The following is a 230,686-nucleotide window of genomic DNA, read 5'->3' as shown; positions in this document are numbered from 1 at the left end:
GATGCTGGAGCTCAAGAACACCGTCAACACGATGGTGGACCAGCTGTCGTCGTTCTCCTCCGAGGTGACGCGGGTCGCGCGCGAGGTCGGTGTCGAGGGCGAGCTGGGCGGTCAGGCGCAGGTCCCCGGTGTGGCCGGTGTGTGGAAGGACCTCACCGATTCGGTGAACCTCATGGCCGGCAATCTGACGGCCCAGGTGCGCGGGATCTCCCAGGTGACGACCGCGGTCGCCAGCGGTGACCTGTCGCAGAAGGTGACGGTCTCGGCGCGCGGCGAGGTCGCGCAGCTCGCCGACACGATCAACCAGATGACCGAGACGCTGCGGATCTTCGCGGACGAGGTCACGCGGGTGGCCAACGAGGTCGGTGCCGAGGGGCAGCTCGGCGGGCAGGCGAACGTGCCGGGTGCGGCGGGGACGTGGAAGGACCTCACCGATTCGGTGAACACGGTCTTCCGGAACCTCACCACGCAGGTGCGGGACATCGCCGCCGTGACGACGGCCGTGGCCAACGGTGACCTGTCGCAGAAGGTCACGGTCGACGTGGCCGGCGAGATGCTGGAGCTGAAGAACACCGTCAATGGGATGGTGGACCAGCTGTCCGCGTTCGGCGCCGAGGTCACGCGGGTGGCACGCGAGGTCGGTGTCGAGGGTGAGCTGGGCGGCCAGGCGCAGGTGCCCGGGGCCGCCGGTACGTGGAAGGACCTGACGGACTCCGTCAACACCGCGTTCCGGAATCTCACCGGACAGGTGAGGAACATCGCCCAGGTGACCACGGCCGTGGCCAACGGTGACCTGTCCCAGAAGGTCACCGTGGACGTCTCCGGCGAGATGCTCCAGCTGAAGAACACCGTGAACACGATGGTGGACCAGCTGTCGGCCTTCGCCGACCAGGTGACGCGGATGGCCCGGGACGTGGGCACCGAGGGACGGCTGGGCGGTCAGGCCGTGGTGCCGGGCGTGTCCGGTACGTGGAAGGAGCTCACCGACTCCGTCAACTTCATGGGCGGCAACCTCACCTCGCAGGTGCGGCAGATCGCCCAGGTGACGACGGCGGTGGCCCGGGGTGACCTGTCGCAGAAGATCGACGTGGACGCGCGCGGCGAGATCCTGGAGCTGAAGAACACCATCAACACGATGGTCGACCAGCTCTCCGCCTTCGCCGACCAGGTGACCCGGGTCGCCCGCGAGGTGGGTACGGAGGGCCGCCTCGGCGGGCAGGCGCAGGTGCCCGGCGTCGCCGGTGTGTGGCGTGACCTGACCGACTCCGTGAACGGCATGGCGGGGAACCTCACCGCCCAGGTGCGCAACATCGCGCAGGTCGCGACGGCGGTGGCCCGGGGTGACCTGTCGCAGAAGATCGACGTGGACGCGCGCGGCGAGATCCTGGAGCTGAAGAACACCCTCAACACGATGGTGGACCAGCTGTCGAGCTTCGCCGACCAGGTGACGCGGGTGGCGCGCGAGGTGGGTACGGAGGGCATCCTCGGCGGTCAGGCCGAGGTGCAGGGTGTCTCGGGCACCTGGAAGGACCTCACGCAGTCCGTGAACTTCATGGCGAACAACCTGACCATCCAGGTGCGCAACATCGCCGAGGTCACCACCGCAGTCGCCAAGGGCGACCTGTCGAAGAAGATCACCGTCGATGCGAAGGGCGAGATCCTCGAACTCGTCAGCACCGTCAACACGATGGTCGACCAGCTGTCGTCCTTCGCGGAGCAGGTGACGCGGGTGGCGCGCGAGGTGGGCACGGAGGGCATCCTCGGCGGTCAGGCCCACGCGTCGGGCGTCACGGGCATCTGGAAGGACCTCACCGACAACGTCAACCTGATGGCCAACAACCTGACCATGCAGGTGCGCAACATCTCCCAGGTCGCGTCGGCGGTCGCCAACGGTGACCTGACGCGGACGGTGACGATCGAGGCGCGCGGCGAGGTCGCGCAGCTCGCGGACACCTTCAACACCATGGTGAAGACGCTGAGTTCGTTCGCCGACCAGGTCACCAAGGTGGCCCGCGAGGTGGGCACGGACGGCATCCTGGGCGGGCAGGCGCGGGTGCCGGGAGTGGCCGGTACCTGGAAGGACCTCACCGAGTCGGTGAACCAGATGGCGTCCAACCTGACCGGTCAGGTGCGCAACATCGCCATGGTGACCACGGCCATCGCCAAGGGTGACCTGACCAAGAAGATCGACATTGACGCTCGGGGCGAGATCCTCGAGCTCAAGACGACGATCAACACCATGGTCGACCAGCTGTCGTCGTTCGCCGAGGAGGTCACCCGAGTCGCCCGCGAGGTGGGTACGGAGGGCCAGCTGGGCGGTCAGGCACGCGTGCGTGACGTCGACGGAACCTGGCGCGACCTCACCGAGTCGGTGAACGAGATGGCCGGGAACCTGACCCGGCAGGTGCGTGCCATCGCGCGCGTGGCGACCGCGGTGACCCGTGGCGACCTGAACCTGAAGATCGACGTGGACGCCTCCGGCGAGATCCAGGAACTCCAGGACTACATCAACAAGATGATCGCCAACCTGCGCGACACCACGATCGCCAACAAGGAGCAGGACTGGCTCAAGGGCAACCTCGCCCGCATCTCCGCACTGATGCAGGGCCGCCGTGATCTGGCCGACGTGGCCTCGCTGATCATGAGCGAGCTGACGCCGGTGGTGACCGCGCAGCACGGTGCGTTCTTCGTCGCCATGCCGCTCCTGGACGGCAAGGACCTGAGCGCCGAGGCGGAGGAGCAGTACGAGCTGCGGATGCTGGGGTCGTACGGCTACTCGATGGGCTCCATGCCGACGTCGTTCAGGCCGGGCGAGGCGCTGATCGGGACGGCCGCCGAGGAGAAGCGCACGATCCTCGTGGAGAACGCGCCCAGTGGCTATCTGAAGATCTCCTCCGGTCTCGGGGAGGCGCCGCCCGCGCAGGTGATCGTCCTGCCGGTGCTGTTCGAGGGCAAGGTGCTCGGTGTCATCGAGTTGGCCTCCTTCACTCCCTTTACGCAGATCCAGAAGGACTTCCTCAATCAGATCGCCGAGATGATCGCGACCAGCGTCAACACCATCTCCGTCAACACCAAGACCGAGGTGCTGCTGAAGCAGTCGCAGGAGCTGACCGAGCAACTTCGGGAGCGGTCGGAGGAGTTGGAGAACCGGCAGAAGGCCCTCCAGGCGTCCAACGCCGAACTCGAGGAGAAGGCGGAGCTGCTGGCCCAGCAGAACCGCGACATCGAGGTGAAGAACACCGAGATCGAGGAGGCGCGGCAGGTCCTGGAGGAGCGCGCCGAGCAGCTCGCCGTGTCGATGCGCTACAAGAGCGAGTTCCTCGCCAACATGTCGCACGAACTGCGTACACCGCTCAACTCGCTGCTGATCCTGGCCAAACTGCTCGCCGACAACGCGGAGGGGAACCTCTCGCCGAAGCAGGTCGAGTTCGCCGAGACGATCCACGGGGCCGGTTCCGACCTGCTCCAGCTGATCAACGACATCCTCGACCTGTCGAAGGTCGAGGCGGGCAAGATGGATGTCTCCCCGACGCGCATCGCGCTCGTCCAGCTCGTGGACTACGTGGAGGCCACCTTCCGGCCGCTGACCGCGGAGAAGGGCCTGGACCTGTCCGTACGGGTGTCGCCGGAGCTGCCGGCCACGCTGCACACCGACGAGCAGCGGCTCCTTCAGGTGCTGCGCAACCTGCTGTCCAACGCGGTGAAGTTCACCGACTCCGGGGCTGTCGAGCTGGTCATCCGGCCCGCCGGCCGGGATGTGCCGGTGGCGATCAGGGAGCAGCTCCTGGAGGCGGGTTCGCTGCGTGACGCGGACGCCGACCTGATCGCGTTCTCCGTCACGGACACGGGGATCGGGATCGCGGCCAGCAAGATGCGGGTGATCTTCGAGGCGTTCAAGCAGGCGGACGGTACGACGAGCCGCAAGTACGGCGGTACGGGCCTCGGGCTGTCGATCTCACGGGAGATCGCGCAGCTGCTCGGCGGTGAGATCCACGCGCAGAGCGAGCCCGGGCGCGGATCGACCTTCACGCTGTATTTGCCGCTGCACCCGAGCGAACTGCCGCCGCAGGGCTATCAGCAGCTCGCGCCGCCCGCCCTGGAGGCCGGCGACCTGATGGGGTCCTCCTCCTCGGGGCGGCACGAGCCGACAGAGCTGTCCGACGCGGAGGTCGAGACGCCGGCCGAGGTGAGGTCGTACCGGGAGACGCAGAACGGTGCCGCGGCGCTCTTCAGGCGCCGCAGGCGGCCCATGCCGGAGATCGAGCAGCGTCTCGCGCAGCAGGAGCAGTGGCCCGTGGCGGCGGAGCAGCAGACGACGCCGAAATCGCGTCGCGGCATCCGGTTCGGCGGGGAGAAGGTGCTGATCGTCGACGACGACATCCGCAACGTCTTCGCGCTGACCAGCGTCCTCGAACAGCACGGACTGTCCGTGCTGTACGCCGAGAACGGCCGCGAGGGCATCGAGGTCCTGGAGCAGCACGAAGACGTGGCGGTCGTCCTGATGGACATCATGATGCCCGAGATGGACGGCTATGCGACGACGACGGCGATCCGCAGGATGCCGCAGTTCGCCGGGCTGCCGATCATCGCGCTGACAGCGAAGGCGATGAAGGGCGACCGGGAGAAGGCGATCGAGTCCGGCGCCTCGGACTACGTGACCAAGCCGGTCGACCCCGATCACCTGCTGACGGTGATGGATCAGTGGATGCGTGGCGAGTGAGGGGATCGGTCGGGCAATGCGTGGGCTTCGTGCGGATGTGGCGGGAACCTTCGGCGAGTACCCGGAGTTGCTGACTCTGGGTGGCCGGAGCCGTGTAGAAGTACGGGATTCGGGGAACCTTCTGGTCTCCCGTCGCGTTTCTGCTACGTGCACAGTGACATCGCGGTGACAGGGTGTGGCGACGGGCGGGGTGCGGCTACGATGACCGGCACAAGGACGGGCGGCGCAAGGGAGTCGTCCCCTGGGGCGGCGCCGGTCGGCGTCACCCCAAGTCCTGCGGACAGGGGAGGCCCCACGCCGGGGCGAGGAGGGCGGGCCATGGTGCAGAAGGCCAAGATCCTCCTGGTCGATGACCGGCCGGAGAATCTGCTCGCGCTGGAGGCCATCCTCTCTGCGCTCGATCAGACACTGGTGCGGGCATCGTCCGGGGAGGAAGCGCTCAAAGCACTGCTCACGGACGACTTCGCGGTCATTCTGCTGGACGTCCAGATGCCGGGTATGGACGGCTTCGAAACGGCCGCGCACATCAAGCGGCGAGAACGCACCCGGGACATCCCGATCATCTTCCTCACCGCGATCAACCACGGACCGCACCACACGTTCCGTGGCTACGCGGCAGGCGCGGTCGACTACATCTCCAAGCCGTTCGACCCCTGGGTGCTGCGCGCCAAGGTCTCCGTCTTCGTCGAGCTGTACATGAAGAACTGCCAGCTGAGGGAGCAGGCGGCGCTGCTGCGGCTCCAGTTGGAGGGCGGCGGCGGCAAGGCGTCGGCCGGGGACGCGAAGGAGCCGGCAGGGCTGCTCGCCGAGCTGTCGGCGCGGCTGGCGGCGGTGGAGGAGCAGGCCGAGGCGCTGTCGAAGCAGCTGGACGACGACTCCGCGGACGCGGCGGCGGTCGCCACGGCGGCCCATCTCGAACGCAAACTCACGGGGTTGCGGCGGGCGCTCGACGCGCTGGAGCCCGGAACGGGAACTTCTCCCTCGGTGCCGTCACAGAACTGACGCCTCCCACAGGCGTCGTTGTGCGTGAACACGCGTCAGTTCCGCTCCCTTTCAAGGGCGACACGAACGGGTGAAGCAGTAGGCACACGTGTCCGCTGTCGTCTCCACCGGTAACCTCACACCTATGGCCTCACGTCCCTCCGCAGCCAAGAAGCCCGCCAAGAAGGCGGCCGCTCCGGCGAAGGCTCCGGCGAAGAAGGCCGCTGCGAAGAAGGCGCCCGCCAAAAAGGCGCCCGCCAAGAAGGCCGCGGCGAAGAAAGCCGCGCCGCCGAAGCCGGCGCCCAGCCCTACCGGGGGCATCTACCGGCTCGTGCGCGCGCTGTGGCTCGGCGTCGCGCACGCCGTCGGCGCGGTGTTCCGCGGGATAGGGCAGGGCGCGAAGAACCTCGACCCGGCGCATCGCAAGGACGGCGTCGCGCTGCTGCTGCTCGGCCTTGGACTGATCGTCGCCGCCGGTACCTGGTCCAACCTGCGCGGTCCCGTCGGCGACCTCGTCGAAATGCTGGTGACGGGCGCCTTCGGCCGGCTCGACCTGCTCGTGCCGATACTGCTCGCGGTCATCGCCGTACGGTTCATCCGGCACCCCGAACAGCCCGAGGCCAACGGTCGCATCGTGATCGGTCTGTCCGCACTCGTCATCGGCGTGCTCGGTCAGGTCCACATCGCCTGCGGCTCGCCCGCGCGCGGTGAGGGCATGCAGGCGATACGGGATGCAGGCGGCCTCATCGGCTGGGGGGCGGCGACCCCGCTGACGTACACCATGGGCGAGGTCCTCGCGGTACCGCTGCTCGCGCTGCTGACGATCTTCGGGCTGCTGGTCGTCACGGCCACTCCCGTCAACGCCATCCCGCAGCGGCTGTGGCTGCTCGGGGTGCGGCTCGGCCTCGTGCACGACCCGGCCGAGGACGAGTTCGGGGAGGACGACGAGCGCTACGACGACCAGTGGCGCGACGCCGTGCCTGCGCGTCCCCGTAGACGCGGCCCGGCCCCCGCGGCGTACGACCCCGACGGAGCGGAGCAGGAGGCCCTCTCGCGGCGTCGTGGCCGCCCCCGGCGCTCCGCGGTGCCGCAGCCCGATCTGGACCGTCCCATGGACGCCGTGGACGTCGCCGCGGCCGCCGCCGCCGCGCTCGACGGGGCGGTGCTGCACGGCATGCCGCCCTCGCCGATCGTCGCCGACCTCACCCAGGGCGTCAGCGTGGGGGAGCGCGAGGAGCCGACCCCGACTCCCACGCCGGTCCCGGCCGCGCGCCCCAAGCAGGAGAAGCTCGACGTGGGGGTCGCGGACCTCACCAAGTCCGCGCCCGACGTGCCCCGCGAGCTCCCGGCGCGCGCCGAGCAGTTGCAGCTGTCCGGCGACATCACCTACGCGCTGCCCTCGCTCGACCTCCTCACGCGCGGGGGCCCCGGAAAGTCCCGCAGCGCCGCGAACGACGCGGTCGTCGCCTCGCTCACGACCGTCTTCTCCGAGTTCAAGGTCGACGCCGCCGTCACCGGCTTCACCCGTGGGCCGACGGTCACGCGCTACGAGGTCGAGCTCGGCCCCGCAGTGAAGGTCGAGCGGATCACCGCGCTGACCAAGAACATCGCGTACGCCGTCGCCAGTCCGGACGTACGGATCATCAGCCCGATCCCCGGCAAGTCCGCGGTGGGCATCGAGATCCCGAACACCGACCGGGAGATGGTCAACCTCGGTGACGTGCTGCGCCTCGCCGCGGCCGCCGAGGACGACCACCCGATGCTGGTCGCGCTCGGCAAGGACGTCGAGGGCGGCTATGTGATGGCCAACCTCGCGAAGATGCCGCACGTGCTGGTGGCCGGAGCCACCGGTTCCGGTAAGTCGTCCTGCATCAACTGCCTGATCACGTCGATCATGGTCCGCGCGACTCCCGAGGACGTCCGCATGGTCCTCGTCGACCCCAAGCGCGTCGAGCTGACCGCGTACGAGGGCATCCCGCACCTGATCACGCCGATCATCACCAACCCGAAGCGGGCCGCCGAGGCGCTCCAGTGGGTCGTACGGGAGATGGATCTTCGGTACGACGATCTGGCGGCGTACGGCTACCGGCACATCGACGACTTCAACGAGGCCGTGCGCAGCGGCAAGGTGAAGTCGCCGGAGGGCAGTGAGCGGGAGCTCCAGCCGTACCCGTATCTGCTGGTCATCGTCGACGAGCTCGCCGACCTGATGATGGTCGCCCCGCGGGACGTCGAGGACTCGATCGTGCGCATCACGCAGCTCGCGCGCGCGGCCGGCATCCACCTGGTCCTGGCGACGCAGCGGCCGTCGGTCGATGTCGTCACCGGTCTGATCAAGGCGAACGTGCCCTCGCGGCTCGCCTTCGCCACCTCCTCGCTCGCCGACTCGCGGGTCATCCTCGACCAGCCCGGTGCCGAGAAGCTGATCGGCAAGGGTGACGGGCTGTACCTGCCGATGGGTCAGAACAAGCCCACCCGTATGCAGGGTGCCTTCGTGACCGAGGAGGAGGTCGCGACGGTCGTCCAGCACTGCAAGGACCAGATGGCGCCGGTCTTCCGGGACGACGTCACCGTGGGCACCAAGCAGAAGAAGGAGATCGACGAGGAGATCGGCGACGACCTCGACCTGCTGTGCCAGGCCGCCGAACTGGTCGTCTCCACGCAGTTCGGGTCGACGTCCATGCTGCAGCGGAAGCTGCGGGTCGGGTTCGCCAAGGCGGGTCGGCTCATGGACCTCATGGAGTCCCGGGGGATCGTCGGGCCGAGCGAAGGCTCCAAGGCTCGTGATGTTCTTGTGAAGGCTGACGAACTGGACGGAGTGCTCGCGGTGATCCGCGGGGAGGCTTAAAGGGAGTCTCAAGGCCGCTGTTCAATCGTGACTCACCCGTAAGGGATCATTGAGCAACCGTTTCCCTTCCGCGTACGTCAAGTTGAGGGAAGCGACAAGCTGCTGCCCCACCATCGGCGTGTCCGGCCATACCGATGGCGTACAAAGTGCCACCGCCCGGTTGCCCCACCCTTTCTTACCCCCCATAGACTGAACCTCCAGCACAGGCGGCTAAAACGCTCGAAAGGCGCCCCCGTGTCCCTCGGCAACTCCCCTGAAGACGAGCGTCCGTTCGAAGACGACCGTGAGGAAGCCCGCCCCTCGATCGGTCGTGCCCTCCAGCAGGCGCGTATCGCGGCCGGACTGACCGTCGACGACGTCAGTTCCGCCACCCGGGTCCGCATCGCCATCGTGCACGCCATCGAGGCGGACGACTTCGACCCCTGTGGCGGCGACGTCTACGCCCGCGGTCACATCCGGACCCTGGCCAAGGCCGTCCGTCTCGATCCCGCCCCGCTGCTCGCCCAGTACGACGACGATCACGGCGGGCGTCCGGCGCCGACCCCGGCCGCTCCGCTGTTCGAGGCGGAACGCATCCGTCCGGAGCGGCGCGGGCCCAACTGGACGGCGGCCATGGTCGCCGCGATCGTCGCCGTGGTCGGCTTCGTCGGGTTCACCGCCTTCAGCGGCGGTGACGACGACGGCGGCAAGACGCAGGTCGCCGAGGGCTCCAAGCCCTCGACCAGCAAGAACGCCTCGCCCACGCCGAAGAACGACAAGCCCGAGGACACCGAGCCGGCGCCCTCGGACAGCGCCATCGCCGCCGCGCCCCAGGACAAGGTGACCGTCCAGGTCAGCGCCGCGGACGGAAAGAGCTGGATCTCCGCCAAGGACCACAACGGGCGGAGCCTGTTCGACGGACTGCTCAAGCAGGGCGAGTCCAAGACCTTCCAGGACAGCCAGAAGGTCAACCTCGTCCTCGGCGACGCCGGGGCGATCCAGCTGTATGTGAACGGCAAGAAGATCGACGAGGACTGGCAGCCGGGGGCCGTGGAGCGGCTCACCTATACGAAGGGCGACCCTCAGGTCGGTTAAGGACCAGACGGGTGCAGACGGGTACGGACGGGGTTGGCCAAGATCGGCCAACCCCGTCGACGTGGGGTGTCAGTGGGACGAAGTAGTCTTGAGCCCATGCCTGAACGCCGTACCGTCGCACTCGTCACTCTTGGCTGCGCCCGTAACGAGGTGGACTCGGAGGAGCTGGCAGGCCGCTTGGAGGCGGACGGCTGGCACCTCGTGGAGGACGCCTCGGACGCGGACGTGGCCGTCGTCAACACGTGCGGCTTCGTCGACGCCGCCAAGAAGGACTCCGTCGACGCCCTCCTGGAGGCCAACGACCTCAAGGGGCACGGCAGAACCCAGGCCGTCGTGGCGGTGGGCTGCATGGCCGAGCGGTACGGCAAGGATCTCGCGGAGGCCCTCCCGGAGGCCGACGGCGTGCTCGGCTTCGACGACTACGCCGACATCTCCGACCGGCTGCAGACCATTCTGAACGGCGGAATCCACGCCTCCCACACCCCGCGCGACCGGCGCAAGCTGCTGCCGATCAGCCCCGCCGAGCGCCAGTCGGTCTCCGACGTCGCCCTGCCCGGGCACGGCGCCGCGTCCGACCTGCCGGAGGGGCTCGCTCCGGCCTCCGGCCCCCGGGCGCCCCTGCGCCGCCGTCTGGACGGCGCCCCGGTCGCCTCGGTGAAGCTCGCCTCCGGCTGCGACCGGCGCTGCTCCTTCTGCGCCATCCCGTCCTTCCGCGGCTCCTTCATCTCGCGCCGCCCCAGCGACGTGCTGAACGAGGCGCGGTGGCTGGGCGAGCAGGGCGTCAAGGAGATCATGCTGGTCTCCGAGAACAACACCTCGTACGGCAAGGACCTGGGCGACATCCGCCTGCTCGAGGCCCTGCTGCCCGAGATCGCCGAGGTCGACGGCATCGAGAGGGTGCGGGTGAGCTACCTCCAGCCCGCCGAGATGCGGCCCGGGCTCATCGACGTGCTGACGTCCACGCCCAAGGTCATGCCCTACTTCGACCTGTCCTTCCAGCACTCCGCGCCCGACGTGCTGCGTGCGATGCGCCGCTTCGGCGACACCGACCGCTTCCTGGAGCTGCTCGACACCATCCGGAGCAAGGCACCCCAGGCCGGCGTGCGCTCCAACTTCATCGTGGGCTTCCCCGGGGAGAGCGAGGCCGATCTGGCCGAGCTGGAGCGCTTCCTGAACGGCGCGAGGCTGGACGCCATCGGCGTCTTCGGGTACTCCGACGAGGACGGCACCGAAGCGGCGACGTACGAGAACAAGGTCGACGAGGACGTCGTCGCCGAGCGGCTGGCCCGCGTCTCCCGACTCGCGGAGGAACTCGTCTCGCAGCGGGCCGAGGAGCGTGTCGGCGAGACCGTGCAGGTGCTCGTGGAGTCGGTGGACTCCGTCGAGGGCGTGTACGGCCGTGGGGCGCACCAGGCGCCCGAAACCGACGGCCAGGTGCTGCTCACGAGCGGCGAGGGCCTGAGTGTCGGTCGTATGGTCGAGGCGAAGGTGGTCGGTACGGAAGGTGTCGACCTGGTGGCCGAGCCGCTGCAGGGCTCGCTCGCGTGGAGTGAGGAGGCAGGCAGATGACCGGAGTCCCGGCGTCCGCTGCGGGTGGCTCCTCCGCTGCGAAGGGTGCGGCCGCGGGCACGGCTTCGGGTGCCGCGTCCGCGTCCGGTGCCGTCTCCGGTGCTTCTGGTACGTCTGGTACTTCTGGTGCGCTTAGTGCTTCTGGTCCTTCTGGTGCCGCTGGTGCTGACTCCGGTGCGAAGTCGGCACGTGGTGGGAAGCTGACGGCTGCCGCCGTCAATCAGGCCAGTGTCTGGAACATCGCCAATCTGCTGACCATGCTCCGGCTGCTCCTCGTGCCCGGCTTCGTCGCGCTGATGCTCGCCGACGGCGGCTACGACCCGGCGTGGCGCTCGTTCGCCTGGGCGGCCTTCGCGGTCGCCATGATCACCGACCTGTTCGACGGGCATCTGGCACGCACGTACAACCTCGTCACCGATTTCGGGAAGATCGCCGACCCCATCGCCGACAAGGCGATCATGGGGGCGGCGCTGATCTGTCTGTCCGCGCTCGGTGACCTGCCGTGGTGGGTGACGGGCGTCATCCTCGGCCGGGAACTCGGGATCACGCTGCTGCGTTTCGTGGTCATCCGGTACGGCGTCATTCCCGCCAGCCGCGGCGGCAAGCTGAAGACCCTCACGCAGGGCGTGGCCGTGGGGATGTACGTCCTGGCACTGACGGGATGGCTGGCCACCCTGAGGTTCTGGGTGATGGCGGCCGCGGTCGTGCTGACCGTCGTGACGGGGCTGGACTATGTGAGACAGGCCATTGTGCTGCGCCGGCAGGGAATCGCCGAGCGCAAGGCGGCGTTGGAGGAGACGGAAGCGTGAGTTCCCCGGCCGCGGACGTGGCCGTAGAAGTGGTACGACTACTCACCGTGAAGGGTGAGACGCTCGCCGTTGCCGAGTCGCTCACGGGCGGTTTGGTCGCGGCGGAAATCACAGCGGTCCCCGGGGCCTCCAAGGCCTTCAGGGGTTCGGTGACCGCCTACGCCACCGAGCTGAAGCATGAACTGCTGGGCGTGGACGCCACTCTGCTGGCGGCGCGCGGGGCCGTGGATCCGCAGGTCGCGAGCCAGATGGCGGCCGGGGTGCGCAAGGCGCTCGGCGCCGACTGGGGCATCGCGACCACCGGAGTCGCCGGTCCGGAACCGCAGGACGGCAAGCCCGTCGGGACGGTTTTCGTGGCCGTCGACGGGCCCCTCGCGGAGTCTTCCGGCGTAATCGGTGGCGGGAAAGTGACCGCACTGCGGTTGAACGGCGACCGTGCGGAAATTCGTATGGAGAGTGTACGGAGCGTACTCGCACTGCTCCTGGAGGGGCTTGCGAGCGAACTGACCGGGAATGAGCGGACACAGGATACGGAACGGAACGGGGGGTTTTGATGTTTGCAGCCCTGAGTGAACACGACATCGCTCCCCGCACGGCCGCGGCGCAAGGCGGTACGGTGGGGCGAGAAGGATGCGGCTACGCGGTCCGAGGAGGGAGCCACCGATGATTCTGCTCCGTCGCCTGTTGGGTGACGTGCTGCGTCGGCAGCGCCAACGCCAGGGCCGTACTCTGCGCGAAGTCTCCTCGTCCGCCCGAGTCTCACTCGGCTATCTCTCCGAGGTGGAGCGGGGGCAGAAGGAGGCTTCCTCCGAGCTGCTCTCCGCCATCTGCGACGCGCTGGACGTACGGATGTCCGAGCTCATGCGGGAAGTGAGCGACGAGCTCGCCCTCGCCGAGCTGGCCCAGTCTGCTGCGGCCACCCCCAGCGAGCCTGTACCGACGCCGGTTCGCCCGATGCTGGGTTCCGTCTCGGTGACCGGTGTGCCACCGGAACGGGTGACGATCAAGGCGCCCGCCGAAGCGGTGGACGTGGTGGCCGCGTGACGCTCACGCGGATGTGCTCGCGCCGACGTTGACGTGCGCTGATCGCCTCCGATTGCGCTTGCGCCGAAGAAGTGTGAGGCCCCGGCCGGGGCTTCTCCGGGGAGACCTGGAGGGGAGCGGTCGGGGTTTTTCGCGTTCTGGCGGGCTCGGGGTCGCTCTGGTCCGTTTGCCGGTGGGGTCGGTGGCGGTCATGGTGGAGCTTGGTTGTGCCTGGCCGGGATCGAGTGACGGGCGGTGCTCCCGTGTGCCGCCGGTGCGCCCTCCCCGTGGGTGAGGCGGCGGCCTAGCGTCGGGCTGGTCGGGGCTGGAGGTGACGTCCATGGCGGGGCCGATAGCGCGCTGGGGGGCGGTGCTCGGGCTCGGGGTGCTGTGGTGGTGGGCCGTACTGCGGCTCGCGCTGGCGTCGGACGCGGGGGTGCTGGAGGGAGCGGTCGCGGCCGGCGGGTGGGGGCTGAGTCTGCTGCCGGTGCACTGTGTGCCAAAGGGCCGGGCAGCGGGAGCCGTGGCCTCGGGGCGGTGGACGGCGGCCTGGCGGGCGGCGCGGGTCACCACGGTGTCGCGGGCTACCACGGCATCGCCACACCGCCGTTCGGACGCAGGATCTGGCCCGTCGTGAAGGACGAGGCGTCGGAGGCCAGGTAGAGCACGGCCTGGGCGACGTCCTCCGGTTCGCCCACCCGGCCCAGGGGCGACATCCGGGCCATGAGCGACTCGGTGCGCGCCTGCGCCTCGGTGTCGCTGCGGTCGGTCATGGGGGTGCGGATCCAGCCCGGTGCGACCGCGTTGACCCGGATGCCGTGTCGGCCGACCTCGGTCGCCAGTGTCTTCGTCAGCTGGACGACGGCCGCCTTGGCGGCGCCGTAGCAGAGCAGGCCGGGGCCGCCGGTGTCCACGGCGCCCGAGGCCATCGTGACGATGCTGCCCCTGATGTGCCGGGCGAGCATCAGGCGGGCTGCCTCCTGGCAGGCGTACAGCACTCCCTTGAAGTTGACGTTCAGCACCCGGTCGAGGTCTTCCTCCCGGGTCTCCAGGACCGGGCTGCTGTGCATGATGCCGGCGACCGCTGCCATCACGTCCAGGCGCTCGCAGGAGGCGACGGCCTCGTGGAGCTGCTCGAGGTCGGTTACGTCGAGGGCGTGGGTGTGGGCCGTGCCGCCGGTGTTCTTGATGGCTCTCGCGGTCTCGTCGAGGCCCGGTGCGTCGAGGTCCGCGCAGTGCACGGTGGCGCCGGCCGTGGCGAGCAGCACGGCCGAGGCGCGGCCTATGCCACTGGCGGCGCCGGTGACGAATGCGGTGCGGCCGGTGAGGTCGTACGCCGTGAGGGGCATGAAGGGGACGGTACGAGGGCTTCTGACGGTCCGTCAATTGGTCGTACGGCGCTGGGTTCCGCGGAGCGGGGTGGTGGTTGGGGCGGGGCCTCGCTGGCAGGTCGGGCACCAGTACGTGGGGCGTTCGCGGGATCCGTCGCCCTGGTCGGCCACGCGGACGGGGGTGTGGCAGCGGAGGCAGGGGCGGGGTGCGCGGCCGTACACGAACAGGTCCTGGCCTCGGCGGCCCGTCGTGTTGCGGATCGGGCGGTCGCGGTTGGCTTCCAGGAGTTTCTTGGCGAGCGCGGGCAGGTGAACGGCGCGGTCGGCGGGGAGGACGCCGACGGGCAGCCAGGGGGTGACGCCGAGGAGGAAACAGAGCTCGCTCTTGTAGACATTGCCGATGCCGGCGAGGTTGCGCTGGTCGAGCAGGGCCTCGCCGAGGGGGCGGGTGGGATCGGCGAGGAGGTTGGCCAGGGCCTGGTCCGGGTTCCAGTCCGGGCCCAGGAGATCGGGGCCGAGGTGGCCGACGGCGCGGTGCTCGTCGGTGGTGCGCAGGAGTTCGAGTACGGGGAGGCGGTAGCCGACGGCCGTGCGGTCGGCGGTGCCGAGGATCGCGCGGATCTGGTGGCTCGGGCCGCCGGTCCAGCGCTGGTGGTTGGCGTACACCTTCCAGGAGCCGTCCATGCGCAGGTGCGAGTGGAGGGTGAGACCGCCCTCGATGCGGGCGAGGAGGTGTTTGCCGCGTGGGGTGACGTCCAGGACGGTGCGGCCCGTGAGGTCGGCCGTGGCGTACTTCGGCACCCGGAGGTCGCTGCGGGTCAGCACCTTGCCGGCGAGGGCGCCGTGCAGCCGCCTCGCGGCCTGCCAGACCGTGTCTCCTTCGGGCATGGGTCAAGGGTGGCATGGGGGTGGGGGGCGGGGACGCGTGATGTGGGGTTGGGCTGGGGGCGGGGTGGGTGTTGATGCGGTGCGCGTTGCGGAGTGGAGCGTGGGTGCGGGGTGCGGGGTGCGGGGTGCGGGTTGGGGCTGCGGCTCTGGCGGGTTCATGCGCGTAGTCGCAGGCCGCGTGGGGTGGCGATGAAGCCCGTTCCCTCCAGGAGGGTGCCGATGGGGGACGTGAGGGCAGATGCGCCGTTGACGCGCTCGACGGTGACTGTGCCGAGGGAGCCCGCCTTTGCCGCCGCGGCGAGGGCCTGCGCCGCCGCTTGGAGACGTGGGTCGTCGGTGGCTGTGCCGGACGGGTCGGAGGGCCAGGCCAGCAGGGTCTTGCCGCCTCGCTCCATGTAGAGCGTCAGCTCGCCGTCGACGAGAACCACCAGGGAGCCCGCCTTCCGGCCCGGCTTGTGGCCGGCGTCGGTCGGAGGGTCCGGCCAGGGGAGGGCCGCGCCGTATGCGTTGGCGGGGTCGGCGGCGGCGAGGACGACGGCTCGGGAGTCGGGGGTGGGGCGGGTGCGGTGGGGGGTGGAAGGCGGGCCGAACGGGCCGTACGCGGGGCCGGTCGATGGGGGGAAGTCGCGGGGGGAGGTCCATTCGCTCCGCGAGGTGGGGGCGGGGAAGGGCGGCCAGTCGTCGGTGCGGCCGGGGTCGAAGGCGTGGGCGCTTCGGTCTGTGTGGCCGTCGGCCGGGTTCGGTCCGTCGGTGGTCGGGTGGGGGTCGGGTGATGCGAAGGGGTCGGGTGCGAAGTCGGTGGGGGAGTCGAAGGGGTTCGGTGCGAAGGGGGTGTCGGGGCCGAAGCCGTCCTGAGCGCCGCTGCCTTGGGGCGGGGGTGGCAGGGATTCGCCCCGGTCGCGGGCGTTGGCCACCGCGCGGAGGCGGTCCACCGCGCCGTCCATGGCGAACTGTGCGGCGCCGAGGCCCTCCACCACGTAACCGCGGCGGGCCTGGCCGTTGTCCTCGAAGGCGGACAGGATGCGGTACACCGCCGAGAAGCCGCCCTCGATGCCCTCCGCGGAGACGGCTCCCCGGGTCACCACGCCGTGCCGGTCGAGGAGGACGCGGGCCAGGGCGTGGGCGCGCACGGTGGGGTCGGCATCGCGGTCCGGGAGCACGGACCAGCGGCCGGCGACAGTCGGCGGGCCGGTGCGGGACGCGGGGCGTGCGGCGGCAGTGAGGGAGCCGTAGCGCCCGCGCGGGACGGTGCGCTTGGCGCGGTGGGCCGTGGAGCCGGCGGTGCGGCCCGAGCCCAGGAGGGAGCGCATGGGGGCGAGCGTGTCGTTCGTGAGCCGTCCGGACCAGGCCAGGTCCCATACGGCGTCGGCCAGTTGGGGGTCGGTGGCGTCCGGGTGGGTGGTGGCGCGGACCTGATCGGCGATCTGGCGGAAGAACAGGCCGTAGCCCCCCGAGAGGGCGTCCAGGACGGACTGGTGGAGCGCCGTCAGCTCCAGGGGGTGGGGCGGCGGGAGTAGCAGGGGAGCCGCGTCCGCGATGTACAGGGAGACCCAGCCGTCCTTGCCGGGGAGGGCTCCGGCGCCGGCCCAGACGATCTCGCCGGCCGCGGTGAGCTCGTCCAGCATCGCGGGTGTGTAGTTCGCGACGCGGGAGGGGAGGACGAGCTTCTCCAGGGCGGACGCGGGTACGGACGCGCCCTGCAACTGCTCCACGGCACGCACCAGTCCGTCGATGCCCCGCAGGCCATGGCCCTTGCCGATGTGCTGCCACTGGGGGAGGAACTGGGCGAGCGCGGGCGGCGGCACCGGTTCCAGCTCGTGGCGCAGGGCGGCGAGGGAGCGGCGGCGGAGGCGGCGCAGGACGGTGGCGTCGCACCATTCCTGGCCGATCCCGGCCGGGTGGAACTCGCCCTGTACGACCCTGCTCGTCGCGGCGAGCCGGTGGAGGGCGCCATCGGTGACCGCCACGCCCAGGCCGAAGCGGGCTGCCGCGGTGGCCGATGTGAACGGGCCGTGGGTGCGGGCATAGCGCGCGAGGAGGTCGCCGAGCGGGTCCTTGACGGGCTCCGTGAAGGCTTCCGGGACGCCCACCGGCAGTGCTGTGCCGAGCGCGTCGCGCAGACGGCCCGCGTCCTCGATCGCCGCCCAGTGGTCGGTGCCGGCGACGCGGACGCGGATCGCGCGGCGGGCTGCGGCAAGCTCCTGGGCCCACTGGGGTTCGGCGCCCCGCTCGGCCAGCTCGGCGTCGCTGAGCGGGCCGAGCAGGCGCAGCAGGTCGGCGACACCCTCGGCGTCCTTGACGCGGCGGTCCTCGGTGAGCCACTGGAGTTCCTTCTCCAGCTCGGTCAGTACCTCGGCGTCGAGCAGTTCGCGCAGTTCCGCCTGGCCGAGCAGTTCGGCCAGCAGGCGCGAGTCCAGGGAGAGGGCGGCGGCGCGGCGCTCGGCGAGCGGTGAGTCTCCCTCGTACAGGAACTGGGCGACGTAGCCGAAGAGGAGGGAGCGGGCGAAGGGGGAGGGTTCGGGGGTGGTGACCTCGACGAGGCGCACCTTGCGGGACTCCAGGTCACCCATCAGCTCTACCAGGCCGGGGACGTCGAAGACGTCCTGGAGGCATTCGCGGACGGCTTCCAGGACGATCGGGAACGAGCCGAACTCGCTGGCGACCTGCAGCAGTTGGGAGGCGCGCTGGCGCTGCTGCCACAGGGGGGTGCGCTTGCCGGGATTGCGGCGCGGGAGCAGCAGGGCGCGGGCCGCGCACTCGCGGAAGCGGGACGCGAACAGGGCCGAGCTGCCCACCTGCTCGGTGACGGTCTGTTCCACCTCGCCCTTGTCGAAGACGACGTCCGCCGCGCCGACGGGGGCTTGGTCCGCGTCGTATTCAGTGCCGATCTTCGTCGGTTCCTGGTCGAGCAGGTCCAGGCCCATCAGGTCGGCGTCGGGCAGCCGCAGGACGATGCCGTCGTCGGCGTGCATGACCTGGGCGTCCATGCCGTACCGCTCGGAGAGCTTGGTGCCGAGGGCGAGCGCCCAGGGCGCGTGTACCTGGGCGCCGAAGGGGGAGTGCACGACGACCCGCCAGTCGCCCAGCTCGTCGCGGAAGCGCTCCACGACGATCGTGCGGTCGTCCGGGATGTGGCCGCAGGCCTCGCGCTGCTCGTGCAGGTAGGACAGCACGTTGTCCGCGGCCCAGGCGTCCAGGCCCGCGGCGAGGAGGCGGAGGCGGGCGTCCTCCTCGGTGAGGGACCCGACCTCGCGCAGGAACGCGCCCACCGCGCGGCCCAGTTCCAGCGGGCGGCCCAGCTGGTCGCCCTTCCAGAAGGGGAGCCGGCCCGGGACGCCCGGCGCGGGGGAGACCAGGACGCGGTCCCGGGTGATGTCCTCGATGCGCCAGGAACTGGTGCCCAGTGTGAAGACGTCGCCCACCCGGGACTCGTAGACCATCTCCTCGTCGAGCTCGCCGACCCGGCCGCCGCCCTTCTTGGGATCCGAACCGGCGAGGAAGACCCCGAAGAGACCGCGGTCGGGGATGGTGCCGCCGGAGGTGACGGCGAGGCGCTGGGCGCCGGGGCGGCCGGTGATCGTGCCCGCGACCCGGTCCCAGACCACGCGCGGGCGCAGTTCCGCGAAGGCGTCGGACGGGTAGCGGCCGGCGAGCATGTCGAGGACGGCCGTGAAGGCGGATTCGGGGAGGGAGGCGAAGGGGGCGGCGCGGCGGACCATCGCGAGGAGGTCGTCGAGCTGCCAGGTGTCCATCGCGGTCATCGCGACGAGTTGCTGGGCCAGGACGTCCAGAGGGTTGGCGGGGACCTTGAGGGACTCGATGGAGCCCGTGCGCATGCGTTCGGTGACGACTGCTGCCTGGACCAGGTCGCCGCGGTACTTCGGGAAGACCACACCGGTGGAGACCGCGCCGACCTGGTGGCCCGCGCGGCCGACGCGCTGGAGGCCGGAGGCGACGGAGGGTGGGGATTCGACCTGGATGACGAGGTCGACCGCGCCCATGTCGATGCCGAGTTCGAGGCTGGAGGTGGCCACCACGGCGGGGAGGCGGCCTGCCTTGAGATCCTCTTCGACGAGGGCGCGCTGCTCCTTGGAGACCGAGCCGTGGTGAGCGCGGGCGATGACCGCGGGTGCGCCCTGGGCCGCGCCTGAGCCGCCCATGAGTTCGGCGGGAGCGTGGTGCTCGTCCAGGGGTTCGCCGGTGGCTCGCTCGTAGGCGATCTCGTTGAGTCTGTTGCAGAGGCGTTCCGCGAGGCGGCGGGAGTTGGCGAACACGATCGTCGAGCGGTGGGCCTGGACGAGGTCGGCGATGCGCTCCTCGACGTGCGGCCAGATCGACGGGCGTTCCGCGCCTTCGCTGCCGTCGGCGACCGGGGAGCCGCCCAGTTCGCCCAGGTCCTCGACCGGGACGACGACCGAGAGGTCGAACTCCTTGCCGGACTTCGGCTGGACGATCTCCACCTTGCCGCGGGGGGAGAGGTAGCGGGCGACCTCGTCGACCGGGCGGACCGTGGCCGAGAGGCCGATGCGGCGGGCGGGCTTCGGCAGGAGCTCGTCCAGGCGCTCCAGGGAGAGGGCGAGGTGCGCGCCGCGCTTGGTGCCGGCCACCGCGTGGACCTCGTCCAGGATCACCGTCTCGATGCCGGTCAGTGCGTCGCGGGTGGCCGACGTCAGCATCAGGAACAGGGACTCCGGGGTGGTGATCAGGATGTCCGGGGGGCGGGTGGACAGGGCGCGGCGCTCGGCGGCCGGGGTGTCGCCGGAGCGGATGCCGACCTTGATCTCCGGTTCGGGCAGGCCCAGGCGGACGGACTCCTGGCGGATGCCGGTCAGGGGGCTGCGGAGGTTGCGCTCCACGTCCACGGCGAGGGCCTTGAGCGGGGAGACGTACAGGACGCGGCAGCGCTTCCTGGGGTCGGCGGGTGGGGGTGTGGCGGCGAGCTGGTCCAGGGCGGCGAGGAAGGCGGCCAGGGTCTTGCCGGATCCGGTGGGGGCGACGACCAGCACGTCCGAGCCCGCTGTGATGGCCTGCCACGCGCCTGCCTGGGCGGCGGTGGGCGCGTCGAAGGCGCCCGTGAACCAGCCGCGGGTCGCGGGGGAGAAGGCTTTGAGGGCCTGGTGTGCGGAGCTGACCATGTGTCCATCCTGCACCTCGGGACTGACAATGCGGCTGACCTGCGGTGTTGCTGCGGCGTCGCTGCGCTGGGCTGGGGCGGGGGATGCCTGCGGCGGCCTGTGCGGGTGGGGTGGGGTGCGTGTAGCGCCTTGTGTTGGGTGGTGGGTCGGGGACGTGTCGGGGGGTGTCCGTCCTCGGAACGGCGCGGAATCGGTTCCTTATCGAGGTGCTGGCGTTGACGCGCCAACCGCTGCGGGCGGGCCCCCCGACACGTCCCCTTGCCGCCGTACGCGCCTGCCGCGCCGCCGGGGCGGGGGCCGCCGCGGGTCCGTGTCGGCCGTCGTGTCGGAAAATGGGGGCATGGCAGGTTCGGGTGAGCGGGCGCGGCACTGGCGGTATGCCGGGTTGCCGGGGGTCGATCTGCTGCGGGCTCGGTATGTCCGGAAGACCTTTGTGCGGCATACGCATGAGAACTTCGTCATCGCGGCCATCGCTGACGGGGTCGAGGTCTTTCATCATCGGGGGGCCGATCAGTACGCGGGGGCGGGGGCTCTGGCCCTGGTCAATCCGGATACGGCCCATACGGGGCGGGCCGGCGTTCCTGATGGGTGGCGGTACGGGGCCGTGTATCCGTCGCCGGAGGTGGTGGCGGAGATCGCTGCTGAGACCACGCTGATCCGGGGGACGCCGGGGTTCGTCCGGCCTGTGCTGGACGATGCGTATGCCGTGGAACTGGTGCATCAGGTGCTGCGGGCCGCGGAGGAGGGGAACGCGCTGGCCGCCGACACGTTGTTGCGGGTTGCCGTGACCCGGTTGCTGCGGTTGAACGGCGGGGCGCTGCCGCAGCGCGCGGTGCGGACGGCGGGGGCCCGGGTCGCGGCACGCGCGCGTGCCGTGCTGGAGGAGCGGATGGTCGAGCCGCCGACGCTGGACAGGTTGGCTGGTGACCTGGGGACCGGTCCGTTCGCCTTGTTGCGGGCGTTTCGGGATGCCTACGGGATGCCGCCGCACGCCTGGCTGACCGATGCGCGGGTGCGTCGGGCGCGGCGGCTGATGGATGCCGGTACGACTCCGGCCGAGGCTGCCGTCGCGGTGGGGTTCACGGATCAGCCGCATCTGCATCGGCACTTCACCCGGATCGTGGGCGTGCCTCCGGGCGCGTACCGGCGTGAGCGCAAGAACGTACAAGACGAGCGGGGGCGGCTGCTCCTACCGTCCGACGCGTGGCAGATCAGATAAGTCTCGTGGACGAGCGTGATGGTGGAGAGAAGCCCGACTCCGCCGTCGTGAGGGACGCGCTGGGGGTCGGGGTCGCCGTAGGGCTGTCAGGGTTCGCCTTCGGGGTGACCTCGGCGGGGAGTGGGCTCACGCTGTTGCAGACCTGTGCGCTCAGTCTGCTGGTGTTCACGGGTGCTTCGCAGTTCGCGTTGGTCGGGGCGCTCGCGACGGGCGGGAACCCGCTGACGGCGGCTGCGGGGGCGTTCTTCCTGGGGGTGCGCAACGCCTTCTACGGGTTGCGGCTGTCGCAGTTGCTGGCCCTCCCGCGCGCGGTGCGTCCGTTCGCCGCGCAGTGGGTCATCGACGAGACGACGGTGGTCGCGCTGGCGCAGCCCACGCGGCGTGGGGCGCGGATCGGGTTCGCTGTGACGGGGCTCAGTCTGTACGTGCTGTGGAACCTCACCACGCTGCTCGGCGCGCTGGGGGCCGAGGCCATCGGGGACACCGACGCCTGGGGGCTGGACGCGGCCGGGCCCGCGGTCTTCCTGGCGTTGCTGGCGCCCATGCTGAAGACCACGGTGGCGCGGACGGTCGCCGGTGTCGCGGTCCTTCTGGGGCTCGGTCTGCTGCCTGTGCTGCCCGCCGGTGTGCCTGTTCTGGTGGCGGCGCTCGCGGCGCCGGCCGTGCTGTGGGCGGAGGGCCGTCGCAGGGGCGCCGACCGTGACGACGTACAAGGGGGAGATCGTTGAACACCTGGATCGCGATCGGTGCGACCGCCCTGGGGTGCTACGCCGTCAAGCTCGCCGGACTGCTCGTGCCCGCCGGTGCCCTCGAGCGGCCTCTCGTCAAGCGTCTCGCCGCGCTGTTGCCCGTGGCTCTCCTGGCCGCGCTCACGGCCCAGCAGGCTTTCGCCGACGGGCGGGCACTGGTGCTCGACGCGAGGGCCGCGGGGCTCGCCGCGGCCGCTGTGGCGCTGGTCCTGCGAGCCCCCTTCCTGCTCGTCGTCGCTGCCGCCGTGCTGGTGACCGCGGGAGTGCGGGCGATGGGCGGCGGGTGAGGTGGCGGCGGTGACGTGGCCTGATCTGTCGCCGGCAGCATCGTGGTCTCAGCCCAGGGAATGACCGTAGGCCCGCAAAGTGCGCAGCGCATCGAGCGTCACCAGGGGGCGCGCCTCCACTGCGGGGCCAGGCGCCCATTGACGCCAGCGGATCGGCCAGCCGCCGTCCTCCTGCTGCTCTTCCGCGAGGAAATCCAGGGAACGGGCCATCTCGTCGTCCGTGAACCACCCGCGCGCGAGGGAGGTCGGCGTCTTCGCGTAGTCGTGCGGGAAGTGGTGCTCCCCGGAGGCGTAGCCGGGCGCGACCGGGTACGCGTCGAGGCGGGCGGGATCCAGGGCCGCGAGCCGGTGTTCGCGTACCAGGCGGCCGAGACGATCGGCGACCGCCTCCGCGCGCGGGCGGTCGGGAGCGGAGTCCAGGAAGGCCACGGCGGCCTGGACCTCGTACGGGTGGGACCGCTCCAGGGACTCGACCGCCTGCCAGCAGAAGTCCGTGGCCCGGAACAGCCAGGCGTGCCACACCTCGTTGCGGTGCAGGAGGCCCACCACCGGTCCGGTGGCGAGGAGTTCGCTCGGGGGATCGTCCACGATCGGGACGAAGGGGGCCGCCGGATAGCCGCGCTGACTGGGGTGGATCGCCGGCAGCGCGCCGTCCGGCGTGGTCACGGAGGTCAGATACCGGCACACGCGCTCCACGCGCTGCCCGCCGCAGCGACCGATGGCGTCCAGGACCCGCAGAGCGTGACCGGTGTGCAGCGGCTGGCTGACCGGACCCCGCAGATCGGGTTCCAGCGCGTGGCCGTATCCACCGTCCTCGTTGCGGTAGGCGTCCAGCGCCGTCTCCACCGGGTCGGCGCTTCCTTCCAGGAAGTGATACGCGAAGAGGCGCTGCTCCAGCACGCGTGCGGTGAGCCAGACGAAGTGCTCGGCGTGCGCGAGCGGGGAGTGCGCCGGGGAGGTCGGGGGGAGTGGGGAAGCTCCTGTTTCGGCCATGCGTCAGACCGTAGGGCGGAAAGCGGTCTCGGCGAGCGGTCCCGGCTCAGGCCCACTCTCAGGGGCGGGATACTGGAGTCATGCGGTTGACGGTCTTCTGGGAGCGGATGACGGATCACTTCGGTCCGGGCTACGCCGACACGTTCGCGCGCGACCACGTGATGGCGGAGCTCGGCGGGCGCACGGTGCACGAGGCGCTGGACGCCGGCTGGGACGCCAAGGACGTGTGGCGCGTGGTCTGCACCGTCATGAACGTTCCGTGGGAGAAGCACTGACCGGTCATGAACGTTCGGTGGGAGAAACACCGCTCGGTCATGAACGTGCTGCGAGGGAAGCACTGATCGGTCACGAAGATCGCAGGACGGCGGCCGATTGTCAGCCGCGTGGGCGAGACTTGCCCCGTGGCACCCAATGACGAGACCGACCAGGTCACCCAGCACGCATCCCCGTTCGGCACGACGCCGCCCAACCGGCCCCCGGCCGCCGGCGCCGCCGGGCCGAACGCCCGCATGCCGCGCTGGCTGCCGCGCGCCATGGTGCTCGCGCTCGCCCTCATCGCCGTGTTCCAGCTGGGCAGTTGGGCCTTCCACCAGCTCACCGGCCTGCTGATCAACATCCTCATCGCGTTCTTCCTGGCCCTGGCCATCGAGCCCGCGGTGAGCTGGATGGCCTCGCGCGGCCTGCGCAGAGGCCTGGCCACCGCCGTCGTCTTCCTGGGCGTGATGATCGCGGCGGCGGGCTTCGTCACGCTGCTCGGCTCCATGCTCGCGGGCCAGATCATCAAGATCGTCGAGGACTTCCCGCAGTACCTCGACTCCGTCATCAACTGGATCAACGCCCACTTCAACACGGATCTGAAACGGGTGGACGTCCAGGAGGGCCTGCTCCGCTCCGACTGGCTGCGCAACTACGTGCAGAACAGTGCCACCGGCGTCCTGGACGTGTCCGCCCAGGTCCTCGGCGGACTCTTCCAGCTCCTGACGGTCACGCTGTTCTCGTTCTACTTCGCCGCCGACGGCCCGCGTCTGCGCCGCGCCCTCTGCTCCGTCCTGCCGCCCGCCAGGCAGGCCGAGGTGCTGCGCGCGTGGGAGATCGCCGTGAACAAGACCGGCGGCTACATCTACTCGCGCGGCCTGATGGCCCTCATCTCCGGAGCCGCGCACTACATCCTGCTGCAGACACTGAACGTGCCGTACGCGCCCGTGCTCGCCGTGTGGGTGGGGCTGGTCTCGCAGTTCATCCCCACGATCGGTACGTATCTCGCGGGCGCCCTGCCCATGCTGATCGCCTTCACCGTCGACCCCTGGTACGCGCTGTGGGTGCTGATCTTCGTCGTGGTCTACCAGCAGTTCGAGAACTACGTGCTGCAGCCCAAGCTGACCTCGAAGACCGTCGACATCCACCCGGCGGTCGCGTTCGGCTCCGTCATCGCCGGCACCGCCCTTCTCGGGGCCGTCGGCGCACTGATCGCCATCCCGGCGATCGCCACGCTGCAGGCCTTCCTCGGGGCGTATGTGAAGCGGTACGACGTCACGGACGACCCTCGGGTCCATGGGCACCGGAATCGGGGGGAGGGGCCCCTCGCGCGCATGTGGGCGCTGTGGGTACGGCGGCCGGGGGCCAAGGACCCCGACGACGGCTCCTCGTGACCGCAGGACCAGGGCGGCGTGCAGGCCCGGGGGCCGCCATGCCGATGACCTGGCGGTGGCGCGGGGTGCTCGTTCCGGATCAACGGGCCGTGGGCCGCCGAGACGTAGTCTCGGAGGTGCCGCGTGGTGCGCTTGACACGAAAATCGAACATCCATTCTGATGAGAGCTCCGGCGGGACTCTCGGTGGGCGTTTCGGCATGGTTTTGATGGAGAAGTGCCCGAGTTATCCACAGGCCGGACGGGCGTCGGGGCCCATTGTCAGTGGCAGGCGTTAGCGTCTTTGACGTGAAGCGATCGACTCAAGCAAATCGGGTGGAACCCATGGCAGGAACCGACCGCGAGAAGGCGTTGGACGCCGCGCTCGCACAGATTGAACGGCAGTTCGGCAAGGGCGCGGTCATGCGCCTGGGCGAGCGGCCGAACGAGCCCATCGAGGTCATCCCCACCGGGTCGACCGCGCTCGACGTCGCGCTCGGCGTCGGTGGCCTGCCGCGCGGCCGTGTCGTGGAGGTCTACGGCCCGGAGTCCTCCGGCAAGACGACCCTGACCCTGCACGCCGTGGCCAATGCTCAGAAGGCCGGCGGCCAGGTCGCGTTCGTGGACGCGGAGCACGCCCTCGACCCCGAGTACGCGAAGAAGCTCGGCGTCGACATCGACAACCTGATCCTGTCCCAGCCGGACAACGGCGAGCAGGCCCTGGAGATCGTGGACATGCTGGTCCGCTCCGGTGCTCTCGACCTCATCGTCATCGACTCCGTCGCCGCGCTCGTCCCGCGTGCGGAGATCGAGGGCGAGATGGGTGACAGCCACGTCGGTCTGCAGGCCCGTCTGATGAGCCAGGCCCTGCGGAAGATCACCAGCGCGCTCAACCAGTCCAAGACCACCGCGATCTTCATCAACCAGCTCCGCGAGAAGATCGGCGTGATGTTCGGCTCGCCGGAGACCACGACCGGTGGCCGGGCGCTGAAGTTCTACGCCTCGGTGCGACTCGACATCCGACGTATCGAGACGCTGAAGGACGGCACCGACGCCGTCGGCAACCGCACCCGCGTCAAGGTCGTCAAGAACAAGTGCGCTCCGCCCTTCAAGCAGGCCGAGTTCGACATCCTCTACGGGCAGGGCATCAGCCGCGAGGGCGGCCTGATCGACATGGGCGTGGAGAACGGCTTCGTCCGCAAGGCAGGCGCCTGGTACACGTACGAGGGCGACCAGCTCGGCCAGGGCAAGGAGAACGCCCGCAACTTCCTGAAGGACAACCCCGACCTGGCCAACGAGATCGAGAAGAAGATCAAGGACAAGCTGGGCGTCGGGGTCCGGCCCGAGAAGCCGACCGCCGAGCCGGGCGCGGACGCCGTGGTCCCCGCCGTCACCGACGACGCCGCGAAGACGGTGCCCGCTCCGGCTGCGGCCAAGGCTGCCAAGACCAAGGCCGCGGTGGCCAAGAGCTGATCCAATACCGTGCCTGATTCAAAAGCGTGGCGAACCGACTGGGCCGAGTACGCCGCCCACCCGGACGCTCCGCGTGAGCGGAGCGGGGGAAGTGACGGGGGATTGCCGACATGAGCGGCGGTGACGCGGTCCATGACGGGGACGGGAAGTACGCCCGCACGGCGTCGTACGGCACGAGGGGGTCGTACGACGACGAGCCGGGCGATGGGCAGAGGCCGGAGACCGGGCCGGACGGCGGCCGCTCCTCGGCGTTCGGCGCCGACTTGCCCGCGGGCGAGTCACGTCGGGGCGGTGGAGCACGTGACGGTGGAGCACGGGGCGCGGGTGGCTCACGCGGGCGCCGTCGGCGCGGTCGCGCAGAGTCGTCCGGTGCGGACGGAGGCGCCTTCTCGGCGAGGGCCGAGAAGGCGGAGCCCCCGAAGGACCCGGTCGAGCAGGCACGGGCGATCTGCCTGCGCCTGCTCACCGGAACCCCGCGCACGCGGAAGCAACTCGCGGACGCCCTGCGCAAGCGGGAGATTCCGGATGACGCCGCCGAGGAGGTGCTGTCGAGGTTCGAGGAGGTCGGGCTGATCAACGACAGCGCGTTCGCGGACGCCTGGGTGGAGTCCCGGCACCACGGACGGGGGCTGGCCCGGCGCGCGCTCGTCCAGGAACTGCGGACCAAGGGTGTCGACTCCACGCTGATCGACGCGGCCGTCGGCCAGCTCGACTCCGAGCAGGAGGAGACGACCGCGCGCGAGCTCGTCGCCCGCAAGCTGCGCTCCACCCGCGGCCTCGACCGTGACAAACGACTGCGCCGTCTCGCCGGCATGCTCGCCCGCAAGGGCTACCCCGAGGGCATGGCCCTGCGGGTGGTCCGGCAGGCGCTGGAGGAGGAGGGCGAGGACACGGAGTTCCTCGGGGACGAGGGGTTCTGAGGACGGGGAGCCCGACGGGCGAGGGGTTCTGAGGAACGACTCCCAGGGCAGAGCGGCTCCGGCATGGTGACCGGAGCCGTGTGACTCAGCGGCCCGGACACGGTGGACGCGCGGGGGCGCCCATCGCGTTCGGGAGCGGTGCGGTGTGGTGCTGGAGGCGCCGGTCCCGGAGTTGGTCTCCGCGCGACCGCCCTGTCGCCCGGGAGTCCGGGTCCGTCAGCGGCGCGTCGAGGTGTCGCCGCTCAACGGAAACGGCCCGCGAACTCGTCGATGCCGACCGGCCGTTCAGCCTCGACGCCTGTGACGACCATGCGGCCGGTCACCAGCGTGCCCGCACCGCTCACTGCCAGTCCTCCGGGCGCTCCACCTGCTCCAGGCGCAGGATCGGCCCGCTGCGGCTGTAGCGGCGGATCTGCGGCAGGGGCGGGTAGTAGGCGTGGACGGAGATCGCGTGGTGCTCGGTGGACTCGTTGAGGACCTCGTGGACGTGGTGGCGGCCGAAGGCGCGCCCCTGTCCGGTCGGCAGCCGGCGCTCCCGGTCCACGTCCTCGGTCAGTTCCAGCGTCTTCCAGCCGTCGGTGGGCAGCCGGGCGGCGAGCGAGTTCTCCTTGAGCTCACCGGACGCGGTGAGGAAGGCGCCGACCGATTCGGCGTGGTCGTGCCAGCCGGTGCCGGTGCCGGGCGGCCAGCCGATCAACCAGGCCTCGCTGCCGCCCGGCCCTTCCAGCCGCACCCACGTGCGGCCCTCCGGGTCGAGCGGGAGCGAGTTGATCAGCTCGGAGTCGGCGGCCGTACGCCGCACGAATTCGAGGAGGTCCGCCTGCGTGGGCACGGAAACGGCGGAACCGGAGGAGACAACGGGGGAGGGGGAGGCAGACACGGGCACCGTCCTGAAGAGCGTTCGCGTGAAGCGCGCGTCAACGCAGAAGCGGCGCGCGCCAAGAGTGAGGTGGAATGCGAATTCAGCAGGACGGGCGACACATGCAGCCCGCATAGCGGACCAGGTCCACATGGACCTTCCGCCACAGGTGCACACAGGTGTCGGTCACGATCCGGAGTACACCATGGCGGTGCGGGGCGGTCAACTCACTGTCACTATGTGGACGCTCGGTGACAGTGAGCACAGACAGGTCAACGGGAGCCGGCACCCGCCCCGGCTTCCGCTCCCGCCCGCGCGGGCCCGCCCAGCGCCGCCTCGGCCGCCGCGTACAGGTCGGCCGGCCGGACCCCGGTCAGCGCTGTGACGAGATGACCATCGGGCCGTACGAGAAGGACGGTGTGCGGAGCCGCGCCCGGGTACTCCTCGGCGACCAGCAGCTCGGCTGTGTGCGGCAGTGCGGTCACCGCCGCCGCGAGGCGGGGCATGATCCCGGCGGTCACCCAGTGCTTGCGTTCCCACACGCCGGTGCCCGGCGCGATCAGCAGGACGAGCAGTGCGCCGCGACCGAGGCGGTCCCGCAGTCGTACGAAGGAGCCGTCCTCGGCCGTCACCCGCACATCGGTGACCGGTGCGCCGGGCGCCGTGTCGACGAGGGCCTCTCCTTCGAGGTGCCGGGGTGCGAGCGGCGAGTCGGCGTACGCCCCCGGCGCACCGAGCGGGCCGCGCCCCAAGTGACCGTCCGTGAGCAGTGCGTCGTGGCCGCGAGCCGAGCCGGGGACGTATCCGCGCAGGCCCCCGCCCCCGCGCAGCAGCGGCAGTGCCTGGTCGGCGGCGCGCAGTCGGCCGGCGACGACCGCGCGCCGCTCCGCCTGGTAACTGTCGAGCAGCGCCTCGTGCGGCCCGTGGTGCCAGGCCAACGCCAGCTTCCAGGCGAGGTTGTCGGCGTCCTCGAGCCCCTCGTCGAGGCCCTGGGTGCCGAGCGCGCCCAGCAGGTGCGCCGCGTCCCCGGCGAGGAAGACCCGGCCGGCGCGCCAGCGGCGGGCCAGCCGGTGGTGGACGATGTGGACGCCGGTGTCGAGGAGTTCGTACGGCGGTGTCGAGCCGCCCGTCCAGCCGGCCAGGGTCTCCCGGACGCGGGCCACCAGCAGTTCCGGCGTGACCAGGTCCTTGCCGGGCGGCAGCAGCCAGTCGAGGCGCCAGACCCCGTCCGGCAGGGGGCGGCCGGTGATCTCGCCGGCCGAGGGGCCGGTCGTACGCCAGGGCGGCATCCGGTGGAGCAACGCCTGGTCGGGCCAGGGGAGTTCCGTGCGCAGGGCGGCCACGGCGTGCCGCTCCACCGCCGTACGGCCCGGGAAGCGGATGTCCTGGAGTTTGCGCACCGTCGAGCGCGGGCCGTCGCAGGCCACCAGGTAACTGCCACGCCACCAGGTGCCCTTGGGGCCGCGAGTGTGGGCAGTGACGCCAGATGGTTCCTGCTCGATGCCGTCGAGGCGGCTTTCCACAGCGATCTTGACGAGGCGCTCGCCGGCGAGGGCGGCGCGCAGGGCGCCGGTCAGCACGTGCTGGGCGATGTGCAGGGGAGCGGGACCGGCATCGCCCTCGGCGTCGGAGTCGTCCCCGAACATGACCTCGCGCATCACCTGCTTGCGCCGCATGGACCGCCATCCGGCCCAGTGGACGCCGACGTCCGCGAGGGCGATGCCGGTCAGCCGCTCCATCAGCGCGGCCGTGTCCTCGCGCAACACGACCGTGCGTGCGAGGCGGGGTTCGTCCTTGCCCGGGCCCTCGTCCAGGACCACGGACGGCACCTCCTGGCGGGCCAGAGCCAGGGCGAGCGTCAGCCCGACGGGCCCCGCACCGACGATGATCACCGGGTCCACGGCGCGGCGCCCCCTGCCCGCAGCGGTGTCCCGAGAGACGTAGGTGAACAGGAAGTTGGGGCAGGGTGCACGATCACAGAACGTATGCAACCCATTGCCGAAGCTTGCGTCAAGTGACGGAGGCAGTGGCGATCATGCCGCTGCCTCCGTGTCGTTCATGTCACTTGACTGCTCATCAGATCGATCCGCCGGCACCGGTTCCGTAGGTGCCCCTGATCTCGGCGGCGTTGATCTCCTCCACGTCCTTCCCACCGAGGACCGCCCCCGTGCTCCGCTTGCTGCGCCGCAGCCTCTTCTCGAGCCAGCTCGCGAAGGTGGTGAGGATGAAGTTGAGCACGATGTAGATGACCGCCACCACGACGAAGCTTTGAACGACGTTGGCGTAGTTGGCCGCGAGTGTGCCGCGTGTGTTGAGGAGCTCGGTGAACCCGATCATCACGCCGCCCAGCGCGGTGTCCTTCACGATGACCACGAGCTGGCTGACGATGGCCGGCAGCATCGCCGTGACGGCCTGCGGCAGCAGGACGTTGGTCATCGTCTGCCCCTTGCGCAGCCCGATCGCCATCGCGGCCTCCGACTGGCCCTTGGGCAGGGACAGGATGCCGGCCCGTACGATCTCGGCGAGGACGGACGCGTTGTAGAGCACCAGGCCGGTGACGACCGCGTAGAGGGGCCGCTGTTCGCTGGTGACGTTCGTGTAGCGGTCGTAGAACTCGTTGGCGAACAGCATCAGCAGCAGGACCGGGATCGCCCGGAAGAACTCGACCACCACGGCGGCCGGACCCCGCACCCACCGGTGGTCGGAGAGGCGCGAGATACCGAAGACCGCGCCCAGCGGAAGGGCGATCAGCATGGCCAGTGACGCGGCCTTCAGCGTGTCGGCGAGGCCCGGCAGCAGATACGTCGTCCAGGCCTGCGACTCGGTGAACGGCTTCCACAGGGCCCACTGCAGTTGGCCCTTCTCATCCATGGTCTGCCAGACCCACCACAGGAGCAGGGCGAGCAGGACGAAGAAGACCACCGAGAAGAGCACGTTGCGCCGCTTGGCGCGGGGCCCCGGGGTGTCGTAGAGAACGGAGCTCATCGCTTCACCGCCAGTCGCTTGCTCAGCCAGCCCAGGATGAGGCCGGTCGGGAGGGTCAGTACCACGAACCCGAATGCGAAGACGGCGCCGATGAGCAGCGTCTGGGCCTCGTTCTCGATCATTTCCTTCATCAGGAGGGCGGCCTCGGCCACGCCGATCGCGGCCGCCACGGTCGTGTTCTTGGTCAGGGCGATCAGCACGTTGGCCAGCGGACCGATCACCGAACGGAACGCCTGCGGCAGGATGATCAGCCGCAGCGTCTGCGTGAAGTTCAGCCCGATGGCACGGGCCGCCTCGGCCTGTCCGAGTGGCACCGTGTTGATGCCGGAACGAATCGCCTCGCAGACGAAGGCCGCGGTGTAGGCGGCGAGACCGAGGACCGCCAGGCGGAAGTACCGGACCTCGAAGTCGGACGTCCCCATCGTCACTCGGAAGATGTCGGAGAGGCCCAGTGAGGTGAAGACGATGATGACGGTCAGGGGGATGTTCCGGACGATGTTGACGTAGGCGGTGCCGAACCCCCGCATGAGTGGCACCGGGCTGACCCGCATCGCGGCCAGGAGGGTGCCCCAGACCAGGGAGCCGACGCCGGAGAGGACGGTGAGCTGTACCGTCGTCCAGAAGGCGCCCCAGATGCTCGGGTCGTCATAGTCTGAAAGAAAGTCGAACACGATTTCCCGCGCTTCCGGGTGTGTGGCGTACGTGGACAGCGCGGCGTGCCGCCGCCTTGATCGCAGTCGGCGACGGCACGCCCGTGAACCCTCGTGCTACTTGACGATGTTGCCGATCTTCGGCGCGGGCTCGTTCTTGTAGTTGGCCGGACCGAAGTTCTCCTGGACCGCCTTGTCCCAGGACTTGTCGCTGACCATCTTCTCCAGGGCCGCGTTGATCTTGTTGACGGTCTCGGTGTCTCCCTTCTTCACACCGATGCCGTAGTTCTCGTTGCTCAGCTTGAGTCCGGCGAGCTTGAACTGACCCTTGTACTGCTCCTGCGCGGCGAAGCCGGCCAGGATCGAGTCGTCCGTGGTCAACGCGTCCACGGCGCCGCTCTGCAGGGCTGCGATGCACTCCGAGTAGCCGCCCCTCTCGGTGAGGTTGGCCTTCGGAGCGAAGTCGTTCTTGACGTTCTGCGCCGACGTGGAGCCTGTCACCGAGCACAGGTTCTTGTCATTGAGGTCCGTGGCCTCGGTGATGTCCGAGTCCGACTTGACCAGAAGGTCCTGGTGGGCCAGCAGGTACGGCCCGGCGAAGTCGACCTTCTGTGCGCGCTCGTCGTTGATCGAGTACGTGGCCGCGATGAACTTGACGTCGCCACGGGCGAGCGCGTTCTCGCGGTCGGCGCTCTTGGTCTCGACGAACTCGATCTGGTCGGGCTCGTAGCCGAGCTCCTTGGCCACGTACGTGGCCACGTCGACGTCGAATCCGGAGAAGGAACCGTCGGGCTCCTTCAGGCCGAGACCCGGCTGGTCGTACTTGATGCCGACCTTGATCGTGTCGCCGCCACCGGAACCCGAGCCGGTGTCGCTGCTGTCGTTGTCGTCGCCTCCACATGCGGTCGCGGTCAGAGCGAGGACGAGCGCGGTGGCCGCCGCGGCGGAGGCCTTGCGGAGCTTCATGGTGAACATCCTTTGTGTGGTGAGGAGAATGCCGACGTTGCGGGTGACACCGCACTCAGTGACGCGGGCGTGTCATGGGTGCTGATGCGTCAGTGGTGCAGGATCTTCGACAGGAAGTCCTTGGCGCGGTCGCTGCGCGGGTTGCTGAAGAACTGGTCCGGCACAGCTTCTTCGACGATCCGGCCGTCTGCCATGAACACCACCCGGTTCGCGGCCGAACGGGCGAACCCCATCTCGTGGGTGACGACGATCATGGTCATGCCGTCCCGGGCCAGCTGCTGCATGACCTCCAGAACCTCGTTGATCATCTCCGGGTCGAGCGCCGACGTGGGCTCGTCGAAGAGCATGACCTTGGGGTCCATGGCCAGGGCGCGCGCGATGGCGACACGCTGCTGCTGGCCGCCGGAGAGCTGTGCGGGGTACTTGTCGGCCTGGTTGGCGACGCCGACCCGGTCAAGCAGGCCCCGGGCCTTCTCCTCGGCCTGCTTCTTGTCCATCTTGCGGACCTTGATCTGGCCCAGCATGACGTTCTCGAGCACCGTCTTGTGCGCGAACAGGTTGAAGGACTGGAAGACCATTCCCACGTCGGCACGCAACCGGGCCAGAGCCTTGCCCTCCTGGGGCAGCGGCTTGCCGTCGATGGCGATTGTGCCGGAGTCGATCGTCTCCAGGCGGTTGATGGCGCGGCACAGGGTGGACTTTCCGGACCCGGAGGGTCCGATGACCACGACAACCTCGCCGCGGGCGATCGTCAGATCGATGTCCTGGAGAACGTGCAACGCGCCGAAATGCTTGTTGACGCTCTTCAGGACGACCAGATCTCCGGTCGCGGCCACATCTTCCTTGGCCACCGATACTTCGGTCATCGCTCTAAGGCTCCGTCCTCCTCGGTTTCGGAGGACAGTAGTAACCACTCGCGACCAGCGTCATTACATCTGAGGGGAATCTGAGGATCACGATCCGATAGCAATCGGACACGTGTCGTAGCACTTGCGAGCTGGGCGCGTATCGGCCGGGTAACGGAAGCAGCGCGCAACCGGAACCCTCTTGACGCCGTCCTCTTCCATCAGCGTGACTGCCATGTGTGCACGCGCGCGTGCACACGTCTTTGTACACATCCTGATCGTACGTCGGATGAACCGAAGGGGGCCCGGATGAGACTGCTCCTCGTCGAGGACGACAACCATGTGGCAGCCGCCCTGTCCGCGGTCCTCGCGCGGCACGGTTTCGACGTCACCCACGCCCGCAGCGGCGAGGAGGCCCTGCAGGCACTCGTCCCGGAAGGCGCCGGCTTCGGCGTCGTCCTCCTCGACCTGGGGCTGCCCGACCAGGACGGCTACGAGGTCTGCGGCAAGATCCGCAAGCGCACCAGCATCCCGGTGATCATGGTCACCGCGCGCTCCGACGTCCGCTCCCGCATCCACGGCCTCAACCTCGGCGCCGACGACTACGTGGTGAAGCCGTACGACACCGGAGAGCTGCTCGCCCGCATCCACGCCGTGGCCCGGCGCACCGTCCACGAGGACGCGCCGGGGGCGAGCGAGACCGCGCTGCGTCTTGGCCCGGTGCACATCGAACTGCCCACCCGCCAGGTCAGCGTGGACGGTTCGGTCGTCCAGCTGACCCGCAAGGAGTTCGATCTGCTCGCCCTGCTGGCCCAGCGCCCCGGCGTGGTCTTCCGCCGGGAGCAGATCATCAGCGAGGTGTGGCGGACCAGCTGGGAGGGGACCGGCCGGACCCTGGAGGTGCACGTGGCGTCCCTGCGCGCCAAGCTGCGCATGCCGGCCCTGATCGAAACCGTACGCGGCGTGGGCTACCGGCTCGTCGCCCCGGGCGCGTAGCGGGGCCGGGTGCGCACACGTCTGCTCCCGCTGCTCATCATCCTGATGGCGGCCGTGCTGCTCGCTCTGGGCATCCCGCTCGCCGTCAGCGTGGCCGCGGCCCAGCAGCAGAAGGTGGTCGTCGACCGGATCGACGACACGGCACGTTTCGCGGCCCTCGCCCAGTACGTCACCGACCCGCCCGGCGAGTCGAACGAGCGCAAGGACACGCTCGGCATCGAGCTCACGAGCTACTACGACGTCTACGACATCCGGGCGGGCGTCTTCTACCGCAACGACACGCCCATGGCCAAGGCGCCGTCGACCTTCTTCCTCCCCAAGGAGGGCGAGGTCCGCGAGGCGTTCGACGAGGCGCTGCTCAGCCGGCGCAGCCACGACCCGAAGCAGGTGTGGCCCTGGCAGCGCAACCGCCTGGTCGTCGCCTCGCCGGTGATCCGGGACGGTGACGTCGTCGCGGTCGTCGTCACCGACTCGCCCACCGGGCAGATGCGCTCGCGGATCCTGCACGGCTGGCTGGTCATCGGCACGGGCGAGTTCGCCGCGATGCTGCTGGCGGTGGGCGCCGCGCTACGGCTCACGGGCTGGGTCCTCAGGCCCGTACGCGTCCTCGACGCCACCACGCACGCGATCGCGAGCGGGGCCCTGAAGTCCCGGGTCGCGGCCGCCGGCGGGCCGCCGGAACTCAGACGCCTGGCCCGGTCGTTCAACGAGATGGCGGACAACGTCGAGGACGTGCTGGAGCAGCAGCGCGCCTTCGTCGCGGACGCCTCCCACCAGCTCCGCAACCCCCTCGCGGCGCTGCTGCTGCGCATCGAACTGCTCGCTTTCGAGCTCCCGGAGGGCAACCAGGAGATCGCCTCCGTCCAGGCCGAGGGCAAGCGTCTGGCGCACGTGCTGGACGACCTGCTCGACCTGGCCCTGGCCGAGCACGCCGAGGCGGACCTCAAGGTCACCGACATCGGTGCCCTGACCGCCGAGCGCGTCGCGGCCTGGACACCGACCGCCGAGGCCAAGGGCGTGCGGCTGGCGGGCAGCTGTCCGGCCACCACCGCCTGGGCCGACCCGGTCACCCTCTCCAGCGCCCTGGACGCGGTGATCGACAACGCGGTGAAGTTCACGCCGAAGGACGAGACCGTCGAGGTCACGGTCGCCTCCGACGGCGACACCTCCACCATCGTGGTCACCGACAGCGGCCCCGGCCTGACCGACGAGGAACTCGCCCGCGTCGGCGACCGCTTCTGGCGCAGCGGCCGCCATCAGAACGTCAAGGGCTCCGGCCTCGGCCTGTCCATCTCCCGCGCCCTGCTCGCCGCGGGCGGCGGCTCGATCACGTTCGACCACCACGAGCCGCACGGGCTGACGGTGACGGTACGGGTGCCGCGGTCGGGTCCGCCTGCGTGAGGTTCGGTACGGCGAGGTACCGCAGGTGGCTGGAACTCGCTGCGCCGTGCGGGTACGCGCGCCCGGTTTCGTGGTGATGCTTCCTGCGACGGCTCACGAGACGTCCGTACGGCATCCGTGTGACGTGTCGTACGCCGCGCGCGGGGTGTCGGCTACGGCTTGACCGAGCGGTAGTAGCGCCGGGCCCCGTCGTGCAGGGCCAGCGGGTCCGTGTAGATCGCCGTGCGTACGTCGACCAGCTGGGCGGAGTGGACGTGGGCGCCGATGCCGTCCCGGCTCTTGAGCACCGTCCGCGTCACCCACTCGGTGAGCCTCGGGTCCATGTCCTTGCGTGTCATCAACAGGTTGGACACAGCGATCGTCGCCACTGTGGCGCCGTTCTGGACCACGGGATAGGCCGACTCCGGCATGTTCGTGGCGCGGTAGTAGCGGGACGCGCCGCCCTGGTCGTGCAGCTTGGCGACGATGTCGGTGCCGATCGGCACGAACCGGAAGGCGTAGTCGGCGGACAACCTCTCCAGCCCGGCCGTCGGCAGCCCGCCCGACCAGAAGAACGCGTCGATCTCGCCCCGCTTGAGCCGGTCCGGGCCGGTGTCGATCCCGTCGGCCATCGGCGTGATGTCCTTCTTGGCGTCGATGTCGGCCGCCTTGAGCACCCGGTTGGCGATCAGCCGCACGCCCGAGTGGGGCAGCCCTATGGCCACGCGTTTGCCCTTCAGGTCCGCGACGGACCTGACGTCCGAGTCGCGCGGGACGACGAGCTGTACGTAGTCGTCGTACAGGCGTGCGACCCCACGCAGCCGGTCGGCTCCGGGACCCGTGTACGTCTGCACCGCGTCGGCCGCCGTGATCGTGAAGTCGGCCTTGCCGGTCGCCACGCGCGCGACGTTCTCCTGCGAGCCGTCACTGGTCAGCAGCCGCACGTTCAGGTTTGGCATGTCCTTGTCGAGCTCGGCGCGCAGCAGCCGCCCGTACTCCTGGTAGACGCCGGCCTTCGTCCCCGTGCTGAACGTGATCGTCCCGCTCGGCGGCGCATCGCCCAGGGGCAGCAGCCACCACAACAGCAGCCCGAACGCGACGAACCCGGCGGCCGCGCCCTGCAGGGCCCGGCGCCTGCCGATACGGGGGAACACTCTGGACATGCGGGCGATCCTGCCAGCCGGGGCGCGGTGCTGACCAGGGGCGGCGGTGCCGAAGGGGCGCCCTCGGGTTCAGCGAGGGCGTTGTCCGAGGCGGTCGATAGAGTCGGTGCATGAGTTCCTCGCCCGTCGACCTGGTCCGTGAATTCCATCTCGCCGTCGGGCTCGCCGTCCGCAGTACGCCCGCCGAGGTCTCGCCCGAACTGGCCGCCCACCGCGGTGAACTGCTCGCCGAGGAGGCCACGGAGGTCGCCGAGGTCTCCGTCACCGGCCCGCTCGACCGGCTCGCACACGAACTCGCCGATGTCGTCTACGTCGCGTACGGCACGGCCCTCGTGCACGGCATCGACCTCGACGCGGTGATAGCCGAGATCCACCGCTCCAACATGACCAAGCGCGGCCCCGAGGGCCGCATCGACCGCCGGGCCGACGGCAAGGTCCTCAAGGGCGACCACTACGAGGCACCGGACGTGGCGGGGGTGCTGCGCCGGCAGGGATGGGTTCCGGGCGGGGAGTGACGGTTCAGTGGGCGACCTTTGGACGTCGGCCTCTGTCGCCCGTCAACCCACCGGGGCACCAGCCCGCACGCGGCTGACGGCTCAGTCCCCGCCCACCGAAGCCCCCGCCTCCGCCTCGGCTGCCTCCCGCGACGAGGCCTCCCGGGTCTCCCGGCGGCCTTCGGCCCGGCGGGTCCACCAGGACGCCAGGGGCTCCGTGTAGCGCGCGGTGAGGGGGCCGAGGACGACCAGGATGAGGACGTACGCCGTGGCCAGCGGGCCGAGGGACGGTTCGATGCCGGCGCTCACGGCCAGCCCCGCGATGACGATCGAGAACTCGCCGCGTGCCACCAGCGCGCCGCCGGTGCGCCAGCGGCCCTTGACGGAGATTCCGGCCCGCCGGGCCGCCCAGTACCCGGTGGCGATCTTCGTCGCGGCGGTGAGGAACGCCAGGGCGAGTGCGGGCAGCAGTACGGGCGGGATGCTGGCCGGGTCTGTGTGGAGCCCGAAGAAGACGAAGAAGACGGCGGCGAACAGGTCCCGCAAGGGGCTCAGCAGGGTGTGCGCCCCCTCCGCGACCTCCCCGGACAGCGCGATGCCGACCAGGAACGCGCCCACCGCGGCGGACACCTGGAGTTGCTGGGCGATGCCCGCCACCAGGATCGTCAGGCCCAGCACGACCAGCAGCAGCTTCTCCGGGTCGTCGCTGGAGACGAACCGGGAGATCAGCCGGCCGTAGCGCACCGCCACGAACAGGACGAGCCCCGCCGCGCCCAGCGCGACCGCCAGGGTCACGCTCCCGGCGAGCAGCCCGGCGCCGGCCACCAGCGCGGTGACGATGGGCAGGTACACGGCCATCGCCAGGTCCTCGAGGACGAGGACGCTGAGGATCACCGGCGTCTCCCGGTTGCCCACCCGGCCCAGGTCGCCGAGGACCTTCGCGATCACGCCGGACGACGAGATCCAGGTGACGCCGGCCAGCACCACCGCGGCCACCGGACCCCAGCCCATCAGCAGCGCCGCGGCCGCGCCCGGCAGGGCGTTGAGGGCGCAGTCGACGAGACCGGACGGGTAGTGGGACTTGAGGTTGGTGATCAGATCGCCGGCCGTGTACTCCAGGCCGAGCATCAACAGCAACAGGATGACGCCGATCTCGGCGCCGGTCGCGACGAACTCCTCGCTCGCCCCGAGCGGCAGCAGCCCGCCCTCGCCGAAGGCCAGTCCGGCGAGCAGATACAGCGGAATGGGGGAGAGCCGGAAGCGGGCGGCGAACCGGCCCAGCAGGCCGAGGGCGAGAATGATGGAACCGAACTCGATCAACAGGACCGCGGAGTGCACCGGTTCACTCCCGACCGAGTATCGTCGCGGCGGCGTCGACGCCCTCACGGGTGCCGATCACGATGAGGGTGTCCCCGCCTACGAGCCGGAAGTCCGGCGCCGGCGAGGGAATCGCCTCCGCCCGCCGCAGCACCGCCACGACGGACGCGCCCGTCTCGGTCCGCATCCGGGTCTCGCCCAGCACCCGCCCGTTCCACCGCGAGCCCGCGGCGACCTCGACGCGCTCGGCGACCAGCCCCAGGTCCGAGGTGTAGAGCAGGCTCGCACTGTGGTGGGACGGCTTGAGCGCGTCGATCAGCGCGCCCGCCTCGGAACCGGTCAGGCGCAGTGACTGGGCGCAGGAGTCGGGATCGTCGGCCCGGTACACGCTCACCGTGCGGGCACCGTCGCGGTGCGCCACCACGGACAGATGGCGGTCTTCCCGGGTGACGAGGTCGTACTGGACCCCGATACCCGGCAGCGGCGTCGCCCTCAGGCGTGGAGCAGACACGTTTCTTCCCCTTGCTCGTCGGTGCTTCGTTGATCGCGGTTGCCAACTCCGCATGCTTCCACTGCCCCGTACGGTGACGACATGGGTGTCGTCACGGATATACGAGGACGAAGGCGTGCGGCGAGGCTGGCTGCGACGGTGCGGCGCGCGGGTACCCGCGCGCCGCACGCGAAGACGGGAAGGGGCGAGAACGGGACCGTGTCGTTGTTCTGGCGGATCTTCTCGCTCAACGCTGTCGGCCTGATCGCGGCCGCCGCACTGCTGCTGGGCCCGGTCACCGTGTCCACCCCCGTCCTGCCGGGCGAGGCGCTCGCGGTCGTGGTGGGCCTCGCCGCACTGCTGGCCGCCAACGCGCTGGTGCTGCGCATAGGACTCGCCCCGCTCCAGCGGCTGGGCCGGGCCATGGCGACGGCCGACCTGCTGCGCCCCGGAGCCCGTGCCCCCGTCGCCGGGCCCGCGGAGACGGCCGCGCTCATCACGACGTACAACACGATGCTCGACCGGCTGGAGGCCGAACGCGCCGCCGGCGCCGCCCGCGCGCTCTCCGCCCAGGAACGCGAACGCCACCGCATCGCCCGCGAACTCCACGACGAGGTCGGCCAGACCCTGACCGCGGTCCTCCTCCAGCTCAAGCGCGTCGCCGACCGGGTGCCGGTCGAGTTGCGCGAGGAGGTGGGCCAGGCGCAGGAGGCCACCCGGGCCGGCCTCGACGAGATCCGCCGCATCGCCCGTCGGCTGCGCCCCGGTGTCCTGGAGGAGCTCGGGCTGCCGAGCGCCCTGCGCTCCCTCGCGGCCGAGTTCACCACGCACGGACTGACCGTGCGCCACCACGTCCCCGGCGATCTGCCCCGGCTGACCGAGGAGTCCGAACTCGTGGTCTACCGCATCGCCCAGGAGGGACTCACCAACACCGCACGGCACGCCGCCGCCGACCGTGCGGAGGTGCGGCTGAGCCCGGTCACGGGCGGCGTCGAACTCCTCGTACGCGACGACGGCAAGGGCCTGGGCGGGGCACCGGAGGGCTCCGGCATCAGCGGCATGCGCGAACGGGCCCTCCTCATAGGCGCCGCGTTGTCCCTGGAACCCGCCCCGGGGCGGGGCACGGACATACGGCTGCGGATCCCGGCCGCGACCGCGGAGCCCCGCTGATGGCGCCCCGACCGCCGCTGAAGACCCCGATCCGCGTCCTGCTCGCCGACGACCACACCCTCGTACGGAGAGGTGTGCGTCTCATCCTCGAGAATGAGCCGGACCTCACTGTCGTGGCCGAGGCCGGCGACGGGGCGGAGGCGGTCGAGCTGGCACGCGCGCGTGACGTCGATCTGGCGGTCCTCGATGTCGCGATGCCCCGGATGACCGGCCTCCAGGCGGCCCGCGAACTCTCCCGCCGCCTGCCCGACCTGAGCATCCTCATCCTCACGATGTACGACAACGAGCAGTACTTCTTCGAGGCCCTCAAGGCAGGCGCCGGAGGCTACGTCCTGAAGTCCGTCGCCGACCGCGACCTCGTCGAGGCGTGCCGGGCGGCCGTACGGGACGAGCCGTTCATCTACCCGGGCGCGGAACGGGCCCTCGTCCGCTCCTACCTCGACCGCCTCCACCGGGGCGACGGTCTGCCCGAGCGGGCCATCACCGAACGCGAGGAGGAGATCCTCAAGCTCGTCGCCGAGGGCCACACCTCGAAGGAGATCGGCGAACTCCTCTTCATCAGCGCCAAGACGGTCGAACGCCACCGCGCGAACCTGCTCCAGAAGCTGGGCATGCGCGACCGCCTGGAACTGACCCGGTACGCGATCCGGGCCGGCCTGATCGATCCCTGAGTGCGCGCAGTGCTGCGGGGCGGCAGGTGGCGCTGAAGGTGATCCGCTCCGAATACGCCGGCCTCCCGCACTTTCTGGCCAGATTCCGGCGCGAGGCGACGGCGGCCCGCAAGGTGAGCGGAGCCTTCACGGCGTCCGTCGTGGGCGCCGATCCGGATGGCGACCCGCCCTGGTCGGCCACCCAGTACGTGCGCGGCGAGTTGCTCTCCGCACGCGTGCGCTCCGGCGATCCGTTGCCCGCCGCCGACATCGCCCGACTGGCCGGCCGGCCGGCGGAGGCACTGCGCGACATCCACCGCCAGGGCATCGCGCATCGCGACGTGGCTTCGGCCCGACCTCGCTGGCCGCGACCCCGCGCACCGGCCGGATCGACCTCGTCCACACCGCCCTGACCCACCCCGGAGCCCTCCAGGTCGCTGTGACGGCCGGGCGATCATGATGTACGAGCAAGGCCCTGCCCGGCGCGAGCGGCTGGATCACCATCGGCGGCGACGGCGGCCACCAGGACAAGGCCATCCCCGTCCGGCGCATCGAACCCGACGGCAGGACCACGGCCCTCGCGGTCACGTCGGCCGACGGGCACACCGGTCCCCGGGCCCGGAGCCGGCTGAGGCAGGGCGCACTCCGCGCACCGCCTACCCTTGTCGCATGAGCAGCAGCGACCGGAGCCTGGCAGTGGGCGTGAAGACATACGAGGTGCGCACCTACGGGTGCCAGATGAACGTCCACGATTCCGAGCGATTGTCCGGGCTGCTCGAGGACGCCGGGTACGTGCGCGCGCCCGAGGGCTCGGACGGGGACGCGGATGTCGTCGTCTTCAACACCTGCGCGGTCCGCGAGAACGCGGACAACCGGCTGTACGGCAACCTCGGCCGCCTCGCCCCGAGGAAGGCGAGCCGCCCAGGGATGCAGATCGCGGTCGGCGGATGTCTCGCGCAGAAGGACCGCGACACCATCGTGAAGAAGGCGCCCTGGGTGGATGTCGTCTTCGGTACGCACAACATCGGCAAGCTGCCGGTCCTGCTGGAGCGCGCCCGCGTCCAGGAGGAGGCGCAGGTCGAGATCGCCGAGTCGCTCGAGGCCTTCCCCTCCACCCTGCCGACGCGGCGCGAGAGCGCGTACGCGGCCTGGGTCTCCATCTCCGTCGGCTGCAACAACACCTGCACCTTCTGCATCGTCCCGGCGCTGCGCGGCAAGGAGAAGGACCGCAGGACCGGCGACATCCTGGCCGAGATCGAGGCCCTGGTCGCCGAGGGCGTCTCCGAGATCACGCTGCTCGGCCAGAACGTCAACGCGTACGGCTCCGACATCGGAGACCGCGAGGCCTTCAGCAAGCTGCTGCGGGCCTGCGGCGCCATCGAGGGCCTGGAGCGCGTCCGCTTCACCTCGCCGCACCCGCGCGACTTCACCGACGACGTGATCGCGGCCATGGCGGAGACACCGAACGTGATGCCGCAGCTGCACATGCCCCTGCAGTCCGGCTCGGACACGGTCCTGAAGGCGATGCGCCGCTCCTACCGCCAGGAGCGCTACCTCGGGATCATCGAGAAGGTCCGCGCCGCCATCCCGCACGCGGCGATCACCACCGACATCATCGTGGGCTTCCCCGGCGAGACCGAGGAGGACTTCGAGCAGACCCTTCACGCCGTCCGCGAGGCCCGGTTCGCGCAAGCGTTTACCTTCCAGTACTCCAAGCGCCCCGGCACCCCGGCCGCGACCATGGAGAACCAGATCCCCAAGCAGGTCGTCCAGGCGCGCTACGAGCGTCTTGTCGCCCTCCAGGAGGAGATCTCCTGGGAGGAGAACAAGAAGCAGGTCGGCCGCACGCTCGACCTCATGGTCGCCGAGGGAGAAGGCCGCAAGGACGGCGCCACCCACCGCCTCTCCGGCCGCGCACCCGACAACCGCCTGGTCCACTTCACCAAGCCGGAGCAGGAGGTACGCCCCGGCGACGTGGTGACCGTCGAGATCACGTACGCCGCCCCGCACCACCTCCTCGCCGAGGGCCCCACCCTCGCCGTGCGCCCCACGCGCGCGGGCGACGCCTGGGAGAAGCGCAACGCCGAGAAGGCCGCCAAGCCGGTAGGCGTCATGCTCGGCCTCCCGAAGATCGGCGCCCCCGAGCCGCTCCCGGCCGCGACGGGCAGCGGCTGCGGCTGCGACTGACACCGCGCACGTCGACAGTCGACGAACGAGGGACGTACGGCCGTTCCGCTCCCGTCGGCTGCCGTCCCGCCGCCGCTCGGCGTTACCCTGCCGATCATGCTTGTCGCCGCCGCAGTCTGCCCCTGCCCACCGCTGCTCGTGCCCGAGGTCGCCGCGGGTGCCGCACCCGAACTGAACGCCGCCCGTGCCGCGTGCGCGGACGCGCTGGGTGTGCTCGCCGCCGCCCGGCCCGACCGACTCGTCGTCGTCGGGCCGGCCGAGCAGAGCGGGCGCGGGACGCACCCGGAGGGCACGCGGGGCTCGTTCCAAGGGTTCGGCGTCGACATCGACGTACGCCTGGGCGCCGACCGGGGTACGGCGGCCGGGCGCCTGCTCCCGCCCTCGCTCGCGGTGGCCGCGTGGCTGCTGGAACTGGCCGGTTGGGCGGATGCCCCGATCGAGGGACTCGGCGTGGGGGAACCTCTCGAGGCCGAGCGGTGTATTGAACTCGGAGGGGAGATCGCCGCCGGGGCCGAGCGGGTGGCGCTGCTGGTGATGGGCGACGCCAGCGCGTGCCGCACACTCAAGGCGCCGGGCTATCTCGACGAGCGGGCGGCACCCTTCGACGCGGCGGTCGCGCGTGCGCTGGGTTCGGCGGACGTGGCGGCCCTCAAGGCGCTGGACGCGGGTCTGGCGTACGAGCTGAAGGCATCCGGTCGGGCCCTCTGGCAGGTGCTGGCCGGCGCCGCCTCGGGCACGGACCTTGGCGGCACACTGCTGTACGAGGACGCGCCGTACGGGGTGGGGTACGTGGTCGCGGCCTGGTCATAACGCTTGGTCACAACGACTGGTCATGAGGGTCTGGCAAGCCCGCCCGGGAATATCGGCTCGGTCATGACGGGCTGGTCATGACCGCCGGTCATGACGGCGTAGTCGTACACGGACGCGACGAACACGGCGGACGGCCGGGAGCGTGGTGCTCCGCGGCCGTCCGTCGGTGTGCCGTGCCGTGCCGTTCAGGAAGTCGGCGGGGGGCCGGCCGGTGGCGGGGAGGTCGGCGGTGTGTCGGTACCGCCTCCCGTGCCCGTGCCGTCCTTGTGCGCGAGTCGGTCCATGGCGCCCTTGGCCTTGCCCGTCCCCGACTCGATCTTGTGGCTGTACTTGCCCTTGGTCTTCTCGTCGACGACCTTCGCGGCCTTGTCGATGCCGTGTTGGATCTTGTCCCCGTGCTGCTGCGCGAGGCCGGAGACCTTGTCCTTGGCCGGGTTGAGTTTGGTCTTCAAGTTGTCCAGGAGACCCATGGTCCACCTTCCCTCGCGGGGCAGTTACGTGCGGGCGCCTTCGCCGGCCTCGCTGTCGGCAGCCTCATCGGCGGACTGCTGCTTGGGGATCTCGACGCCCTCGCCGGAGCCGGAGGTGTCCTCGGCGGCCGGTGCCGCCGTCTCCTCCACCGCGTCCTCGGCCTCGGCCTTCGTCTCGGACTTCGTTCCGGCCCCGGCCTCGGTGTCGGCCTCGACCGACCCCTTCGCCTCTGTCGCCTCCTGAGCCGCGGACTCGGCCGTCGCTGCGCCGGCCTGCGCCTCGGCGGTCGACGCCTCCTCCGTGGTCTTCGACCTCCGGAGAAGTCGTGCCAAAACGCCCATATCCACTCCATACGTTACTCGTGCGGGCGAAATCCCGCGTCGTCCGGTGCGTCCGTTTGCGCCGCCCGGGTCGCCGCCTCTGTGTTCGGGCGGCGGAGAACCTCGCAACTGGCAACGACCCCGCGCGCGTGCCGTCACGTAACTCGTTCGAGGCGGCGTCCTGAGGTTTGCGAGACTGGGGCGGTGAGCAGCACACCCCCCGCCCCCCGAGTCATCGCCGTCGTCGGACCGACCGCGGCCGGAAAGTCCGATCTGGGCGTTTTCCTGGCCCAGCGTCTAGGCGGTGAGGTCGTCAACGCAGACTCCATGCAGCTCTACCGAGGGATGGACATCGGCACCGCCAAGCTGACGCCCGAGGAGCGCGCGGGCGTCCCGCACCACCTCCTGGACATCTGGGACGTCACGGTCACCGCCTCCGTCGCCGAGTACCAGAAACTGGCCCGCGCCAGGATCGACGCGCTGCTCGCCGAGGGCCGCTGGCCGATCCTGGTCGGCGGATCGGGCCTCTACGTCCGCGGAGCCGTCGACAACCTGGAGTTCCCCGGCACCGACCCCGAGGTCAGGGCCCGGCTGGAGGAGGAGCTCACTTTGCGCGGCTCGGGAGCGCTGCACGCGCGCCTGGCCGCCGCCGATCCCGAGGCCGGGCAGGCGATCCTGCCCAGCAACGGCCGCCGGATCGTGCGGGCCCTCGAGGTGATCGAGATCACCGGCCGGCCCTTCACCGCCAACCTCCCGGGCCACGACTCCGTCTACGACACCTTCCAGATCGGTGTCGACGTGGCGCGGCCCGAGCTCGACGAGCGCATCGCGCGCCGGGTCGACCGGATGTGGGACGCGGGCCTGGTGGAAGAAGTGCGCGCACTGGAGGCGCAGGGGTTGCGCGAGGGGCGTACGGCCTCGCGCGCGCTCGGCTACCAGCAGGTGCTCGCGGCGCTCGCCGGGGAGTGCACCGACGAAGAGGCGCGGGCCGAGACCGTGCGAGCCACCAAGCGCTTCGCGCGCCGTCAGGATTCGTGGTTCAGGCGCGATCCCCGGGTGCACTGGTTGAGTGGGGCCGCGGCGGATCTCACAGAACTGCCGCAGCTCGCATTGGCGTTGGTCGAACGACCGGTTACAGCCTGATCACGTCATGGCATCGGGACGCTCCGGCCGTCATCGCGGCCTTCGGCGCCGTGCCATCATCGAGCTTCGATCGACCAAGTGGAGTCCGAGTTGGGAGGGCGCGTGGCGATGGAGGCCGGCCCTCGCGACACCGCACAAGGCACCGAGCCCCTCACCGCAGACAGCGGTGAAACGGAGCAGGACGGCGACCGTCTGAGCCCCGACGGGCCCGACGAGACGCAGGACGGTGTGACCGCCGACGGTCCGGAGCCCGAGGAGATGTTCCCGGGCGGCCCGGAGGTCGAGGTCGAGTTGCGCCCGCAGCGCCGGATGCGCATCTGGCAGCTCGCTCCCATCGTGAGCCTGGCCGCGGTCGGCTCGCTGATGTTCGCCTTCCCGCTGGCCTTCGACTTCGGCGACAGCGGGGCCGTGATCGCCATGCTGGGGCTGCTGATCTGCTCCTGCGCGGCCGGCTGGGGCATGATGGCCGCCCGCCGCGTTGGTTACACGTGGCCCGGGCTGCCGCAGCGTGGCTCCGGGCGCCGTCCGGACTGGCGGATCGTGATCGCGTACGTCGTGGTGGTCGCCGCGGTGGTCGTGCTTGCCGTGTGGCGCGTGGCCCGGCTGCGCTGACGCGGCGCTTCGGCGGCCGGCCGCGGTGAGCTTTCCGCGCGCGGGGTTGTCGTACCCACCCCGTACGATCGAGGAATGAGCACGCGGATCGCCTTCCTCAAGGGTCATGGCACCGAGAACGACTTCGTGATCGTCCCGGACCCCGACAACGCCATCGACCTGCCCCCGGCCGCCGTCGCCGCCCTGTGCGACCGCCGGGCCGGCATCGGCGGTGACGGCCTGCTGCACGTGGTGCGGTCCGCGGCGCACCCCGAGGCCAAGGACATGGCGGCCGAGGCGGAGTGGTTCATGGACTACCGCAACGGCGACGGCTCGATCGCGGAGATGTGCGGCAACGGCGTGCGGGTGTTCGCGCGCTACCTCCAGCGCGCCGGGTACGCCGGTGAGGGCGACCTGGCGGTCGCCACCCGCGGCGGCGTGAAGACCGTGCACATCGCCAAGGAGGGCGACATCACGGTCGGTATGGGCAAGGCGCTCCTCCCCGAGGGGGACGTCACGGTCAGCGTCGGGGAGCGCAGCTGGCCCGCGCGCAACGTGAACATGGGCAACCCGCACGCGGTCGCCTTCGTGGACGACCTCGCGCACGCGGGCGACCTGTACTCCCCGCCGCCCTTCAGCCCGGTCACTGCCTACCCGGACGGGGTGAACGTCGAGTTCGTGATCGACCGCGGCCCTGGGCACGTCGCCCTGCGCGTGCACGAGCGCGGCTCCGGCGAGACCCGCTCGTGCGGCACGGGCGCGTGCGCCGTCGCCGTCGCCACCGCCCGCCGGGACGGCGCCGACCCGACCGTCACCGGAATCCCGGCGACGTACACCGTCGACGTGCCCGGCGGCACCCTGGTGATCACCGAGCGGCCCGACGGTGAGATCGAGATGACCGGCCCCGCGGTGATCGTCGCCGAGGGCCGGATCGACGCGGAGTGGCTGGAAAGGTCCGCTAGCTGACACCGCGGCTGATCACGGGACACGAAACCGTAAACCTCCAAACCGTCGCTCGAATGGGTGATCCTTTTCACGCTCGGCGAGAGGCGGTCAGGTGCACGTGATGGGCTCGGTAGCATCAAGCACCGGCCCGGACGGGGGAGCGATGCCATCCCCCGAGCCGTGTCCGCCCTGGGGCACCCCGTCCGCCGGTCCACGCAGCCGGAGGTGCCCATGAGTGCGGAGGCCACGAATCCCGCGAGCCCAGGCCCGGTGACAGCAGGCCCTGTACTGCCGACCGTGCCCCGCAGGAAGGCCCGCTCCCGGCTCGACCTGCGCCGCCTCGGCCGGGCCGCGCTGCTCGGCCCCACCGCCCGCGACCGGCTGCCCGACGCCATCGGCCACGTGGTCGAGGCCCACCGCTCGCACTACCCCGACGCCGACCTCGACGCGCTGCGCCGCGCCTACGTCCTGGCCGAGTCCTCGCACCGCGGTCAGATGCGCAAGAGCGGTGAGCCGTACATCACACACCCGCTCGCCGTGACCTTGATCCTCGCGGAACTGGGCGCCGAGACAACGACTCTGACGGCCTCTCTGCTCCACGACACCGTCGAGGACACGGACGTGACGCTCGATCAGGTCCGGGAGGAATTCGGCGAGGAGGTGCGCTTCCTCGTCGACGGCGTCACGAAACTGGAGAAGGTCGACTACGGCGCCGCCGCCGAGCCCGAGACCTTCCGCAAGATGCTCGTCGCCACCGGCAACGACGTCCGCGTGATGTCGATCAAACTCGCCGACCGGCTGCACAACATGCGCACCCTCGGCGTCATGCGCCCCGAAAAGCAGGCCCGCATCGCCAAGGTCACCCGGGACGTCCTCATCCCGCTCGCCGAACGGCTCGGCGTCCAGGCGCTCAAGACCGAGCTGGAGGACCTGGTCTTCGCGATCCTCCTCCCCGAGGAGTACGAGCACACACGGGAGTTGATCGTCGACAACGCCTCCCGCGCGGACGACCCTCTTGCGGAGATGGCCGACGAGATGCGCACGGTCCTGCGGGACGCCGACATCCCGGCCGAAGTCCTCATCCGGCCCCGGCACTTCGTCTCCGTGCACCGCAGGGCCCGCAAACGTGGCCGGCTGCGCGGCACCGACTTCGGCCGTCTGCTGGTGCTGGTGAACGAGGACGCCGACTGTTACGGCGTACTGGGCGAACTGCACACCTGTATGACGCCCGTCGTCTCGGAGTTCAAGGACTTCATCGCCGTCCCCAAGTTCAACCTGTACCAGTCGCTGCACACCGCGGTGGCCCGCGGGGACGGCCAGGTCGCCGAAGTCCTCATCCGTACCCACCAGATGCACAAGGTCGCCGAGGCCGGCGTCGTGGCGCTCGGCAATCCCTACGCTCCTCCTTCGGAGGAGCAGACCGTTTCGAGCGATGGAGAGCGCGCCGACCCGACCCGGCCCGGCTGGCTCTCCCGCCTCCTCGACTGGCAGGAGGCCGCGCCCGACCCCGACACCTTCTGGTCCACCCTGCGCGAGGACCTCGCCCAGGACCGCGAGATCACCGTCTTCCGTCCCGACGGCGGCACCCTGGGCCTGCCCGAGGGTGCGACCTGCGTGGACGCCGCGTACGCGCAGTACGGCGAGGACGCGCACGCGTGCATCGGCGCCCGCGTCAACGGCCGCCTGGCGACCCTGAGCACGGTCCTGAAGGACGGCGACACCGTCCAGCTCCTCATGGGCCAGGACCCCGCCTCCGAGCCCTCCAGAGAGTGGCTGGACCACGCCCACACGGCCGCCGCCAGGATCGCCATCCAGCGGTGGCTGGCGACGCATCCGGCGTCCGCCGAGGCGCAGGAGGAGGGGCCGGTTCCGACCCTCCAGGCCGGCGAGGCAGCCGCCCGGCCCGCCGCCGGGAACTCCGTGACCGCCTCCGAAGGCGCCACACCCCGCACCGCCGACCGCCCCGCCGCCGCGAACGCCGTCGTCGACCAGCCCGGCGCGAGCGTACGGCTCGCGGGCTGCTGCACACCCGTACCGCCCGACGAGGTGATCGGCTTCTCCGTGCGCGGGGGAGCGGTGACCGTCCACCGGGTGGAGTGCGCGGCCGTGGCGCGCATGAAGAGCGCGGGGCGTGCGGAGGTCGGCGTGCGCTGGGGGGACACCACCGGGTGCCGGGTCACCCTGTTCGCCGAATCGTTCGGCCGCCCGCATCTGCTTGCGGACCTCACGGAAGCGATGGCCTCGGAGGGGGCCGAGATCGTCTCCGCGACCGTGGAGCCCCCGAGCCAGCAACGCGTAAGCCACACCTACACGGTCGAACTCCCCGACGCGGCGCACCTGCCCGCCCTGATGCGGGCGATGCGCAATGTGCCAGGGGTGTACGACGTGAGCCGCGCGCAGACGCCGGGGGCCTGAGACCGCCTGCGGAACACGCACGCGCGCGTGGGGCGCGGTGCACGCTGCCACGCCGTCGTCCCGCTGCGCTACCCGTTCGAGTGGGCCGATCGCGCGCCGCCGCCGTCCCGCACGCGCCCGCTGGTAGCCGTGGTGCATGCCGCTCACCCCCCGCACCGTGGCTCCCCGAGCCCGCATCACGCCCTCCCGGCGCCGGAAGGCCGCCGCGCTCCTCGCCTGCGCCGTCTCCGTCTGCCTCCTCGCCGCGAGTGCCCCGGCCGCCCCGCTGGGTGTCGGCGACCGCCTCTTCCCGTACCTCGGCAACCCGGGATACGACGTGGCGTCGTACGACCTCGCCTTCACTTATCCGGGCACCAACAGCAAGCCCCTCCAGGCGGTCACCACGATCGACGCCTGGACGACGACCTCGCTGGACCACGTGAACCTCGACTTCGCGCACGGCAAGGTCGACTCGGTCGAGGTCGACGGCGAGCCCGCGGCCTTCACGAGCGCCGGCGAGGACCTGGTGGTCACGCCCGAGGGGTCGTTGCCCGAGGGCAGCTGGATGCGGATCACCGTCCGGCACACCAGCGACCCCGTCTCCGCCGCGGACCGGGACGGCGGCTGGATCCGGACCGCGGACGGCCTCGCCATGGCCAACCAGGCCGATGTCGCCCACCTGGTGTTCCCGTGCAACGACCACCCCTCCGACAAGGCGATGTTCACCATCAGGGTCACCGCGCCCAAGGGCTACACGGCCGTCGCCAACGGCCTGCCCACCGGCGTGGACCGGGCGGGCCGGGCGACGACCTGGACGTACCGGACCCAGCACCCCATGGCCACCGAGCTCGCCCAGGTGTCCATCGGCCGCTCCACCGTGCTGCGCCGCAGTGGCCCGCACGGGCTGCCCGTGCGGGACGTCGTGCCCACCAAGGACCGCGCGCTGCTGGAGCCGTGGCTGAAGAAGACCCCCGACCAGATCGTCTGGATGGAGGGCAAGGTCGGGCCGTACCCCTTCGAGACGTACGGCCTGCTCATGGCCGATGCCGACACCGGCTTCGAGCTGGAGACGCAGACCCTCTCTCTCTTCGAGAGAGACCTGTTCACCGAGCCCGGCTTCCCCAAGTGGTACGTCGAGTCGATCATGGTGCACGAGCTGGCCCACCAGTGGTTCGGCAACAGCGTCAGCCCCCGCACCTGGTCCGACCTGTGGCTGAACGAGGGGCACGCCACCTGGTACGAGGCGCTGTACGCGGAGGAGAAGGCGGACCGGCCCGTGGAGGCAAGGATGAAGGCGGCGTACAGCGCCTCCGACCGCTGGCGCGCGGCCGGCGGACCGCCCGCCGCCCCGAAGGCACCCGACCCCGGCCAGAAGATCAGCATCTTCCGGCCGAACGTCTACGACGGCGCCGCCCTGGTCCTGTACGCACTGCGCCAGGAGATCGGCCGCCCGGCCTTCGAACGCCTGGAGCGGGCCTGGGTGAACCGCCACCAGGACGGTGTCGCCAGTACCGCGGACTTCGTCGAGCTCGCCGAGGAGGTCTCCGGACGGGAACTGGGCGGCTTCTTCGAGGGCTGGCTGTACGGCGCGAAGACTCCTCCGATGCCCGGCCACCCGGACTGGAAGTCGGCCGCACCCCGGTCGGCCGCTGTGAAATAACACGGTGACGAGACGTGCCGTGCCGTGCGACCATCTTCAGGTCGGCGCGGCACGGGACACGGGAATCTCCCGGGGCACTCGTGCGTTGTGAGCAGTGACGGAACGCTCAGAAGTTTCCGCTTCGGCTCTGTCGCGCTTTATCGGAATCCTCATCGACGTAAGGACCCAATGACCTCCTCTTCATCTTCTTCCCAGGACACTGAGCGCTTCGCGCATGCCTACCCCGAAAGTCTCCGGGCCGATGCCCTGATGGAAGAGGACGTCGCCTGGAGCCACGAGATCGACGAAGACCGGGACGGCGACCAGTTCGACCGCTCCGAGCGCGCGGCCCTGCGCCGCGTCGCGGGCCTCTCCACCGAGCTCGAGGACGTCACCGAGGTCGAGTACCGCCAGCTCCGCCTGGAGCGGGTCGTGCTCGTCGGCGTCTGGACCACGGGGACCGCGCGGGATGCGGACAACTCCCTCGCGGAGCTCGCCGCTCTCGCGGAGACCGCGGGCGCGCTGGTGCTCGACGGCGTGATCCAGCGCCGCGACAAGCCCGACGCGGCCACCTACATCGGTTCCGGCAAGGCCGAGGAGCTGCGCGACATCGTGCTCGAAACGGGCGCGGACACCGTCATCTGCGACGGTGAACTCAGCCCTGGCCAGCTCATCCACCTCGAAGACGTCGTCAAGGTCAAGGTTATCGACCGTACGGCCCTGATCCTCGACATTTTCGCCCAGCACGCCAAGTCCCGAGAGGGCAAGGCGCAGGTCGCGCTCGCGCAGATGCAGTACATGCTGCCGAGGCTGCGAGGCTGGGGTCAGTCGCTGTCCCGTCAGATGGGCGGCGGCAAGGGCGGCGGCCTCGCCACCCGTGGTCCCGGTGAGACCAAGATCGAGACGGACCGGCGTCGGATCCGCGAGAAGATGGCGAAGATGCGCCGGGAGATCGCGGACATGAAGACCGGCCGCGAGATCAAGCGCCAGGAGCGCAAGCGCCACAAGGTGCCGTCGGTCGCCATCGCCGGCTACACCAACGCAGGCAAGTCCTCGCTGCTGAACCGCCTGACAGGCGCGGGCGTCCTGGTCGAGAACGCCCTGTTCGCGACCCTCGACCCGACCGTGCGCCGGGCGGAGACGCCCAGCGGCCGCCTGTACACGCTGGCGGACACCGTCGGCTTTGTACGGCACCTGCCGCACCACCTGGTCGAGGCGTTCCGCTCCACCATGGAGGAGGTCGGCGAGTCCGACCTGATCCTGCACGTGGTGGACGGCTCGCACCCGGACCCGGAGGAGCAGCTGGCCGCCGTACGCGAGGTGATCAGGGACGTCGGCGCCACCGGCGTACCCGAGATCGTCGTGATCAACAAGGCGGACGCGGCGGACCCGCTGACGCTTCAGCGGCTCATGCGGATCGAGAAGCGTTCCATCGCGGTCTCGGCCCGCACCGGCCGGGGCATCGACGAACTGCTCGCGCTGATCGACAACGAGCTGCCGCGGCCGTCGGTCGAGGTCGAGGTACTCGTGCCGTACACGCACGGCAAGCTGGTCGCCCGCGCTCACGACGAGGGTGAGGTGATCTCCGCGGAGCACACCCCGGAGGGCACCCTGCTCAAGGCGCGGGTGCACGAGGAACTGGCGGCGGATCTCGCGCCGTACGCTCCGGCGCCGCTCGTCTGACCGTCGTAGCACAGCCTGAAGGCCCGCCGTCTGCTCGTTCGCAGTCGGCGGGCCTTCAGCGTGTCGGGCGGCGGGCCTTCAGCGTGCGCGGATCACTGACCGCCGTAGGTCTTGCTCATGGTCTCGTAGAGCGTCTCGGCGTCCTGGCCGAGCTGCGGGCCCGCCAGCCAGGTGTTGTCGGTCGGGCCGATGGAGGTGTTCGAGACCAGCCTGGTCTCGCCGTCCACCACCCGGAACCAGCCGCCGCCGGACGAGCCGCCCGTCATGGTGCAGCCGATGCGGTACATCGTCGGCAGACCCGCGCTGAGCGAGAACCGGCCCGGCCGGTCGAGGCACTTGAACATCTTCAGGCCGTTGTACGGGGGCGCGGCCGGGTAGCCCCAGGCGCCCATCGTGGAGACCTCGCTCGCGGACGGGGCGGAGAAGTCGACGTCCAGCGCGCCGGTGGTCTCCTCCAGGGACTTCGAGCCCGACTCCGGCTTCACATGCAGCACCGCGTAGTCGTACGCGGCACCCGCGCCGCCGGTCTCCGAACCGCCTTCGATCCACCCGTTCGACGTCGAGGCCCAGTCGGCCCACCAGTTGCCGTAGGGCGCGATCTCCGAGGCGGGGGCGTCGGCGAGCTGCGCCTCGGACTTGCCGAGGTCGTTGTACGCCGGGACGAAGACGATGTTGCGGTACCAGCCGCCGCTGCCGCCGGCGTGCACGCAGTGACCGGCCGTCCACACCAGGTTGGACTTGCCCGGGTGGTTCACGTCCGTGACGACCGTGCCGGAGCAGACCATCGGACCCTCGGGAGAGTCGAAGAAGATCTTGCCGACCGGGGCCGCGTTCCGGTGGTACGGCGTCTTCTCGGCCGTGGCCTCGACGGGCACCGGCTCTGGGTCGCTGACGTCCTGGTCGGCGGCGGCGTCCTGCGTCGAGACGGTCTTGTCGGCCTCCTTCGCGGACTGCATCCGCTCCGGCTTCCAGAGGCCCTCGATCACCGGGTTGACGAAGTCCTTGGCCTCACTGAGCCACGTGGCCTTGTCCCAGTCCTTCCAGCCGCCGGCCGTCCAGTCGTCGACATCGATGCCGTGCTCCTTGAGCTTGTCGGCGAGACCGGCGGGGATCTCGACCTTGTCCCTCGCGGCCTGGGACGTGGTGGCCCCGGCTTTGTCGCCGGCGGTGTCCTCGCTCGAGCCGCCGCAGGCGGTCGCGGTCAGCGCGAGGGCCGCGACGAGGCCGGTGGCCGCGAAGGAAGGTGTGGGTGCGCCGCCCGTGGCGTGGAACTGCGGGCGTACGTGTGGAGCGCATGGTGCGATAACCCCCGTGGGAACGTGCGAATGCCGTGTGCTTGGCACCGTGCTTGTCACACGAAGGGCGGATCCCTGTGGATCTCCGGAACTCTGGTTCTCGGAACTCTGGTGCTCCGGATCTCCGGGTCCTTGGGATTCCGGGTCCATGGAATTCCGGGTCTCTGGATCTCCCTTGCGAACGACACACCACTATGCCCGGGGAGTTGAGGGTGAACGGCGGTGAGCCGGTGAAGGTTTCCCCGACCCGCCCCACCGCCGTCCGTGTTCAGCGGGCGGTCACTGGCCCGCGAACTTGTCGCTCACCGAGGCGTACACGCCCTCGGCCACCTCACCCAGCCGCGGACCGGCCAGCCAGCCCGCCGTCACCGGGCCGATCGAGGTGTTGGAGACCAGCGCCGGCTTGCCGTCCGAGCCGGTCGCGACCCAGCCGCCGCCCGACGAACCGCCCGTCATGGTGCAGCCGATGCGGTACATCGTCGGGTCCGGGGCGCTGATCGACAGCCGTCCCGGCTTGTCCTCGCACTGGTACATGGTCTGGCCGTCGAACGGTGCCGCGGCCGGGTAACCGGTCGCCGTGATGCTCGCGACCTTCGCCACGGCCGGCGCCTTGAAGTCCACCGGCAGAGCCGAACCGACCGTCTCCTCCAGCGACTTGCCGCCGCTGCCCTCCTCCGGGGTCACATGGATGACGGCGAAGTCGTACGAGGCACCGTCACCGCCCGTCGCCCCGCCCTGCTCGATCCACTGGTCCGAGGTCTGCGCCCAGTCGCCCCACCACACACCGAGCGGAGCGACCTCCTCCTTGGCGGCGCTCTCCAACTCCTGCGTCGCCATGGCCTTGTTGTTGTACGACGGCACGAACGCGATGTTGCGGTACCAGCCGCCGTCCTTGCCCGCGTGCACACAGTGGCCCGCCGTCCACACCAGGTTGGACTTGCCGGGGTTGGCCGGGTCCTGCACGACGGTCGCCGAGCAGACCATCGTGCCCTCGGGGGAGTCGAAGAACACCTTGCCCGCTTCGGGCGCGTTGGCCTGGTACGTGGGCGCGACGGCCTTCGCCTCCACGGGCTCGGGCTCCGGGTCGGTCACGCCCTGGTCGTCGGAGAGGTCGCTGTCGTCGACGGCCTTCTCCGGGTCCTCGGCGTCCCGCATCCGGTCCGGGTCCCACAAGCCCTCGATGATCGGGTTGATGTACTCGTCGGCCTCGCGGAGCCAGTCCTCCTTGCTCCAGTCCTTCCAGGCGCCGTTCTTCCACTTGTCGAGGTCGATGCCGTGCTCTTTGAGCTTGTCCTTGAGATCGTCCGGGATCGTGATCTTGCCGTCACCCGCGGACGTGGCCGTGGCGGAGGCCTCGCCACCGGCCTCGGCGTCGCCCGAGGCACAGGCGGTGGCGGAGAGCAGGAGCGCCGAGGTGAGGGCAACGGCAGTCAGCGCGGGGGAGGTTCTGCGGCGCGCGTTCCTTCCTCGACGAGCGGTGAAGGACGGCCGTATGGGTCGCATTGTCTGAACTCCCCCTGAGGTGAAATCGGTTGGCTCACGCGCTTGAGTCACGTTGTGTGGGAACGGCATCACACACTATGCGCTCGCTGTGGGGGACTCCCCGCGGAACGGCAACGGTTTCGCTACGAGCTGTCTGAGCTGGACATCATCCAAGGAACCGCGGATCTGAGTGGGACGACGTAAGGCTTCCGTCATCTCCTGCGGGGTTACGGGGCGGCTGCCTCTTCCGTTGAATGGGGCGGAGATCAAATGAACTCCCAAGAGGTGAGGGCGGGATGGGGCGCGTGCGCAAGGTACTGACGGGGCCGTTGGTCGTCGGAGCACTGGTGGTCGCGGTCGCCGCGGCCGGCTTCGGGCTGTACTGGTTCCAGCCGTGGAAGCTGTGGCAGGACGAGACCGTCGAGGAGGCCCTGCCCGGGATCGTGGAGACCTCCGCGCCGCCGACGGTGGCGCCCTCGACAGCTCCCTCCGAGTCGGCTTCCTCGGCGACCGGGCCGCAGGCGCTGGCGAGTGGTGAGCTGATCAGCCACGAGCACGCGACATCGGGCACGGTGAAGCTCGTACGACTGGCCGACGGCTCCCACGTCGTCCGGCTGGAGAACCTCGACACCAGCAACGGGCCGGACCTGCGGGTGTGGCTGACCGACGCACCGGTGAAGGAGGGGAAGGCGGGCTGGCACGTCTTCGACGACGGGGAGTACGTCAGCCTCGGCAAACTCAAGGGCAACAAGGGAAGCCAGAACTACACGCTGCCCGCCGACATCGACCCCGCCCGCTACACCAGCGTCAGTATCTGGTGCGACCGTTTCGACGTCTCCTTCGGCGCCGCCGAACTCGCCGCCGCCTGACGCCGGGGCACCGCTCCCGGCGCGCCGGTCGTGTGCGTGCCCGGGCCTTCGGCTGCCCTGGCCCGGGATCGACGAGGTTCGGACTACCGATACGGCGGTGGCCGGCCGGTGGCCGTACTGCCCGGACGCGCCGCGCCCTAGGCTGGTCGCGACGGCAGGCACCGGTTGCCGGGAAGCAGGGCGCACGGCATGGATGACCAGGAAGAAGAGCTGGCCGCGGAACAGCGCGCGCAGTGGCAGAGCACCTACGCCGCTCATCCCGGAATGTACGGCGAGGAGCCCTCCACCGCCGCCGTCCACGCGGCCGGCCTCTTCCGTACGGCTGGGGCCAGGCAGGTGCTCGAGCTCGGAGCCGGACACGGCCGCGATGCCTTGTACTTCGCCCGCGAGGGCTTCACCGTCCACGCCACCGACTTCAGCCCCACCGGCCTCCGGCAACTGCGGCACGCCGCCCACGAGCAGGACGTCGCCGAACGGATCAGCACCACGGTGCACGACGTGCGCGAACCGCTGCCCATGCCCAACGCCACCGTCGACGCTGTCTTCGCGCACATGCTGCTGTGCATGGCCCTGTCCACCGGGGAGATCCACGCCCTGGCCGACGAGATCCGGCGTGTGCTGAGTCCGGGCGGCACCTTCGTCTACACCGTCCGGCACACCGGCGACGCCCACTACGGCGCCGGCACCGCGCACGGAGACGACATCTACGAGCACGGCGGCTTCGCCGTGCACTTCTTCCCCCGCGCCTTGGTCGACAGTCTCGCCGAGGGCTGGACCCTGGATGAGGTCCACCCGTTCGAGGAGGGCGACCTGCCCCGCCGCCTGTGGCGCGTCACCCAGACCCTGCCCGGGTGAACAGCCAGCAGACGTCCGTCACCGACCGGAGGCTGCGCAGACCGATGTCGGCGCGGCTGTCGGATGCGCCTGCGCCGGTCAGCGGCCGCCGGTGAGCTCGCCGCTGAGCGTCTTGTGGATCCGGGCGCTGGGCTCGTTCAGCCCGATGATCTCGACGGCCTTGCCGCGCTGGGCGTACTTGGTCTCGATGGCGTCCAGGGCGGCGACCGAGGAGGCGTCCCAGATGTGGGCGGCGGACAGGTCGACGACGACCTTGGCGGGGTCGTTCGCGTAGTCGAACCGGCCGACGAGGCCGTTGGAGGAGGCGAAGAACAGCTCGCCCGTGACCCGGTAGACGACGGTGGTGCCGTCGGGGTCGGTGACGGCGGTGACCTCGGCGAGGTGGGCGACGCGCTTGGCGAAGATGACCATCGCGGTGATCGAGCCGACGACCACGCCGATGGCGAGGTTGTGGGTGGCGACGACGCACGCGACGGTGATCACCATGACGCTGATCTCCCCGGCGGGCATCCGCTTGAGCGTCTTCGGCGCGATGGAGTGCCAGTCGAAGGTGGCCACCGACACCATGACCATCACCGCGACCAGCGCGGCCATGGGGATGTCGGAGACGACCGGCCCGAAGACGATGCACAGCACCATCAGGAACGACCCGGCCAGGAACGTCGACAGCCGGGTGCGGGCGCCCGAGACCCGGACGTTGATCATCGTCTGGCCGATCATGGCGCACCCGCCCATGCCGCCGAAGAAGCCGGTGACGATGTTGGCGACGCCCTGCCCGACCGACTCACGGGTCTTGGAGGAGTGGGTGTCGGTGATCTCGTCGACCAGCTTCGCGGTCATCAGCGACTCCATCAGGCCGACCAGGGCCATCGCCAGCGCGTACGGGGCGACGGTGGTGAGCGTGTCCACGGTGAAGGGGACGTCCGGTAGGCCCGGCACCGGCAGCGCGGAGGGCAGGTCGCCCTTGTCTCCCACGGTCGGCACCGCGATGCCGGCCGCGACCGTGAGGACGGTGAGGATGACGATCGACACCAGCGGCGCCGGGATCACCGTGGTGATCTTCGGGAAGAACACCATCAGCGCCAGCCCGGCGACGATGAGCGGATAGACGGGCCAGGGCACATCCGTCATTTCCGGCACCTGTGCCATGAAGATCAGAACAGCGAGGGAGTTGACGAAGCCGACCATCACGCTGCGCGGGACGAACCGCATCAGCTTCGCGACTCCGAGTGCGCCAAGGACGATCTGGAACACCGGCGAGGATGACGGCCGCGACCAGGTAGCCGAAGCCGTGCTCTCGGTTCAGCGGGGCGATGACCAGGGCGACCGCGCCGGTGGCCGCGGAGATCATGGCTGGTCGGCCGCCGACGATCGCGATCGTCACGGCCATGGTGAACGAGGCGAACAGGCCGATGGCCGGCTCGACCCCGGCGATGATCGAGAACGAGATCGCCTCCGGGATCAGCGCCAGCGCGACCACGAGTCCGGCCAGCACCTCGGTGCGCAGCACTTTGGGATCGGAGAGCCAGGACGGACGCCGGGAGCCACGCAGCCACGCGGCCGGGGAGAGTGCGGAGGATGACAAGACGGAGGGAACCTGTCGTGCTCGGGCACCCGGCATCACGGCGGGCGCGCAGGGAGGTGTAGAGGGCCAAGGCGGCGATCCACGGGGTCCACGAGCGGCGGACCGAAGCCGCGGACCGGAGTAGCGGACCGAAGTCGCGGAGCGGAGTCAGTGAGCAGCAGCGAATCGACCCGCGGGTGAATCTTGCGCTGCGAGTGGGCGAAGGGTCACAGCGGGAAGGCGGCGGCGCCGGGCATCACGGACATGCGCACGCTCTCTCCCACGGACACCGATCTTCGCCGGGGGCTTCGTCGGCCCCGACACGGCTCAGTGTGACGGGACGACATCCCGCTCCAGGGAACGGGCACGGCAAGCGGCCGCCCCAACACCCGGGTAACTCTACCCTAACGTTAGAGTAGAGATCGGCGGTGGCCAGTCGTCCGCGGCCGCAGCGGCAGGCGGCAGCTGGCGGCAGATGGCGATTGACGGCGACAGACAGCGACGGACGAGGAAGGCACCCCGCGTGAGCAGCGAGCACATGCAGATCGGCGAGGTCGCCGCACGGACCGAGCTGTCGCTGCGCACCATCCGGCACTACGAGGACACCGGCCTCGTCATTCCCTCCGCCCGCTCCCAGGGCGGCTTCCGCCTCTACACCGAGACCGACGTGGCCCGCCTGATGGTCATTCGCCGTATGAAGCCGCTCGGCTTCACCCTGGATGAGATGCGCGCCCTGCTCGACGCCACGGATCGTCTGGACTCGGGCGAGGAACTGCTGCCCGGGGAGCGCGAGGAACTGCTGAAGCGCATACAGGGCTTCGAGCAGGCCGCACAGCAGCGGGTCGAGAATCTGCGTACCCAGCTGGCCCGTGCCGAGGACTTCGCGGCCACGTTGGCGGCGCGCCTCACCTCGCCCGGCTGCTGACCTGCGACGAACTGCCCTCGGTGAGAGACGAATTGGTTGACGCGTTGACGCGTTGACGTGTTGACGCGTCGGCGCTTGTGGCGTTGGTGGATCGGTGAGTCGGCGCGCGAGAAGGCAGGCGTGAGCGCCTGGTGACTCGGCCCGCCTGATCGGCCGGCTGTTCTGCCGCAACGCTCAACCCGTCGCCGCGGGAGACGACTGGTTCCGCCACGGCAACGATCACGAGGCAACCCGTAACCCGCTGAGCAGTCCGAGGTTGGTAGCGACGGGGCCTTGTCGCCGGTGGTCGCTCCGGTCGGCCTGTCGGCCCGGCCCCTCGTGCCCAATTCCCGTGAGCTTTCGAGAGTCTTCGAGTGAACGCTCGCGGGGTTTCGTATGTCGGGTCGGGCGAGGACGTCAGGAACGGCCTGCCCTTGGACTGCGGGAGAACAGGGAGCCGTGGCTGTGAAGAGGTGTGCGGTTGGGGTGGCGGCGAGGAGTGCGTGTGAAGGGGGTGCCGTTGTGGTCGGACTTGTGGCCAATGCCGTAGGGATCACAGCGTCCGCTGAAGACACCGCCGGGATTGTGCTGGGAGAAGCGGCCGGGGTCGGGACTGGGAGGACGTGGTGACCGGGCTTGGCGAGGCGGATGCGGATGCCGATGCGCTTGAGGGGGCTGCCGAGGCCCAAGCTGCTGAGGAGGCATCCGATGGGGTGCACTTTGCGCAGGAGGGGATTCTGCGGCGACAGTCGCTGCGCGAGTCGGCGGCGCGTACCTACGCTCGCGCCCTGCCGATCGTGCCGGTGCGAGCACGTGGGCTGACCATCGAGGGCGCGGACGGCCGCCGCTACCTGGACTGTCTCTCGGGCGCGGGGACCCTGGTACTCGGCCACAACCACCCCGTCGTCCTGGAAGCGATCCGCAAGGTCCTCGACTCGGGTGCCCCGCTGCACGCCGTCGACCTCGCGACCCCCGTCAAAGACGCCTTCGTCACCGAACTGTTCCGCACGCTGCCGCCCGGGCTCGCCGACCGCGCGCGGGTCAGGTTCTGCGGACCGGCCGGCACGGACGCGGTGCAGGCCGCGTTCCAACTCGTCCGATCGGCGACGGGACGCGACGGCATGCTCGCCTTCACCGGCGCCCACCACGGCACGATCACCGGGGCGCTCGAAGCGCCCGGAGACGCCGTCGGCTCGCGGATCGCCCCCCTGCCCTACCCCCAGGAATACCGCTGTCCCTTCGGCGTCGGGGGCGCGCGCGGCGCCGAACTCGCCGCCCGGTGGGCCGAGTCCGTCCTTGACGCCCCCAAGTCGGGGCTGCCGCTGCCTGCCGGGGTGATCCTCGAACCCGTCCAGATCGAGGGCGGTGTGCTCCCCGCGCCCGATGCGTGGATGCGACGCATGCGCAAGATCACAGCCGCTCGGTCCGTCCCGCTGATCGCCGACGAGATCCGGACGGGTGTCGGGCGCACCGGTGCTTTCTGGGCCGTGGACCACAGCGGCGTCACACCCGACGTGATGATCCTCTCCAACGCCATCGGCGGCAGCCTGCCTCTGGCCGCCCTGGTGTACCGGGACGACCTCGACGCCGGGGAGCCCGGCACCCCCGCGGACGCGTTCCCGGGCAACCAGCTGGCCATGGCCGCGGGCGCGGCGACGCTGTCCTACGTCCGCGAGAACAGCCTCGCGGAGCGGGCCGGGACGCTCGGCTCCCGCATGCTCAATCAACTTCGGGCGCTTGCACGAGAGTTCTCCATCGTCGGAGATGTCCGGGGCCGGGGTCTGATGATCGGGATTGAACTTGTCGAGGCTGAGGGCGATTTCGGCACCGCTCGGGCCGAGGCTGGGACTGGACCGGAGGCGGTGGCTGGGACCTGGGCTGGAGGTGGGGCCTCGCTTGGGGATCAGGTCGGCCTTGGTGGTTCCGATGATTGTGGCGTGAGCACCTTCGCCGGTGCCGGCACCGGTGCGGGGGCCGCAGCGGGTGCGGGGCACGATGGTGGTTGGGTGCCGTCGACCGGCTTGGGGAGTGTCGGAGCCGGTCGCCCTGCTGGAAGCCCGCGTCCTGCCGCCCCTCACCTCGCCGCTGCCGTCCAACGGGAGTGTCTGCGCCGCGGTCTGATCGTCGAACTGGGCGGCCGTCACACGAGCGTCGTACGGCTGCTCCCACCTCTGGCGATCACCGACGAACAAGCGACAGCGGTACTGGACCGACTGGCAGACGCGGTGGAGGCAGTGGCCCGGAACCACGCACGCGGGGAGCAGACGCACCCACAGCGACCACAGCAGCCACGACGCCCACAGCACCCACAGCCCGGCCGACCCGGCGACCGCGCCGAGCGGGCGGGGTAGCCCAGTGGCCGTGTCTCGCGAGTTCTGACGCCCAAACGCCCACACAGGAACCCTCCTCTCACCCATCACCGCCGAGATCCTCCCTGAACATCTCTGACCTCCAGCCCCGTCACACGCCTTCCTGAACACCCCAGCCCGACGCACGCCTTACCGCACCACGGAGCCGATTCACCTCGGCCGCACGAGCCAGAAACACCCCGAGGAGCACTGCCTTGAACACCACCCCCGCACCCGGCTGCCGTGCCCACCCCCACACCGACGGCTCCTCCGGCGGCCAGAACTCCTCGCATCCACAACCGGCGCCGACCACCACACGGACCGCCCGCCAACGGCGGGAGTCCTCGGTGGAGGCGACCGGAGCGACCGAGGTGCAGGCGGAAAAGGTTCCGACACAGGTAGGGCGCAGTCCCGAGACCGCCTGGCTACGCGGCGGTGCCACCGACCTCCTGGAGCATGCCGATCCGCACACGGTGGCTGAGGCCGCGGCCGTGGAAAACCTGTTGCGCTGCTGGGTACGTGAAACCAACCTCCCCGCACCCGACAACGGCACCCTCTGCATCCCCCTTCCCGCCAGCGGCACAGCCCTCCTTGCTCCCGTCCACTACTGGTCTCCGACAGGCTGGCACCGCTTCGGCCTCCCATTCCTTGTCGGCGCCCCCGATGACGCTCCACCGGCCGACGCGATCACGGTCGCCGCCCTGCTCACGCGCGAGACGTCCAGCGGAGGGAACCCCACCGACAGGCCCACTCAGACCGCCATCCAGCAGACGCCGCACACTGTGGACTCGGCAGAGCCCACCGCCGCCCTGACGGCTCAGCCGACCGAGTCGACGCGCCCGGGCCCCACCACGGCCTCGCCAGCACCGGGCCAAGCCACTCCCGGAATCACTGAGGCCGCCTACGAGACCGCAACATCTGCCTCCACCTCAGAGGCGACTACCTCGGAGCCCGACGTTCACGTCCCCGTGACCGGCACAGCCGCCCCCGTCGCAGGTGTTCATGTCCCCGTGACCAGCACAGCCGCCCCCGATGCCGGTGCTCACCTCCCCGTGACCAGCACAGTCACCTCCGATGCCGACGCTGAAGTCCTCCCGACCCACGCTCCTCCCCAGGCACCCCCCGCCCCCGCCCCCGCTCTCGCCCCGGCCGGTGCCGGCGCTGATCTCGTCGCACGCGTGGCCGACTCCGTTCGCCGAACCGCCGCCTTCGTCACCGAGCGACGGAAGTGCCCTGCCGACGACCCCGACCTCTTTCTCGCCGCCGAACAGGCCCTCGTCCTCGGACATCCGCTGCACCCGACCCCGAAGAGCCGCGAGGGTCTCTCCGAAGCCGAAGCACGGCTGTACTCGCCCGAGTTGCGCGGTTCCTTCCCCCTGCACTGGTTGGCTGTAGCTCCCTCCGTACTGGCCACCGACTCGGCCTGGACCGAACGCGGCCGCCCGATTTCCGCGACCCAGCTCACCGCACGGCTCGCAGGAGCCGGGCTCCCGCTGTCCGACGGCCACACCGCCCTGCCTCTGCATCCCTGGCAGCTGCGCGAGATCCTGCACCGCCCCGAGACCACGGCCCTGCTCGACGCGGGACTGCTCCAGGACCTCGGCACGCACGGCTCCCCATGGCACCCCACCTCCTCCGTCCGAACCGTCCACCAGACCGGCGCCCCCGCCATGCTCAAGCTGTCCCTGGGCCTGAGCATCACCAACTCCCGCCGAGAGAACCTCCGCAAGGAACTCCACCGCGGCGTAGAGGTCCACCGGCTGCTCCGCAGCGGCCTGTCCAAGCAATGGCAGGCAGCCCACCCGGGATTCGACATCGTCCGCGATCCCGCCTGGATCGCCGTCGACGGGCCGGACGGAAACGCCGTGCCCGGACTCGACGTGATGATCCGGCACAACCCGTTCAGCCCCGAAGACGACATCTCGTGCATCGCCGGACTCGTCTCGCCCCGACCCCACGTCCCACCAGGCGCCGCCGACGGCCATCGGCACCTCGACCGGCCGGCCTTGCGGTCCCGGCTGGCCGAGGTGGTCACACGCCTCGCCGACCGGACCGGCCGTCCCCGTGGAGCCGTCGCCGCCGAGTGGTTTCTGCGCTACCTCGAACAGGTCGTACGCCCGGTGCTGTGGCTGGACGCGGAAGTGGGAATCGCCCTGGAGGCACACCAGCAGAACACATTGCTCCTGCTGGACGGCGACGGCTGGCCCGCCGGCGGCCGCTACCGCGACAACCAGGGCTACTACTTCCGCGAGTCCCGGCGCGCGGAACTCGATGCCCGGCTGCCCGGCATCGGCGAGCACAGCGACACCTTCGTCTCTGACGAGGTGACCGACGAACGATTCGCGTACTACCTCGCGATCAACAACGTCCTCGGTCTCATCGGAGCGTTCGGCTCTCAGCGCCTCGCCGACGAGCGGCTTTTGCTCGCCGCCTTCCGTGGCTTCCTCACCGACGTTGCCTCGGGGCCCGCCCGACTGCGCACCACACTGCCCACCCGCCTGCTCGACTCACCGGTCCTGCGCTGCAAGGCCAACCTGCTGACCCGCCTCCACGGCCTCGACGAACTCGTCGGCCCGGTGGACACCCAGTCCGTCTACGTGACCATCACGAACCCCCTTCATTGCTGACCGCCGCCTGACCAACGCGGACGACTTTCATTCATGACCGACACGCGTGACCGCCGCCAACCCCTTTCCCGCGAGGAACATGACGCCGTGAGCCCGGACAGCGAGGACACGCTGGAGCTGCGCCTGCCCGACGAACTCATCGCACTCCTTGAGAAGGAGAGCGAGAGGACCGGCGACAACCCGGACCGGGACCACGCCGCGGAGGCGGCACCGCCCGCGGGCGCCCCACCAGCAGGCGACGACCTGATCGACCAGGTTGCGGACTGGGGGCCGACCGCGACCCCTGCGGGCGTGTTCCACCTGGTTCCCGTACGCATCGAGCGGGACCTGTCGCTTGTCAGCCGCTGGATGAACGACCCCGCCGTCGCAGAGTTCTGGGAGCTGGCCGGACCCCAGTCCGTCACGGAGGAGCACCTGCTCGCCCAACTCGCCGGCGACGGACGCAGCGTTCCGTGCCTCGGGGTGCTGGGGGACACTCCGATGAGCTATTGGGAGATCTACCGGGCAGACCTCGATCCGCTGGCACGCCACTATCCCGCTCGACCTCACGACACCGGCATCCACCTTCTTATGGGCGGTGCCGCCGACCGTGCGCGAGGGCTCGGCAGCACGCTCTTGCGAGCCGTCGCCGATCTGGTGCTCGACAAGCGGTTCTCCTGCACCCGCGTGGTCGCGGAGCCCGACCTTCGCAACATCGCCTCCATCGCCGCCTTTCTGAGTGCAGGATTCGGCTTCGTCGCCGAGGTCGACCTGCCCACCAAGCAGGCCGCCCTCATGATCCGAGACCGGCACCTGCGCCATGTGTTGTAACGCCACGTCGCAGCGTCATCACTTTTGGTACACCGCCCGCGCCGATCCGGTTCCCACTCGCGCCACACGGATTTCCAGCCGAGCCGACATCCGCCGTATCCGTGTCCGGCGAGGGCCGTAGCCAAGCCGATTTCCACCAGCGCCGAGCCCAGTCCCTGACGCCACCACGCCACCATCGAACAGAACCGAAGTGATCCAGGCCATCAAACGAGCCACCGCGAACCCGAACGTGCCTGTCCCGGACTCGACCGAAGCGATCCGATCCACGCCTGAGCAGCACCCGGTCTTGATCCCGCCTCTCACCACCGCCTTGATCGCCCATTTGTCAGTGCCGCGCCGTAGGGTGGTCGCGCTATGACGAAGCCCTCACTCCCCGAACTCCTGCATGCTGCCGTCACTGCCGTCGGCGGCACGGAGCGCCCAGGCCAGGTGACTATGGCCGAAGCCGTCGCGGACGCGATCGACGACAGCTCCCATCTCCTGGTGCAGGCCGGCACCGGCACCGGTAAGTCGCTGGGCTACCTCGTGCCCGCGCTCGCGCACGGGGAGCGCGTGGTCGTGGCGACCGCCACTCTCGCCCTGCAGCGTCAGCTCGTGGAGCGAGACCTGCCGCGCACGGTCGATGCACTGCACCCGCTGCTGCGCCGCCGCCCGGAGTTCGCGATGCTCAAGGGCAGATCGAACTACCTGTGTCTGCACCGGCTTCATGAGGGCGTCCCGCAGGACGAGGAAGAGGGCCTCTTCGACCAGTTCGAGGCGGCCGCGCCCACCAGCAAACTGGGCCAGGACCTGCTGCGCATGCGTGACTGGGCGGACGAGACCGAGACCGGCGACCGCGACGACCTCACGCCCGGCGTCTCCGACCGCGCCTGGTCCCAGATCTCGGTTTCCTCACGGGAATGCCTGGGGGCTTCGAAGTGCGCCTACGGTGCCGAGTGCTTCGCCGAGATGGCCCGCGAGCGCGCCAAGCTCTCCGAGGTCGTCGTCACCAACCACGCGCTGCTCGCCATCGACGCCATCGAGGGCGCCCCGGTCCTCCCGCAGCACGAGGTGCTGATCGTCGACGAGGCGCACGAACTGGTCTCCCGGGTCACCGGAGTCGCCACCGGTGAGCTCACCCCGGGCCAGGTCAACCGCGCGGTGCGCCGCGCGGCCAAGCTCGTCAACGAGAAGGCCGCCGATCAGCTCCAGACCGCCGCCGAGGGCTTCGAGCGGCTGATGGAACTCGCCCTCCCCGGCCGCCTGGAGGAGATCCCGGAGGACCTCGGCTACGCGCTCATGGCCCTCCGCGACGCCTGCCGCACTGTGATCTCCGGCATCGGCGCCACCCGCGACAAATCCGTCCAGGACGAGGACGCGGTCCGCAAGCAGGCGCTGGCCTCGGTGGAGAGCGTGCACGACGTGGCGGAGCGCATCACGAACGGCTCCGAGTGGGACGTCGTCTGGTACGAGCGTCACGATCGCTTCGGCGCTTCTCTGCGCGTGGCACCCATGTCGGTCTCGGGCCTGCTGAGGGAGAAGCTCTTCGCCGACCGTTCGGTGGTCCTGACGTCCGCGACCCTGAAGCTGGGGGGTGACTTCAACGGCGTCGGTGCGTCCCTGGGCCTCGCCCCCGAGGGCACGGAGGGCGAGGATGTCCCGCAGTGGAAGGGCATTGATGTCGGCTCGCCCTTCGACTACCCCAAGCAGGGCATCCTGTACGTCGCGAAGCACCTGGCCCGCCCGGCGCGGGACGGCGACCGCACGGACATGCTCGACGAACTCACCGAGTTGATCCAGTCGGCCGGCGGTCGCACTCTGGGGCTGTTCTCCTCGATGAGGGCGGCCCAGCTGGCAGCGGAGGAGCTGCGGTCCCGCATCCCAGAGTTCCCCATCCTCCTCCAGGGCGAGGAGACACTCGGCGAACTGATCAAGAATTTCGCGGCCGATCCCAAGACGTGCCTCTTCGGCACGCTGTCGCTCTGGCAGGGCGTGGACGTCCCGGGCCCCAGCTGTCAGCTGGTCGTCATGGACAAGATCCCGTTCCCGAGGCCGGACGATCCGCTGATGAGCGCCCGCCAGAAGGCGGTGGAGGACGCGGGCGGGAACGGCTTCATGGCGGTCGCCGCCACCCACGCGGCGCTGCTCATGGCCCAGGGCGCCGGTCGCCTCGTACGGGCTTCGGGGGACCGCGGTGTGGTCGCCGTACTGGACCAGCGTCTGGCGACGGCCCGGTACGGGAGCTATCTGAAGGCTTCGTTGCCCGACTTCTGGTACACGACGGACCGAAATCAGGTCCGGAGGTCGCTGGCCGCGATCGATGCGGCGGCGAAGAAGGCGGAAGCGGAAGCGGAAGCCACGGCAGAGTGATCGGGCGTTGGCCTGTCCCCTCGCAGGGACAGGCCAACGCCCGATCAGAGTCCCCGCGTCACCAGGGATCACACAGCGCAGGGCCCCGGAACCGGCGCAGGGGTCCCGGGGCCCGGTCAGGGGTCGGCTCTACGAGCCGGCCGCCGCAGCCGTCACACGCGCCGCAGCACTGCCACCACCTTGCCGAGGATGGTCGCGTCGTCGCCGGGAATCGGCTCGTAGGCGGAGTTGTGCGGGAGGAGCCAGACGTGGCCGTCCTCGCGCTTGAAGCGCTTGACGGTCGCCTCGCCGTCGAGCATCGCGGCGACGATGTCGCCGTTCTCGGCGACCGGCTGACGGCGGACCGTGACCCAGTCTCCGTCGCAGATCGCGGCCTCGATCATCGAGTCGCCGACGACCTTGAGGACGAACAACTCACCGTCGCCGACCAGCTGGCGGGGGAGAGGGAAGACGTCCTCGACCGACTCCTCCGCGAGGATCGGGCCACCTGCGGCGATGCGGCCGACCAGCGGGACGTACGACGCGGCCGGCTTGCCTGCGGTGTCGGTGGGCTGCGCCGATGATGCCTGGTCGGATCCGCGCACTTCGTAGGCGCGCGGGCGGTGCGGGTCGCGGCGCAGGAAGCCCTTGCGCTCCAGGGCCATCAGCTGATGAGCGACCGACGACGTGCTGGACAGGCCGACCGCTTGGCCGATTTCCCGCATCGACGGCGGGTAGCCGCGCCGCTGCACGGAGTCCCGGATGACCTCGATCACCCGCCGCTGCCGGTCGGTGAGCCCCGAGCTGTCCGCCCGGATGCCCGGAGGTCGGCCCGGCAGGGAGCGCTTGTGCCCCTCGGGATTCATGGCTTCGTTCATCGCATGCACCGGCTCGAGTCGGCCCTGGGAGCGGTCCTGGGCAGTGATGGTGGCACTGTCTGCGGTGGTGGTCACGTCGGCCCCTCTCGATGGTCTCCCTGCTGGACAACGGTAGTTGCTTTCGAAAGGTTGCGCCAAACACACGTTCGAGTGAAAAAGTGCGAATAGCCTTACTTGATCTTGTGTCCGGGTGTATGGCTGACGCGGCGCTCAGCAGACATAAGCGCCCATTGTTGTACTCTTCACCGCCGGAGTGGCGACCTCGTGGGTGCCGCCCCAGTCTGCCATCCGCCTTCCCGCCGACCGGGAACGGGCCCCCATCTGCGCGGGAACCCCACGTGCCCTCCCTGTGGCGCCCACGGTATCTCCGCATGTGTCGCAGCGGTACGTCTGTGCGGCCCGTGTACCGGAGCTGCGGTACGGGCGCGTGGCACATGCCAATGCTCGCGCGACACGCGCGTATGGCGTGTATGTATGGGCCAATCCCCACATGTAGTGGTTGGATTGCAGCAGCAGCCCAGAAGTTGTGGTCCCCCGGGTCTTCGAGCCCTCGGCCATCGCCTATGCTTGGGGCTGCTTCAAGGGGCACGAGAGGTCTCTTGAGGCTATTGAGTCTGCTGTGAGGAGGGTTCGGAGTTATGCACTGCCCCTTCTGCAGGCACCCCGACAGCCGCGTCGTCGACAGTCGTACGACCGACGACGGCACGTCGATCCGCAGGCGCCGCCAGTGTCCTGACTGCTCCCGTCGTTTCACGACCGTGGAGACGTGCTCACTCATGGTGGTCAAGCGGTCCGGAGTCACCGAGCCTTTCAGCCGTACCAAGGTCATCAATGGCGTGCGCAAGGCATGCCAGGGGCGGCCTGTCACCGAGGACGCGCTCGCCCAACTCGGCCAACGGGTCGAGGAAGCGGTGCGCGCCACCGGAAGCGCCGAGCTGACCACCCACGACGTGGGGCTGGCCATACTCGGCCCGTTGCAGGAGCTCGATCTCGTCGCCTATCTGCGATTCGCCTCCGTCTACCGGGCGTTCGACTCGCTCGAGGACTTCGAGGCGGCCATCGAGGAACTCAGGGAACAGCCGGGACACCCCGCCGCGGACGACGACGACCGCGAAGGTGCTGTCGCGGGGAGCCAGGAAGACGATCGCGGGTCCGCGGGGACTGCTCAGGTCCCCGAGCCCGCGCACTCCGCCGACTGACCGGCGGGCCGGAACCGGGAGAAGGCCCCGGGGCCGGCCGGGCAGCGGCGGACGAAGACTTGCTGCGGGCGACAAGCGAGTGGTGCCCGCAGCACCAGACACACCACCGTGCCACGGGAACATCGTGGCATTTCAGGGCGTTTTTGCCTGTACAGGGAGGCGGCATGACAGAGACGGCGAGCGGTCCGGCACGGAGTTCCCGCGCCAAGGGCACCAAGGCGACCAAGGGGCTGCGCATCGAGCGCATCCACACCACCCCCGGCGTGCATCCGTACGACGAGGTGTCCTGGGAGCGCCGTGACGTCGTCATGACCAACTGGCGCGACGGCTCGGTCAATTTCGAGCAGCGTGGCGTCGAGTTCCCCGACTTCTGGTCGGTGAACGCGGTCAACATCGTCACCAGCAAGTACTTCCGCGGTGCCGTGGGCACCCCGCAGCGCGAGGTGAGCCTCAAGCAGCTCATCGACCGCATCGTGAAGACGTACCGGAAGGCCGGCGAGGACTACAAGTACTTCTCCTCGCCCGCCGACGCGGAGATCTTCGAGCACGAGCTGGCGTACGCCCTCCTGCACCAGATCTTCAGCTTCAACAGTCCCGTCTGGTTCAACGTCGGTACGCCCCAGCCCCAGCAGGTCTCGGCCTGCTTCATCCTGTCCGTCGACGACTCCATGGAGTCGATCCTCGACTGGTACAAGGAAGAGGGCATGATCTTCAAGGGCGGCTCCGGCGCCGGCCTGAACCTCTCCCGCATCCGCTCCTCCAAGGAGCTGCTCTCCTCCGGCGGCAACGCCTCCGGGCCGGTCTCCTTCATGCGCGGCGCCGACGCCTCGGCAGGAACGATCAAGTCTGGCGGCGCCACCCGTCGCGCCGCCAAGATGGTCATCCTCGACGTCGACCACCCGGACATCGAGGGCTTCATCGAGACCAAGGTGAAGGAAGAGGTGAAGATCCGCGCCCTGCGTGACGCGGGCTTCGACATGGACCTGGGCGGCGACGACATCACGTCCGTCCAGTACCAGAACGCCAACAACTCGGTCCGGGTGAACGACGAGTTCATGAAGGCGGTCGAGGAGGGCGGCAAGTTCGGCCTGCGCGCCCGCATGACCGGCGAGGTCATCGAAGAGGTCGACGCCAAGACCCTCTTCCGCAAGATGGCCGAGGCGGCCTGGGCCTGTGCCGACCCCGGCATCCAGTACGACGACACCATCAACGCCTGGCACACCTGCCCGGAGTCGGGCCGCATCAACGGCTCCAACCCGTGCAGCGAGTACATGCACCTGGACAACACGTCCTGCAACCTCGCCTCGCTGAACCTGATGAAGTTCCTCAAGGACGACGGCAAGGGCACCCAGTCCTTCGAGGTCGAGCGCTTCGCGAAGGTCGTCGAGCTCGTCATCACCGCGATGGACATCTCCATCTGCTTCGCGGACTTCCCGACCCAGAAGATCGGCGAGAACACCCGCGCCTTCCGCCAGCTCGGCATCGGCTACGCCAACCTCGGCGCCCTGCTGATGGCGACCGGCCACGCGTACGACTCCGACGGCGGCCGCGCCCTCGCCGGCTCCATCACCTCCCTGATGACGGGCACGTCGTACAAGCGCTCCGCCGAACTCGCCGCGGTCGTCGGCCCGTACGACGGCTACGCCCGCAACGCCCAGCCGCACCTGCGCGTCATGAAGCAGCACTCCGACGCCAACACCAAGGCCGTCCGCATGGACGACCTGGACTCGCCGATCTGGGCCGCCGCCACGGAGGCCTGGCAGGACGTGCTGCGTCTCGGCGAGAAGAACGGTTTCCGTAACTCCCAGGCGTCCGTCATCGCCCCGACCGGCACCATCGGTCTGGCGATGTCCTGCGACACCACGGGTCTTGAGCCCGACCTCGCCCTGGTCAAGTTCAAGAAGCTGGTCGGCGGCGGCTCGATGCAGATCGTCAACGGCACCGTCCCGCAGGCCCTGCGCCGCCTGGGCTACCAGGAGGAGCAGATCGAGGCGATCGTCGCCCACATCGCCGACCACGGCAATGTGATCGACGCCCCGGGCCTCAAGCACGAGCACTACGAGGTCTTCGACTGCGCGATGGGCGAGCGCTCCATCTCCGCGATGGGCCACGTCCGCATGATGGCCGCGATCCAGCCGTGGATCTCCGGTGCACTCTCCAAGACGGTCAACCTGCCGGAGTCGGCGACCGTCGAGGACGTCGAAGAGGTCTACTTCGAGGCCTGGAAGATGGGCGTCAAGGCGCTCGCCATCTACCGCGACAACTGCAAGGTCGGCCAGCCGCTCTCCGCCAAGACCAAGGAGAAGGAGAAGGTCGAGGTCACGGAGAAGGCAGAGGCGACCATCCGCGAGACGGTCGAGAAGATCGTCGAGTACCGCCCCGTCCGCAAGCGCCTCCCGAAGGGCCGTCCCGGCATCACGACGTCCTTCACGGTCGGCGGCGCCGAGGGCTACATGACGGCCAACTCCTACCCGGACGACGGCCTGGGCGAGGTCTTCCTGAAGATGTCGAAGCAGGGCTCGACCCTCGCCGGCATGATGGACGCCTTCTCGATCGCCGTCTCCGTCGGCCTCCAGTACGGCGTGCCGCTGGAGACGTACGTCTCGAAGTTCACGAACATGCGCTTCGAGCCCGCCGGCATGACGGACGACCCGGACGTGCGGATGGCGCAGTCGATCGTCGACTACATCTTCCGCCGCCTGGCGCTCGACTTCCTGCCCTTCGAGACGCGCTCCGCACTCGGCATCCACTCCGCCGAGGAGCGCCAGCGCCACCTGGAGACGGGTTCGTACGAGCCGTCCGACGACGAGATGGACGTCGAGGGCCTGGCCCAGTCGGCACCGCGCGCCCAGGAGCTGAAGGCCGTTGCCACGCCGAAGGCCGAGGTCGAGGTGGCCAAGCCCACCCCGCAGCAGGCCCACACCAGCGCCGAGCTGGTGGAGATGCAGCTGGGCATCCAGGCCGACGCCCCGCTGTGCTTCTCCTGCGGTACGAAGATGCAGCGAGCCGGGTCCTGCTACATCTGCGAGGGGTGCGGCTCGACCAGCGGTTGCAGCTGACACAGGGCGGAACTGCGTCGAGGGCAACACTCGGCACACGCTCACCTGACAAGTAGTCCCTGATGAGAGGGGCGTCAGCCTCGCGCTGACGCCCCTCCCGCCTTGGTGGAGACACCTTCCTCTGGGGGCTGATGCGAAACGATGTTTACCGAAGAAAGCTTGTGGTGGGGGCGCCGTGATGGCACGCTCGTGGGCGTGATCAAGAGAATTGAGTCCTCCGCTCGCCTGTGAGCGAGACACCCGGGATTGGACTGCCCGGACATCAGACAACGCTGTTCGGCCACGCGCTCCGACTGCATCGGCTGTCGCCGGACAAGCCCCTGCCACGCGAAGGCGAGCCGTATCCCGATGAGGAACGGCGCCGACGTGGGCCTCGCCCGAAAGCGCCGCGCGACCGCAAGCTGGTGGGAGTCGATGTCGCCCGGATCCTCGACGAGCACTTCGCCGATCCGGACGCTGTGCCGAGTGCGCTGAACGACCGCTTCCATGACGTCTACGTACCGATCCACCACATCGAGCACATCGTCACTGCCGCCGACATGGCTGGGGAAGTCCGCGCACGGGAAGCCGGTCGGTGGCTGGTGCGGCACGCGACCGATAGGTCCGCCGTCACGGTCGGGTTGGCCTTGCTCGCTGCCGTGGGCACGGTGGACGACATCCCACTGATCCAGATCATCGGACTGCTTTCCTGCCACTTCGGCCCACTCGCAGCACGGGGCCTTGAGCGCTTGCCCGGCGGTGCGGATGCACTGATGTGGCTGGCGGAGCGGGTGACCGGCTGGGGCAGGGTTTACATCGTGGAGGCTCTGTGCCGGCTCGTGGACGGTGACCCGGTCGTCCGACCCTGGCTGTCGCGGAGAGCGGCCGACGGCGACTTCCTCAACGGCTACTTCGTCGGCCGGGTCGCGCGGGTGGCCGAACTTCACAAGGCCGTCGAGATGTTCGGGGACGACGCCGAGCTGGTTGACCACACGACCCGGCTTCTCCACGCGATGACGTACGGCGAAGGCATGGGCACCTCACTCCGTCGCTACCCGTACGCGGTCCTGGTCCTGGAGGCGCACGTCCGCGCACTCGGGGACCTTGAGCCGACGGTCGAGCGCTACCTCGCCGCGGCGACGATCGCCCAATACCTGACCAATGAGACACCGATCGGCTCCGACGATCCTGGCTCCAGAGCGGGTTGGGAACGAGGCCGAGCTGCGTACCTCGCGCTGCTCGACAAGGAGGACTGGTGTGCCACAGCGCGTGAAGGACTCGCTGCCGAGGACGGCCGGATCACGTGGCTGGCCGACTATGTGGCCCCGGGACTCAAACTGAGGGCCTTTCCAGCCCGACAGGCCGAGAGCTGAGGAATAGCGCACGCCAGGAACAAGTGCTCTGCACCGGATCCTCGGCATCCTCTGGGTGTGAAACCACGGTCAGGGCGGGGGCGCCGATTCCTGGCGCCCCCGCCCTGGACCTCGCTATGCGTGGCGCGCCCGCCCCATCGTTGCCGTGAACGTCGACGGGTCGTCCTCGAAGCCGTGGATGCCGGGATGGAAGTCCCAGGTACCGGATCCTTCGCGCACGAGTTCCGCGACGGTCGCCGCTGTTGCCCCCAGAATGTCGCCGAAGTTGTCCTCGGCAAGGACGGTGTAACCCTCACGGATACGGAGCGCCGGGTTGATCACACTGACGAACGTGCGGTGCTCGGAGCGCTGTTGGATGACGACGCCGACGACCACGCGCGCGTAGCGGGCGTCCAGCCGGTCCAGCTCGACCGTCATGACCTCGTCCCAGCCGAAGCCCTTGCCGTCCTTGCTGTCGCGGTTGAGGTAGATGGTTCCGTCGGGGGAGCGGCTGTCGAAGTGCACTACATACGCGGGATCCCCGTACGGATCGCTCGCCAGGTAGGTGGCGGCGACGACGTCCAGATCGGTGGGCGGCTGTCCCGCCGGACTCGGGTCCCACTTCAGGGCGATCTCGACCTTGCGGATGCCCTTCTTGAGGCCGTTCACCAGACTTCCCCTTCCCCCCAGTGGTGCCGCCCGAACTGCCGGGCAGACAAGGCAGATTGCCCATCCTGCCACGCGCGCCCGTGCACTTGGGGGCGAGCTCTCCGCCCGAGGGTGACCGACGCCACGCTCCGTGGCCTTACGATGGCGCGGTGCTGGTCAAGTGGATTCGCTGCACCGTGGTGGACCGCCGCGGTTTCGAGCGGGGGCAGCGAAAGTGGGCGGGGCTTCTGGGGGAGCCGGGGTTTCGGGGGCAGGGTGGTGGCTGGAGCCGGGGTCGGCAGGGCGTGGCGCACATCTTTGCCTTCTGGGAGAGCCGTGCCTTCTACGACTCCTTCATGGCTCGCTCCCACGACCGCCTGGCGACAGCACAGTCGGGCACCTTCAAGGACAGCCAGGTCAAACTGTTCGACTACCGTTTCGACGTGAAGACCGGCTTCGAACCGCGGTTCTCGGACGCCGACCTGGTACGGGTCGCCCACTGCCGCGTTCACGAGGAGCGAGCCGAGCACTTCACACTGATGCAGGAGAAGGTCTGGAACCCGGCGATGGCCGGTTCCCCCGGCATGATCCGCGGATTGTTCGGAGAGGCGCCGGGAAACGAGTTCCTGGTGCTGTCGATGTGGCTGTCGACCGCCGAACACGGCAAGTACCGCACCGAGCGTGTGGAGCGCCTGGCCCTGCGGGCCCAGATCGAGGCGGACGTAGTCGCCCTCACGGGCGACATTGTGCAGCTCGAGCCAAGCTGGACGGTTTGACGTCCGGACCTGTTACTTGTGCGCCTTACCGTGGCTCTTGGTGCCGGAGGATGTGACCTACGCTGTATGAAGGCCGTACGAGTGCTCGATCGGCCCTCAACCGATCTAGGGTTTTGGCATGGCACGACCACGGCGCATCGTCCTTGTTCGACACGGCGAGTCAACGGGCAATGTTGATGACACCGTGTACGAGCGCGAACCCGACCACTCCCTGGGCCTCACCGGTCAGGGCTGGCAGCAGGCTGAGGAGACGGGCAAGCGGTTGCGCGAGGTGTTCGGCCGAGAGCGCGTCAGCGTGTACGTCTCTCCCTACCGCCGTACGCACGAGACCCTGCGTGCCTTTCATCTGGACCCCGAGCTCATACGCGTGCGCGAGGAGCCCCGGCTGCGTGAGCAGGACTGGGGAAACTGGCAGGACCGTGACGACGTCCGGCTGCAGAAGGCCTACCGGGACGCGTACGGACACTTCTTCTACCGCTTCGCCCAGGGCGAGTCCGGCGCCGACGTGTACGACCGAGTCGGCGGTTTCCTGGAGAGCCTGTACCGCAGCTTCGAGGCGCCCGACCATCCGCCGAACGTGTTGCTGGTCACCCACGGCCTTGCCATGCGGTTGTTCTGCATGCGCTGGTTCCACTGGACGGTCGCTGAGTTCGAGTCGCTGGCGAATCCGGGGAACGCGGAGATGCGGATGCTCGTTCTCGGAGACGACGGCAAGTATGTGCTCGACCGGCCCTTCGAACGCTGGCGGGATCCGGAGCCGTACGGGATCACCGGATAGGGTGGCAGGGCGATGACCGCTGATTCCTCTCCCGACGGGCGCCTGGACCGCGCCCTGGCCAGCCTGCGCGGACTGGCCGTGGGGGACGCGCTGGGCTCACAGTTCTTCGTACCGGTGAACTACCCGCTGCTGAAGCACCGCGAGCTGCCGCCCGGCCCCTGGCAGTGGACGGACGACACGGAGATGACCTGCTCCGTGGTCGCGGTCCTGGCCGCCCACCACCGCATCGACCAGGACGCCCTCGCCCACTCCTTCGCTGACCATCACGACTTCGACCGTGGCTACGGCCCCGCGGTCAACCGCCTGCTGCGACTGGTCCGGGAAGGCGGTGACTGGCGAGAGCTCGCCGCCCAGCTCTTCAACGGCCAGGGGTCCTGGGGCAACGGTGCCGCGATGCGGATCGCGCCCCTGGGAGCCTGGTACGCGGACGATCCGGAGCAGGCGACCCACCAGGCCGAGATCTCCTCGTACCCGACCCACCAGCACCGTGAGGCCGTGGTCGGCGCCATGGCCGTCGCCGCGGCCGCCGCGCTGGCTGCCGCTCCCAGCGGGCCGCCCAGCCCGGAGGCGCTTCTCGACGGAGTCGTCGCGCTCGTTCCGAAAAGCGCTGTCGGCGCGGGCCTGCGGCGTGCCCGGGACATGCTCGACTACGCGGATGCAGGCACCGTCGCGGCCGTGCTCGGCTGTGGCCGGCGTACGACGGCCCACGACACCGTGCCTTTCGCGCTCTGGGCGGCCGCCAGAGGGCTGGGGGACTATGAGCAGGCGTTCTGGACGACGGCGCAGGTCGGCGGTGACGTGGACACGACCTGCGCCATCGTGGGTGGGGTGATCGCCTCCGGCAAGGCGGGGACGCCGCCGGCCGCATGGGTGGAGCAGACGGAGGCTTTGCCCGACTGGGTGCCCACCTCCATTTGACGGGACCTGCCACGCATCTGATGGGACCTGCCGCGGCGGTTCTGCCGCGGTCGTTGTCCGTCGGCGGGGCGCAGTGTGCGGTCCGATCGGAAACTCTCTGTGTGCGTCGGGAACTCTGTGTGACCACTCGGGCGTTCTCGCAGTATCCGCTGTGTGAGGAGTGGGTTCGCACAGGCAGGTGACATACGAGGGCCGCAGGGGGTGGGTCGTGCATTTCGTAGGGGGTTCGCTGACGCTGCATGCCGTGCTGACGCTGCTGGGCGTGCTGGCAGTGCTGGCCCGAGCGCGCGTCGTGCGAATGGCCGGACCGCCCTCGCCGTCCGTCTCCCGGACCGCGGCCGGCCATGCGCAGCGTTGTACGGGGCCTGTCGGCTCAGCCGATGCCCGGACCCGCGGTGCCGGCGAGGGCATCCAGGTCGCTCTTTCGGACTCTAATGACCAACCAGGCGGTTACCAGAGCGAGTACGGCCATGGCCGCGGCCGCGATGAAGCCCGTCGAGATGCCCTGAGCGAGCACCTCGTGCCCCCAAGGAGCGGGCAGCTGATGTGTCTGACCGAACTCGGCCTTCTGCTCCGCCGAACCCTCGGCGAGGAACTTCGGCAGTTGCTTCTCCGCCTCGTCCTTGCTGGCCGAGCCGAACACCGTCGTCAGGATGGACAGGCCGAGCGAACCGCCCACCTGCTGCGTGGCGTTGAGCAGTCCGGATGCCGCGCCCGCCTCGTGCTGGGCGACACCGGAGACCGCGGTGAGTGTGAGCGTCACGAAGTTCAGACCCATGCCGAAGCCGAACACCAGCATCGGCCCGAGCACACCGCCGACGTAAGAGCTGTCGGAGCTGATGAGGGCCTGCCAGCCCAGCCCGATCGTCGCGAGCGCCGAGCCCACGATCATGAACGGCTTGGGCCCGAGCACCGGAAGGAACCGTTGGGACAGGCCGGCCCCCAGTGCGATCACGACCGTCACGGGCAGGAAGGCGAGACCCGCCTGGATCGGGGTGTACCCCAGCACGTTCTGCACGAAGAGCACGATGTAGAAGAACATGCCGAACATCGCCGCGGCGAGGCTCAGCATGATCACGTACGTCCCCGAGCGATTCCGGTCGGCGAACATCCTGAGCGGCGTTATCGGTTCCTTGGCACGGGACTCGATGAACGCGAAGGCCAGCAGCAGGACCACGGCGGCGCCGAAGGATCCGATGGTCAGGCTGTCCCGCCATCCCTCGTCCGCTGCGCGGATGAAGCCGTAGACGAGCAGGGCCATGCCTGCCGTCGAGGTGAGTGCGCCCGCGACGTCGAAGCGCCCGGTGTGCCGTTCGGAATCGCTGATGTACAGCGGTGTGAGTACGGCGATCAGCACGCCGATGGGTACGTTCACGAAGAGCACCCACCGCCAGTCGAGCCACTCCGTGAGCATGCCGCCCGCGAGCAGGCCGATGGCACCGCCGCCCGCGGAGACCGCGGCGAAGACGCCGAAGGCCCGGTTCCGTTCCGGCCCTTCGGGGAACGTCGTGGTGATGAGAGCCAAAGAGGTGGGCGACGCGATCGCGCCTCCCACTCCCTGCAGGACTCGTGCGGCCAGCAACTGCCAGGGCTCCTGCGCAAGGCCGCCGAGCAGCGAGGCGAAGGTGAACAGCAGGATCCCGGCCATGAAGACCCGGCGGCGGCCGAGGATGTCGCCGGCCCGGCCGCCGAGGAGCAGCAGGCCGCCGAAGGTGAGCGTGTAGGAACTGACGACCCAGGTGAGGTCGGTCGTACTGAACTTGAGCGCGTCTTGAATGTGCGGGAGTGCGATATTCACAATCGTCGCGTCGAGTACCACCATGAGTTGGCAGGCCGCGATGACGGTGAGCGCGATGCCGGGATGTCCCTCCCGGCGGGCCGCACCTGGTTTCTGGTCCTGAGTCAACTGAGAGGTTGTCACTATGGGTCCCCCACAAGTGCCCTAGTGAACGATGGCGTTCACTGTTGCGTCAACGGTAGTGAGTCCCAAGTAGTGAACGCAAGCGTTCACTCAGCTTGTTGTCGTGCGGCACGCCCCCCGTTGTTGTCGTGCGGCGTTCCCCCTGCTCCCGGAATTTCCGCTTCCCCTGTCTGTTGGAGACGCTCAGATGGTTACCTCGCGCTGGACGGCCGCCCCCGCTCAGACGGCCTCCCTTCGCCGGCGCGGCGCCGTACTCGAACGCGCGATCCTCGATGCCGCCCTGGATCAGCTCAGTACGGTCGGCTGGAAAGGCCTCACGATGGAAGGCGTCGCTGCCGGCGCCCAGACCGGGAAGGCTGCGGTCTATCGTCGCTGGCCGTCCAAGGAGGACCTCGTCGCGGACGCGCTCCAGGCCGGGCTGCCGCCTTTTGAGGAGGCACCCGATCTGGGCAGCGTGCGCGAGGACCTGCTCACCTTGTGTCGGCGGGCGCGGGATGCGATGTTCTCGCGTCCCGGCTTCGCGCTCAGCGCGGTGATTCACGAATGCGACCCCGCCCAGGCGGCACGCTTCCACAGCGTGATCTTCGGAGGGGTCGTGGAGCCGACCCTCAGGCTGCTACGCGAGATCATCACCCGTGGCATAGAGCGTAAAGAGGTGCGGGATGATGCGGCCAACGGCTACGTATTCGATGTCATCCCGGCGATGCTGATGTACCGATCCAAGATGTGCGCAAGTGAATGGAATGATCGGGATCTCGAAGAGATGATCGACCAGTTGATGCTCCCGCTGTTGCGGCCGACCGGCGGATGACCGGGGTTCGCGGTGCCCGTGAAGCCGTTCGGGGAACCGGGGTGTCGGAGGGTGATCCGGTCGGCGTACGCTAAGGGCGCCATGCCGTACGAACCGCCTACTCACACCGTCGAGCGCTCCCTCCGCGCCACGACCGGAGCGAAGATCATTGCCGGTGTCGACGAGGTGGGGCGCGGCGCGTGGGCCGGTCCCGTCACCGTCTGCGCGGCGATCACCGGACTGCGCCGGCCTCCCGAAGGTCTCACCGACTCCAAGCTGCTCAGCATCAAGCGGCGCACGGAGCTCGCCCACGTGCTGCGGGACTGGGTCACGTCCTACGCCCTGGGACATGCCTCACCGGAGGAGATCGACCAGATGGGCATGACGGCCGCTCTGCGGCTCGCGGCGGTGCGCGCCCTGGATGCACTGCCGATCCGTCCCGACGCGGTGATCCTCGACGGGAAGCACAACTACCTCGGGACGCCCTGGAAGGTCCGTACTGTGATCAAGGGCGACCAGTCGTGCGTCGCCGTGGCAGCGGCCTCCGTGATCGCCAAGGTTCAGCGCGACAAAATGATGGCCGAACTGGGCATCGACCATGCAGACTTCGATTTTGCGGCCAACGCCGGGTATCCGTCGCCCGTGCACAAGGCCGCACTGGAGGAGCGGGGCCCCACCCCGTACCACCGGTTGTCGTGGGCGTATCTTGATGCGCTGCCCCAGTGGCGGCACCTCAAGAAGGTCCGCAGCTGGGCGGATGGAAGCGTTCCGGAGATCGAGGGGCAGCTCGGCTTCGATTTCTGACGGTTCCGCTCGCACTCATGTGCCACCCGCTGGCGCGAGCCGTACCACCGTTTGATAAATATCAGCTCATGCCTCTCATTCCCGAGGAGCCTCAGATTCACGAGAGTGCCCAGGGTCCCCGCGCCACTCCGGCCAGCGGCCGTAACGCGCCGACCCCTCGTCCTGTACCCGGCCCCCGCCCCGCGGCTCACCCGCGACCCGGTCGCCCAGGCCCGCTGAGGCCCGCGCCACCGGTGCAACGTACGCCGCGCGACGTGGCCGTGGCCAAGCCCGGACCGTCGGGCCCCGCCACCCCTGTCGCCGCCGCTCCGGCCGCGGTGACCCCGCAGATCCAGCTGATCCCGGCCTCCGCCGAGGGTGCGCTCGATGCTGCAGAAGAAGCCGTCGACCTGCTGCTGGACTCGGGTCGCGCCCCCGGCGACGTGCTGGTGATCACCACCGGCGAGCAGCACCCGTGGGCCGTCCATGAGCTGTCCTTCGGTGAAGCGTCGTACTGGGCGCAGCACGACGCTGCCGACGACGTCTTCTACACGGAGGTCGCCATGGCTTCCCGCGCCGCTGCCCGTCCTGTGGTTGTGGTCGCCGTCAATGGCGGCCCCGACTCGGCCGCCGCCGAGGTCCTACCGCTCGCTCATGCGCGGGCCGGTGCCCTGCTGATCGTCTGCGGCGACCCGCAGCAGATCAACTCGGTGTTGGGTACTGGCATCTGAGCCCCGTCCGGTACGTTTGGGGCACGCTGGGGTGACGAAGGATGCCGTCCAGGCGGCACCTGCACGGCGGTCGTTTCTGTGTGCCTGCACACGCGCGTGGGGTGGCATCCAGGTGCGGATGCCGCGCCTTGTTCTGGAAGGTTGCGGGCCGGGTCATGCTGTGGCTGTCCGGCGTGCCGGCGGGGTGTTCCCCGTACCGGTGCTCGGAGTTGTCGTACGGACTCGGCGGTGTGCCGTGAATGCCCGCCACGGCCTAGGAGTACGGCATTCAGCGCGCGGCCCGCGGGTACAACGCTCGGGCGGGTCAGCGGGCCGCCGCTCGGCGCAGGACCTCCGATACGGCGCCGCCCGTGCGTGGCGGCGGAGGCGGCGCCTCGGAGGTGGCGAAGGGCTCAGGTGTCGAGTCCACGTTCGGGCGGCGTCCGCCTCGGCCCTCGCCGATGACCTGCCAGCCGTCTCGGGTCAGTGTGATGTACGCCCCGCAACGCAACCCGTGCAGAGTGCAGGCGTCACGCAGTCCCCACATCCACGCGCCGTCCTCTTCCGTCCAACGGGCGTCACCCTCGCGGCAGTAGAGCAGCACGGCGGTGCGCACCGGTGTGCGGCGCCGCAGGTCGTGCGGGATCACCCGGCGAAGCTGGGCCAGCAGCACGTTGCGGGACATCCACCCGTCCGCCGGTGCCGGTCGGCGGGTGAACGAGGCGCTCGCCCGTAGTCGCTCGTCGGGGTCGAGGACCGCCACGATCGCGGTTGCCGGTTTGGGACGGTGGCGCGTGTGCAGCCCGCTGACGACCTCGCGGGGATTGCTCAGCAGAGGGATTCCCGCGGCGGCCCACTCCGCGGGTTCGAGCATGCGGGCCAGAGGATTGGCGGATGCGGCGGACAGGTCGGCAGGCGACGACGTCGACGCCGCGGAGGACGGAGCGAATCCGAAGGTCACGGTCCTCCCTTCGGCTACGCGCCCATACTGCGGGCGGGGTCGGATTCGGGGGAGCGCACACCGCAGCAGAGCCCTACCTGATCACGGACGAGCCGTACGGGGAGCGGACTCCAATTCTTCCTGTCGAACTTGGTTGCGGCAACGAGCAATTGGGCCTACCGAACCTTTTCTGGCGATTGGTGTCTTATATCCCTACCCGGTGTTCTGAGAGACGACGCACGGGACGTTCGAGCACGGCACGTTCGTACGTCGGCGCAGGACTGCGGGCCTCGTCTCGCGCGTGCTCATCCGCGTACCGCCAGGACCAGGGGCAACACCCTCTGGGCGCCGGACCGCAGGAGCAGGCGGGCGGCGACAGCGAGGGTCCAGCCGGTCTCGGTCACGTCGTCCACGAGCAGCACGGGGCCGGGTGCGGCATGGAGGGCCTCCTGCAGGGGCGGGGGGACGACGAGCGCTCCTTCGAGGGCACGCAGGCGTTGGGCGCTGTTGGAGCGGGGAAGGGACAGCTCGGCCGCATGGTCCGTGTAGGCCAGGGAGCCCAGCAAGGGGAGGCGACCGACCGCGGAGATTCGGCTGCCGAGCGACTGGATCAACTGTGGCCTCGTGCGCGAGGGCATGGTGATCACGCCGACGGGACGGGGTGGGGCGTCCGGCCTGCCGGACGCCCAGCCGTCCGGTGCCTTGGCCCAGTCGGCCAGTACGGTCACGACGGCGTTCATCACGTCGTCGGGCGCGGGGGCGTCCGGGGTGTGGGGCGCGAGGAGGGGGCGGAGCCGGTTGCCCCAGCCGATGTCGGAGAGCCGGCCCAGCGCCCGGCCCGGGGTGGCTTGCTCGCCGGGCGGGATACGGCCCTTGAGGTTGACGCCGATGGCCGGGAGTCCGGTCGGCCACATTTTGCGGGGATCCACCACGACACCCGCGCGCGTGAGCGAGCCACCGGCGGTGTCCAGTGCGTCCGGGGAGACCTCGGCTGTGAAACGGGGGCCGGCGCAGTTGTCGCAACGGCCGCAGGGGGCGGCCTCGCCGTCGTCCAGCTGCTGCCTCAGGAACTCCATGCGGCAGTCGCTCGTGGTGGCGTAGTCGCGCATGGCCTGCTGCTCGGTGGCGCGCTGCTTGGCAACCCATGCGTACCGCTCGGTGTCGTACGACCAGGGGGTGCCGGTGGCGACCCAGCCGCCCTTGACGCGATGGACGGCGCCGTCCACGTCGAGGACCTTGAGCATGGTTTCCAGGCGGGTGCGGTTCAGCTCCACGAGGGGTTCGAGCGCGGGCAGCGACAAGGGGCGGTCCGCCTGCGCGAGGATGTCGAGGGTGCGGCGGACGGCCTCCTCGGGCGGGAACGCGACGGAGGCGAAATAGGCCCAGATCGCTTCGTCCTCACGGCCCGGCAGCAGGAGGACTTCGGCGTGTTCGACGCCGCGCCCGGCGCGGCCGACCTGCTGGTAGTACGCGATGGGGGAGGAGGGCGAACCCAGGTGGACGACGAAGCCCAGGTCGGGCTTGTCGAAGCCCATGCCGAGTGCGGACGTGGCCACGAGCGCCTTGACCTTGTTCGCGAGCAGGGCTTCCTCGGCCTGCTGGCGTTCGGCGTTCTCCGTCTTTCCCGTGTAGGAGGCGACGGTGTGACCGCACTGCCGCAGAAAGGCGGTGACCTCCTCGGCCGCGGCGACCGTGAGGGTGTAGATGATTCCGGAACCCGGCAGGTCACCCAGGTGATCGGCGAGCCAGGCAAGCCGGTGGGCCGCGTCGGGCAGCTGGAGCACTCCGAGACTGAGGCTCTCGCGGTCCAGCGGGCCACGCAGCACCAACGCGTCCGTGCCCGTGCCTGTGCCCAGTTGTTCGGCCACGTCGGCAGTGACCCGTGCGTTGGCGGTAGCCGTGGTGGCGAGCACCGGAACGCCGGACGGGAGGTCGGCGAGCATGGTGCGCAGCCGCCGGTAATCGGGGCGGAAGTCGTGCCCCCAGTCGGAGATGCAGTGGGCCTCGTCGACGACGAGGAGTCCGGTGGCAGCGGCCAGTTCGGGCAGGACGTTGTCGCGGAAGTCCGGGTTGTTGAGCCTCTCGGGGCTCACCAGCAGCACGTCGACCGTGCCCGTGGCGACCTCGGCCTGGATGGTTTCCCACTCCTCCGTGTTGGAGGAGTTGATGGTCCGGGCGTGGATACCGGCGCGGGCAGCCGCGTTGACCTGGTTGCGCATGAGCGCGAGCAGGGGCGAGACGATGACGGTGGGCCCCGCTCCGCGCTCGCGCAGCAGGGCGGTCGCCACGAAGTACACCGCGGACTTGCCCCAGCCCGTGCGCTGCACGACGAGGGCCCGGCGCTTGTCCGCCACCAGCGCCTCGATCGCCCGCCACTGGTCCTCGCGCAGTCGGGCCGATCCGGTGCCGTCCCCGACCAGACGGGTGAGGACCGCATCGGCTGCCGCGCGCAATTCCGCGTTGCTCGTGTGCGTCATACGTCCCATACAACAGGACCGCACTGACAGCCGGGGATCCTCACCGGCCGAGGCGGCGGACGCCTCAGCGGGCGCAACCAGGCATGCAGGACCATGATGGCGTGTCCATGATCGGACTTATCCACAGGTTAAAGCGGAACCTGGTGATCCGCGAGATCGTCTGGGCATGACGAATCACAGCGAAACGACTGGATCCTCCGAGAACGGCGACATCGGCGGACGAGACGGATATGAGAGGCATGAAGCCTCTGGCGCGGACGGCGGGCGACCCGGGACCGCGCCCAGCCGGCACGTCGAGTGCGTGACGTACGCCGCCCACGGAGGCGACCATCAAGTCACTCTACGTACGCCGGCCGAACTGGCCGACGCGCTGCCGTACCTGCTCGGGTACCGCCCCGAGGACAGCATCGTCCTGGTCGCCCTGCACGACCGAGGCGGTCGGGGCCGGTTCGGCGGACGGGCCCGGCTCGGCATTCCGACCAGCGGGGACGACTGGGAGTCCGCGGCCCGGCAGCTCGCCCAGGGACTGATCACGGGCAGCGCGCGCAGGGGTGTCAAACCCGAGCAGATGGTGGCGTATCTCTGCCAGGAGCCCGCCAAGGGCGAGACGGGGCAGCAGGTCATGGGGCGGCTGGCCCGGCTCGCCGGGCTGCTGCGCACGGAGTGCGGCCGCCTCGACGTACCCGTCATCGAGGCGCTGTGCATCTCCGACGGCCGCTTCTGGTCGTACTGCTGCCCGAGCGAGGGATGCTGTCCCCCCGAAGGGCTGCCGATGGGGCTGCCCGGCACCTCCGTGCTGGCTGCCGCGGCTACCTATGCCGGGCTCCAAGTGCGAGGCACTCTGCGCGAGTTGCGGGCCAGGCTGCTGCCCTGGGAGACCGCCGCCGCACTGGAGCAGGAGGCCGTCCTGGACGCCACGAGCATGGCGCAGATCCCCAGGATGCTGGATGAAACCGGCCGGGCGGACGTGGCAGAGGAGACCATGTCCCTGGCCGAGCGGGTGATGGCACGGTTCGCCGAGGCGGTGCCCGTCTCCGGGCCCCTCCTGGCGGACCTGCGTGATGACGAACTGCTCGGACACGAGGAAGCGGCCACGCTGATCCTCGGCCTGCAGGACCGCTCGACGCGCGACCGTGCGGCCGAGTGGATGGAGGGCCCCGAGGCCGGCCCGGCGCTGCGTCTCTGGCGAGCCTTGGCCCGCCGTTGCGTCGGGTCGTACGGCGAGCATGCGGCGGCCCCGCTCACCCTCGTCGGCTGGGTCGCCTGGTCGGCCGGGGACGACATCGAGGCCCGAGAAGCCATGGCCATGGCCCTGGGAGCCGATCCCGACTACCTCTTCGCCCGCCTCCTGCACCAGGCGTGCAACGAGGGCCTGGACCCGGAGTCCATCCGCCGCTGTCTGCGCGAGGCGCGCATGGCGCGTGCGGCAGAGGGAGCGGGAGGAGGGACCGGCGAGAGGGGATCTGAGCCCTCGACGCGGCAGGAAATCGTGGCGCCGACGCAGGCGGACGTGACAGATGTTGGTGGAACTCCGTCGCCGCGGGGCGTGACCGGTGTCGGGGACGCCCCCACGTCGCAGGACGTGACCAGTGTCCAGGACACTTCCGCGTTGCAGAACGGGGTGGGTGTCGGTGGAGCGGGCGCGGCGGCTTCCCGTCGCCGTCGCCGGAGCAGGTCCGGCGGCGGCCCGGACGGCCGCCCGCACGTCTCAGGCGCCGAAGAACGGCCGGCGGGGACGGATGAATCCCACGCTCGCCCACGGCCGACGGGTACGCGTCCTGGTGCTGCGGGAACAGCCGGTACGCGCCCACGGCCGTCGGGGAAGGGGAACGCGCGCCCGCACCCCACGGGCCAGGACAGCACACGGCGGCGCGACACCCGACCCGGAGTCGCGCGACCGGGAGGCGATGCGGTCGAGGGGGAGGCATGAGTGACCGCCCGGAAGGTGACGGCGGCCGACTCCGTGGCCTCTCCGGTCGGCTGCGCGGGTGCGGCGCGCGGATGTGGCATGCCCTCCGCCGCGGGACGGCGGGCGAGCCGGACCGAGGCGGGTCCGGGCACGGCGGGACGGGGCGAGGTCGGCCGGGAGACGGAGAGGCAGGGCAGACGCTCGGTCGTCGCGGGGCCCGCTCTCTTCTCGCCCGCCGCCATTCGGTCGGCTTCCAGGGCTGCGGGCGTGACCCCGATGAGGTCCGTCCCGTTCACCTGAGTGGCGGAACGGCCGGACGGGTGCCGCCCACCGCCCTTGTCCCTCAGGAGCCCCGCACCCGGCGCCGTACACGACCCAGGCGCACAGAGCGCAGAGGAAGCCGCCCCTTGCATCAGCCGACTCCGCCCTCCGCCGCCGACGACAACAGCTCTGCTCTCGGCAGTTCCTCTTCGCCCCGGGGCGGAGACGTCGATCTACCGGCCCAGGCCGCGGGCTCGAATGCGGACGAGCCGATTTTCGCGAGCGACACCGAGCGCACCGCAAGGGCGATGAGGTACGACCAGCGCCTGACTCCGGGGCCGGACCCGGACGTGCCCTATCCCTTACGGACCGGGCAGGCGCACGTTCTCACGGGCAAGGACCAAAGGCTGCCCTCATGGGCAGGTCCAGGGCACCTGTCCACGTCCACCGGGCAGGACCAGCAGCCCACCCCAGGAGCGGACCCCGACAGCCGTCCGTCTCCGTCGACGGGGCAGGTCGACCGGTGGCCGGCTCCAGCGGCGGGTCCAGCTCGGCACTCGTCCGCGCCCGCGGACCAGAACCAGCCCCCGCCTATGGCCGGACCACAAAGGCCCGTTCCGTCGACAGCCCAGCACTGGACCCCACCCCCGGCCGTCCCCCGTCCGCAGCGCACAACCTCGCCCCCTCCGCAGAACCACTTGCCGCCGCACCCAAGCCCGCCCCTGCCCGCTCGCCGCCCTGGCGACCTCCCCCCGGCCCACACCGCCCTCATCTGCGTCGCGCTCCCAGGTCTCGCCATCTCCTCGGATCAGGGGCAGTTGACCGGATGCGGGCTGGAAGGCTTCTATCGCGCGGGCCGGCGTGTGCTCTCCCGCTGCCAGGTTCGCGTCGCCGGTCGCGAACCGGTCGCCGTCCAGGCCCGGACGACCGCGGCGGACCACGTGCGCTTCGTGGGGACACTGCGCGTTTCCCCCGGCACCGGTCCTGATCCGGACGTTGTTGTCGAACGCACACGTCACGCGGACGGCACGGAGCGCATCACGCTCCACAGCGCGGCCCCCCGCCCGCTCCGTCTGCCGGTGGAGGTGGCCCTCGGCACGGATCTGGCCGACCTCGGCGCGATCGCATCGGGACGAGCGGGGCCCGAACTGCCCGCCAGCGTCCACGACTCCGGCCTGCGCTGGTCCTGCGCCGACGGGAGCGCATCGGTCACGGCCGATCCGCCACCAGCCGATGCCCTGGCCTCGGCAGGACTGCTGCGCTGGGAGTTCCACCTGCCCCCGGGGGGCACGGCAAGCGTGGAACTGCGGGTACGACCGGACGGCGCTGGACCCGTCAGATCCGTGGGGCGCGCAGCGACCAGCCCACTGGCGTCCGCACGGGCGACAGGCGACCACGCCGGCGTGAAAGCCCTGCTGCACACCGGCGGCGAGGACCTGCAAGCCCTGCTGCTGCGCGATCCGGCGCATCCCACAGACACGTACCTGGCGGCAGGAGCACCCTGGCGCTGCGGGCTGGCGCCGGCCGAGGCGCTCGCCGCGGCCCGGATGACACTGCCCCTCGGCACCAGGCTCGCCGCAGGCACCCTGCGCATCCTCGCGCGCACCCAACTCCCAGGCACGGGGTCACAATCCGGCATGATCCCCGGGCCGAGGCGGGACGCGGGGGCACATCTGCCGCCCGGTTGCACGGGCACGGAGGCCACGCTGCTCTTCCCGGCTCTTCTCGCGGAGGCCAGGAGGTGGGGACTTCCGCACCATGAGACGGAGGAACTGCTGCCGGCGGCCGAACGGTGTCTGGCCTGGCTGCGGACGACCGTGGGCGACGGGGCGTATCTGTGCGATCCGCAGCCCGGCGGGCCCGTCCGCTGTGAGACACAGGCCCATGCCCACCGCGCGGCCCTGCTCGGTGCCGAGCTGCTCGACGCGTGCGGCAGACCGGGTGGCACCGAGCTGCGGCAGTGGGCACGGGAACTGCGGACTGCGTTCCGCGCGGACTTCTGGATCGAGGACCGCGGTGGCGGCCGGCCGGCGACCGCCCGTGCCCCGGACGGGCGCCTCGTTCCGCAGCTCGGTGCGACCGCCGTCCACTTGCTCGACACCGGGCTGCTGGGCGGGGGCGAGCTGGCACCCGGGCTGCTCGACCGAGTACAGACCGAACAGCTCGCCAGACTGTTCGGGAGCCCGGCCCTGGATTCCGGCTGGGGGCTGCGAGGGCTGGGCGCGAAGGAGGCGGGATACAACCCCTTCGGTCATCGCGCCGGTGCCGTCCGGGTCCACGAGACGGCGGTCGCCGTCGCGGGCCTGGCCGCGGCCGGCTACGAGAAGGAGGCCGGTTCGCTGCTGCGGGGCGTACTGGCGGCAGCCGAGACCTTCGGCCACCGGCTCCCCGAGATGTACGCGGGGGAGCAGCGCACCGACGGGAGCGCACCGCTGCCCCATCCGGCGGCCTGCCGCCCCTCGGCGACGGCAGCGGCCGCCGGGGTCCTGCTGCTGACCACCCTCGCGGGGATCCGCCCGGACGCCCCGGCCGGGACGGTCACGCTGCGTTCCATGCGCAGCGCGCCCCTCGGGGAGCTCAGCCTGACCGGCTTGCGGGTCGCGGGTTCCCCCTTCTCCGTGCGGGTCAGCCGACTCGGCCTTGCCATGGTCGAGGAGGCGGCCGACGGACTCCAACTGAGAGCCTGACCTCGTACGACATGGCAGCGGACGACGATCGGGAGCGCACCGCGAATCCCCGGTCGGACCGAAGCCGACCAGCCACCGATGCGGCCGACGAAGGGAGTGTTTATCGTCAGGCAGACGACTATGATCGCCGCATGCCCTACGACCCGTCAGCATTTCCGCCCTTCGCCGTCACCGTGGACCTGGTCGTGCTGACCGTGCGCCGTCATGCCCTGTGCGCGTTGGCGGTGCGCAGGGGTGAGCCGCCGTTCCAGGGGCGCTGGGCGCTTCCCGGCGGCTTCGTACGGGCCGACGAGGATCTGGCTCAGGCCGCGGCGCGCGAGCTGGCCGAGGAGACCGGACTGCGCGCGCACGATCCGGCCGTCCCCGTGCAGGACAACGGGGCACATCTGGAACAGCTCGCGACCTACGGCGACCCCAAACGGGATCCCAGAATGCGTGTCGTCAGCGTCGCCCACCTCGCCCTCGCCCCCGATCTGCCCGCTCCCCGCGCGGGTGGCGACGCCAGCAACGCACGCTGGGCGCCCGTCGAGGAACTGCTGCAACAGAGCGGATACGGCCGGGACGGCGAACCGGTCGCGCCGCTCGCGTTCGACCATGCCCAGATCCTGGCGGACGGCGTGGAACGTGCCCGTTCCAAGATCGAGTACTCGTCGTTGGCCACCGCGTTCTGCCCGCCAGAGTTCACCGTCGGCGAGCTGCGCCGTGTCTACGAGGCGGTGTGGGGTGTCGCGCTCGACCCCCGCAACTTCCACCGCAAGGTGACGGGAACCCCCGGCTTCCTCGTCCCCACCGGGGGGACGACCACCCGTCAGGGCGGCCGTCCCGCGCAGCTCTTTCGGGCAGGCGGCGCCACCCTGCTCAACCCGCCGATGCTGCGCCCCGAGGTGTGACACCGGGGGCGCCGGGCACCGACGGCCGAGCGGCCGTGACCGAACCGCGGACCGGTCTGGGTTCCGAAGGGCGAACAGGGGCCCGATCAGGTTCGTCGGCGGGCCGTCGGAGGATGGCCGGCCGACTGTGGAGCGGGCCTTGTGGTACCCGAAAAACCGGACATAGCGCGCTATCTTGCTACGGGTGATCCAGGCACTCGGACTGACCAGCAACTCCCGCAAGGATCTTCCGCCCGCAGTCGACGACGTCTCCTTCGAGGCGCGCGCAGGCCGTGTCACCGCGCTTCTCGGAGCGGCGGGCGCAGGCAAGACGACGTCGCTCAGGCTGATGCTCGAACTCCAACAGGGCCGTGGCATCACCTATTTCAGAGGCCGCCCCCTGCACCGCATCGCGCACCCCTCGCGCGAAGTCGGCGTGCTTCTGGGTGATGTGCCGGGCCATCCCGCCCGCACCGTGCGCGGTCACCTGCGCATGCTGTGCGCCGCGGCGGGTGTCCCGGTCCGGCGTGCCGACGAAGTCCTCGAGGTGGTCGGCCTCGTCAGCCTGCGGGACGAACGGCTCGGCACCCTCTCGCGCGGCATGGACCGCCGCCTCGGACTGGCCTGCGCCCTGCTGGCAGACCCGCACACCCTCCTGCTCGACGACCCCACCGACGGCCTCTCCGCCCGCGAGAACCAGTGGCTGTACGGCATGCTGCGGGCACACGCCACCCAGGGCGGCACGGTCCTGTTCACCACGGCCGACCCCAAGGAGGCGGCGCGCGCCGCCGACCAGGTGGTCACGCTCGACGCGGGCAGACTCGTCGCCGATCAGGAGGCCGCGGAGTTCGCCCGCACCCGCCTGCGTCCCCGGGTCGCCGTGCGCAGCCCGCACGCCGCCCGCCTCGCGGCCCTGCTCGCCAAGGAGGCCCGCACCGCCCAGCGCTCCGTCGAAGTCGTACGAGAGGGCGGCAATCGTCTGTCCGTGTACGGCAGCACCTGTGCCGGCATCGGCGAGACCGCCTTCCGCCACGGCATCCTCGTCCACCAACTCGCCGACGAGATCGGGGACATGGGCCCGGGTGCGGTGGCGGTCTCCTCGGAAGAGTCACACGCCCCCGGCGGGCCCCACCCGGAGGGTCTGGACCGGGAATCCGGCCCGTCAGAGTTGTCCGGTCCAGCGGGAACGCAGGCCGGTGCGAGCGAGGGTGAAGGGCGCCCTCGGGCGGCCGCTCGCTCCGCCGAAGCCCTCAAGGCCATCGACCACCTGTCCCCGCTTCCACCCCCCATCTCGGTCCGCCCCGCGCCCAGCCCCTTGCGGCCGCTGCGCTACGAGCTGCGTCGCGCCGCCGGGATCGGGACCGGCTTCCTCACCGGCGCCGCCGTCCTTGTCACCTCCGCTCTCACCGCCGTACTCCTGGCACGGATCGGACACACCCCTCAGCCGCGTCTGCTGGCCGCGTGGCCGCGGGAGCTTCCGCTGCCGCCCGCGGCGCTCGGTGCGGGGCTGCTCGGGGCGCTGGCCTTCGGTGATGAGTTCCGCCACCCCGCCCTGGCGGCGGACCGCGGCACGGTGCCCCGCCGACTGGGGCTGCTCGCCGCGAAGCTCGTGGTCGCCGCCGCTACCGCACTGCTGCTGGCCGTCCTCACGGTGGGCTGCGACGCCGAAGTGCTCTACCTCGTCTACGGACGGGAGCTCACGGAAGTTCCGGCCGACTGGTTGTCACTGGGCGCCAGTTGGATCGGGCTCGTGGTCGGCTGTGCGTGGGCCGGTGTGTTGGCCGCGGGAACCTTCCGGTCCACCACGGCCGGACTCGCAGCTGTGGTCGCCGTGCCGGTTCTCGTCGTGCCGCTCGTACACAAGGCCTTGGAGGGGGCGTCCGTGCGGGCGGCGGCCGGACTTCCCGCGCGGCTGCGCGAGGTGTTCCTGCTGCAGTGGCCCTTTGGTGGAGAGCGCTATCTGGCAGCGGTGGCACGGGTGCTCGTCCAACCTGTCGGTGGGGCGCTGACGTTGTCGCTGACCGCTCTGCTCTGCGCATATGTGCTCACGACCCTGCGGAGCAGGGTCCGATGACGACCGTCGGAACCCTTACCGTTCCCGCCATGCGCACAACTCCCCGGGGAACGCCCATTTCTTTCCGATAAGGCGTCAATTGCGACGGGGTGAGCGATCACCCTTTCGTGTGCTTTTCACCAAAGACCTCAAGGGAGTTGGAGACGACGCCGACAAAGGATCCGTGAGTACCCTTGCGCACACCATGATGACCGCCGCCCGCTCCGCAGACTCCGGTCTCGCCGGCCCGGGCGAACTCGACCGCTACCCCTACGCCGAGGCGCCGGCCACCGACCGCGTCGGCGCCCCCTCCTGGGACGGCGCGGACCCGGAGCTGGGCCGTGTGGGCCGACGTACCGCAGGCAACCGCGGGCGCGGGCTGCACGGCCAACTCGTCCAGCAGCTTGGCCAGATGATCGTCTCCGGTGACCTGGGCGCCGACCGTCCGCTGGTGCCCGAGGAGATCGGCCAGCGATTCGAGGTCTCCCGCACCGTAGTCCGCGAGTCGCTCCGCGTCCTGGAGGCCAAGGGTCTGGTCAGCGCCCGCCCGAACGTGGGCACGCGCGTGCGCCCCGTCAGCGACTGGAACCTCCTCGACCCGGACATCATCGAGTGGCGGGCCTTCGGGCCACAGCGCGACGACCAGCGCCGCGAGCTGAGCGAGCTGCGCTGGACCATCGAGCCGCTCGCCGCCCGCCTCGCCGCCGGGCACGGGCGTGAGGACGTCCAGCAGCGACTCGCCGACATGGTCGAGATCATGGGCCATGCCATGGGTCAGGGTGACGCGCTCACCTTCTCCCGTGCCGATGCCGAGTTCCACTCCCTGCTCATCCAGCTCGCGGGCAACCGTATGTTGGAGCACCTCTCGGGGATCGTGTCGGCCGCCCTTCAGGTCTCCGGCAGCCCGGTCACCGGCTGTGACCGACCGACCGAGACCTCGCTGGCGCACCACGGCCGGATCGCCGACGCCCTCGCCACCGGTGACGGTACGGCGGCCGAGGTGGCCATGCGCCAGCTTCTCACCGTTCACCCCGAGGTGGAGCGCGTGGTACCCGCGCCGCGCGAGCACTGACCGCGCACCGACGGCGGCGCGGCCGGCGGTGCCACCCCCCTCCTTTGGCATCGCCCGGCCGGCGAACCGCCTCCCGTCGGACCCCGCAGGATTCTCGAGGAATCCTGCGGGGTCCGACGGTGCGATGTGGCGGCGCGCCCGCCGGAGCGATCAGGTCGAGGCTGCGGCTGACCCCCTCTATCCGGGTCTGATCGGTTTTGATCGCTTACGGGGTGTGACTCGGGCCACGCAGATTGGGCGTAACGCTTGCGGAGACAGCGCGATGACCTAAGAGGTGACAGCCGCGGAGGGAATACGGACGCCGTTCAAGGCGCTGTGCATCTTCCCGGCCCCCGCCCGCACCGTCGGCCCATCCCCAGGCCGGTGGTCGGCTCCTGTCCGCCGTGGACGGGGCCGGAAGCCGTTTTCCAACGTTCCGAGAGGTTGTTCGTGTCGGCCAGCACATCCCGTACGCTCCCGCCGGAGATCGCCGAGTCCGTCTCTGTCATGGCGCTCATTGAGCGGGGAAAGGCTGAGGGGCAGATCGCCGGCGATGACGTGCGTCGGGCCTTCGAAGCTGACCAGATTCCGGCCACTCAGTGGAAGAACGTACTGCGCAGCCTCAACCAGATCCTCGAGGAAGAGGGTGTGACGCTGATGGTCAGTGCCGCGGAGCCCAAGCGCACCCGAAAGAGCGTCGCAGCGAAGAGTCCGGCCAAGCGCACCGCCACCAAGACGGTCGCGGCGAAGACGGTGACCGCCAAGAAGGCCACCGCCACCGCCACGCCGGCGGCACCCGCCGTCGAGCCTGCCGTCGAGGACGAGACGCCCGCGAAGAAGGCCGCCGCCAAGAAGACGACGACCGCCAAGAAGGCGGCCGCGAAGAAGACCGTCGCCACCAAGAAGACGGCGACCAAGAAGACGACCACCGGCAAGGACGACGCCGAGGCCGCCGAGGACGAGGTCCTCGAGGAAGTCAAGCCCGGCGAAGAGGAAGAGGAGGGGGCCGAGAACAAGGGCTTCGTCCTCTCCGACGACGACGAGGACGACGCGCCGGCCCAGCAGGTCGCCGTTGCGGGTGCCACCGCCGACCCCGTCAAGGACTACCTCAAGCAGATTGGTAAGGTCCCGCTGCTCAACGCCGAGCAGGAGGTCGAACTCGCCAAGCGCATCGAGGCCGGTCTGTTCGCCGAGGACAAGCTGGCCAACGCCGACAAGCTCGCTCCGAAGCTCAAGCGCGAGCTGGAGATCATCGCCGAGGACGGTCGCCGCGCCAAGAACCACCTCCTGGAGGCCAACCTCCGTCTGGTGGTCTCCCTGGCCAAGCGCTACACCGGCCGCGGCATGCTGTTCCTGGACCTCATCCAGGAGGGCAACCTCGGTCTCATCCGCGCGGTGGAGAAGTTCGACTACACCAAGGGCTACAAGTTCTCCACGTACGCCACCTGGTGGATTCGTCAGGCGATCACCCGCGCGATGGCCGACCAGGCCCGCACCATCCGTATCCCGGTGCACATGGTCGAGGTCATCAACAAGCTCGCGCGCGTGCAGCGTCAGATGCTCCAGGACCTGGGCCGTGAGCCCACCCCGGAGGAGCTGGCCAAGGAACTCGACATGACCCCCGAGAAGGTCATCGAGGTCCAGAAGTACGGCCGTGAGCCCATCTCGCTGCACACCCCGCTGGGCGAGGACGGTGACAGTGAGTTCGGTGACCTGATCGAGGACTCCGAGGCCGTCGTCCCGGCCGACGCGGTCAGCTTCACGCTCCTGCAGGAGCAGCTGCACTCCGTCCTCGACACCCTGTCCGAGCGCGAGGCGGGCGTCGTCTCCATGCGTTTCGGTCTCACCGACGGTCAGCCGAAGACCCTCGACGAGATCGGCAAGGTGTACGGCGTCACGCGCGAGCGTATCCGTCAGATCGAGTCGAAGACCATGTCCAAGCTGCGCCACCCGTCGCGTTCCCAGGTGCTGCGCGACTACCTCGACTAGGTCGAGGTCGTACGACACGTCGAAGGCCCGGATCACCGAGAGGGATCCGGGCCTTCGTGCTGCGAGCCATGACGCTCTGCATGACTCTGGGTGTCCGATCAACACCCTTGAGTGAGGAGCAGGCATGCGATGTCGCATTGCCCGGGCGCTGGCCCGGCCGCTGGTCCTGGCGGCCGCGGCGGCAGCCATACCACTGATGTCCGCCGCCCCCGCGGCCGCCGACAGCATCGTCGTCGGCGGTTTCCCGGTCGACGTGTCCGAGAGCCCGTGGACGGTGGCGTTGTCCAGCCGTGACCGGTTCGGGGGTACGCGGGCGGGACAGTTCTGCGGCGGTGTGGCGGTCGGCCCGACCACCGTGCTCACGGCGGCCCACTGCCTGGGCGAGGACGTCCTGGGCGCCCCACCGGACCGCATCAGCGACCTCAAGGTGATCGCCGGTCGAACGGCCCTTCTGTCGGACCAGGGCCGAGAGATCCGCGTACGCGACACCTGGGTGAACCCGGACTACGACGGGGCGAGCAACGCGGGGGACTTCGCCGTGCTCAGCCTCACCGAACCGCTGCCACAGGATTCGGTCGTCGGGATGGCGGCTGGTGGTGATCCGGCGTACCGACCGGGGACCAGCGCCTTCGTGTACGGCTGGGGTGACCTCACGGGCGTTGGTGACTACGCGCTCAGCCTGCGGGCGGCACCCGTGCAGGTGCTGTCCGACGCTCTGTGCGAGGAGGCGTACCCGGGCAGTGCCGACGGTACGTACCTCGCCGAGAGCATGCTGTGCGCCGGGGAGGAGGAAGGCGGGCGCGATGCCTGCCAGGGAGACAGCGGTGGGCCGCTGGTCGCCCAGGGGAAGCTGGTCGGGCTCGTGTCCTGGGGGAGCGGCTGCGGTCGTGCGGGCAGTCCTGGTGTCTACACGCGCGTGTCAGACGTCATGCGGACCCTGGGCTGGGGTACGGCCAGAGCACCGCGTACGGGCGTCTGACGGGGGACTGGGGGCCTCATTGGGTACGAGCAAGGGCGGCTACCCCTGGGATCAGGGGCGGCCGCCCTTGGCCGGCCTGTGCCGGTGCTGGCTCGTCGTGGACGCGAGTGTCAGCGCTCTTCTTCGGAGGCGGATGCAGGAGCGGCCGTGAGTCGCTCCGTCTCGTCCTGTATTTCAGCGGCGATCTTCTTGAGTTCCGGCTCGAACTTGCGACCGTGGTGGGCGCAGAAGAGCAGTTCTCCGCCGCTGAGCAGGACGACGCGCACGTACGCCTGGGCTCCGCAGCGGTCGCAGCGGTCAGCGGCCGTCAGCGGGCTCGCGGGGGTCAGAACAGTAGTCACGTCGCCTCTTCTCTAGCTCGACGAGCTGTCGTACCAGGGTCAACATCCAACCAGCCCGAAAACGTTCCCGCTCGGGGCTTTTCCTCGAAAAATCTCTCCGGGGCGGCTGTCTGCTGCCGGTTGGCGGCGAATGTGCCGTATTGCGTGTCTTCAATGCTTACGGGTTCGCGCTGTCGGTCGGTGTCGGTCCTCCCGGCTGGGTTGCCGGTTGTTCATGAGGACGTGCCCGGAGCCTAAATGGTTCATGCCTGGAAGGGAACGTGATATGTACTTCACTCAATCGAGGGATCGAACATGCATGCGACGCTGGACTAGTCTGAGTTTGAGACGAGGGTGGCGTTACATCGGCTCTACCAGGCCTCTGTACCCTCGGAGCGGCAACCGAAGCCGCGCCCTTACCCATGAGGGCCCCACTTGAAATTCAGCGAGGAGCGAACCGCGTGACCGCCGAGACGTCCGTGCCGTCCACAGCTCTGCTGGCAGGAGCAGACCGGGACGGTTCCAACTACACCGCGCGGCACCTGCTCGTCCTCGAGGGGCTCGAGGCAGTGCGCAAGCGCCCAGGAATGTATATCGGCTCGACCGACAGTCGTGGCCTGATGCACTGCCTGTGGGAGATCATCGACAACTCCGTCGACGAGGCTCTCGGAGGCTACTGCGACCACATCGAGGTGATCCTCCACGACGACGGCTCGGTGGAGGTCCGCGACAACGGCCGCGGCATCCCGGTCGACGTCGAGCCCAAGACCGGCCTCTCCGGCGTCGAGGTCGTCATGACCAAGCTGCACGCCGGCGGCAAGTTCGGCGGCGGCTCGTACGCCGCGTCCGGCGGTCTGCACGGCGTCGGCGCCTCCGTGGTGAACGCGCTGTCCGCGCGGCTGGACGTCGAGGTGGACCGCAGCGGCCACACCCACGCCATCAGCTTCCGGCGAGGCGTTCCCGGCGGCTTCGCCGCGATGGGCCCGGACGCCAAGTTCGAGGCGGGGGGTCTGCGCAAGGCCAAGAGGATCCCCAGGACCCGTACCGGCACGAGGGTGCGGTACTGGGCCGACCGCCAGATCTTCCTCAAGGACGCCAAGCTCTCCCTGGAGCACCTGCACCAGCGCGCCCGCCAGACTGCCTTCCTGGTCCCCGGCCTGACCATCGTCGTCCGCGACGAGTACGGCCTGGGCGAGGGCGGCAGCAAGGGTGAGGAGTCCTTCCGCTTCGACGGTGGTATCAGCGAGTTCTGCGAGTACCTGGCCACCGACAAGCCGGTCTGCGACGTCCTCCGCTTGTCCGGCCAGGGCACCTTCAAGGAGACCGTCCCCGTCCTGGACGACCACGGTCAGATGACGCCCACCGAGGTCACCCGTGAGCTCGGCGTGGATGTCGCACTGCGCTGGGGGACCGGCTACGACACGACCCTGAAGTCGTTCGTCAACATCATCGCCACCCCCAAGGGCGGCACCCATGTCGCGGGCTTCGAGCAGGCCGTCGTCAAGACGATGAACGAGGTGCTTCGCACCAAGAAGCTGCTGCGCGTCGCCGAGGACGACATCGTCAAGGACGACGCCCTGGAGGGCCTCACCGCGGTCGTCACCGTCCGTCTCGCGGAGCCCCAGTTCGAGGGGCAGACCAAGGAGGTCCTCGGCACCTCGGCGGCCCGCCGCATCGTGAACACGGTGATCTCCAAGGAGCTCAAGGCGTTCCTCACCTCCACGAAGCGGGACGCGGCGGCCCAGGCCCGCGTCGTCATGGAGAAGGCCGTTGCCGCCGCCCGTACGAGGATCGCCGCACGTCAGCACAAGGACGCGCAGCGCCGGAAGACGGCCTTGGAGTCCTCTTCGCTGCCCGCCAAGCTCGCCGACTGCCGCAGCGACGACGTGGAGCGCAGCGAGCTGTTCATCGTCGAGGGAGACTCCGCGCTCGGTACCGCCAAGCTCGCCCGGAACTCCGAGTTCCAAGCGCTGCTGCCGATCCGCGGCAAGATCCTCAACGTCCAGAAGTCGTCCGTCACGGACATGCTCAAGAACGCCGAGTGCGGCGCGATCATCCAGGTCATAGGAGCGGGTTCGGGTCGCACGTTCGACATCGATGCGGCCCGCTACGGCAAGATCATCATGATGACCGACGCCGATGTGGACGGCTCCCACATCCGGACCCTGCTGCTGACGCTGTTCCACCGCTACATGCGGCCCATGGTCGAGGCGGGCCGGGTGTTCGCGGCGGTTCCACCACTGCACCGCGTCGAGCTGATCCAGCCGAAGAAGGGCCAGGACAAGTACGTCTACACGTACTCGGACCGCGAGCTTCGCGACAAGCTCCTGGAGTTCCAGAGCAAGGGGGTCCGGTACAAGGACTCCATCCAGCGGTACAAGGGTCTCGGCGAGATGGATGCGGACCAGCTGGCCGAGACCACCATGGACCCGCGCCACCGCACTCTGCGCCGGATCAACCTCTCCGATCTGGACTCCGCCGAGCAGGTGTTCGACCTGCTGATGGGTAACGACGTGGCACCGCGCAAGGAGTTCATCTCCAACTCGGCGGCGACGTTGGACCGGTCGCGCATCGACGCGTAGCCGCTGCGCTGGGCTTGGGCCGGTGAGACGGGGGCCGAGCCCAGGCGGGCGGGCAGGCCGTGGTCGGCTGGGCCGGCAGATGTGAGATGCACGGGGCCGGGTGGTCCGGGTGGTCCCGGTGGTGCGCCTCGGGGCGTGCGGCCTGGGCCGCCAGGCTGGAGTGACTGCGGCTCTGGCGCCGGGGCGGCGCGAGGAGTTGGCTTGCCCGGTCGGGGGTGACGTGGGCGGACCAGGTCCGGCTGGAATGGGATGTGTGGTTCCGGTCTGGTCAGGGTGAGATTTTCAGCCACGATCGGGCGGGTGCGGGTGCGGGTGCGGGTGCGGGTGCGTGTCTTGCCGACTGTGTCGTTCGACTGCGGGGGCCATTCAACTGCGGGGGCCGTTCGACTGTGAGGCTCACGGCTTCGCCACCGGTGTATCGACCCTGCCCCGCCAGGCTGGCCCAGACCGGCCGTCGGGGCCGTCGGGGCCGTCGGGGCCGTCGGGGCGGGGCTTGGGTGCCCGACTCGGTTCGCAATCCCGGCGTATGGCACGACGCGCAGTGTGCAGAGGCAGGCGCGGCCGGACGGCGGCCATGGCCGTGCCGATCGCGGCGGCTTGCACGGGCCCGCGAGTCCGGCGGGCGGTCGAGCCCGATGTGTGCGCGAAGCCGCGCGGACTCCGAGGCAGGGAGGGCCACCTGGCGGTGTCTCCACCCGCGGGTGGACGTCAGCGGTCGTCGGGGATCCACCCATGATCCACCCCGGGTCCGATCTGTCGACCTGCGCAAATACGTAGCGTCGAAGGCGTCGGCAGCGCTCGCTGTCGATCTCGCCCTTCCCCGCTACGGAGGCTCCGATGCCCGGGCTCGTCGACGCGTTGATGATCGTGGCCGTGGTCGTCCTGGTGGCCGTCCGGCAGTTCCGCCCTGGACGGATCGACACCCAGCGGCGATGGTGGCTCCTGCCCGCGGTCCTGGCCGTCGTCGCGCTCCGCGAGCCGCACATGGTCGACGCCCACCACCCCGCGGCATCGGTCGCCCTGCTCGTCGCCGAATTGATCACGGGCCTCGGCATCGGAGCCGGCTGGGCCCGGACCACCCGAATATGGGTGGAGCCGAACGGCGCGGTGTGGAGCAAGAGCACCACGGCGAGCGGAGTGGTCTGGGTCGTCGGCATCGGATTGCGGGTCGGCCTCTTCGCGCTCGGTGCGGCGCTCGGCATTCACCAGGACTCCTCCGCCCTGCTGCTCGCCCTGGCGGCCACGCTTCTGGTCCGCTCCGGGATACTCGCCCGGCGGGCCCAGTCCCTCCACCCGGCTGCCGTTCCCGATACGGCGTACGGTGACCGAATGTCCCCGCCCGCGTGGAAGGAACGGGTGTGACGGAGACGGAGAACGTCTGGACACGCTGGCCCTCCCGGGAGGCACTCGGGCGCGGGGCGGCCTCGGGCCCTCGGCGTCTGATCGGGTGGGTGACACGGAGCCTGGTGCTGGGCATGCTCCTGTGGGGCGTCTTCACGAGCAGCCAGGTGCACGGCTGGGGTGCGGTCGGGGCAGCGGCGGCCGTCCTGCTGGCGGCGTTCGTGGCCTGGGCCCTCTACCGCACCACCCTCGCGCACCGGCTCTGGCCCTCCCTGGCTCTCACCACCGTGCTCCTGGGGGTCGCGGTGGTTGCCCAGACCGCCGACTTCAGGGTTCCCGCCCTCGTCCTGTGGTGCGGGTGTGCCGTCACCGCCCTGGAGCGGCTGCCTCTTGTGGCCGCCCTGCCGGTGACCGCGGTCGCCCTCACCTCGTACGCCGCGGTCAATGACGACCCCTGGCTGACCACGGCGGTCACGACAGCGGGGCTCGCCCTCGCCGGATACGTCCTGCGGCTGGACGCCGAGGCCCGTGGCAACGCCCAGCGGCTGCTCGACCAGGAGCGTGCCGCGCGGGCGGCCGAGGCGGAGTCGGCGGCACTCGCGGAGCGGGCGCGTATCGCACGGGAGATTCATGACGCGCTGGCCCACAGCCTCTCGGCGCAACTCGTGCACCTGGAGGCGGCCCGGCTGCTGATCGAGGGAGGGGCTGACCGGGAGCAGATTCTCGAGCGGGTGGTGGCGGCGCGGGGAATGGCCCGCGACGGCCTCGCCGAGACCCGGCAGTCGCTGTCGGCCCTGCGTGGCGAGTTGACCCCGCTGGAGGACTTCCTGTCCCAGCTCGTCGGTACGGCCGACGGCGCCGAGGCCACCATTTCGGGTGAGCGCAGACCTCTGCCGGCCGAGGCGTCGCAGGCCGTGCGGAGGGTCGCTCAGGAGGCCCTGACCAACGTCCGCAAGCATGCGCCGGGGGCGAAGGTGCAGGTGAGGCTGGAGTACGGCGAGCATCAGGTGACGCTGGTCGTGCGGGACTCGGGCGGCTCGCCGGGCGAACTCGGCGGGAGCGGCGCCGGGTACGGTCTGCTGGGCATGCGGGAGCGTGCCGAGCTGCTGGGCGGCTCGCTGGAGGCCGGGCCGGGCGAGGAGGGGTTCGTGGTGATGTTGCAGGTGCCCGTATGACAGCGGGGCCGGGGGAGAAGGCGGCCCGGGTGCTGGTCGTGGACGACCAGACCGTGGTCCGCGAGGGCATTGTGATGCTGCTGGGGCTGCTGCCCGGAATCGAGGTCATCGGAGCCGCGGGGGATGGCGACGAGGCGGTGAAGCTCGTTGCCGAACTCGCCCCGGACGTGGTGCTGATGGATCTGCGCATGCCCCGCTGCGACGGGGTCGAGGCGACCCGTCGTATCCGGGCTGAGCACCCCGGGACGCAGGTCGTGGTGCTGACGACGTACGCGGACGACGAGTCGCTGTTCCCGGCGCTGCGAGCGGGGGCGCGTGGCTATCTGACCAAGGATGCGGGGGGTGAGGAGATCGTGCGGGCCGTGCGGAGTGTGCTGTCCGGGGACGCGGGGCTGGCGCCGAGCATCCAACGGCGGCTGTTGGAGAGGCTGTCGGAGCCCGAGCCGGCATCGGTGGTGCCCGTCGGGGCGTCGGACGGGCTCACTGTCCGGGAGACCGAGGTGGTGGTGCTGATCGCCGAGGGTCTCAACAATCAGGAGATCGCCCGTCGGTTGCACGTCTCCACGGCGACGGTGAAGACCCACATCAACAACCTCTTCGCCAAGACGGGTCTCAAGGACCGTGCGCAGGCGGTGCGTTACGCGTACGGGAAGGGGCTTGTACGGCCACCGAGGGGGTGAGTCACCTGATGGGGTGAAGAGCGCGGGGAAGAAGAGTCGGGGATCTTCCCGTTCTGTCCATCCTTGGGCATGCAGTCAAGCAACGGTCGCTCCCGCGGAGGCGGCGGTGGTGCCGAGAGTTCGGTCGACAACCACGAGAGTCATGTTCCGGTGCCCGCCGGCGGGCCCGGACAGGTGAGGTACGACGACCCCTGGTACGACGCACTGGCCTCCGGCTGGGGCGAGTCGGGTGGTGCCGGCGCGCCCGTGCCCGCGGTTTCGCAGGCGCCGCGCGAGGAGGAGGCCCCAGCTGTCGCGGCGGCCGAGGTGTACCTGGAAGTGCAGCGCAGTGCGGCCTTTCAGGAGGTGCGCAGTCGATACCGGCGATTCGTGGTGCCGGCGGTCGTTGTGTTCTTCCTCTGGTACCTCGCCTATGTCGTGACCGCGACGACGGCACCCGGGCTGATGGCACGTCCCGTGGCGGGTGCTGTGAACGTGGCGATGCTGGCGGGCCTGGGGCAGTTCCTCACGACCTTCCTGTTCACCTGGGCCTATGCGCGGCACGCGCGGCTGCGCCGGGACCGGGCCGCGCTCGAACTGCGGTGGGACACCCAGGAACTGACACGCGGCATCCGGGGCGGTGTGTCGTGACGGGGGACCATCAGACGCTGGCGTTGCTTCTGTTCAGTGTGTTCGTCGCCGTGACGCTGGGGATCACGACATGGGTGAGCCGTCACCGGCACGGCTCGGCGGAGGAGTTCTACGCGGGGGGCCGGCTCTTCTCCCCGATGGAGAATGGTTTTGCCATCGCGGGTGACTACATGTCGGCCGCCTCGTTCCTCGGTATCTCCGGACTGATCGCCCTCTACGGCTACGACGGGCTGCTGTACTCGGTGGGCTTTCTCGTGGCCTGGCTCGTCGTGCTGTTCCTCGTCGCCGAACTGGTGCGCAACTGCGGGCGGTTCACGCTCGCCGACGTGGTCGCGGCGCGGATGAGCGAGCGGCCCGTGCGGATCGCGGCGGGAACCTCCTCGGTCACCGTGTCCGTTCTGTATCTGGTGGCGCAGATGGTGGGAGCGGGCAGTCTGGTCGCGCTGCTGCTCGGAGGCACCAGCGGGGCGGCGCGGACCTGGACGGTCATCGGGGTCGGCGCGCTCATGGTGATCTATGTGTCGTTTGGAGGGATGCGGGCCACCACCTGGATCCAGATCGTGAAGGCGGTCCTGCTGCTGGCCGGCACCGTCACGCTGACCGTGCTCGTCCTGGTGCGGTTCCACGGCGACTTCGACCAACTGCTGCGCACGGCGGCGGAGCGCAGTGGTCACGGTGAGAGCTTCCTGGCACCCGGTCTGAGGTACGGCGGGGACTGGACCGCCCGCTTCGACTTCATCAGCCTGGGACTCGCGCTGGTGCTGGGCACGGCCGGGCTGCCGCACATCCTGTCCCGCTTCTACACCGTGCCCACCGCGCGGGCCGCCCGGCGCTCGGTCGTCTGGTCGATCGGGCTCATCGGCGGTTTCTACCTGATGACGATCGTCCTCGGGTTCGGCGCGGCGGCGATCGTGGGGCCGGAGGCGGTACGGGGATCCAACGCGGCCGGGAACACGGCGGTTCCGCTGCTGGCACTCGACCTGGGCGGCGGCGCGGACTCGACGGGAGGAACGGTTCTCTTCGCGATCGTGGCCGCCGTCGCCTTCGCCACGATCCTCGCTGTGGTCGCCGGGATCACGCTCGCCTCCTCCGCGTCCGTCGCCCACGACCTGTACGCCTCACTGCGGCGTCCCCATGCCAAGCCGCGCAGCGAAGTGGCCGTCGCCCGCGCCGCGGCCGTCGGCATCGGGGTGGTCGCGATCGCCCTCGGTCTGCTGGCACGCGATCTGAACGTGGCGTTCCTCGTGGGACTCGCGTTCGCCGTCGCCGCGTCCGCCAATCTGCCGGTGCTGCTCTACTCGCTGTTCTGGCGCGGCTTCACCACGCGCGGCGCCGTGTGGGCCGTCTACGGCGGGCTGATCCCGGCCGTCGTGCTCGTGGTGCTGTCGCCGGTGGTGTCCGGCAGCCCCGAGTCACTGTTCCCGGGCGTCGACTTCCAGTTCTTCCCGCTGCAGAACCCCGGCCTCGTCTCGATCCCGCTGGGCTTCGTCGCGGGCTGGCTCGGCACGGTCACCTCGGCGGAACTGCCCGACGAGGCCAAACACGCGGAGACCGAGGTGCGATCGCTGACCGGAGCGGGGGCCGTGTAAGGGGCGGCGCTGTCACCGTCGTACGGCAGGGGCTCACCCGGATGCAGCGGTCGCACCCACCGGCCGGCCCTCAGCCGCGGTTGCACCCACCGGCCGGCCCTCAGCCGTGGGTCGCCCACACATAGCGGTGCTCCGGGCGGCCCGCGTCGCCGTACTTGAGGGTGAGTCTGGCCCGCCCCGTGCGCTCCAGGAGCTTCAGATAGCGCTGGGCGGTCTGGCGGCTCACTCCGGTGCGTTCGGCGATCTCCTGGGCCGACAGGGGGCCTTCGGCGTTCATCAGGGAGCGTCGTACGAGTTCCGCGGTGGTGGGGGAGTGGCCCTTGGGGAGGGTGGGCTCCGACGGTGTGGACAGGGCGCCGAAGATGCGGTCGACCTCGGCCTGTTCGGCCTCGCCGCCGCCTTCGAGGGTGCGGCGCAGCTGCGCGTATGCCTCCAGTTTGGCGCGCAGGCCCGCGAAGGCGAACGGCTTGACCAGGTACTGCAGCGCGCCCTGTCGCATCGCGGCCTGTACGGTCGAGACGTCCCGCGCCGCCGTCACCATGATCACATCGGTCTGGTGGCCACGTCGGCGCATTTCCTGGACGACCGTGAGGCCCGTCTCGTCGGGCAGGTAGTGGTCCAGGAGGATCAGGTCCACCTGGGGCAGCGCCTCCAACTGGCTCAGCGCCTCGGCCGCGCTGTGCGCCTCGCCGGCCACATGGAAGCCCGGGACCTTCTCGACGTAGGCGGCGTTGACCCGCGCGACCCGGATGTCGTCGTCCACGACCAGGACCTCGATCATCGCGACTCCTCCTCGGTGGCGGACGGCTGGGCCTGCGGCGCCGTGAGGGCCGGTTCCGGCTCGGCCAGGGCGTCGGGCAGGACGACCGTGAACTCCGCGCCCCCGCCGCCCGCCTCGCCGACCCTGGCGCTGCCACCCTGGCGTTCGGCGAGCCTGCGCACAAGGGAGAGCCCGATGCCGCGGTTCCGGTGGGCCGGCGGCTTCTTCGTGGACCAGCCCTCGGTGAAGACCAGCTCGCGGTGCTCCACCGGGACTCCGGGCCCCGTGTCGCGCACCCTGAGGACGGCGGTACGCCCCTCCGCGCGCAACTCGACCTCCACGCGCGCGTGCGGCGTGCCCGCGACGGCGTCCAGCGCGTTGTCGACCAGGTTGCCGAGGATGGTGACCAGCCCACCCGGGTCGACCAGCCGGTCCGGGAGCCGGGTCCGGTCCGAGACCCACAGGGCGACCCCGCGCTCGGCCGCGACGGTCGCCTTGCCGACCAGCAGAGCGGCGAGCAGGGGGTCCTGGATCTTCTCGGTGACCTGTTCGGCGGTGGCGCGGTGGTCGCCGACGACCTCGCCGACGAAGTCCACGGCGTCGTCGTACATCTCCAGTTCGAGCAGTCCGAGGAGCGTGTGCATGCGGTTGGCGTGCTCGTGGTCCTGGGCGCGCAGCGCGTCGATCAGCCCCTGCGTGGAGTCGAGTTCCCGGCCCAACTGCTCCAGTTCGGTGCGGTCGCGCAGGGTGGCGACGGCGCCGCCGTCGTCGGTGGGCATGCGGTTGGCGACCAGCACCCGCTGGCCACGTACGGTGAGCAGGTCGGTGCCCGTCACCCGGCCGGCGAGCACGTCGGCCGTACGGCCCTCGCCGAGCGCCTCGTCCGGGGAGCGGCCGACGGCCTCGTCGCCGATGCCCAGCAGGCGCTGCGCCTCGTCGTTGAGCAGGCGCACGCGGCCGGTGCGGTCCAGGGCGACGACGCCCTCCCGGATGCCGTGCAGCATGGCCTCGCGCTCCGCGAGCAGGCCCGAGATGTCCGAGAAGGCCAGGTCCCGGGTCTGCCGATGGACCCGGCGGGAGATGAGCCAGGCGGCCAGCGCACCGACGGCCAGGGCGCCGCCGGCGTACGCGAACAGCCCCGGGATCGCGTGGATCAGCCGCGCGCGCACGCTGTCGTACGCGATGCCGACCGAGACGGCGCCGACGATGTCGCCGTCGCTGTCGCGCAGCGGCACCTTGCCGCGGGCGGAGCGGCCCAGGGTGCCACTGTCGATCTCCATGACCTCCTTGCCGGCGAGAGCCTGGCCGGGGTCGGTCGAGACGGTCCTGCCGACCTGGTCGGGGGTGGGGTGCGACCAGCGCACGCCCCGCCAGTCCATCACCACGACGTACTCGGCCCTGGTGGTCTCGCGGATCCGCTCCGCCGCCCTCTGGACGGGCCCGTCGGCTGTCGGAGGCGTGTTCTTGACCTCTTCGGCGATCCGCGGCTCGGCGGCGGTGGTCTGCGCGATCGCGAGCGCACGGCGCATCGCCTGGTCGTCCAGCTGGTCGCTGAGCGGCGCGAGGAAGAGTCCGGTCGCGAGCACCGCGACGCCCGCGGCGATCGCCAGCTGCATCAGCAGCACCTGCGAGAACACGCGCCGCGGCAGGCCGAGGCGCAGGCGGCGGGCGGGGGAAGTGCGGCTCATACCCATGACGGTACGTGGGTGGGTCTTGGCTGCCGCAGGGGGTGTGGCGTGGATTACTTGATCAATATGTGAGACGCCTGGATGACGTATGTGGTGCGACAGGGCTCGGTGAAGTCGGTGCGTGTGCCCTCAGCTCGCGAGCGCCGTCGCCGCCGTCAGCTCGCGCACCGCGACCACGTCCATGCGCGCGGGCGAGCCGAGCACCGACGCTCCGCAGCTCTCCGCGCGGGCCGGCAGGGACGCGCTCTGGGCCACCACGACACGCCAGCGGCGTCCGTCGGCGTGGGCGACGGTCACCTCCCAGCGCGGCGCCGCGCCTTCCGTGCGGACGACGGCGAGGGCGTCCGCCGCGTACTCGCCCGTGGCCGAGCGCACGGCCAGTTCGGCCGCCTGGCCGGGCCGCTCCCAGGCCGAGTTCCCGCGGCACCCCTCCACGACGATCCGCCCCTCCTGGACGCTGTGCAGGATCTCCTTGACGGCATGGGCCTCGGCCCGGCCGTAGGCGTATCCGTACGGCAGGACGAGGAGTGTCGGCGAGAAGCGATGACCACCCAGATGGGTGACTTCCCAGGTGCCCCCGACGCCGGACGCGGCCAGCTCGGCGGCCAGCGGGCGGCCGAGGAGCGCGCAGCAGCGGTCGCGCTTGCCGTTGGTGCATACGAGGGCGAGCGGCTCGCCGGTGTGCGGCCGCCCGTCGAGCGCCGTGTCGAAACTGCTGTGGTCGCCCGTGCCGAGCGCGGCGAAGTCGAGGTCGAGCAGTTCCCGCGGGTCGCGGGTGGTGGCGGAGCGCAGCCACGCGTTGCCGGGCAGGGTGTGCGCGGCGTACACGTGACGCGTGGTCGGCGTGCCGCTGTCGGCGTGCCGCCCGGGGCGGCGGATCAGCGCGACGCGTACGTCCGTGCCCTTCGCGGCCGCTTCCAGGGCACGTCCCAGTGCGGGGTCCAGGTGGCTCGAGGTGAGCGCCTTGGCACCCCAGGGGCCGGGCTGCTCCAGCAGCAGCCAGGTCCTCGCTGTGGCCGCGGTCCCGGAAATGGGCTCGTCGAGCTCCTGGGAGACGGTTGAGCACGTACTCACAGAGGTGAGCCTAACCTGACTTGAGGCAGGGTGACTTCCGGACCCGGGTGTGGCCTACTCCGGGAGGGGTTGCGGCGGCCTGGGACCGACGTAGTGGCCGCTGGGGCGCATCCGCAGGGGGCGCTCCCCGTACTCCTCCAGGGCGTGGGCGATCCAGCCCGCCGTTCGGGCCACCGCGAAGATCGTCTCGGCCGCCGTGGCGGGCATGCCGGAGGAGGCGGTGAGGACGGCGAGGGCCAGGTCGACATTGGCGTGCAGGGGGGCGTGGCGGGCGGTGGTGGCCACGATGTCGTGGGCGGCGGCGAGGGCGGGCTCGGCCCCGGGGATCTGCTCCAGCAGGCCGAACAGGGCACGCGCGCGTGGGTCCTCGCCGGGGTAGAGGCGATGGCCCAGCCCCGGAATACGGCGGCCGGCCCGCAGTTCGTCCGCGATCACGGGGACCGCGCTGCCCTGGTCGAGCACGTCGAGCAGCAGCTTGTGGGCCAGCCCGCCGGCCGCGCCGTGCAGGGGCCCCTCGATCACGCCGAGCCCGGCGGAGACGGCCGCGTAGGGGTGCGCTCGGGCCGACGCGGCGACACGGACGGCGAGGGTCGACGCGGCGAGGTCGTGGTCGGCGAGGAGGGCGAGCGCGGTGTCCAGGGCGCGCAGAGAGGCATCGTCGGCGGGCCGGCCGCTGAGCCGTGTCCACAGCCGGTGGGCGAGGGGGCCGCCGTCGTCCCGGTCGTGCAGGACCGGCGGCAGGGCGGCGACCAGTGTGGGGATGAGCACGCGCGCCGTGCCGAGCACGGCTTCCTCGGAGAGGTCGAAGCGCAGCGGATCCGCGGCCGAGGCGGCGATCGCCGCGACCCGCAACCGGTCGGTGGGAGCGGCGTGCTCGGGCAGCGCGTTCACGGCACGGCGGGCGACGGCGACGGCGGCCTCGGGCGCCGTGAAGGTGGCGCCGGGTCGGGGCCGACCTGTCCACAGCCACTCGGCGACCTCTTCGTAGGAGTGCCGTGCGGCCAGTTCGATGGCGTCGACGCCCCGGAAGTAGTACCGGTCCGCCTCGATCAACGTGATGCGTGTCCGTACGGACAGTTCGCCTCCGGAGCCGGAACTCCCGCCGCCGTCCCGCCTGTTGCGCCGGGCGAGCGCCTCCACCTCCTTGGCGTCGAAGGTGCTGCCCCGGCCGCCGGGCACGCGTCGGCTGGAGAGCTGGCCGCGGCTCACGTAGGCGTACACGGTCTCGGGCTTCACGCCGAGCAGCTCGGCGGCCTCCTTGGTGCTCAGCCGCTGTCCGGCGGGGCCGGGGAGGGGTTCTTGATCGCGCATAGGACGTCACCGTATCCGCAGCTCGGTTCATTGATCGGATATTGATCACTCGTATTGATTCAATCAATATTGACAGGAAATCAGTCAAGCATGGACAGTCAAATCAATTCGAGGGAGGAATCATGTCCGTCAACAGGTCAGCGGCCGCTCTGGTCGACGTACCGCGGGGACTCGCGGGCGTCGTCGTCACCGACACCGAGATCGGTGACGTACGGGGACGCGAGGGCTTTTACCACTACCGCCAGTACTCGGCCGTCGAACTCGCGCAGACCCGCAGCTTCGAGGACGTCTGGCATCTGCTGATCCACGGCGCACTGCCGGACGCGGAACGCGGCGCCGCCTTCGCCGCCGAGACCGCCGCGCTGCGGCGGCTGCCCGACGAGGTGCTGGCCGCGCTGCCCGCCATCGCCGCGGCCGGCGCGGGCTCCGGCCCGCTCGCCGGGATGCGGACCGCGCTGTCGCTGCTCGGCTCGGCGAAGGGCTTCCGCCCGGTGTACGACCTCGCCCCGGACCGACGTCGCCAGGACACCGTCGTCGCGGCGGCGGCCGTACCGACGCTGCTCACCGCGCTGCACAGACTGGGCGCGGGGCTGGAGCCGGTGGAGCCGCGCGAGGACCTGTCGTACGCGGCGAACTACCTCTACATGCTGACGGGTTCGGAGCCGGAGTCGGCGCGGGCCCGGGCGGTGGAGCAGTACTTGATTTCAACCATTGATCACGGCTTCAACGCATCAACCTTCACGGCCCGGGTCATCGCTTCGACCGGTGCCGATGTGGCGGCGTGTCTCGTGGGGGCGGTGGGGGCGTTGTCCGGACCCCTGCACGGGGGTGCGCCCAGTCGTGCGCTGGACACCCTGGACGCGATCGGGACGCCCGACCGCATCGACTCCTGGATTCGCGAGCGGGTCCTGGCCGGTGACCGCATCATGGGCTTCGGTCATGCGATCTACCGCACGGAGGATCCCCGGTCCCGGATGCTCCGCGAGGTCTGCCGGCGGTTCGGCGGTCCGCGCGTCGACTTCGCCGTCGAGGTCGAGCGCCACGTCGAGCGGATCCTCGCCGAACTGAAGCCGGGCCGGGAACTCCACACCAACGTCGAGTTCTACGCGGGCGTGGTCATGGAACTGTGCGGGCTGCCACGCGAGATGTTCACGCCGACGTTCGCGGCGGCGCGCGTGGTGGGCTGGAGCGCCAACATCCTGGAACAGGCGGCGGACTCGAAGATCATCAGGCCGGTGGCGCGGTATGTGGGGCCCAGGGCGCCGGTGGTGGTGCCTTCGGCGCCCTGACATACGTGTGGCCTGGTGCCGTTCTGGCGCCAGGCCTCATCGGTGATGATCGAGCAGGTACGGGGTGACGAACTGCTCGCCGGGTCGATGCCCAGGTCGCTCAGCGGTTATGTGCGGCCGGGGAAGCTTCGCGGGACGCGTGTGGGTGAGAGGGGGCTCGCTCGGCGTCAGACGTCGGGGATGTCCGCCTTGGCGCGAATCAGGGTCTCTCTGCTGATGATGACGATGCGCTCATAGTCGGCGCGGGCTGCATCGGCGGGGAGTTCACGCTCCAGTGCCTCGGTTGCCTCGGTGCCGATGACGGCGAAGTTGCCGTCGCTGAGTTCGAACAGGTCCGGGCAGGTAGCTCCTGAACTACTGCCTCGGGCGCTGGGAGGCACACCGATGCGGCGCACGATCTTCAAAGGTACCGGTCCTTACGAAAAGGTCTGGGCATAGTGGTGGGGAGCAGGTTACTGGTGTTTCTGAGTCCCCTGTGGCCGGACCGCAAGAAAATCACTCGGTCGGCGGATCACCGACGACCCACCACTCGTCCGTGTCGGATTCGTCGAAGTCCCGGACGAGGCCATCGACCATGTGCCCCAACTGCGCTTCCACGGACGACTCGTCCAGGCTGGCGCGCATGTGCCTCGATGCCTCCCAGTACTCACGGAAGACCGGACTCTGGAAGAACTCCCGCAGGCGCGTGTACAGCTCCTCCCGGCCCAGGAGTTCCGCCTGGTAGAGGTGGTAGAGGTAGGCGTACCAGGCGTTGGCGTAGAAGAACTGACGGCGCCGCTCCGCCGGGATGCTCTTGTCGTAGGAGTCGATCACCGCGGCGAGAGAGGGATCGTCGATCGCCCTCGCCAGCAACTCCCAGTGCATGCGCTGCTGATGGGCCAGAGCCTTGCGCCGGATCGCCAACTCCTCGAGTTCCAGCCTCCTATCGTGCCGACGTGCCTTCTCCAACCACCATTGACGCGCTGCCACCGTCATGGTGGCGGTGGCAGCCAGGAGAGTGAGCGCGGCAGGGCCCAGCCTCCCCGCGGTGTGCTTCCGTGTGGCCATGTCAACCCCCGAATCAGGCGGCCGTCCGCCGGTCGTCGGGGTGCGGGTCGACGGAGGGGACCGGCGAGCGGTGGGCAGCGCTTGCCGTCTCCCAGAATGCCGAGCGGCTCTGATCGGCGGGGAGGCGGAGAGGAGGCGCACGGAGGGAAGCGAGGGTCGCACAATCCGGCGCCTTCCCCAACGTCTGCCCCGCAAGGACTGCTAACAATCGTTCACTCAGCGGCGATTCTTGCGGCTCGTATCCTGGGTGGGCATTCAATCCTTGGACGTGCGCAGGGGGTCGGACCGGCGTACGCGGTGGCGTGAGAGAGGTAGCGCGTTGAGTCGGAGCTCGCACCAGATCCCGGTCGTCGTGCTCGCCGGATTCCTCGGTTCCGGCAAGACCACGCTGCTCAACCATCTCCTCCACCGCAGCGGGGGCAGCCGTATCGGTGCCGTCGTCAACGACTTCGGGTCCATCGAGATCGACGCGATGGCCGTCGCGGGCGCCCTAGGCGACTCCACGGTCTCCCTCGGGAACGGGTGTCTGTGCTGTGCCGTGGACGCCAGTGAGCTGGACGAGTACCTGGAGCGGCTGGCCCGGCCGTCCCTCGGCATCGACGTCATCGTGATCGAGGCCAGCGGACTCGCCGAACCCCAGGAACTCGTGCGCATGGTGCTCGCCAGTGAACATCCGGGGATCGTGTACGGCGGGCTGGTCGAGGTCGTCGACGCCGCCGAGTTCGACGCCACCCGCGCACGGCATCCCGAGATCGACCGGCACCTCGGCCTCGCCGACCTCGTCGTCGTCAACAAGCTCGACCGGGCCGCCGACGGCGAGCGGGTCCTCGATCTGGTCCGGTCCCTCGTCGACCGGGCCGCCGTCGTGCCCGCCCGCTACGGCCGCGTCGACCCCGAGTTCCTCTTCGACTGCCGGCCCAGCGAGGAACGTATCGGGCAGCTGTCCTTCGACGACCTGCACGACCACGCGGGCGGGGACGGCCACGACCAGCACCTGCACAGCGGCTACGACAGTGTGGCCTTCGTCTCCGAAGTGCCGCTCGACCCGCGCCGGTTGATGCAGTTCCTCGACAGCAGGCCCGAGGGGCTGTACCGGATCAAGGGCTACGTCGACTTCGGGCCGAACGACTCCGGGAACCGTTATGCAGTGCATGCCGTCGGGCGGTTCCTGCGTTTCTATCCGGAGCCCTGGACACCCGCCGAGGCCCGCCTCACCCAACTGGTGCTCATCGGCTCCGGTATCGACGCGTCCGCCCTCGGCAAAGAGCTTCAGGCGTGCAAGAGCGACGCCCCACACGCCGACGAGCACGGCATGTGGGGCGTTCTGCGCTACGTACAGGAGCCGGAGGAAGAGGCCCCGGAGGAGCCTTAGACCGGTCCGGCCACCACCGACACCGTCTTCGGCAGCGACACACCCGAGCCGTCGCGGCGCGGGTCCATCTCCGGGAGGTCGGCCGGGGTGCCGTTCTTCTGTGCCGCCTTCGCCGGGACGGGGCCCGCCCAGGCCAGGGACAGGCAGTCCTCGCCCTTGAGGAAGCGCTGGCAGCGGACGCCGCCGGTGGCCCGGCCCTTGCGCGGATATTGGTCGAACGGGGTCAGCTTGGCCGTCGTCTGGACGGAGTCGTCCAGGGTGCCGCGCGAGCCCGCGACCGTGAACACCACCGCGTCCGCGGCGGGATCGACGGCCGTGAAGGAGATCACCTTCGCGCCCTCGGTGAGCTTGATGCCTGTCATGCCGCCGGCCGGGCGGCCCTGGGGGCGGACCTGGGAGGCCTGGTAGCGCAGCAGTTGCGCGTCGTCCGTGATGAAGACCAGGTCCTCCTCGCCGGTGCGCAGCTCCACCGCGCCGACGATCCGGTCGCCCTCCTTGAGGGTGATGACCTCCAGCTCGCCCTTGTTGGTCGGATAGTCGGGCACCACGCGCTTGACGATGCCCTGAGCGGTGCCGATCGCCAGACCGGGTGAGGACTCGTCGAGCGTGGTCAGGCAGATCACCGTCTCGTCCCCCTCCAGGGAGACGAACTCCGCCACCGGGGCGCCGCCCGAGAGGTTCGGCGTGGCCGCGGTGTCCGGGAGCTGGGGCAGGTCGACGACGTTCACCCGCAGCAGGCGTCCGGAGGACGTGACCACGCCTACCTCGCCGCGCGCGGTGGCCGGCACCGCCGAGACGATCACGTCGTGCTTGGTGCGCCGGGCCTCGGCGTCCTCCGGGAACGGCTCGCCGTTCGCCGTACGGGCCAGCAGGCCCGTGGAGGACAGGAGCACGCGGCACGGGTCGTCGGCCACCTGGAGGGGCACGGCGGCCGCCGGGGAGCCCGCCGACTCCAGCAGGACCGTACGCCGCTCGGTGCCGAACTTCTTCGCCACCGCGGCGAGTTCGGCGGAGACCAGCTTGCGCAGCTCGGAGTCCGAGTCGAGGATCCGGGTCAGCTCCGCGATCTCCGCGTTCAGCCGCTCCTTCTCCGACTCCAGCTCGATGCGGTCGAACCTGGTGAGGCGGCGCAGCGGCGTGTCCAGGATGTACTGCGTCTGGATCTCGCTCAGCGAGAAGCGTTCGATCAGGCGCTGCTTGGCCTGCGCGGAGTTGTCGCTGGAGCGGATGAGGCGGATGACCTCGTCGATGTCCACCAGCGCGGTGAGCAGGCCCTCGACCAGGTGCAGACGGTCCCGCTTCTTGGTGCGGCGGAACTCGCTGCGGCGGCGCACGACCTCGAAGCGGTGGTCGAGGTAGACCTCCAGGAGCTCCTTGAGGCCGAGCGTGAGGGGCTGGCCGTCCACCAGCGCCACGTTGTTGACGCCGAAGGACTCCTCCATGGGCGTCAGCTTGTAGAGCTGCTCCAGGACGGCCTCCGGCACGAAGCCGTTCTTGATCTCGATGACCAGGCGCAGGCCGTGCGCCCGGTCGGTGAGGTCCTTGACGTCCGCGATGCCCTGCAGTTTCTTCGAGCCGACCAGGTCCTTGATCTTGGCGATGACCTTCTCGGGACCGACCGTGAAGGGCAGCTCGGTGACGATCAGGCCCTTGCGGCGCGCCGTCACGTTGTCAACGGCCACCGTCGCGCGGATCTTGAACGTGCCGCGGCCCGTCTCGTACGCGTCCCGGATGCCGGAGAGGCCGACGATCCGGCCGCCGGTGGGCAGGTCGGGGCCCGGGACGTGCCGCATCAGGGCTTCGAGGTCCGCGTTCGGGTAGCGGATCAGGTGACGGGCGGCCGCGATGACCTCGGCCAGGTTGTGCGGCGGCATGTTCGTGGCCATGCCGACCGCGATGCCCGAGGCCCCGTTGACCAGGAGGTTCGGGAAGGCGGCCGGCAGCGCCACCGGCTCCTGCTCCTGGCCGTCGTAGTTGGGGTTGAAGTCGACCGTGTCCTCGTCGATCGACTCGGTCATCAGGCTCGTCGCCTCGGCCTGGCGGCACTCGGTGTACCGCATGGCGGCCGGCGGGTCGTCATTGCCCAGCGAGCCGAAGTTGCCGTGGCCGTCGACCAGCGGGACGCGCATGGAGAAGGGCTGGGCCATGCGCACCAGGGCGTCGTAGATCGACGCGTCGCCGTGCGGGTGCAGCTTGCCCATGACCTCGCCGACGACCCGGGCGCACTTCACATAGCCGCGATCGGGGCGCAGGCCCATCTCGTTCATCTGGTAGACGATGCGGCGGTGCACCGGCTTGAGGCCGTCGCGGGCGTCCGGCAGGGCGCGGGAGTAGATGACCGAGTACGCGTACTCGAGGAAGGAGCCCTGCATCTCGTCGACGACGTCGATGTCGAGGATCTTCTCCTCGTACGAGTCGTCGGGCGGCGGGGTCTTCGTGCTGCGGCGGGCCATCGCTGCCGGCTCCTCCTGTTTCTGGTAGTTCGCCTACGGGACGCTCAGGTCGGTCTCGGGAACCCGATCGTGCTCAGCCCTTCGGGCCTCAGCGCGCTCGACCTCTCGACACCGCCGCGTCCCTTCGGCTCACTCGTGCTGAAGCGTGAACGGGATCTGACGCGGACCATTGTGGACCGCGGCACTGACAGTGCGGGCCAGGGCCCTCTGTCGGCTGCCCGGCCCGGAATGCGGGCGGGCGCCTGACCGCGGTTGCCCGCAGGCTACGCGATCTCGCTGACGGCGTACGTCGTCCGGGAACTTCGCCGACCGCCCGCACGCTGCATACAGTGGCAGGACCGGCAGGAAAACCGCGGTTTTCAGCGACCGCGACCGCGATCGAAGGGACGTACATGCCCATGGGTCACACGGCCACAGCCCAGGCAGGCTCCGGCGGACTGACAGCGACCGAGCACCGCCTGGCCAATGGCCTGCGCGTGGTGCTCTCCGAGGACCATCTGACCCCCGTCGCGGCGGTGTGCCTCTGGTACGACGTCGGCTCGCGCCACGAAGTCAAGGGGCGTACCGGCCTGGCTCACCTCTTCGAGCACCTTATGTTCCAGGGATCCGGCCAGGTCAAGGGCAACGGCCACTTCGAGCTGGTCCAGGGCGCCGGCGGCTCGCTCAACGGAACCACCAGCTTCGAGCGCACCAACTACTTCGAGACCATGCCCACCCACCAGCTGGAACTCGCCCTCTGGCTGGAGGCCGACCGCATGGGCTCGCTGCTGGCCGCCCTCGACGACGAGTCGATGGAGAACCAGCGGGACGTCGTCAAGAACGAGCGCCGGCAGCGCTACGACAACGTCCCGTACGGCACCGCCTTCGAGAAGCTCACCGCCCTCGCCTACCCGGAGGGCCACCCCTACCACCACACCCCGATCGGCTCGATGGCCGACCTGGACGCGGCCACCCTGGAGGACGCGCGCGCGTTCTTCCGCACGTACTACGCGCCGGGCAACGCCGTCCTGTCGGTCGTCGGCGACATCGACCCGGAGCAGACGCTCGCCTGGATCGAGAAGTACTTCGGATCCATCGCGTCGCACGACGGCAAGCCCGCGCCCCGCGACGGGTCGCTGCCCGAGATCATCGGTGAGCAGCTGCGCGAGATCGTCGAGGAAGAGGTCCCCGCGCGCGCGTTGATGGCCGCCTACCGGCTCCCGGAGGACGGCACGCGCGCGTGCGACGCGGTCGACCTGGCGCTCACCGTCCTCGGCGGCGGCGAGTCGTCCCGGCTCTACAACCGGCTCGTACGGCGTGACCGTACGGCGGTGGCGGCCGGCTTCGGTCTGCTGCGGCTGGCCGGGGCGCCCTCCCTGGGCTGGCTGGACGTGAAGACCTCCGGCGACGTCGAGGTGCCGGTCATCGAGGCCGCCATCGACGAGGAGCTCGCCCGGTTCGCCCAGGAGGGCCCCACGGCCGAGGAGATGGAGCGCGCCCAGGCCCAGTTGGAGCGCGAGTGGCTGGACCGGCTCGGCACGGTCGCGGGCCGAGCCGACGAACTGTGCCGGTACGCCGTCCTGTTCGGCGACCCGCAGCTCGCCCTGACCGCCGTACAGCGCGTCCTCGACGTGACGGCCGAGGAGGTACAGCAGATCGCCAAGGCCCGCCTGCGCCCCGACAACCGCGCGGTGCTCGTCTACGAGCCGATCTCCGGAGAACCTGCCGAGGACGCGGATCCCCCTGAAGACCCCGAGGCCGAGGCCACGGTCGAAGCCGGCGACAAGAACGAGGAGGCGGCCCGGTGACCGAGCTCGCCACGATGGAATTCCACCCCCAGCCCCAGGCCGGCGAGGCCAGGCCCTGGGCCTTCCCGGCGCCCGAGCGCGGCACGCTCGACAACGGCCTGACGGTCCTGCGCTGCCACCGCCCCGGCCAGCAGGTCGTCGCCGTGGAGGTGCTCCTGGACGCGCCCCTGGAGGCCGAACCGGCCGGTCTGGACGGCGTCGCCACGATCATGGCGCGGGCCTTCTCCGAGGGCACCGACAAGCACTCCGCCGAGGAGTTCGCCGCCGAGCTGGAGCGCTGCGGCGCCACCCTCGACTCGCACGCCGACCACCCCGGCGTCCGGCTCTCCCTCGAGGTCCCCGTCTCCCGCCTGGCCAAGGCGCTCGGCCTGCTCGCCGATGCCCTCAGGGCGCCCGCGTTCGCGGACAGCGAGATCGAACGTCTGGTCCGCAACCGCCTGGACGAGATCCCGCACGAGCTGGCCAACCCGTCCCGGCGTGCCGCCAAGGAGCTCTCCAAGGAGCTGTTCCCGGCCACCTCGCGCATGTCGCGCCCGCGCCAGGGCACCGAGGAGACGGTCGAGAAGATCGACTCCGCGGCCGTGCGCGGCTTCTACGAGAAGCACGTCCGCCCCGCCACCGCCACCGCCGTGGTCGTCGGCGACCTCACCGGCATCGACCTCGACGCGCTGCTCGGTGACACGCTCGGCTCCTGGACGGGCTCCTCGGCCGAGCTCCGTCCCGTGCCGCCGGTGACCGCCGACGACACCGGCCGGGTCGTCATCGTGGACCGCCCCGGCGCCGTCCAGACGCAGCTGCTGATCGGCCGTATCGGTCCCGACCGGCACGATCGCGTGTGGCCCGCCCAGGTGCTCGGCACCTACTGCCTGGGCGGCACCCTCACCTCCCGCCTGGACCGCGTCCTGCGCGAGGAGAAGGGCTACACCTACGGTGTGCGGGCGTTCGGTCAGGTCATGCGCTCCGCTCCGGACGGCACGGGTGCCGCGATGCTGGCGATCAGCGGCTCCGTCGACACCCCGAACACCGGCCCCGCCCTGGACGACCTGTGGACGGTGCTGCGCACCCTCGCCTCCGGAGGGCTCACCGACGCCGAGCGTGACGTCGCCGTGCAGAACCTCGTCGGAGTGGCGCCGCTGAAGTACGAGACGGCGGCGGCCGTGGCGAGCACGCTGGCCGACCAGGTCGAGCAGCACCTGCCGGACGACTTCCAGGCGACGCTCTATCAGCAACTCGCGGCGACGGGCACCGTCGAGGCCACCGCGGCGGTCGTGAGCGCCTTCCCGGTCGACCGTCTGGTGACCGTCCTCGTCGGGGACGCGGCGCAGATCAAGGAGCCCGTGGAGGCTCTCGGGATCGGCGAAGTCACCGTCGTTTCGGCGGAGTAGGCGCACGCGCGCGTGGCGAAGCGGGCCAACGCGCGTCCAGGGGCCCTGGTGACCCAAGAGTCACCAGGGCCCCCCTATGTCCGAATTGAGGGAGAGGTTGCCTGTCTGCCCTGTGGCATGCGCTACAAAAGCCGTGATCCGTTTGGGGTTTGAAACTTGGCGCGTTTAGCGTCATGCGGGCTGTCCGTCAGGCACCGCGCCGCATCCGCGGCACCGGGCAGCCATCGCCGAGTCCCCACATGGCGCGAGCCAGGGGAGCCGGGGACCCACACCACAAGTCCCTGGGGTGAATCGGACGCCCGCGCGCATCGCGAGGGGGCCCGTAGGAGACCTTCCTGCTCCGAACCCGTCAGCTAACCCGGTAGGCGAGAAGGAAGGAAAGGATCAGCCACTACATGGCGTTCACCTGCGCCACCGGGAAGCATCGTCGTCCCAGCCGGATGAAGCGCACCACCGCCCGTGCGGCGGGTGTCGCGGCCCTCACCACCACCGGTGTCGTCGGCACCCTGGCCGCCCCGGCGCTTGCCGCCGAATCCGCAGTCGAGCAGACCGGTTTCATCCCCGTCATCTCCACCGGCGACTCGATCGCCGACCAGATAGACGCCCAGGCCGCCGCCCAGAAGCAGGCCGCCGAGGAGGCCGAGGCCCAGCGGAAGGCCGCCGAGGAGGCCGCGCGCAAGAAGGCGGCCGCCCAGGCCAAGGAGGCGCGCGAGATCAAGGAGCGCGCCGCCCGCGAGGCCGAGCGCAAGCTCCTCAACTCCTACGTCGCACCGATCTCCGGCTCGTACGTCTCGACCGGCTACAAGACCGGCGGCGCCGTGTGGTCCTCCGGCAGCCACACCGGCGTCGACTTCCACGCCGCCAGCGGCACCTCCGTCCAGGCGGTCGGCTCCGGCACGGTCGTCGAGGCCGGCTGGGGCGGGTCGTACGGCAACAACATCGTGATCAAGATGAACGACGGCACGTACACCCAGTACGGCCACCTGTCGTCCATCGGTGTCTCCGTCGGCCAGACGGTCACCCCGGGGGAGCAGATAGGCCGCTCCGGCGCCACGGGCAACGTCACCGGGGCGCACCTGCACTTCGAGGCCCGCACGACCGCGGAGTACGGCTCGGACATCAACCCCGTCGCCTACCTCCGCTCGCACGGTGTGAACGTCTGACGCTCGCGCCCGCGAACGTCCCACGCGCGCGTTCCGGCACCGTCTGACGACAGACGGCTCCCGTCCCGAAGCCCCGGCTCCCCGAGCCGGGGCTTTCGGCGTTTCAGACGGCCGTCTGTCCAAAAAATATCCATGGATTCCGGTCCGCCATCGGAAATTCCCGCTGATTGCAATAGAGTCACTGAACACACGTCAATCGTCGACGTTTCACGGGGATTAAAGCGGAGGTCGGTCATGCGTATTCCGGCGCACTCGGTATGCACGGCGATCCGGGACGACATCGTCGCGGGTGTCTACGAGCGCGGCAGCCGGCTCACCGAGGAACTGCTCGCGCGCCGCTACGGCGTCTCGCGCGTCCCCGTCCGCGAGGCCCTGCGCACGCTGGAGGCGGAGGGCTTCGTCGTGACCCGGCGGCACGCCGGTGCGTGCGTCGCGGAACCCACCGAGCAGGAGGGTGCCGACCTGCTGGAGATGCGCATGCTCCTGGAGCCGCTCGGCGCCTCCCGGGCCGCCCAGCGGCGCACCGAGGCCCATCTCAAGGTGCTGCGCGGCCTGGTCCGGCTGGGCCAGGAGCGGGCCAGGCGGGGCAACAGCGAAGACCTGCGCTCCCTGGGGGGCTGGTTCCACGAGACGCTCGCGCAGGCCTCCGGCAGTGCCGCGATGACCTCGATGCTGACCCAGCTGCGCCACAAGATCGCCTGGATGTACACGGTGGAGGCGCCGGCCAACCCGGTGGAGTCGTGGGCGGAGCACGGCGCGATCGTGGACGCGGTGGCGCGCGGCGACAGCGAACGCGCGCGGGCGCTCACGGCGCTGCACACGGAGCGCGCGACGGCGGCGCACCGGCTGCGATTCACCGGCGGCGGGGAGCGGACGGATCGTGTGAGGAACTCGCAACCTCCCGTAAACATGACGGGTCTGCGGCATTAACACAGGCACCGTATACAAAGAGGGGATAATTCGTGGGGGATTATTTCTGCTGCCCGTGAGCGGGAAATACGAAGGGCTCGCCCGATAATTCGGACGAGCCCTTCGCGGCAAACGTGAATTGCGTGCTTACACGGTCTCGGGGAGTTCTTCGAGACCCTCGGAGACCAGCTTCGCCAGACGGTCGAGGGCCACGTCGGCGCCCTCGGCGTCGGAGGCGAGGATGATCTCCTCGCCTCCCTGGGCGCCCAGACCGAGGACGGCCAGCATGGAGGCCGCGTTGACGGGGTTGCCGTCGGCCTTGGAGATCGTCACCGGGATACCTGCGGCCGTGGCGGCCCGGACGAAGATGGAAGCGGGGCGGGCGTGGAGACCCTCGGCCCAGCCGACGTTGACGCGGCGCTCAGCCATGTGATGCTGCCCTTCGGTGTATCAGGTTGTCTAGACCAGTTTCCCATATCGTGAAGCATGCCCGGAGCGGTCCTTCGTCCCGCCCCGCGGCGTCGTCGGACCGCGGCCTCGGTCCGGCTTCTCGTCCTCCACAGACTGCCTCGCGCCGTTGTCGTACGCGAGCCGTACTCTGGGGCCCATGCAGACCTCGTCGGACCGGCACGAGTATCCCGCCCACTGGGAGGCCGACGTGGTGCTGCGCGACGGGGGTACCGCGCGCGTCCGGCCCATCACCGTTGATGACGCCGATCGCCTCGTCAGCTTCTACGAGCAGGTGTCGGACGAGTCGAAGTACTACCGCTTCTTCGCGCCCTACCCTCGTCTGTCCGCCAAGGACGTCCACCGCTTCACGCACCACGACTTTGTGGACCGGGTGGGACTCGCGGCCACCATCGGCGGCGAGTTCATCGCCACCGTACGCTACGACCGCATCGGGTCCGACGGCATGCCCGCCTCCGCCCCGGCCGACGAGGCAGAGGTCGCCTTCCTCGTGCAGGACGCCCACCAGGGACGCGGCGTCGCCTCCGCCCTCCTCGAACACATCGGCGCCGTCGCGCGCGAGCGGGGCATCCGGCGGTTCGCCGCGGAGGTGCTGCCCGCCAACAACAAGATGATCAAGGTCTTCAGGGACGCCGGGTACACCCAGAAGCGCAGCTTCGAGGACGGCGTCGTACGCCTGGAGTTCGACCTGGAGCCGACGGACCGCTCGCTCGCCGTGCAGTACGCGCGCGAACAGCGCGCCGAGGCGCGGTCCGTGCAGCGGCTGCTCATGCCAGGGGCCGTCGCCGTGATCGGGGCCGGGCGGGCGCCCGGCGGTGTGGGCCGCAGCGTGCTCGACAACATCAGGGGCGCCGGATTCACCGGTCGGCTGCACGCCGTGAACAGGGCCCTCCCCGAAGAGCAGAAGGAACTCGGCGGGGTGCCCGCGTACCGGTCGGTGCGGGACATCGACGGGCCCGTCGACCTCGCGGTCGTCGCCGTGCCCGTGGAACACGTCCCTCACGTCGTCGAGGAGTGCGGACTGCACGGCGTGCAGGGGCTGGTGGTGCTCACCGCCGGGTACGCCGAGAGCGGGCCCGAGGGGCGCGAGCGCCAGCGCGAACTCGTCCGGCACGCGCGCGCGTACGGCATGCGGATCATCGGGCCGAACGCGTTCGGGATCATCAACACCTCCCCGCAGGTCCGGCTGAACGCCTCGCTCGCGCCGCAGACCCCCCGGCCCGGCCGGATCGGCCTGTTCGCCCAGTCCGGCGCGATCGGCATCGCCCTGCTCTCCCGGCTGCACCGGCGCGGCGGCGGGGTCACGGGGGTCACCGGTGTGTCGACGTTCGTGTCGTCCGGCAACCGGGCGGACGTGTCCGGCAACGACGTCCTTCAGTACTGGTACGACGATCCCGACACCGACGTCGTCCTCATGTACCTGGAGTCCATCGGCAACCCGCGCAAGTTCACCCGGCTCGCCCGGCGTACGGCGGCCGCGAAGCCGCTGGTCGTGGTGCAGGGGGCGCGGCACGGGGGAGCGGCGCCGCAGGGGCACGCCGTACGGGCGACGCGGTTGCCGCACGCCACGGTGTCCGCGCTGCTGCGGCAGGCCGGGGTGATCCGGGTCGACACGATCACCGAGCTGGTCGACGCGGGGCTGCTGCTCGCGCGCCAGCCGCTGCCGGCCGGGCCCCGGGTGGCGATCCTCGGGAACTCCGAGTCACTGGGACTGCTGACGTACGACGCCTGCCTCGCCGAGGGGCTCAGGCCGCTGCCTCCGCTGGATCTGACGACCGGCGCCTCGCCCGAGGACTTCCACGGGGCGCTGTCCCGGGCGCTCGCGGACGACGCGTGCGACGCGGTGGTCGTCACGGCGATACCCGCGGTGGGGGAGGAGGCGGCCGACGACGCGGACGCGGCACTGGCGGAGGCGCTGCGATCGGCGGCCGAGCGAGTCCCCGGGAAGCCGGTGCTGGTGGTGCACGTGGAACTGGGCGGGCTCGCGGAAGCGCTGTCGGCCGCGGCGAGCACCGCACCCCAGGCGAGTGCACCGGCGCCCGGCACGGTCGGCCGCGACCACCCGTTCCGCGCGCTGGACCGACTGGCCGTCAAGGCGGCGGACGACGCGCCCGCACCCGAGAACTGCTCCCGCCTCATCCCTGCCTACCCCGCCGCCGAGCGAGCCGTCCGCGCCCTCGGTGAAGCCGTGAAGTACGCCCAGTGGCGGCGCGAGGCGGCCGAGCCCGGCAAGGTCCCCGAGTACGAGGACATCGACGAGAAGGGGGCCGCCGAGCTGATCGATGGGCTGCTCGCGCGGGGGCAGGGGCTCACCCTCGGTACCGAGGAGACCTGCGAGCTGCTCGGGAAGTACGGCGTGCACGTCCACCGCGCGCTGCCCGCCCCCGGCCCCGAGGACGCCGTCGCCGCCGCCCGTACCCTCGGCTACCCGGTCGCCCTCAAGGCCACCGCCCCGCACCTGCGCCACCGCGCCGACCTGGGCGGCGTACGCCTGGATCTCGCGGACGAGGAACAACTGCGGCGGGCGTACGCCGAGTTGACCGAGCTCTTCGGGACGCCGGAGGAGCTGCGGCCGGTCGTGCAGGGGATGGCACCCCGCGGGGTCGACACCGTGGTCCGCGCCGTCATCGACCCGGCGGCGGGGGCCGTACTGTCGTTCGGGCTGGCCGGGGCGGCCTCGCAGCTGCTCGGGGACATGGCGCACCGGCTGGTTCCGGTCACCGACCGGGAGGCGACCTCGCTGGTCCGGTCGATCCGGACGGCGCCGCTCCTGTTCGGCTGGCGCGGCTCGACCCCCGTCGACACCCCGGCCCTGGAAGAACTGCTGCTGCGGGTGTCCCGGCTGGTCGACGACCACCCGGAGGTCGTCGCGGTCACCCTGGAGCCGGTCGTCGTCGCCCCACGCGGGCTGAGCGTCCTCGGCGCGTCCGTGCGGCTCGCACCGCCGCCGGCCCGCGACGACCTCGGCCCGCGGACACTGCCCGCGTACTGAGCGAGGTTTCCCCGCGCGGATCCCCCGCACGGAGCGGTGCCTCGCAGTCAGTGGGTCCCCGTAGGATGGACGTCATGGCCAAGACCAGTACGACGACCCAGGGGCTGCGAGCGGCGATCGAGCGCAGCGGTTACTACCCGGCCCTCGTGGCCGAGGCGGTGGAGGCCGCTGTGGGCGGCGACACCATCCAGTCGTACCTGGTCCACCAGGAGACCACGTTCGACCAGAACGAGGTGCGGCGGCATGTGACCGTCCTCGTCCTCACCGGCACCCGCTTCATCGTCAGCCACACCGACGAGCAGGCCGCGGACACCACGTCCCCGACGCCGTACGCCACCACCTCCACCGAGTCCGTGAAGCTCGGCCGGATCTCCTCGGTCGTGATCAGCCGCGTGGTCGCCAACCCTGAGCAGTACGTGCCGGGCACCCCGCCCCGCGAGATCGTGCTGACCATCGGCTGGGGCGCCGTCTCCCGTCTCGACCTGGAGCCCGCCGCCTGCGGCGACCCCAACTGCGAGGCCGACCACGGCTACACCGGCAGCTCGACGGCGGACGACCTGAGCCTCAGGGTGAGCGAGGCCGGGGACGGCCAGGAGACGGTGCGCCAGGCGCTCGCCTTCGCCCAGGCCATCTCCGAGGCGACCGCGGACGTCACCCGCTGATGGCTCAGCCCGCCTCGGCCTGGGACCACCACCCGCAGCCGCTCGCCCCCGCCTCCGCGCCGGCCCCCGAGTACGGCACCGGCTCGCTCGCCGACCTGCTGCCCACGCTGGCCGCGGGCATGGCCGTACCCGGCATGACCGCCGCCATCCAGGAACTCACCGCCGCCGACCGGAACTGCGTGTTCCTGATCGACGGACTCGGCTGGGAACAGCTGAGGGCTCACCCGGACGAGGCGCCCTTCATGACCTCGCTCCTCGCCAGCTCACGCGGCGGCACCGGCCGGCCCCTGACCGCCGCCTTCCCGGCCACCACCGCCACCTCCCTCGCCTCCGTCGGCACCGGCCGCCCGCCCGGCGCCCACGGCCTGCCCGGCTACACCGTGCGCAATCCGGACACCGGCGCGCTGATGAACCAGCTGCGCTGGCAGCCCTGGACCTCGCCGGGGGTCTGGCAGCCGTACCCCACGGTCTTCCAGCTGGCCCACGAGGCGGGGGTGCACGCCGCCCAGGTGTCGTCCCCGACCTTCGAGAACACCCCGCTGACCAAGGTCGCGCTCAGTGGCGGAACGTTCCACGGGCGGCTGTCCGGCGAGGACCGGATGGATCTCGCGGCCGAGCAGCTGGCCGTCGGCGACCGCTCCCTGGTCTACACGTACTACGCCGAGCTCGACGGCGCCGGACACCGCTTCGGCCTGGACTCGGACAACTGGCGCGGCCAGCTCATGTACGTCGACCGGCTGGTCCAGCGGCTCGCCGAGCAGCTGCCGCCGAACACCGCGCTCTACGTCACCGCCGACCACGGCATGATCGACGTCCCCTTCGACGAGCAGCACCGCATCGACTTCGACGAGGACTGGGAGCTGCGCGCCGGGGTCGCCCTGCTGGGCGGCGAGGGCCGCGCCCGCCACGTCTACGCGGTCCCGGGCGCCGAGAACGACGTGCTGACCTGCTGGCGCGAGGTCCTCGGCGAGCAGTTCTGGGTGGCCTCGCGGGACGAGGCGATCGCGGCGGGCTGGTTCGGCCGGCCCGACCAGATCGAGCAGCGGGTGTACGGCCGTCTCGGCGACGTGGTCGCCGCCGCCCGCGACGACGTGCTCATCATCGCCTCCGAGCGGGAGCCCAAGGAGTCGGCGATGGTCGGCAACCACGGTTCGCTGACCCCTGCCGAGCAGCTGGTCCCGCTGCTCGAAGTACGCTCCTGACGCTTCACCCGCCCCTGTGTCCCCTGTGCTGAAAGGTGCTCGACTCGCCATCTCCAGGGCGTGATCTTCACGCGCGACGACCGCGCCGGCGCGGGCAAGCTGTCCTCGCGGCTCGGTCTGGTGACGGAGGCGGTCGAGGCCGGGCCGCACATGGACCTGTTCGGGTACGTCGTGGCCGAGATCGAGCAGGGTTGCAAGGTCGACTACCTGATCGTGGACGAGGCGCAGTTCCTCTCCGCCGAGCAGATCGACCAACTGGCGCGCGTGGTGGACGACCTGGGCCTGGATGTCTACGCCTTCGGCATCACCACCGACTTCCGCACCAGGCTGTTCCCCGGCTCGCAGCGCCTGATCGAGCTGGCGGACCGGATAGAGGCGCTCCAGGTGGAAGCCATGTGCTGGTGCGGGGCGCGCGCCACGCACAACGCCCGCACCCTGGGCGGCGAGATGGTGGTGGAGGGCGAGCAGGTCGTCGTGGGCGATGTGAACCGCCCGGCGGCGGAGGTGGGTTACGAGGTGCTCTGCCGACGCCACCACCGCCGCCGGATGACCAGCTCCTCGGCGGCCCTCGCTCTCTAGCAGGCCGACGAGGGCTTCACTCTCGTCACGGTCGGGTCAGTTCGGAGGGTGCGGGGGCACGAGGAGCGGGCACGTCGCCGCCCGCCCCGTGTCGCCACAGCCGTGCGTACGCCCCGTCGGCCGCCAACAGTTCTTCGTGGGAGCCCTGTTCGACGATCCGGCCGTGGTCGAGGACGACGATGCGGTCGGCTCGGGCCGCCGTGGTCATGCGGTGGGCGACGACGACGGTGGTACGGCGCCGCGCGGCCCGTTCGCCGGCGAGGGCGACGGCCTCCTCGGTGGCCGGGTCGAGGGAGGCGGTGGCCTCGTCCAGCAACAGCAGCGCGGGGTCGACGAGTTCGGCGCGGGCGAGTGCGATGAGCTGACGCTGACCGGCGGACAGGGACCGGCCGCCCTCCCCGACGGGCTGCCGGAAGCCGTGCGGCTGGGTGGTGATCGCGTCGAGGGCGCCGACCGCGCGGGCCGCCGCCTCCACCTCGGCGTCGGTCGCCTCGGGCCTGCCGTAGCGGATGTTGTCGGCGATGTCGCCGCTGAACAGGTGGGCCTCCTGGGGGACATAGCCGATGCGGCGGCGGTACCCGGAGCCCGGCCAGCGGCGCAGGTCGGTGCCGTCGACGAGGACACCGCCCGCACCGGGGTCGTAGAAGCGGGCGAGGAGTTTGACGACGGTGGACTTGCCGGCGCCGGTGGTGCCGACCAGGGCGACGGTCTCGCCGGGGGCGATGCGCAGGTCGATCCCGCTCAGCGAGGGCCGGTCGGCGCCGGGGTACGTGTGTTCGACGCCCCTCAATTCGATCGCGCCGGTGAGTCGGTCGGGCAGCGGGGCCGGGTCGGTGGGGTCGGGCACGGACGGCGTGGCCCGCAGGAGTTCGATGAGCCGGCGCAGACCGACGGAGGCCTGCTGGTAGCTGTCGAAGGTGAGGGACAGCTGCTGGACGGGCGAGAAGAACATGCCCAGGTAGAGCATGAAGGCGACCAGCACACCGGCGGACAGATCACCGGAGGCCACCCGGTGCGCACCCACCAACAGGACCAGGGCGCGGGAGAGTTCGGCGGCGAGGTTGATGCTCGGGAAGTAGACGGACGCGTACCGCTGGGCGCGCAGCCGTGCGGCCTGGTAGGCGTCGGACAGCTTGTCGAAGTCGCGGGCGGCGCCCTGCTCGCGGCCCTGCGCCTGCGAGGTGCGCAGCCCGCTGACGTTCTCCTGGAGCGAGGAGTTGACCTCGCCGATACGTCGGCGGGCCTCGTCGTAGGCGGCCGAGGACAGCCGCCAGAAGACGTAGGTGGCCCCGAGCACCAGCGGCAGCAGGGCGAGCGCGGCCAGGGCGAGCGGCGGGTGGACGGCGATCATCGCGCACACCGCGCCGGTGATGGTGGCGAGCGAGGCGACGGAGGTGAGCAGTCCGTTCTGGAGGAAGGAGGCGAGGGCGTCGATGTCGTTGACGATCCGGGTCATGACCTGCCCGCCCCGCTCGCGCTCGTAGAAGTGGAGTCCGAGGCGCTGCAGTTGGGCGAAGGTGCGCACCCGCAGCCCGTACAGGATCCGCTCGCCGGAGCGGCGGGTGACCCGGAACTGGCTGTTGAGCGCGAGGCAGCTGATCACGACCGAGAGCGCGGCGAGCAGCACGCACACGGTGAGGACGACGCCGTCGCGCTCGGCGACCCCGTCGTCGAGACCGTGCCGTACCAGCATCGGAAGCGCCGTGCCGGCCACCGTGTCCACGGCGAGCAGGGCCAGGCCGAGCAGCAGGGGTGCGCGTACGGGGCGCAGCAGCCGGCGCAGGGTGACGGGCTCGGTGGAGGTACGCAACTCCCGCTCGTCGAACGCGGGTTCCTCGTCGGGCAAGGCACCGGGCGAGGCGTCGGGCAAGGCGTCAGGCAAGGCGTCGTGGGAGGCACCGGACGAGTCGTCCGGCGTCGGGCGGTCGGCCCGGGGCCAGAGTTCGGGGGTCACGCCGTCCTCGGCGGTCTCCGGCGGGGGTGACGTGCGTTCGTCGAGGCTGCCGCTCGGACCGGCGAGAAGCTCGCGGAACAGGGCGCAGCGCTCGGTGAGTTCGGCCTCCGTGCCGACGTCGACCAGACGGCCGCCGTCCAGGACGGCTGTGCGGTCGGCGAGCGCGAGGGTGGAGCGGCGGTGGGCGATCAGCACGGTCGTCCGCCCCGCGGCCGCGCTGCCCAGTGCGTGGTGGATGGCGGCCTCGGTGGCCGGGTCGACCGAGGACGTGGCGTCGTCCAGGACGAGGAGGCGCGGGTCGGTGATCAGCGCCCGGGCGAGCGCGACGCGCTGCCGTTGCCCGCCCGACAGGGACAGGCCCCGCTCGCCGACCTCGGTGTCGTATCCGTCCGGCAGCGCGCTGACGAATCCGTGCGCGTCGGCGGCCCGGGCCGCTGCCTCCACCTCGGCGTCGGTGGCGTCGGGGCGGCCGTGCGCGATGTTGTCGCGGATCGAGCAGGAGAAGAGGAAGGGGTCCTCGAACACGCTGCCGACGGCCGCGCGCAGAGAGGCCAGCCGCAGCCTGCGTACGTCGGTGGCGGCACCCGGCGCGCCGACCCGGACGCTGCCGGACTGGGCGTCGTAGAAGCGGCTGACCAGCAGGGACACGGTGGACTTGCCGGAGCCGGGCGGGCCGACGACGGCGAGGGTCTCGCCGGGGCGCACGGTCAGGGAGAGCCCGGCGAGGACCGGGTCGCTGGGCGCGTAGCCGAAGGTGACCTCGCGCAGTTCGAGCTCGAGTGGGCCGTCGGGCAGGTCCGTGGCGTCGGGGTGGTCGGTGATGTCGGGCTTGGCGTCGATGAGTTCGTGAACGCGTTCGGAGGCTGCCCGGGCCTGCTGGGCGGTGACGGTGAAGTTGGCGAGCAGGCGGGCCGGGCCCGCGAGGAGCGTCAGATACCCGGCGAAGGCGAGGAACGTACCGATGTCGATGCTGCCGCGCAGGGCGAGCCAGCCGCCGAGGGCGAGGACACCGACCTGACCGGCCGCGGGCAGCGCGGACATGACGGCGGTGGCCCCGGCCTGGAGACGGGCGACGACGACCCGCCGGGCGAACAGGGCGCGGGCGGCCTTCGCCATACGGCCGGTCTCGGCGTCCTCCTGGCCGAAGCCCTTGACCACCCGCACGCCGGTGACGGTCTCCTCGACGGGCTCGGCGATCGTGGCCGCCTGGGCCTGCGCGGCCCTGGTCGCGGGCACCAGGCGGACCCGGCTGCGGGCCGCGGTGAAGGCGAGCGCGGGCACCACGGTCAGGGTGACCAGGGTGAGCGGCGGGGAGAGCCACAGCATGGCCACCACGGAGACGGCGAACTGGGCGCTGACCCCGATCGGGATGGGGAGCATGCCGAGCATGATCTGGATCTGCTGCAGGTCACTGTTGGCCCGGGAGGCGACCTGGCCGGTGCGCAACTCGTCCTGCTTCACGCCGTCGTAGCGCTGCACGGACGCGAACACGGCGGTACGCAGCCCGTGTTGGACGGCGAGGGCGAGTTTCCCGGCGAAGAAGCGGCGGGTGAACTCGGCGCCGAACTGGACGACGGCCAAGGCCCCGAGAAGGGCGGCGAGTTCGGCGACCCGGTGGGTGTGGCCGGCCACGGCGTCATTCACCGCGATGCCGGCGAGCAGCGGGCCGAACGCTTCGAGGCCGGTGCCCAGCACCGAGCCGAGGACGAGGGCGGTCAGAAGGCCGGGGTGCTGACGGCAGGCAGCGGCGAGCCGTCGCATTCCACCCGACTGTGGGGGCGTTCCGGTGGACATGCGGTTAGCTCAGGCTACCCTAACCATTAATGTTGACGATTTCGTCCACCAGATCGCGATACAGCCTCAACTCCCCCCACTCCGGTGCCGCTTGCCACCGAAAGCAGTCGCGGCGCAGGAAGAGAGAGGACACCATGCGCGTCCTGTTCGCGGGCCCGCCCTTCTTCGGGCTCCTCTATCCCATGGTTCCGCTCGCGCACGCGCTGCGCGCCGCGGGCCACGATGTCCTGGTCGCCACCTGCGGTGCGGCCGTCGGGCACTCCGAGCGCGCCGGACTCGTCGCCGTCGACTGCGCGCCCGGCATCGACCCCGACGCGCTCTACGCCCGCATGGAGAAGGCCAAGGGCGACCGCAAGCCGCCGGCGCCGGGCGAGCGCGGCGAGGCACCCAAGGGCAAGGGGTTCTCCTTCTTCAGCGACGAGATGGCCGACCGCATGGTCGAACTCGCCGAGGACTGGCGGCCCGACCTGGTCGTGCACACCCCGCTCGGCGTGGCCGGCCAACTCGTCGCCGCCCGCACCAAGGTCCCCTCCGTCCTGCACGCGGTGGGATTCGGCCATACCTCCGCCCATGTCCGGATGATCAACAACACCCTCACGCCCGCCTACGAACGGCACGGCCTCGACGGCCCCGAACCCGTCGCCGCCTGGCTCGACGTCGTCCCGCCCAGCATGAGCACCACCGACGAACCCCGCCGCTGGTTCATGCGGTACGTCCCCTACAACGGCGGCGGCCGACTGCCCGAGTGGCTCACCGCGAACCGCCGAAGCCCCCGGGTCACCGTCACGCTCGGCACGGTACGGCCCGTCGTCGACGGCGTGTCCCCGGTGAAGTGGGTGGTGGACGCCGCGCGGGAGACCGACGCCGAGTTCGTCCTCGCACTGGGCGGGTCGGACCTCTCCGACCTGGGTGAACTCCCGGGCAATGTCAGGCCGGTCGACTGGATCCCGCTGGGCGCGCTGCTCGCCCACAGCGACGCCGTCATCCACCACGGAGGCTCCGGCACGACGCTCACGGCCCTGGACTCCGGGCTGCCCCAGATCGTCCTCGGCGAGGGCGCCGACCGCCCGGCCAACGCGGCCGCCGTCCGCGCCCGCGGCTGCGGCCTCGTTCCCGACGGCACCGGCGACCTCACTCCCGCCCTGGTCCAGCGCCTGCTGACCGACGCCGGCCTGCGTGCCGCCGCCCGCGACGCGGCCCGGGAGATGGCCGCGATGCCGAGTCCCGCGGAGACGGTGCAGCGGCTGGTCGAACTGGCCCGTACCGGTGGGGAGCTGCGATGAGAGCAGACCTCGGGCCCGGCCGGGGAAGCCCCGACCACAGACCGGTCCGGGTCATGGGCCCGCGCGTGGCGCGCCTGGCGGAACGCCTGTCCGCGGTGGGCGACACCACCCGACGTGCCGCGCTGACGGACGCGTTCTGGCGAGAGGTGGAACGCCTGGGCACCCCGCTCGTCGAGGAGCTGCCGGGCGAACCGGCCCACCGCGCGGTCACGTTCCTCTGGCGCGGCGACGGCGGCACCCGCAGAGTGCTGCTGCTGGCCAACCGCCTGATCGACCGCGAGCATCTGACGGACGCCCTGCTGCAGCGGGTCCCCGACACCGACGTCTGGCACCTCGGCCTGAGACTGCGCGCCGACCACCGGGGCTCGTACCGCATCGCCGCCGAGACCGCGACACCGTCGACGGACCCGGCGGATCTCCAGCGGCGCCTGCGTGACCTGTCGGGCCGGGCCACCCGCGACCCGCTCAACCCCCAGTACATGCCGACCCGTTGGGAGTCGTCGGACAGCTCGGTCTACGCGTTGCCGGAGGCGCCGGCATGGCCGTCGAAGGACCGGGACGGCGCCCGCCGGGCCGGGCGGGTGGAACGACACCGCGTCCCCACCAAGGCGCTCGGCGGCGAACGCGACGTATGGATCTACCTGCCGCCCGGCCACGACGACGGCGACCCGGCACCCGCGCCCCTGCCCGTCCTGGTGCTCTGCGACGGCGACATGTGGCTGGCCCGCCTCGACCTCGCCCGCACCCTCGACGCGGTGATCGCCGACGGGTTGCTGCCGCCGCTGGCGGTCCTGTCACCGGACGCCGTGGACCGTCGCACCCGCTGGCTCGAACTGGGCGGACGCGAGGAGTTCGTGACGTTCCTGTCCGACGAACTGCTCCCCTGGGCGACGGCCCGCCGCCCCCTCACCACGGACCCAAGGCGCACGGTCGTCGCAGGCCAGAGCCTCGGCGGAGTGACCGCCCTGCACGCGGCCCACCTGCGCCCCGACCGCTTCGGCAAGGTCCTCGCCCAGTCCTCGTCCCTCTGGTGGCGCCCAGGCCTCCCCCCGGGCGTCCCCAAGGCCGACCCCACGGACCCGCCCTGGCTCCTGACCCGCTACGCGACAGCGCCCCGCAGAACGGTCACCGTCCACCTGGACGTAGGCCTCCACGAGGGCGCCATGGTCGACCACACCCGCGCCCTGTACGACACCCTGCGCAGGACCGGCCACCAGGTCACGTACAACGAGTACAACGGCGGCCACGACTACGCGTGCTGGCACGTGGCGCTGGCCGACGGTCTGGTGCGGCTGCTGGGAGACGGGCTCGGCTGACGCCGGTCGCGGCGTCGGTCCAGCACGCCGGCCGGCCCCGGCCTCAGCGCTCCACGTGGATCAACGAGAACCACGCCCCCTCGGGGTCCGCCACCGTGGCCACCCTCCCGTGCGCGCTGTCATGAGGCGGCTTGAGGACGTGGCCGCCGAGGTCCACGACCAGGGCGACCGCCTCGTCCGTGTCGGCGGCCTCGAAGTACGTCATCCAGTGCGGGCCGCGGTCCCGGGGGAGGGCGTTGCCCACGCCGTGGAGGCCGGCGACGGGGCGGCCGGCGATGTGCAGGGTGACGTAGTCGAAGTCGGCGGACACCACCGGCTCCTCCTCGTAACCGAACACGGTCTCGTAGAACTTGGCGACGCTCGTGGTCTCGAAGGTCAGCAGTTCGTGCCAGGCCGGTGTGCCCGGGACACCGGCGATGGACGTGCCGAGGTGGGCTGCCGCCTGCCAGACGCCGAAGACCGCGCCGGCGGGGTCGGAACCGATCACCAGCCGTCCGGCGTCACCCGCGTCCAGCGGCCCCACCCCGACGGTGCCGCCGCACAGCCGTACCGTTTCGGCGGTCAGGTCCACGTCCTCCGAGGCGAGGTAGGGCGTCCAGGCGACGGGAAGGTGGCGGTCCGGCGGCAGTTGGCCGATGCCGGCCACCTCGTGTCCGTCGAGCAACGCCCGGACGTAGGGGCCGAGCTGCTGCGGGCCCGGTTGGAACTCCCAGCCGAACAGCGAACCGTAGAACTCCTCGGTCGCCGCCAGCCCGTGCACCATCAGGCTCACCCAGCAGGGCGCGCCGGGCGCATTGCGGGCGTGTGTCTCGCCGTTCGGGCCGGCCGACCCCCTTGCCTCGGTCATCGTCACTCTCTCCTCGGCCCCTCGCGGTGCCGTGTCGCTTCCGCACTGACGGACCCCCGTGCCGATGCTCGCACCCGTCGTGGTGCCATGCGCTCCGGGCGCGCCGCCGTGCGCCGGTCCGTGACCGGACAATGCCCGTCGCGTGGTCCCGCGTCCGTTGCCGCGCGATGACCGACGGGTGGCGGTCGGCTGTACAGTATGTGCCCGATCCCGTACGCCTCGTGACCGGGCGTGTCCGGCCGAGCAGAGTAGCCGGACATGAACGATGCGGCCACCCCGTTTGCAAGGATGGTGGCCATGAACGCCATCATCTCCGCATCCGAACTCGCGAGCGACCTGGCGGCGGGCCACCCGCCGGTCCTGCTCGACGTCCGCTGGCAGCTGAGCCTCGCCAAGTCGGCCGGGGAGCCGTCGTTCGACGGCCGTGCCGAGTACGCGGCCGGGCACATTCCGGGCGCCGTCTACGTCGACCTGGACTCGGAGCTCGCCTCCGCGCCCGGCGAGCGCGGCCGCCACCCGCTGCCCGACCTCGCGGAGTTCGGCGCGGCCATGCGCCGGGCGGGCGTCTCGACCCGGACGCCCGTGGTCGTCTACGACGGCGGACAGGGGTGGGCGGCCGCCCGCGCCTGGTGGCTGCTGCGCTGGACGGGTCACCCGGACGTGCGTGTCCTGGACGGCGGGTTGCCGGCCTGGCAGGGCGAGTTGTCGGTCGAGACGCCCGAGCCGGCCGCGGGGGACTTCCAGCCGGCGCCGGGCACGACCGGGCTGCTCGACGCCGACGAGGCGGCGGCGCTGGCGCGTTCCGGCGTACTGCTGGACGCACGGGCGGCGGAGCGCTACCGGGGTGACGTGGAGCCCATCGACCGGGTCGGCGGACACATCCCGGGCGCCGTCTCCGCGCCCACCACGGACAACGTGTCGGCCAACGGACGCTTCCTGCCCGCCCAGGAGTTGGCCGACCGCTTCAAGACCCTCGACGCCGGCGACGGCTCGGCGGTCGGCGTCTACTGCGGCTCCGGCGTCTCCGCCGCGCACCAGGTGCTGGCCCTGGCGGTGGCGGGCATCCCGGCCGCGCTGTACGTCGGCTCCTGGTCGGAGTGGTCGTCGGACCCGTCGCGCCCCGTCGCCGTGGGACCCGACCCGCAGTAGGCGTACGAGCCGTAGGCGCACGTCAGGAGGGGCCCGCACCGACCGGCGCGGGCCCCTCCTGACGTCGTACCGCCTGATGCCGTACGGCCGACTACTCCTGCTTCTTGCGCCGCGTCCCGAACACGATCTCGTCCCAGCTCGGCACGGCCGCCCGGCGCCCCGGGCGGACGCCGTCCGCCTCGGCCTGGCGGTCGGTGGAGCCGATGAGGCGGTCGCGGTGACTGCCGACGGAACGGGGCATGAGGACGTCCGCGTAAGCCGAACCGGCCGAGGCCGCGGGAGCCGGGGGCTCCTCGGCGTCGGGCTCCAGGGCGGGTTCCTCCTCCGCCTCGGGGGTCTCCGAGGGGCGCTCCGGGACCACCAGGTCGCCCCGGAAGCTCGGCACCGCCTCCAGCAGGCTGGTCAGCGAGTCCCGTTCGCTCGCACTCGCCGTCGCGGCCGTGCCCTCCTCGGCGGGCTCGGGCGGCGGCGCGGGCAGGCTCGGCCGCTCCCGGTCGAGGGCACGGTCCAGCGGACGGTCGCGTGGCAGCCGTGCGATGCGCGGCACGAAGGGAAAACTGGGCTCCGGCGAGGCGGCGAGGTCCTCGGACTCGCCGATCAGCGAGCGTGCCTCCTCGTCGACGGCCTGGACGAGCCGCCGGGGCGGGTCGTACGTCCAGCTCGCCGAGTGCGGTTCGCCCGCGACCCGGTAGACCAGCAGGACTTCCCAGGTGCCGTCGTCGCGGCGCCACGAATCCCACTGGACGGTGTCCTTCTCGGCACCGCGCAGGGTCAGCCGCTCCTGGACGGTCTCGCCCAGCTGCGGGCCCGCGTTCTCGCCCGGGCGGCGGACCGGAGTCTTCCGGGCCCGCTCGGCCATGAACGCGCGCTCGGCCAGCACGGGCCCCTCGAATCGCCGTACGCGATCCACGGGGATGCCGGCCATCTGTGCGACCTCTTCCGCGGTCGCACCGGCACGTATACGCGCCTGGATGTCGCGGGGGCGGAGATGGCTCTCCACCTCGATCTCGATCTGGCCGAGGCGGGGACGGTCGCCGCGTACAGCGGCGCGCAGACGCTCGTCAATCGGAAGCGTGTACTCCGTGCTGTCCGCAGCCTTCAGCACCAGCCGTGTGCCGTCATTCGAGACGGCCACGACACGCAGTTCGGGCATGGGGACCTCCCGGGTGGTGCCTGCCGACGTCACGTGCGTCGCTGCTTCCGCTAGTCGAGTGTGGCCTGCCCGGGTGCAGCCTGCCACAACCTTGCCGAGTTGCCCGGCGTGTCGGGCACGGGCCCTGGACCGCCGTTATGGCACGGTTACCTATTCGCAACGCTAAGTGACCAACTCCGTCACCCTGTGCAACTAGCCCCCTCCAGGCGGTCCTTGAAGCCACGGACGCCCTGGCGGGAGACCTGACCCAGGGCTCGCAACAGTACTCCATTCGGGCCACCTGCGTGGATTGGCACGCCGCCCAACTTCTGACGAGAGGCGGCACTTGGCCGCCGTGGCGCGGTTTTCCGGGAAATTGAACGTGGCGTACTTCACGTAAACATCAGAAACGGAACTATGTGCGGGGAGTTGGAGACGCGGCCCCGCCTCCTCGATCACGCTGCCGCCCCTACTCGCCCAACACCCGCCGCAGGTAGTCGTTCTGGAACCGACGCTCAGGATCGAGCCGGTCCCGCAACGCGGTGAACTCGCCGAAGCGGGGGTAGACACCGGCGAAGTACTCGGCGTTCCGCGTGTGGATCTTGCCCCAGTGCGGCCGGCCCTCGTGCGCGGTCAGGATCCGCTCCGCGGCGGTGAAGTACGCCTGGTAGGGCGTCCCCTTGACCATGTGGACGGCGATGTACGCACTGTCGCGGCCCGACGCCGTGGACAGCGTGATGTCGTCGGCCGGCGCGGTGCGCACCTCGACCGGGAAACTGACCCGCAGTCCCGACCGGTCGACCATCCCCTTCAGCTCGCGCAGCGCCTCGGCCAGGGCCGCACGCGGGACGGCGTACTCCATCTCCACGAAGCGCACCCGGCGCGGCGAGGTGAAGACCTTGTAGGGAATGTCGGTGTAGGTCCGCGCGGACAGGGCCTTGCTGGAGATCTGCGCGATCGACGGGATCGTGGCGGGCACCGCGCGGCCGACCCACTGGGCGGCCTGGAAGACGCCGTTGGAGAGGAACTCGTCCTCGAACCAGCCCGCGAGCTGTCCCACCGGGTTCTCCGGCCCCGCGCTGCGGTTGTTGCGCTTGGTGTTGGTGCTGCCGGTGTGCGGGAACCAGTAGAACTCGAAGTGCTCGTTCTCGGCCCACAGTTCGTCGAACTCGGCGACGACCCGGTCGAAGGGCATCGGCTCCTCGCGGGCCGTGAGCAGGAAGATCGGCTCCACGGCGAACGTGATCGCGGTGACGATGCCGAGCGCGCCCAGCCCTATTCGGGCGGCCGCGAACACCTCGGGGTTCTCCTTCTCGGAACAGGCGAGCACCGACCCGTCCGCCGTGACCAGCTCGAGGCCCCTGATCTGGGCGGCGATCGAGGCCGACTCGCGGCCGGTGCCGTGGGTGCCGGTACTCGTGGCCCCGGAGACCGTCTGCTCCATGATGTCGCCCATGTTGGTGAGCGACAGCCCCTCACGGGCCAGGGCCATGTTGAGTCTCTTGAGCGGGGTGCCGGCCTCGACCGTGACCGTCATGGCGTCCCGGTCGATGGCACGGATGCCGGTCAACAGTTGAGGACGGATCAACACACCGTCGGTCGCCGCGATCGACGTGAAGGAATGCCCGGTACCGACGGCCTTCACCTTCAGGCCGTCCTCGGCCGCCCTGCGCACCGCCTCGGACAACTCCTCGACCGAGGCGGGAGTGACCTCCCGCGCGGGGCGGGCGGCGACGTTGCCGCCCCAGTTACGCCAGGTGCCGTTCTTCACGCTCGCTGTGCTGCTCAACGGTGCCTCCACGATGCGGAACCGGCCTGCTGAGCCGGCGGTACCCGAGGAAACCGACCGCGACCGCGACGGCCCCGGACACCGCCGGAACCCCGTACCCGGCCCGCGCACCGGCGGCGTCGATCACCCAGCCGGCCGCCGCGGAGCCGAGCGCGACCCCGACCGCGAGCCCGGTGCTCACCCAGGTCATGCCCTCGGTCAGTTGCGCGCGTGGTACGTGCTGTTCGATGAGGGACATCGTCGTGATCATCGTGGGAGCGATGGACAGGCCCGCAGCGAACAGCGCCACGGCCAGAAACGGCAAGTTTCCGACCAGTAGGAGGGGGATCATACTCACGGCCATCGCGCAGATTCCCAGCAACCAGCGAGGTTCGGGTGCCCCCTTGAAGTGCAGGAGCCCGAACACGAGCCCCGCGACGCAGGAGCCCGCCGCGTACAGCGCGAGGACGACGCTCGCCGCTCCCTTGTGGCCCTGCTCGTCGGCGAAGGCCACGGTGACCACGTCGACCGCCCCGAAGATCGCGCCGGTCGCCACGAAGGTGGCCACCAGGACCTGGAGGCCGGGCGCGCGCATGGCCGTGCCGCCGCCCTGGTGCGCGCGCGGATGCGGGGCCGGCTCGGTGGCGCGCTGCGCGGTCAGCCAGAAGACGCCGACCGCCAGGAAGCAGGCGGCGAGCAGCGGCCCGGCCTCCGGGAACCAGGCCGTGGACAGGCCGATGGAGATGATCGGCCCGAAGATGAAGCAGACCTCGTCGATCACGGACTCGAAGGAGTACGCCGTGTGCAGCTGCGGGGTGTCCCGGTACACGGCCGCCCACCGCGCCCGGATCATCGCGCCGATGCTCGGCACACAGCCGATGCCGGCACTGAACACGTACAGCGTCCAGTCCGGCCATCTGTAGTGGGCGGCGAACAGCAGCCCGGCCGCCGCGACGAGCGCGATCAGCGTCGCCGGCCGCAGCACCCGCCGCTGCCCGTACTGGTCCACCAGCCGCGAGACCTGCGGACCCGCCGCCGCGGCGGCGAGCGCCATGGTGGCCGACAGCGCGCCGGCCAGCCCGTACCGCCCGGTCAGCTGGGAGACCATCGTGACCACGCCGATGCCCATCATGGACAGCGGCATACGGCCGAGGAAACCCGCGGCCGAGAAGCCCTTGGAGCCTGGGGCGGCGAACAGGGCGCGGTAGGGGCTGGGCACGGGGTCTCCGGTCGGACAGAAGGGGGGCTGTTCAGTAAGGCGCGTATACCGCCGATACAGCTTACGAGTTAGGTGACCCTAACGCACGCCGTGCGGTGGGACGGAGAACCTCGCACGTCACCCGCCGTTTCCCGGCTGTCAGAGACGGGTGGCAGGATCTACTCATGCCAGACGTGCTCGATGCCACCCCCTACGACGCCCTGCTCCTGCTCTCGTTCGGCGGCCCCGAGGGACCGGACGACGTGGTCCCGTTCCTGGAGAACGTGACGCGGGGGCGCGGCATCCCCAAGGAACGCCTCAAGGAAGTCGGTCAGCACTACTTCCTGTTCGGCGGGGTCAGCCCGATCAACGACCAGAACCGCGCCCTTCTGGACTCCCTCCGCAAGGACTTCGCAGGTCACGGCCTGGACCTGCCGGTCTACTGGGGCAACCGCAACTGGGCGCCCTACCTGACGGACACCCTGCGCGAGATGGTCACCGACGGCCGCCGCCGCATCCTGGTCCTCGCCACCAGCGCCTACGCCTCCTACTCCGGCTGCCGCCAGTACCGCGAGAACCTCGCCGACTCGCTGGCCGCCCTCGAGGCCGAGGGCCTGGAGCTGCCGAAGATCGACAAGCTGCGGCACTACTTCAACCACCCGGGCTTCCTGGAGCCCATGATCGACGGCGTGATCGACTCCCTCGCCGACCTCCCCGAGGACGTCCGGGACGGCGCCCACATCGCCTTCTCGACCCACTCGATCCCGACCGCCTCCGCCGACTCCTCCGGCCCGGTCGAGAAGCACGGCGACGGCGGCGCGTACGTCAGGCAGCACCTGGACGTCGCACGGCTGATCGCCGACGCCGTCCGTGAGCGCACCGGCGTCGACCACCCCTGGCAGCTCGTCTACCAGTCCCGCTCCGGCGCCCCGCACATCCCGTGGCTGGAGCCCGACATCTGCGACCACCTGGAGGAGCGGCACGCGGCCGGCGCCCCGGCGGTCGTGATGGCGCCCATCGGCTTCGTCTCCGACCACATGGAGGTCCTGTACGACCTCGACACGGAGGCCAAGGCCAAGGGCGAGGAGCTGGGCCTGCCGGTGCGCCGGTCGGCCACCGTCGGCGCCGACCCGCGGTTCGCCGCCGCCATCCGCGACCTCGTCCTGGAGCGGGCCGCCGTCGAGCGCGGACAGGAGGTCACGCCGTGCGCCCTGGGCGCGCTCGGCGCCGCCCACAACCTCTGCCCGGTGGGCTGCTGCCCGGCCCGCGCCCCTCGCCCCGCCGCCGCGGGCGCCGACAGCCCCTACGCATGAGGAGCCCCGTGACCGACGCCCTGCCCGCGGAACTGCTGGAACTGGCCCAGGAGGCCGCCCGCCGCGCCGGTGCGCTGCTGCGGGACGGCCGCCCGGCCGACCTCGCGGTCGCCGCCACCAAGTCCAGCCCCATCGACGTGGTCACCGAGATGGACATCGCGGCGGAGAAGCTGATCACGGACCTGATCTCCGAGCACCGCCCGGACGACGGCTTCCTCGGCGAGGAGGGTGCCTCCACCGAGGGCACCAGCGGCGTCCGCTGGGTGATCGACCCGCTCGACGGCACGGTCAACTACCTGTACGGCCTGCCCACTTGGTCCGTCTCCATCGCCGCCGAGCTGGACGGCGAGACCGTCGTCGGCGTCGTCGCGGTCCCGATGCGCGGCGAGACGTTCCACGCCGTACGCGGCGGCGGAGCATGGGCGAGGGGCGCCTGGGACGGCGAGCGCAGGCTCGCCTGCCGCCCCGCGCCGCCCCTGGAGCAGGCCCTGGTCTCGACCGGCTTCAACTACGTCACCGACGTCCGCGTCCACCAGGCCGAGGTCGCCCGCAAGCTCATCCCGCTGCTGCGCGACATCCGACGGGGCGGCTCGGCCGCCGTCGACCTGTGCGACCTGGCCGCCGGCCGTCTCGACGGCTACTACGAACGCGGTCTCCACCCCTGGGACCTCGCCGCGGGCGACCTGATCGCCCGAGAGGCGGGCGCCCTGACCGGTGGACGCCCCGGAGAGCGCCCCGCACACGCCCTGACGGTCGCGGCCACCCCGGGCGTCTTCGAGCCCCTCCAGCAGCTCCTGGAGGGCTTCGGCGCCTGGCACGACTGAACGGCTCGGCCGCCGAGCAGAACAGCGGGGCCCGGCGCTGGATTCGCCGGGCCCCGCTGTCATGCGCTACGCGCTGTTCAGACGCTAGACGCGCCGACCTCCACACCGTGTTCGGCGGCGAGGCGGCGCAGGTCGTCGAGTTCGGCCTGCTCCACCTCGACGAGGAAGTCGTCGCCCTCGTCGCGAGCCCGCGTCAGGTCGGACTCGGTCGCCCTTATGCGCTGCCGAAGTCCTGCGGTGAATGCGTCCATGCTGCGCCCCCTCGTCCTGGGTCGTGGGTCGATGGCACGGGGGTGTGCCGTTCGGAAGGGGCGATCACGTCTCCAATGGGTGCCCAGCGCAGCCCGGTGCTGGGCGGCGACGGTGCCGGACACCCACGCCCACTCTGCGGCAAGCGGATCGCGGCGTGCCACATGGTGGTGCGGCACATGCAGAGCGTGATCGCGGGGTGTAAAGCCGTCCTCCCCCCGCTCCCTTCCACGGAAACCTCAACCCGTCGAGAAAATCTCGCATTCCCCGGCCTCACACCCGTCCTTCAGACCGTGCTCACCCGCCTTACAGCCGACTTATGGCCGAAAAGGGCAGGATGGAGGTCAACACACTCACCAAGCCCCCTGCCCGCATGCCCCAGAAGCGCTACGCGGGTGGACACAGGAAGGACAAGCGACGTGCGCGTACTCGTCGTCGAGGACGAGCAGCTGCTCGCCGATGCGGTGGCCACCGGACTGCGCCGGGAGGCCATGGCCGTCGACGTCGTGTACGACGGTGCGGCCGCCCTGGAACGCATCGGCGTGAACGACTACGACGTGGTCGTCCTCGACCGTGACCTGCCTCTCGTGCACGGCGACGACGTGTGCCGCAAGATCGTCGAACTCGGCATGCCCACCCGCGTGCTGATGCTCACGGCGTCCGGTGACGTCAGCGACCGGGTCGAGGGGCTGGAGATCGGCGCCGACGACTATCTGCCCAAGCCCTTCGCGTTCAGCGAGCTGACGGCACGCGTGCGTGCCCTGGGCCGGCGCACCAGCGTGCCCCTGCCGCCCGTCCTGGAGCGGGCCGGGATCAAGCTCGACCCGAACCGCCGCGAGGTCTTCCGCGACGGCAAGGAAGTCCAGCTGGCGCCCAAGGAGTTCGCCGTCCTGGAGGTGCTGATGCGCAGCGAGGGCGCGGTCGTCTCGGCCGAGCAGCTCCTGGAGAAGGCGTGGGACGAGAACACCGACCCGTTCACCAACGTCGTGCGGGTGACCGTCATGACCCTGCGCCGAAAGCTCGGTGAGCCGCCAGTCATCGTGACCGTCCCCGGCTCCGGCTACCGGATCTGACCGCCGTGGCAGCGACCCCGGCGCCTCCCCAGGCGCCCCCGAAGCCCACCTGGGACCCGCGGAGGCCGGAGCCGCCCTTTCCGTGGCTGCGCCCGACCATCCGCATAAGGCTCACGCTGCTGTACGGCGGCATGTTCCTGATCGCCGGCATCCTGCTGCTGTCGATCATCTACCTGCTCGCCGCGCAGGCGCTGAACACGGGCAACGAACCGCTGTTCAAGATCGCTGGCGGCGATTCGATCAAGGTCACCAGCGACAACTGCCCGGCCGTCAACAACACGAGCAACCTGACGCTCCCCGAGTTCAACGCAGCCATCAGTGACTGCATCGACCATCAGCGCCAGGTCGCCCTGGACAACCTGCTCAGCCGTTCGCTGCTGGCCCTGCTCGGTCTCGCCGTGATCGCCTTCGCCTTCGGCTACGCCATGGCGGGCCGCGTTCTGTCGCCGCTCGGCCGGATCACCCGCACCGCGCGCGCGGTGGCGGGCTCGGACCTGTCCCGCCGTATCGAGCTGGACGGTCCGGACGACGAGCTCAAGGAGCTGGCCGACACCTTCGACGAGATGCTGGAGCGGCTGCAGCGGGCGTTCACGGCGCAGCAGCGCTTCGTCGGCAACGCCTCGCACGAGCTGAGAACCCCGCTCGCGATCAACCGCACGCTCCTCGAGGTGCACCTGTCCGATCCGAACGCGCCGGTGGAGCTGCAGCAGCTCGGCAAGACGCTGCTGGCCACCAACGAGCGCAGTGAGCAGCTCGTCGAGGGGCTGCTGCTGCTCGCCCGCAGCGACAACCAGATCGTCGAGCGCAAGCCGGTCGACCTCGCCGAGGTGGCCGAGCAGGCGGTCGACCAGGTGCACGGCGAGGCGCTGGCCAAGGGCGTGGTGATCCGCGGCGAGCAGAAGCCCGCGGTCGTCCAGGGCAACGGCGTGCTGCTGGAGCGGATCGCCCTGAACCTCGTACAGAACGCCGTGCGGTACAACGTGCCGGAGGGCGGCTGGGTCGAGGTGACGACGGAGGTGCAGCACGGTCAGGCGGTGCTCGTGGTGTCCAACACGGGCCCGGTGGTGCCGGCGTACGAGATCGACAACCTCTTCGAGCCGTTCCGGCGGCTGCGCACGGAGCGCACGGGCAGCGACAAGGGCGTCGGACTCGGACTGTCCATCGTCCGGTCCGTGGCCCGGGCGCACGGCGGCCACATCTCGGCGCAACCGCGCGAGGGAGGTGGACTCGTGATGCGGGTGACCCTTCCCGTCTGAGATCATGGCCCCCGCACTCGATCCAACACACGGAGATGTTCGCTTTGCGCGGAATTTTTGCGGCGCCTTCCGGACAACTCGGTGTGTGATCGATCACAAGGACGAATTTCCGGCCATCTACTCTCCGTGATCATGCACCCTGTCGGAAAGCCGGGAAAATCCGGGTTTTCAGGGGTCCTGATCACGGGAAGTACACGGTGAGACGCCTTTGAAGTGCGGGATTCGGACCGTGTACGGTCCCGATCGCCATCCAACCCGATCACTCAAGAGGAGTCCGGTTGGGTGTCGATTGAGTAACAGACCTTGATGTGAGGCAAAATCTCCGCCTCGGGTCGGGCACAAGTCCGGCCTCTCACGCGTTACGTGCGCTGGAGACACCGCAGACACCCAGAGGGGGAGAGCGACATGGCAACCGACTACGACACCCCACGCAAGACCGACGACGACGTCGACTCGGACAGCCTTGAAGAACTGAAGGCTCGCCGGAACGACAAGTCGACCTCCGCAGTGGATGTCGACGAGTTCGAAGCCGCCGAAGGCCTCGAACTGCCCGGCGCGGACCTCTCGAACGAAGAGCTGGCCGTCCGGGTGCTGCCCAAGCAGCAGGACGAGTTCACTTGCATGAGCTGCTTCCTGGTGCACCACCGCAGCCAGCTGGCCCGCGAGAAGAACGGTCAGCCGATCTGCCGCGACTGCGACTGAGGGCGGGTCGGCCGTGACTGGCTCGACCCCACCTCGGAAGCGCCGCTTCCACCTACCGGGAGCGGACCAGGAGCCGTCCGAAGGGCGGCTCGGCGCGCGTGACGACGAGCGGGGCTCATCCGATCAGGGATCGGCCTCGCTCGAACCGGCGGCCGGCCGGCCCGGACTTCCGGCGCCGGCCGAGACCTCCGCGCCCGTCGCCAGGCGGCGGGGCGCGGTGATCCGGGACAAGGCCCGGGAAGGGGTTCGCAAGGGCGGCAGCCGGGCCAGGGCGGGCCTGGCGTACATCGCCGACCGCATCATCGACAACGCCCCGAGGATCCCCGTACGGGACCTCGCGACGCTTCGCAGGCAGTTCCCCGGGCTGGGGCCCGAGGAGCTCGCGGACAAGCTCGTGGCCGGCGCCGCGAGCGCCACCGCGACGGTCGGAGCGGGCATCGGAGCGGCGGCCATGATGCCCGTGCCGCCCGCCATGCCGACCGAACTGGCCGCCGAGATCACCGGCGTCGCCGCGATCGAGCTCAAGCTGATCGCCGAACTCCACGAGGTCTACGGCGTCCGGCCGCCGGGCAATCTCAAGCAGCGCAGCACCGCGTATCTCGACTCCTGGTCGGGAGAGCGCGGCATCGACATGTCCAAGCCGTCCACGGTGAGTGCGGCGCTCAACAGCCCGTTGAAGCATCAACTGCGGCAGCAGATCATGAAACGCGTGGTGCGCAACCTGCCGAACCTGATGCCGTTCATGGTCGGCGCGGCCGTCGGAGCGGTCATGAACCGCCGGGACACAAGAAAACTCGCGGAGCGGATCCGGTCGGATCTCCGCAAGATCCAGGTGCCTTGGGACGCGCTTGTCGAACTGCCCCGGCTGGAGTCCCCCGAGGATCCGCTCAATATGGGGGACATTCCGAAGGGACTCGGCCGCGGACACAAAGAAATCGGGCCCTGACGAAGTTTTTGCGCGGCGGTGAAGTTTTTGCGCGGCGGTGAAAAAGATTCTGGCCCGCCTCGGCGCAGCCCGTGGCGGATCTTCGGGTGAAGCCCCGCCCGAGTGTTCTACGTCGGTCCCTACGCCGCCGCGCGCGCCGACTCGAGTGCCTCCGCCAGCCGCTCCGGCTCACGCGTCGACAGGTACAGGTACGGCGTCGGGTCGGCCGGGTCTGTGACCTCCACGCGCAGCGCGGTGGGGATGTAGGCGCGCAGCAGCAGGAAGGCGCGGGTGTCGGCCTTGTAGGTACGCCAGGCGCGCGCCTCCTCCGGGTCCAGGACCTGGGCATCGCCCAGGGCCGCCACCGGGATCTTCGCCTCGCCCGCGATCAGGAACCCGCCCACGACGCGGATCCGCGGCGAGCCGTACGAACTGGCCACGACCGCCGCCACGGCCGTCCCGCCGACCAGGCCGCCGAGCAGCGGCAGCGTGCCGAAGGGCAGCAGGATCAACGCCATCGAGACCCCGACCAGGAAAGAGATCAGCCACCAGGTGCGGGGGGCGGTGAGGCGTTCTTCGTACGGGGTGGCGGAGAGCTGCATGAAGCCAAGCTTGGCACGGTGTCCGGATCGGTCCGACGCGCGGGTAAGGTCTGCGGCTGTGAGTGGTACTTCCGCAGCTCTTAAGCCTCCCGCCGATGCGGTGAAACCCGTGCGGCACCCGGACGCTCCCGCGCCCGGTGAGCTCCTCGGCGCGCACTACGACCAGTGTTTCGGCTGTGGCGACGGGCAGCGGCACGGGCTGCACCTGGAGGCGCGGGCCGGCGAGGGTGTCACCATCACGGCCGAGTTCACCGTGCGGCCCGCCCATCAGGGCGCGCCGGGCCTCGCCCACGGCGGGGTACTCGCCTCGGCCCTCGACGAGACCCTCGGCTCGCTGAACTGGCTGCTGCGGACGATCGCGGTGACCGGGCGGCTGGAGACGGACTTCGTACGCCCCGTGCCGGTCGGTACGACGCTGCACCTGGCGGCCGAGGTGACGGCGGTGGCCGGGCGGAAGATCTACTCGACCGCCACCGGACGCATCGGCGGCCCCGACGGGCCGGTCGCCGTCCGCGCCGACGCCCTCTTCGTCGAGGTGAAGGTCGACCACTTCGTGGAGAACGGCCGCCCGGAGGAGATCCGGGCGGCCATGGACGACCCGGACCAGGTCCGGCGTGCCCGTGCCTTCGAGGTGAACCCGTGAGCCGTGACCCCGTGAACGTGCTGATCCGCCGCGTCGATCCCGACGTACCGCTTCCGACGTACGCGCATCCCGGTGACGCGGGAGCCGATCTGCGCACCACCGAGAGCCGTGAACTGAAGCCGGGCGAACGGGCCGTGTTGCCCACGGGGGTGTCTGTGGCGCTGCCGGAGGGGTACGCGGCCTTCGTGCACCCACGGTCCGGCCTCGCCGCCCGCTGCGGTGTCGCTCTCGTGAATGCCCCGGGGACGGTAGATGCCGGGTACCGTGGGGAGATCAAGGTGATCGTGGTGAATCTCGACCCGCGCGAGTCCGTGCGGTTCGAGCGCTTCGACCGGATTGCCCAACTGGTCGTCCAGCAGGTCGAGAAGGTCCGCTTCCAGGAGGTCGCGGAGCTTCCCGACTCGGCTCGGGCCGAGGGGGGCTTCGGGTCCACCGGCGGCCATGCGGCTGTGGGTGGCTCGAGCAGCACAAACAGCACAAGCGGTCAGGCCGCCGACGGCGGCACAGCGGGTGGGAATCGATACGCTTCGGTCGTATCCGACCGGGAAGGACAGTGACGTGTTCGGACGTCGCAAGAAGAAGGGTGCCGCCGAGGACGCGGCCGGCGAGCCCGAGCAGGTCGTCGACGGTGTCGACACTGAGGCGGACGACAAGGTCGAGGACGAGGGCGGGCGCCCGCGCGTGAGGCTGGAGCCGGAGCCGCGGCCCGACGGGCCCTGGGACGACTCCGAGGTGCGGGACCCGGCCGAGGGCCGGGTGGACCTGGGCGGTCTGCTCGTGCCCGGCGTCGACGGCATGGAGCTGCGGGTCGAGGTCGCGGGCGACGCGATCGTCGCGGCGACCGTCGTCCTGCGGGACAGCGCCATCCAGTTGCAGGCCTTCGCCGCCCCCAAGCGCGAGGGCATCTGGGGCGAGGTGCGCGAGGAGATCGGGTCGGGCATCACCCAGCAGGGCGGCATCGTCGACGAGGTCGAGGGTCCGCTGGGCTGGGAGCTGCGCGCCCAGGTGCCGGTGCAGCTGCCGGACGGCACGGGTGGCTTCCAGGTGGTGCGGTTCGTCGGTGTGGACGGTCCCCGCTGGTTCCTGCGCGGTGTCATCTCGGGCCAGGGCGCGGTACAGCCGCAGGCCGCGGGACTGCTGGAGCAGATCTTCCGGGACACGGTCGTGGTCCGCGGCGAGGGCCCGATGGCCCCCCGCGACCCGATCGTCCTGAAGCTGCCGAACGACGCGCAGATGGTCCCCGAGGGCGTCCAGCAGGACGACGGCACGTCCCGCTTCTCCGGCGGCATGGGCCAGTTGCAGCGCGGACCGGAGATCACCGAGGTCCGCTAGACAGACACCAGGAGGGCCGCATCCCGTGGGGATGCGGCCCTTTCTCGTGCGCGGACCCTTGACGACGGATTGGTCTGTACCTACGGTCTCGGCCCAACGCCTGGTTCATGAGGGCGCCCCGTGTTCATGTATGAGAACGGAGCCGTCATGCGTCGTACCCCCCTCCTCGCGACCGTCACCGCCCTCGTCCTGGGCGGTCTCCTCGCGCAGCCGACCGCGCCACGCGCCGAGGCCGCCCCCGCGGCCTTCGCCCATCCCGGAGTCGCCGTCTCCAAGGGCCAGTTGGACTTCGCCCGCACCAAGGTCAACGCCGGCGCCCAGCCCTGGAAGGGCGCCTTCGACCGGATGCTGGCGAGCAAGTACGCCGACCTGAACCGCACGCCGAGGCCGCGCGCGATCGTCGAGTGCGGCTCGTACTCGAACCCGAACCACGGCTGCACCGACGAGCGCGAAGACGCCATCGCCGCGTACACCCACGCGCTCGCCTGGTACGTCACCCGCGATGAGCGCCACGCGAAGAAGGCCGTCGAGCTGATGGACGCCTGGTCCGCCGTGATCAAGGACCACACCAACAGCAACGCGCCCCTGCAGACCGGCTGGGCCGGCTCCTCCTGGCCGAGGGCCGCCGAGATCATCAAGCACACGTACACCGGGAGCTGGGCCAACTCCGGCCGCTTCGCGGCCATGCTGCGGAACGTCTACCTGCCCGAGGTCATCAACGGTTTCCACTCCAACGGCAACTGGGAGCTGTCGATGATGGAGGCCGCCGTCGGCATCGCCGTCCACCTGGAGGACAAGGCGTCGTACGACAAGGCCATGGCGAGGTTCCGGACGCGCACGGCCGCCTTCGTCTACCTCGCCTCCGACGGGGAGCTGCCGAAGACCGTGCCGAGCCAGAACCTCGACACCAGGGACAAGATCGTCAGGTACTGGCAGGGCCAGTCGACCTTCGTCACCGGGCTCACCCAGGAGACCTGCCGCGACCTCACGCACACCGGCTACGGCATCTCGGCGATCTCCCATGTCGCCGAGACCAGCCGGATCCAGGGCCAGGACCTGTACGGCACCGACGTCGGCGAACGGCTGCGGCAGGCGCTCGGGTTCCAGGCCAAGTACGAACTGGGTACGGCCGTGCCGAGCTGGCTGTGCGGCGGCTCGCTGCACCTCGGGCTCGGGCCGGTCACAGAGGTCGGCTACAACGCCCTGCATCACAGGCTTGGCATGCCCATGACCAATACGCAGACGCTGACCGAGCGCAACCGCCCGGCCGGCACCAACAACCTCTTCGTGGCCTGGGAAACGCTCACCCACGGGGACAACCCGAGCTGAACCGTTGAACTGCCGGGCGCCGGTTGGCGATACTGGCGCCCGGTTCACGGGGGAGGACGTATGACTCAGGTGGTCACCGAGACCATGGTGCGCGTCGAGAACGTGCGTAAGTCGTACGGCGACTCGGCCGCCGCGGTCCACGCCCTGCGCGGGGTCTCCTTCGAGGTGCCGCGCGGCGAACTCGTCGCCCTCAAGGGGCGCTCGGGATCCGGGAAGACCACGCTCCTCAACATCGTCGGCGGGCTCGACGTACCGGACGAGGGGCGGGTCACGGTCGACGGGCTCGACCTCGCGGAGCTGGGCGAGGGCGGGCTGCTGGCGCTGCGCCGGGACCGTATCGGGTTCGTCTTCCAGTCCTTCGGGCTGATCCCGATCCTCACGGCCGCCGAGAACGTCGGCGTGCCGATGCGGCTGCGCCGGGCCGACCCTCGCGAGCGGGAGGAGCGTGTCGAACTGCTGCTGTCCCTGGTCGGCCTCGCCGACCACGCGCAGCAGCGGCCCGGGGAGCTCTCCGGCGGCCAGCAGCAGCGGGTCGCCATCGCCCGGGCCCTCGCCAACAGCCCCTCGCTCCTCGTCGCCGACGAGCCGACCGGCCAGCTGGACGCGGAGACCGGCCACGCCGTGATGGAGCTGCTGCGTGCCGTCGTACGCAGTGAGCAGGTCACCGCGCTGGTCGCCACGCACGACGCGAACCTGCTGGACCTCGCCGACCGGGTCCTGGAGCTGAGCGACGGGGAGATCGTCGGGACGTGACGGCCGCCGGCCGGCTCCGGCGCGTCAGGGTTGCGTCAAAGACGGTCCACGGACCGCTCCCGGACCCATTTGTCGCGATTATTGGCCGTAAGGTCGACGCTGCGTGGGCAGCAGTGACCGGAAGACAATGAGGCCATGGGACGCGGCAAGCTTCGGATCTACCTCGGTGCGGCACCGGGCGTCGGCAAGACGTACGCGATGCTGTCCGAGGCGCACCGGCGTGTCGAGCGGGGCACGGACTGCGTGGTGGCCTTCGTGGAGCACCACGGCCGGTCGCGCACCGAGGTGATGCTGCACGGTCTGGAGCAGATCCCGCGCCGGGAGCTGGAGTACCGGGGCGGGGTGTTCACGGAGATGGACGTCGATGCCGTTCTCCGGAGGACGCCCGCCGTCGCCCTGGTGGACGAACTGGCCCACACCAATGTCCCCGGCGCGCGCAACGCCAAGCGGTGGCAGGACGTGGAGGAGCTGCTGGCGGCCGGGATCGACGTCATCACGACCGTCAACATCCAGCATCTGGAGTCGCTGGGGGACGTGGTCGAGGCGATCACGGGGGTGCGGCAGCAGGAGACGGTGCCGGACGAGGTGGTGCGGCGGGCGGATCAGATCGAGCTGGTCGACATGTCGCCACAGGCGCTGCGGCGGCGGATGGCGCACGGCAACATCTACCGGCCCGACAAGGTCGACGCGGCCCTCTCGAACTACTTCCGGCCCGGCAACCTGACCGCGCTGCGGGAACTGGCGCTGTTGTGGGTGGCCGACCGGGTGGACGCCTATCTGAAGCAGTACCGAAGCGATCACCGGGTGTCGAAGATCTGGGGTTCGCGGGAGCGGATCGTGGTCGGGCTGACCGGCGGCCCGGAGGGGCGGACGCTGATCCGGCGGGCGGCGCGGCTGGCGGAGAAGGGCGCCGGCGGTGAGGTGCTGGCGGTGTACATAGCCCGCAGCGACGGCCTGACCTCGGCCTCCCCGAAGGAACTGGCCGTCCAGCGCGCGCTGGTCGAGGACCTGGGCGGCACCTTCCACCACGTCGTGGGCGACGACATACCGGCCGCGTTGCTGGACTTCGCGCGCGGCGTGAACGCCACCCAGGTCGTCCTCGGCTCCTCGCGCCGCAAGACCTGGCAGTACGTCTTCGGACCCGGCGTCGGAACGACCGTGGCCCGCGAGTCGGGACCCGACCTCGACGTGCACATCGTCACGCACGAGGAGGTCGCCAAGGGGCGCGGCCTGCCGGTGGCCCGGGGCGCGCGGCTCGGCCGGGCCCGGATCATCTGGGGCTGGGCGGTCGGCGTGCTCGGTCCGGTGATCATGGCCGTTCTGCTCAGCACCGTGCACCTCGGCCTCGCCAACGACATGCTGCTGTTCCTGACCGCCGTGGTCGCGGCCGCCCTGCTCGGCGGGCTGCTGCCCGCGCTGGGCTCGGCCGCGGTCGGTTCCCTGCTGCTGAACTACTTCTACACACCGCCCGTGCACCACTGGACCATCGCCGACCCGAAGAACATCGTCGCCATCGCGATCTTCGTCGGCGTCGGTGTGTCGGTGGCCTCCGTGGTCGACCTCGCCGCCCGCCGCACCCATCAGGCGGCCCGGCTGCGCGCCGAGTCGGAGATCCTCTCCTTCCTCGCGGGCAACGTACTGCGCGGCGAGACCGGCCTGGAGGACCTCCTGGAGCGCGTCCGCGAGACCTTCGGCATGGAGTCGGCGGCCCTGCTGGAACGCGAGAGCGACGTCGACCCCTGGACCTGCGCGGGCCGGGTCGGCCTCGGACGGCCCGTGGACCGGCCCGAGGACGCCGACGTGGACGTGCCGGTGTCGGACCACATGGCGCTCGCGCTGACCGGCCGGGTGCTGCCGGCCGAGGACCGCCGGGTGCTGGCCGCCTTCGCCGCGCAGGCCGCGGTGGTACTGGACCGGCGGCGCCTGCAGGAGGAGGCCGAGCGGGCCCGCGCGCTGGCCGAGGGCAACCGGATCCGCACCGCGCTGCTGGCCGCCGTGAGCCATGACCTGCGTACGCCCCTGGCCGGGATCAAGGCGGCCGTCTCGTCGCTGCGGTCCGACGACGTGGAATGGTCCGAGGAGGACCAGGCGGAGCTGCTGGAGGGCATCGAGGACGGCGCCGACCGGCTCGACCACCTCGTGGGCAACCTGCTCGACATGTCCCGGCTGCAGACCGGCACGGTCACCCCGCTGATCCGGGAGATCGACCTCGACGAGGTGGTGCCGATGGCGCTCGGCGGGGTGCCCGAGGGCAGCGCCGAGCTGGACATCCCGGAGACGCTGCCCATGGTGGCCGTGGATCCGGGGCTGCTGGAGCGGTCGGTGGCCAACCTGGTGGAGAACGCCGTGAAGTACAGCCCGGCCGGCGAGGCGGTCCTGGTGTCCGCCAGCGCCATCGCGGACCGCGTGGAGGTGCGGGTGGTCGACCGGGGGCCGGGCGTCCCCGACGATGCCAAGGAACGCATCTTCGAGCCCTTCCAGCGTTACGGCGACGCCCCGCGCGGCGCCGGCGTCGGACTCGGCCTGGCTGTCGCGCGCGGCTTCGCCGAGGCCATCGGGGGCACCCTCGACGCGGAGGACACGCCCGGCGGCGGCCTCACCATGGTTCTCACGCTGCGGGCGGCGGCAGGACCGAGTCCCGAGCAGCTGCTTCACCCCGTACGACCCGAAAGGCAGGTCACATGACCCGGGTGCTGGTGATCGACGACGAGCCGCAGATCGTGCGCGCCCTCGTGATCAACCTCAGGGCGCGCAAGTACGAGGTCGACGCGGCGCACGACGGCGCCACCGCCCTCGAACTGGCCGCCGCCCGCCACCCGGACGTGGTGGTCCTCGACCTGGGCCTGCCCGACATGGACGGCGTCGAGGTGATCAAGGGCCTGCGCGGCTGGACCCGGGTGCCGATCCTGGTGCTGTCCGCCCGGCACACCTCCGACGAGAAGGTCGAGGCGCTGGACGCGGGCGCCGACGACTACGTGACCAAGCCCTTCGGCATGGACGAGCTGCTCGCCCGGCTGCGCGCCGCCGTCCGCCGCGCCGAGCCGACCGGCGCCGGTGAGGACGAGGTGCTGGTGGAGACCGACGAGTTCACCGTCGACCTGGCCGCGAAGAAGGTCCAGAAGCACGGCAAGGACGTACGGCTGACGCCCACGGAGTGGCATCTGCTGGAGGTGCTGGTGCGCAGCACCGGCCGCCTGGTCAGCCAGCGGCAACTGCTCCAGGAGGTGTGGGGGCCGTCGTACGGCACGGAGACGAACTACCTGCGGGTCTACATGGCCCAGCTGAGGCGCAAGCTGGAGGCGGACCCCGCACATCCCAAGCACTTCATCACGGAGCCGGGGATGGGGTATCGGTTTGAGCGGTGAGCCGGAGGGGGGGCCGGGGGTCCGGGGGTTGTCCCCGGGGGGTGCAGTATCGCGGAGCCGGGGATGGGGTATCGGTTTGAGCGGTGAGCCGGAGGGGGGCCGGGGGTCCGGGGGTTGTCCCCGGGGTGGTGCAGTATCGCGGAGCCGGGGATGGGGTATCGGTTTGAGCGGTGAGCCGGAGGGGGGCCGGGGGTCCGGGGGTTGTCCCCGGGGGTGCAGTATCGCGGAGCCGGGGATGGGGTATCGGTTCGAGCGCCAGCCCCGGGGGTACGTAGCTGTCGGCGGGCCCCGGTACGCTTCAGACATGAGTGCTGTTCCTCGTTCCGAGAAGCCGGCGGGCCGGTTCCGGCGCATGCTCGGCCGGCTCTCCTCGTCGCAGGAGGACCTGGAGTCCGAGGAGCTGCGGGAGGACACCGCGACCGCGGGCTGCACGCGCATCGGTGACTGCCAGGACCGCCAGGTCGTCACGGTTACTGGTACCTTGCGCACGGTCACCCTGCGCCCGCGTGCGGGCGTCCCCGCCCTGGAGGCCGAGCTGTTCGACGGCTCCGCCGCGCTGGACGTGGTGTGGCTCGGCAGGCGCTCCATCGTGGGGATAGAGCCCGGGCGCAAGCTGATCGCATCGGGCCGGATCTCGATGAGCCGGGGCCGCCGGGTGCTGTTCAATCCGAAATACGAACTCAGACCCCTCGGACGGGAGTAGCCGGTGACGTCGCTCGACAAGCCGACCCAAGACACCGAAGCCACTGCGCAGCGGGACGCCCGGGCGGTGACCGAGGCCGCGCTGTTCGAAGCCTTCGGCGGCGTGCGGGGCATGGTCGAGACCGTCCTGCCCGGCCTGCTGTTCGTCACCATCTACACGATCAACAAGGACCTGCACCTGTCGGCGATCGCCGCGCTCGGTGTGTCCCTGCTGCTGGTCGTGGTCCGGCTGGCGATGCGGGACACCGTCAAGCACGCCTTCAGCGGTGTCTTCGGCGTCGCCTTCGGTGTCGTCTTCGCGATGATGACCGGCAACGCCAAGGACTTCTACCTGCCCGGCATGCTCTACACGCTCGGCCTGGGCCTCGCCTACATCATCACGACCCTCTGCGGCGTCCCGCTGATCGGCCTGATCCTCGGCCCGGTCTTCAAGGAGAACCTCTCCTGGCGCACCCGCAACCCGGGCCGCAAGAAGGCGTACGCCAAGGCCAGCTGGGCCTGGGGCCTGATCCTGCTCGCCAAGTGCGCGATCCTCTTCCCGCTGTACTGGTGGGCCGACACGACCCAGCTGGGCTGGGTCCTGATCGCCCTCAAGATCCCGCCGTTCCTGCTGGCCGTCTATCTGACCTGGGTGTTCCTGGCGAAGGCGCCCGCGCCGATCGACGTGTTCGCCGAGATGGAGGCGGAGGAGAAGGCGGCCGAGGCCAAGAAGGCGGCCGCGGAGGCTGGTTCGGGTGCTGCTTCGGGGCACCGTCGGGAGGCGTAGTTCCCGGCAGGAGCGAGACACGAACGACGAGAAGGGGCGCCCTGAGGATTCAGGGCGCCCCTTCTCGTCGGTTCCGCTCTCGCCGTACGGCCGCAGGGCTCAGCTCGCCACGTCGTCCTTGCGCACCGACAGCAGGTCCTCCAGCTGCTCCTCGCGGGCCGGGGCGGCCACGAAGAGGAGTTCGTCGCCCGCCTCCAGGGAGTCCTCCTGGGACGGGGTGAGAACGCGGGTGCCGCGGATGATCGTGACCAGGGACGTGTCCTCCGGCCATTCCACGTCGCTGACCTGGGTGCCGGCCAGGGCCGACTCCTCGGGCAGGGTCAGTTCGACGAGGTTGGCGTCGCCGTGGCTGAAGCGGAGCAGCCGGACCAGGTCGCCGACGCTCACCGCCTCCTCGACCAGGGCCGACATCAGGCGCGGGGTGGAGACCGCCACGTCCACGCCCCAGGACTCGTTGAACAGCCACTCGTTCTTCGGGTTGTTCACCCGGGCGACGACGCGCGGAACGCCGTACTCCGTCTTCGCCAGCAGGGAGACGACCAGGTTGACCTTGTCGTCGCCGGTCGCGGCGATCACCACGTTGCAGCGCTGCAGCGCGGCCTCGTCCAGGGACGTGATCTCACAGGCGTCGGCCAGCAGCCACTCCGCCTGCGGGACGCGCTCGACCGAGATGGCGGTCGGCGCCTTGTCGATGAGCAGGACCTCGTGGCCGTTCTCCAGCAGTTCGCCCGCGATCGAGCGGCCCACCGCACCGGCACCGGCAATGGCGACCCTCATCAGTGACCGCCCTCCTCTTCGGGACCCTTGGCGAACGCCGCCTCGACCTTGTCGACCTCGTCGGTGCGCATCATCACGTGCACCAGGTCACCCTCCTGCAACACCGTCTGCGAGGAGGGCAGGATCGCCTCGCCGAGCCGGGTCAGGAACGCCACGCGCACACCGGTCTCCTCCTGGAGGCGGCTGATCCGCTGGCCCACCCAGGACGCGGCGGTGTGCACCTCGGCGAGCTGGACGCCACCGGTGGGGTCACGCCACAGCGGCTCGGCGCCCGAGGGAAGCAGGCGGCGCAGCATCTGGTCGGCCGTCCAGCGGACGGTGGCCACGGTCGGGATGCCCAGGCGCTGGTAGACCTCGGCACGCCGGGGGTCGTAGATCCGGGCCGCGACGTTCTCGATGCCGAACATCTCGCGGGCCACGCGCGCGGCGATGATGTTCGAGTTGTCCCCGCTGGAGACCGCGGCGAAGGCGCCGGCCTCCTCGATGCCCGCCTCGCGCAGGGTGTCCTGGTCGAAGCCGACGCCGGTGACCCGACGGCCGCCGAACCCGGAGCCCAGGCGTCGGAATGCGGTGGGGTCCTGGTCGACCACGGCGACCGTGTGCCCCTGCTGCTCCAGGGTCTGGGCGAGAGCGGAACCCACTCGCCCGCAGCCCATGATGACGATGTGCACTTGTGGCCCTACCCCGCAGTCCTGGTCATCCCGATGACCTGCGAAAACACCCTGATCACTCTTCTCTCTCAGTCTGCCGGGCAACAACGGGCAACAGTGTCCGTCGTTGCCCGAAGACGAGCTTATGCCGCAACTCCGTCCATGCCCTCATCCACGGAGGGCGCGGATTTCGTTCAGCGTGCGTTGAAGTATTTGGCTTCGGGGTGGTGGATGACGATGGCGTCGGTGGACTGTTCGGGGTGGAGCTGGAATTCCTCGGAGAGGTGGACGCCGATCCGTTCGGGTTTCAGGAGGTCGGCGATCTTGGCGCGGTCTTCGAGGTTGGGGCAGGCGCCGTAGCCCAGGGAGAAGCGGGCGCCGCGGTATTTGAGGGCGAACATGTCTTCCATGGCGTCGGGGTCCTGGCCGGCGAAGCCGAGTTCGGAGCGGACCCGGGCGTGCCAGTACTCGGCGAGGGCCTCGGCGAGCTGGACGGACAGGCCGTGCAGTTCGAGGTAGTCGCGGTAGGCGTTGGCCTCGAAGAGTTTCGCGGTCTGCTCGCCGATCTTTGAGCCGACGGTGACGACCTGCAGGCCGACCACGTCGGTGTCGCCGGATTCCTCGGGGCGGAAGAAGTCGGCCAGACACAGCCGGCGGCCGCGGCGCTGGCGGGGGAAGGTGAAGCGGGTGGTCTCGTTGCCCTGCTCGTCCAGCAGGATCAGGTCGTCGTCCTTGGACACGCAGCGGTAGTAGCCGTAGACCACGGCGGCCTCCAGGAGGTTGTCCCGCTGGAGCAGGTCGAGCAGGCCGCGCAGCCGGGGCCGGCCCTCACTCTCGACGAGTTCCTCATGGGTGGGTCCGTCGCCGGTGCGGGCCTGCTTCAGTCCCCACTGGCCCTTGAACAGGGCGCCCTCATCGAGCCAGGCGGCGTATTCCTTGAGCTGGATGCCCTTGATGACGCGGCTGCCCCAGAACGGCGGGGCGGGGACCGGGTTGTCGACGGCCACGTCGGAGCGGACCGCGCCCTCGGCGGGGCGCTCCTCCGCCTCGACCGCGGCGGCGGGGCGCACGCGGCGTTGTTTGAGTTCGGGCAGCACCGCGCCGGGCACGCCGCGTTTGACGCCGATCAGGGCGTCCATCAGGCGCAGGCCCTCGAAGGCGTCCCGGGCGTAGCGGACTTCGCCCTGGTAGATCTCGTGCAGGTCCTGCTCGACGTAGGCCCTTGTCAGGGCGGCGCCGCCCAGGATGACGGGGAAGTCGGCGGCCAGGCCGCGCTGGTTGAGTTCCTGGAGGTTCTCCTTCATGATCACCGTGGATTTGACCAGCAGCCCGGACATGCCGATCACGTCCGCCCTGTGTTCCTCGGCGGCCTCCAGGATCGCGGAGACGGGCTGCTTGATGCCCAGGTTGATCACGTTGTAGCCGTTGTTCGACAGGATGATGTCGACCAGGTTCTTGCCGATGTCGTGGACGTCGCCGCGCACCGTGGCCAGCACGATGGTGCCCTTGCCGGCCTCGTCGCCCTCGACCTTTTCCATGTGCGGTTCCAGGTAGGCGACCGCGGTCTTCATCACCTCGGCGGACTGCAGCACGAACGGCAGCTGCATCTGCCCCGACCCGAACAGCTCCCCGACCACCTTCATGCCGTCCAGCAGCGTCTCGTTGACGATGTCCAGCGCCGGACGGGTCTGCAGGGCGGCGTCCAGATCCTGCTCCAGGCCGTTCTTCTCGCCGTCGATGATGCGCCGCTTGAGGCGCTCCTCCAGCGGCAGCGCGGCCAGCTCCTCGGCCCGCCCGGCCTTCAGCGACTTGGTGGTGGCGCCCTCGAACAGGGCCATCAGCTTCTGCAGCGGGTCATAGCCCTCCGCCCGCCGGTCGTAGATCAGGTCCAGGGCGGTGGTGACTTCCTCCTCGGTGAAGCGGGCGATGGGGAGAATCTTGCTCGCGTGGACGATCGCCGAGTCCAGGCCGGCCTTGACGCACTCGTCCAGGAAGACGGAGTTGAGGAGCATCCGGGCGGCCGGGTTGAGACCGAAGGAGATGTTCGACAGTCCCAGGGTGGTCTGCACGTCCGGGTGGCGGGCCTTGAGTTCGCGGATGGCCCCGATGGTGGCGATGCCGTCGCCGCGGGATTCCTCCTGGCCGGTGCAGATGGTGAAGGTCAGGGTGTCGATGAGGATGTCGGACTCGTGGATGCCCCAGTTCGTCGTCAGGTCCTCGATGAGGCGTTCGGCGATGGCGACCTTGTGCTCGACGGTGCGGGCCTGGCCCTGTTCGTCGATGGTCAGCGCGATCAGTGCCGCGCCGTGTTCCCGGGCGAGCCGGGTGACCTTGGCGAAGCGGGAGTCGGGGCCGTCGCCGTCCTCGTAGTTGACCGAGTTGATCACCGCGCGTCCGCCGAGTTTCTCCAGTCCGGCCGCAAGGACGTCGACCTCGGTGGAGTCCAGCACGATCGGCAGCGTGGAGGCGGTCGCGAACCGGCCGGCCAGCTCCTCCATGTCCGCGACCCCGTCCCGGCCGACGTAGTCCACGCACAGGTCGAGCATGTGGGCGCCCTCGCGGATCTGCTCGCGGGCGATCTCCACACAGTCGTCCCAGCGGCCCTCCAGCATCGCCTGACGGAACTTCCTCGACCCGTTCGCGTTCGTCCGCTCCCCGATCGCCATATACGCGGTGTCCTGACGGAACGGCACCGTCTGATACAACGACGCCGCACCCGGCTCCGGACGCGGATCACGCGCGGTCGGAGTCAGGTCACGCACCCGCTCCACCACCTGACGCAGATGCTCCGGCGTCGTACCGCAGCAGCCACCGACCAGGGACAGGCCGTACTCCTGGACGAAGGTCTCCTGGGCGTCGGCCAGTTCCGGGGCGGTGAGCGGGTAGTGGGCGCCGTCCTTGCCGAGGACGGGGAGGCCCGCGTTCGGCATGCAGGACAGGGGAATGCGGGAGTGGCGGGACAGATAGCGCAGGTGCTCGCTCATCTCGGCGGGGCCGGTGGCGCAGTTGAGGCCGATCATGTCGATGCCCAGCGGCTCCAGCGCGGTCAGCGCCGCGCCGATCTCCGAACCCAGCAGCATCGTCCCGGTCGTCTCGACGGTCACCGAGACGATCAGCGGGCGGTCCTCGCCCAGGGCGTCGAGGGCGCGGCGGGCGCCCAGCACGGCGGCCTTGGTCTGGAGGAGGTCCTGCGTGGTCTCGACGAGCAGCGCGTCGGCGCCACCCGCGATCATGCCCTCGGCGTTCTGCTGGTAGGCGTCGCGCAGCACCTTGTACGGGGCATGTCCCAGCGTCGGCAGTTTGGTACCCGGCCCCATCGAGCCCAGCACCCAGCGCTGCTGCCCGGTCGAGGCGGTGAACTCGTCGGCCACCTCGCGGGCGATGCGGGCACCCGCCTCCGACAGTTCGTACACGCGGTCGGCGATGTCGTACTCGCCGAGGGCGGCGTGGTTGGCGCCGAAGGTGTTGGTCTCGACGCAGTCGACGCCCACGGCGAAGTACGCCTCGTGGACGGAGCGCACGATGTCGGGGCGGGTCAGGTTCAGGATCTCGTTGCAGCCCTCGAGGTTCTCGAAGTCCTCCAGCGTGGGGTCCTGCGCCTGGAGCATGGTGCCCATCGCTCCGTCGGCCACCACCACCCGGGAGGCGAGCGCGTCTCGAAGCGCGGACACACGAGTCCGGCTGTCGGCGGAAGGGGTCGGCGGCACAGAGGCCATGAAAGGGCTCCTTCGGGTGCGACGGCTGTCGGCTTAGCTGCCGGGGACGGCGTGCTCGGTGCAACGGTACTCGCCACCCCAATCGGTGTCGCCAAGGAGATCCGAGGCGATCAACGACGGCTGATACGCCTGACGCTGATGAGGGTGAGGACGCCGAGGCCGACGAGGGTGCCGGCTGCGCCGATCAGTTCTGCGGTCGTGTGCATGGAACCTCCAGCGGGCGGCGGTGGCCGGGCGAACGGTCGGGGATTAGTCATATAGGCAGGACCTCGCGGGCCGCGGAATCCGCAGCCGGACCGTCGCTGATTTCACCCGGAGAGCAGACAGGGCGCGGAAGTGGGGTGGCGGGTGGGCGGCCCCGCGTTCGAACGCCTACGATCCTCTGTTGTGTCCAAACTGACCGACGTGCCCAAACGGATCCTGATCGGGCGCGCACTGCGCAGTGATCGGCTCGGGGAAACGCTCCTGCCGAAGCGCATCGCTCTCCCCGTCTTCGCTTCCGACCCGCTGTCCTCCGTGGCGTACGCGCCCGGAGAGGTGCTGCTGGTCCTCTCCATCGCGGGCGTGTCGGCGTACCACTTCAGCCCCTGGATCGCCGTCGCGGTCGTCGTGCTGATGTTCACGGTGGTCGCCTCCTATCGGCAGAACGTGCACGCCTACCCGAGCGGCGGCGGCGACTACGAGGTGGCCAACACCAACCTCGGCCCCAAGGCGGGCCTCACGGTCGCCAGCGCCCTGCTTGTCGACTACGTCCTCACCGTGGCCGTCTCCATCTCCTCCGGCATCGAGAACCTCGGCTCCGCGATCCCCTTCGTGGTCGAGCACAAGGTGCTCTGCGCGGTCGCCGTGATCGTGCTGCTGACGCTGATGAACCTGCGCGGGGTCAAGGAGTCGGGCTCGCTGTTCGCGATTCCGACGTACGTCTTCGTCGCGGGCGTCTTCATCATGATCTCGTGGGGTGCGTTCCGGGGGCTGGTCCTCGATGACACCTTGCGGGCGCCGACGGCGGGATACGAGATCAAGGCCGAGCACCAGGGCCTGGCGGGCTTCGCCCTCGTCTTCCTCCTGCTGCGTGCCTTCTCCTCCGGCTGCGCCGCGCTCACCGGCGTCGAGGCGATCTCCAACGGTGTCCCGGCCTTTCGCAAGCCCAAGTCCAAGAACGCGGCGAGCACGCTCGCGGCGATGGGCCTGCTTGCCGTCACCATGTTCTGCGGCATCATCGCGCTGGCCGCGTTCACCAAGGTCCGCATGGCCGAGAACCCGGCCGTGGACCTCCTCGACAACGGCGTCGCGCTCGGTTCGGACTACGTGCAGAACCCGGTGATCTCGCAGGTCGCCGAGGCCGTCTTCGGCAAGGGCAGCTTCCTGTTCATCGTGCTCGCCGCGGCCACCGCGCTGGTGCTGTTCCTGGCGGCGAACACCGCGTACAACGGCTTCCCGCTGCTCGGTTCGATCCTCGCCCAGGACCGCTACCTGCCCCGCCAGCTGCACACCCGCGGCGACCGGCTCGCCTTCTCCAACGGCATCGTGCTGCTCGCCGGTGCGGCCGGACTCCTCGTGTGGATCTACGGCGCCGACTCGACGCGCCTGATCCAGCTCTACATCGTCGGCGTGTTCGTGTCCTTCACACTCAGCCAGACCGGCATGGTCCGTCACTGGAACCGCCACCTCGCCACCGAGAAGGACCAGGCCAAGCGCCGCCGCATGATCCGCTCCCGCGCGATCAACACCTTCGGCGCCTTCTTCACGGGCCTGGTGCTGGTCGTCGTACTGGTCACCAAGTTCACGCACGGCGCCTGGGTCGCGCTGCTCGGCATGGTGATCTTCTACGCGACGATGACGGCCATCCGTAAGCACTACGACCGGGTCTCCGAGGAGATCGCGGCCCCCGAGGGCCCGAGCGACGACAGCGTACGGCCGTCCCGCGTGCACTCCGTCGTGCTGATCTCGAAGATCCACCGGCCGACGCTGCGGGCACTGGCGTACGCCAAGCTGATGCGCTCGGACACCCTGGAGGCGCTCAGCGTCAACGTCGACCCGGCGGAGACCAAGGCGCTGCGCGAGGAGTGGGAGCGGCGCGGGATCACCGTTCCGCTCAAGGTGCTCGACTCGCCGTACCGCGAGATCACGCGGCCGATCATCGAGTACGTCAAGGGCCTGCGCAAGGAGTCCCCGCGCGATGTGGTGTCCGTGATCATCCCCGAGTACGTGGTCGGCCATTGGTACGAGCAGTTGCTGCACAACCAGAGCGCGCTCAGGCTGAAGGGCCGGCTGCTGTTCACGCCCGGCGTCATGGTGACCTCGGTGCCCTACCAGTTGCAGTCCTCCGAGGTGGCGCGGAAGCGGGCCCGCAAGCGGCAGGAGTGGAACGCCCCCGGCTCGGTGCGGCGCGGGCCCGCCCAGGAGCGGGCGAAGGAGTCGTCGCCACCGAAGTAGACTGGTGGGCTGTTGTCCCGCAGTCACACCCCCTTACGCATCTGGAGTCACCCCGCCATGCAGGCAGAACCGAACAAACCGCAGGCGGAGTCACAGGCGCGGTCGCTCGTGGGGGAGGAGTACGAGGTCGAGGTCGGCCCCGTCGCCCACGGCGGGCACTGCATCGCCCGTACGGACGAGGGCCAGGTGCTGTTCGTCCGGCACACGCTGCCCGGCGAGCGGGTCGTGGCGCGGGTGACCGACGGCGAGGAGGGCGCCCGGTTCCTGCGCGCGGACGCGGTGTCGGTCCTGTCCGCGTCCAAGGACCGTATCGAGGCGCCCTGCCCCTACGCCGGCCCCGGCCGCTGCGGCGGCTGCGACTGGCAGCACGCCAAGCCGGGTGCGCAGCGCCGCCTCAAGGGCGAGGTCGTCGCCGAGCAGTTGCAGCGGCTCGCCGGGCTCACGCCCGAGGAGGCGGGCTGGGACGGCACGGTGCTGCCCGCCGAGGGCGACAAGCTTCCGGCGGGCCAGGTGCCGCAGTGGCGCACGCGCGTGCAGTACGCGGTGACCCCCGAGGGCCAGGCGGGCCTGCGCCGGCACCGCTCGCACGAGGTCGAGCCGATCGACCACTGCATGATCGCCGCCGAGGGCGTCAGCGAGCTGGGCATCGAGAAGCGCGACTGGACGGGCATGGAGTCCGTCGAGGCGATCGCGGCGACCGGTTCCCAGGACCGCCAGGTGATCCTCACGCCGCGACCGGGCGCCCGGCTGCCCCTGGTCGAGCTGGACAAGCCGGTCTCGGTGATGCGGGTCGAGGAGAAGGACGGCGGCGTCCACCGCGTCCACGGCCGCGCCTTCGTCCGCGAGCGCGCGGACGGCCGTACCCACCGCGTCGGCAGCGGAGGCTTCTGGCAGGTCCACCCGAAGGCCGCGGACACGCTTGTCACGGCCGTCATGCAGGGCTTGCTGCCCCGCAAGGGCGAGATGGCGCTGGACCTGTACTGCGGTGTGGGGCTGTTCGCGGGGGCGTTGGCCGACCGCCTCGGCGACCAGGGCGCGGTCCTCGGCATCGAGTCCGGCAAGCGCGCGGTCGAGGACGCCCGGCACAACCTCGCCGCCTTCGACCGGGTGCGCATCGAACAGGGCAAGGTCGAGGCCGTGCTGCCGCGCACCGGGATCACCGAGGTCGACCTCGTCGTCCTGGATCCCCCGCGGGCGGGCGCCGGCCGCAGGACGGTCGCACAGATCGCGTCGCTCGACCCCCGCCGCATCGCCTACGTCGCCTGCGATCCGGCGGCGCTGGCGCGGGACCTCGGGTACTTCCGGGACGGGGGGTATCGGGTGCGGACGTTGCGGGTGTTCGACCTGTTTCCGATGACCTCGCATGTGGAGTGTGTGGCGATTCTCGAACCGGCTTCAAAGGCGCTCTGACCTGCGGTTTTCTTGGACTGCTCAGGTGCGTCGAGGTGTGCCCGACCTGTTTCCCTCAGTCCATCGCGTGGAGTGCGTCGCAGGCTCGCGTCACATGCCTCACCTGCTGCTTCGAACAGCGGGGTGCGGGCGATGAACGCTCTGCCTCGGCTTCGTGAGGGGGCGGTGGGGGACGTGTCTTGACGCTCGTTCGACGCTGCTTCTGATGGGGCGTCACGAGGCTCGTGCGCCTGAAACAGCAGCGAGGTTAATGATCAAACTCAGACTGCACGCGGGCTCAGGAGTTGGACGCCAGGCGCGGGTCGAGTCCGTACTGATCCGGCACGCCAAGGTGGCTCCGCAGTGTGCCGTCTCGTAGTCGCCACGTGACCTCACGGTCAGCGGTCTCGACCCGCCTTGTCACATCGGTCGAGAAGCTTTCGGATCGCAACCGACAACGCTGCCCGCGGCTCTGGGGTCGGTCTGGAGCCTCGACCGCGCCTGCGGTCCCCTCGTGTACGGGGCGCGGCGAGATGGTGAGTGACGTGCAGGCCATCAGCGCAACGCGTGCCGTCGATGGCACGGTCGATGACAGCGGTGGCGACGGTGGGCGCGGCGACTTTTACGGCTGCTGTCTCAGCACGCGCTCTTGGCGACGTGCCGGTCGATCAACCAGGCGGTCTCGAGGACGAGCAGGCTCGCCTGCGCGAAGTCGCTGTCGCGCGATGAGCTCCTGGACGACGCCCTCGTCGGCGAGCGTTTTGCCGACGCGATGCGCCTGCGCGACTGCTCGGCCAGCGGCCGCCGTCCAGCATCTGCAGGACCCGGCCCGACGGCCGGCGGTCTCTTCACGAGGCAGAGACCGCCGATCCATGGACAACTCTTCCTCTCCCGCCCTTGCACTGGCGCTCTTACGGTCGGGGCTGCGGGCGCTCACCGGCCCGCCGTACCGAAGGAGTAAGACCCTCATGAAGATGACTGGCAACACGATCCTGATCACTGGCGGGACCTCGGGCATCGGCCTCGGTCTGGCCCTGCGTCTGCACGAGGCCGGCAACAAGGTGGTCGTCGCCGGCCGGCGCAAGGAACTCCTCGACGAGATCACGGCCGAGCACCCGGGCATCGACGCGCTCGTCCTCGATGTCGCGGACCCCGACTCGATCGCCCGGGCCCGTGAGTCCGTGGCGGCGAGCCACCCGGGTCTGAACGTCCTGGTCAACAACGCCGGCATTCAGCTGCTGGAGAGCGTCCTCGACCCGGCCGGACTCCAGGTCGCCGAGGATCACGTCGCGATCAATCTGCTCGGCCCGATCCGGATGACGTATGCCTTCCTGCCACTGCTGGTGGGCAAGGACGACGCGGTCGTCATGAATGTCACCTCCGCGCTGGCGTTCGTACCGTTCCCGATCACGCCGACCTACAGCGCGACGAAGGCCGCGCTGCACTCCTTCTCCGAGAGCCTGCGCATCCAGCTCGCCGGTGCCGACGCCGGCGTCCAGGTGATCGAGGTGGTCCCGGCGGGTGTGCGCACGACGCTGATGGGCCAGCAGGACAGCGACCAGTCCATGCCGTTGGACGACTTCCTCACCGAGACCCTCGACCTGCTGCGCGAGAAGCCCGACGCGAAGGAGCTGGTCGTCGAGCCCGCCAGGTTCATCCGCGACGCAGTGGCCACCGGCTCCTACGACGACGTCCTCGCCATGATGACCAGCAGCTGACCGACCAACAGCACACGGGCGGGTCCTGTGGGGCCACAGCATGGGCGAACGCGAGCTCGACCCACCTCGGGGAGGTCCTCACCCCAGATGCGGAACGGTACGGCTTCGCCCCGGTCGTCGCACTGGAGGCGACCGGCTCTTTTCTGAGCGCCGAGGGGCACGCGAGCGGCCGTCTGACACGGCGAACATAGTCGTGTCGGCCGGGCGACGAGGCTCGGGACCGGTCAAAGCGTTGGGTGTCCTCGACGGGGGACCGTCGCGGCGGGCCGTCTTCCATACCGACGGTCTGCGCCGCACCGCCGACGGTCGGCGAATTTCCCAGCGGGGCATGCAGGTCCGGTGACCATCGGGTCGTCCGGCTGCGCGGGCCCTCGGCGTCGGCCGTATGAGCGGCTTCGCGCGCGCAGAAGAGGAGGGCTCAGCCATGGATCGGCGGTCTCTGGATAGCCGGGCGGGATGCGGCGAGGATGGGGGGCATGGACAAGAAGGAACTCGCGGAATTCCTGCGCCGTCGGCGTGAGATGCTGCGCCCCCGCGACGTCGGGCTGGTCGAGGGGGCGCGCAGGCGTACGCAGGGGCTGCGCCGCGAGGAGGTCGCGCAGCTCGCCGGGATGTCCACCGACTACTACGCCCGGCTGGAACAGCAGCGTGCTCCGCAGCCTTCCGTCCAGATCACCGCGGCTCTCGCCCGGGCGCTGCGGTTGACCCTGGACGAGCGCGACCATCTCTTCGCCCTCATCGGCCACAACGCCCCGGCCCGCTTCCACCGCTCCGAACATGTCAGCCCGACGCTGATGCGGGTCCTGGACCGCCTGGACGACTGCCCGGCCCTGGTGACGACCGACCTGGTCGACACCCTCGCGATGAACCCGCTGGCCGTCGCGCTGCTCGGCGACCAGATGCGCCACACCGGTCTGGCCAGTAGCGGCTACTACCGCTGGTTCATGGACCCGGCCGAGCGTCTGGTGTATCCCGAGGAGACCCACGAAAGCCACGGCCGCGCCCAGGCGGCACGCCTGCGGGCCGCGCTGACAGCCGGCAGTGACACCCCCCGAGCCGCCCGGATCCTCGCCGAACTCCAGGAACACAGCCCCGAGTTCGTCCGCATGTGGGAACTTCAGGAAGTCGCCCGCTACGGCGACTGCAAGACCATCCTCCACCCCGAACTCGGCCGCATCGACGTCGACGCCCAGCTCCTGTACACCGAGAACCGCGCCCAGACTCTGGTGGTGCTGACCACTCGCCCCGGCACGGAGAGCCACAGCAAACTCGAACTGCTCTCCGTCATCGGACACCAACAACTCACCCCCTGACGTCCTGGACCGGGGACCCGAGCCGGGCTCGGCGCGGGAGGGGCCGGACAAGGGCACCCTGGAATCGTGCAGCCGCACGGCTTTTGCCCTGCGCTCCACGGCCAGACATGTCGGCCCCCTGCGAGGTCCGGGCTCCGCGCTCAGGCCATTCCATTTGACCGGACGCTGCCTCCGCTTTACTCTCGAAAGAGTACGGAGGCAGCATCCGTTTTTTGATGCGGCCGCAGGATTACGGCAGGCAGGAGGGCGCATGAGCGCCGGTGAACAGCGGGGACGCAAGCCCCGCGCGGACGTCCAGCGCAACCGCGTGGCCCTCCTGGAGACCGCGCAGCGTCACTTCCTGCAGCATGGGGTCGGCACCTCCCTGGAGGCGGTGGCCAAGGAGGCGGGCGTCGGGCCCGGCACCCTGTACCGGCACTTCCCCACCCGGGAGGCGCTGCTGGCGGCCGTGCTGCAGACGCGCTCGCAGGAGCTGGTGGCCCGCCAGGCGGACATCGAGCAGCTCGGCGACCCTGCCGAGGCGTTGGAGCAGTGGCTGCGCGCGATGGAGGAGTACTTCAGCGCCTTCAGTGGGCTGCCGGACCCGCTCATGGCCGCGGCCCGGGCGCAGGAGCCGGACAACCCGCTCACCATCCCCTGCGGCATCCTCATCTCCGCCACCGATCAGTACGTGCGGGCCGCGCAGCTCGCCGGGCGGGTGCGCGCGTCGGTGCGGGGGAACGACCTGTTCCTCGCGGCCTGCTCCATCGCCTGGATCAAGGGCACCGGCACCGAGGAGGAGTCGCTCGACCGGCTCCGCGCCCTCATCGCGAGCGGCTACAGCCAGCCGGACACCCAGGCGTAAACCGCCAGCCACCCCCGCCCCGACGCTCGCAACGCCGGGTGGCACCACCACCCGGCCATTACATCGCGCTGCCCTCAGGGACGGCACAACCCCTCAAGGAACAAATCATGAAAATTACTGTCATAGGCGCCGGTGCCATCGGCGGGAACCTCGCCGCCAAGCTCAGCACGGCCGGTCACGACGTCCAGGTGGCCGACGCCCGCGGCCCCGAAACCGTCCGGGCCGAAGTGCTGGAGTCCGGGGCCCGCACGGTGGACCTCTCCGACGCCGCCGTCCAGGGCCGGGACGTCATCATCCTGTCGATCCCGTTCGGAGTGGCAGGGAAGCTGGCGGACCTGTTCGCGTCGGTGCCCGACGAGACGGTGGTCATCGACACCGCGAACTACTACCCCGGCATGCTCAGCGAGCCGATCGAGGCGGTGGACAACGGCCAGGTGGAGAGCGTGTACACCGCCGAGCAGCTCGGCCGCCCCGTCATCAAGGCGTGGAACGCCGCCCTGGCCGAAACCCAGCGGACCAAGGGCGTCCCGGCCGGAACCCCCGGCCGCCTCGCCATCCCCGTCGCCGGCGACTCCGACACGGCGCGGAAGGTGGCCATGAGCCTGGTGGACGACACCGGCTTCGACCCCTACGACACCGGCACACTGGCCGACTCCTGGCGCCAGCAGCCCAACAGCCCCGCCTACTGCACCGAGTTGACCCTGGACGAGCTGCCGGCGGCCCTGGCCGCGGCCGACCGCACCAAGGACGCGGCCATCCGCGACAGCCTCCCGGAACGCTTCGCCGCCCTCGGTGCCAACCCCACCGTCGACGACGTCGTCGAGATGAACCGCGCCGCCCACCGCTGAGACACCCGACACGGCCCTCGTGCACGCAACGACACGAGAGCGGCAGCGCCGGCACGCCACGAACACACACGACGAACACGAAGAGCGGGGCTCACTTCGGCACGGTCGCCGTCACTCACCTACACCACCGTGTCCGCGGTCGGCCACCGTCCCGGTCCGCCGCAGGGACCAAGCCCCGGAACCTCGGTCACCGAAACCGGGGTTCCGTTCCGGACAAGGAGTTTCACCATGAAGATCGGCATTCTCGGCACCGGGAACATCGGCAAGACGTTGACCAGGCGGTTGAGCGCGGCCGGGCACGAGGTGAAGGTGGCCAATTCGCGCGGCCCGGAGACGATCGAGGCGGACGTACTTGCCTCGGGCGGACGCGCGGTGACCGCGCCGGAAGCCGTAGCGGACGTCGACGCCGTGATCCTCTCCATTCCCTTCACCCGCATTCCGCAGGTCGCACCACTGATCACCAAGGTGCCGACTGACACGGCTGTCATCGACACGTCGAACTACATCCCGCACCGGGACAACGGAATCGCGGCGATCGAGGCCGGCCAGGCCGAGAGCGTGTGGGCCGCCAAGCAGCTGGGCCGGCCCATCGCCAAGGCGTGGAACTCGATCGGAGCCGAGTCGTTCGCGCACAGGAACAAGCCGGCCGGAAGCGCGGACCGCATCGCGCTTCCCGTCGCGGCCGACAGTCGGCGAGAGTGTGATCTGGCCATGGCACTCGTCGAGGACACCGGGTTCGACGCCTTTGATGCGGGGCCGCTCGCGCAATCGTGGCGGCAGCAGCCCGGCACGCCCGCCTACTGCACGGATCTCACCCGTCAGCAGCTGCCGGACGCACTGGCGGCGGCCGACGCGGCGCGATCGCCGAAGCGGCGCGACCTCGGGTTCGCCGTGGTCCAGGAACGCTTCGGGGCAGGCGTGCAACCAGACGCGGAATACCTTGTCCGCCTGAACCGCGCAATTTGCATGTGAGCAGGGACGGGGGCTGACGCGGTGACCCGTCAGAGGCCCTCGTGTCTCGCCCCCGTCTCCAGCTGCTCCGCGACGAGCGCCGCCACCCCCTGCGGCACGTCGGCCGGCGCCGACAAGAAGGTGCCCAGCATCTGGGCGGTGGCCCACTGCACCGCCCAGCCCAGCAGGTTATGAGACCGGCGCTTGGCCGGGCCTGTTCCAAGGCCACCACGTCCAGCCGGAAAACCCCCAGCTCCTGAAAGGGACGGCTCGCCGGCGAACCGCGCGTACCGGCCTTCTGCTCTCCTGAAAGTCAGTCAACTGCCACAGGTGGTGACGCTAGGCAACAGACACCTCACTGGAGGAACAACCCAGACCTCCGCGCGGACTACCGTCGGCACCGGCCCAACATCGAACGCGTCGTCTCCCAGGTCGCCAGCCGAGGCGACACCGCCTCAAACCGCGCTACCGCGGCACAGACCGCAACAACGCCTGGCTCAAACGCCGCAAGGATGGCCCCCCACCACCGCCTGAGGTCCCGAGGCGCCACACACCCCCCCGCATGCGGGGGGCCAGCGCCCCACATCAGGCCCTTCAGGCACCCCACCACGACCAGGAAACGGCGATATCAGCGGCCTCCTATAAGCGATGTGGCCACGTGAGATGGATGACCCGCCGGGAAATGCGCCAGCCGTCATCGGTGCGTCGCAGGTCGTCGGCGTAGACGACGCTGGCGACAGTGCCGCCCTCCAGCAGGCTCAGACCTTTGGATCGGGCCCGCACCTCGTCGCCCGGGCCTTCCGACACGACGATGTTCGTCGTGTGGTGGGCTTTCGCGTGTCCGGGGGCGTTCATGAAGGTCGCGATCGCGTCCAGCCCGACAACCGGGTCGCCGCCGAAGACGCTGCCGTCCCACACCGCGTCTTCGGTGAGGCATTCGCCGAGACGGTCCAGTTCGTGGTCGTCCATGATGTGCGCCCACAGCGCCACGGCCCGGCTGATTTCGACAGTGTCCTCATTCGTGGGTTTCACGTTCGGCTCTCCATTGTGTGCGTTGCTGGATCAGGCCTTGGCGCTGCTCAGCAGGGCCAGCACCTGGTCGTAGGCGCCATTGACCTCGGCGATTCCCTCCCTCGCCGCAGGGGCCGGGCGCGCCCGGCAGTCTCGACTATGGGGGTGTATCGGCGGGGGCGGGAGAGGATCACATATCCATGGACCGACAATCCTCCCCAGCTCCGGACGCGTGGGCTCCTCGGCGTACGGAACGTTCGCCGAGGAGCCCACGAGGCCCGAGTTGGAGCGTCGGTCGGCTGGGTGCCGACCGAAGACCGCAGCGCGGAGGGCTGTAGGTGCCGGATTCGGTTGTGTCGGCAGCCCGCGTCGGTGACCTTCTGGCGCATGCCGGTCGGCCCTACCGGATCGTCGGCAGCAAGGAGTTGTGGACGAGTGCCGGGGGTAGGGGCTCGGTGCCGGTGGCGCACATGCCGTCGAAGGTGAGCCGCAGGTAGCGCCGCCAGGCCGACGGATCGGCAGCCAGCAAGGGTGCGGCGGTGTAGTACACGCCGCAGATCAGCAGCATCACGTCCTGCCCGTTCAGGTCCGCACGGAGTGAGCCGTCGCGTTGCGCCCGCCGCGCCAGTGACTCGGCTGTTGCGATCAGCTGCTCCTGTCCGGCCTGTATCTCCGGGTGCCGAACATCCGACACCATACGGAGTGCCTCCGCGAGCGCCCGGTTGTTTGCGTAGAGCTCGACGCCCGCACTCATGAACTGCAGCAGGGCGGCGTCGGCGTCGGCCTGATCGGCCTGCTGGCGTCCCACTGTCACCAGCCCGTCGATTTCCTCGCTGATGATCGCGGCGAACAGGTCCTCCTTGGTGGGGAAACGCCGGAAGACGGTTCCCTTTCCGATCCCCGCCCGTGCCCCCCCGGCCACGCCAAGCACGGGACGCACGGCGGCACGAAGCGGCGCTGAGTCTCGCCCTCGGATACATCAGCGCTCCCGCCGCACCCACGAGAACCGCAAGCAGCGACTGCACGAGCCGGGGACACCACGCCGCAACTCGCCCGCCTGCGTCCAGAGTGAGCGGGAGTGGGCTCGGGCACGTGAGCTGGTCGCGGCGGCCTCTTCCGCCCGAAGAGGAGGAAGGGGCTGTTGGCCATGACGCTCATTTGACGCTCTGGGCGCCCGCGCCCGGGACAGAGAGTCGATGATCCGGCTCTGACCTGGGCTTTTCTGTGTCTCGCCCAGGCCGACATCTTTCCGATGACGCACCACATGGAGTGCGTGGCGATTCTGGAGCCTGCCGAGAAGGGCCTCTGACCTGCTGTTTTGTATTTCAGGTGGTCAGTTCGACTTGTTTTCGCTCGTGCATCATGTGGAGTGCGTCGCGATCCTTGAACCAGTCGCCAAAGGCTCCTGACCCTGCGGTTTCGTGCGTGCGCATGATGCGCGGTGTGGGCGTTGCGGGCGATGTCCTGACGCCGGAATGACGCTCGTGACGCTCATTCTGATGGGCCGTCAGGTATCCATTCCGGCAGGTCGGAGGCGCCGCGGCTACGACCTTCACATGAGGAACGGGCGAGTCTTGCCAGGAGTCCGGCCGAAACTGCTTCGAAAGACCCGGGTGAAGTGAGCCTGGCTGGCGAAGCCCCAACGATGGGCGACATCGGCGATCGTCAGATGGCGTGAGCCGGGATCGGCGAGCGTCTGCCGGGCCTTGTCCAGCCGCTGTTCGAGAATGTAGCGGGAGGGGCTCACTCCGGTCGGCTGGAAGATACGGCTGAGGTGCCGGGCCGACACTCCGATCGCGTCGGCGACCCGCCCTGCGCTCAGCCCGGGGTCGGCCAGGTGCCGGTCCATGTAGTCCTTGGCCACGGCCAGTTGGGAGAGTGCGGCAGGCCGCGCTGAACCACCGTCCAGCCTCGGTGCGGCCAGCGTACGGACGAGGTCCAGCACAGTGTCCTGGGTGCTGATCGAGTCATCGCTCTCCGGCCCCGTGACCCAGTCGGCCAGTACCGCCCCCAGCGCGGAAGTCAGCGCACCCTCGACCGCCGACCCCCTGCCGAGCAGCATCGGCGCCGACACGTCGCCGGACGCGCACCGCGTGGCGAACACCTCACGGGGGATGTCCACCAACAGCTGGCGCATCGGGGTGGGAAACCCGAACAGGTACGACCGGCGCGTGTCATAGAGGATCAGGTCGCCCGTCTGCAGGGTGTGGCAGCCGCCCTCGTGGAAGAACACCCCGCGGCCCGCTGTCAGCAACGAGACGAAGACGGAGTCCTTCGGCAGCGCCTGACACGTCCGCGGAGTCCGCTCGATGACGTGCTCGTTGCCGGAGATCTCGGCCAGTCGCAGATCACCCAGCTCGATGTTCGTCTCCGTGGCCAGCAGACCCTGCTTTGAGTAGGACGAGCAGGTCAAGCCCACCAGGGCCCGTCGGTTGTGTTCCTCCCAGAAGTCGATCCGGTCCGCCGGATCGACCGACTGCGTGGACACGCGGGAGACGATGGGTACGGTCACCTGAGTCTCCTTTCCGACCCCTACATCCGACAAGGGTGTGGTTTGGGGGGCCGGTATACCGGGGCGACAACAACTCGATGCCGCGTCTGGGTGAGTACAGCCACCGGCAGGAGAGTGAGCGAACTGGGCGGTGCCGCCTGCTCTGACGGGAGGGCCGTCGGCGGCGCCTGCCTCTCTCGCCGGCCTTGAGCGTACTCCGGTGCCGCACCCGCGTCACGGGTCGCAGCCAGAAGCCGGCCCTCGAACCGGTGGGCCGGGCGAGAGCTGTCTGGAGAGGGCGCGCCGTACTTCCGGCGTACCGCCTGGTTCAGACGGTCAGGTAGCCGCCGTCGACCGGGAGGACCGCGCCGTTGACGTAGGAGGCGGCGGGCGAGCACAGGAAGGCGATCACTGACGCGATCTCCCGCGGCCGGCCGAACCGTCCGAGCGGGACTCGCGCGAGCACAGCGTGCGCGGCGTCAGGGTCGTCGAGCAGACCACGGGCGAGCGGAGTGGTGACGAAGCCCGGCGCCACCGCGTTCACACGGATGCCGTCCGCGGCGTACTCGGCAGCCAGGGACCGGGTCAGCTGGGAGATGCCGCCCTTGCTGGCGCTGTAGGCCGGCCTGTCTCGGCTGCCGAAGAAACCGAACATCGACGAGACGGTGACGATGCTGCCGTCCTGGCGGGCGAGCAGCGGGCGTGTCGCCTGGCACGCGACCATGGCCGAGGTGAGGTTGACCTCCAGCACCTGGTCCCACCATCCGAGGTCGTATTCGTCGCGGTCCCGGCTGAGCCCGGCGCAGGCTACGAGGTGGTCGATGCGGTCGTAAGCCTCGATCCGGTCGACGAGGCCGTTCCGGTCCGTGACGTCCTGCTCCACGATGTCGACTTGCTTGTGGCGGGGCAGCTCGTCGGCGTCGGCCGGCGGCAGTCCGAGGGCGTGCACCTCGGCTCCGAGTTCGGCGAGCAGGTCGGCGGTGGCCGCGCCGATGCCGGAGGTGCCTCCGGTCACCAGCACGCACTGGCCGGCGAAGAGGTCGGGGACGAGTCCGGTGGTCATCTCTGTTCTTCCGTTCGGTCGGCGGGTGGGTGGGGGACTGGTGCCCCGGTACGGTGTGCCGCTGGGTCGACGAGGATCTTGACCTGGTTTCCCGGGCCGCCCAGCAGCGCCTCGAATCCATGGGAGACGAGGTCGTCGAGGACGATGGTCGAGGTGACGACCGGTGTCAGGTCCAGGTGCTGTTCCGCGACGAGCCGGATGAGTTCCGGATAGGTGTCGCGGTAGCCGACGCTGGCGATGATCGACTGCTCGTTGTTGACCAGTGCGAAGGCGTCCAGGGATACCTCCTGGGCCAGGCCGACGAGGACGATCCGACCGCCGCGCCGGGTCGCGGCCAGGCAGGTGCGCAGGGCGATTTCGGATCCGGCCACCTCGAACGCGGCATCGACGCCCTCTCCGCCGGTCAGCTCGTGGATCCGCTCCCCGGCGTCTCCTTCTCGGCCGGCGTCGATCAGGTCGGTGGCGCCGAGGCCGGCCGCGAGTTCCAGGCGGGCCGGGGACACATCGACGGCGAGGATCCGCCGCACCCCGCGTTGCCCGGCGAGCAGGACGGTGAGCAGGCCGATCGGTCCCAGGCCGACGACGGCCATGGTCTCCGGTGTGGTTCCGGCGCGCCGCAAGGCGTGCAGGGCGACCGAGGCCGGTTCGAAGAGCGCGGCCTGCTCCAGCGACACGGTCTCGGGGAGACGGTGCGCCATGTAGGCGGGGATGGCGGCGTACTCGGCCATGCCGCCGTTCCCCATCAGCCCGGCGAACCCGAAGTGCCGGCAGATGTTGTACTCGCCGGCCCGGCACCGTGGGCACACCCCGCACCGGTAGTTCGGCTCGACCGCCACTCGGTCGCCGATGGCCAGGCCGGTCACCGACGGCCCGAGGGCCGCCACCGTCCCGCAGAACTCGTGACCGAGGACGAGCGGAGCTGTGGCACCGGAGGCCGGATGCGGCGCGGCGACCGGGATCGCGTGCGGCCCGTCGGCGTACTCGTGCAGGTCGCTGCCGCAGATGCCGCAGTACGCCACCTCGACGAGCACCTCGCCGCGCAGGGGTGCTGGAACGCCGACCTCGGCAATGCGGACGTCCCTGGCTCCGTACCAGACAGCGGCCTTCATGCGGTGCCCCGTATCGGACTGCGCTCTCCTTCGACCGCTCGGCCGGCCGAGAAGCCCTGGAGCAGCCCCATGTTGAGACCGCGACGGTTCTCCCGGGACGCCTCCACCATCAGCGACGGTGCCAGCGGCAGGACGGCACCCTCCGCCACACCCGTCAGGGCCCACGCAATCAGCAGACCGAGGAATCCGGTCATCAGCCCGCCCGCCACGGAGAAGCAGGAGAAGAGGACCACCCCGGCAATCAGCATGGGTTTGCGTCTGCCGAGCTTGTCCGGCAGACGGCCGACCACCAGCCCGGAAAGTGCCCACGTAAGTGCCGGCACTGCGGACAGTGTGCCCAGTTCGGTGTTGGACAGGTGGATTTCCTTGCTGATGAACGGGGCGAGGAAGGGCAACGCCTGGCGGTCGAAGAAGACGAATCCGAAGGCCAGGAAGAGGATCAGCAACAGCCGGTTCTCGTAGCGGCCCGGATCACTGTCGATGGCCGAGGGCGATTGTGCGCCGGGCCGGACACGGGTACGGATACGTGGCATGGGAACCTCGGTTGAGGGAGGGACCCGGGTCACCGGAAGAGCGAGTTGACGTAGTCGGCGCCGATGCCGACCTTCTCGTAGTGGTTGCGGCACAGCTCGATGTAGTCGTGGACGTCGAAGTAGCCGACGGTTTCGCCGTTCTCGTCCAGCCAGATCAACGGCCCCTTGACGATGAAGAACGCCTTCATCGGCTCGTCGCTCTCGTAGGCCACCAATGTGTGTCCCTCGCCCGGCGCCTCGTAGATGAAGTCACCGGCCTGCGCGGTCCAGGGCCGCTCCAGGTAACCCCACTTGCCGGAGATCGTGTAGGCGAACACCTCGTGCGGGTGGTAGTGCCGGTTGACGAGTCCGGCCTCCTTGGCGTAGAGGATGTCTGCCCAGGAGTTGTCCTTGACGTTGATCCACAGCGGGCGCGATCCGACGGTCTCGCTGAGCGGTGCGTAATACCGGTCGTCGTCGGTGGCCACCTGGGACAGATAGACCTCCGGCTGCGCGTCAGGCTTGACCGAGTTCGTGATCGGCTTGAGGCCCTTCCAGAATTCGGACCTGGCTTCCTCGGACATGTTTCGACTCCATTTCGTCGGGGTGGCCGACAGTGAACCCCGAGAGCCGAGGACAGGTCTTTCCCTTGGGAGACATCATGGATTGCCTGTTTGGGACATGCCCGCGCCGCACGCGTAGCCCTGTCGCCGGTCGTGCGATTCGTCCAGCTGCGCACCCGCCCGACCGGTTTCACCGACGCCCGCCCCACGGTGGCGAGATCCTGGCCTGTGGCCTTCTCAACGGCGGGAAATTCGCCGTCGCCGCCGGGCGTCCGGCCGTAGGCGGTGTGGATGTGGCCGGGCCATGCGGTGGCAGCCGGGACGAGCAGGCATGTCCGGCCGGTCACTGCGACTCCTCGTTGAGCCGGTGCGAGTCCCTTCGAGTCCGAAAGGGGATCGTTCAGCGGGCGGCGGACACGTCGTCCATGTCGTCCACGGCGGCCTCGACGCGTACGGCCGCCTGCTGCATGCCGTGCAGTTCGCCGGGCGTGAGGTCCCACTCGACGACCCGGCGCACCCCGTCGCGGCCCACCTCCACGGGCACACCGAGACTCGCCCCGTGCACTCCGTACTCACCGTCCAGGACGACCGACGCGGGCAGGACGGTCCCGCTGTCGGTCGCAACGGCTTCGATCAGCCGCGCGGTGCCCAGGCCAGTGGTCCAGGTGGAGGTACGGCCCGAGTCGAGCGCCACATGCCGGGCGTACCAGTTGTCGGCGTACTCCTCGGCTGCCGCCCGCTGTTCGCTGGTGAGGACGACAGGCTCGCCGCCGACGGTGATCCGGCTGTAGAGCGGGACCTGGCCCTCGCCGTGCTCGCCGATCATCCAGGCGTCGACGTTCCTGGGGTGGACGCCCAGGGCATACGCGATACCGGTGCGCAGGCGCAGGCTGTCGTTGAGCGTGTAGCCGATCAGCCGGTGCCGAGGCAGCCAGCCCTGCCGGTGCACCCAGGTCATGAGCGCGTCCACGGGATTGGTCAGCATCAGTACGACACCGCCGAAGCCGGAATCCTTCAAAGGCCGCAAGCACTGACCGACGATCGACGCGTTGTCGGCGAGAAAGACCGACCGCGAGGAGTTCAGCCGCAGCGGTACGGCGGCGCTGAGCACGACGACGTCCGCGTCGAGCGTGTCCTCGGGCGTGCCGCCGCGAACGGTGTCGGGCGTCGCGCCGAGCGCGAGCGCGTTCTCCTGGTCCATCACATGGCTGGTGATCATGTAGGGCCTGGTGTCGACCAGGACGATCTCGTACGTGCCCTGCGCGGACAGCAGGTTGAACGCGGCGGACGAGCCGATGCCGCCCGCGCCCCCGATGATGACGACCTTCATCATGTATCTGTCTCCTACGAACGGAATTCGGGATCGGCCTCGATGGCCACTTCGAGCACCAGCGGCTCTGGCCGCCCGGCGAGGTCAGGCAGCACCTTGTCGAGTACGGACAGCAGGGCGGCGTGGCTGTCGACCCGCTCGGCCGGGCAGCCCAGCCCGCGCGCCAGTCCCGACACGCTCAACTCGCCGAACGTCGGCCAGGCGGGGGCGGCCGAGCCCGCGCGTTCGGAGAGGCGGTCCATGATCGCGTATCGGCCGTTGGCCAGGATGACGAACAGCACACCGGTGCCGTAGTACGCGGCGCTCCACAGCGCCTGGACCGAGTACAGCGACGACCCGTCGCCGATGACGGCCACCACCGGCCGCCCGGGATCCGCCATCCGTACGCCGATCGCGGCCGGCATCGCGAAGCCGAGGCCCCCCATGGCGGCGCTGAGAAAGCCGAACGGGGCGCGGGCGGGCAGCAGCGCGTGCAGGTCCGGCCGGCTGGACGGGGTCTCCTCCACGACCACCGCGTCCGGGGCGAGCCGGTCGGCCAGGGCCGCCATCACGTGCGCCGCGCGCAGCGGCTCGCCGTCGGCGGGTGGGGCAGGCGGTGTCACCCTCCTCAAGGCCGGCCGGGGCGTGCCAGTGGCCGCGGGAAGCGCGACCGCCAGACGTCGCACGGTGTCGGCCGGGTCGGCCAGCACCGCCAGCTCCACCGGGCTGCGGTGGGCCTCCTCGGAGTCGTCGGTGATCACGGCGAGCCGGGTACCGGGTGCTACGAAGGTGCCCTGCTCGTACGGATACTGCCGGAACACCGGTGCCCCCACGGCCAGTACGGCGTCGTGCCCGGCCAGCGCCGCCCGCAGCCCCGACCGGGCCGAGGGCAGGTGCCCGGCGAAGAGCCGGTGATCCTGCGGGAAGCCTGCTCGGGCTCCGAACGACTCCTGCCACACAGGGCAGTCCAGCCGTTCCGCCAGCGCTGTCAGGCTCCCCCAGCCCTCCGGCGAGTCGTTCCCGGCGCCCGCCACCAGGCACGGTGCGGTGGCCCCGCGCAGCATCTGGGCGAGTGTGTCGACCGCCGGGCCGTCGGCGCTGCGGGTCCCGTGCAGTGCCGCCGGTGCGGCCAGGACCGTGTCCGGGTCCGCCTCGGCATGCCAGTCGTCCATCGGTACGACCACCACCGCCGGGCCCCGCCCGTTCCGCGCCTCGTGCCACGCCCGGGCGATCGCACCCGGCACGTCCTGCGCCCGCGCCGGGGTGTGCTGCCACACCGGGTACTCCCCGGCCAGCCCGTCCAACCGCCCGGCCAGGAACGGCTCATGGGCGAGGTGCCGCCGGTCCTGCTGGCCGACGATCACCACCAGCGGCGCCCGGTTCGCCCGCGCGGTCGCCAGCGCGCTCACGGCGTTGCCGTACCCGGCGGTCGTATGCAGCAGCACCAGCGCCGGCCGACCGCTCTTGAGCGCGTACCCGGTGGCCATACCAACAACGGAACCCTCGTGCAGTGCGAGGACGAACTCGATATCGGCCGGCAGGTCGGCGAGGAAGCCGACCTCTGTCGAACCCGGATTGCTGAACAGGGTCGTGAGTCCGTACTGGCGCAGGACCTCGAAGGTCGCGTCCTTGATCGTCTGGGCCGTTCTGGCTGTTGCCACGCGGTCCCCCTTTCGGACTTTCGGAACGGGACGCTAGGCGCGGCCCCCAGGGCCTGACCACAGGCGAGTTCGCTATGCGAGATCCCCGCGAACGCCTTGCCTTCCCCTCAACAATGGGCTCCGTCTCGGACCGCGGCGTGGTGCGTTCGCGGGGCTGCCCCCTGAACCCGGCGCGGGCGTGTGCCCCGGCAAGGCGCAGGGGGCACCTCCCGGCCGAAGGCTGGGGGAGGAGAGTCCGGCGCAGCCGTACCGAAGCGGGCGAAGCGCCCGCGAGGGCGGCGGCAGAGGAAAGCGTCAGCCGACGCCTGGCAGGACCGCCCCCGTGGACAGAGCCGTGTGCAGACGCCCGGTGACCACCCGAGCGGTGTCGAGGACGGCCTCGATTTCGGCGGGACCGGGGCGTTCGACGGTGAACACGATGGAGACGGATGCGACGGCGTTGCCGGAGGGTGAGACGACAGGGGCGGCGAGGGAGCCGAGGCCGAGGACGACCTCGCTGCGGCTGGTGGCGTAGCCGGCGGCGCGGGCCCGGGTGATCTCGGGGCGTTCGTCGTCGCGCGGGGGTTCGGCGGCGAGCATGGCGATGCCGGGAGAGCCGAGGGTGAGGGGGTGCCGGTCACCTGGGGTGTAGACGGTGCGGGAGCGGGCGCTCTCCACCTCGACGGAGACGAGAGTGACCGCCTCGTCACCGTCGCGGACGACGAAGAAGGCGGTCAGCCCGACGCGGGCGGCGAGCTTGGCGATCTCGGGTTTGGCGATCCGCTGGAGTACGGGGAGCGTGCGGCGGCCAAGTGACTGGGCGCGCGTGCCGAGCACGTATCCCTGCGGGGTGTGCGCGATCAGGCGGTGGTCCTGGAGGGTGCGCAGCAGGCGGTAGATGATCGACCTGTGCAGCCCCATCCGCTGACTCAGCTCGGCCAGCGACAGCGGCTCGTGCGACAGCGCTATCAGCTCAAGCAGCCGCAGCCCCCGGTCCAGGGTCTGAACGGAGGGCTTGAGGACGTCTGGCTCGCTCGGTTCGCCGTCGCTTCCTCGCGCTTCGCCCATACCGGCACCTTACGCGCCTTCCGAACCCTCCAGCTAGGAGCAGGTTGCCTCGGTCACCCCCCGACACGACCGCTCGGCGTGGCTCGCGATGATGGACCGGACGGGTCGCGTCGGGGCGCGCGCAGTGACCGGCCAGGGCGTACGCGATCTTCGCGATGACGATCTCGTCGAGGTCGATGTCGGCGTGGATCAGCCCCTCCGCGCCCTCGTCCGGCTCCTTGGTGATCATGCGGCCGTCCGGTCCGTAGACCCGGGAACAGCCGCCGCCGGCGGACAGCAGGCGGCGTTGCTCGTCCGTGGTGGCGAACAGGTCGGTGTCGGCCGGGCTGATCACCTGGGTCGCCATGAGGACGAAGGAGCCGCCTTCGATGGCTTGGACCTGGGTGGCGGCCGTGTCAGCCTCGGCGAGCGCCCGGTCGGCGGCCAACGCGACGAAGGCGCCCGGCCCGGCCGTTCGCTCCGCGCGGGCGAGCAGCTCCTCTACGTGCCGGACGCTGTTCATGCCGGGACCGTAGACGCGGGGTCCCAGCCGGTGAACGCGCCGTTTCGCAAGGAGAGACCGCGGACGAACAGGTTCGGTTTCATCACCGTTTCACAACGGCGTCGCCGCCGTTTCTCATATCGAATCCATGCACTGTCCACCGGCTCCGCGCAGCCCTACGTTCACCGCTCCGTCACCAGGAGCCAGGAGTCACCGCATGGACCACTCCGCGCAGCAGCCGAAGAACCAGCCGAACAGACGAACCGTCCTGCGAGCCCTCGGGATCGGCGCCGCCACCGCGGGCGCCGCGCCGCTGATCGCCGCCTGTGGCGGGGGCCTGAAGGGCTCCGGATCCTCGTCCGGCGACGTCATCAAGATCGGTTACGTGAGCCCGCGCACCGGTGCGTACGCGGCCTTCGCCGAGTCCGACGAGTACATCCTCAAGCAGGCCAGAGCGGCCTTCGCGAAGGGCATCAAGTACGCCGGCAAGACCTACAAGGTGCAGATCCTCGACCGCGACACCGGCTCCGACCCGCAGCAGGCGGCGACGATCGCGAACGAGCTGATCTCCCAGCAGGGCGTGGACCTGATGCTGGTCACGTCGACGCCGGAGACCGTGCACCCGGTCGCCAACAAGTGCGAGAGCGAGGGCGTGCCCTGCATCTCGACCATCGAGCCGTGGCAGGCGTACTTCTTCGGACGTGGCGGCACCCCGCAGAAGACGTTCACGTACACGTACCACTTCTTCGACGGCATCGAGCACGTCGTCGCCGGCGAGAGCGACATATGGCGGATGTTCGACACCAACAAGAAGGTCGGTGTCCTGTGGCCGAACGACGCCGACGGCGGCGCGTTCCGCGACAAGAAGACCGGCTTCCGTGCGCATGCCGGGGTCAAGGGCTTCACCTTCGTCGACCCGGGCGCCTACGAGAACGGGACGAAGGACTTCTCGTCGATCATCGCGACGTTCAAGAAGGAGGGCGTGCAGATCCTGGCGGGTGTGCCGACGCCGCCGGACTTCGCGACCTTCTGGACGCAGGCCGCCCAGCAGGGCTTCAAGCCGAAGGTGGTCACCGTCGCCAAGGCCATCCTCTTCGAGTCGTCGGTCGCCTCGCTGCCGAACGGCCTGGGTGACGGACTGTGCACCGAGAGCTGGTGGCTGCCGCAGTTCCCGTTCAGCTCCAGCCTGACCGGGCAGACGTCGCAGCAGCTCGCCGACGACTACGGGAAGTCCGCGCAGGCCAAGGGCCGCAGGTGGAACCAGGCGCTCGGCTTCAACCACGCCCTGTTCGAGATCGCGGGCGACGTCCTGCGGCACGCGAACCCCAAGGACAAGAAGGCTGTCGCCATCCGGATCGGGAAGACCAGCATGGACACGGTCATCGGCCGCGTCGACTGGACCGCGGGCGGCGCGGCCAACCCGGTCAAGAACGTCGCCGCCATCCCGGTGGTCAGCACCCAGTGGGTCAAGGGCAGTGGCGGCGCGTACGACCTGAAGATCATCGGCAACACGCTGATCCCCGAGGCCAAGATCGACATGAAGGCCCGGGAGCTGTGACGGCGCCGACGCTCCAGCCGCTGCTGGAGGTCGAGCACCTGGCCGTCAGCTTCGGGGCCCTCAACGTCCTGGAGGACGTCGAGCTGGCGGTCCCGCGCGGCCAGGCCGTCGGCATCGTCGGCCCGAACGGGGCCGGCAAGTCGACGCTGCTGAGCGCCATCTCGGGCGTCGAACCCGTCACCCAGGGCACCGTACGGCTCGGGGGCCGCGACGTCACCCGCGCCTCCGCCGCCCAGCGGTGCCGGCTCGGGGTCGGCCGGTCCTTCCAGATCCCCCGCCCGTTCGGGGATCTGACGGTCTTCGAGAACGTCCTGGTCGGCGCCCAACGCGGGGGCGGGCTGCGCGGGGCCCACGCCCGCGAACAGGCCCTCACCGCGCTGGAGACCACCGGCATGCTCCCGGTCGCCAACAAGCCGGCCGACAGCCTTCCGCTACTCGGCCGCAAGCGCCTGGAGCTGGCCCGCGCCCTGGCCACCGCCCCCGAGCTGCTCCTGCTCGACGAGATCGCAGGCGGCCTCACCGAGAGCGAGGCCGACGAACTGGTCGGCACCGTCCTGTCGTTGAAGGAGGCCGGCGTGACCATCCTGTGGATCGAGCACGTGGTCAAGGCCCTGGTCCAGGTCGTGGACCGGCTGGTCTGCCTCGCGTATGGCCGCATCCGCGTCGACGGCGACCCGCATGAGGTCCTCGCCAGCCCCGAGGTCGCCGAGGTCTACCTGGGAGGTACGACAGGATGAGTGGCCCACTGCTGCACCTCGATGCGATCGATGCCGGATACGGGGACTTCCAGGCTCTCTTCGGCATCACCCTCGACGTCGCCGAAGGCGAACTCCTCGCCCTCGTCGGCGCCAACGGCGCCGGCAAGTCCACCCTGCTGCGGACCGTCGCCGGGGCCCTCAAGCCCTTCAGCGGAACCGTCCGCTTCGACGGGGAGGACGTCACCGCCCTCCCCGACATCCACCGCTCCCGCAAGGGCATCGGCCTCGTCCCCGAGGGGCGGCGGCTCTTCCCGTCCCTCACCGTCGAGGAGAACCTCCGGGTCGGCGCCGCCACCAGCCGCAAAGGCCCGTGGGACCTGAAGAAGGTGTACGAGATGATGCCGCTCGTCGCCGACCGCCGCACCCGCAAGGCCGCCCGCCTCTCCGGAGGCGAGCAGCAGGCCGTCGCCATCGGCCGCGCCCTGATGGGCAACCCCCGCCTGCTGCTGCTCGACGAGCTGTCGCTCGGCCTCGCCCCGCTGGTCGTCGAGCAGCTCTACACGGCGCTTCCCGGCATCCGCACCCAGGGCACCACCGTCGTCCTCGTGGAGCAGGACCTGACCCGCACCTTCGCGGTCGCCGACCGCATCGCCTGCGTCCTGGAAGGCCGCGTCGTCCTGACCGCCCCGGCCGCCGACCTGACCCGTGAGCAGGTCACGGCCGCCTACTTCGGCACCCTGGGGGTGACGTCTCCATGACGTGGCTCAACGCCATCGCACAGGGCATGCTGCTCGGCGGCGTCTTCGCCATGGCCGCAGCGGGCCTGTCCCTGATCTTCGGGGTGATGCGGGTCGCCAACCTCGCCCACGGCGACCTGATGATCCTCGGCGGCTACGTGGCCTCGGTGGCCGCCGTCAGCCTGCACATCCCCGTCGCGCTCACCGTGCTGGTCTCGATGGCAGCCGTCGGCGGCCTCGGCTACCTCGTCCAGCGGACACTGCTCGACCGGGCCATGGGGCTCAGCGAGTTCGCGCCCCTGATGGTCACCTTCGGCATCTCCGTGATCATCCCCAACGTACTTGTCCAGCTCTTCAGCAACGACTCGAAGCCGCTCGGCATCGGCTCGCTCGGCACCGCGAGCATCCGCGTCGGCAGCGACCTGGCCATCGGCTGGTTCCCGCTGATCACCGTCGTGGCGGCGGTCGCCGTCCTGGCCGCGCTGCACGTCTTCCTCTACCGCACCCAGTCCGGCCGCATCGTCCGGGCCACCGCCGACGACCGCGCCGTCGTCCGGCTGATGGGCGTCGACAACCGCAAGGTCTATGCCCTCACCAGCGTCATCGCCTTCGCCACCGTCGCCCTGGCCGGCACCCTCTACACCATGCGGCAGGGCGGGGTGACCCCGTACGAGGGCCAGCTCACCGTCCTGTTCGCCTTCGAAGTCGTCATCATCGGCGGCCTCGGCTCGCTGTGGGGCACCCTCGCCGGCGGCATGGTGCTGGGCATCGCGCAGTCCGTCGGCGCCCAGATATCGCCCGACCTGCCGTTGCTCGCCGGGCATCTGGTGTTCCTGGCCATTCTGGTTTTCCGGCCGCAGGGCCTGTTCGGCAGGAGTGTGCTCGCATGACCGCCCAGACCGCCGCCGTCGACTCCCCGGCGGCCCCGTCCGTACCCCCCGCCGTCCGACGCGGCGGCCGCGCCGCCGTCCTCGGCCTGACCGGGACGTTCCTCGTCCTGGGGATCATGGCGAGCCTGCCCTACGTCGTCGACAACGGCGTCACCACCCAACTGGTGAAGCTCTGCTACCTCATCGCCCTGGCCTCGATGTGGAACCTGCTCGCCGGATACGCCGGCATGGTCTCCATGGGCCAGCAGGCTTTCATCGGCCTCGGCGCGTACACGCTGTTCGTCGTCAACGACCACGGAATCAACGTCTACGCCGGCACGCTCGTCGTCTCGGTGGTCGTCGCTCTGATCGCGTGGCCGGTGTCCTACATCGCCTTCCGGCTGCGCGGCGGCTACTTCGCCGTCGGGACATGGGTGATCGCCGAGGTCGTTCGCCTCATCGTCGTCCGCTTCGACTCCCTCGGTGCCGCGAGCGGCCGCAACATCACCACCATCACCGCCGAACCGGTGCTACGGCAGGCGTACACCTACTGGTTGGCCCTCGCCGTGATGGCGGCGGCGGTGGTGGGCACGTACCTGGCGCTGCGCAGCCGCCTCGGCCTGGACCTCCAGGCCATCCGGGACGACGAGACCGCGGCCGGCTCGCTCGGCGTGAACGTCACGCGTGGCAAGCGGATCATCTACATCGCGGCGGCCGGCGGCTGCGCCGCTGCTGGAGCAGTGATCTGCGTCAACAGCCTTGGGGTGGCCTCGCCTCCACAGATCTTCGGGGTGCAGTACACGGCCCTGATGATCTTCATGGTCGTCATCGGCGGCATCGGCACCGTCGAAGGCCCGGTCATCGGCGCCCTCGTCTACTTCCTCCTCGACAAGTATTTCGCCCAGAGCGGTGTCTGGTACCTCGTCGTCATCGGCGCCGCCGCCATCGCCGTCTCCCTCTACCTTCCACGGGGCCTGTGGGGAACCCTGACCCATCGGACCGGTTTCGCGATCTTCCCCGTGACCCACAAAGTTCTGCGGACCGCGCGACGTGACGAGGCATGATGGCCGCCCGCCCGGAAAGGAGTCGCACAAGCGACTCCTCATCGGAGCCGCCGGATCCAGGACCCCACGCGAACACCGGTCAACCACTGGAAGGGCGTCTCACCGACATCAAGCCGGCCACGATGCCCCGCCGCACAGGGACGTGACCGAAGGAGGCGGGCCCACCACAGCAGGCCCACTGGGTGGAGTCTCGAAGTGCCCCGTGCCGTGGGCTTGGAAGCCGCTTCTCATGTCAGAAAGCCACCGAAGACATCGCCGTGCGCGCCGGGCGTCCCCACGCGGTGCGGGTCAGTGGGCCGGACACGTTTCGGGTCGAACTCGTCATCAATGGCTCCTGACCTGTGCGTAGTCGGGCACCGCGTTGTCCCTGACATCAGGTGGTCAGGAAGTCCTCGCCCTCGCGCGTGTCGAGGCGTCCGAGGATGCTCTGGACGGTGCGATCCCGCGCCAGGCCGGAGTCCATCCCGGGTGCGATGATGCCGCGGACCTTCGAGACCACAGTCCATCTGCGCGGACGAAACACCTGCACATCCCGGCGACACAGGCCCTCGACGATGGCCTGCGCGCCTGCTCGGGGCTGATGCGCTTGCGCAGGAACCTCGGTTGGGTGCCGACCAGCGCCTGGGCTACGGGATCCTCGTCGAGGCCCTGCCGGGTCATGTCTGTGTTGATCACCGCGAAGTACGCGGTCGTGACGCTGACGCCATGAGCGGCGAGCTCGACCCGCAGTCCACGGCCAAGCTGCTCGACCGCTGCCTTGCTCATCGCGTACGAGATGGCGCCGGCCCCGTTGACGAACGCGAACACCGACGAGATCAGTACGAGCCGACCACGGTTTTCGATGAGGCCCGGAAGGGCAGCACGGACCGTGTTGAGCGCACCCTCGACGTTCACGTCGAAGAGTCGATCGACCACCGAAGTCGATGACGCCCGGAGGGTCACGCCCCGCCCGAGTACACCTGCGTTCGCGATCACGATGTCCAAGCGGCCGGCGCCCCTGACGACGGTCTCGACCGCTGGGGTCATGTCGCCGAGGTCGGTCACATCGCCGACCAGGTAGGTGACCTGTGATCTCGTCCGGACGCGATCAGTCGATGTCCGGGGCACCGGCCTCTTCAAGGATCCGGGTGGCGAGGTCTTCGGCCCACTCCAAGGCCCATGTGCGGAGAGCACTGATGGTGGCCTCGGCCAGGCCGTAGGCAGTGAAGGCTTCGTCGTCGGTCCACTCGGCGCCCGTTAGGTTCGACTGCAGATCCTCACGCTCGAAGCGACCACGCGCGTGGCGGCGGCCGAACTCCTCGAGCTCCGCATTGCTCCAGCGGCGGGAGGCCGCGAACACGTCGATCAGGTCGCGGGGCGCCCCGCGGTCGGCACCCGGGAAAGAGAGTCGAAATCTGGCTCTGACCTGGGCTTTCCTGTGACTCGCCCAGGCCGACATCTTTCCGATGACTCATCACATGGAGTGCGTGGCGGTTCTGGAGCCCGTAGCGAAAGGCCTCTGACTCGCTGCTTCCTCCGCTTTGTCAGTCTCGTCAGTGATGCGGCCGGTCGCCGCAGCCGGTGGCATGGGCCGTACGGTTGGCGCCCACTTCCAGGGACGCCGGATCGGTGCCGCGCTGCCCCGGCCTCTGCCAGCACACGCCGGGCCCGCTCCTCCTCCGACGGAGCCCGCCTCCCGACAACGCCCCGGCCCCGCATACCGTACGGGGGCGCAGGCGCCGTGCCGCGCGGAGGAGGAAGCCTGATCATGAGCGAGGAAGGGCGGGACCGCGCCCTCTGGGACGACGCGGGCGTGCTGGACGGGGCGATCAGCGGGTCGCCGCGGTTCTCCGTGACCGGGGGAGGGACGCGCCTGCGGGTGGAGTACCGGGTGGCGGGCGAGGGTGTCGCGGAGCTGAACTACGCCCCGACCGGCCAGGAGGGGGAGGAAGAGGTCGGTGTCGACGAGCCGCACCTGCCGTGGAGCAAGGAGGTCGTCATGCGCGGGCCGATCGCGATACCCGTGCTCGGCGTCACCCTCGACGAGGACGGAGGACGAGCCGAACTGGTGGTGTTGGTGGATGGCCGCGAGTCCGCCCGGGTCACCGTCACCGGGCGCTCCGCCACCGGGATCTGCATCGCCGACCCGCTGCCTTAGCGGCGGTCGGCCGAGGGTGGCCGACCGTGAAGGTGCCGAGGGCCGGCCCAGGGTCAGGTCAGCGATCGCCTCGTCCGCACCGGTGCGGACGGCAGTCGCACGCTCTACCTCGGTGAGGCGGAGCGAACGGCAACGCGGCCAACATCACTGCGAAGGCGGAACGCTTCTACGCGCTGCCGGACGGTTCCACGACGGTCCGTGCGACCGGCGGTGTCCGGCAGCTGATGCCGGCCGACGGGCCGGGCGGGTCGGCCAGGAGCAGGCGTGGCCAGCCGGTGCACAGTCAGGTCGCTGAACCCCGTGCGCGGGCCTTCACGGGGCAGAGGTCTTTTTGGCCAGCAGCGCCTGGGGGGCATGCCGCAGCACGGTGTCGACCGCCGCGGCGCCCAGGCGCCGGCGCAGCCGCGGGACGAAGTCCCGGCCGAGTACGTCCATCCCCGGCCCGCCGCCGTAGGCGATGAGCGAGGACTTGCGTCCGACATCGGTCCCCAGGCAGACGTGGCCCAGTTTGCCGGCCTCGGCCATGCGCTCGATCAGGTCCAGGACGACCGAGTCCGGCCGGTACTTGATCCGTCCGATCGTGTCGTAGACGAGGTGGGCGCCGCGGGCGATCAGGTCGAGGTGGAGTTCCGGATCGGGGTTGCGGTCGGTGTGGGCGAGCAGGACCCGTCCGGCCGGCACGCCGTGCTTGTCCAGGAGGTCCAGGGCGGCATGTGCGGCGGTCCCGACCTCGGTGTGGACCGCCACGGCCACGCCCGTCTGCCGGGCCGCCGCCGCTCCCGCGGCGAACCAGCGTTCCTCGTGGCGGTCGATCCGGTGGTAGGAAGCACCGAGTTTGATGATTCCGGCCTTGTGGGGGCTGGGGACGGGGCGGGGGAAGTCCCAGTCGTGGCTGTCCATGCCGACCTGGAGGTCGTCCACGAGTACGCCGAGGAGCGTCGCGTCGTCGGCGTGGCGGGCCCAGTGAGCGGCCGGATAGTGCGCGCTGCGGTGGTAGCCGGTCGCGGCCACGATGTGAAGGGCGCTGGCGCGGGCGACCTCGGCGAGTTGGCTGGGGCGGCGTCCGAGGCCGACCGGCGTCAGGTCGACGACGGTGCGGATGCCGCTCGCCGCGACCCGCAGGAGCTCGGCCGCCGCCCTGTCGGTGTCGAGGAACTCGTCACCCGGGTTGACCGGGGTGCGCAGGAAGACGTGCTCGTGGGCATCCACCTCGCCGAGTTCGGCGGCGGCGACAGGGCCAAGGACCGTCTCGACGACAGACAACGTTGTTCTCCTTTGGTTCCCCTTCGCGATGCCCGCCTCCGCGGCTCGGGCAGCCGCCTAGGCCAGCTCGATGTGGAACACGAAACGGGAACCCGCATAGCGGGATTCGGTGAGTTCGACAGGTGTGCCGTCGGCGGTGGTGACCAGTCGGCGTTCGACGAAGATGGGCGCGCCGACGGGCAGGTCCAGGAGGGCGGCGTCGTCGTCGGTGGCGATGGCCGCGATCTGGGTTCCGGTCGCGCGGGAGGGGGCGAAGCCCTGCTCGGTGAGGGCCTGGTGCAGCGAGCCGTGGGCCAGGTCCTCGCGCAACAGCCAGGCGCAGGAAGGCGGCAGCACGACGTTCTCGATCGCCATCGGCTGGTCGTCGGCCAGCCGCAGCCGCCGTACATGAACGACGTTGGACTGGGGTGCGAGCCGGAGCGCGGTCGTCTCCTCCTGGGTGCCCGCGCGCCGTTCGCTCGCCAGGACGGTCGATGACACCGTCATGCCGCGCAGGGCCATCTCCTCGGTGAAGGAGCGCAGTCGGCCCATCTGGCGGTGGACCTGCGGTTCCCCCACGAAGGTGCCGACACCGGAGATCCGGTAGATCGCACCCTCGGCGACCAGGCGCTGGGTCGCCTGGCGGACGGTCATCCGGCTGACCTGGAACAGGTCGCACAGTTCCGCGTCGGACTCGATCTGATCTCCGGGCTTCAGCCCCGCGATCCGGCCGCGGATGTGCCGTTCGACCGCTTCATGTCGCGGCATGGGCCGCCGAGCCACGGCTTTCCTCCCTTGTCTGCACTGGTGTCTGCACTGGTGTCTATACCGGTATGCCTTCCGCAGCATAGGCCGTCACCCAGCACGCGTCCACACCCGGCCCGTCGCGTAGGAAGCGAAGATCAGCCCGTACAAGTGCTTGACGCTGGGCCGGTCGCCGCCTTAGCGTCCCGACGTGTACTACCTGTCTATACATAACCCACCGGATACTGCTCCGCGGTAGGGCGCCCTGTCTCCGCCCTCGTACCGAGAGGTTTCTGCCCGTGTCTTCGTGGATCCGTACCGCAGTCGGGATCGTCGAGCGGCTTGCCGAGTCCCAGGCCGGCGCCATCGAGGCCGCGGCCCAGATCGCGGCCAGGTCGATCGCCGACGACGGCGTCGTCTACACCTTCGGCACCGGTCATTCGCGCATGCCGGTGGAGGAGATCTTTCCCCGCTACGGCTCCTACCCGGGCTTCCAGCCGCTGGTGGAGCTCTCGATGACGTTCCACACCCAGGTGGTGGGGGCCAACGGACAGCGGCAGGCGATGTTCATCGAGCGCGTCGAGGGGCTCGCCGACCAGATCCTGGCGAACTTCCGGCTGCGCCCCTGCGACAGCATGTTCATCTTCAGCGTCAGCGGGCTCAACGCCGTCCCCATCGAGATGGCGATGGGCGCGAAGAAGGCGGGTCTGCCCGTCATCGCGGCCACGTCGCTGCAGGAGACGAACGCCGCCGAACCGCGGCATCCGAGCGGGTCCCGGCTGGCCGACCACGCCGATGTGGTGATCGATCTGGGATCACCGGTCGGCGACGCCATCTGCCGGGTCCCCGGCCTGGACGTCCCGGTCGGCCCGGTGAGTACCTTCACCGCCATCGCCGTGGTCAACGAGATCAAGGTCAGGGTCGCCGAGCTGCTGGCGGAGCGGGGCGCCATGCCGCCTGTCATCACCAGTTCCCGCCTGGTCGGCGCGGACCGCAGCGACGAACTGTTCGAGGGCGCCTACCTCGAGTTCGCCCGCCGCTCCGCCGCCGCTCTGCGCACCGCGGACGGTGCACGGTGAAGCGCCTGCTGGTGGCCGGCGCCCAGGGCGGAATCGGCGCCGCGTGTGTCAACGCCGCGCGGGCCGCCGGTGCCCAGGTCTTCGAGGCCGACCGCGACACGTACGACGTCACCGTGTCCACGGGCGCCGACGCGGCCGTGGCGCGAGCGGCCGAGGCCCTGGGCGGTCTCGACGGCATCGTGCACGCGGTGGGCATGTCCGGCCGGCGACTCGGTGACGGGCCGGTGGACGAGTGCGGCGACGAGGCCTGGCGCGAGGTGCACCGGGTCGATCTCGACTCGGTGTTCTACCTGTTGCGTGCCGGCCTGCGCCGGTTGTCCGGCTCGGGCGGCTCGATCGTCGTCATCGGCTCGGCTCTGGCGAGCACGCTCGACGAGGACTTCCTCACCGCGGCCTACGCCAGTGCGAAGGGCGCCCTCGTCCCCCTGGTGCGCTCGGCCGCGTTCACCGGAGCCCCCAAGGGTGTGCGCGTCAACATCGTCGCGGCCGGCCTGGTGGACACCCCGATGGCCGCGCGTGCCATGGCCAATCCCGCGATCCAGGACCGGATGCCGCGGTTGATGCCGCTCGGTGCGCGGGCCTGCAGCCCCGAAGAGATCGCCGACACCGCCGTGTGGCTGCTGTCGGACGCCTCCTCCCGCACGACCGGCGCGGTCGTCCCCGTAGACGGAGGGTGGCACCTGAGGTGAACGGCACACGCATCAGCCCGGCGGAGGCCGGGAGTTATCCGCTGCTGTGGGACGGCGACGTAGTGGTCGTCGGCGGCGGATCGGCGGGGTCGGCGGCAGCAGTCGCGGCCGCCCGGCGGGGCGCTTCCACCCTGCTCGTGGAGAGCGCCGCTCACCTGGGCGGCACCGGGGCGAGCGTTCTGGACACCTTCTACGGCTTCTACGCGCCCGGCACCGGGGAGCGCGTCGTCGGCGGCGTCGGCTGGGAGGTGTGCGAGGCGCTCACCGATCGCAAGGCGGCCTTCGAACGCCCCAACACCTACGGTGCCGGCACCGGCATCACCTACGATCCCGAGACGCTCAAGCTGGTCTGGGACGAACTCACCGGCGCTGCCGGGGTACGCGTCCTGTTCCACGCCCGTGCCTCACGGGTGGTGATGGAGGATCAGAACGTTGTCGGGGTGGTCGTCGAGACGGTCGCCGGCCCCGCGTACGTACGCGCCAGGGTCGTGGTCGACGCCAGTGGTGACGCCGACGTCGCGTGGCGTGCGGGGGCGGCGCTGGAACGGCCGGCCGAGGACCGCGTCGTGCAACCGCTCACCCAGACCTTCCGTCTCGCCGGTGTCGACGCCACGGCGACACCCACGGCGGAGCTGCACCGCCTGATGGCTCTGCACGCGGACTCGGGAGCGTACGAGCTCCCCCGGCGCGAGGGTTCGGTCCACCGGACCACCGAACCCGGCGTCGTCCACACCAATCTGACGCGCGTGAACGGCATCGACCCGACCGACCCCTGGCAGCTTTCGGCAGCCGAGCAGGAGGGGCGCCGCCAAGTCGTCGAGTACGCACGGTTCCTCGTCGAGCAGGTGCCGGGGTATGAACGGGCCTTCCTCATCGCGTCCGCGCCGCGCATCGGCGTGCGGGAGAGCCGTCGCCTGATCGGCGAGTACGTCCTGGGCAAGGAAGACGTCCTGAGCGCGCGTCAGTTCGAGGACGCCATCGCGCGCTGCGGCGCTCCGATCGAGGACCACGCCGCCGGACACAGGACGATCTGGCAGTACGTCGGCTCCGGCAACGAGACGCCCACCGGCCGCACTTACGGTGTTCCCTACCGATGTCTGCTGCCCCGCGGCGTCGACGGTCTGCTCGTCGCGGGCCGGTGCCTGTCGGCGACCCACGACGCCCACGCCTCCGTCCGCTCCATCGGACAGTGCATGGCGATGGGGCAGGCCGCGGGGACCGCGGCGGCGCTGACGGCGTCCGCCGGATACCGGCCTCGCGATGTGGACACCGTCGAACTGCGTGAGCAACTCGCAGCGGACGGCGCCTTGATCTCACCCGACTGACCGGCTCCGCCGGAAAAGGCTAGACAGGGCTCAATCAGCCCGAGTTTCCGATTCTTTACGGCTCAACCGATTGACTGGACGATGTGCGCGACCTAGCTTCCCGTTAAGTCTATACAGGCAATACTGATGCTGATCAGGAGTTCGCATGGTCGTGACCAGGGGCGGTCCTCGCCCCGCAGGGTCCGCCCTGGGGGTGGACATCGGGGGCACGAACATCAAGTGGGTGCACCGGACCGGCGCGGCCGTCGTCGCCCGGGGCACGCTGCCGACACCCGCCGCCGGCCCCGCGCGGGTCGCCGCCGCCATCGCCGAGATCGCGGGCGCACGCACCGTCGAGGCCGTCGGCGTCACACTGCCCGGTCACCTGAGCCCGGACCTTCGCTCCACCACCACCATCCCGAACCTCGACGGCGACTGGCAGGGCTTCCCGCTGGCGGACACGATCGAGCGCGCGACCGCGAAGCCCATCCTGCTGATGAACGACGCACGCGCGTTCGCCTCCGCGGAACTCGCTCTGGGCGCCGCGCGCGGCCACACCGACGTGCTGTTCATGACCATGGGCACCGGAATAGGCGGTGCGATCGCCCTGGGCGGCAACGTGCTGCGCGGGCCCGGCGACCGAATCGGCGAAATCGGGCACATGACCGCCGAGCCGGGCGGCGACCTCTGCGGATGCGGGGCTCGCGGCTGCCTGGAGACAGTGGCGGGCGGCCGGGCACTCGCGGCCCTCTGGTCCCGGGCCCTCACCTCTCGCGGGACCGGGAACCAGGACCGGCCGGCGACTCCCGAAGACCTGGTCCGGGCCGCCCGGTCGGGCGACACCACGGCCCGGGAGGTCCTCGATGCCGCCGCCATGGCCGTGGGCACGGTACTGGGGAGCGTGCTGGCCCAGCTCGGCCTCTCGACCGTTGTCGTCGGCGGTGGCGTCGCGCCTGCCTTCGACGTGATGCGACCGGCCGTCGAGCTCGCGCTGCTCGACCGCCGGACACTGATCGGACCGGTGACACTCCTGGCCGCCGAACTCGGCCCGTACGCCGGCGCGATGGGGGCGGCCCTGAACGCCACGGCGCAGCCCCTCGCCACCACTTCGACGCTGCCTCGGTTAGCCGTGAGCTGACGGCCTTCCGCACCCGTCGGCTGCACAGCCTGCGTCCCTGCCGGCGGGCACAGCGACTGCCGCATCGCCTTTCGTCCCACCCGGCGGGCGGGCACGCCCGGCCAACCGGCTCCGGCCGCCGAAGAAATCCGTGTCCGCGATTTCCTCGCCCCTGCTTCTCGACGTGCCTTCCCACCCGCCTTCCACAGCGCGGGACCAGGCGCCCCGTCCGCCGGCCGCCCTTCTCCCCGCGCGGCGGCCGGTCTCCCTCAAGCCCAGCCCAGGATGGTTTCCCGATGATCGACGCATACGTCGACGACGGCTCGGTACAGAACGAACCGGGCCCCTCCGAGCGGTCCCAGCACACCGCGCGACAGCAGTGGTGGCGCACGGCCGTCATCTACGAGGTGTACGTCCGCAGCTTCCTCGACAGCACCGGGGACGGCATCGGCGACCTGGCCGGAGTCCGTGCGGGCCTGCCGTACCTCGAGCGACTCGGTGTCGACGGCATCTGGCTCAACCCGTTCTATCCCTCTCCGCAGTACGACCACGGCTACGACGTCGCCGACTACTGCGACGTGGACCCGGTCTACGGAGACCTGGCGGAGTTCGGCCGCCTGGTGGACGACGCGCACCGCCTGGGGTTCAAGGTGCTCATCGACATCGTCCCCAACCACTGCTCCAGCAAGCACCCCTGGTTCCTCCAGGCCCTGGCCGAAGGCACGGACGGCGGCCCGGCCCGATCCCGTTTCCACTTCGCGGAGGGTCGTGGCGAGCGGGGCAAACTGCCGCCCAACAACTGGTACTCGATGTTCGGCGGGCCCGCCTGGACCCGGGTCACCGAGCCCGACGGCACGCCGGGCCAGTGGTACCTGCACCTGTTCGGGCCGGAGCAGCCCGACCTGAACTGGCGCAACCCCGAGGTCGGCGGCTACTTCGAGCAGGTGCTGCGGTTCTGGCTGGACCGCGGCGTCGACGGGTTCCGTATCGACGTGGCCACCGGCCTCTTCAAGCATCCCGGACTGCCGGACTCCCCGGACCCGGCGGCCGACGCGCGGGCCCGCGACACGGTCAACCCCCTGGCGTGGAACCAGCCCGAGACCCACGGTGTCTGGCGCACCTGGCGTGCCATCTGCGAGGAGTACACCGCCCGGGACGGCGTCGACCGGCTGCTCGTCGGAGAGGTGTCGGTACGCACCCCGGCAGAGCAGGCCGCCTACGTCCGCCCGGACGAGCTCCATCAGGCGTTCTTCTTCCACATGCTGACGGCCCCGTGGGACGCCGCCACCTTCCGCCGGGTCATCCAGGACGCTCTGCGGGACATCGCCGACACCGGCTCGACCATCACCTGGGTGCTCAACAACCACGACCAGGTCCGCACCGTCACCCGGTACGCGGCCGCGGCCCGGGCTCGCGCCGCCGCGCTGCTGATGCTCTCCCTGCCCGGCGCCGCCTACGTCTACCAGGGCGAGGAGCTCGGCCTGCCGGAGGTCGTCGACCTGCCGGACGAGGTGCTCACCGATCCGATCTTCCACCGCAGCGGCAGCCGCGTGGGAATACGGGACGGCTGCCGCGTGCCCCTGCCGTGGTCGGGTCACCTGTCCCCGTTCGGATTCACCTCGGGCGAAGGCGTCGCCGAGCCGTGGCTGCCCCAGCCCGCCTGGTTCGCCGCGCACACCACCGAACGGCTCATGGCCGACCCGGAATCCTTCTGGCACCTCTACCACGACGCGCTCCGGCTGCGCGCGAGCCTGCCGTCGCTCGGCAACGGGACCCTTCGCTGGCTGGAGTCTCCGCCGCAGGTCCTGGCCTTCGTCCGCGGTGACGGGCTGGTGTGCGCCGTCAACTTCGGCGACGTCCCCGCTCCCGCCCCGGTCCCCGGCACGCCGCTTCTCGCGAGCGGTCCCTGCCCGCCCGGGACCCTCCCCGGCAGCACGGCCGCCTGGTGGGCGGCCGACGGTCTCGCGGTCTGACCCCGCTGTCCCTCGCCACCTGTTCTTTCCGTCTTGTTCTTTCCATCTCTCACAAAGGAGTGACCCGATGAATGGCAGAGCGGCAGCACTGACAGCCGTCACCGTCCTGATGATCGGAGCCGCCGGCTGCGGCTCCTCGGACAAGGACGCCGCCGGCAACCCGGCGGCCACCGGTGCCAAAGACGCCTCCACGCTGAACCTGCCCCGGCTCGACGGGCAGAACCTGCAGGTGGCCGGCGTCTGGACCGGCGCCGAGCAGAAGAACTTCCTCAAGGTACTGGCCCGCTTCGACAAGCTGACCGGAGCGAAGACCACCTTCGTGCCCACCGGCGACAACGTGTCGACCTTCGTCGGCAGCAAGATCCAGGGCGGCGCTCCGCCGGACGTGGCCCTGCTGCCCCAGCCCGGCGTGCTCCAGCAGTTCGCCGAAGCGGGCTGGCTCAAGCCGCTGCAGCCCGCCGTGACCCAGGAGCTGAACAAGAACTACAGCCAGGTCTGGCGGGACCTCGGCACCTACCAGGACAAGCAGTACGGCGTGTTCTTCAAGGTCACCAACAAGTCGCTGTTCTGGTACAACACCGCGGCCTGGGAGCAGGCCGGACTGACCACCGCCCCCACCACCTGGGAGCAGTTGCTGAAGGACGGCCAGACACTCTCCGACTCCGGCACCCCTCCGTTCTCCATAGGCGGCGGCGACGGCTGGGTCCTGACCGACTGGTTCGAGAACATCTACCTCAGCCAGGCCGGCCCGGCGATGTACGACAAGTTGACGAAGCACCAGATCAAGTGGACCGACCCCTCGGTGACCAAGGCGCTGACCACGCTGGGCCAGCTCTTCGGCAGGCCCGACCTGATCGCCGGAGGCACCCGCGGGGCGCTGCAGACCGACTTCCCCACCTCGGTCGGCCAGGTCTTCGCCAAGCCGCCCAAGGCCGCGCTGGTCTACGAGGGCGAGTTCATCGCCACCAACATCACCCAGGAGACCACGGCCAAGGTCGGCACCGACGCCAAGGTCTTCCCCTTCCCGTCCGTGGACGGCGGTGAGGCACCGGTGCTGAGCAGCGGCGACGTCGCGGTCGCACTCAAGGACGGCGAGGGCGCGCAGGCGCTGATGCGCTTCCTGGTCTCTCCCGAGGCGGCGGCGATCGACGTGCAGCAGGGCGGTTTCCTGTCACCGAACAAGGCGGTCGCCTTCTCCAACTACCGCGACGACATCGTGCGGGACATAGCGGAGAACCTGATCAAGGCGGGCGACAACATCCGGGTCGACATGTCCGACCAGGCGCCGGCCGCGTTCGGCGGGACGAAGGGGCAAGGCGAGTGGAAGGACCTGCAGGACTTCCTCGCCAAGCCCTCCGACGTCGCGGGCGCGCAGAAGCAGCTCGAGGCGGACGCCGCGAAGGCGTTCGCCAAGGCGGGCTGAGGCAGTCGTGTCACAGACCCTCTCCCCTCCGTCCCCCGCCGCCCCCGCTGCGGCGGGGGCACCGCCCCGCCGCAGCGGGAGGACGCCCCGAGGCCGCACCTGGGTCGCGGCGTTCTTCCTGCTGCCCGCGCTGGTCCTGCTCGGGGCGCTCGTGGTGTATCCGATCGTGTGGTCGGTCGTGCGCAGTCTCTTCGGCCCCGACGGCTTCACCGACTTCGTCGGGCTGTCCAACTACACCGGCGTCTTCACCGACCACCAGACTCTCGTCGCCATCAGGAACAACGCGATCTGGGTCGTGGTCGCACCCGTCGCGGCCACCGGGCTCGGCCTGATCTTCGCCGTGCTCACCGAACGGATCCGCTGGGGCACCGCGTTCAAACTGGTCGTCTTCATGCCGATGGCCATCTCCATGCTGGCCGCCGGCATCATCTTCCGGCTGGTCTACGACCAGGACCCCGGCAAGGGCGTGGCCAACGCGATGGTGACCGGCGTCCACGACACCTTCTTCAAGGCATCGGCGTACCCCGGGGCCCATCCGAGGGTGGCAGGCCCCGGCAGCACCCTGACGGGCCCGGTCGGCGGCCCGTACACCGGCAAGTCCGTCAGCCCCGGTGAGGTTCCGGCCGCGCTGGCTCTCGTCGGAGTGCAGCCCAGCACCCTGACCGGCGCGACGCAGGCCGCGGCACCGAGTGCCTGCCCGCGCGGCGCGTTGTGCGGCACGGTCTGGCTGGACTTCCAGCCGGGCGGCGGCACTCCCGGGAAGATCGACCCAGGGGAGAAGGCACTGGCCGGCGTCCGGGTCGAGGCCGTGCGTGACGGTCGGGTGCTCGCCACGGCGACCGCCGCCAAGGACGGCACCTTCACTCTGCCCGCGTCCCGGATCGGCGCCTCACCGATTCAACTGCGCCTGCCCGCGACGAACTTCACCGCGCAGTACGCGGGTGTCGACTGGCTCGGTCCGACCCTGGTCACCTGGTCGATCATCGGCGCCTACGTCTGGATGTGGACCGGCTTCGCCATGGTCCTCATCGCCGCCGGACTGGCCGGGATACCGCGGGAGCTGCTGGAGGCCGCGCGTGTGGACGGCGCGAAGGAGTGGCAGGTCTTCCGCCGCATCACGGTGCCGCTCCTGGCGCCGGTGCTGGGCGTGGTCCTGGTCACGCTGGTGATCAACGTGCTGAAGATCTTCGACCTGGTGTACGTGATCGCGCCCGGAGCCAGCCAGCAGGACGCGAACGTACTGGCCCTGCAGCTCTACCTGTCCTCCTTCGGCGGCGGCAACGACCAGGGCACTGGCAGCGCGCTCGCCGTACTCCTGCTCGCCCTGGTCGCGCCGGTCATGTTCCTCAACATCAAGCGGTTCCGAAAGGAGAAGTCACGGTGACCACCCTTCAGACCGCCGAGTCCGCGCAGACCTCCCGGGCCCCCGGGACCGCCTCCGGCCGCACGGGGCCGGGCGCCGCCACCCGTGCGGCTCGTCGGCTGGCCGGCGGATCCACCAGGCTCGTCCTGCTGGTCGTCGCCCTGTTCTGGCTGCTGCCCACGGTCGGCCTGCTGCTCTCCTCGCTGCGCGGGCCACTGGACATCCAGGAGTCCGGCTGGTGGACGGTCCTCACCAAGCCCGCGCAGCTGACCCTGCACAACTACACCAACCTGCTGGACGACCCGACGATCACGCGTTCGTTCCTGAACAGTCTGCTGATCACCGTCCCGGCCACGCTGCTGGTCGTGGTCATCGGCTCGCTCGCCGGGTACGTCTTCGCATGGGTCGAATTCCCGGGCCGGGACTGGGTTTTCCTGCTCGTCGTCGGCCTGCTCGTGGTGCCGCTGCAGGTCGCGCTGGTCCCGATCACCAGCCTGTTCGGGAAGCTCGGGATCTTCGGCAGCATCGTCAGCGTCGTCCTCTTCCACGTCGCTTTCGGCCTGCCGTTCGCGATCTTCCTGCTCCGGAACTTCTTCGCGGAGATCCCACGCGAACTCCTGGAGGCCGCCCGTCTCGACGGCGCGGGCGAGTTGTGGCTCTTCGTCCGGGTGGTGGTTCCGCTGGGCGGGCCGGCGATAGCCTCGCTCGGCATCTTCCAGTTCCTGTGGGTCTGGAACGACATGCTCGTGGCGCTCATCTTCGCCGACCCGGGATCGGCGCCGCTCACCGTGGCCCTGCAACAGCAGACCCGCCAGTTCGGCACCAATATCGACGTCCTGTCCTCCGGCGCCTTCCTCTCCATGATCATCCCGCTGGTGGTCTTCTTCGCCTTCCAGCGGCAGTTCGTCAACGGTGTCATGGCAGGAGCGCTGAAGTAGCCGGCCGCCCTCGTGTCTCCAGGCCCGCATCGCGTGGAGTCACCCACCTGACGGGGCGTCAGGCAGGCTGTGCCACAGCCCTTCTGGCGCCCCACCGCCGGGTGCGGTACCTGCCCGCGAGGCGGCAGGCGGCGTAGATCGTGAACGAGATCGTCGTGACGTAGGGGCTGATGGGGATGCTGCCGCCCAGGGCCAGCAGGATGCCGCCCTCGATCGAGGCCACGGCGAAGAGCACGCTGAGCACCGGCAGCAGGACCGGCGACGCGGTGATGCGGGCGGCGGCCGCGGCGGGGGTGACCAGGAGGCTGAGGACCAGCAGCGCGCCGACGATCTGCACCGACAACGCGACCGCGAGTCCTAGCACGATCATGAAGGCGAAGGACAGGGCGCGCACCGGTACGCCGCGGGCCTCGGCGACGTCCGGGTCGGCGCTGGCGAAGGTCAGCGGGCGCCACATGAGGGTCAGGGCGAGGAGGACGACGGCGGACGTGCCGAGCAGCCAGGTCATCTGAGGGGTGTCGACGGCGACGATCTGGCCGGTGAGCAGGCCGAACTTGTTGGCCGCCCGGCCCTTGTAGAGGGCGAGGAAGAGCACGCCGAGGCCGAGGCCGAACGGCATGATGATGCCGATCACCGAGTTGCGGTCGCGGGCCCGGGAGCCCAGGACGCCGATCACGCCGGCCGCCAGGAGCGAGCCGACGATCGAGCCCGCCACGACGTTCACCTCGAGGAGCAGGGCCGCCGAAGCTCCGGCGAAGGACAACTCGCTGACGCCGTGCACCGCGAAGGGCAGGTCGCGCATGATGACGAAGACCCCGGCGAGGCCGCCGACGAGGCCGAGCGCGGCCCCGGCGACGAGGGAGTTGCGGACCAGCGCCAGGAGTTCGCCGTAGTTGTCGAAGCTGAAGATCTGCTGCCAGACCCCGTCGGCGAGCGTCATGGGCGTACTTCCTCGGACTGTTGGGCGTGGTGCGGTGGCGTGGCCGGGTCGTCGGGGGCTCCGACGACCACGACGCGGCCGTGGACGCGGACGACGTCGACCCGGGTGCCGTACAGCCGTGACAGCGACTCGGAGGTGAGGACCTCCTCCGGGGTGCCGACCCGGTGACTGCCGCGGGCCAGGTACAGCACCCGGTCCACCAGGCCGAGCACCGGGTTGATCTCGTGGGTCACGAAGACCACGGCCGTGCCGTGCGAGCGGCGGCGGGCGTCGACCAGTTCGGTGACGGCCCGCTGGTGGTTCAGGTCGAGCGAGAGCAGCGGCTCGTCGCACAGCAGGATGCGCGGGTCGGTGGCCAGGGCCTGGCCGATGCGCACGCGCTGCCGTTCGCCTCCGGACAGCAGGCCGAGCGGGACGTCGGCGTACGCGGACGCGCCGACCGAGACGAGGATCTCGTCCACCCGGCGGCGGACGGCGGCCGTGCGCAGGCGCGGTCCGAAGCGGTGTCCGTCGATCCCGAAGCGTACGAGATCACGGGCGCGCAGCATCGCCTGCGCGGACAACTCCGCCTGCTGGGGGACGTAACCGAGGTGCCGGGCGGCCTCGCGGGGCGGGCGGCCGAGCACGGTCAGGGTGCCGGCGGAGAGGGGCTGCCGGCCCAGCAGGGCCCGTACGAAGCTGGTCTTGCCCGAGCCGTTCGGCCCGAGCACGGCCACGAACTCCCCGGGCCGCACGTCCAGGTCGAGGCCCTGCCACACCACGCGCTCGCCGTAGGACACGGCCGCCTCGCGCAGGCTGATCACTGCGCCGGCCCCCGGGTCCCCCTCGCGGGGCCGGGGCACCGGGGCCGCGCCCGGACGCCTCACTTGGCCAGCGCGCTCGCGAGCGCGTCGACGTTGGCGGTCATCCAGCCGAGGTAGTCCTTGCCCTCGGGCAGGGTCTCGGTCACCGGGACGACGGGGATGCCGGCCGCCTTCGCCGCGGCCTTCGCCCTCTCGGTCTGCGGGCCGGAGGTCTGCTCGTTGTAGACCAGCGCCTTGACCTCCTTGGCGCCGAACACGGCCAGCGTGGCCTGGAGGATCCTGGGGGAGACGTCGTCGCCCTCCTCGATGGCCTCGCTGAACTCCGCGGGCGTCCTGTTCACCAGGCCGGCCGCGTCCAGCATGTACAGCGGCACGGGCTCGGTGATGGCCACGCCCTCACCGCCGTGCTCCTTCTTGATCGCGGCCTCCTTCGCCTCCAGCGGCTGGAGCTTCGCCTTGAAGGCCGTGGCGTTCTTGGTGAAGGTGGCCGCGTCGGCGGGGTCGGCCTTGCCGAGGGCGGCGGCCATGCGGTCGGCGACCTTGGCGACGGTGGGGAAGTCGTACCAGACGTGCTCGTTGAGCTCGCCGCCCTTCGGGGCGGTCTTGCCGGAGACCTTGACGGCGTTGATCACCTCGGCGGAGGAGTTGCTGCTCTTGAGCATCCGGTCGACGAAGTCGTCGTAGCCGCCGCCGTTCTCGATGACGACCTTCGCCTTGGACAGCGTCAGCTGGTTCCGGGTGTCGGCCTCGTAGGAGTGGGGGTCCTGGTCGGGGTCGCTGATGAGCGAGGTGACGGCGACCTTCGTGCCGCCTATCTGCTCGACGATGTCGCCATAGACGTTGGTCGAGGCGACCACGGTGACCTTGGACGAGGCGACCGGTTCCTGGGCGCTGCTCCCGTCGCTGCCGGAGTCCGACGAATTGCCGCACCCTGCCAGGAGGGCCAGTGAGGCGCCGGTGAGCAGGGCGGCCAGGCGCCGGGACGGGGACGAGGGCATGGGTCACTCCACGACAGGGGGAACACGGAGGTTCACGAGGGCTGGGACAGCCCGGAGCGAGCCGGGCAGGCGCCACGCTAGATGGAAATGAATGTCAAGAACATGGCCGATTCCGATCCATATGAAAACCATTGCCAAGACTTGACACGTCCCGCTACGGCCGCGAAGGGGCCGCGTCCCGAGCGGGGCGCGGCCTGCAGCGATCGCAGATCCCGGTGAGCTCCACGGTGTGTTCGACCTCGGCGAACCCGGTGCTCTCGGCCACGCCGTCGGCCCAGCGCTCGACGGCGTCCGCGTCCACGGCCAGGCTCAGTCCGCAGCCGCGGCAGACCAGGTAGTGGCGGTGCCCGTCGGTCGGGCGGGGGCGGTAGAGCCGCTCGCCGCCCTTGTCCCGTACGACGTCGACGTGCCCGGCCCGCTCCAGCATGCGCAGGGTCCGGTACACCGTGGTCAGCCCCACCGTGCCGCCCGTGGCGGCGAGCGCCTCGTGCAGCTCCTTCGCGGAGACGAACTCGGGGGAGTCGTGAAGCACCCGCAGTACGGCGTCTCGCTGGCGGGTCGACCGCCAGGCGGGCGGCCGCTGGGTGGTCGACCCGTCATGCATGGCGCATGCCTCCGGTGACGGTGGGGCCTGACAAAGGGGGCGCGCCGCACGCGCCCGAGGGGTCAGCAGTCGCGGAACTCGGGGGACTGGTTGAGGATCTGGGACCGCAGGGAGGTGAAGCGCGTGTACGTCTCACCATCGCGGTCCTCGGGGCGGAACGCGGCGACGCGGTGGCAGTTCTGGAAGGCGAGGGCGACGCCGAAGTGCCGCTCCAGGCTGCCCCGGATCGCGTCGCTGGACAGCGCCCGCAGCAGCTGGCCGCGCTCCTTCTCGGAGGGCGGCGGCGTCTGGTTGTCGGCGAACACCGCGTCACCGGCGCGCAGTTCGCCGACCAGGCGGGCGATGAGGTCGTAGGCGTACGGCAGGGACGTACGGACCGTTTCCACGAAGTCCTGCTCCCGCACCTCGCCGTTCTCGGCTTCGGCGAGCAGCTGCGGGGAGACGTCGAGCGACATGGTGTTTCCTGTCTGTTCGTTGTTCTGGCGGTGCTGTGGGTGCTGTGGGTGCTGTGGGGGTTGGGGGGATTGAGGGAGGGGAGGGCGGCGCGGCAACCTCAGGCGAAGGCCGCCAGCGCCGCCGGACCGTGTTGGAAGTCGGGGTCGACCTGGGCGGCCAGGTCCTGGCCCGTGGCCTCGTTGGCCCAGGCGGTGGCGTTGCGCAGATGGAACTCGACGCCGTGCCGCTGGAACGCGGTCCAGTCCTTGGGACGCGCGTCCACGGCCGCGCGCAGCCGGTCCAGTGTGCGCGCGTTGTGCGACTCCAACTCGCCGGCGTCCCGGCCCTGTTCCTGGGCGCGTACGAAGGAGGACTGCTCGCAGTGGGCGACCAGGTCGGTGCCGACGTGCTCCCGGAGGAAGGCCAGGTCGTCCTCGCCGGTGACCTTGTTGCCGACCACCGCGACCGGGATGCCGAACTCGGCGGCGTGGTCGCGGTACTGGCGGTAGACCGAGACGCTCTTGCGGGTCGGCTCGACGACCAGGAAGGTCATGTCGAAGCGCGTGAACAGGCCGGAGGCGAAGGCGTCGGCACCGGCGGTCATGTCAACGACGACGTACTCGCCGGGCCCGTCCACGAGGTGGTTGAGGTACAGCTCGACCGCACCGAGCTTGGAGTGGTAGCAGGCCACGCCCAGGTCGCTCTCGCCGAAGGCGCCGGTGACCATCACGGGCACCCCGCCGACCTCCTGCACGTGGTGGGTGTGGATCTCGTCGTCGCCCAGCAGTCGCACCAGGCGGGAGCCGCGACCGGGCGGGGTCGTCTTGACCATGGCGTCGCGGGACGCGATCCGCGGGTTCGTGCCCCGCAGGTAGTCCTTGATCTCACCGGTCCGCGCGCTGAGCGGCGGCGCGGCGAAGAACTCGTCCTCGTCCAGACCGAGCGCGTACGCCAGGTGCTGGTTGATGTCGCCGTCGATGGCGACGACGGGCGCGCCGGAGCGGGCCAGGTGACGGGAGAAGAGGGCGGACAGGGTGGTCTTGCCGCTGCCGCCCTTGCCGACGAAGGCGATGCGCATGGCTAACCGGCCCTATTGGAAATGGATGTCATGCGCATAGGTTGCGGAGGGGGTGGCGGGGGTGTCAAATTGCCGCCCCTCGAAGTGCTCATCCTTTGCTGAGAGTTGGGGCTGCGACTCCCGCCGGCGGGCGCGGTCCCCGTGACATGGCGATGCCCGGGCCGGCCCGCAGGGGCCGGCCCGGGCATCATCCGTGAGACCGGACAGGTCAGATCACACGGACCGCACTGATCAGGCAGATCAGATCAGGTCGAACCGGTCCAGGTTCGAGACCTTGACCCACGCCGCGACGAAGTCGTTCACGAACTTCTCCTTCGCGTCGTCGCTCGCGTAGACCTCGGCGAGGGCGCGCAGCTCGGAGTTCGAGCCGAACACCAGGTCGGCACGGGTGCCGGTCCACTTGACCTCGCCGGTGGCGGCGTCGCGGCCCTCGAAGGTGGTCTGGTCCGCCGAGGTGGAGCTCCACGTCGTACCCAGGTCGAGCAGGTTGACGAAGAAGTCGTTCGTCAGGGTGCCGGGGGTGTCGGTGAAGACGCCGTGCGACGACTGCCCGTGGTTCGCACCGAGAACGCGCAGGCCGCCGACGAGGACGGTCATCTCGGGGGCGCTCAGGGTGAGCAGGTTCGCCTTGTCGAGCAGCAGGTACTCGGCCGGCAGGCGGTTGCCCTTGCCGACGTAGTTGCGGAACCCGTCGGCGGTCGGCTCGAGCGCGGCGAACGACTCGACGTCCGTCTGCTCCTGCGTCGCGTCGACGCGGCCCGGCGTGAAGGGGACCTCGATGTCGAAGCCGGCGTCCTTGGCGGCCTTCTCGACGCCCGCCGCACCGGCGAGCACGATCAGGTCGGCGAGGGAGACCTGCTTGCCGCCGGACTGGGCGGCGTTGAAGGACTCCTGGATGCCCTCGAGGGTGCGCAGCGCCGAGGCCAGCTGGTCGGGGTTGTTGACCTCCCAGCCGTTCTGCGGCTGCAGGCGGATGCGGGCGCCGTTGGCGCCGCCGCGCTTGTCGCTGCCGCGGAAGGACGAGGCCGCCGCCCACGTGGTGGAGACCAGCTCGGAGACCGTGAGGCCCGAGGCGAGGATCTGGCTCTTGAGGGAGGCGATGTCCGCCGCGTCGACGAGCTCGTGCGTCACCTCCGGCAGCGGGTCCTGCCACAGCAGGGTCTCCGCCGGGACCTCCGGGCCGAGGTAGAGCGACTTCGGGCCCAGGTCGCGGTGGGTCAGCTTGTACCAGGCGCGGGCGAAGGCGTCCGCGAACTCGGCCGGGTTCTCGTGGAAGCGGCGCGAGATCTCACCGTAGATCGGGTCGAAGCGCAGCGAGAGGTCGGTGGTGAGCATCGTGGGCAGACGCTTCTTCGACGGGTCGTGCGCGTCCGGGATGATCGCCTCGGCGTCCTTGGCCACCCACTGCTTGGCGCCGGCCGGGGACTCGGACAGCTCCCACTCGTAGCCGAAGAGGATGTCGAAGAAGTCGTTGCTCCACTGGGTGGGCTTGGTGGTCCAGGTGACCTCCAGGCCGGACGTGATGGCGTCGCCGGCCTTGCCGGTGCCGTAGGTGGACTTCCAGCCCAGGCCCTGCTCCTCCATGGAGGCGGCCTCGGGGTCGTTGCCGACCGCGTCGGCAGGGCCCGCGCCGTGGGTCTTGCCGAAGGTGTGGCCACCGGCGATGAGGGCGACGGTCTCCTCGTCGTTCATCGCCATGCGGCGGAACGTCTCGCGGATGTCGCGGGCCGCGGCCAGCGGGTCCGGGTTGCCGTTGGGGCCCTCCGGGTTGACGTAGATGAGGCCCATCTGGACGGCGCCGAGCGGGTTCTCCAGCTCGCGGTCGCCGGTGTAGCGCTGGTCGTCGAGCCAGGTGGTCTCGGGACCCCAGTAGACGTCCTCGTCGGCCTCCCAGACGTCGGTGCGGCCGCCGCCGAAGCCGAAGGTCGTAAAGCCCATCGTCTCCAGGGCGACATTGCCCGTGAGGATCATGAGGTCGGCCCAGGAGATGGACTGGCCGTACTTCTTCTTGACCGGCCACAGCAGACGGCGGGCCTTGTCGAGGTTGCCGTTGTCCGGCCAGCTGTTCAGCGGCGCGAAGCGCTGCTGGCCACGGCCGCCACCGCCGCGGCCGTCGCTGATGCGGTAGGTGCCGGCGCTGTGCCAGGCCATGCGGATCATCAGCGGGCCGTAGTTGCCGAAGTCGGCGGGCCACCAGTCCTGCGAGGTGGTCAGCACCTCGGCGATGTCCTGTTTCACGGCCGCCAGGTCGAGGTTCTGGAACGCCTCGGCGTAGTCGAACGACTCACCGAGGGGGTTCGCGACGACCGGGTCCTTGGCAAGGATCTTCAGGTTGAGGCGCTCCGGCCACCACTGGCGGTTTCCGCCGCCCTGGGTCGGGTGCGCGGCGCGCCCGTGCGCGACCGGGCAGCCCGATGCCTCCTCCGGCTTCGGGTCCGTGACGATCGCGTCATGGTTCTCGGTCATGGGGGAAATCCTTCCGAACGGGGTGGATCACATGCTCAGGGACGCTCAGGAACGCTCAGGTACTGAGTGCGGTGGGAGCGGTGGAACAGTCGGGGCACAGGCCCCAGTAGATGACCTCGGCCTCGTCGACCGAGAAGCCGTGGTCCTGGGCGGCGGTCAGGCAGGGGGCGTGGCCGACCGCGCAGTCGACGTCGGCGACGACACCGCACGACCGGCACACGAGGTGGTGGTGGTTGTCGCCGACGCGCCCTTCGAACCGGGCGGGGCTGCCCGGTGGCTCGATACGGCGCACGAGGCCCGCGGCGGTGAGTGCGTGCAGGGCCTCGTACACCGCTTGCAGTGAAATGTGGCCCACGCGGTCGCGCACCCCGGAGGCGATGGCCTCGACGCCGAGGTGGTCACCCTCCCGGACGGTCTCGAGGAGTGCGGCACGCGCGGCCGTCACCCGCAGACCCGCGCCGCGGAGTTCCTCGGCAGTGGTCGAGGGCTGGGGTGAAGTCATGGGCCTCAACCTACCCTCATAAACACGAACGGTTCAAGAAAAGGAACGGTACAAGTCTGGTGTCGTGCCGGGTGGCGTCCCGGCACCGGGGCGACAGGTCGCGGTCTTCTGGAGGCAAGGTTCCTCCCGCACCATCGGCATGTCCTTGACATCCACGACGGTAAGGAAGCGCCTGTGAGAACGTCCCGCACCGCGCGAAGAGCCGCACTTCTCGCCTCCGGCACCGTTCTGATGACCCTCCTCGCGGCCTCGCCCGCGGGGGCGGCCGGTCTGCCGGAGGTGACCGGTCTGCCGGTGGTGACCGCCGCCGGTGAGACCGCCGCCCTCTACGACGACGAGGCCGGCGGCAACTCGGACGCCGACGACCCGGCGATCTGGCGCAACCCCGCCGACCCCGGACGCAGCCTCGTCGTGGCCACCGCCAAGGAGGGCGGGCTGCGGGTCTACGACCTGGACGCCCGGCTGGTCCAGTCGGTGGCCGCCCCGCGGCCGCTCGCCGAGGACGACGCCCCCGGCCGCTTCAACAACGTCGACCTCGCTCTCGGCCTGCGTACCGCGACCGGCCGGGCCGACGTGGCGGTGGTGAGCGACCGCGGCAACGACCGGCTGCGGATCTACCGCATCGACCCGTCGCGGCCGGGCGGCCCGCTGACCGACGTCACCGACCCCGCCGCCGCCCCGGTCTTCTCCGCCGACCAGGCCGAGATCAACGACCAGCGCACGGCGTACGGCCTGGCCACCTGGACGGACCGCGCCACCGGCCGTACCTACGCGCTGGTCAGTCGGCGCGAGCGCACCCGCCTGGCCCTGCTCGAACTCGTCCCGGCGGCGAACGGCACGGTCGGCTACCGCAAGGTCCGCACCCTCGACCTCCCCTCCTCCTTCCGACTCCCGGACGGCACCTCCTGGAGCCCCTGCCTGGAGCCCGGCGAACTTCCGCAGGTCGAGGGCATGGTCGTCGACCCCGCCACCGGCACGCTCTACGCCGGCCAGGAGGACATCGGCATCTGGCGGCTGCGCGCGGACCTGACCGGCAAGCCGGTGCTGGTGGACAAGGTGAAGGAGTACGGCGTTCCCGGCACCTACGACGAGGCGACCGAGGAGTGCGCCCCGGGCGCCGACCCCGGCTACGGCGGCAAGCGGCTGTCGGCCGACGTCGAGGGCCTGACGCTCTTCCAGGAGCGGGACGGCGACGGCTACCTGCTCGCCTCCAGCCAGGGCGACAACACCTTCGCCCTGTACGACCGTGAGGTGAGCGAGGGCAACGAGTACGAGGGCGGTTTCCGGATCGGCGCCGCGACGGACACCCTCGACAGCGTGGAGGAGTGCGACGGCGCCGCCATCCTGAACGCCCCGCTCGGCGACCGTTACCCGCGCGGCCTGCTCGTCGTCCAGGACGGCCAGGAGACCCCGGAGGTCCCGGACGGAGAGGGCGGCACGCGTACGGCGACCGGCTTCAAGTTCGTCGACCTCGGCGTGGTGGTGGACGCGGCCGGGATGTGACGTGCCCGTACGGCCGCCGGGTCGAGGCCCGGCGGCCGTACGGAACGTTCCTCAGTGATGGGCGTGGACGATCGCGTGACCCTTGCCGCGGCCGATCATCCACTTGTTCACGGGGACGGTGACCAGGAAGGTTGTTCACGGGGATGGTGACCAGGAAGGCGACCGCGAATCCGCCGAGCAGGGCCGACCAGAACAGGCCGTCCGACAGATGGGCGTCCATCGCGCCGGGGGTGAGGGCGATGATGCCGTTGTCCACGAGTTCCATCACGGCGATCGACACGGTGTCGGCGGCCAGCGCCACCTTGATCGCGGACTTGAGGTCCAGGCCCGCCCGCCGCACCGCGAACAGGGTGAAGGAGTAGCCGAACAGGAACGCGAGGGTGATCGCGAGGGCCATGGTCGGCACGTTGCCCCAGAGCAGGGCGGTTCCTATGGCCATGCCGAGGATCTCGCCGATGGCGCACCCGGTCAGGCAGTGGGGGTATTCCTGCCATGCAAATGGCCACGTACGGTGCGGCGTCTTCAGTAGGCAAAATCGGTGCCTGAAACTCCCGGGCACCGACGGGGCGTTCCGAGGCGCGTGGCAGGATCGGGCGGCATGAGGGCGTCCCCTGCCGTACGAGGGCTGCGCGCGGCGGTGTTCGCGGCGCTGTGCGTACTGCTGGCCGCCGGGGGACACGCGCTGGCGACCGGTATGGCGCCGCCGGTGTGGGTGCAGGTCACCGGGTTCCTGGTCGTCTTCGCGGGCGGGTGCCTGCTGGGCGGGCGGGAGCGGTCGCTGATGGCCATCGGCGGCGGGACGCTGGTGGCGCAGGGCGGATTGCATGTCGCGTTCGGGGCCGCGAGGTCGCCGCACGCGGTCCTGGCCGTGCACGGCATGCGTGCGACTCAGTCGCACGGCCTGATGCCCCACGCCACCCTCGCCCACGTCTCGACCGCCCTCCTGCTGACCTGGTGGCTGCGGTGCGGCGAGGCCGCGCTGTGGTCGCTGCTGCGCCGGGCGGTCGTGCTCCTGCCGGGGCTGGTCGCCTGGTGGCGGGTGGTGAGGGGCGGGTGGGCCGTACCGGTCCGTCCCGGGGGTGTACGACGAGCGGGCGACGGAGTACGAGCGCTGCGCCGGGTCCTGCTGCGGCACGCGGTGCGGCGGCGCGGGCCGCCCGCCGGGACTCCGTACGCGATCTGACCCGACACCCTTCCTCAGTACGGAGATCCACCCACCCATGTCCTCAGCCCACACCACCCTGCGCCGCGCCGGCGTCGTCACCGCCCTCGCCGCGGCCGGAGTCCTGGCCGCCGCGGGCGTCGCCTCCGCGCACGTCACCGTCCACCCCGAGAGCTACGCCAAGGGCGCCACCGACGGCGTGCTCAGCTTCCGCGTCCCCGACGAGAACGCCTCCGCGAGCACCACCGAGGTGCAGCTCTTCCTGCCCACCGACCACCCCGTCCTCGGCGTGCTCGTCTCCCCGCACGACGGCTGGAGCGCCAAGGTGACCGACACGAAGCTGAAGACGCCGGTCAAGACGGACGACGGCACCGTCACCGACGCCGTCTCCGAGATCACCTGGACCGGCGGGAGGATCGAACCCGGGCACTACGAGGACTTCGACGTCGCCTTCGGCCAACTGCCCGACAACACCACGCAGTTGCCCTTCAAGACCCTGCAGACGTACTCCGACGGAAAGGTCGTCCGCTGGATCGAGGAGGTCGAACAGGGCGCGGACGAACCCGAGAACCCGGCGCCGGTGCTCAGGCTCACGGCCGGTGACAGCGCGTCAGAGGCCGCGCCCGCGCGCTCGGCGTCGAAGGCTTCGGCGAGCGACTCCACCGCGCGCGGGCTCGGTGTCGCCGGTCTGGTCGTGGGCGTACTGGGGCTGGCGGCAGGGGCGTTCGCCGTCGCACGGAGCCGTACGGCCCGGGGCCGGTCCGAGTAACGCGCGGCGGTCCCACCCGCGTTGGCGTGTCGTGGATCACATGTGTGGGGATGAGTCCGGTGCCGGGGGGATATCCGTACCCCTGCGTGATGATCTGCGCGTCGATGCGAGGATGAGGCGCCATGACAGCCGGGCGGGGTTCTCGCACAGCACGGGCCGCGGTGTTCGCGGCCGTCTGTGTGCTGCTCGCCGCCCTGGGCCACGTCATGATGTCCGGCAGCCAGGTACCCGCCTGGGTGCTGGCCGCCGGATTCGCCGCGACCGGTGCCGTCGGCTGGTGCCTGGCCGGGCGGGAGCGCGGGCTGCCGCTGATCGTGACCGTCGTGGTCACCGTCCAGACGCTTCTGCACTCGGCGTTCTCGCTCGCGGGCGGCGCGACGGCACCGGATCTGGACTTCTCGGGTAACGGCTCCCCGCACGCGGACGCCCCGCACTCGGGCTCCGCCCACACTGGCTCGATGCACATGGACGGCATGGATTCCATGGGCATCGACTCCATGGCCACGGACTCCATACGCACGGACTCCATGGGCCTGGGCCACATGGACATGAGCCACATGGGCTCCGCCGACGGCGGCACGTCCTCGTTCGGCATGTTCGCCGCCCACCTCCTGGCGGCGCTGCTGTGCGGCCTGTGGCTGGCCCACGGCGAACGGGCCGCCTTCCGCATCCTGCGGGCCGTCGCCGGACGGCTGGCGGCTCCGCTGCGGCTGTTGCTGGCGCTGCCCGCCGTGGCCGACCGCCCGCGTCTCGGCGGACGCCGCCCGCGCTCGGGCCGGGCGCCCCGCCTGCTCCTTCTCGTCCACGCGATCACTTCTCGGGGTCCGCCCCTGGGGACGGCTGTCGTCTGACGACAGCACTGGTACCCGAGGTCGCCGTAGGGCGCCTCGGGCGGCTGCCGTACGCCCACGCCAGGCGTCGCACGCCCATGCGGGCGTCGTACGGCCGCCATCCCCCTCTCCTCCCTCACGGATGACCGAGAAGGACACCAGATGATCCCCACAAGGGACCCCATGGACGAGTCGACGACCGCCTGGGCGCTCGCCGCCCGTGCCGGTGACGCCGAGGCCGTCGAGCACTTCGTCCGCGCCCTGCACCGCGACGTCCTGCGGTACGTCGCCCACCTCTGCGCCGATCCCCAGGCCGTGGACGACCTGGCCCAGGACACGTTCCTGCGGGCGCTCGGCAGCCTGCACCGGTTCGAGGGCCGTTCCTCCGCCCGTGCCTGGCTGCTGTCCATCGCGCGCCGCGCGGTGATCGACAGTTACCGGCACTCGGCGACCCGGCCCCGGCTGCACGACGCGACGGACTGGCAGCTCGCCGTCGAGCGGGCCCAGCCGTGCGGGCTGCCCGGCTTCGACGACGGCGTCGCGCTGGCCGACCTGCTGGCGGCACTGCCCGAGGAGCGCCGGGAGGCGTTCGTCCTCACCCAGTTGCTGGGCCTGCCCTACGGGGAGGCGGCCGCGCTGACCGGCTGCCCGGTCGGCACGGTCCGCTCCCGGGTGTCCCGCGCCCGCGCCACGCTCATCGACCTGCTGACCGCGGCGGACGAGCAGTGTCCGCGGCCGGCGGTTGCGGCGGCCTGACGCGGCCCGCTCAGCGGCGCGGCTTCCGCACCGGTCCGGCCGCCGGGAGCGACGCCGTACGCGCTCCCCGGTGTGCCGGGCCGGGCAAGCAACTCGCCCAGGACCACCGTCTTCGCGCAGTTGACGCAGGTCACGGTCGCCGGGGAGCAGCTCGGCCGCCTCCGTGCGGAACACGGCCGTACAGCTCGGTGCCGACAACACGGGGCCTTACTTGGCGTCCGCCTCCGACGCCAGCCCCGGCAGGAGCGCGCACATCGCGTCGCGCTGGGCGGGACCCACGAACTGCTCCAGCGCCTGGATCACCGTCTCGGCCAGCAGACCGGAGGACTCCGTCAGGAGCTGTCGCGCCTTCTCCGTGACGGCCACCTCGACGCCCCGCTTGTCGCCGCAGACCGACTTGCGGGTGACGAGACCGGCGTGCTGGAGGCAGGCGATCTGGTAGGTGAGCCGGGTCTTGGGGCGGCCCAGGAGCTCCGCGATCTGCGTCATGCGCAGGCCCGCGGGCTGCTCGGCCAGCAGGCACAGGACCAGGAACTCGTCGTGCGAGACGTCGAGCCGTTCCTTGACGACGGAGCGCAGCCGCTGTTCCACGGCCCCGGTGGAGGCCAGCACGACCATCCAGGCGCGCAGTTCGTCCGGCAGGACTCTGTCGCCGGACATGGAAGGGCATTCGGGCAGGTCGGCCATGAATTCGAGTCTACCTGTTGTCCAAGTTTGGATTATTGGCTACTGTCAGGTCATCCAAATTTGGACGACAGGGAGCAAGAGATCATGACCGTCGCTGTGGAAACCGGCCTCTGGCAGCTCGACCCGACCGCCTCGACCGTGGCGTTCCGGCACAAGACGATGTGGGGCCTGGTCACGGTGAAGGGCACCTTCTCCGGCGTGACGGGGCAGGGCGAGGTCCGCCCCGACGGATCGGCCGTCGGCACCCTCACCCTGGAGGCCGCCTCCCTGGACACCAAGAACGCCAAGCGCGACGTCCACCTGAAGTCCGCCGACTTCTTCGACGTGGACAACCACCCCCAGATCAGCGTCACCGTCCGCAGCGCCGAACTCCGCGAGGGCAACAAGGTCCACGTCGTCGCTCAGCTCACCGCGCGCGGCATCAGCAGGCCCCTGACCTTCACCGCGAACCTCGTCGGAGCGGACGCCGACGCGCTCACGCTGGAGGCCGAATTCACTGTGGACCGCGAGCAGTTCGGCATGGGCTGGAACCAGATGAGCATGATCCGCGGCCTGACCACGATCGCGACGACGCTCCGCTTCAGCCGGTCGGCAGCGTGATGTAGGCGCTGGACAGCGTCTGCGGCGAGGCCGTGAAGGCCCGCAGCCGGATCCGTACGCCCGCCCGTCGGGGCAGCGCGTACGTCCCGCTCGGCGGCCGGAGTTCGTACGTCGCCGTCGCGTGCGCGGGCAGTGCGGCCGGGCCTCGGACGACCGACCAGTACGCGTCCATGCCCTGGCCCGTGGTGAGCGTGAAGTGGGGCGTCAGGGCGCTGCCGTCCGTGTTGGTGACCCGCACGGTCAGCTCGGACGCCGCGGTCGCCGAGGCCCGCCGCACCGAGGCGACCCGCATCCGCAGCGGAGGCGTCCCCGTCACCGCCAGCACGGAACCGACCAGGGCGGGCGCGAGCAGCAGGACGACCGCCGCGGCCCGCGCCGGACGCCGGTGCGGGCCGGACAGCGGGCGCGGCCTCGGTTGCCACGCGTCGGCGAACTCGGACGGGGGTGCGGTCACGGCCGCCGCCAGCCACAGCGGCGTCATCAGCAGGTAGTAGCCGTCCTGCGAGCGCGTCGCCAGGAAGAAGGCGCACCAGGGCAGGACGGTCGCCGCGGGCCCCAACCGCCGTACGAACAGCACGAACAGCGCGAGCAGTCCCGCGGCCAGCAGCAGACTCGCGTGCGAGTACCAGTCGAGCCGGTCGCTGCCGTTCGTGAAGTAGAGCGAGACGTCCACCAGGCCCTGCCCGTGCAGCACCGCGCCCTGGGTCAACGGCAGCGCGATACCGGCAAGCCAGGGACCTGGCTCGCTCACGATGAAGTACGTGTTGATCAGCAGCCAAACGGTGACGGCGACCCCGACCACCCGCAGCACCACCAGCGCCGCCGCCCGCGCGCCCAGCTCGCCGCGCCGCACGGCGTAGACGCCGGCCAGCAGGAACGGCGCGAGGAACCACGGCAGTTGCTGTGCCGAGCACGCCGCTCCCAGGCAGGCCGCCTGCGCGAGCCCGGACGTCCCGAGCCGCCCGCCCCGCCCGATCCGCGGCCAGCGCACCACCACCGGCACGAGCAGGGCCAGGGCGAGGATCGCCGGGTAGCCGAGCCTGGCGTACGAGGGCAGCATGCCGAAGCCGAGGCACACCATGGTCGCCGCCGACCGCCACGGCCCCGGCAGCAGCCGCCACAGCACGACCGTGCCGACGAGCAGCGCGCCGGTGGCCAGTACCGTCGCCGGCACACCGCCGCTCCCCAGCCACAGCAGGGGCGCGGTCAGCAGCGGGGCCAGCGGGGGATAGCCGTAGGTGAGGTCGTAGCCGCCGGTCGCCGTCGCGGTGAGGCCGACGCCGGGCCGGCCGAACAGCCAGGGCCAGGGCTGCCCGTAGACGGGGTGCCCGGCGACCAGCTCCCGGGCCGCCTGGGTGGTGAGGGCCGCCTCGTCGGAGCCCCGGTGGAAGAGCACGAGCGCGCACAGGGCGAGCGTCACCGCGGTCACCAGGACGCACAGGTCCACCCGTGCCAGCGACCGCTCCCGGCGCACCACCAGCGCCAGCACCCCGCACACCAGGACTGAGGCGTAGCACAGGGAGATCACCGCGGCCACGGGAAGCCGGTGGCCGGCCGCCTGTGTCCACACCGAGCGCGTGCCGATGAGCAGGCTGATGTCGGCGAGCAGCGTCAGGACGCGATGCCACTGCGCGGGAGGTTCCGGGGCGGCGGACACCGCCGGCTGGGTTCGCCGGCCGGGCGCCGACAGCTGAGTATCTGCCAGGAGCACGTCACTGGACGCTAATCGTGGCTGGTGAGCGAGGTGCCGACGGAGGTGAAGAGTCCGGTGTGGGGGCGGTAAGAACCGGGCATCCCGGGCAAACGGCGCCTCGGGGCCTGGGTCAGTAGACGTCCCGTACGTACCGCTTCGCTGCCGCCAGCTGCTTCACCCACGCCGACGCCTCGGCCTCGTCCAGGCCGCCGTGCGCGACCGCGATGTCCCTGAGGGCCCGGTCCACGTCCTTCGCCATGCGGGAGGCGTCGCCGCAGACGTAGAAGTGGGCGCCGTCCTGGAGCCAGCGCCACAGCTCGGGGCCGTGCTCGAGCATCCGGTCCTGCACGTACACCTTGTTGCGCTGGTCCCGGGAGAAGGCGGTGTCGAGGCGGGACAGGGCGCCCTCGTCGAGCAGCGAGGTCAGCTCGTTCTCGTAGTAGAAGTCGGTGGCGCGGTGCTGCTCGCCGAAGAACAGCCAGTTGGGCGCCCGGTGACCGAGCTCGCGCCGCTCCTGGAGGAAGCCGACGAAGGGCGCGACCCCGGTGCCCGGTCCGACCATCACCATCGGCGTCGAGGCGTCGGCGGGCGGCCGGAAGTGCGGTGAGCGCTGCACGAACACCGGCACCTCGGTGTCCGCCTCGGCGTCGGCGAGGAAGGGCGAGCAGACCCCGCCGCGCGGACGGCCGTACAGGTTCTCGTAGCGCACGACGGACACCGTGAGCGAGACCTGGTGCGGGTCGACGAGCGGGCTGGAGGAGATGGAGTACAGCCGCGGCTGCAGCTTCCTGAGCACGTCCGCCCAGTCCTGCGCACCCGCCCGCACGGGGTGCTCGGCGAGCACGTCCACCGCCTGGCGGCCCCAACTCCACTGGGCGAGGCCGTCCTTGTTGTCGGGACGCAGCAGCCTGCGCAGCTCCCGGTCGTCCCGCACGTGGTCGGCGACGAAGCGGAGCAGGTCGGGGGTGATCTTCGTGATGTCGAGGTGCCGGTGCAGGGCCTCGGCGAAGGGCACCTCCCCGACTCCCTCCAGGGACACGGAGGCCGACCCCGCGACCTCGGTCGCCGCGAGCCATTCCTTCACCAGCGCGGGCGAGTTGACCGGACGCACCCCGAGCGCGTCCCCGGCCTCGTACGTCAACGGCGTCCCGCTCGTGTCGAACGTGAACCGCCTGACCTCCTTGCCCGCACCGGGCCCGCTGAGCAGCCGGTTGCCGACGAGGCGGGCGGCGGCGGGGGCGGGCTTGGGGGAGCGGGCGGGCTTCGCGGCCGGGGGCCGCGTACCCGTCGCCGGTTCCTGGGCGTCGGTCTGGGTGGCCAGCGCGCCGAGCACCTCGTCCAGCCAGGCGTCCGCCGACGGCTCGAAGTCCGGTTCGCAGTCGATGCGCGGCGCCAGCCGCACCGCGCCCAGCTCGTCCAGCCGTGCGTCCAGTCGGCGGCCGTGCCCGCAGAAGTCGGAGTACGAGGAGTCGCCGAAGGCCAGGACGGCGTAGCGCACCCCTTCCAGGCGCGGGGCCTGCTCCCCGGACAGCGCCTCCCAGAAGCCGGAGCCGTTGTCCGGCGCGTCCCCGTCGCCGAAGGTGCTGGTGATCAGCAGCAGGTCGGCGCCGGACGGCAGCGCGCCCGGGTCGGTGTCGTCCATGCCGAGGAGCCTCGCCGTGTGCCCGCTCCGGGACAGCCGGTCGGCGACGGCCCCGGCGAACTCCTCGGCGTTGCCGGTCTGCGAGGCCCACAGGACGACGATCTCGCGGCCGCGCCGGACCTGGGGCTCGGCCGCGGTCCGCGAGTACATGCCGGCGAGCACGCCGTTCACCCACAGCGCGTGCTCGGGGCTGAAGGGCGCGTCCGGGGGGAGCACCGGGACGCCGGGGGCACCGGAGTCGATGCCCGCGAGGAAGCCGGTGAGATAGAGCCGCTCCTGAGCCGAGAGCACGGGCGGCGGGGCCGGGGCGAGGCCGAAGGGGTCCGCGCCCGGGGTGACGGCGGTAGGGGTGACGGCGGTCGGGAGGACGACCTCGGCGGGGGCCGCCGGTGGTGCCGCCACGCGTGTCAGCGACACCGCGCACACCTTGAACTCCGGCTGGAACGACACCGGATCCACCGCGTCGTTGGTGACGGCGTTGACGCTCAGGTACTCGCCGAACAGGTCGTTCCAGTGGAACGGCGCGAAACAGGCGCCCGGCCGCACCCGGTCGGTCACCACCGCGGGCAGCACCGCCCGCCCCCGCCGCGAGGCGACCTCCACCCGGTCGCCTTCCGAGATCCCCAACTCCCGCGCGTCCTCGGGATGCAGCTCCACGAACGGCCCGGAGTTCAGCTTGTTGAGCTTGGCGACCTTCCCCGTCTTGGTCAGCGTGTGCCACTGGTGCTGCACCCGCCCGGTGTTCAGGACGAACGGGTAGTCGTCGTCCGGCATCTCGGCGGCCGGCAGGTGCGGCCGCGCGTGGAAGACGGCCCGCCCGCTGCCGGTCGGGAACCGCAGCCCGCCCTCGCCCACGTACCGGATCGGATTGCGCTCGGGCCCGTCCTCGGCGGCCGGCCACTGCACGGGCGTCGACCGCAGCCGCTCGTACGTCACCCCGCGCAGATCCCAGCCGGTCACCGGGTTCCAGAAGCGCCGGATCTCCTCGAAGATCTCCTCGGCACTGTCGTACGAGAACCCCTTCTCGTACCCCATCTCCCGCGCCACGGCCGCGATCAGCCGCCAGTCCGCCATCGCCTCCCCGGGCGGGTCGGCCGCCGCCCGGGTCAGCGTGAGGTTGCGCTCGCTGTTGACGAAGACGCCCTCGCCCTCGGTCCACATCGCGCCGGGCAGGACGACATCGGCGTACGCGTTGGTCTCGGTGTCCTCGAACACGTCCTGGGTGACGACGAACTCGGCGGCCTCCAGGCCCTCGATGACGGTACGGCGGCCCGCGACCGAGGCGACCGGGTTGGTGCAGATGATCCAGCAGGCCTTGATCTCGCCGTCGGCCATCTTCTGGAACATCTCGACGGTGCCCTTGCCGACGCCGTCCTTCCTGAGGGTGTCCGGGGGCAGCTCCCACACCTCCTCGGCGAACGCCCGCTCCTCGTCGACGAGCACCGACCGCTGCCCCGGCAGTCCCGGCCCCATGTAGCCCATCTCGCGGCCGCCCATGGCGTTGGGCTGGCCGGTCAGGGAGAAGGGCCCGCTGCCCGGACGGCAGATGGCGCCGGTCGCGAGATGCAGGTTGACCAGGGCGTTCGTGTTCCAGGTGCCGTGCGTGGACTGGTTGAGCCCCATGGTCCAGCAGCTCATCCACTCACCGGCTTCACCGATCAGCCGCGCGGCCTCACGCAGGTCGTCCTCCGCGATCCCCGTGAGCTCGGCCACCGCCGCGGGCGCGTAGTCGGCCAGGAACTCCGGCATCGCCTCCCAGCCCTCGGTGTGCGCGGCGATGAAGCCGGCGTCGGTGTGCCCGTTCTCGACCAGGAGGTGCAGCAGCCCGTTCAGGAGAGCCAGGTCGGTGCCCGGCCTGACCTGGAGGAACAGGTCGGCCTTGGCGGCGGTCGCGGTGCGCCGCGGATCCACGACGATCAGTTTGGCGCCCGCCTTGACCCGCTCCATCATCCGCAGGAACAGGATCGGATGGCAGTCGGCCATGTTCGAGCCGATGACCAGGAAGACATCCGCCCGGTCGAAGTCCTCGTACGACCCGGGCGGCCCGTCGGCGCCCAGCGACAGCTTGTATCCGGCACCCGCGCTGGCCATGCACAGCCGCGAGTTCGACTCGATCTGGTTGGTCCGCACGAAGCCCTTGGCCAGCTTGTTCGCCAGGTACTGGGCCTCCATGCTCATCTGCCCGGAGACGTAGAAGGCGATCGCGTCCGGCCCGTGCTCGTCGACGATCGTGCGCAGTTTCCGCGCGGTCTCGGCGATCGCGTCGGCCACGGGCACCGGCACCGGCTCCTCGCCCCGGTCGTCGCGCACCAGCGCGGTGGTCAGCCGGCCGGGTGCGGCGAGCATCTCGGCGGTGGTCGCGCCCTTGGTGCAGAGCCGGCCCGCGTTCGCCGGGTGCGCCTTGTCGCCGGACGCCTTCAGGACCGTACGCCTGCCGTCCGGACCCATCCCGACGTCGAGCAGGATGCCGCAGCCCACACCGCAGTACGAGCAGACCGTTCGCACCTGCTGCGTCTGTGGGGTCGTCGTCATGCCGACAACCGTACGAATTGCCCGTTACGCCTATGTGACACAACTTGATCACCAGGGGTTACGCCCACTGCACAGGCGTCCAGGAGGCGGTGTGAGGGGGTCGCAGAGCGTGTCGTGTTCGGCCGAACGGGTGACCATGCGTAAGAATTGCCCGATGCAGACAGCAGTGCGAGCCAAGGACGGAGCATGCCGGTGAACAGCCGCGATGTCACCGACGAACAGTGGGAGGGGCTCGCCCAGGTCGTGCCGCTGCGAGGCCGGGACGCCTGGCCGTCCTCGGTCGGACACCGGTCCCTGCCTGAAGCCGAGACCGAGACCCGGCGCCGCTTCGTCGTCCTGCGGATCAGTGTCTTCGCGGACGCCCGCGAGGTCGCCGAGACGCTCATGGCGGGCATACCCGTGCTCCTCGACCTCACCAGCGCGGAGACCGACGTCGCCAAGCGGGTCCTCGACTTCAGCACGGGCGTCGTCTTCGGACTGGCCAGCGGAATGCACCGCGTCGAACGGAACGTGTTCCTTCTCACACCGGCCGGCACCGAGGTGACCGGCCTGATGGAGGGGGTCGGGGTGCCCGGCACGTGAGGCCGGTCCCCCGATCGTAGGAAGGTGCCCGGGGCAAAACGGTTCGCCTGGCGGCGGGGTCCTACGGTCCGCACATGACCGTGTCCTGCACGTCCCCCGCGTCCGCCTTACCCCCCGCTCCCGCGCCGCCCGGGGACGGCAGGGGGCCGGATCGGCCGTGCGTCACCGAACTGCGGCTGTCCGCCTTCGCCGGGCACCGGCGCGCCGGGTTCCCGCTCGGCCCGCTCACCCTGTTCGCCGGACCCAGCGGCTGCGGCAAGACGACCGCGCTGCGGGCGTACGAGGCACTCGCCCGGCTCGGTGGCGGAGCCGCAGTCGACGAGGTGTTCCCCGACCCGGCCGCCTGCGTCCCCGACCGGGCCCGGGCCGACGCCCAGCGCCGGCGCGGCTTCCGCATCGGCTGCACCGCCGACGGACCCGAGGGCCCCGTCCGGCTCGACGTCGCGATCCAGGCGGAACCCGACCTGCGCATCGTGGGCGAGCGCTTGTCGACGGACGGCCTGGTCCTCCTGCAGACCGCCCTGCGCGACCCCGCGCGCCGCACCGTGCAGGCCGCCTGGCACACGGCGGGCTCCGCACCCGTCACCCGCGCCCCGCTGCCCGACGACCGGCTCGGCACCGCCCTGCTCCCGCTGCGCGTGGCCGGCAAGACGGACGGACAGCGCAGGGTGCTCGCCGCCGCCGAACAGATGGTCGTCGCCCTGCGCTCCGTCTTCGCCTGCGACCCACGCCCCGGCCGGATGCGCACCCCCGTCCCGACCGGCTCCGGACGGCTGCTCGGCGGCTGCGACAACCTCGCCGACGTCCTCTGGCGCACCCGCGCCGAGTGCACCCGACGGCACGCGCAACTCGTCGCGGCGGTACGCGCCGGCTGCACCGGCCCCGTCACGGACCTCTACGCCGAACCGCTCCCCGACGGGACCGTACGCGCGCTGCTCGACCGGGGCGACGGAATCCGCACCCGGCTCGGACGGCTGGGCGACGGGGAGTTGAGGTACCTCGCGCTCGCCCTGGTCCTGTTCACCGGGCCCGGAGTGCTGGAGGTCGACCCGGCCGGTGAGGTGCCGGCGGCCCTGCAGACGCTCACCGTGCTCGCCGACAACCTCGACCGCGGCCTGGACCCGCGGCAGCGGACCGAACTGCTGCGGCTCGCCGCCCGGATGTGCGACCGCGGGCACATCCGCCTGGTCGGCGCGGTCAGCGACGCGTCCTGGGCCGCCGGGTCGACCGGAGTCACGGTGGTAGACCTGACCCCGTGACCGAACCTCTCGACGTGGCGAAACTGCAGCGCCGGCTGGCCGAGTTCGCCGCCGCGCGCAACTGGCAGCCGTACCACACCCCCAAGAACCTCGTGGCCGCGCTCAGCGTGGAGGCGTCCGAACTGGTCGAGATCTTCCAGTGGTTGACGCCCGAGGAGTCCGCCGGCGTCATGGACGACCCCGACACCGCGCACCGCGTCACGGACGAGGTCGCCGACGTCCTCGCGTATCTGCTGCAGTTGTGCGAGGTGCTCGGCATCGACCCGCTGGCGGCGCTGGACGCGAAAATCGACCGGAACGAGCGGAGGTTTCCGGCGCCGTAGACCAATGGCAGGGCCGTAGACCAATTTAAGGAACAACAGAGTCCGTTTTCACTCTCCGGAGTCATTCAGCTGTCCGCAACCGTTTCGTTGTCCGAAGATTTCCCTCTTCCTCTGGCTTTTCGTCTCAACCGCTCTCACTCTGGGTAGTGAACAAGGGAGTGCGGGCGGACGTGCCAATGAGCGCGTCGGGACAGACGGGGGCAGCGCATGGACGCTGTGCGGCTGATCGTGACGAGCAGACGCGCCCTGGTGGGCGGCGGTGACGCGCCGGATGTCATGGCGGAGGTGTGGCAGGCGCAGGCCCTGGCCCAGGCGATAGGCAGCCGCCTCGCGGTCGCCGGGCCGCCCGAACTGCGGGGCGAGGCCCTCGGGTTGACCGAGCTGGCGGGCAGAGGCTGCGGCGTCCTCGACCGCCCGGACATCACCACGGAACACCTCCGTGCCGCCCAGCTCACTGAACTGGGCGACGCCCGCCAGGCGCTCCTCTGCCTCGGCGGCCTCCTCGGCGAGGTGGGCATCGCCCTCGTCGGCCTCGCCTCCGCCGCGGACGACGAGCGCACGTACTGGCAGTGCATGGAGGCGATCGACGCGGCGGACGAGTCGAGGGACCGGGTCCTGGACATGCTGCGGAAACTGGCGGACCGGGACGAGGCGTTGCCGGCTTAGTGTGCCGCCCAGCCGCGGGCAGTCGTGCCGTTGGGGCGGCCGTCAGCCGGCCTCCCCGTCCTCCGCCCGCCCCGCAGTGCTCCTCTCCAGCGCCGACAGATCCGCGTTCAACGCCGCCATCAGCTCCTCCATCTGCTGCAGCAGCCCCTTCGGCTGCCCGGTTCCGGTACCGGAAGCGGAACCCGCGCCCCCACCCTGCTGCGGCACAGTTTCTTCGGACATGACGGCCTCCTCGGCCCAGGGCCCGGCCCCACAGGAGGCCGACGCGCGTGACGAACGACGACGCCCCGGCGGCGACCGTCCGGCGCGGGCGCCGGTCGGTCCGGCTCCGCCCCAGCCAACGATCACTGCCGTACCCGGTCACCGGCGAGGTCACCCCGCGCGCTCGGCGCCGACGGATTTTCACCCGACCGGGCATCGGCGTGACCACAGGGACCGGTGAGGTTGACCGCGAGCGCAGCGTGCAGGATGGGGAGCATGGATCTTCGCATCTTCACCGAACCCCAGCAGGGCGCCACCTACGACACCCTTCTCACCGTCGCCAAGGCCACCGAGGACCTCGGTTTCGACGCCTTCTTCCGCTCCGACCACTACGTGAAGATGGGCTCCGTGGACGGCCTCCCCGGCCCCACCGACGCCTGGATCACCCTCGCCGGCCTCGCCCGCGAGACGAAGCGCATCCGCCTCGGCACACTGATGACCGCGGCCACCTTCCGGCTGCCCGGCGTCCTCGCCATCCAGGTCGCGCAGGTCGACCAGATGTCCGGCGGCCGGGTCGAACTGGGCCTGGGCGCGGGCTGGTTCGAGGAGGAGCACAAGGCGTACGGCATCCCCTTCCCGAAGGAGAAGTTCGCGCGTCTGGAGGAGCAGCTGGAGATCGTCACCGGGCTGTGGGCGACCGGCGTCGGCGAGACCTTCGACTTCCACGGCACGTACTACGACCTCACCGACTCGCCCGCGCTGCCCAAGCCCGCGCAGAGCAGGATCCCCGTGCTCATCGGCGGCCACGGCGCGAGCCGTACCCCACGGCTCACCGCGCGGTACGCCGACGAGTTCAACATGCCGTTCGGCTCGGTCGAGGACAGCGAGCGCCAGTTCGGCCGGGTGCGCGCCGCCGCCGAGGAGGCGGGCCGCAAGGCCGACGAGATCACCTGCTCCAACGCCCTCGTCGTCTGCGTCGGCAGGGACGACCAGGAGGTCGCCCGCCGCGCCGCCGCCATCGGCCGCGAGGTCGACGACCTGAAGGCCGACGGTCTGGCCGGTACCCCGTCCGAGGTCGTCGACAAGATCGGCCGCTACGCCGGGATCGGCTCCGAGCGGATCTACCTCCAGATCCTCGACCTGGCCGACCTGGACCACCTGGAACTGATCTCCTCGCAGGTGCAGTCGCAGCTGTAGTAGCGGCGGTCGCAGCGGTGGTCGCAGCGGCAAGGAGGCCACTGTGACAGTCCTGTGGCCGGAACTGTGGCCTCCGCCACACGGGGACCGACCAGGGGCTGATGGGGTGGCCCGATGCGAAGAGCCACCCCCCTCCTGCCGGTCCTGGTCGCCGCGGCCCTGCTCGTGACCGGCTGCGGATCGGAACGCGCCGGTTCCCCGAGCGCCGGATCCGGTGCCACGCCCCGGAGTCCGGTCTCCCCGGTCTCCGATCCGGGGCTGGACGGCGTGCGGGTCACCGGCGTGACCCTTCCGGCTCCGCCGACGCCCGGGATCGTCTCCGCGTACTCCCCGGTGTCCGCCACCTACGAGGTCGTCAACGACAGCTCCGAAGCACTGACGTACACGATCCTGTTCGACTTCACGACGGCCACCGGCGCGGTGATGACCAACACCCGGCAGACCGTGCACGACGTCGAACCCGGCCGCACCGTGCGGCGGACCGTCGAGATGCCGCTCTCGACAATGGGCGGCGGGGACCTGGACGTGACGCGGGTGAAGGTCTCCGAGGTCACCAGCGTCCCCGCCGCAGAGGCGCCGGCCGCTCCGGACACGTGCCCGGCCTCCGGAGTGGACGTCACGGTCGACGAAGGCGACGCCGCGATGGGGCTGCGGGTCGTGGGGCTGTGGCTGAGGAACTGCGGCACCGCCGACTACCACGTCGAGGGCTACCCGCGGCTCACCCTCCTCGACGAGGACCGCGAACCGGTCGAGGGCGTCAGGGTCCTCAAGGGCAGCGGCGACATCACCAGTTCCGTCACCGGCGCCGAGGACCCGCCCCGACCCGTGACCCTGAAGCCCGGCGAACGCGCCAGAGCAGTCCTGGTGTGGCGCAACACGACCGAAGCCGGCCTCGAAGCCGTCAACGCCCCCTTCGTCAGGGTCCATGCGAAGGCCGGCGCCGCACCCGCCACGGTGACGCCCCACCTCGACCTCGGGACCACCGGAAAGCTGGGCGTCGGCCCCTGGACGGCCCAGGAGCGGTAGCCCGCGCTCGTGATCTCCGTCATGTCAGGTTTCTGTCAGGAGCCCGGTCGACGGCTGTCAGCTTGCCCTGCTTGCATATGTGGCCCAGCTCCTCCCGGAATTGCACTCGGATCGGACTTCCCCTCCACCGATGACGAGCCCCGTGGGGCGGAACGTCGCGAGGGCTGTCCCGGCGGAGCCGGCGATGCTCAGACGGGCTGGTTCTGCTGTTCGATGTACTGCCTGACCACGGAGAGCGGGGCGCCGCCGACGGTGCCGGCGAAGTAGGAACCCGACCACAGCTTGTTGGCCCGCCAGTAGCGGCGTACCAGGTCGGGAACTCCTGGCGCAGACGGCGAGAGGAGACTCCCTTGAGGGAGTTGACGAGCTTGGTGACGGCGACCTTGGGCGGGAAGTTCACCAGGAGGCGGACGTGGTTGGTCTCGCCGTTGAACTCCACCAGCTCGCACTCGAAGTCCGCACACACCGACCGCATGATCTCCTCCATCCGCCTCAGGTGATCGTCCGTGAACACCTTGTGCTGGGACTTGGGTCACGAAGACCAAGTGGACATGCATCACGAGAACACAGTGCCGACCAGTTCTGATCTCCTGCATCTCACCCATAACCCAAATATGCAGCTTGACCGTCATGCAGCTTCGGTACAGCTTCCGCCTGTACCCGGACACCGGCCAACGCACCGCACCGGCCAAGGCGTTCGGGTGCGCCCGCGTCGTCTTCAACGACGCGGTGCGCGCCAGAGAGGACGCCCGCACAGCGGGCGAGGCGTTCCCGGCGGCCGGCGAGCTGTCCAAGAAGCTGATCACCGAGGCGAAACAGACCGACGCACGGGCCTGGCTGGGCGAGGTCTCCTCGGTGGTGCTCCAGCAGTCCCTGCGCGACGCGGAGGCCGCCTACAAGAACTGCGGCTCGATGCACATCGTCGACCTGGTTCCGCGGCGGGTGTGGCGTCGTGGCCCGCGGGGCGCGTACACGCTCGTCTCCGACGACGGGACGAACCCGGACGGCATCACCTGCGGGCAGCGTCCGCCTGCTGACGCCACGGCGTCCACGGTGACGTGATCGACGGCACGGCGCACTACCGTGGGGCCATGGCGGCACCGTTGGATGTGCTGGTGGTCGGCGGGGGCCCTACCGGGCTCGCGCTCGCCGCGCAGCTGCGTGCGTACGGGACCCGGTTCCGGGTCGTCGACCGGTCCCTGGACCGGGTCCGCGAGTCCCGGGCCCTGGCCATCCAGCCCCGCACGCTGGAGGCGCTGGCCGGCTTCGGTGTGACGGACGAGCTGGTCGCCCGGGGCAACCCGGCGATGCGGCTGCGGATGCACCTGCCCCGGCGGGTGGTGTCGCTGCGGCTCTTCGACATCGGGCTGAGCGACACCGCGTACCCCTTTCTGCTGTTCCTGTCGCAGGCCGAGACCGAGAGTGTCCTGGCCGGGCAGCTGGCCGCACGGGGCGTCGTGATCGAGCGCGGCACCGAGCTGGTCCGGCTGGAGGAGAAGGACGCGTACGTCGTGTGCCGGCTGCGCGGCCCGGACGGTTCCGAGGAGACGGTGCAGGCGCGGTACGTCGTCGGCTGCGACGGCGCCCACAGCACCGTGCGGGCGCAGGCGGGGATCGGGTTCGAGGGGTACGCGTATCCGCAGACGTTCCTGCTCGCCGATCTGGAGGTCGACGGGCTGGAGCCGGATGCCGTGCACACGTACCTGGCGGGGAACGGGATGCTGTTCTTCTTCCCGCTCGGCTCGCCGGCCACCTGGCGGATGCTCGCGATGCGGCCGCCCGATGCCCGCGCCGAGGTGACCGTGTCGCTCCTGGAGGAGACCGTCGGCCGCTACACCGACGACCGCCTGGCGCTGCGCGACCCGGTGTGGATGACCGACTTCCGGCTGCACAACCGTGGCGCCGCCCGCTACCGCGCCGGGCGCTGCTTCCTCGCCGGGGACGCGGCCCACATCCACAGCCCGGCCGGAGCCCAGGGGATGAACACCGGCATCCAGGACGCGCTCAACCTCGGCTGGAAACTCGCCCTCGTCTGCCGGGGCGCCGCGCCGGAGGGATCGCTGGAGACGTACGAGACCGAGCGCGCCCCCGTGGGCCGCGTCGTCCGGCGCTTCACCGACCGCGCTTTCACCGTCGGTACCAGCGGCAACCCGGCCATCCGGCTCGCCCGCACCCAACTCGCCCCGCGGCTGGCCCCGTTGGCGCTGCGGTCGGCGGCGCTGCGCGGGCGGATCTTCCGTACGGTCTCCGAACTGGGCATCCACTACCGGCGCAGCCCCGCCTCCGTGGACGGCTCGCGTCCGCCGCGGCGCGGCCCGCGGGCCGGTGACCGGCTGCCCGACCTGCCGAGCGGGCTCCAGGCGCGGTGCGCCGGCCCGGGGTATCAGGTGCTGCTCACCGGGCCGCCCCACCTGTGGAGCGACGAACGGATCGCCCCTCTCCTGCGCGGCCGTGACGGTCTCGTCGGCGTCCACCGCCTCGAGGACCAGGGCCCTTGGCCCGGCGTCGTGCACGGGCTCCTGCGCCCTGACGGCTACTTCGGGTATGTGGCCACGGGAGCGCAGCTCACGGGGCTGCGCGCATACCTCGACCGATGGCTTCCCGCCTGATCAGGTGCGCAGGTCGAGCAGGGCGGACATGGCGGCGACCACGGACGGGGCGACCTGGTAGTAGACCCAGGTCCCGCGCCGCTCCGAGGTGAGCAGTCCGGCCTCGCGCAGCTTCTTCAGGTGGTGGGAGACGGTCGGCTGGGAGACGCCGACGTCGGAGATGTCGCAGACGCACGCCTCGCCGCCCGGGTAGGAGGCGACCCTGGAGAACAGGCGCAGCCGCACGGGATCGGACAGCGCCTTGAACATCGCGGCCATCTTCTCCGCGTCGGCCCGGGACAGTTCCCCGGCGGTGATCGGCGGGCAGCACGGCACGGTCGCCCCGGCGCCCAGGACCGGCAGTTCCGCAATCTCTGACTTCGACATGTGTCTATGTTGACACTCGTCGATGCAGCGTGGCAAGCTCCAGACATCACGGACATCGACAGTCATCGAAACAGCAGATCGAAGCAAGCAGGGAGATCGACCACCATGAGTGAGCAGCAGCTCCCCGTCGTCGTCATCGGAGCCGGCCCCGTCGGCCTGGCCGCGGCCGCCCACCTCGTCGAGCGCGGCATCGAACCCCTGGTCCTGGAGGCCGGACCGGCCGCCGCCTCCGCGGTGCGCGAATGGAGCCACGTGCGCCTGTTCTCCACCTGGGGCGAGGTCACCGACCCGGCCGCCGAGAAGCTGCTCGCCCCGACCGGCTGGACCAAGCCGGACGCGGCCACGTACCCCTCCGGCGGCGACTGGGCCGAGCAGTACCTGCAGCCGCTGGCCGACGCCCTGGGCGACCGCGTCCGGTACGGCACACAGGTCACCGGCGTCTCACGCACCGGCCGCGACCGCATCGTCGACGCCGACCGCGAGTCCCAGCCCTTCGTCCTGCACCTCACCACCTTCGACGGCCGCGAGCAGCGCCTCTTCGCCCGCGCCGTCATCGACGCCTCCGGCACGTGGACCACGCCCGGTCCGGCCGGGGCGAGCGGCCTGCCCGCCCGCGGCGAGAAGGCCGTCGCCGACCGCGTCACGTACCGGGTGCCCGACCTCAAGGACCCGGCCGTCCGCGCCCGTTACGCCGGCCGGCGCACCGCGGTCATCGGCTCCGGGGCCTCCGCCTTCACCGCGCTGGCCACCCTCGCCGACGTCGCCCGGGACGAGCCGGGGACGCACGCGGTGTGGATCCTGCGGCGCGGGATCAGCGGCTCCACGTTCGGCGGCGGCGAAGCCGACGAGCTGCCCGCCCGCGGCGCCCTGGGTCTGGCGGCGAAGGCCGCCGTCGACAACGGTCACGCGGACGCCGTCACCGGCTTCCGTACCGAGGCCGTCGAGCGCGCCGAGGACGGACGGCTGATCCTGGTCGGCGAGGACGGACGGCGACTCGACCCGGTCGACGAGGTCATCGT

General features: G+C 70.5%; 189 protein-coding genes, 8 pseudogenes and 1 riboswitch (2 of these 198 cut by a window edge). Of the genes and pseudogenes, 123 read left to right on the top strand and 74 right to left on the bottom strand.

Annotated features, from left to right (window positions below; genetic code table 11):
• The 9 genes from OG252_RS15675 to OG252_RS15635 form a co-directional block, all read left to right on the top strand.
• Positions 1-4,720, top strand: the 3' portion of a protein-coding gene (locus OG252_RS15675; protein WP_266433022.1) for a HAMP domain-containing protein. Its footprint begins 773 nt before the window's first position; 4,720 of the gene's 5,493 nt are visible here — the last part of the coding sequence; the start codon falls outside the window, past its left edge; it ends in the stop codon at positions 4,718-4,720.
• Positions 4,721-5,038: 318 nt separating this feature from the next.
• Positions 5,039-5,722, top strand: a complete 684-nt coding sequence (locus tag OG252_RS15670; protein ID WP_266433020.1) for a response regulator — start codon at positions 5,039-5,041, stop codon at positions 5,720-5,722.
• A gap of 124 nt (positions 5,723-5,846) precedes the next feature.
• Positions 5,847-8,549, top strand: a complete 2,703-nt coding sequence (locus tag OG252_RS15665) for a DNA translocase FtsK (RefSeq protein ID WP_329336745.1) — start codon at positions 5,847-5,849, stop codon at positions 8,547-8,549.
• Positions 8,550-8,783: 234 nt separating this feature from the next.
• Positions 8,784-9,623, top strand: coding sequence for a helix-turn-helix domain-containing protein (locus OG252_RS15660; RefSeq protein WP_266433016.1), 840 nt, complete (start codon positions 8,784-8,786; stop codon positions 9,621-9,623).
• 96 nt (positions 9,624-9,719) lie between these two features.
• Positions 9,720-11,192, top strand: a complete 1,473-nt coding sequence (rimO, locus tag OG252_RS15655; protein ID WP_266433014.1) for a 30S ribosomal protein S12 methylthiotransferase RimO — start codon at positions 9,720-9,722, stop codon at positions 11,190-11,192.
• The gene (gene pgsA / locus OG252_RS15650; RefSeq protein WP_329336741.1) at positions 11,189-12,001 is read left to right on the top strand and encodes a CDP-diacylglycerol--glycerol-3-phosphate 3-phosphatidyltransferase; all 813 of its coding nucleotides are present in this window, start codon (positions 11,189-11,191) and stop codon (positions 11,999-12,001) included. The genes rimO and pgsA overlap by 4 nt, the downstream gene beginning before the upstream one ends.
• Positions 11,998-12,555: a CinA family protein gene (locus OG252_RS15645; RefSeq protein ID WP_329336739.1), complete on the top strand. Its 558-nt coding sequence runs from the start codon at positions 11,998-12,000 to the stop codon at positions 12,553-12,555. Before pgsA ends, OG252_RS15645 begins: the two co-directional genes overlap by 4 nt.
• Positions 12,556-12,664: 109 nt before the next feature.
• Positions 12,665-13,045 carry a helix-turn-helix domain-containing protein gene (locus OG252_RS15640; RefSeq protein WP_003993396.1) on the top strand — a complete coding sequence of 127 codons (381 nt, stop codon included), beginning with the start codon at positions 12,665-12,667 and terminating at the stop codon, positions 13,043-13,045.
• Positions 13,046-13,364: 319 nt separating this feature from the next.
• Positions 13,365-13,661 (top strand): hypothetical protein, encoded by a 297-nt coding sequence (locus tag OG252_RS15635; RefSeq protein WP_329336737.1) that lies wholly within the window; start codon positions 13,365-13,367, stop codon positions 13,659-13,661.
• On the opposite strand, the gene OG252_RS15630 is transcribed toward OG252_RS15635, so the two are convergent.
• From OG252_RS15630 to OG252_RS15620, 3 genes are all read right to left on the bottom strand, one after another.
• A complete protein-coding gene (locus OG252_RS15630; RefSeq protein WP_329336735.1) occupies positions 13,609-14,373 on the bottom strand; it encodes an SDR family NAD(P)-dependent oxidoreductase in 765 nt (254 codons plus the stop codon). The genes OG252_RS15635 and OG252_RS15630 overlap by 53 nt on opposite strands.
• A 33-nt stretch (positions 14,374-14,406) precedes the next feature.
• Entirely contained in the window at positions 14,407-15,243 is an 837-nt protein-coding gene (locus tag OG252_RS15625; protein ID WP_266433001.1) for a DNA-formamidopyrimidine glycosylase family protein, read from the bottom strand.
• A 155-nt stretch (positions 15,244-15,398) separates the two neighbouring features.
• Entirely contained in the window at positions 15,399-20,378 is a 4,980-nt protein-coding gene (locus OG252_RS15620; protein ID WP_329336733.1) for an ATP-dependent helicase, read from the bottom strand.
• Between the two features lie 340 nt (positions 20,379-20,718).
• Between OG252_RS15620 and OG252_RS15615 the strand changes: the two genes are divergently transcribed.
• The 3 genes from OG252_RS15615 to OG252_RS15605 are packed head-to-tail and all read left to right on the top strand — an operon-like array spanning position 20,719 to position 22,633.
• Positions 20,719-21,597: an AraC family transcriptional regulator gene (locus OG252_RS15615; RefSeq protein WP_329336731.1), complete on the top strand. Its 879-nt coding sequence runs from the start codon at positions 20,719-20,721 to the stop codon at positions 21,595-21,597.
• Positions 21,582-22,325, top strand: coding sequence for an AzlC family ABC transporter permease (locus tag OG252_RS15610; RefSeq protein ID WP_329336729.1), 744 nt, complete (start codon positions 21,582-21,584; stop codon positions 22,323-22,325). The genes OG252_RS15615 and OG252_RS15610 overlap by 16 nt, the downstream gene beginning before the upstream one ends.
• A complete protein-coding gene (locus OG252_RS15605) occupies positions 22,322-22,633 on the top strand; it encodes an AzlD domain-containing protein (protein ID WP_266432996.1) in 312 nt (103 codons plus the stop codon). The genes OG252_RS15610 and OG252_RS15605 overlap by 4 nt, the downstream gene beginning before the upstream one ends.
• Before the next feature lie 48 nt (positions 22,634-22,681).
• Here OG252_RS15605 and OG252_RS15600 read toward each other — a convergent pair whose 3' ends face one another.
• Entirely contained in the window at positions 22,682-23,626 is a 945-nt protein-coding gene (locus OG252_RS15600; RefSeq protein ID WP_329336727.1) for a hypothetical protein, read from the bottom strand.
• Between the two features lie 80 nt (positions 23,627-23,706).
• Between OG252_RS15600 and OG252_RS15595 the strand changes: the two genes are divergently transcribed.
• The 4 genes and pseudogenes from OG252_RS15595 to recX all read left to right on the top strand — a co-directional run bounded on the left by OG252_RS15595 (position 23,707) and on the right by recX (position 27,645).
• Positions 23,707-23,901, top strand: a complete 195-nt coding sequence (locus OG252_RS15595; RefSeq protein WP_266432991.1) for a DUF3046 domain-containing protein — start codon at positions 23,707-23,709, stop codon at positions 23,899-23,901.
• A gap of 126 nt (positions 23,902-24,027) precedes the next feature.
• Positions 24,028-25,275, top strand: a complete 1,248-nt coding sequence (locus OG252_RS15590) for an AI-2E family transporter (protein ID WP_329336726.1) — start codon at positions 24,028-24,030, stop codon at positions 25,273-25,275.
• Positions 25,276-25,597: 322 nt separating this feature from the next.
• Positions 25,598-26,725, top strand: coding sequence for a recombinase RecA (recA, locus tag OG252_RS15585; RefSeq protein ID WP_266432987.1), 1,128 nt, complete (start codon positions 25,598-25,600; stop codon positions 26,723-26,725).
• 9 nt (positions 26,726-26,734) lie between these two features.
• Positions 26,735-27,645, top strand: a pseudogene (recX, locus tag OG252_RS15580) (recombination regulator RecX).
• Between the two features lie 340 nt (positions 27,646-27,985).
• Here recX and OG252_RS15575 read toward each other — a convergent pair.
• The 7 genes from OG252_RS15575 to OG252_RS15545 form a co-directional block, all read right to left on the bottom strand.
• Positions 27,986-28,531: a cysteine dioxygenase gene (locus tag OG252_RS15575; RefSeq protein ID WP_266432984.1), complete on the bottom strand. Its 546-nt coding sequence runs from the start codon at positions 28,529-28,531 to the stop codon at positions 27,986-27,988.
• 76 nt (positions 28,532-28,607) lie between these two features.
• Positions 28,608-28,679, bottom strand: a complete 72-nt coding sequence (locus tag OG252_RS15570) for a putative leader peptide (protein ID WP_323186205.1) — start codon at positions 28,677-28,679, stop codon at positions 28,608-28,610.
• Positions 28,680-28,776: 97 nt separating this feature from the next.
• Positions 28,777-30,405: an FAD-dependent monooxygenase gene (locus tag OG252_RS15565; RefSeq protein ID WP_329336721.1), complete on the bottom strand. Its 1,629-nt coding sequence runs from the start codon at positions 30,403-30,405 to the stop codon at positions 28,777-28,779.
• A gap of 175 nt (positions 30,406-30,580) precedes the next feature.
• The gene (locus OG252_RS15560) at positions 30,581-31,489 is read right to left on the bottom strand and encodes an amino acid ABC transporter permease (protein WP_329336719.1); all 909 of its coding nucleotides are present in this window, start codon (positions 31,487-31,489) and stop codon (positions 30,581-30,583) included.
• Complete coding sequence (locus OG252_RS15555; protein ID WP_329336717.1) at positions 31,486-32,160, bottom strand: amino acid ABC transporter permease; 675 nt, start codon at positions 32,158-32,160, stop codon at positions 31,486-31,488. Before OG252_RS15555 ends, OG252_RS15560 begins: the two co-directional genes overlap by 4 nt.
• 96 nt (positions 32,161-32,256) lie before the next feature.
• On the bottom strand, positions 32,257-33,105 hold the full coding sequence (locus OG252_RS15550; RefSeq protein WP_329336714.1) for a glutamate ABC transporter substrate-binding protein: 849 nt from the start codon (positions 33,103-33,105) through the stop codon (positions 32,257-32,259).
• Between the two features lie 89 nt (positions 33,106-33,194).
• Positions 33,195-33,971 carry an amino acid ABC transporter ATP-binding protein gene (locus tag OG252_RS15545; protein WP_266432978.1) on the bottom strand — a complete coding sequence of 259 codons (777 nt, stop codon included), beginning with the start codon at positions 33,969-33,971 and terminating at the stop codon, positions 33,195-33,197.
• Between the two features lie 288 nt (positions 33,972-34,259).
• Here OG252_RS15545 and OG252_RS15540 point away from each other — a divergent pair, with 288 nt between their 5' ends.
• Both OG252_RS15540 and OG252_RS15535 read left to right on the top strand, forming a co-directional pair.
• Positions 34,260-34,946: a response regulator transcription factor gene (locus OG252_RS15540; protein ID WP_266432976.1), complete on the top strand. Its 687-nt coding sequence runs from the start codon at positions 34,260-34,262 to the stop codon at positions 34,944-34,946.
• A gap of 9 nt (positions 34,947-34,955) precedes the next feature.
• Positions 34,956-36,347 (top strand): sensor histidine kinase, encoded by a 1,392-nt coding sequence (locus OG252_RS15535; RefSeq protein ID WP_329336711.1) that lies wholly within the window; start codon positions 34,956-34,958, stop codon positions 36,345-36,347.
• 152 nt (positions 36,348-36,499) lie between these two features.
• Here OG252_RS15535 and OG252_RS15530 read toward each other — a convergent pair whose 3' ends face one another.
• On the bottom strand, positions 36,500-37,489 hold the full coding sequence (locus OG252_RS15530; RefSeq protein WP_266432973.1) for a TAXI family TRAP transporter solute-binding subunit: 990 nt from the start codon (positions 37,487-37,489) through the stop codon (positions 36,500-36,502).
• A 110-nt stretch (positions 37,490-37,599) separates the two neighbouring features.
• Between OG252_RS15530 and OG252_RS15525 the strand changes: the two genes are divergently transcribed.
• A complete protein-coding gene (locus OG252_RS15525; RefSeq protein WP_266432971.1) occupies positions 37,600-38,004 on the top strand; it encodes a MazG nucleotide pyrophosphohydrolase domain-containing protein in 405 nt (134 codons plus the stop codon).
• Between the two features lie 81 nt (positions 38,005-38,085).
• On the opposite strand, the gene OG252_RS15520 is transcribed toward OG252_RS15525, so the two are convergent.
• Together OG252_RS15520 and OG252_RS15515 are read right to left on the bottom strand one after the other, a co-directional pair.
• On the bottom strand, positions 38,086-39,321 hold the full coding sequence (locus OG252_RS15520; protein WP_266432969.1) for a cation:proton antiporter: 1,236 nt from the start codon (positions 39,319-39,321) through the stop codon (positions 38,086-38,088).
• A 4-nt stretch (positions 39,322-39,325) separates the two neighbouring features.
• On the bottom strand, positions 39,326-39,811 hold the full coding sequence (locus OG252_RS15515) for a cation:proton antiporter regulatory subunit (protein ID WP_266432967.1): 486 nt from the start codon (positions 39,809-39,811) through the stop codon (positions 39,326-39,328).
• Positions 39,812-40,009: 198 nt separating this feature from the next.
• On the opposite strand from OG252_RS15515, the gene OG252_RS15510 reads away from it, so the two are divergent.
• The 5 genes from OG252_RS15510 to OG252_RS15490 all read left to right on the top strand — a co-directional run bounded on the left by OG252_RS15510 (position 40,010) and on the right by OG252_RS15490 (position 44,607).
• Positions 40,010-40,960, top strand: coding sequence for a sensor histidine kinase (locus OG252_RS15510; RefSeq protein WP_329336707.1), 951 nt, complete (start codon positions 40,010-40,012; stop codon positions 40,958-40,960).
• Complete coding sequence (locus tag OG252_RS15505; RefSeq protein ID WP_266432964.1) at positions 40,960-41,631, top strand: response regulator; 672 nt, start codon at positions 40,960-40,962, stop codon at positions 41,629-41,631. Before OG252_RS15510 ends, OG252_RS15505 begins: the two co-directional genes overlap by 1 nt.
• A gap of 38 nt (positions 41,632-41,669) precedes the next feature.
• Positions 41,670-42,023 (top strand): hypothetical protein, encoded by a 354-nt coding sequence (locus OG252_RS15500; RefSeq protein ID WP_329336704.1) that lies wholly within the window; start codon positions 41,670-41,672, stop codon positions 42,021-42,023.
• Between the two features lie 256 nt (positions 42,024-42,279).
• Positions 42,280-43,797 carry a tRNA (N6-isopentenyl adenosine(37)-C2)-methylthiotransferase MiaB gene (miaB, locus tag OG252_RS15495; RefSeq protein WP_329336702.1) on the top strand — a complete coding sequence of 506 codons (1,518 nt, stop codon included), beginning with the start codon at positions 42,280-42,282 and terminating at the stop codon, positions 43,795-43,797.
• A gap of 96 nt (positions 43,798-43,893) precedes the next feature.
• On the top strand, positions 43,894-44,607 hold the full coding sequence (locus OG252_RS15490; protein WP_329336700.1) for a class III extradiol dioxygenase subunit B-like domain-containing protein: 714 nt from the start codon (positions 43,894-43,896) through the stop codon (positions 44,605-44,607).
• A gap of 185 nt (positions 44,608-44,792) precedes the next feature.
• On the opposite strand, the gene OG252_RS15485 is transcribed toward OG252_RS15490, so the two are convergent.
• Complete coding sequence (locus OG252_RS15485; protein WP_266432958.1) at positions 44,793-45,077, bottom strand: antitoxin; 285 nt, start codon at positions 45,075-45,077, stop codon at positions 44,793-44,795.
• Between the two features lie 24 nt (positions 45,078-45,101).
• Positions 45,102-45,419 carry a hypothetical protein gene (locus OG252_RS15480; RefSeq protein ID WP_266432956.1) on the bottom strand — a complete coding sequence of 106 codons (318 nt, stop codon included), beginning with the start codon at positions 45,417-45,419 and terminating at the stop codon, positions 45,102-45,104.
• 183 nt (positions 45,420-45,602) lie between these two features.
• Here OG252_RS15480 and miaA point away from each other — a divergent pair, with 183 nt between their 5' ends.
• From miaA to hflX, 6 genes are all read left to right on the top strand, one after another.
• Complete coding sequence (miaA, locus tag OG252_RS15475) at positions 45,603-46,541, top strand: tRNA (adenosine(37)-N6)-dimethylallyltransferase MiaA (protein WP_329336698.1); 939 nt, start codon at positions 45,603-45,605, stop codon at positions 46,539-46,541.
• Between the two features lie 108 nt (positions 46,542-46,649).
• Positions 46,650-47,153 (top strand): hypothetical protein, encoded by a 504-nt coding sequence (locus tag OG252_RS15470; RefSeq protein WP_266448032.1) that lies wholly within the window; start codon positions 46,650-46,652, stop codon positions 47,151-47,153.
• 75 nt (positions 47,154-47,228) lie between these two features.
• Entirely contained in the window at positions 47,229-48,098 is an 870-nt protein-coding gene (gene dapF, locus OG252_RS15465; protein WP_266432952.1) for a diaminopimelate epimerase, read from the top strand.
• Between the two features lie 210 nt (positions 48,099-48,308).
• The gene (locus OG252_RS15460) at positions 48,309-50,492 is read left to right on the top strand and encodes a RelA/SpoT family protein (protein WP_329336696.1); all 2,184 of its coding nucleotides are present in this window, start codon (positions 48,309-48,311) and stop codon (positions 50,490-50,492) included.
• 136 nt (positions 50,493-50,628) lie between these two features.
• Complete coding sequence (locus OG252_RS15455; protein ID WP_329336695.1) at positions 50,629-52,131, top strand: M1 family metallopeptidase; 1,503 nt, start codon at positions 50,629-50,631, stop codon at positions 52,129-52,131.
• Positions 52,132-52,299: 168 nt separating this feature from the next.
• Positions 52,300-53,793 (top strand): GTPase HflX, encoded by a 1,494-nt coding sequence (gene hflX, locus OG252_RS15450; RefSeq protein WP_266432945.1) that lies wholly within the window; start codon positions 52,300-52,302, stop codon positions 53,791-53,793.
• A 92-nt stretch (positions 53,794-53,885) separates the two neighbouring features.
• Here hflX and OG252_RS15445 read toward each other — a convergent pair.
• Together OG252_RS15445 and OG252_RS15440 are read right to left on the bottom strand one after the other, a co-directional pair.
• Positions 53,886-55,089 (bottom strand): annotated as a pseudogene (locus tag OG252_RS15445) (trypsin-like serine peptidase).
• Between the two features lie 278 nt (positions 55,090-55,367).
• Positions 55,368-56,591 (bottom strand): trypsin-like serine peptidase, encoded by a 1,224-nt coding sequence (locus OG252_RS15440; protein WP_329336693.1) that lies wholly within the window; start codon positions 56,589-56,591, stop codon positions 55,368-55,370.
• 275 nt (positions 56,592-56,866) lie between these two features.
• On the opposite strand from OG252_RS15440, the gene OG252_RS15435 reads away from it, so the two are divergent.
• Together OG252_RS15435 and OG252_RS15430 are read left to right on the top strand one after the other, a co-directional pair.
• On the top strand, positions 56,867-57,439 hold the full coding sequence (locus tag OG252_RS15435; protein ID WP_329336691.1) for a DM13 domain-containing protein: 573 nt from the start codon (positions 56,867-56,869) through the stop codon (positions 57,437-57,439).
• Between the two features lie 189 nt (positions 57,440-57,628).
• Entirely contained in the window at positions 57,629-58,294 is a 666-nt protein-coding gene (locus OG252_RS15430; protein ID WP_329336689.1) for a class I SAM-dependent methyltransferase, read from the top strand.
• Between the two features lie 78 nt (positions 58,295-58,372).
• On the opposite strand, the pseudogene OG252_RS15425 reads toward OG252_RS15430, so the two are convergent.
• Positions 58,373-59,915: pseudogene (locus OG252_RS15425) on the bottom strand (SulP family inorganic anion transporter).
• A 466-nt stretch (positions 59,916-60,381) separates the two neighbouring features.
• Between OG252_RS15425 and OG252_RS15420 the strand changes: the two are divergent.
• The 5 genes from OG252_RS15420 (at position 60,382) to OG252_RS15400 (ending at position 68,896) form a co-directional block, all read left to right on the top strand.
• Positions 60,382-60,783 carry a MerR family transcriptional regulator gene (locus OG252_RS15420; RefSeq protein ID WP_266432939.1) on the top strand — a complete coding sequence of 134 codons (402 nt, stop codon included), beginning with the start codon at positions 60,382-60,384 and terminating at the stop codon, positions 60,781-60,783.
• Between the two features lie 692 nt (positions 60,784-61,475).
• Complete coding sequence (locus OG252_RS15415; RefSeq protein WP_329336687.1) at positions 61,476-63,113, top strand: aminotransferase class III-fold pyridoxal phosphate-dependent enzyme; 1,638 nt, start codon at positions 61,476-61,478, stop codon at positions 63,111-63,113.
• 368 nt (positions 63,114-63,481) lie between these two features.
• On the top strand, positions 63,482-65,737 hold the full coding sequence (locus OG252_RS15410) for an IucA/IucC family protein (RefSeq protein WP_443068491.1): 2,256 nt from the start codon (positions 63,482-63,484) through the stop codon (positions 65,735-65,737).
• 33 nt (positions 65,738-65,770) lie between these two features.
• Positions 65,771-66,547 (top strand): GNAT family N-acetyltransferase, encoded by a 777-nt coding sequence (locus OG252_RS15405; RefSeq protein WP_329336685.1) that lies wholly within the window; start codon positions 65,771-65,773, stop codon positions 66,545-66,547.
• Positions 66,548-66,901: 354 nt separating this feature from the next.
• Positions 66,902-68,896 carry an ATP-dependent DNA helicase gene (locus tag OG252_RS15400; protein ID WP_266432933.1) on the top strand — a complete coding sequence of 665 codons (1,995 nt, stop codon included), beginning with the start codon at positions 66,902-66,904 and terminating at the stop codon, positions 68,894-68,896.
• A 152-nt stretch (positions 68,897-69,048) separates the two neighbouring features.
• Here OG252_RS15400 and lexA read toward each other — a convergent pair whose 3' ends face one another.
• Positions 69,049-69,828 carry a transcriptional repressor LexA gene (gene lexA / locus OG252_RS15395; protein WP_266432931.1) on the bottom strand — a complete coding sequence of 260 codons (780 nt, stop codon included), beginning with the start codon at positions 69,826-69,828 and terminating at the stop codon, positions 69,049-69,051.
• Between the two features lie 563 nt (positions 69,829-70,391).
• Between lexA and nrdR the strand changes: the two genes are divergently transcribed.
• From nrdR to OG252_RS15380, 3 genes are all read left to right on the top strand, one after another.
• Positions 70,392-70,952, top strand: a complete 561-nt coding sequence (gene nrdR / locus OG252_RS15390; protein ID WP_266432929.1) for a transcriptional regulator NrdR — start codon at positions 70,392-70,394, stop codon at positions 70,950-70,952.
• Between the two features lie 164 nt (positions 70,953-71,116).
• On the top strand, positions 71,117-74,011 hold the full coding sequence (locus tag OG252_RS15385; RefSeq protein ID WP_266432926.1) for a vitamin B12-dependent ribonucleotide reductase: 2,895 nt from the start codon (positions 71,117-71,119) through the stop codon (positions 74,009-74,011).
• 227 nt (positions 74,012-74,238) lie between these two features.
• On the top strand, positions 74,239-75,363 hold the full coding sequence (locus tag OG252_RS15380) for a hypothetical protein (RefSeq protein ID WP_266432924.1): 1,125 nt from the start codon (positions 74,239-74,241) through the stop codon (positions 75,361-75,363).
• A gap of 114 nt (positions 75,364-75,477) precedes the next feature.
• Here OG252_RS15380 and OG252_RS15375 read toward each other — a convergent pair whose 3' ends face one another.
• Positions 75,478-76,011, bottom strand: a complete 534-nt coding sequence (locus tag OG252_RS15375) for a TerD family protein (RefSeq protein WP_266432922.1) — start codon at positions 76,009-76,011, stop codon at positions 75,478-75,480.
• A 149-nt stretch (positions 76,012-76,160) separates the two neighbouring features.
• Here OG252_RS15375 and OG252_RS15370 point away from each other — a divergent pair, with 149 nt between their 5' ends.
• The 3 genes from OG252_RS15370 to OG252_RS15360 all read left to right on the top strand — a co-directional run bounded on the left by OG252_RS15370 (position 76,161) and on the right by OG252_RS15360 (position 78,462).
• Positions 76,161-76,766, top strand: coding sequence for a YdbC family protein (locus OG252_RS15370; protein WP_266448021.1), 606 nt, complete (start codon positions 76,161-76,163; stop codon positions 76,764-76,766).
• 118 nt (positions 76,767-76,884) lie between these two features.
• Positions 76,885-77,544, top strand: coding sequence for a histidine phosphatase family protein (locus OG252_RS15365; RefSeq protein ID WP_266432920.1), 660 nt, complete (start codon positions 76,885-76,887; stop codon positions 77,542-77,544).
• A gap of 12 nt (positions 77,545-77,556) precedes the next feature.
• Positions 77,557-78,462 (top strand): ADP-ribosylglycohydrolase family protein, encoded by a 906-nt coding sequence (locus OG252_RS15360; RefSeq protein ID WP_329336677.1) that lies wholly within the window; start codon positions 77,557-77,559, stop codon positions 78,460-78,462.
• Positions 78,463-78,835: 373 nt separating this feature from the next.
• On the opposite strand, the gene OG252_RS15355 is transcribed toward OG252_RS15360, so the two are convergent.
• Positions 78,836-80,383: an MFS transporter gene (locus OG252_RS15355; RefSeq protein WP_266432916.1), complete on the bottom strand. Its 1,548-nt coding sequence runs from the start codon at positions 80,381-80,383 to the stop codon at positions 78,836-78,838.
• 187 nt (positions 80,384-80,570) lie between these two features.
• On the opposite strand from OG252_RS15355, the gene OG252_RS15350 reads away from it, so the two are divergent.
• From OG252_RS15350 to OG252_RS15340, 3 genes are all read left to right on the top strand, one after another.
• Positions 80,571-81,194: a TetR/AcrR family transcriptional regulator gene (locus tag OG252_RS15350; protein ID WP_329336674.1), complete on the top strand. Its 624-nt coding sequence runs from the start codon at positions 80,571-80,573 to the stop codon at positions 81,192-81,194.
• An 81-nt stretch (positions 81,195-81,275) separates the two neighbouring features.
• Positions 81,276-81,977, top strand: coding sequence for a ribonuclease HII (locus tag OG252_RS15345; RefSeq protein ID WP_266432913.1), 702 nt, complete (start codon positions 81,276-81,278; stop codon positions 81,975-81,977).
• 68 nt (positions 81,978-82,045) lie between these two features.
• Positions 82,046-82,687, top strand: coding sequence for a hypothetical protein (locus OG252_RS15340; protein ID WP_329336672.1), 642 nt, complete (start codon positions 82,046-82,048; stop codon positions 82,685-82,687).
• A gap of 304 nt (positions 82,688-82,991) precedes the next feature.
• On the opposite strand, the gene OG252_RS15335 is transcribed toward OG252_RS15340, so the two are convergent.
• Positions 82,992-83,627 (bottom strand): hypothetical protein, encoded by a 636-nt coding sequence (locus OG252_RS15335; RefSeq protein WP_266432910.1) that lies wholly within the window; start codon positions 83,625-83,627, stop codon positions 82,992-82,994.
• 284 nt (positions 83,628-83,911) lie between these two features.
• Entirely contained in the window at positions 83,912-86,083 is a 2,172-nt protein-coding gene (locus OG252_RS15330; protein WP_329336669.1) for a RecQ family ATP-dependent DNA helicase, read from the bottom strand.
• 166 nt (positions 86,084-86,249) lie between these two features.
• Between OG252_RS15330 and OG252_RS15325 the strand changes: the two genes are divergently transcribed.
• From OG252_RS15325 to OG252_RS15295, 7 genes are all read left to right on the top strand, one after another.
• Complete coding sequence (locus tag OG252_RS15325) at positions 86,250-88,013, top strand: DUF4192 domain-containing protein (protein ID WP_329336667.1); 1,764 nt, start codon at positions 86,250-86,252, stop codon at positions 88,011-88,013.
• 1,058 nt (positions 88,014-89,071) lie between these two features.
• The gene (locus OG252_RS15320) at positions 89,072-90,940 is read left to right on the top strand and encodes a glycogen debranching N-terminal domain-containing protein (RefSeq protein WP_329336665.1); all 1,869 of its coding nucleotides are present in this window, start codon (positions 89,072-89,074) and stop codon (positions 90,938-90,940) included.
• Between the two features lie 131 nt (positions 90,941-91,071).
• On the top strand, positions 91,072-91,830 hold the full coding sequence (locus OG252_RS15315) for an NUDIX hydrolase (protein WP_266432903.1): 759 nt from the start codon (positions 91,072-91,074) through the stop codon (positions 91,828-91,830).
• A gap of 184 nt (positions 91,831-92,014) precedes the next feature.
• Positions 92,015-93,883, top strand: coding sequence for an ATP-binding cassette domain-containing protein (locus OG252_RS15310; protein WP_329336663.1), 1,869 nt, complete (start codon positions 92,015-92,017; stop codon positions 93,881-93,883).
• Between the two features lie 163 nt (positions 93,884-94,046).
• Positions 94,047-94,934 carry a FadR/GntR family transcriptional regulator gene (locus OG252_RS15305; RefSeq protein ID WP_266432899.1) on the top strand — a complete coding sequence of 296 codons (888 nt, stop codon included), beginning with the start codon at positions 94,047-94,049 and terminating at the stop codon, positions 94,932-94,934.
• A 429-nt stretch (positions 94,935-95,363) separates the two neighbouring features.
• Positions 95,364-96,902 carry an RNA polymerase sigma factor gene (locus OG252_RS15300; RefSeq protein ID WP_266432898.1) on the top strand — a complete coding sequence of 513 codons (1,539 nt, stop codon included), beginning with the start codon at positions 95,364-95,366 and terminating at the stop codon, positions 96,900-96,902.
• Positions 96,903-97,026: 124 nt separating this feature from the next.
• Positions 97,027-97,881, top strand: coding sequence for a serine protease (locus tag OG252_RS15295; RefSeq protein WP_266432896.1), 855 nt, complete (start codon positions 97,027-97,029; stop codon positions 97,879-97,881).
• Positions 97,882-97,991: 110 nt separating this feature from the next.
• Here OG252_RS15295 and OG252_RS15290 read toward each other — a convergent pair whose 3' ends face one another.
• A complete protein-coding gene (locus tag OG252_RS15290) occupies positions 97,992-98,222 on the bottom strand; it encodes a DUF7455 domain-containing protein (protein ID WP_053749190.1) in 231 nt (76 codons plus the stop codon).
• A gap of 440 nt (positions 98,223-98,662) precedes the next feature.
• Between OG252_RS15290 and OG252_RS15285 the strand changes: the two genes are divergently transcribed.
• The 6 genes from OG252_RS15285 to OG252_RS15260 all read left to right on the top strand — a co-directional run bounded on the left by OG252_RS15285 (position 98,663) and on the right by OG252_RS15260 (position 106,198).
• Positions 98,663-100,783 carry a DNA gyrase/topoisomerase IV subunit B gene (locus tag OG252_RS15285; protein ID WP_266432890.1) on the top strand — a complete coding sequence of 707 codons (2,121 nt, stop codon included), beginning with the start codon at positions 98,663-98,665 and terminating at the stop codon, positions 100,781-100,783.
• An 837-nt stretch (positions 100,784-101,620) separates the two neighbouring features.
• Positions 101,621-102,145, top strand: a complete 525-nt coding sequence (locus OG252_RS15280) for a DUF1453 domain-containing protein (RefSeq protein ID WP_266432888.1) — start codon at positions 101,621-101,623, stop codon at positions 102,143-102,145.
• Positions 102,146-102,234: 89 nt separating this feature from the next.
• On the top strand, positions 102,235-103,299 hold the full coding sequence (locus tag OG252_RS15275) for a sensor histidine kinase (protein WP_266432886.1): 1,065 nt from the start codon (positions 102,235-102,237) through the stop codon (positions 103,297-103,299).
• On the top strand, positions 103,296-103,979 hold the full coding sequence (locus tag OG252_RS15270; RefSeq protein WP_266432885.1) for a response regulator transcription factor: 684 nt from the start codon (positions 103,296-103,298) through the stop codon (positions 103,977-103,979). Before OG252_RS15275 ends, OG252_RS15270 begins: the two co-directional genes overlap by 4 nt.
• Positions 103,980-104,048: 69 nt before the next feature.
• Positions 104,049-104,609, top strand: coding sequence for a DUF485 domain-containing protein (locus tag OG252_RS15265; protein WP_266432883.1), 561 nt, complete (start codon positions 104,049-104,051; stop codon positions 104,607-104,609).
• The gene (locus OG252_RS15260) at positions 104,606-106,198 is read left to right on the top strand and encodes a solute symporter family protein (protein ID WP_266432881.1); all 1,593 of its coding nucleotides are present in this window, start codon (positions 104,606-104,608) and stop codon (positions 106,196-106,198) included. Before OG252_RS15265 ends, OG252_RS15260 begins: the two co-directional genes overlap by 4 nt.
• Positions 106,199-106,298: 100 nt before the next feature.
• Here the strand turns inward: OG252_RS15260 and OG252_RS15255 are convergent, their stop codons facing one another.
• The 4 genes from OG252_RS15255 to OG252_RS15240 all read right to left on the bottom strand — a co-directional run bounded on the left by OG252_RS15255 (position 106,299) and on the right by OG252_RS15240 (position 111,031).
• A complete protein-coding gene (locus OG252_RS15255; RefSeq protein ID WP_266432879.1) occupies positions 106,299-106,979 on the bottom strand; it encodes a response regulator in 681 nt (226 codons plus the stop codon).
• Positions 106,976-108,646 carry an ATP-binding protein gene (locus OG252_RS15250; protein ID WP_266432877.1) on the bottom strand — a complete coding sequence of 557 codons (1,671 nt, stop codon included), beginning with the start codon at positions 108,644-108,646 and terminating at the stop codon, positions 106,976-106,978. The genes OG252_RS15255 and OG252_RS15250 overlap by 4 nt, the downstream gene beginning before the upstream one ends.
• Before the next feature lie 129 nt (positions 108,647-108,775).
• Positions 108,776-109,720, bottom strand: coding sequence for a sucrase ferredoxin (locus tag OG252_RS15245; protein ID WP_266432875.1), 945 nt, complete (start codon positions 109,718-109,720; stop codon positions 108,776-108,778).
• A 54-nt stretch (positions 109,721-109,774) separates the two neighbouring features.
• A complete protein-coding gene (locus tag OG252_RS15240) occupies positions 109,775-111,031 on the bottom strand; it encodes a citrate synthase (protein ID WP_329336651.1) in 1,257 nt (418 codons plus the stop codon).
• Positions 111,032-111,153: 122 nt separating this feature from the next.
• Between OG252_RS15240 and OG252_RS15235 the strand changes: the two genes are divergently transcribed.
• Positions 111,154-112,320: a citrate synthase/methylcitrate synthase gene (locus OG252_RS15235; RefSeq protein WP_266432871.1), complete on the top strand. Its 1,167-nt coding sequence runs from the start codon at positions 111,154-111,156 to the stop codon at positions 112,318-112,320.
• Positions 112,321-112,487: 167 nt separating this feature from the next.
• Here the strand turns inward: OG252_RS15235 and OG252_RS15230 are convergent, their stop codons facing one another.
• A complete protein-coding gene (locus tag OG252_RS15230) occupies positions 112,488-112,724 on the bottom strand; it encodes a hypothetical protein (RefSeq protein ID WP_266432869.1) in 237 nt (78 codons plus the stop codon).
• A gap of 91 nt (positions 112,725-112,815) precedes the next feature.
• Positions 112,816-113,367 carry a DUF6082 family protein gene (locus tag OG252_RS15225; protein WP_266432867.1) on the bottom strand — a complete coding sequence of 184 codons (552 nt, stop codon included), beginning with the start codon at positions 113,365-113,367 and terminating at the stop codon, positions 112,816-112,818.
• A gap of 319 nt (positions 113,368-113,686) precedes the next feature.
• Here OG252_RS15225 and OG252_RS15220 point away from each other — a divergent pair, with 319 nt between their 5' ends.
• A complete protein-coding gene (locus tag OG252_RS15220) occupies positions 113,687-114,739 on the top strand; it encodes a CobW family GTP-binding protein (RefSeq protein WP_329336646.1) in 1,053 nt (350 codons plus the stop codon).
• Here the strand turns inward: OG252_RS15220 and OG252_RS15215 are convergent.
• Complete coding sequence (locus OG252_RS15215; protein WP_329336644.1) at positions 114,736-117,192, bottom strand: DNA gyrase/topoisomerase IV subunit A; 2,457 nt, start codon at positions 117,190-117,192, stop codon at positions 114,736-114,738. The genes OG252_RS15220 and OG252_RS15215 overlap by 4 nt on opposite strands.
• A 392-nt stretch (positions 117,193-117,584) precedes the next feature.
• Between OG252_RS15215 and OG252_RS15210 the strand changes: the two genes are divergently transcribed.
• From OG252_RS15210 to OG252_RS15195, 4 genes are all read left to right on the top strand, one after another.
• Positions 117,585-118,979 carry a M16 family metallopeptidase gene (locus tag OG252_RS15210; protein WP_266432861.1) on the top strand — a complete coding sequence of 465 codons (1,395 nt, stop codon included), beginning with the start codon at positions 117,585-117,587 and terminating at the stop codon, positions 118,977-118,979.
• Complete coding sequence (locus tag OG252_RS15205; protein WP_266432859.1) at positions 118,976-120,364, top strand: M16 family metallopeptidase; 1,389 nt, start codon at positions 118,976-118,978, stop codon at positions 120,362-120,364. Before OG252_RS15210 ends, OG252_RS15205 begins: the two co-directional genes overlap by 4 nt.
• Before the next feature lie 215 nt (positions 120,365-120,579).
• Positions 120,580-120,746, top strand: a riboswitch (cyclic di-AMP (ydaO/yuaA leader).
• Between the two features lie 13 nt (positions 120,747-120,759).
• Positions 120,760-121,527 carry a M23 family metallopeptidase gene (locus tag OG252_RS15200; protein WP_266432857.1) on the top strand — a complete coding sequence of 256 codons (768 nt, stop codon included), beginning with the start codon at positions 120,760-120,762 and terminating at the stop codon, positions 121,525-121,527.
• 234 nt (positions 121,528-121,761) lie between these two features.
• Positions 121,762-122,457 carry a GntR family transcriptional regulator gene (locus OG252_RS15195; protein ID WP_266432856.1) on the top strand — a complete coding sequence of 232 codons (696 nt, stop codon included), beginning with the start codon at positions 121,762-121,764 and terminating at the stop codon, positions 122,455-122,457.
• A gap of 126 nt (positions 122,458-122,583) precedes the next feature.
• Here OG252_RS15195 and OG252_RS15190 read toward each other — a convergent pair whose 3' ends face one another.
• Positions 122,584-122,865: an HPr family phosphocarrier protein gene (locus tag OG252_RS15190; protein WP_266432854.1), complete on the bottom strand. Its 282-nt coding sequence runs from the start codon at positions 122,863-122,865 to the stop codon at positions 122,584-122,586.
• A 178-nt stretch (positions 122,866-123,043) separates the two neighbouring features.
• Here OG252_RS15190 and OG252_RS15185 point away from each other — a divergent pair, with 178 nt between their 5' ends.
• From OG252_RS15185 to OG252_RS15170, 4 genes and pseudogenes are all read left to right on the top strand, one after another.
• The gene (locus tag OG252_RS15185) at positions 123,044-125,896 is read left to right on the top strand and encodes a bifunctional acetate--CoA ligase family protein/GNAT family N-acetyltransferase (RefSeq protein WP_266432852.1); all 2,853 of its coding nucleotides are present in this window, start codon (positions 123,044-123,046) and stop codon (positions 125,894-125,896) included.
• Positions 125,897-125,961: 65 nt separating this feature from the next.
• Positions 125,962-126,558 carry a DUF5998 family protein gene (locus tag OG252_RS15180; RefSeq protein ID WP_266432850.1) on the top strand — a complete coding sequence of 199 codons (597 nt, stop codon included), beginning with the start codon at positions 125,962-125,964 and terminating at the stop codon, positions 126,556-126,558.
• A complete protein-coding gene (locus tag OG252_RS15175) occupies positions 126,558-127,760 on the top strand; it encodes an alkaline phosphatase family protein (protein ID WP_266432848.1) in 1,203 nt (400 codons plus the stop codon). The genes OG252_RS15180 and OG252_RS15175 overlap by 1 nt, the downstream gene beginning before the upstream one ends.
• Positions 127,761-127,799: 39 nt before the next feature.
• A pseudogene (locus tag OG252_RS15170) lies at positions 127,800-128,339 on the top strand (thymidine kinase); the annotation flags it as partial.
• Between the two features lie 25 nt (positions 128,340-128,364).
• On the opposite strand, the gene OG252_RS15165 reads toward OG252_RS15170, so the two are convergent.
• Positions 128,365-132,054, bottom strand: a complete 3,690-nt coding sequence (locus OG252_RS15165) for an ABC transporter ATP-binding protein (protein WP_329336636.1) — start codon at positions 132,052-132,054, stop codon at positions 128,365-128,367.
• A gap of 167 nt (positions 132,055-132,221) precedes the next feature.
• On the opposite strand from OG252_RS15165, the gene OG252_RS15160 reads away from it, so the two are divergent.
• Together OG252_RS15160 and fes are read left to right on the top strand one after the other, a co-directional pair.
• A complete protein-coding gene (locus OG252_RS15160) occupies positions 132,222-133,370 on the top strand; it encodes a nucleotide disphospho-sugar-binding domain-containing protein (protein ID WP_329336631.1) in 1,149 nt (382 codons plus the stop codon).
• Positions 133,367-134,686 carry an enterochelin esterase gene (gene fes, locus OG252_RS15155; protein WP_329336629.1) on the top strand — a complete coding sequence of 440 codons (1,320 nt, stop codon included), beginning with the start codon at positions 133,367-133,369 and terminating at the stop codon, positions 134,684-134,686. Before OG252_RS15160 ends, fes begins: the two co-directional genes overlap by 4 nt.
• Positions 134,687-134,729: 43 nt before the next feature.
• Here fes and OG252_RS15150 read toward each other — a convergent pair whose 3' ends face one another.
• Complete coding sequence (locus tag OG252_RS15150) at positions 134,730-135,533, bottom strand: VOC family protein (protein WP_266432838.1); 804 nt, start codon at positions 135,531-135,533, stop codon at positions 134,730-134,732.
• 297 nt (positions 135,534-135,830) lie between these two features.
• On the opposite strand from OG252_RS15150, the gene OG252_RS15145 reads away from it, so the two are divergent.
• Positions 135,831-136,682, top strand: coding sequence for a sulfurtransferase (locus tag OG252_RS15145; protein WP_329336625.1), 852 nt, complete (start codon positions 135,831-135,833; stop codon positions 136,680-136,682).
• Positions 136,683-136,773: 91 nt separating this feature from the next.
• Here OG252_RS15145 and sepH read toward each other — a convergent pair whose 3' ends face one another.
• The 3 genes from sepH to OG252_RS15130 all read right to left on the bottom strand — a co-directional run bounded on the left by sepH (position 136,774) and on the right by OG252_RS15130 (position 140,801).
• Positions 136,774-137,835, bottom strand: coding sequence for a septation protein SepH (gene sepH / locus OG252_RS15140; RefSeq protein ID WP_329336623.1), 1,062 nt, complete (start codon positions 137,833-137,835; stop codon positions 136,774-136,776).
• Positions 137,836-138,283: 448 nt separating this feature from the next.
• Positions 138,284-139,603 carry a D-arabinono-1,4-lactone oxidase gene (locus tag OG252_RS15135; RefSeq protein WP_329336621.1) on the bottom strand — a complete coding sequence of 440 codons (1,320 nt, stop codon included), beginning with the start codon at positions 139,601-139,603 and terminating at the stop codon, positions 138,284-138,286.
• Positions 139,563-140,801, bottom strand: coding sequence for an MFS transporter (locus OG252_RS15130; protein ID WP_266432830.1), 1,239 nt, complete (start codon positions 140,799-140,801; stop codon positions 139,563-139,565). The genes OG252_RS15135 and OG252_RS15130 overlap by 41 nt, the downstream gene beginning before the upstream one ends.
• 164 nt (positions 140,802-140,965) lie before the next feature.
• Here OG252_RS15130 and OG252_RS15125 point away from each other — a divergent pair, with 164 nt between their 5' ends.
• Both OG252_RS15125 and OG252_RS15120 read left to right on the top strand, forming a co-directional pair.
• Positions 140,966-142,093, top strand: a complete 1,128-nt coding sequence (locus OG252_RS15125) for a ferrochelatase (protein ID WP_266432828.1) — start codon at positions 140,966-140,968, stop codon at positions 142,091-142,093.
• A gap of 8 nt (positions 142,094-142,101) precedes the next feature.
• Complete coding sequence (locus OG252_RS15120; RefSeq protein WP_266432826.1) at positions 142,102-142,917, top strand: inositol monophosphatase family protein; 816 nt, start codon at positions 142,102-142,104, stop codon at positions 142,915-142,917.
• A gap of 77 nt (positions 142,918-142,994) precedes the next feature.
• Here OG252_RS15120 and OG252_RS15115 read toward each other — a convergent pair whose 3' ends face one another.
• A complete protein-coding gene (locus OG252_RS15115; RefSeq protein WP_266432824.1) occupies positions 142,995-143,168 on the bottom strand; it encodes a hypothetical protein in 174 nt (57 codons plus the stop codon).
• Positions 143,169-143,585: 417 nt separating this feature from the next.
• On the opposite strand from OG252_RS15115, the gene OG252_RS15110 reads away from it, so the two are divergent.
• The 4 genes from OG252_RS15110 (at position 143,586) to OG252_RS15095 (ending at position 147,143) form a co-directional block, all read left to right on the top strand.
• Positions 143,586-144,239 carry a response regulator transcription factor gene (locus OG252_RS15110; protein ID WP_007385219.1) on the top strand — a complete coding sequence of 218 codons (654 nt, stop codon included), beginning with the start codon at positions 143,586-143,588 and terminating at the stop codon, positions 144,237-144,239.
• Between the two features lie 5 nt (positions 144,240-144,244).
• A complete protein-coding gene (locus OG252_RS15105) occupies positions 144,245-145,495 on the top strand; it encodes a sensor histidine kinase (RefSeq protein ID WP_329336617.1) in 1,251 nt (416 codons plus the stop codon).
• 405 nt (positions 145,496-145,900) lie between these two features.
• Complete coding sequence (locus tag OG252_RS15100; protein ID WP_005481602.1) at positions 145,901-146,197, top strand: DUF4193 domain-containing protein; 297 nt, start codon at positions 145,901-145,903, stop codon at positions 146,195-146,197.
• 13 nt (positions 146,198-146,210) lie between these two features.
• Complete coding sequence (locus OG252_RS15095; protein WP_329336614.1) at positions 146,211-147,143, top strand: hypothetical protein; 933 nt, start codon at positions 146,211-146,213, stop codon at positions 147,141-147,143.
• 119 nt (positions 147,144-147,262) lie between these two features.
• Here OG252_RS15095 and OG252_RS15090 read toward each other — a convergent pair whose 3' ends face one another.
• Positions 147,263-147,724, bottom strand: coding sequence for a DUF3093 domain-containing protein (locus tag OG252_RS15090; RefSeq protein ID WP_266432817.1), 462 nt, complete (start codon positions 147,722-147,724; stop codon positions 147,263-147,265).
• Between the two features lie 58 nt (positions 147,725-147,782).
• Between OG252_RS15090 and OG252_RS15085 the strand changes: the two genes are divergently transcribed.
• The 9 genes from OG252_RS15085 (at position 147,783) to OG252_RS15045 (ending at position 156,614) form a co-directional block, all read left to right on the top strand.
• Positions 147,783-148,367, top strand: a complete 585-nt coding sequence (locus OG252_RS15085; protein ID WP_266432815.1) for a PaaI family thioesterase — start codon at positions 147,783-147,785, stop codon at positions 148,365-148,367.
• Positions 148,364-148,924: a dUTP diphosphatase gene (gene dut / locus OG252_RS15080; RefSeq protein WP_266432813.1), complete on the top strand. Its 561-nt coding sequence runs from the start codon at positions 148,364-148,366 to the stop codon at positions 148,922-148,924. The genes OG252_RS15085 and dut overlap by 4 nt, the downstream gene beginning before the upstream one ends.
• A gap of 1 nt (position 148,925) precedes the next feature.
• A complete protein-coding gene (locus OG252_RS15075) occupies positions 148,926-149,699 on the top strand; it encodes a DUF3710 domain-containing protein (protein WP_266432811.1) in 774 nt (257 codons plus the stop codon).
• A gap of 147 nt (positions 149,700-149,846) precedes the next feature.
• Positions 149,847-151,028 (top strand): alginate lyase family protein, encoded by a 1,182-nt coding sequence (locus tag OG252_RS15070; protein WP_329336611.1) that lies wholly within the window; start codon positions 149,847-149,849, stop codon positions 151,026-151,028.
• A gap of 60 nt (positions 151,029-151,088) precedes the next feature.
• A complete protein-coding gene (locus OG252_RS15065; protein WP_329336609.1) occupies positions 151,089-151,781 on the top strand; it encodes an ABC transporter ATP-binding protein in 693 nt (230 codons plus the stop codon).
• 135 nt (positions 151,782-151,916) lie between these two features.
• Positions 151,917-154,466, top strand: a complete 2,550-nt coding sequence (locus OG252_RS15060; protein WP_329336607.1) for a sensor histidine kinase — start codon at positions 151,917-151,919, stop codon at positions 154,464-154,466.
• Positions 154,463-155,146, top strand: a complete 684-nt coding sequence (locus OG252_RS15055) for a response regulator (protein ID WP_266432803.1) — start codon at positions 154,463-154,465, stop codon at positions 155,144-155,146. Before OG252_RS15060 ends, OG252_RS15055 begins: the two co-directional genes overlap by 4 nt.
• A 304-nt stretch (positions 155,147-155,450) precedes the next feature.
• Entirely contained in the window at positions 155,451-155,849 is a 399-nt protein-coding gene (locus OG252_RS15050; RefSeq protein ID WP_266432801.1) for an OB-fold nucleic acid binding domain-containing protein, read from the top strand.
• Positions 155,850-155,852: 3 nt separating this feature from the next.
• Positions 155,853-156,614: a DUF3159 domain-containing protein gene (locus OG252_RS15045; protein WP_266432799.1), complete on the top strand. Its 762-nt coding sequence runs from the start codon at positions 155,853-155,855 to the stop codon at positions 156,612-156,614.
• 99 nt (positions 156,615-156,713) lie between these two features.
• Here the strand turns inward: OG252_RS15045 and OG252_RS15040 are convergent, their stop codons facing one another.
• From OG252_RS15040 to metH, 3 genes are all read right to left on the bottom strand, one after another.
• Entirely contained in the window at positions 156,714-157,391 is a 678-nt protein-coding gene (locus tag OG252_RS15040) for a potassium channel family protein (protein WP_266432797.1), read from the bottom strand.
• Entirely contained in the window at positions 157,391-158,062 is a 672-nt protein-coding gene (locus OG252_RS15035) for a potassium channel family protein (RefSeq protein ID WP_266432794.1), read from the bottom strand. The genes OG252_RS15040 and OG252_RS15035 overlap by 1 nt, the downstream gene beginning before the upstream one ends.
• 173 nt (positions 158,063-158,235) lie before the next feature.
• The gene (gene metH, locus OG252_RS15030) at positions 158,236-161,757 is read right to left on the bottom strand and encodes a methionine synthase (RefSeq protein WP_329336603.1); all 3,522 of its coding nucleotides are present in this window, start codon (positions 161,755-161,757) and stop codon (positions 158,236-158,238) included.
• A gap of 387 nt (positions 161,758-162,144) precedes the next feature.
• On the opposite strand from metH, the gene OG252_RS15025 reads away from it, so the two are divergent.
• The 7 genes from OG252_RS15025 (at position 162,145) to OG252_RS14995 (ending at position 171,277) form a co-directional block, all read left to right on the top strand.
• On the top strand, positions 162,145-164,193 hold the full coding sequence (locus tag OG252_RS15025; RefSeq protein WP_266432790.1) for an APC family permease: 2,049 nt from the start codon (positions 162,145-162,147) through the stop codon (positions 164,191-164,193).
• 57 nt (positions 164,194-164,250) lie between these two features.
• Positions 164,251-165,603: a class I SAM-dependent RNA methyltransferase gene (locus tag OG252_RS15020; RefSeq protein WP_329336600.1), complete on the top strand. Its 1,353-nt coding sequence runs from the start codon at positions 164,251-164,253 to the stop codon at positions 165,601-165,603.
• 947 nt (positions 165,604-166,550) lie between these two features.
• A complete protein-coding gene (locus OG252_RS15015) occupies positions 166,551-167,300 on the top strand; it encodes an SDR family oxidoreductase (RefSeq protein ID WP_329336598.1) in 750 nt (249 codons plus the stop codon).
• Between the two features lie 476 nt (positions 167,301-167,776).
• A complete protein-coding gene (locus OG252_RS15010) occupies positions 167,777-168,613 on the top strand; it encodes a helix-turn-helix transcriptional regulator (protein ID WP_266432782.1) in 837 nt (278 codons plus the stop codon).
• Between the two features lie 250 nt (positions 168,614-168,863).
• A complete protein-coding gene (locus OG252_RS15005; protein WP_329336596.1) occupies positions 168,864-169,457 on the top strand; it encodes a TetR/AcrR family transcriptional regulator in 594 nt (197 codons plus the stop codon).
• A 107-nt stretch (positions 169,458-169,564) separates the two neighbouring features.
• Positions 169,565-170,305: an NADPH-dependent F420 reductase gene (locus tag OG252_RS15000; RefSeq protein WP_329336594.1), complete on the top strand. Its 741-nt coding sequence runs from the start codon at positions 169,565-169,567 to the stop codon at positions 170,303-170,305.
• A 228-nt stretch (positions 170,306-170,533) separates the two neighbouring features.
• Positions 170,534-171,277 carry an NADPH-dependent F420 reductase gene (locus tag OG252_RS14995; protein WP_266432777.1) on the top strand — a complete coding sequence of 248 codons (744 nt, stop codon included), beginning with the start codon at positions 170,534-170,536 and terminating at the stop codon, positions 171,275-171,277.
• Positions 171,278-171,306: 29 nt separating this feature from the next.
• On the opposite strand, the gene OG252_RS14990 is transcribed toward OG252_RS14995, so the two are convergent.
• The 12 genes from OG252_RS14990 to OG252_RS14935 form a co-directional block, all read right to left on the bottom strand.
• The gene (locus OG252_RS14990; protein WP_329345143.1) at positions 171,307-171,573 is read right to left on the bottom strand and encodes a DUF4158 domain-containing protein; all 267 of its coding nucleotides are present in this window, start codon (positions 171,571-171,573) and stop codon (positions 171,307-171,309) included.
• A 322-nt stretch (positions 171,574-171,895) separates the two neighbouring features.
• Positions 171,896-172,288: a nuclear transport factor 2 family protein gene (locus OG252_RS14985; RefSeq protein ID WP_266432774.1), complete on the bottom strand. Its 393-nt coding sequence runs from the start codon at positions 172,286-172,288 to the stop codon at positions 171,896-171,898.
• Positions 172,289-172,667: 379 nt separating this feature from the next.
• Positions 172,668-173,189, bottom strand: coding sequence for a TetR/AcrR family transcriptional regulator (locus OG252_RS14980; RefSeq protein WP_329336591.1), 522 nt, complete (start codon positions 173,187-173,189; stop codon positions 172,668-172,670).
• A gap of 630 nt (positions 173,190-173,819) precedes the next feature.
• Positions 173,820-174,779, bottom strand: a complete 960-nt coding sequence (locus OG252_RS14975; protein ID WP_266432771.1) for a helix-turn-helix domain-containing protein — start codon at positions 174,777-174,779, stop codon at positions 173,820-173,822.
• 307 nt (positions 174,780-175,086) lie between these two features.
• On the bottom strand, positions 175,087-175,821 hold the full coding sequence (locus tag OG252_RS14970; RefSeq protein ID WP_266432769.1) for an SDR family NAD(P)-dependent oxidoreductase: 735 nt from the start codon (positions 175,819-175,821) through the stop codon (positions 175,087-175,089).
• Entirely contained in the window at positions 175,818-176,930 is a 1,113-nt protein-coding gene (locus tag OG252_RS14965) for a 2,3-butanediol dehydrogenase (RefSeq protein WP_329336587.1), read from the bottom strand. The genes OG252_RS14970 and OG252_RS14965 overlap by 4 nt, the downstream gene beginning before the upstream one ends.
• On the bottom strand, positions 176,927-177,463 hold the full coding sequence (locus OG252_RS14960; RefSeq protein WP_329336585.1) for an MFS transporter: 537 nt from the start codon (positions 177,461-177,463) through the stop codon (positions 176,927-176,929). Before OG252_RS14960 ends, OG252_RS14965 begins: the two co-directional genes overlap by 4 nt.
• Positions 177,464-177,492: 29 nt before the next feature.
• Positions 177,493-178,026, bottom strand: coding sequence for a 2,4'-dihydroxyacetophenone dioxygenase family protein (locus tag OG252_RS14955; RefSeq protein ID WP_257548577.1), 534 nt, complete (start codon positions 178,024-178,026; stop codon positions 177,493-177,495).
• A 379-nt stretch (positions 178,027-178,405) separates the two neighbouring features.
• Entirely contained in the window at positions 178,406-179,338 is a 933-nt protein-coding gene (locus tag OG252_RS14950; RefSeq protein ID WP_266432761.1) for a malate dehydrogenase, read from the bottom strand.
• A gap of 11 nt (positions 179,339-179,349) precedes the next feature.
• The gene (locus OG252_RS14945) at positions 179,350-180,975 is read right to left on the bottom strand and encodes a thiamine pyrophosphate-dependent enzyme (protein WP_329336579.1); all 1,626 of its coding nucleotides are present in this window, start codon (positions 180,973-180,975) and stop codon (positions 179,350-179,352) included.
• A 294-nt stretch (positions 180,976-181,269) separates the two neighbouring features.
• Positions 181,270-182,022 carry an IclR family transcriptional regulator gene (locus tag OG252_RS14940; protein ID WP_266432757.1) on the bottom strand — a complete coding sequence of 251 codons (753 nt, stop codon included), beginning with the start codon at positions 182,020-182,022 and terminating at the stop codon, positions 181,270-181,272.
• Entirely contained in the window at positions 181,928-182,524 is a 597-nt protein-coding gene (locus OG252_RS14935) for a nitrilase-related carbon-nitrogen hydrolase (protein WP_329336576.1), read from the bottom strand. The genes OG252_RS14940 and OG252_RS14935 overlap by 95 nt, the downstream gene beginning before the upstream one ends.
• A gap of 196 nt (positions 182,525-182,720) precedes the next feature.
• Here OG252_RS14935 and OG252_RS14930 point away from each other — a divergent pair, with 196 nt between their 5' ends.
• The 5 genes from OG252_RS14930 to OG252_RS14910 are packed head-to-tail and all read left to right on the top strand — an operon-like array spanning position 182,721 to position 187,429.
• Entirely contained in the window at positions 182,721-184,061 is a 1,341-nt protein-coding gene (locus tag OG252_RS14930) for an ABC transporter substrate-binding protein (RefSeq protein WP_266432753.1), read from the top strand.
• On the top strand, positions 184,058-184,798 hold the full coding sequence (locus OG252_RS14925) for an ABC transporter ATP-binding protein (RefSeq protein ID WP_329336574.1): 741 nt from the start codon (positions 184,058-184,060) through the stop codon (positions 184,796-184,798). The genes OG252_RS14930 and OG252_RS14925 overlap by 4 nt, the downstream gene beginning before the upstream one ends.
• Positions 184,795-185,517: an ABC transporter ATP-binding protein gene (locus OG252_RS14920; protein WP_266432749.1), complete on the top strand. Its 723-nt coding sequence runs from the start codon at positions 184,795-184,797 to the stop codon at positions 185,515-185,517. The genes OG252_RS14925 and OG252_RS14920 overlap by 4 nt, the downstream gene beginning before the upstream one ends.
• Positions 185,514-186,386 carry a branched-chain amino acid ABC transporter permease gene (locus OG252_RS14915; RefSeq protein WP_266432748.1) on the top strand — a complete coding sequence of 291 codons (873 nt, stop codon included), beginning with the start codon at positions 185,514-185,516 and terminating at the stop codon, positions 186,384-186,386. The genes OG252_RS14920 and OG252_RS14915 overlap by 4 nt, the downstream gene beginning before the upstream one ends.
• Complete coding sequence (locus OG252_RS14910; protein ID WP_266432746.1) at positions 186,383-187,429, top strand: branched-chain amino acid ABC transporter permease; 1,047 nt, start codon at positions 186,383-186,385, stop codon at positions 187,427-187,429. Before OG252_RS14915 ends, OG252_RS14910 begins: the two co-directional genes overlap by 4 nt.
• 381 nt (positions 187,430-187,810) lie before the next feature.
• Here the strand turns inward: OG252_RS14910 and OG252_RS14905 are convergent, their stop codons facing one another.
• A complete protein-coding gene (locus OG252_RS14905; RefSeq protein WP_329336569.1) occupies positions 187,811-188,536 on the bottom strand; it encodes an SDR family NAD(P)-dependent oxidoreductase in 726 nt (241 codons plus the stop codon).
• Positions 188,517-188,801: pseudogene (locus tag OG252_RS14900) on the bottom strand (hypothetical protein); the annotation flags it as partial. The pseudogene OG252_RS14900 and the gene OG252_RS14905, both read right to left, overlap by 20 nt.
• Positions 188,802-189,176: 375 nt before the next feature.
• Here OG252_RS14900 and OG252_RS14895 point away from each other — a divergent pair.
• Complete coding sequence (locus tag OG252_RS14895) at positions 189,177-189,566, top strand: hypothetical protein (RefSeq protein ID WP_329336567.1); 390 nt, start codon at positions 189,177-189,179, stop codon at positions 189,564-189,566.
• 312 nt (positions 189,567-189,878) lie between these two features.
• Here the strand turns inward: OG252_RS14895 and OG252_RS14890 are convergent, their stop codons facing one another.
• Together OG252_RS14890 and OG252_RS14885 are read right to left on the bottom strand one after the other, a co-directional pair.
• Complete coding sequence (locus tag OG252_RS14890) at positions 189,879-190,829, bottom strand: phosphotriesterase family protein (protein ID WP_329336565.1); 951 nt, start codon at positions 190,827-190,829, stop codon at positions 189,879-189,881.
• Positions 190,830-190,886: 57 nt separating this feature from the next.
• A complete protein-coding gene (locus tag OG252_RS14885) occupies positions 190,887-191,576 on the bottom strand; it encodes a GntR family transcriptional regulator (RefSeq protein ID WP_266432738.1) in 690 nt (229 codons plus the stop codon).
• 275 nt (positions 191,577-191,851) lie between these two features.
• Between OG252_RS14885 and OG252_RS14880 the strand changes: the two genes are divergently transcribed.
• The 8 genes from OG252_RS14880 to OG252_RS14845 all read left to right on the top strand — a co-directional run bounded on the left by OG252_RS14880 (position 191,852) and on the right by OG252_RS14845 (position 201,438).
• Positions 191,852-192,631 carry an SIS domain-containing protein gene (locus OG252_RS14880; RefSeq protein WP_266432735.1) on the top strand — a complete coding sequence of 260 codons (780 nt, stop codon included), beginning with the start codon at positions 191,852-191,854 and terminating at the stop codon, positions 192,629-192,631.
• Positions 192,628-193,320, top strand: a complete 693-nt coding sequence (locus OG252_RS14875) for an SDR family oxidoreductase (RefSeq protein WP_329336563.1) — start codon at positions 192,628-192,630, stop codon at positions 193,318-193,320. The genes OG252_RS14880 and OG252_RS14875 overlap by 4 nt, the downstream gene beginning before the upstream one ends.
• Positions 193,317-194,645, top strand: a complete 1,329-nt coding sequence (locus tag OG252_RS14870; RefSeq protein WP_329336561.1) for an FAD-dependent oxidoreductase — start codon at positions 193,317-193,319, stop codon at positions 194,643-194,645. Before OG252_RS14875 ends, OG252_RS14870 begins: the two co-directional genes overlap by 4 nt.
• A gap of 145 nt (positions 194,646-194,790) precedes the next feature.
• The gene (locus OG252_RS14865; RefSeq protein WP_329336559.1) at positions 194,791-195,762 is read left to right on the top strand and encodes an ROK family protein; all 972 of its coding nucleotides are present in this window, start codon (positions 194,791-194,793) and stop codon (positions 195,760-195,762) included.
• Between the two features lie 275 nt (positions 195,763-196,037).
• On the top strand, positions 196,038-197,714 hold the full coding sequence (locus tag OG252_RS14860; RefSeq protein ID WP_329336556.1) for a glycoside hydrolase family 13 protein: 1,677 nt from the start codon (positions 196,038-196,040) through the stop codon (positions 197,712-197,714).
• A 67-nt stretch (positions 197,715-197,781) separates the two neighbouring features.
• Complete coding sequence (locus OG252_RS14855; RefSeq protein WP_266432724.1) at positions 197,782-199,137, top strand: ABC transporter substrate-binding protein; 1,356 nt, start codon at positions 197,782-197,784, stop codon at positions 199,135-199,137.
• A 7-nt stretch (positions 199,138-199,144) separates the two neighbouring features.
• Entirely contained in the window at positions 199,145-200,521 is a 1,377-nt protein-coding gene (locus tag OG252_RS14850; RefSeq protein ID WP_443068405.1) for a carbohydrate ABC transporter permease, read from the top strand.
• Positions 200,518-201,438 (top strand): carbohydrate ABC transporter permease, encoded by a 921-nt coding sequence (locus OG252_RS14845; RefSeq protein WP_329336553.1) that lies wholly within the window; start codon positions 200,518-200,520, stop codon positions 201,436-201,438. The genes OG252_RS14850 and OG252_RS14845 overlap by 4 nt, the downstream gene beginning before the upstream one ends.
• A gap of 58 nt (positions 201,439-201,496) precedes the next feature.
• Here the strand turns inward: OG252_RS14845 and OG252_RS14840 are convergent, their stop codons facing one another.
• From OG252_RS14840 to OG252_RS14805, 8 genes are all read right to left on the bottom strand, one after another.
• Positions 201,497-202,378: a metal ABC transporter permease gene (locus tag OG252_RS14840; protein WP_329336551.1), complete on the bottom strand. Its 882-nt coding sequence runs from the start codon at positions 202,376-202,378 to the stop codon at positions 201,497-201,499.
• Entirely contained in the window at positions 202,375-203,181 is an 807-nt protein-coding gene (locus OG252_RS14835; protein ID WP_329336549.1) for a metal ABC transporter ATP-binding protein, read from the bottom strand. Before OG252_RS14835 ends, OG252_RS14840 begins: the two co-directional genes overlap by 4 nt.
• 59 nt (positions 203,182-203,240) lie before the next feature.
• A complete protein-coding gene (locus tag OG252_RS14830) occupies positions 203,241-204,179 on the bottom strand; it encodes a metal ABC transporter solute-binding protein, Zn/Mn family (RefSeq protein WP_329336547.1) in 939 nt (312 codons plus the stop codon).
• Between the two features lie 154 nt (positions 204,180-204,333).
• Complete coding sequence (locus tag OG252_RS14825) at positions 204,334-204,783, bottom strand: Fur family transcriptional regulator (protein WP_329336545.1); 450 nt, start codon at positions 204,781-204,783, stop codon at positions 204,334-204,336.
• Positions 204,784-204,845: 62 nt separating this feature from the next.
• Positions 204,846-205,238: an SCO5389 family protein gene (locus OG252_RS14820; RefSeq protein WP_266432711.1), complete on the bottom strand. Its 393-nt coding sequence runs from the start codon at positions 205,236-205,238 to the stop codon at positions 204,846-204,848.
• A 98-nt stretch (positions 205,239-205,336) separates the two neighbouring features.
• Positions 205,337-206,296: an ATP-binding protein gene (locus tag OG252_RS14815; RefSeq protein WP_266432709.1), complete on the bottom strand. Its 960-nt coding sequence runs from the start codon at positions 206,294-206,296 to the stop codon at positions 205,337-205,339.
• 240 nt (positions 206,297-206,536) lie between these two features.
• Positions 206,537-208,762, bottom strand: coding sequence for a catalase/peroxidase HPI (gene katG / locus OG252_RS14810; RefSeq protein WP_266432707.1), 2,226 nt, complete (start codon positions 208,760-208,762; stop codon positions 206,537-206,539).
• Between the two features lie 55 nt (positions 208,763-208,817).
• Complete coding sequence (locus tag OG252_RS14805) at positions 208,818-209,264, bottom strand: Fur family transcriptional regulator (protein WP_329336542.1); 447 nt, start codon at positions 209,262-209,264, stop codon at positions 208,818-208,820.
• A gap of 174 nt (positions 209,265-209,438) precedes the next feature.
• On the opposite strand from OG252_RS14805, the gene OG252_RS14800 reads away from it, so the two are divergent.
• Positions 209,439-210,767, top strand: coding sequence for a phytase (locus OG252_RS14800; RefSeq protein ID WP_329336540.1), 1,329 nt, complete (start codon positions 209,439-209,441; stop codon positions 210,765-210,767).
• 51 nt (positions 210,768-210,818) lie between these two features.
• On the opposite strand, the pseudogene OG252_RS14795 reads toward OG252_RS14800, so the two are convergent.
• A pseudogene (locus tag OG252_RS14795) lies at positions 210,819-211,293 on the bottom strand (DUF4396 domain-containing protein).
• A 72-nt stretch (positions 211,294-211,365) separates the two neighbouring features.
• Here OG252_RS14795 and OG252_RS14790 point away from each other — a divergent pair.
• The 4 genes from OG252_RS14790 (at position 211,366) to OG252_RS14775 (ending at position 214,284) form a co-directional block, all read left to right on the top strand.
• Complete coding sequence (locus tag OG252_RS14790) at positions 211,366-211,950, top strand: hypothetical protein (protein WP_329336538.1); 585 nt, start codon at positions 211,366-211,368, stop codon at positions 211,948-211,950.
• Positions 211,951-211,987: 37 nt separating this feature from the next.
• Complete coding sequence (locus OG252_RS14785; RefSeq protein ID WP_266432699.1) at positions 211,988-212,698, top strand: YcnI family protein; 711 nt, start codon at positions 211,988-211,990, stop codon at positions 212,696-212,698.
• 122 nt (positions 212,699-212,820) lie between these two features.
• On the top strand, positions 212,821-213,549 hold the full coding sequence (locus OG252_RS14780; protein WP_329336536.1) for a hypothetical protein: 729 nt from the start codon (positions 212,821-212,823) through the stop codon (positions 213,547-213,549).
• Positions 213,550-213,690: 141 nt separating this feature from the next.
• A complete protein-coding gene (locus OG252_RS14775) occupies positions 213,691-214,284 on the top strand; it encodes a sigma-70 family RNA polymerase sigma factor (protein WP_266432695.1) in 594 nt (197 codons plus the stop codon).
• A 207-nt stretch (positions 214,285-214,491) separates the two neighbouring features.
• Here OG252_RS14775 and OG252_RS14770 read toward each other — a convergent pair whose 3' ends face one another.
• A complete protein-coding gene (locus OG252_RS14770) occupies positions 214,492-214,971 on the bottom strand; it encodes a MarR family winged helix-turn-helix transcriptional regulator (protein WP_329336534.1) in 480 nt (159 codons plus the stop codon).
• An 84-nt stretch (positions 214,972-215,055) separates the two neighbouring features.
• On the opposite strand from OG252_RS14770, the gene OG252_RS14765 reads away from it, so the two are divergent.
• Positions 215,056-215,571 (top strand): YceI family protein, encoded by a 516-nt coding sequence (locus tag OG252_RS14765; protein WP_266432691.1) that lies wholly within the window; start codon positions 215,056-215,058, stop codon positions 215,569-215,571.
• Here OG252_RS14765 and OG252_RS14760 read toward each other — a convergent pair.
• Complete coding sequence (locus OG252_RS14760) at positions 215,552-217,228, bottom strand: hypothetical protein (protein WP_329345141.1); 1,677 nt, start codon at positions 217,226-217,228, stop codon at positions 215,552-215,554. The genes OG252_RS14765 and OG252_RS14760 overlap by 20 nt on opposite strands.
• A gap of 166 nt (positions 217,229-217,394) precedes the next feature.
• Complete coding sequence (locus OG252_RS14755; protein WP_329336531.1) at positions 217,395-221,438, bottom strand: bifunctional nitrate reductase/sulfite reductase flavoprotein subunit alpha; 4,044 nt, start codon at positions 221,436-221,438, stop codon at positions 217,395-217,397.
• A 186-nt stretch (positions 221,439-221,624) separates the two neighbouring features.
• On the opposite strand from OG252_RS14755, the gene OG252_RS14750 reads away from it, so the two are divergent.
• The 4 genes from OG252_RS14750 to OG252_RS14735 all read left to right on the top strand — a co-directional run bounded on the left by OG252_RS14750 (position 221,625) and on the right by OG252_RS14735 (position 224,268).
• Positions 221,625-222,020: a cell division protein SepF gene (locus OG252_RS14750; protein ID WP_266432685.1), complete on the top strand. Its 396-nt coding sequence runs from the start codon at positions 221,625-221,627 to the stop codon at positions 222,018-222,020.
• Positions 222,021-222,094: 74 nt separating this feature from the next.
• Complete coding sequence (locus tag OG252_RS14745; protein ID WP_266432683.1) at positions 222,095-223,279, top strand: AAA family ATPase; 1,185 nt, start codon at positions 222,095-222,097, stop codon at positions 223,277-223,279.
• Positions 223,276-223,602 (top strand): nucleotide pyrophosphohydrolase, encoded by a 327-nt coding sequence (locus tag OG252_RS14740; RefSeq protein ID WP_266432681.1) that lies wholly within the window; start codon positions 223,276-223,278, stop codon positions 223,600-223,602. The genes OG252_RS14745 and OG252_RS14740 overlap by 4 nt, the downstream gene beginning before the upstream one ends.
• 207 nt (positions 223,603-223,809) lie before the next feature.
• Entirely contained in the window at positions 223,810-224,268 is a 459-nt protein-coding gene (locus OG252_RS14735) for a DUF6099 family protein (protein ID WP_266432679.1), read from the top strand.
• A 42-nt stretch (positions 224,269-224,310) separates the two neighbouring features.
• Here OG252_RS14735 and OG252_RS14730 read toward each other — a convergent pair whose 3' ends face one another.
• Positions 224,311-224,490 carry a hypothetical protein gene (locus tag OG252_RS14730; RefSeq protein ID WP_329336528.1) on the bottom strand — a complete coding sequence of 60 codons (180 nt, stop codon included), beginning with the start codon at positions 224,488-224,490 and terminating at the stop codon, positions 224,311-224,313.
• A 255-nt stretch (positions 224,491-224,745) separates the two neighbouring features.
• Here OG252_RS14730 and OG252_RS14725 point away from each other — a divergent pair, with 255 nt between their 5' ends.
• On the top strand, positions 224,746-225,666 hold the full coding sequence (locus tag OG252_RS14725; RefSeq protein WP_266432675.1) for an LLM class F420-dependent oxidoreductase: 921 nt from the start codon (positions 224,746-224,748) through the stop codon (positions 225,664-225,666).
• 114 nt (positions 225,667-225,780) lie between these two features.
• Entirely contained in the window at positions 225,781-226,692 is a 912-nt protein-coding gene (locus OG252_RS14720; protein WP_329336526.1) for a DUF4232 domain-containing protein, read from the top strand.
• Between the two features lie 188 nt (positions 226,693-226,880).
• Here OG252_RS14720 and tnpA read toward each other — a convergent pair.
• Positions 226,881-227,297 (bottom strand): annotated as a pseudogene (gene tnpA, locus OG252_RS14715) (IS200/IS605 family transposase).
• Positions 227,298-227,322: 25 nt separating this feature from the next.
• Here tnpA and OG252_RS14710 point away from each other — a divergent pair.
• Positions 227,323-227,595, top strand: a pseudogene (locus OG252_RS14710) (helix-turn-helix domain-containing protein); the annotation flags it as partial.
• 188 nt (positions 227,596-227,783) lie between these two features.
• Positions 227,784-229,301 carry an FAD-dependent monooxygenase gene (locus tag OG252_RS14705; RefSeq protein WP_329336525.1) on the top strand — a complete coding sequence of 506 codons (1,518 nt, stop codon included), beginning with the start codon at positions 227,784-227,786 and terminating at the stop codon, positions 229,299-229,301.
• Here the strand turns inward: OG252_RS14705 and OG252_RS14700 are convergent, their stop codons facing one another.
• Positions 229,302-229,667, bottom strand: a complete 366-nt coding sequence (locus tag OG252_RS14700) for an ArsR/SmtB family transcription factor (RefSeq protein ID WP_266432669.1) — start codon at positions 229,665-229,667, stop codon at positions 229,302-229,304.
• Positions 229,668-229,772: 105 nt separating this feature from the next.
• On the opposite strand from OG252_RS14700, the gene OG252_RS14695 reads away from it, so the two are divergent.
• Positions 229,773-230,686: the 5' portion of an NAD(P)-binding domain-containing protein gene (locus OG252_RS14695; RefSeq protein WP_329336521.1), read on the top strand. The gene runs 445 nt beyond the window's last position; the window shows 914 of its 1,359 coding nt (coding positions 1-914); its start codon is at positions 229,773-229,775; its stop codon lies beyond the right edge, outside the window.

The organism is Streptomyces sp. NBC_01352 (genome assembly GCF_036237295.1).
GTDB classification, from domain to species: Bacteria; Actinomycetota; Actinomycetes; order Streptomycetales; family Streptomycetaceae; genus Streptomyces; species Streptomyces plumbiresistens.
Note: the sequence above shows the minus strand (reverse complement) of the source record. Positions and strands in the feature narration are given on the sequence as shown.

What these genes read in the sequence shown, in the direction of transcription:
- fes (WP_329336629.1), top strand. Translation starts at nt 133,367, where the DNA reads ATGAGAGCAGACCTCGGGCCCGGCCGGGGAAGCCCCGACCACAGACCG.
- OG252_RS14915 (WP_266432748.1), top strand. Translation starts at nt 185,514, where the DNA reads ATGACGTGGCTCAACGCCATCGCACAGGGCATGCTGCTCGGCGGCGTC.
- pgsA (WP_329336741.1), top strand. Translation starts at nt 11,189, where the DNA reads ATGACCGGAGTCCCGGCGTCCGCTGCGGGTGGCTCCTCCGCTGCGAAG.
- OG252_RS14765 (WP_266432691.1), top strand. Translation starts at nt 215,056, where the DNA reads ATGACCGTCGCTGTGGAAACCGGCCTCTGGCAGCTCGACCCGACCGCC.
- OG252_RS15195 (WP_266432856.1), top strand. Translation starts at nt 121,762, where the DNA reads ATGCGTATTCCGGCGCACTCGGTATGCACGGCGATCCGGGACGACATC.
- OG252_RS14725 (WP_266432675.1), top strand. Translation starts at nt 224,746, where the DNA reads ATGGATCTTCGCATCTTCACCGAACCCCAGCAGGGCGCCACCTACGAC.
- OG252_RS15145 (WP_329336625.1), top strand. Translation starts at nt 135,831, where the DNA reads ATGAACGCCATCATCTCCGCATCCGAACTCGCGAGCGACCTGGCGGCG.
- dapF (WP_266432952.1), top strand. Translation starts at nt 47,229, where the DNA reads ATGAGCACGCGGATCGCCTTCCTCAAGGGTCATGGCACCGAGAACGAC.
- OG252_RS15545 (WP_266432978.1), bottom strand. Translation starts at nt 33,971, where the DNA reads ATGACCGAAGTATCGGTGGCCAAGGAAGATGTGGCCGCGACCGGAGAT.
- OG252_RS14750 (WP_266432685.1), top strand. Translation starts at nt 221,625, where the DNA reads ATGCCGGTGAACAGCCGCGATGTCACCGACGAACAGTGGGAGGGGCTC.
- OG252_RS15365 (WP_266432920.1), top strand. Translation starts at nt 76,885, where the DNA reads ATGGCACGACCACGGCGCATCGTCCTTGTTCGACACGGCGAGTCAACG.
- OG252_RS15255 (WP_266432879.1), bottom strand. Translation starts at nt 106,979, where the DNA reads ATGATCGAGGTCCTGGTCGTGGACGACGACATCCGGGTCGCGCGGGTC.
- OG252_RS15600 (WP_329336727.1), bottom strand. Translation starts at nt 23,626, where the DNA reads ATGGCCGAAACAGGAGCTTCCCCACTCCCCCCGACCTCCCCGGCGCAC.
- OG252_RS15040 (WP_266432797.1), bottom strand. Translation starts at nt 157,391, where the DNA reads ATGAGGGTCGCCATTGCCGGTGCCGGTGCGGTGGGCCGCTCGATCGCG.
- OG252_RS14790 (WP_329336538.1), top strand. Translation starts at nt 211,366, where the DNA reads ATGAGGGCGTCCCCTGCCGTACGAGGGCTGCGCGCGGCGGTGTTCGCG.
- OG252_RS15530 (WP_266432973.1), bottom strand. Translation starts at nt 37,489, where the DNA reads ATGTCCAGAGTGTTCCCCCGTATCGGCAGGCGCCGGGCCCTGCAGGGC.
- OG252_RS15665 (WP_329336745.1), top strand. Translation starts at nt 5,847, where the DNA reads ATGGCCTCACGTCCCTCCGCAGCCAAGAAGCCCGCCAAGAAGGCGGCC.
- OG252_RS15215 (WP_329336644.1), bottom strand. Translation starts at nt 117,192, where the DNA reads ATGGCCCGCCGCAGCACGAAGACCCCGCCGCCCGACGACTCGTACGAG.
- OG252_RS15190 (WP_266432854.1), bottom strand. Translation starts at nt 122,865, where the DNA reads ATGGCTGAGCGCCGCGTCAACGTCGGCTGGGCCGAGGGTCTCCACGCC.
- katG (WP_266432707.1), bottom strand. Translation starts at nt 208,762, where the DNA reads ATGACCGAGAACCATGACGCGATCGTCACGGACCCGAAGCCGGAGGAG.
- OG252_RS14700 (WP_266432669.1), bottom strand. Translation starts at nt 229,667, where the DNA reads ATGTCGAAGTCAGAGATTGCGGAACTGCCGGTCCTGGGCGCCGGGGCG.
- OG252_RS15125 (WP_266432828.1), top strand. Translation starts at nt 140,966, where the DNA reads ATGCCAGACGTGCTCGATGCCACCCCCTACGACGCCCTGCTCCTGCTC.
- OG252_RS15455 (WP_329336695.1), top strand. Translation starts at nt 50,629, where the DNA reads ATGCCGCTCACCCCCCGCACCGTGGCTCCCCGAGCCCGCATCACGCCC.
- OG252_RS15615 (WP_329336731.1), top strand. Translation starts at nt 20,719, where the DNA reads ATGGCAGGTTCGGGTGAGCGGGCGCGGCACTGGCGGTATGCCGGGTTG.
- OG252_RS15090 (WP_266432817.1), bottom strand. Translation starts at nt 147,724, where the DNA reads ATGCAGCTCTCCGCCACCCCGTACGAAGAACGCCTCACCGCCCCCCGC.
- OG252_RS15050 (WP_266432801.1), top strand. Translation starts at nt 155,451, where the DNA reads ATGAGTGCTGTTCCTCGTTCCGAGAAGCCGGCGGGCCGGTTCCGGCGC.
- OG252_RS15315 (WP_266432903.1), top strand. Translation starts at nt 91,072, where the DNA reads ATGCCCTACGACCCGTCAGCATTTCCGCCCTTCGCCGTCACCGTGGAC.
- OG252_RS14965 (WP_329336587.1), bottom strand. Translation starts at nt 176,930, where the DNA reads ATGAAGGCCGCTGTCTGGTACGGAGCCAGGGACGTCCGCATTGCCGAG.
- OG252_RS15400 (WP_266432933.1), top strand. Translation starts at nt 66,902, where the DNA reads ATGACGAAGCCCTCACTCCCCGAACTCCTGCATGCTGCCGTCACTGCC.
- OG252_RS15345 (WP_266432913.1), top strand. Translation starts at nt 81,276, where the DNA reads ATGCCGTACGAACCGCCTACTCACACCGTCGAGCGCTCCCTCCGCGCC.
- OG252_RS15235 (WP_266432871.1), top strand. Translation starts at nt 111,154, where the DNA reads ATGTCCGTCAACAGGTCAGCGGCCGCTCTGGTCGACGTACCGCGGGGA.
- OG252_RS15550 (WP_329336714.1), bottom strand. Translation starts at nt 33,105, where the DNA reads ATGAAGCTCCGCAAGGCCTCCGCCGCGGCGGCCACCGCGCTCGTCCTC.
- OG252_RS15640 (WP_003993396.1), top strand. Translation starts at nt 12,665, where the DNA reads ATGATTCTGCTCCGTCGCCTGTTGGGTGACGTGCTGCGTCGGCAGCGC.
- OG252_RS15630 (WP_329336735.1), bottom strand. Translation starts at nt 14,373, where the DNA reads ATGCCCCTCACGGCGTACGACCTCACCGGCCGCACCGCATTCGTCACC.
- OG252_RS15150 (WP_266432838.1), bottom strand. Translation starts at nt 135,533, where the DNA reads ATGACCGAGGCAAGGGGGTCGGCCGGCCCGAACGGCGAGACACACGCC.
- OG252_RS14770 (WP_329336534.1), bottom strand. Translation starts at nt 214,971, where the DNA reads ATGGCCGACCTGCCCGAATGCCCTTCCATGTCCGGCGACAGAGTCCTG.
- sepH (WP_329336623.1), bottom strand. Translation starts at nt 137,835, where the DNA reads ATGCCCGAACTGCGTGTCGTGGCCGTCTCGAATGACGGCACACGGCTG.
- recA (WP_266432987.1), top strand. Translation starts at nt 25,598, where the DNA reads ATGGCAGGAACCGACCGCGAGAAGGCGTTGGACGCCGCGCTCGCACAG.
- OG252_RS15165 (WP_329336636.1), bottom strand. Translation starts at nt 132,054, where the DNA reads ATGCGACGGCTCGCCGCTGCCTGCCGTCAGCACCCCGGCCTTCTGACC.
- OG252_RS15055 (WP_266432803.1), top strand. Translation starts at nt 154,463, where the DNA reads ATGACCCGGGTGCTGGTGATCGACGACGAGCCGCAGATCGTGCGCGCC.
- OG252_RS14815 (WP_266432709.1), bottom strand. Translation starts at nt 206,296, where the DNA reads ATGCGCATCGCCTTCGTCGGCAAGGGCGGCAGCGGCAAGACCACCCTG.
- OG252_RS14735 (WP_266432679.1), top strand. Translation starts at nt 223,810, where the DNA reads ATGGACGCTGTGCGGCTGATCGTGACGAGCAGACGCGCCCTGGTGGGC.
- OG252_RS15295 (WP_266432896.1), top strand. Translation starts at nt 97,027, where the DNA reads ATGCGATGTCGCATTGCCCGGGCGCTGGCCCGGCCGCTGGTCCTGGCG.
- OG252_RS15265 (WP_266432883.1), top strand. Translation starts at nt 104,049, where the DNA reads ATGCAGTCAAGCAACGGTCGCTCCCGCGGAGGCGGCGGTGGTGCCGAG.
- OG252_RS15560 (WP_329336719.1), bottom strand. Translation starts at nt 31,489, where the DNA reads ATGAGCTCCGTTCTCTACGACACCCCGGGGCCCCGCGCCAAGCGGCGC.
- OG252_RS14755 (WP_329336531.1), bottom strand. Translation starts at nt 221,438, where the DNA reads ATGACGACGACCCCACAGACGCAGCAGGTGCGAACGGTCTGCTCGTAC.
- OG252_RS15385 (WP_266432926.1), top strand. Translation starts at nt 71,117, where the DNA reads ATGACAGAGACGGCGAGCGGTCCGGCACGGAGTTCCCGCGCCAAGGGC.
- OG252_RS14745 (WP_266432683.1), top strand. Translation starts at nt 222,095, where the DNA reads ATGACCGTGTCCTGCACGTCCCCCGCGTCCGCCTTACCCCCCGCTCCC.
- OG252_RS14820 (WP_266432711.1), bottom strand. Translation starts at nt 205,238, where the DNA reads ATGTCGCTCGACGTCTCCCCGCAGCTGCTCGCCGAAGCCGAGAACGGC.
- OG252_RS15210 (WP_266432861.1), top strand. Translation starts at nt 117,585, where the DNA reads ATGCCCATGGGTCACACGGCCACAGCCCAGGCAGGCTCCGGCGGACTG.
- OG252_RS15330 (WP_329336669.1), bottom strand. Translation starts at nt 86,083, where the DNA reads ATGACGCACACGAGCAACGCGGAATTGCGCGCGGCAGCCGATGCGGTC.
- OG252_RS15000 (WP_329336594.1), top strand. Translation starts at nt 169,565, where the DNA reads ATGAAAATTACTGTCATAGGCGCCGGTGCCATCGGCGGGAACCTCGCC.
- OG252_RS15020 (WP_329336600.1), top strand. Translation starts at nt 164,251, where the DNA reads ATGCAGGCAGAACCGAACAAACCGCAGGCGGAGTCACAGGCGCGGTCG.
- OG252_RS15525 (WP_266432971.1), top strand. Translation starts at nt 37,600, where the DNA reads ATGAGTTCCTCGCCCGTCGACCTGGTCCGTGAATTCCATCTCGCCGTC.
- OG252_RS15635 (WP_329336737.1), top strand. Translation starts at nt 13,365, where the DNA reads ATGGCGGGGCCGATAGCGCGCTGGGGGGCGGTGCTCGGGCTCGGGGTG.
- OG252_RS14785 (WP_266432699.1), top strand. Translation starts at nt 211,988, where the DNA reads ATGTCCTCAGCCCACACCACCCTGCGCCGCGCCGGCGTCGTCACCGCC.
- OG252_RS15010 (WP_266432782.1), top strand. Translation starts at nt 167,777, where the DNA reads ATGGACAAGAAGGAACTCGCGGAATTCCTGCGCCGTCGGCGTGAGATG.
- OG252_RS14940 (WP_266432757.1), bottom strand. Translation starts at nt 182,022, where the DNA reads ATGGGCGAAGCGCGAGGAAGCGACGGCGAACCGAGCGAGCCAGACGTC.
- OG252_RS15005 (WP_329336596.1), top strand. Translation starts at nt 168,864, where the DNA reads ATGAGCGCCGGTGAACAGCGGGGACGCAAGCCCCGCGCGGACGTCCAG.
- OG252_RS14895 (WP_329336567.1), top strand. Translation starts at nt 189,177, where the DNA reads ATGAGCGAGGAAGGGCGGGACCGCGCCCTCTGGGACGACGCGGGCGTG.
- OG252_RS14910 (WP_266432746.1), top strand. Translation starts at nt 186,383, where the DNA reads ATGACCGCCCAGACCGCCGCCGTCGACTCCCCGGCGGCCCCGTCCGTA.
- OG252_RS15270 (WP_266432885.1), top strand. Translation starts at nt 103,296, where the DNA reads ATGACAGCGGGGCCGGGGGAGAAGGCGGCCCGGGTGCTGGTCGTGGAC.
- OG252_RS15595 (WP_266432991.1), top strand. Translation starts at nt 23,707, where the DNA reads ATGCGGTTGACGGTCTTCTGGGAGCGGATGACGGATCACTTCGGTCCG.
- OG252_RS15350 (WP_329336674.1), top strand. Translation starts at nt 80,571, where the DNA reads ATGGTTACCTCGCGCTGGACGGCCGCCCCCGCTCAGACGGCCTCCCTT.
- OG252_RS15240 (WP_329336651.1), bottom strand. Translation starts at nt 111,031, where the DNA reads ATGCGCGATCAAGAACCCCTCCCCGGCCCCGCCGGACAGCGGCTGAGC.
- OG252_RS15460 (WP_329336696.1), top strand. Translation starts at nt 48,309, where the DNA reads ATGAGTGCGGAGGCCACGAATCCCGCGAGCCCAGGCCCGGTGACAGCA.
- OG252_RS15480 (WP_266432956.1), bottom strand. Translation starts at nt 45,419, where the DNA reads ATGGGCGTTTTGGCACGACTTCTCCGGAGGTCGAAGACCACGGAGGAG.
- OG252_RS14855 (WP_266432724.1), top strand. Translation starts at nt 197,782, where the DNA reads ATGAATGGCAGAGCGGCAGCACTGACAGCCGTCACCGTCCTGATGATC.
- OG252_RS14730 (WP_329336528.1), bottom strand. Translation starts at nt 224,490, where the DNA reads ATGTCCGAAGAAACTGTGCCGCAGCAGGGTGGGGGCGCGGGTTCCGCT.
- OG252_RS14830 (WP_329336547.1), bottom strand. Translation starts at nt 204,179, where the DNA reads ATGCCCTCGTCCCCGTCCCGGCGCCTGGCCGCCCTGCTCACCGGCGCC.
- OG252_RS15015 (WP_329336598.1), top strand. Translation starts at nt 166,551, where the DNA reads ATGAAGATGACTGGCAACACGATCCTGATCACTGGCGGGACCTCGGGC.
- OG252_RS15625 (WP_266433001.1), bottom strand. Translation starts at nt 15,243, where the DNA reads ATGCCCGAAGGAGACACGGTCTGGCAGGCCGCGAGGCGGCTGCACGGC.
- OG252_RS15435 (WP_329336691.1), top strand. Translation starts at nt 56,867, where the DNA reads ATGGGGCGCGTGCGCAAGGTACTGACGGGGCCGTTGGTCGTCGGAGCA.
- OG252_RS14825 (WP_329336545.1), bottom strand. Translation starts at nt 204,783, where the DNA reads ATGCATGACGGGTCGACCACCCAGCGGCCGCCCGCCTGGCGGTCGACC.
- OG252_RS15440 (WP_329336693.1), bottom strand. Translation starts at nt 56,591, where the DNA reads ATGCGACCCATACGGCCGTCCTTCACCGCTCGTCGAGGAAGGAACGCG.
- OG252_RS15490 (WP_329336700.1), top strand. Translation starts at nt 43,894, where the DNA reads ATGCTTGTCGCCGCCGCAGTCTGCCCCTGCCCACCGCTGCTCGTGCCC.
- OG252_RS14970 (WP_266432769.1), bottom strand. Translation starts at nt 175,821, where the DNA reads ATGACCACCGGACTCGTCCCCGACCTCTTCGCCGGCCAGTGCGTGCTG.
- nrdR (WP_266432929.1), top strand. Translation starts at nt 70,392, where the DNA reads ATGCACTGCCCCTTCTGCAGGCACCCCGACAGCCGCGTCGTCGACAGT.
- OG252_RS15180 (WP_266432850.1), top strand. Translation starts at nt 125,962, where the DNA reads ATGGACGTCATGGCCAAGACCAGTACGACGACCCAGGGGCTGCGAGCG.
- OG252_RS14705 (WP_329336525.1), top strand. Translation starts at nt 227,784, where the DNA reads ATGGCGGCACCGTTGGATGTGCTGGTGGTCGGCGGGGGCCCTACCGGG.
- OG252_RS15280 (WP_266432888.1), top strand. Translation starts at nt 101,621, where the DNA reads ATGCCCGGGCTCGTCGACGCGTTGATGATCGTGGCCGTGGTCGTCCTG.
- OG252_RS15405 (WP_329336685.1), top strand. Translation starts at nt 65,771, where the DNA reads ATGACCGACACGCGTGACCGCCGCCAACCCCTTTCCCGCGAGGAACAT.
- OG252_RS15470 (WP_266448032.1), top strand. Translation starts at nt 46,650, where the DNA reads ATGGAGGCCGGCCCTCGCGACACCGCACAAGGCACCGAGCCCCTCACC.
- OG252_RS14995 (WP_266432777.1), top strand. Translation starts at nt 170,534, where the DNA reads ATGAAGATCGGCATTCTCGGCACCGGGAACATCGGCAAGACGTTGACC.
- OG252_RS14930 (WP_266432753.1), top strand. Translation starts at nt 182,721, where the DNA reads ATGGACCACTCCGCGCAGCAGCCGAAGAACCAGCCGAACAGACGAACC.
- OG252_RS15540 (WP_266432976.1), top strand. Translation starts at nt 34,260, where the DNA reads ATGAGACTGCTCCTCGTCGAGGACGACAACCATGTGGCAGCCGCCCTG.
- OG252_RS15670 (WP_266433020.1), top strand. Translation starts at nt 5,039, where the DNA reads ATGGTGCAGAAGGCCAAGATCCTCCTGGTCGATGACCGGCCGGAGAAT.
- OG252_RS15225 (WP_266432867.1), bottom strand. Translation starts at nt 113,367, where the DNA reads ATGGCCACACGGAAGCACACCGCGGGGAGGCTGGGCCCTGCCGCGCTC.
- OG252_RS15160 (WP_329336631.1), top strand. Translation starts at nt 132,222, where the DNA reads ATGCGCGTCCTGTTCGCGGGCCCGCCCTTCTTCGGGCTCCTCTATCCC.
- miaB (WP_329336702.1), top strand. Translation starts at nt 42,280, where the DNA reads ATGAGCAGCAGCGACCGGAGCCTGGCAGTGGGCGTGAAGACATACGAG.
- OG252_RS14885 (WP_266432738.1), bottom strand. Translation starts at nt 191,576, where the DNA reads ATGCCGCGACATGAAGCGGTCGAACGGCACATCCGCGGCCGGATCGCG.
- OG252_RS14920 (WP_266432749.1), top strand. Translation starts at nt 184,795, where the DNA reads ATGAGTGGCCCACTGCTGCACCTCGATGCGATCGATGCCGGATACGGG.
- OG252_RS15200 (WP_266432857.1), top strand. Translation starts at nt 120,760, where the DNA reads ATGGCGTTCACCTGCGCCACCGGGAAGCATCGTCGTCCCAGCCGGATG.
- OG252_RS14720 (WP_329336526.1), top strand. Translation starts at nt 225,781, where the DNA reads ATGCGAAGAGCCACCCCCCTCCTGCCGGTCCTGGTCGCCGCGGCCCTG.
- OG252_RS14840 (WP_329336551.1), bottom strand. Translation starts at nt 202,378, where the DNA reads ATGACGCTCGCCGACGGGGTCTGGCAGCAGATCTTCAGCTTCGACAAC.
- OG252_RS15115 (WP_266432824.1), bottom strand. Translation starts at nt 143,168, where the DNA reads ATGGACGCATTCACCGCAGGACTTCGGCAGCGCATAAGGGCGACCGAG.
- OG252_RS15485 (WP_266432958.1), bottom strand. Translation starts at nt 45,077, where the DNA reads ATGGGTCTCCTGGACAACTTGAAGACCAAACTCAACCCGGCCAAGGAC.
- OG252_RS15360 (WP_329336677.1), top strand. Translation starts at nt 77,557, where the DNA reads ATGACCGCTGATTCCTCTCCCGACGGGCGCCTGGACCGCGCCCTGGCC.
- OG252_RS15325 (WP_329336667.1), top strand. Translation starts at nt 86,250, where the DNA reads ATGACGAATCACAGCGAAACGACTGGATCCTCCGAGAACGGCGACATC.
- OG252_RS15070 (WP_329336611.1), top strand. Translation starts at nt 149,847, where the DNA reads ATGCGTCGTACCCCCCTCCTCGCGACCGTCACCGCCCTCGTCCTGGGC.
- metH (WP_329336603.1), bottom strand. Translation starts at nt 161,757, where the DNA reads ATGGCCTCTGTGCCGCCGACCCCTTCCGCCGACAGCCGGACTCGTGTG.
- OG252_RS14950 (WP_266432761.1), bottom strand. Translation starts at nt 179,338, where the DNA reads ATGATGAAGGTCGTCATCATCGGGGGCGCGGGCGGCATCGGCTCGTCC.
- OG252_RS14860 (WP_329336556.1), top strand. Translation starts at nt 196,038, where the DNA reads ATGATCGACGCATACGTCGACGACGGCTCGGTACAGAACGAACCGGGC.
- OG252_RS15065 (WP_329336609.1), top strand. Translation starts at nt 151,089, where the DNA reads ATGACTCAGGTGGTCACCGAGACCATGGTGCGCGTCGAGAACGTGCGT.
- OG252_RS15430 (WP_329336689.1), top strand. Translation starts at nt 57,629, where the DNA reads ATGGATGACCAGGAAGAAGAGCTGGCCGCGGAACAGCGCGCGCAGTGG.
- OG252_RS14955 (WP_257548577.1), bottom strand. Translation starts at nt 178,026, where the DNA reads ATGTCCGAGGAAGCCAGGTCCGAATTCTGGAAGGGCCTCAAGCCGATC.
- OG252_RS15060 (WP_329336607.1), top strand. Translation starts at nt 151,917, where the DNA reads ATGGGACGCGGCAAGCTTCGGATCTACCTCGGTGCGGCACCGGGCGTC.
- OG252_RS15100 (WP_005481602.1), top strand. Translation starts at nt 145,901, where the DNA reads ATGGCAACCGACTACGACACCCCACGCAAGACCGACGACGACGTCGAC.
- OG252_RS15620 (WP_329336733.1), bottom strand. Translation starts at nt 20,378, where the DNA reads ATGGTCAGCTCCGCACACCAGGCCCTCAAAGCCTTCTCCCCCGCGACC.
- rimO (WP_266433014.1), top strand. Translation starts at nt 9,720, where the DNA reads ATGCCTGAACGCCGTACCGTCGCACTCGTCACTCTTGGCTGCGCCCGT.
- OG252_RS14865 (WP_329336559.1), top strand. Translation starts at nt 194,791, where the DNA reads ATGGTCGTGACCAGGGGCGGTCCTCGCCCCGCAGGGTCCGCCCTGGGG.
- OG252_RS15250 (WP_266432877.1), bottom strand. Translation starts at nt 108,646, where the DNA reads ATGAGCCGCACTTCCCCCGCCCGCCGCCTGCGCCTCGGCCTGCCGCGG.
- OG252_RS14780 (WP_329336536.1), top strand. Translation starts at nt 212,821, where the DNA reads ATGACAGCCGGGCGGGGTTCTCGCACAGCACGGGCCGCGGTGTTCGCG.
- OG252_RS14775 (WP_266432695.1), top strand. Translation starts at nt 213,691, where the DNA reads ATGATCCCCACAAGGGACCCCATGGACGAGTCGACGACCGCCTGGGCG.
- OG252_RS14805 (WP_329336542.1), bottom strand. Translation starts at nt 209,264, where the DNA reads ATGACTTCACCCCAGCCCTCGACCACTGCCGAGGAACTCCGCGGCGCG.
- OG252_RS14935 (WP_329336576.1), bottom strand. Translation starts at nt 182,524, where the DNA reads ATGAACAGCGTCCGGCACGTAGAGGAGCTGCTCGCCCGCGCGGAGCGA.
- OG252_RS15505 (WP_266432964.1), top strand. Translation starts at nt 40,960, where the DNA reads ATGGCGCCCCGACCGCCGCTGAAGACCCCGATCCGCGTCCTGCTCGCC.
- OG252_RS14960 (WP_329336585.1), bottom strand. Translation starts at nt 177,463, where the DNA reads ATGCCACGTATCCGTACCCGTGTCCGGCCCGGCGCACAATCGCCCTCG.
- hflX (WP_266432945.1), top strand. Translation starts at nt 52,300, where the DNA reads ATGACCTCCTCTTCATCTTCTTCCCAGGACACTGAGCGCTTCGCGCAT.
- OG252_RS15175 (WP_266432848.1), top strand. Translation starts at nt 126,558, where the DNA reads ATGGCTCAGCCCGCCTCGGCCTGGGACCACCACCCGCAGCCGCTCGCC.
- OG252_RS15340 (WP_329336672.1), top strand. Translation starts at nt 82,046, where the DNA reads ATGCCTCTCATTCCCGAGGAGCCTCAGATTCACGAGAGTGCCCAGGGT.
- OG252_RS15185 (WP_266432852.1), top strand. Translation starts at nt 123,044, where the DNA reads ATGCAGACCTCGTCGGACCGGCACGAGTATCCCGCCCACTGGGAGGCC.